Here is a 230,686-nt window from a genome sequence, read left to right on the forward strand (position 1 = left end):
CTCACCCCAGACGGGAAGAATGAAGCAAGAAGACGTCACACCCACACCCCGAAAGGCATGAGCGCCAAAAACATTCGGCACTGACATTCATCGACACACTGTTGAGTTCTCAAAGAACACGCGCACATCGCCGGCCTCGGGAATCGAATCCCGGGGCGTCTGAGGCAACCGTTCCAGCCTAACTGATCCAACCGACCGAGTCAATCGGCCGTTTTGTCGGACCCACCGAACGAACAAGCGAACTCGTTACGATCGGGATTATCATCGCGTAACCCGTACAACCTCGTTGTCTCCGGCCTCTCGGCTCGGAGTCGGTGTCCGTGTCGCTCTGACTTGGACAAAGTTACGCGGCGGAAAACATCACGTCAAATTCCCAGGTCGCCCTGCAACCCGGGGGGTAAACGCCGAGGTAGCGACCCCAGCCGGAGCGACATACCCGCTCCGAACCTGAAATCACATGCTTGTGACTCGCGCCACCCCGGCGAACTTACCTCAGCGCAGGTGCACGCCGGCGAAGTTTCGCTTCCCTCGTCGAACGACGAGCCACTTTCCGTGGAGGAAATCGTCGGGCGACGGCGTCCAGTCCTCGTCGGGGATCTTCACGTTGTTCACGGACGCGCCGCCTTCCTTCACCGCGCGGCGGGCGGCACCCTTGCTCTCGCACAGGCCAGTACCGACGAGCAGGTCGACGATCGTCGACGGCTCCCCCGCACCCATGTCGAAGACCGACGTCTCGCGAAGAGCGGCTGCCAGGGTCGATTCGTCGAGTTCCTGCAGTTCGGCGCGTCCGAACAGCGCCTGGCTCGCCAATTCGACGGCCTTGGTGTTCTCGGCTCCGTGTACCAGCGTCGTCATCTCGGCCGCGAGTCGCTTCTGGGCTTCACGGGCATGAGGACGTTCGCGAGTCGCCTCGTCGAGTTCTGCCAACTCCTCCTGCCCGAGGAACGTGAACCACCGCAGGTATTTCACGACATCGGCGTCGCCGGTGTTCACGAAGTACTGGTACCAGGCGTACGGACTCGTCATCTCGGGGTCGAGCCACAGGCTTCCGCCACCGGTCGACTTGCCGAACTTCTTGCCGTCGGCGGACGTCACCAGGGGGACGGTGAGCGCGTGCACCGACTCTGCATCGGTGCGGCGGTTCAGTTCGACGCCGGCGACGATGTTGCCCCACTGATCGGAGCCGCCGATCTGCAGCGTGCAGCCGTGCTTGCGGCGCAACTGCACGTAGTCGTTTGCCTGCAGAAGCATGTAGCTGAACTCGGTGTACGACATGCCGTCGGCTTCGAGACGCGTCTTGACGGTGTCGCGAGCGAGCATGACGTTCACCGAGAAGTGTTTGCCGATGTCGCGCAGGAAGTCGATCGCGGTCAGCTCACCCGTCCACGACAGGTTGTTCTCCACGATCGCACCGGTGGCCGGATCGCCGAACTCCACGAAGCGTTCGAGTTGTCCGCGGATGCGGTCGGCCCACTCGCGCACGGTGTCGGAAGAGTTCATCGTGCGTTCGCCGACGTCGCGCGGATCGCCGATCAGACCCGTCGCACCACCGGCCAGGACGATCGGACGATGCCCTGCTCGCTGGAACCGCTTCAACGCCAGCAGCGGAACGAGATGACCGGCGTGGAGACTTGGGCCCGTCGGGTCGAACCCCGCATACAGAGTGATCGGCTCCCCCGACGTCGCCTTCTTCAGTTCGTCCAGGTCGGTGGACTGCGCGATCAACCCGCGCCAGGTCAGTTCGTCGATGATGTTCTCACTCACCCGTCGATCTTCCCGCATCTCCGTCCGCTCGTGCGTCCGAGGTCCGCCCGTCAGTCTCCGGGAACCGCGCGAGGGCTGCGTCGATATGCCGACACTGCCCGCGAACTCGGGTCCCAAAGCCGCCACGCTCTGTCTGCGCCGGTACTCACCCCGACGCGCGGGCCGTACGCGATGTCAGGGATGGCGCGTGCGTCACCGAGCTTCGACAACCTCACCGGCGACGCCGCGTCGAACAGATCGGTTCCGTTGTCCGCCAACGATATTGCGAGCGCCGACCCCAGATTTCCCGGGCCGCTCGCCAACTTGTGTTCCGGCGCTCGCGGGCCGCGTCGCGAGAATGCGACGCCCTCCCCCCGCGTCACCTCACCGGCCCGCAGCAGGACCGCGCCCGCCTCGCCGTCGGGACCGCAGGTGACGTTCATGCACAGGTGCATGCCGTAGCTCAGGTACACGTAGAGCCTTCCCGCGCTCCCGAACATGACGGCGTTGCGCGGCGTCGGACCTCGGTACGAATGAGCAGCCGGATCGGGCCATGGGCCGCCCTCCGGGCCGCCGTATGCCTCGACCTCCACGATCTCGATGCTCACGTCGTTGGCAGCCAGCGTCGCCCCGAGAAGATGCCGAGCTGCGTCGACCGGGTGTCCTGTCAGAGCAGCGATATCCACGTGAAGTCATCTTGCCGCCCGTTGACTTCGCATCGGCCGTGGGGTCATAATTCATCACAGGGTGAAATCATCGAATGGTGAATTCAGGGAGGGCGTCATGACGGACATCGGACCGGCAATCGTCGTCGACAAGCTGACCGTGCGGCGGGGCAAACGGACGGTCCTCGATCGCGTGGACCTCGAGATACCCCGAGGTGCCATCACCGGGCTTCTCGGCCCGTCGGGCTGCGGTAAGACGACGTTGATGCGCTCGATCGTGGGCACCCAGATCGTCGAGAGCGGAACGGTCACCGTGTTGGGATCACCTGCCGGTGCGAAACAACTACGGTCGAAGGTCGGCTACGTGACTCAGGCGCCCAGCGTCTACCGGGATCTCACCGTTCGCGACAACATCGCGTACTTCGCCGCGCTGTACGGCCGCGGCAGCACCGCGGTCCAGTCCGCGATCGACACCGTCGGGCTCGGTGACCATGCGTCGTCGATCAGCGGTGGTTTGTCCGGCGGGCAACTCTCACGTGTGTCGCTGGCGAGCGCGCTCGTCGCGGAACCCGAGGTGCTGATACTCGACGAGCCGACGGTCGGCCTCGATCCCGTTCTGCGCTTCGAGCTCTGGGAACGGTTCACCGACATCGCCGCCGCCGGCACGACGATCCTGGTGTCGAGCCACGTCATGGACGAAGCCGAGCACTGCAGCACGTTGATCCTCATGCGCAACGGAACCGTCCTCGGACGACCGACGCCCGACGAGCTGCTGCGCACCACGGGCGAATCGACCCTCGAGCACGCCTTTCTCTCCCTCGTTCGGGCACACGACACCATGGAGAAGACGTCATGACCGCACAGATCTACGCCGCGGGCACCGGACGCATTCTGCGTCAGCTGCGTTCGGATCGCCGGACCGTCGCGATGATTCTCTTCGTCCCGTCGCTGTTGATGGCGCTGCTGTACTTCCTCTACGACGACGTACCGGTACGACCCGGCGCCCTGCCGCTGTTCGATCGGATCGCGATCACGATGCTCGGCATCCTTCCGTTCGTCGTGATGTTCCTGATCACGTCCATCGCGATGCAACGTGAGCGCAGTTCCGGCACGCTCGAGCGGCTGCTCACGACACCGATGTCGAAATTGGATCTGTTGGCGAGCTACGCCACCGCGTTCTCTGTCGCCGCGGTCCTGCAGGCCCTCCTGGCGTGCGCGGTGTCGTTCGGGCTGCTCGGTTTGACGACGGCGGGTCCGGTTGCCTGGGTGTTGCTCATCGCGGTGCTCAACGCAGTTCTGGGCGTCGCCCTCGGATTGCTGTGCAGCGCCTTCGCCCGCACCGAATTTCAGGCCGTGCAGTTCATGCCCGTCGTGGTCGTTCCCCAACTGTTCCTGTGCGGTCTGTTGGTTCCGCGCGAGCAGATGCCGGACTGGCTGCACGCGATCAGCAACGTGCTTCCGCTCAGCTACGCCGTGGATGCACTACAGGAAATCTCCGCGAATCCCGCCTTCACCGGGCGGATGGGCGTCGACATCGCTGTGGTCGCCGGTTTCACCCTCGTCGCCTTGTGCGCGGGCGCCGCGACGCTTCGGCGGCGGACTCCGTGACGGACACCGCCCCACCTGCACGTTCCGGCCGACGCCCGGGCCGGTCCGGCACGAAGGACGCAATCCTGACGGTCGCGCGTCGGCGCTTCGCGGAAGCGGGATTCGACAGGGCTTCGGTCCGGTCGATCGCGTCGGACGCCGGGGTGGATTCCGCGCTCGTCCACCACTACTTCGGGACCAAGCGTGACCTGTTCGTCGCGGCCGTCGCACTGCCGGTCGACCCGGACGAGACATTGAAGCCGATACTCGCAGCAGACATCGACGTCCTCGGCCCGACGCTCGCGAGAACGATTCTCGGCGTCTGGGACTCGGAGAACGGTCAGGGAATCGTCGCTGCGTTTCGGTCGATGATCGCGAGTGGCGACACGAGCTTGATCAGCAGCTTCCTGTTGCAGATTGCGTTGCGAGACACCGCGGTTCGCGTCGACGTACCTGCCGGTTCCGGGCTCGAACGCGTTGGTCTCGTCGCGTCGCAGATGGCCGGATTGCTGCTCACCCGGCACATCCTCGAACTCGAACCCATCGCGTCGATGCCTGCCGATCGTCTCGTGGCCGTCGTCGGGCCGACGCTGCAGCGCTATCTGACGGGCCCGCTCCCCGACTGAGTGCCGGTGAACTACGCCGATCGAGCTCGGCTCAGGATCGACTCGTGCTCGGCGTCGTCGACGTCACGAGCCTCGTCGACCAACAGAACCGGAATTCCGTTCTCGATCGGGTACGCCCGACGCAACCGCGGGTTGTAGAGCAACTCGTCCTCCACCAGCAGGAGCGGGCCCTTGTCCACCGGGCAGGCAAGGATGCCGAGGAGGTTCTGATCGATTGCCACTGAAGTCCTTTTTCTCGCAGGTTCACGACTTCCCGTGAGAAGTCCGTCCGTTCAAACTACCGAACCGAGCACGCGTGCCGAACGGGCTACCTGTCGTCCACGTCGTCGGATTTCGTGAACCGCTCGGCGACGACTGCCTTGGTGAGCCGTCGATACGTGCCCTGGTCGGCGTCGTAGAACCATGACCTCGCGCTCGGCGCGGGTAGTCCGAGTTTCTGCAGGTCGGAGGCGCGCGGCCGGTAGGCCCTGCCGAGGGGGATGTCGTCGACGATGTGCACGATGTCCGGCCGCCCGGACGGCAGCAGCACGGCCATCGCGTCGGTGACGATGCGCGCCGACAGCGACGTGTGTCCACGCGTCGACACCGCGCACACCGCGATTTCGTCGACGCCGTAATCCCACCGTCGCGGCGCCCCCGCGGACTCCGGCGCTTCGATGCCGTACACGACGACCGATTCCACGTCGTCCACCTCGCCGAACGCGTCGATGATCGGCTGCGTGTACACGGGCCCGCGTGCGGCTCTCACGACGGTGTCCTTGCGATCGACGAGCCAGTAGTCGCCGTCCGCGTCACGCCGGAACAGATTCTCCGTCGGCACCCACGAGTCACCCGGTTGGAACACCCCCCGCATGAGCGGGCTGGTGACCTCGCCCTCGCTGTTCGGTCGACCGAGTAGCAATCCGATCTCGTCGTCGCGGCACACGCGGACGAACCCGTTCTCGTCCTCTTCGAGGCGGCCGGTCATCGGGTCGTAAGCAGCGAGTTCGACGCGGGCGCTGCCCGGCAGCGGCCTGCCCTTCGAACCTATCTTCGCGCCCCCGACGTTCGCCAGAATGACGTCGTTCTCGGTCGACGCGTAGAACTCGAGGACCCTAGCCGGCGAGAACAGGTGCAGCGTGCGCTTCCACAGATTCACGGGCATGCCGGATCCGATGAACAGACGGACCGGGTGATTACGGCCGAGTTCGAGGTCGTCGTCGTCGAGAATCGTCTGCATCATCGCCCACGTGTAACTGATGACCGTCACGCCGTAGCGGGCCACCTCACTGGCGAAACGCGTGGAATCGAGCCCGCGCGACAGAGCGATACGCGACCCGCCCGCAAGCGCGCCGCCCACGCTGACGAGAAGGCCCGCCGAATGGTGCAGCGGTGCAAGGCAATACACGGTGTCGCCGGCACCGAGCGCGGCAGCCGTCGCAGTTCCGTACGCCGACAACGCCCATCGATGATTGGTGATGAAGCGCGGCTCCAATCCGCGATCGGTCGCCGTGAACAACACGACGGCCAATTCGCGGGCACGTCCTGGATCCGGCTCGAACCATGCGGGGAGCCGCACCGAATCGGGATCGATGGCCTCGAGATCGGTGACGTCGGCGCCGTCGGGAATATCCAACTCGCGCTCGTCGCCGCCGCCGAGAACCAAGACGTTGACGGCGAGAAGTGTTGCGGACTTGAGGTTTTCCGGATCCGAGATGACGATGTCGACGTCGACCACACGCAGCGCACTGTCGAGGTCCCCGCCCGGAGGCAGCATGACCGCGACGGCGCCGATACGGGACAGCGCAGCGACGGCCGCCAGCGCGCTGGGTCGCGTCTCCATCAGCACACCGACGCGCGCCGACGGGCGAACACCCGAGACGATGAGCCCTCGAACCACGTTGTCGATCCGGACGTTGACCGCCTGATAGGTGTGCACACGGTCGTCGAACAGGAAGCATTCGCCCGCGGGAGACCTGCGTCCCTGTTCCGCGAGCAGGCGTCCGAGCGAGACGGTCGTGTGCGGCTGCATCTGACCGAGCCGAGCCAGTCGCGGCAGCGTGCGAACCGCCTCGGTCGAAATCTCGCGCGTGCCCCGCACCGCGCCGGTGGCCGCAGCCGCCAAACCTTTCCCGACGCCGACCCCCACTTCGGCGATCGATGCGGCCGTGTGGATCAGCCGGTTGCTCACCGAGACACCACTGTCGGTATCGGCGTGCTCGTCGTAACTCATCTCGAACACGGTGTCGGGCTGCTCGCCCAGCCCTTCCCTCCAGCGGATCCACTCCCCCGTCGTCGGCCAGGTCTGCGACGCCGCGGTGCTACCCACCACGAGCCCGAAATGCCCTGCCCGGAGCGTGGTTTCGTAGATCTCGGCCCGCGGGGCCGCGCGCTTGATGCCTCGGACGGCAAGGGGCTGACCGATGTCGTCGACCTCACCGACGAATGCGAGCACCGGCACCGTCAGGTCGGCAAGCGTCAGCAGACGATCCTTGATGACGAATCCTCCCGTCATCATGCGGTTGTGCACGACGAACTGCTTGAGCAGTTCGGCCACCGCCGGCCCCGACCACGCGACCCACCCGTCCAAGGCCAGGAAGCGTCGTTGCGGCTCTCGCGGCAGCAGAGCGTCGCGGTCGTGCAACTGCCGCAGGAAATCGAGTCGCGAACGCACCGTCTTCGCCGGGTCCAACAACTGAAAACCCGTGCGCGCCATCCATCCCGACACCGCAAGGCGCGTGAAGACATGGTCGGCGAGGAACTCGGCTCCCCGGGTGGCAACCCCGGCCGGAATGCCCAACGGCAACGCCGCCAACGTGTCGACAGGAGCGCCGAACGTGATCAGACTGGCCAGATTCTTGCCGCCCCGGTAGGCGGCCGCCTGGTAACAGAACATGCCGCCCTGCGAGTAGCCACTGAGATGCACGTCGCGACCGGTGAGTGCGTGCACCTTGTCGACGACCTCACTGATCGCGACGACGTGATCTGCGAGCGTGCGCCCCCAGCCGCCTTCCTCGGTGTCGGGCGATCCGAAGTCGACGACCCACGGGTCGAGACCCATGCTGTGCAGGATGCCCGCGGCGCCTTGGTCGGTGGTGACGTCGTAGACGTCCGCGGACACCATCATCGGCGGCACGAGGACTACCGGAGGCTTCGACTCCCGGTCCGCGTCCTCCGGGAAGTATCGACGCAATCGATACATCGCGTCCCGGTCGACGACCTTGAACGGCGACGGATCGACTTCGGTCTCGAGGCCACCGAGCCGGATGACCTCCAGACCGTTCTGTGCAGTGGCGATCGCACGCCGCAACGGCTCCCGAAACGCATCTGCATTCAGTCCCACCACAACAACTCCTGCGTTCGACTCGGCGACCCGACCGCCCACCCACCTTCGTAGGTTGAAGCTTCTCACACCGACCGCATCGAATTCCGGCGTGCGTGACTTTTTGTGTCAGTCCGTGATTAGTGCTGTCCGGGCCCACGTCCGTAGTTGCTCGGCCGACGATCGAACGCCACCCAATTGTGACGCGACCTGAACCGCAGCCGTACCGCCGCGCGAATCCCGTGAGGAAATCGATCCCTCGACGGTGAGAACCTCACGAACGGCAGGCGTCAGCGACGAGTCGATCGACGCCAACTCCTCGTCGGTCAGCTCGTCGAGTCCGACGCCACGAGCCTCGGCGGCCCTGACGCATGCGCCGGCTGCCTCGTGCGCGATTCGGAACGGCGTTCCCTGCCGGACCATCCATTCGGCGATGTCGGTCGCCAACGTGTAGCCGGCAGGCGCCAATTCGGCCATGCGATCGACGTCGAACGTCAGCGTCGACACCAATCCCGCGAGGGCAGGCAACAACAACTCCAGTTGCGCGACGGAGTCGAAGACGGGTTCCTTGTCCTCCTGCAGATCCCGGTTGTACGCGAGCGGCTGCGCTTTCAGCGTCGCCAACAGCCCGGTGACGTTTCCGATGAGTCGTCCCGTCTTGCCACGCGTCAATTCCGCGACGTCCGGATTCTTCTTCTGCGGCATGATCGAACTGCCGGTCGACCACGCGTCCGCGAGCGTGACGTAACCGTATTCGGGCGTGCTCCAGGACACGATCTCCTCGGCGAGTCGCGACAGGTCGACGGCCGTCATCGCGAGCACGAACGCAGCCTCGGCCGCGAAGTCACGCGACGACGTGGCATCGATCGAGTTCTCGGCCGACGAGTCGAATCCGAGTTCGGCGGCGATCTGCTCTGGGTTCAGTCCGAGCGACGAACCTGCCAGAGCGCCGGAACCGTACGGGGACACCGCAGCTCGTTTGTCGAAGTCCTGGAATCGCTGGACGTCGCGCAGCAGCGGGTGCGTGTGTGCCAACAAGTGATGCGCCAGCAGAACCGGCTGGGCGGCCTGCGAATGCGTCTTGCCCGGCATGACGGCACTCGGATGCGAAGCCGCCTGCGTCGTCAACGCGTCGACGACGTCGAGCACGCCCGCCGATACACGACGGACCGCGTCGCGCAACCACATTCGGAACAACGTCGCCACCTGGTCGTTCCGCGACCGGCCTGCACGCAACCGCCCGCCGACCTCGGGTCCGACGCGGTCGATGAGCCCGCGTTCGAGCGCACCGTGCACGTCCTCGTCGGACTCGGCGGCGACGAACTCACCCGAGGCGACATCGGCGGCGAGGCGCGCCAAACCGTCGAGCATCGTCTCGAGGTCCTCTGCGGTGAGCAGACCGGCACCGTGCAACACCCGCGCGTGTGCCATCGACGCGCGAATGTCGTAGGGCGCCAACACCCAATCGAAATGCGTCGACTTGCTCAGCGCCGCCATGGCCTCTGCAGGGCCGGACGCGAAACGCCCGCCCCACAGAGACCCTTCGTTGGTCTTCTGGCTCACAAGCCCAGGTCCCGCTTGGCCGCGATCTTGGAGGACAGGCCGTGCAGCTGCACGAAGCCCTTGGCCGACGACTGGTCGAACGTGTCGCCCTCGTCGTACGTCGCGAGGTTGAAGTCGTACAGCGACTCGCCGCTGCGACGACCGTTGACGTTGATCGTGCCCGCGTGCAGCGTGAGTCGGATCTCACCGGACACGTGCTCCTGGGTGTGCGTGTTGAACGTGTCGAGCGCACCCTTGAGCGGCGAGTACCAGAGACCGTCGTAGACCAGCTCGGCCCACTTCTGGTCGGTGTGGCGCTTGTAGCGTCCGAGCTCGCGCTCGAGGGTGACGTGCTCGAGCTCCTCGTGCGCGCGAATGAGCACCATTGCGCCCGGTGCCTCGTAGATCTCACGGCTCTTGATGCCGACGAGACGGTCCTCGACGACGTCGAGACGGCCGACACCCTGAGCGCCTGCGCGGGTGTTGAGCTCCTGGATGGCTTCCAGCACCGAGACGGGACGGCCGTCGATGCTGACCGGACGACCCTTGTCGAAGCCGATGATCAGCTCGTCGGGAGCCGTCCAATTGGCCGTCGGATCCTGCGTGTAGTCGTAGACGTCCTTGGTCGGCGCGTTCCACAGATCCTCGAGGAACCCGGTCTCCACGGCACGACCCCAGACGTTCTGGTCGATGGAGAACGGCGACTTCTTGCTGACGTTGATCGGGATCTTGTTCTCTTCGGCGAACGCGATGGCCTTCTCACGGGTCCACGCGTAGTCGCGGACCGGAGCGAGGACGTCGAGCTCGGGTGCGAGGGTGTTGAAGCCGACCTCGAACCGGACCTGGTCGTTGCCCTTGCCGGTGCAGCCGTGCGCGACGACGGTTCCGCCGTGCGCACGCGCGTTCTCGACGAGGTGCTTGACGATCAGCGGACGGCTGATGGCCGACACCAGCGGGTAGCGATCCATGTAGAGAGCGTTGTTCTGGATGGTCGGCAAGCAGTACTCGTCGGCGAACTCGTTGCGAGCATCGACGACGACGGCTTCGACTGCGCCACAATCGATCGCACGTTGGCGCACGACCTCCATGTCCTCGCCGCCCTGACCGAGGTCGATGGCGACGGCGACGACCTCTTTGCCGGTCTCCTTGCCGATCCAGCTGATGGCGACGGAGGTGTCCAATCCCCCCGAGTAGGCGAGAATGACGCGTTCGGCCATGGTGTGTGCGCTCCTTAACTAGCTTTTGTGTAGGTCTGTCGTTGTGCCGTCGACGGGGTGTTCACTCCCCGCGTCGGGCCAGTTTCTCTATCTTGTCCGCGAGCTCGCTGCCGGTCGTGGGCTCGCGCGCGATCATGAAGATCGTGTCATCCCCGGCGATCGTCCCGACAACCTCCCTCAGCGACGCCCGGTCGAGCGCGCTCGCGAGATAGTGCGCCGCGCCAGGGGGCGTGCGCAGGACTGCTTGGTTCCCGCTCGAATCGGTCGAGACGAGCAGCTCCCCGAGCAGTCGCGTCAGGCGGTCGGTGCCGCCCGACACGCCGCGGACGGGACTGCCGTCCTCTGGCACCACGTACACACCGACCCCGCCGTCCGCGGCGCGCAGTTTCACCGCGCCGAGTTCGTCGAGATCTCGCGACAACGTGGCCTGGGTGACGTCGATACCCTCGGCCGCCAGCAGCGACGCGAGCTCCGGCTGACTTCTGACCTGGTTCGTCGCCAGCAGAGTCACGATCCGCGCCTGCCTGCCTGCGCGGGTCGATGCCGTCAGCGGCGTCGACGACACCCCCTCGCTCACGGTCGTCGCGCCTGCTCGAGCAACCACACCAGAAGTGCCTTCTGGGCGTGCAGACGGTTCTCCGCCTCGTCGAGGACGACGCTCTGCGGGCCGTCGAGGACCTCGTCGGTGATCTCCTCGCCGCGGTGCGCGGGCAGGCAGTGCAGAACGACGGCGTCGGACTTCGCCTTGGTCAGCAGATCGGTGTCGATCCGGTACGGCCGGAACGGCGCGACGCGGTCGAGGCCGTCGTTCTCCTGACCCATCGACGTCCACGTGTCGGTGACGAGCGCGTCGGCGCCGGCCGCAGCTTCGTGGGGGTCCTCGGTGATCGTGATGGTGGCGCCGGTCTGCTCTGCACGCGCACGCGCCGCGTCGACGACGTCACCCAGCGGCGCGAACGCCTTCGGTGCAGCGATGGTCACGTTGATGCCCGCGGTGACACCGCCCAGCATCAGCGAGTGCGCCATGTTGTTGGCGCCGTCGCCGAAGTACGCCAGCTCTAGCCCCTTCAGGTTCCCCTTCTGCTCGACGAGTGTCTGCAGATCCGCGAGCACCTGGCACGGGTGGAACTCGTTGGACAGCGCGTTGACGATCGGAACCGTCGATCCGGTCGCCATCTGCTCGAGGCGCTTCTGGCCGAACGTGCGCCAGACGATCGCGTCGACGTACCGCGACAGGACACGGCCCGTGTCCTGCAGCGTCTCCTCGCGTCCGAGCTGCGTGCTCTGGCCGTCGACGACGACCGCGTGACCGCCGAGCTGCGCGATACCGATCTCGAACGAGAACCGCGTCCGGGTCGAGTTCTTCTCGAAGATGACGCCGACGCCCTTCGGTCCTTCGAGCGGTCGCTTCGAGAACGGTGCACGCTTGATCTCGGCGGCGAGCGCGAGAACTTCGCCCTGCTCCTGCGGGGTCAGGTCGTCGTCACGCAGAAAGTTCCTCAGTGCCATGGTTATTCCGTTTCCTGGGCTGTGTCGAGAATTGCGGGCAGGGCCGTCACGAACGTCGCCGCCTGCTCCTCGGTGAGAACGAGGGGCGGGGCCAGGCGTAGAACGTCGGGCTGTGCGGCGTTGATCAGGAACCCGGCGTCACGCGCTGCGGCTTCGGCCTTGGGCGCGACGGCTCGAGTCAGCACGACGCCGAGTAGCAGGCCTGCGCCCCGTACGTGATCGACCAGCGGGTGGTTCAGTTCTTCGATGGAATGCGTGATGACCTTGCCGAGTCGATCGGCGTGGGACACGAGATCCTCGTCGGCGATGGTCTTCAGAACCGCGAGAGCCGCCGACGCGCATACCGGGTTTCCGCCGAACGTCGTGCCGTGCTTGCCGGGATGCAGCAGGTTGCCTGCTTCGCCGATGCCGATGCAGGCTCCGATCGGCAGACCGCCGCCGAGTCCTTTCGCGAGGGTGATGACGTCCGGCACGATGCCGACGGCCTGATGCGCGTAGAACCATCCGGTCCGGCCGATACCCGTCTGCACCTCGTCGAGGATCAGCAGCGCACCGTGGCGTGCCGTGATTTTCCGCGCGGCAAGAAGATAACCCTCCGGCGGGACGACGACGCCACCCTCGCCCATGATCGGCTCGAGGAACACCGCGGCGGTATCCGAGTCGACGGCTGCTTCGAGTGCGGCGACGTCGCCGTACGGCACGTGGTGCACACCGGCAGGCATCGGTTCGAACGGTGCACGCTTGTCCGGCTGGCCCGTGAGCGCCAGCGCACCCATCGTGCGGCCGTGGAACGCCTTCTGCGCGGCGATGATCTTCGGACGCCCGGTCAGACGTGCGATCTTGAACGCGGCCTCGTTGGCCTCGGTTCCCGAGTTGCACAGGAACACTCGGCCGTGGGTGCCCGCACCGAGGTGCGACAGCAACTGTTCGGCGAGAGCGATACCGGGTTCGGTCGCGTAAAGGTTCGACGTGTGACCGAGCGTCGAAAGCTGTGTGGTCACCGCATCGACGACGGCCGGATGTGCATGTCCGAGAATATTGACAGCGATGCCGGCCAGCAGGTCGAGATAGTCCTTGCCGTCGGCGTCGGTCACGACGGCTCCCTGACCGCGCACCAGCGCGACGCGAGGAACACCGTAGTTGTCCATCAGCGAATTCGACCACCGGGTCTGGAGGTCTGCTGTCCCGTGATCACTCATGAAAGGCCCCCTGTGACAGTAGTGTTCGAGTCGGATACGGGCAGCTTGGCCACCATGGTGCCGATGCCTTCACCCGTGAACAGTTCGACGAGCACCGAATGCGGCACACGTCCATCGATGACGTGCGCGGACGGCACACCCCCGAGGACGGCGCGCAAGCATGCTTCCATCTTCGGGACCATCCCCGCGTCGAGAGACGGCAGCAGCGCGGCCAACGCGTCGGGGTCGATCTCGGACGTCAACGACGACCGATCCGGCCAATCGGTGTACAGCCCTTCGACATCGGTGAGCACGACGAGTTTCTCCGCGCCGATCGCCTCGGCAAGTGCGGCAGCCGCGGTGTCGGCATTGATGTTGTGCACGACGCCGTCCGCGTCGGGTGCGATGGTCGAGACCACCGGAATGCGCCCTGCCGCAACGAGATCGAGTACCGCGTCGGGGTTGACGGACGTGACGTCGCCGACAAGACCGATGTCGGTGAGAACGCCGTCGACCATCACCTCGCGCTTGGATGCGGTGAACAGGTGCGCGTCCTCGCCCGAGATTCCGACGGCGTACGGGCCGTGACTGTTGATCAGCCCCACGAGTTCTCGGCCCACCTGACCGAACAGGACCATGCGCACGACGTCCATGACCTCGGGCGTCGTGACGCGGAAGCCGCCGCGGAATTCACCGGTCATACCGAGCTTGGACAGCATGGCCGTGATCTGCGGGCCGCCTCCGTGCACGACGACCGGCTGAATACCGGTGGTGCGCAAGAACACCATGTCCTCGGCGAACGCGCGTTTGAGCTCGTCGTCGACCATGGCGTTGCCGCCGTACTTGACGACGACGATCTTGCCGTGGAACCGCTGCAGCCACGGCAGTGCTCCGGCGAGTGTGTGCGCCTTCTGCGACGCCGACAGTTCGGGTGCGGTCATGACGAGTACGCCGAGTTCTCTTCGACGTACGCGTGCGACAGATCCGTCGTTCGAATGGTGACCGAGCTGTCACCGATTCCGAGGTCGATGACGACCTCGATGTCCTCGCCGGACAGGTCGACGTCCCTGGCACCGGGCGCGCCGACGCCGTCGACGCAGACGGGACTGCCGTTGAAGGACACCGAGATTCGATCGGGGTTCAGCTCGATCGGCGCGATGCCGATGGCCGCGAGCACACGGCCCCAGTTGGGGTCGGACCCGAACAGCGCGGTCTTGACGAGGCTGTCGCGTGCGACGGTACGTGCACCGATCAACGCATCGTCCTCGGACGCGGCGCCGGACACCGTGACCTTCACCCGCTTCGTGACACCCTCGGCATCGGCCATCATCTGATCGGCGAGGTCGTCGCAGACGGCCAGGACGGCGGCGTTCAGTTCGTCCTGGGTCGGCGTCACGCCACTGGCACCGGACGCGAGCAGCAGCACGGTGTCGTTGGTCGACGTGGCGCCGTCGACGTCGAGGCGGTCGTACGACAGTCTCGTCGCGTTGCGCAACGCCTCGTCCAACTGCTGTGCGGTGGCGACGGCGTCGGTGGTGACGACACTGAGCATCGTGGCGAGCGACGGAGCGAGCATGCCTGCGCCCTTGGCCATACCGCCCACGTTCCATTTGTCGGTGTGGTGAAAGGCGGCCTGCTTGGGGACGGTGTCGGTCGTCATGATGGCGTATGCCGCGTCGGTCCCGCCGGAGATTCCTCCCGCGAGTTCGTGCACGACTTCGGTGACGCCGGGAATCAGCTTGTCCATCGGCAAACGGTCACCGATCAGACCCGTCGAGCAGACCGCGACCTCGACGGCACCCGTCTCCGTACCCCAATTGCTCAGTGCACCTGCGACTTCCTCCGCAGTGCGATGCGTGTCCTGAAACCCCGGCGCGCCCGTACACGCGTTGGCGCCACCGGAATTGAGAACGACAGCACGAAGCTTGCCGGTCTGCAGTACCTGCTGCGACCACAGCACCGGTGCAGCCTTGACCTTGTTCTGCGTGAAGACGCCTGCCGCGGTGGTGTCCGGGCCCTCGTTGAACACCAGCGCCAAGTCGGGCTTGCCGTTCGCCTTGATTCCGGCCGCGATACCCGCACCGCGGAACCCGGCGGGCGCGGTGACGCCCTGACTGCGAACGAGCTTGCCCGACAATGCCTGTGCCTCGGTGGCGCTGCTCACGGTGCGACTCCAACTGTCGAGAGACCATCGGTCTCGGGGATGCCCAAGGCAAGATTCATCGATTGGATCGCGGCGCCTGCGGTCCCCTTGGTTAGGTTGTCGACGGCGGCGACCACGACGAGCAGACCTGCGTCCTCGTCGACGGACACACTCATCTGCACGGCGTTCGACCCGATCACCGCACCGGTCTGCGGTAGGCGACCTGCGCCGAGTACATGAACGAAAGGCTCGGCAGCGTACGCCTTTTCGTAGACCTCGGTGGCCTGCTCCTGCGTCGCCGTCGTCACCGCGGTGCAGGTGGCGAGGATGCCGCGCGGCATCGGCGCGAGAACGGGAGTGAACGACACCGTCACCGGCTCCGGCGACAACGCGGACAAGTTCTGCGCGATCTCCGGCGTGTGCCGGTGTGCGCCCGCAACGGCGTACGCCCGCACCGACCCCATGATCTCCGCGCCCAGCAGGTCCGCTTTCGGGGCGCGACCCGCACCCGATGCTCCGCTGACCGCGACGACGTTGACGCGCGGTTCGACGATGCCGGCCGCAACTGCCGGAGCGAGAGCAAGAGACGAGACCGTCGGATAGCAGCCGGGCACGGCAATGCGCGTCGCGCCGACGAGCTTCTCACGATGACCGGGCAGTTCGGGCAGACCGTACGGCCAGGTACCGGCGTGAGCCGACTTGTAGTACTTCTCCCACGCGGACGCGTCGGACAGGCGGAAGTCGGCGCCACAATCGATGATCACGACGGACTCCGGCAGCTGCTGGGCGATCTCCCCCGACTTGCCGTGCGGAAGTCCGAGGAAGACGACGTCGTGGCCGGACAGCTCGTCGATGGTGGTTTCCGTGAGGACTCGATCGGCGAGCGGGAGCAGGTGCGGATGGAACTCACCCAGCGCCGAACCGGCATTTCCACCTGCGGTGAGCGAACCGATCACGAGGCGACCCGACGCCACCCCTGGGTGTCCGAGCAGCAGGCGCAGAATCTCGCCACCTGCATATCCGCTTGCCCCCGCGACGGCGATCCGCAGCGGAGAGGTCTCCACGTCATCAATCCGAGCGTTCATACGATTGATTATGCATCATCATGCAAGCTCATTCATGACTGGGGTCGGGCCGTCCCATGTGCACGAAACTACATAGCCCGCTAAGTATTCTTGTGCACGTGCTCCGAAGGAGCCTTCATCGACCGCCGGATCTCGTCGAGCTTCTTGCGACCCGCTTCTTCACGGTCGTTCCACTGCTCGTCGAGAGAGTGGCCGGCCGGACTGCTCTGATCGAGTTCCTCCGCGCCGAGGGCCATCGCCGACCGGCCCTCCACTTTGCCGCGAACCGAGTCCCACGTCGGAACGCCCTGATCGGTGTAGCCGGTCGGTGACTCGTGATTGGACAGGCCTGCGCTGACGCCGCCGCCGATCGCCCCGTCGATTGCGCTGTCGTCGACCAACTCGGCGTCGATGATCGTCTGCCGAGGAAGCTGGGTCGGTGTGCCGCCCAGCGGATCACCCAATGGCTGGTCGATTCTGGGCTTGGTCACGTGCGGAATGTCCACGTCCGGGATGTCCCCGGGCGGAACGGACGAGGGGTCGTCCGAACTCGCCGTGTCGAGATCGGCCAGCAGTGCCGATGCGGTCGCGTGCAGCGGCGCAAGCGCCGGGCGGCCCGACACTGCGGCCAGGACCTCCCGTAACACCGCGACGTCGGACCTGCCCTCCACCCCGTGAATGCTCATGCCTCCACGCTACGTACTTCGGCGCGAGTCCGGGAGGGTCAGCGTCGAAGTTCTGCGCCCACGGCCGCCGCTGCAGCGGCCACGGCGGCGTCCCGCGCCTCCGTCGCCTGCGCCTCCGTCAACGTTCCTTCCGAGCTGCGGAACACGAGTGCGAAGGCCAGCGACTTCCGGTTCTCGCCGACTTGTTCGCCTTCGAAGACGTCGAACAGGCGAAGACTCTCCAGCAACTCGCCTGCACCCGTCCGAAGGGCCGATTCGACGTCGGCAGCAGGAACCGATCTGTCGACGACGACTGCCACGTCCTGCAGGACCGCCGGGAACGGCGACACGACCGGTGCAGGCAGCGACTCGACGATCGGCAATGCATCGAGATTCAGCTCGACGGCACACGTGCGAGCCGGTAGGTCTGCTCGCTCGAGCACCGCCGGATGCAGCTCACCCGCGTGCCCGACGACGACACCGTCGACGAGGATTTCGGCGCAACGGCCCGGATGCCACGGCAGGTACTGCGCAGCACGCAACTCGATGTCGACGCCCGCAGCCGCCGCGACCGTGCGCGCCGCGTCGAACGCGTCCGACGCCTCCGCGGCACGCCCCTGGCCCCACGGACCCGACGGCTCACGCTGTCCGGACAGCACGACGCCGACGTGCACCGGCTGTGCGGGCAACGACGCGCGCAGTCGGTCGATCTCTTCGTCGCTCGGACGCGTGTGGACGGCCAGAGCCTCGACCGCGGCGGTGTCGTCGCCGGGCAGAACGACCTGGGCAATTCCGAACAGCGACAGGTCGCGCTGACCGCGGGACACGTTGCGCGCCAAGATTTCCAGCAACCCCGGCAGGATCGTCGTCGCGAGCTCGGGGCGGTCGGCCTCGAGAGGATTGAGCACCGACGTCGTCCGACGACGAGCATCGTCGGCAGGCAGGCCCCAGATGTCGAACACACCGGTGGGCAGGAAGACCGTCGGGAGCACCTCGACGTACCCCGCGAAAGCGAGGGACTTTCCGACGGCTCTCTTCCGCTTCTGCGTCGCGGTCAGCCCACGCCCGGCCGGTGCAGCCGGCAGCACGGACGGGATCTGCTCCAGACCCTCGAGACGCAGTACCTCTTCGACGAGGTCGGCCGGCTGCTGCAGGTCGGGACGCCAGCTCGGCGGCGTCACGACGAGCTCGCCGTGTCCACTGGCGCTGACACCGACCTCGACGTCGCAACCGATCTGGGTCAGGCGACGCGCCGCGACCCCGTTGGGGTAGGTGACGCCCGCGACCCGGTCCGGGAGATCGATGTCGATCCGGACAGCCGGGAACGTGTGCACCGATCCGATGTCGGTCAGGACGGGCTCGACGTGACCGCCTGCGATCTCGACGAGCAGCTGAGCGGCTCGGTCCAACGCCGCCACCGGCAGGGCGGAGTCGACCGTGCGCTCGAAGCGCTTGCTCGCTTCACTCGACAGCTTGTGACGACGACCGGTGCGGAACACCGCGAGCGGATCGAACGTCGCGGCTTCGAGAATGACGTCGACGGTGTCGTCGCCCACCTCGGTCGACGCGCCACCCATCACGCCCGCGAGCGAGATTGCGCCGGAGTCGTCGGCGATGACGACGTCTTCCGCGTCGAGCGTGCGTTCGACGTCGTCGAGAGTCGTCAGCTTCTCCCCCGCCTTCGCGCGGCGGACGACGATTCCGCCGGTCAGCTTCGCCGCGTCGAACGCGTGGAGTGGCTGGCCCAACTCGTGCAGAACGTAGTTCGTGACGTCGACGGCGGCAGAGATCGGCCGGATCCCGGCGAGGAGCAGCCTGCGCTGCATCCACCACGGCGTGACCGCCTTCGGGTCGATCCCGCTGACCTTGCGCAACGCGAACCTGGATGCGCCGGACTCGGGTTCGACCGTCGTGGGCCAGGTGTCGCCCTCGTTGTTCTGCACCGGTCCTGCGGCGGGGTCGGCGTAGTCGAGATCGAAGCTGCTCGCGAGTTCGCGGGCGAGGCCGCGCACCGAGAACGCGTAACCGCGGTCCGGCGTGACGTTCAATTCGATGACCGAATCATCCATGCCGAGAACGACTTTGGCGTCGTCACCAGGCGCGGCGGTACCCTCCGGCAGAACCAGGATGCCCGACGAGTCCCTGCCGAGGCCCAGTTCGGCCGTCGAACAGATCATGCCGTTGGACGTCTTGCCGTACGTCTTGCGCGCCGCGATCGCGAAGCCGCCCGGCAACACGCTGCCCGGTAGGGCCGCCACGATCAGGTCGCCCTCGGCGAAATTCCGTGCTCCACAGACGATTTCCTGCGGCTCGTCGTTGCCGACATCGACGTGGCAGAAGCGGATCGGCTTCTTGAACTCGGTCAGTTCCTCGATCGACGTCACGCGTCCGACGACGAGCGGACCGGTGACGGTGTCGAGGGAATCGAGTTCCTCCACTTCGAACCCGACCCGGACGAAGCCCTCGTCGAGCTCCTCGGGAGTCACTTGCCACTGCGGCGTGGATCGCTGCAGAACCTCGGTCAACCAGGAATGTGGAACTCGCACGGTGCGTTCAGCTCTCTCTACGTGTCTGATGCAGGAATGAAGGTCAGGCGCCGACGCCGAACGGCATCGTGAAGCGAATGTCGCCTTCGACGATGTCGCGCATGTCGGGAATGTCGTTGCGGAACTGCAGCGTCCGCTCCAAGCCCATGCCGAACGCGAAGCCCGAGTACACCTCGGGGTCGATTCCACTGGCCTGCAACACCTTCGGATTGACCATGCCGCAGCCGCCCCACTCGACCCAGCCCGGGCCGCCCTTCTTCTTCGGGAACCAGACGTCGACCTCGGCGGACGGCTCGGTGAACGGGAAGTAGTTCGGGCGCATGCGCGTCCGCGTCTCCTCGCCGAACAGTGCCCGTGCGAACGCGTCGAGCGTGCCGCGCAGGTTGGCCATCGTCAGACCCTTGTCGATCGCCAGACCCTCGACCTGATGGAACACCGGCGTGTGCGTCGAGTCGAGTTCGTCGGTACGGAACGTACGGCCCGGGCACACGATGTAGATCGGAACCTCACGCGACAGCATCGACCGCACCTGAACCGGCGAGGTGTGCGTACGCAGGACCTGACGCGACCCCTCGGGCGCGATGTGGAAGGTGTCCTGCATCGTGCGCGCGGGATGATCGGGCAGGAAGTTGAGGGCGTCGAAGTTGAAGTGCTCGGCCTCGACCTCCGGGCCTTCCTCGACCTCCCACCCCATTCCGACGAACACATCGGCGACCTGGTCGGCGATGATCGTGATCGGGTGGCGAGCACCGACGGGACGGCGGTTCGACGGCAAGGTCACGTCGATCGTCTCGGCGACGAGGATCGCGGCGTCGCGCTCGGCCAACAGGACCTCGCGGCGCGCGTCGAATGCCTTCTGCACGCGATCGCGGGCAACCTTGACGCGCTTGCCCGCCTCCGCTTTCAGATCTCCCGGGATCGACCCGAGTGCGCGCTGCGCCAGGGCGAGAGGAGCACGGTTGCCGATGTGCTCGATCTTCACCGACGTCAGTTCGTCGAGATCCCGCGCGTCGGCGAACGCCTTCTCCGCCTCGTTCGCCGCGGCGTCGAGGGCAGCTGCCTCGAGCACACTGGGATCGACGGGCTGGGCGTTTCCGCCTTCTTTCTTCGCCACGAGAGGTGCAACTCCTTGATGGTCTAGGTCGCTCGAGAACGTTTCGATCCTAGGCGAGGTGGCCGGATCGATCACGACGGGACTGCCGCTGGGCGCGTGCGCTCGCGTACAGACAGATGGCAGCGGCCGTCGCGAGATTCAAGCTCTCCGCTCGCCCGTGAATCGGTATTCGTACGCGATGGTCGGCGTTCGCCGCGACGGACGGTGCGAGCCCGTGCGCCTCGTTGCCGAACAGCCACGCCGTCGGCCCGCTCAACAACTCGTCGGCATCGTCGAGGTCGACCTCACCGTCGGCGGCGGTCGCCAGAACGGTCAACCCGCGCGCGCGCAGGGCCTCGATACCCGTGTCGATCGAGCGCTCTCGCGCGATCGGCAGGTGGAACAGACTGCCCGCAGACGCGCGGACGCACTTGCCGTTGTGCGGGTCGACCGCATCGCCGAGCAGCACGACCGCATCGGCACCGACCGCATCGGCGACGCGAACGACGGTTCCCGCGTTCCCGGGCTCGGACACCTCCACCGGGACGGCGACGAGCTGCGGCGTTCCGTCGAGCGCGGTCGGGACGTCGACGTCGATCGTTCGGCACACCGCGACGATGCCGGGCGGCGTGACCGTGTCGGACAGACCCTTCGCGGCACGTTCGCTGATCGGGTACGTACGCACCCCCGCGGTGGCCGCCGCGTCGAGGACCAGGCGATTGCGGTCGGCGGAGTCGTCACGGAAGAACAGCTGCTCGACGACCCCGGCCGCAAGCGCTTCGGTGACCGAGTTGCTTCCCTCGGCGAGGAACAGGCCCGTCTTGCGACGCTCGGCCGCACGCAGGAGCTTGACAGCCGAAACGACCCGTGGGGTGCGCTCGGTGAGCGTGTCCACGGGTCGTTTCGGGTCTGGATCGACGTGAGTCAACCTGCTCAGGCTGCTTCTCCGGCAGGAGCGTTGACGTCGGCAGGCAGAGCAGCCTTGGCCACTGCGACCAGGCCGGCGAATGCCGCGGCGTCCGAGACGGCAAGCTCCGCGAGGATCTTGCGGTCGACCTCGACGCCCGCAGCCTTCAGGCCCTGGACGAAGCGGTTGTAGGTGATGTCGTTCGCGCGAGCTGCAGCGTTGATGCGCGTGATCCACAGCTTGCGGAAGTCACCCTTGCGCGCCTTGCGGTCGCGGTAGGCGTAGGTCAGCGAGTGGAGCTGCTGCTCCTTGGCCTTGGTGTACAGACGTGAGCGCTGTCCGCGGTAGCCCTTGGACGCTTCGAGAATCGAACGGCGCTTCTTCTGGGCGTTGACGGCCCTTTTTACGCGTGCCACTGGTGAATCCTGTCGATCTGGGGGCTTCTACGAACCCCGGATGGAAAAAGGGAGGGGCCGACGGCTCGGCCGCCGGCTACGAAGTCCAGATCAGAGGCCGAGCAGGCGCTTGACCCGCGGCTCGTCGGCCTTCGTGACGACTGCGACACCGTCGAGGCGACGAGTCACCTTGGTTGCCTTGTGCTCCAGCAGGTGGCGACGGCCGGCCTTCTGACGCAGGATCTTGCCGCTGCCGGACACCTTGAATCGCTTCTTGGCGCCACTGTGGGTCTTCTGCTTGGGCATGGAGTCCTCGGTTTCTGTAGTGCTCTTCGGTCTTGCTCGGCTGTAACCCTGCCGACCGACGGTCGGCAGGGTTCTTACGTGTTCTGGTCTAGCTTGCAGGCGGCGTGGCCGGGGCGTCGCCGGATGCGGGCTGGGCAGGTGCCGGAGCACGCTGCGCCTGCGGAGCGGCGGCGCTTTCCTGCGCCTTCACTCGGGTCTTGGCGCCCTTGTGAGGAGCCAGAACCATGGTCATGTTGCGGCCGTCCTGCTTTGCGGACGTCTCGACGAATCCCAGATCGGCAACGTCTGCGCCCAGACGCTGCAGCAACCGGAAGCCGAGTTCGGGGCGGGACTGCTCGCGACCACGGAACATGATGGTGACCTTGACCTTCGACCCGGCCTCGAGGAAGCGGATGACGTTGCGCTTCTTGGTCTCGTAGTCGTGGGCGTCGATCTTCGGACGGAGCTTCTGCTCCTTGATCACCGTGAGGGTCTGGTTCTTGCGCGACTCACGCGCCTTCTGCGCTGCCTCGTACTTGAACTTCCCGTAGTCCATGATCTTGCAGACCGGCGGACGTGCGTCGGGAGCCACTTCCACGAGATCGAGGTCGGCTTCGAGAGCCAAGCGGAGTGCATCTTCAACACGCACGATGCCAACCTGTTCACCGCCGGGTCCGACGAGTCGAACCTCGGGAACACGGATGCGATCGTTGATGCGGGTCTCAGTGCTGATGGGGCCTCCTAGGTAGTGCGGTGTGGTGTCGAGCCGACCGCCTGCCTGTCGCACAGCCCGCCTGCCCGGGTCCTTCGACATCTCGCCGTCAGGACACGTCCCCGAAAGGACACTGCCCTCTACAACGAAAAAACCCTGCTCCAGCATTCCGCTGGCGCAGGGCCCGATGTCGACCGGTCGATCACACCCGGCTCACGCCGTATGGATCTTCTCGTACTGGACGAGAAAGCTCGGCCATCCGAGGCAATCGCCTGAATGCTGCGATCGAACTCCGATGTGTCGAGCGACCGGACCGGAAGCAACTATTGTGCTGCATGCCGGTGGGAGTCGGGCTCCACTTGCTGCCTCCGTACGAACGAACTCTTGCGAGTGCGCGCGTCGAAGACGGTCGGTGGAAGACTCTACCAGGGCACCCCGCCCGACGACGAATCGGCGGTGGTCCGTCGGCGCATCTTCGACGGCATGGAATGCTCGAAGGCATGACAAGCACCCCCGAATCCGGCAACGACGCCGAGCACGACGTGCGCGAACTCGCCGACGTCCCCGCCGTCGAGGTCATCAGCCGCGCAGCCGTGATGCTCATGAGCTCCGCCGCCGAGAAGCTCGGCTTGTCCGAGGCGGACCCGTCGGAAAGCCCCTACCTGGATCTCGACGAGGCGCGACGCGTCATCACGGCTCTCGCAGGCCTCGTCACCGCGTCCGTCGAATACCTCGGGCCGCACGCAGGACCCATTCGTGAAGGTCTGCAGGCTCTGCAGAAGGCCTTCCGCGAGCAGTCGGCGCACCCGGACGAGCCGGGCAAGGGCCCGGGCGAGAAGTACACCGGCCCGGTGTACTGACCCCCCACCAGAAACGACTCCGCCCTCTACACACATGCGTGTAGAGGGCGGAACGCTCGAACGAGGTCACACCGCAGCGGCCTTGCGGGGACCACGCTTCTTCGCCGGAGCCTTCTTCGCCGCAGCCTTCTTCGGCTGAGCCACAGGCTCACGCGTCAGCGCCTCCTGCAGGAACTTGCCCGTGTAGCTCTCGGGCACGGCGGCGACATCCTCCGGATTGCCCTGTGCCACAACCATTCCGCCGCCGGAACCACCTTCCGGACCCATGTCGATGATCCAGTCGGACGTCTTGATGACGTCCAGGTTGTGCTCGATGACGATGACGGTGTTGCCCTTGTCGACGAGGCCGTTGACCACACCGAGCAGCTTGCGGATGTCCTCGAAGTGCAGACCTGTGGTGGGCTCGTCGAGGATGTACACCGTGCGGCCGGTGGACCGCTTCTGCAACTCGGACGCGAGCTTGACTCGCTGTGCCTCACCGCCGGACAACGTCGTCGCCGGCTGGCCGAGCCGGACGTAGCCGAGCCCGACCTCGACCAAGGTCTTCAAGTAGCGATGGATCGAGCTGATCGGCTCGAAGAACTCGGCGGCTTCCTCGATCGGCATGTCGAGAACTTGAGCGATGGTCTTGCCCTTGTAGTGCACCTCGAGCGTCTCGCGGTTGTAGCGGGCGCCCTCGCACACCTCGCACGGCACGTAGACGTCGGGCAGGAAGTTCATCTCGATCTTCAGCGTTCCGTCGCCCGAACACGCCTCGCACCGGCCGCCCTTGACGTTGAACGAGAATCGCCCGGGCTGGTAGCCGCGCACCTTCGCCTCGGTGGTGGCGGCGAACAACGTACGAATCTTGTCGAACACACCGGTGTAGGTGGCCGCGTTGGACCGCGGCGTCCGGCCGATCGGCGACTGGTCGACCCGCACGAGCTTGTCGAGCTGATCGAGACCGTTGATGCGGGTGTGCCGCCCCGGTACCTGACGCGCACCGTTGAGCTTGTTCGCCATGACCGTCGCGAGGATGTCGTTGACGAGCGTCGACTTCCCGGATCCCGAGACACCCGTCACGGACGTCAGGACGCCGAGCGGGAAGCTGACGTCGATACCGCGCAGATTGTGCTCACGCGCACCCACGACGGTGATCTGTCGTTTCTTGTCCACGACCCGGCGGAAGTCCGGGAGTGGAATTTCCATCCGACCCGACAGGTAGGCACCGGTGAGCGACTCCTCGTTGGTCAGCAAGTCCTGGTACGACCCGCTGTGTACGACGCGGCCGCCGTGCTCGCCTGCCATCGGCCCGATGTCGACGACCCAATCGGACGTCCGAATGGTGTCCTCGTCGTGCTCGACGACGATCAGCGTGTTGCCCAGATCGCGCAGACGCGTCAACGTGTCGATGAGTCGACGGTTGTCCCGCTGGTGCAGACCGATGGACGGTTCGTCGAGAACGTACAGAACGCCGACGAGACCGGAACCGATCTGTGTCGCCAACCGGATGCGCTGCGCCTCGCCACCGGACAGTGACCCCGCCGCGCGCGACAGCGACAAGTACTCCAGGCCGACGTCGAGCAGGAAGCCGAGGCGCGCCTGCACTTCCTTCAGCACCTGCCCCGCGATGGCCTCTTCCTTGCTACCGAGGGTCAGGCTGTTCAGGAAGTCCGCGGTCTCGGAAATCGACAACCGGCAGACGTCGGCGATGGACTTCGGCCCGAAACCGCCGGCCTCGATGGTGACCGACAGGATCTCCGGGCGCAGACGGTCGCCGCCGCACACCGGGCACGGCACGTCGCGCATGTAGCCGTCGTACCGCTCCTTCATCTGCTCGGACTCGGTCTGCTCGAGGCGACGGTGCAGGAACGGCATGACGCCTTCGAACTCGGCGTAGTACGAGCGGGTCCGGCCGTACCGGTTCCGGTACTTGACGTGGACCTGGTGGTCGCTGCCTTCGAGGACGGCTCGCTTCACCTTTGCGGGCAGCTTGTTCCACGGCGTGTTCAGGTCGAAGCCCATGGCGTCGGCCAGACCGGACAGCAGTCGTCCGAAATACTCGGATGTCTGGCCCATCGACCACGGTGCGATGGCACCCTCGCCGAGCGACAATTCGGGGTCGGGTACCACCAGATCGGGGTCGACCTCCTTGCGCACGCCCAGTCCGAGGCATTCCCCACATGCGCCGTACGGGGAGTTGAACGAGAACGACCGCGGTTCCAGATCGTCGATGGACAACGGGTGTGCGTTGGGGCACGCGAGCTTCTCGGAGAACCGGCGTTCACGATCGAGGGCGTTCTCGTCGCGGTCGACGAAGTCGAGGACGACGATGCCGTCGGCAAGGCGCAGGGCGGTCTCGACGGAGTCGGTCAGACGCTGCTTGGAACTGGCCTTGACCGTGAGGCGGTCGACGACGACCTCGATGTCGTGCTTCTCCTGCTTTTTCAGCTTCGGCGGATCGGTCAACTGGTGCACGACACCGTCGACGCGGATACGCGAGTACCCCTGGGTGTTCAGCGACTCGAACAGGTCGACGAACTCGCCCTTGCGGGTGCGCACGACGGGTGCCAGGACCTGGAACTTGGTGCCCTCCTCCATCGCCAGCACCTGATCGACGATCTGCTGCGGCGTCTGCTTGGCGATCTTCTCGCCGCACACCGGGCAGTGGGCCGTGCCTGCACGCGCGTACAGAAGGCGCAGGTAGTCGTAGACCTCGGTGATCGTGCCCACGGTCGATCGAGGGTTCCGGTTGGTCGACTTCTGGTCGATCGACACGGCCGGCGACAGACCCTCGATGAAGTCGACGTCCGGTTTGTCCATCTGACCGAGGAACTGGCGCGCGTAGGCGGACAAGGACTCCACATAGCGACGCTGGCCCTCGGCGAAGATGGTGTCGAACGCGAGCGACGACTTACCCGATCCGGACAGGCCCGTGAAGACGACGAGGCTGTCGCGTGGGAGGTCGATGTCGACTCCCCGCAGGTTGTGTTCGCGCGCACCCCGTACTACCAGGCGATCCGCCACTGTGTTCCCTTCTTTGTCGAACGAGCTGGCCTACCGACGTTCGTACCCGAACAGTCGAACCGAAACTCATGTAAAGCCTGCGCGAGGTATGACCTCACGCAGTAGCAATGCTAGGCCGACCCACCGACAAGTTCGGTGGACCGCTCGACCTACCTGGCTCTTCTCGCCACCCGCTGCGCGCCCGAACCGGCTCCCGAGGGGCGGGGCGGCGACGCGTCGAGGGCGACGGTAGCGTCCACCAAATGGACGAGCACCTCATGGTCATCGACGACCATTACACCGGCGCAGTGTCGCAGGAATCTGCCCCGCAACGGCGCACGATCACGGGTGGCACCATCACCAAGATTTCGGTCGGTCCGATGGACAACAACGCCTACCTCATCGTTTGTTCCGCGACGGGCCAGTCCCTGCTCATCGACGCAGCCAACGACGCGACCCGTTTGTCGCAGCTGATCGACGAGAACGCCCCCACCCTGGCGCTCATCGTCACGACTCACCAGCACGCCGACCACTGGCAGGCCTTGGAAGACATCGCCGGAGGCACCGCGTCGCCCACCGCCGCGCACAGCCTGGACGCCGAACCTCTGCCGGTCGCTCCCGATCGGCTGCTGGCCGACGGAGACACCGTCGAGGTGGGCGAACTCACTCTCGACGTCATTCATCTCAGTGGTCACACACCCGGATCGATCGCCCTCGCGCTGACCGATTCGAAGTCCGGTGTCACGCACCTGTTCACCGGCGACTCCCTGTTCCCGGGTGGCGTCGGCAAGACGTCCGACCCCGAGCACTTCACCTCCCTGCTGAACGACGTCAGCACGAAGTTGTTCGACGAATACGGCGACGACACCGTCGTCTATCCGGGCCACGGCAAGGACACGACGCTCGGCGCCGAGCGTCCGCACCTGGACGAATGGCGCCAGCGCGGCTGGTGAAACACGCTCGCGCTTGAAGTCCGGAACTCCCGGGTATGGATACGGTGGATCGACGCGGGTCGACGGGGGCGAGCTCCTGTCGGACGCGTCGTACATCGACGTTGTCCACGAACTACGCAGGAGGCTGTCAATGCTCGTCCGCCGAATCGCCCGTCCGCTGATGTCGACCATCTTCATCGCGGGAGGTATCGACGCGCTCCGGAATCCCGCTGGAAAAGCCAAGGCCGCGGCACCGTTGATCTCCCAGGGACAGGACGCGCTGCCGGACAGCGTCACCTCCAACGTTCCCGACGATCCCGAGACGCTGGTCCGCATCAACGGCGCGATCCAGGTCGGTGGAGGTTTGCTGCTCGCGACCGGCAAGGCGCCGCGTATCGCGTCGCTGGCTCTCGCCGGCAGCCTCGTTCCGACGACGGTCGCCGGTCACGCGTTCTGGAACGAGACCGACCCCGCGGCGAAGGCCGCTCAGCGCACCCAGTTCTTCAAGAACGTCAGCCTCCTCGGCGGACTTCTGATCGCCGCGGTCGACACCGAGGGCAAGCCGTCGCTCGCGTGGCGCGGCCGTCGTGCGGCTCGCAAGGCATCGGAGTCGATCTCGTCGGCACTCCCCGGCTCGCACGACACCGCCGACCGCCTCGGCACCGCATCCGATCGCGTCAAGGAACTCGCTTCGGTCGCGGCTGCTCGCAGTGCGAGCTTCGCAGATTCGGCGCAGCCGGTCGTCTCGCACTGGGCCGACGTCGCCGCCGAGAAGAGCTCGCAGTTCGCCGACACCGCGCAGCCGGTCGTCTCGCACTGGGCCGACGTCGCCGCCGAGAAGAGCTCGGAGCTCGCCGACACCGCGCAGCCCGTCCTGTCCCGATGGGCACACAAGGCAGCCGACCGTAGTTCCGAGATCGCCGAGGTCGCTCAGAAGCGCGGATCCAAGCTGGCCGACAAGGCGGCCGACCGCAGTTCGGAGCTCGCGGAGATTGCGCAGAAGCGCGGATCGAAGCTCGCCGACCGGGCGGCGGATCGCGGATCCGATCTGGCCGACCTCGCTCAGAAGCGCGGATCGACGCTGGCCGACAAGGCACAGAAGCGTGGCTCCGAGCTGGCCGAGCTGGCCCAGGACCGCGGCAGCAAGTGGGTCGACATCGCCGCCGACCGCACCGAGGGCCTCAGCAAGCGCGCACGCAAGCAGGCCGAGAAGCAGAGCCGCGATTTCGACAAAGCAACCGAGAAGGCTCGCGCGAAGCTGGAGAAGAAGGTCGAGAAGGCTCGCAAGGACCTCGACAAGCGCGTCCAGAAGTTCTCCAAGTAGCACCTCCAGATTCACCACCTGTTCGATCGGGCCCCGTCCTGAACTGCGGTTCTGCGGCGGGGCCCGTTCACGTCGTAGACTGCTTGGGCGAATTTCGCGCCATCGAATTCTTCTGCCGAACTCCCGAGGAGACCCTTTGCCGGACGACGGCCACACTTCCTCCGACCCCACGACTGTCACCGAGGAAGCACCGAGCGAGCAGGATCGTGAGCAGGCGTACGTCACGATGCTGTACGACCAGCTCGACGCACTGCGCAGGTACGCGCAGAATCGACTGAGCACCGTTCTTCTCGAAACCGGCGGCACCCCGCAGGCTCGAAGCGAACGAGAGTCGTTCAGTCAGCTCTACAACGACGACATCGCCAAGTACGACGCCGCCGAGAACGGTCTGTGCTTCGGCCGCATCGACCTGCAGCCGTCGGGCGACGACAACCCGGTCCGGTACATCGGCCGTGTCGGCATTCTCGACGAGGCCAACGACTACGAGACCCTCCTGCTGGACTGGCGTGCCCCGATGGCACGTCCGTTCTATCTCGCGACGACGGCGGCACCGGAGGATGTCGTCCGGCGCAGGCACATTCGCAGTCGGAGCCGACGCGTCACCTCCATCGCCGACGAGTACCTCGATCTCGCGGCCGCGAAAGATGCAGGCCTCGATGCGTCGGCCACCGGCGTCGCCGGCGAGAGCGCTCTGTTGTCGGCTCTCGACGCGGCCCGCACCGGGCACATGAACGACATCGTCGAGACCATCCAGAGCGAACAGGACGCGATCATCCGCTCCGAGCACCGCAGCGTTCTGGTGGTGCAGGGTGGTCCGGGTACCGGCAAGACCGCCGTCGCGCTGCACCGCGCCGCGTACCTTCTGTACACCTACCGACAGCAGCTCGCGAAGAGCGGTGTGCTGATCATCGGACCGAACGCCACGTTCCTCGACTACATCGGGCAGGTTCTCCCGTCGCTCGGTGAGACCGGTGTCCTGTTGTCGACGGTCGGAAACCTGTACCCGGGAGTGCGTGCGACGCTGGAGGATTCGATCACCGCGGCGCAGCTGAAGGGCTCGACCGACATGATCGCGGTGCTCACGAAAGCGGTGCGCGATCGCCAGGAGGTTCCGTCCGCGCCGAAACGCCTGCGTTTCGACACGTACGAGATCGTGCTCGACAAGAAGATCGTCACCCGCGCGCGAGGTCGCGCGCGATCGTCGCGGCGGCCGCACAATCTCGCACGTCCGCTGTTCGTCTCGTCCGTCATCGATCAGCTCGCGCAGCAGCTTGCAGACACGTTGGGCCAGAACCTCGTCGACGGCGGTAGCCTCCTCAGCCGCGACGACATCGCCGACATGCGCGACGAGATGCGCGACGACGCCGACGTGATGGCCGCGATCGACGAGTTGTGGCCGGATCTGTCCCCGCAGCAGGTGTTGTTGGAACTCTTCGCTTCCGAAGAACGGCTGGCATCCGCGGCCCCGAACCTCACCGACGACGAACGGCAGGCGCTGCTGCGCGTCGGCAGACGGTTCAGCACGGGCGACGCTCCCCTGCTCGACGAACTGGCCGAGCTTCTCGGCATCGACGACGCCGCCGAACGCGAGCGCGCAAACCGGCAGTGGCGCAATCAGATTGCGGACGCGCAGGGCGCACTGGACATCCTCACCGGTTCGGCACCGCAGGATCTCGAGGACGAACTCGACCCCGAGATCCTCATGGCCTACGACCTGATCGACGCCAGTCAGCTTGCGCAGCGCCAGGATTCAGGTGCTCGGCTGACCACCGCGGAGCGCGCGGCCGGCGACCGAACCTGGACGTACGGGCATGTCATCGTCGACGAAGCGCAGGAACTGTCGGACATGGCGTGGCGAATGGTCATGCGCCGGATACCGAATCGATGGATGACCCTCGTCGGCGACGTCGCGCAGACAGGCGACCCGGCCGGAACGACGTCGTGGAGCGAAGTACTGGAACCGTATGTCGCACAACGGTGGAAGCGTGCGGAACTGACGGTCAACTACCGCACGCCGTCGGAAATCATGACGGTGGCGCGTGACGTGCTCGCCTCGATCGACCCCGTGCAGGCGGTTCCCCGCTCGGTCCGCGACTCGGGTCGGCATCCGTGGTCGCTGCACGTGAACCCCGACGACTTGACGGACGTCGTGAAGGCACGCGTCGACGAGCATCCGCGGCCAGGTCTGAGCGCCGTACTCGTACCGCACACGCTCGTCGACGCGTTCTCGTCCTTGAAGTCCGAGTACGTGACGGTGTCGACGGTGAAGGACGCGAAAGGCCTCGAGTTCGACTCGGTGCTCATCGTCGAACCCGCGGCCATCGTCACCGAATCACCACGTGGAATGGGTGATCTCTACGTCGCGCTGACCCGTGCGACTCAGCGTCTCGGCGTCGTCCACACGGAACCGTTGCCGGACGAACTCGCAGCGCTGCAGCCCTTCGACGCAGCCGTGTCCTGACACGAGAACGGCACGGTGAGCGTGTGCTCACCGTGCCGTTCTCGGGCAGGACGTCAGCGAACGGTGTGCACGATCAGCACGTCCGACGTCGACTTACGGGCAGCGTCCGACGGAACGGATCCGAGCAGACGACCCGTCAACGAGTTCAGACCACGGTTACCGACGACCAGCAGGTCTGCCTTCACGTCGTCGACCAACTGCAGCAGTGACTCGACCGGGGAACCGACGATGGCACGCTCCTCGATCGACTTCGCGCCCGCCTTCGTCGCATGCTCCCGTGCGGTGCGGAGAATGTCGTGAGTAGGAGCCGAACCGGTGATCTGGTAGGCGTCCTCGCGCAGGGCGTCGGCGGCCTGTGACGTCTCCTTCGGATCCGCCGGGTAGTAGGCGCAGGCGATGACGAGTTTCGCGTCGGCGTCACCTGCCAGTGCGGCAGCCTTCTCCACGGCCCGCAACGACGATTCGGAGCCATCGGTTCCGACGACTACGGTGCGGTAGGCACTCATTCATTCCTCCAGTTGTAGGTTGCGTCACATGCCGTGTGGCGCTTCGTTCCTGCTGTTTCGTGGTCTGTCACAGGCCCCGACGTGCAGGCCCCGCGATGTCTGCGATGACACTATCTGTATCCGGCTTTCCTGAGGCGAACTTCGCCGACAACACGAGTCGGTGGTCTCACCTAGATTGGTTTCATGCAGATCCCCCGGCCGCGACGGTCATCGAGGGCCGTCCTTCTCGCGGCCCTGACGATTGCCGCCGTGGTAGGCATCGCCGTCATCTTCGTCGTACGCCCCTTCGACTCGGCACCGGACATCGCCACCCTCGACACGACGGTGACCGTACCGGAAAGCCCGGGCTCCCCCGAGTCCGTCGACCTCGACACGCGTCTCTACGTTCCCGAATCGACTCCCGCACCTGCAGTCCTTCTGGCGCACGGGTTCGGCGGCGACAAATTCTCGGTCGACGGGCAGGCTCGCGCCCTCGCCGAGGACGGTTTCACCGTGTTGACCTACAGCGCACGAGGGTTCGGTACGAGCACCGGGACCATCTCACTGAACGATCCGGACCGCGAAGTCGCCGACGGGCGGGCACTGATCGACTGGCTCGCCGATCGACCCGAGGTGCAACTGGACGGACCGGGAGACCCACGCGTCGGCGTCGCAGGGGGGTCGTACGGCGGCGCGCTCGCGCTGAGCGTCGGCGGCACCGACCCGCGTGTCGACGCGGTGGCGTCCGCCATCACCTGGAACGACTTGGGACAGGCGCTCTTTCCCAATTACGGCGTGACGTCCGACGCCGGTCGCGATGCTCTGGGTGCCATCACCACCCCGGCCGGGTCCGTGTACGGCGGGCCAGGAGTACTCAAACGTGGCTGGGCCGGAGTGTTTTTCGGCGCGGGCAGCGCATCGGGTGCGTCCGACGACTCGTCCGCCACACCCCCGGAAGCGGCAGGCGGTGCACCCGGTTGTGGCCGCTTCGCGCCCGAATTCTGCGCAGCCTACGGCGAATCGGCTGTCACCGGTGTGCCGTCGCCCGAGCTTCTCGCGCTGCTGACCGCTCACTCTCCCGCCGCGGTCGCGTCGAACATCACGGCGCCGACGCTCCTCGTCCAAGGTGTGCAGGACACGTTGTTCGGCCTCGATCAGGCCGACGCCACCGCGCGTCAGATCGCCGACGCGGGAGGCGATGTCGAGGTGCGCTGGTTCGGCGGCGGCCACGACGCCGGCGGCACCAACGGCAGCGCCGAGAACGCGATGAAGGACTTCCTCGACGCGCACCTTCGCGGCGAGACGGATTCGGCGGTTGCGCCCTTCGCGTACACGCTCGAAGGGTCGGCGGCTGGGCAGCAGAGGTCGCGTGACCGGCGAATGACCGCGGCGGACTACCCCGGCTTGGCGTCGGATCAGCCGTCGTCCACCGAGGAGGTACCGGTTCCGCTGTCGCCGTCCGGTTCCGCCGATACGACGACCGGGGAACAGACGATCATCCGCCCACCGGGCGCATCCCCGTCGGCGATCTCGTCGGTCCCCGGCCTCGGTTCGATCCTGTCGACGCTGACGGCGACCACCGCGGGAGCACAACTGGCAGCCGACATTCCCGGTCAATCGGCAACGTTCACCAGCGAACCGCTCACCGCCCCGCTGTCGGTGACGGGTGCATCGCGCGTGAACCTCCGAGTCGGCGCGTTCGCCGGGCCGCAGGAAGCCGTTCTCTTCGTCAAGTTCTACGACGTCGGGCCGGACGGTCGAAGAACCCTTCCCGGAGGAGCGGTCGCGCCGATTCGGTTGCCCGACACGGTGAACGACGGGCCGATTCCGGTGACCGTGACACTGCCAGGCATCAGCTACGTGGTTCCGGAAGGGCATCGCGTCGAGGTCTCGGTGTCGACGACGGATCAGGCGTACGCCGTTCCGCTGCAGCCTGCCCAGTTCGTCGTCGCGCTCGACGATCCGGTGCTCACCGTGCCCATGGTCGACGGTGTCGCACGCGGGAACAGTTCGGTTCCGATCGCCCCACTCGTCGGCATCGGGGCGATCGCGGTCGCCGTCGCGACTCTCGTTGCAGTCAATGTGATTCGGTCGCGCCGTCGCCTCGTGGCCGAGGTCGACGAGTCGCTGGTCGACACTCCCCTCGTCATCACCGATTTGGCCAAGACCTACTCCAACAGCTTCAAAGCCGTCGACGGAGTCAGCTTCGCGATCCAGCAGGGACAGGTGCTGGGACTTCTCGGCCCCAACGGTGCAGGCAAGACGACGACGCTTCGCATGCTCATGGGGCTGATCACGCCGACGAGCGGTGAGATCAGAGTCTTCGGGCACAAGGTCTCCCCCGGCGCTCCTGTGCTGTCGCGACTGGGATCCTTCGTCGAGGGGTCCGGCTTCCTGCCGCACCTCAGCGGTATCGAGAATCTCCGTCTGTACTGGCAGGCGACCGGACGTCCGCTGGAAGAAGCGCACCTCGACGAGGCGCTGGAGATCGCCGACCTGGGTGCCGCCGTCGAACGCAAGGTCAAGTCCTACAGCCAGGGAATGCGACAGCGCCTCGCGATCGCCCAAGCGATGTTGGGGCTGCCGGATCTGATGGTTCTGGACGAACCGACCAACGGTCTCGACCCGCCGCAGATCCGAGCGATGCGAGACGTTCTGATCGACTACGCGCGCACGGGTCGAACGGTGCTCGTGTCGAGCCATCTGTTGGCCGAGGTCGAGCAGACGTGTACGCACGTCGTGGTGATGAACCGAGGTTCGGTGATCAGCACGGGAACCGTCAAGGAACTGACGGCCTCGGGCGGACTGACGGACATTCGCGTCAGCGACCCCGAACGCGGAGCGGAGGTGGTGCGCGAGACGGGCCACACGCCCGAGGTGACCGACGACGGCACACTCCGCGTGGACCTGGGAACCACGGATCCCGGCGTCGTCGTCCGGGCCTTGGTGGATGCAGGACTCGACGTGCGCGGTGTCTCTCAGTCCACCCGGCTCGAGGACGTGTTCCTCGAACTCGTCCACGGTGACTCTCCCGCGAACGCGACTGCCGCGGTCGCCGATTCCGAACCCGTGGCCTCGACGAAGGGCGACCGATGAGCACGACGCACACCGACGGGCGCGCCCCGGGGTATCAGGCGGGACGGACGCTGCCGTTCCGCACCGAGCTGCGACGCCAATTGGGCCGCCGGCGAACACAACTCGCCATCGGCTTCCTCGCGTTGCTCCCGGTGATCCTGGCGATCGCGTTCGCCATCGGGCGGTCGTCCGACGACGCGGACGCCGGCGGCCTGATCGAACTCGGCACACGCGGTGGCGTCAACTTCACCGTGTTCACCCTGTTCATGTCGGTCGGATTCCTGCTGATCGTCGTCGTCGCGCTGTTCTTCGGCGACTCGGTGGCCAGCGAGGCGTCGTGGTCGTCACTGCGGTACCTCCTCGCCATTCCGGTACCGCGCACGCGCCTGCTGTTGCAGAAGGCGTTGGTGTCGGCCACGTTGTCGATCGTCGCGATCCTGGTGTTGGTGGCCGTGTCGTTGGCGTTGGGCACTGCGTTGTACGGCGCCGAACCCCTGGTGACGCCGTTCGGGGACGGTCTCCCGTACGTCGACGCTCTGGGCAGGCTCATGATCGCCATCGTGTACATCGCGGTGAACCTGCTGTGGGTCGCGGGGCTGGCGATGCTGCTGTCCGTGCTCACCGACGCACCTCTCGGAGCCGTCGGCGGGGCTGTGATGACGTCGATCCTGACGCAGATCCTCGACCAGATCACCGCGCTGGGATCGCTGCGCAACTACCTGCCCGGACACTACTTCAGCGCGTGGACCGACACGTTGTCGCCGACGATCGAATGGAACGACATGCTCGTCGGTGCGTTTTCGGCTCTCGCCTACGCAACCGTGTTCGGAATCGTCGCGTGGCGGCGCTTCTCCACCAAGGACATCACGAGCTGACACTCGTTCGTGCGCCGCTTCGTCGCGGCGCACGAACGAGTGTCACTTGCCGAAGACGCCGGGCGGGAACACACCTTGCTCGACGACGGCATCACGCCACGGCGTCGCGAGTTCGACGAGCCTCGCCGCGCCGTCCTCACCCAATGCTGCCCACGGCGCGAGAGCCAGATCGTCGGTGATGTCCTCGACGACGGTACGCAGATCGTGGCCATGTTCGGTGAGGGTCCCGTTCGAATCCAGGATCTCGCGGTCCCGCAGTGCGTCGACGCCGTCGTTCCACTGTTCCTCGGACCAGCCACGACGTTTCCGAGCGAACTCCTTCTCGAAGCCCTTGCCCGTCGCCGTGTGCGAAATCAGCGCCTCGATTCCGTTCAGCCCCGCTGTCTGCAGGGCTGCGATGTGGCCGTCGCCGCGATACTCCCGCAGCAGCGTCAACGCGTGCCACAGTCGAAGGTGCGGAACCTCCGGCCACTCGAGCTCCGCGTACGCGGAGTACAGCGGCCGGCCGTCGTTGCCGGGGATCTGGCTCGCGGCGATGGATGCCAGTTCGGCCGCCTCTGCCATCTCGGCCGAACGCAGTACCTCAGCTCCCAACAGACGCTCGTACGCGGCGTCGAGAGTTCTGTACCGGATCTCGATGATCTTCTCCGGCGACAGGACCGACCAGGCGGCCGGGACCAACGGCTCGATCAGTTCCCGGTTGAAGCTGTAGAACGTCGCCGTGACGACGCCTGCACCGACCGGACCGAGGGGCGCCGCTCGGCCGGCGAAGTAGGGTGCCCGACCCTCCAAGCCCGCTTCGGTCAGCGCGTCCTGGGTTTCGGGGACGAAGTAGGTGAGCGAATGAAGAAGTTCGAGTGCGCGTGCACTCCGGCCTGCGTTCGATGCGTCCATTCCTGAACCGTATCGAACGCCAATGCCGCTACTTCAGTCCCGCCGCGTCCATTCCGCGCAGCTCCTTCTTGAGATCCTGGATCTCGTCGCGCAAGCGTCCCGCCAGTTCGAATTGCAGTTCACGAGCAGCGTTCATCATCTGGTCGGTGAGGTTCTTGACGAGCTCGGCGAGCTCGGCGCGCGGCATGGACTTCACGTCCTGACCCTCGTACACGCCGGAACTGACTGCTGCGCGGCCCTTCTCGCCCTGCGCGCGACGGCCACGGCTGGCGTTACGTCCCGAACCACCGATCTCGACGGACTCTGCCGTGTCGTCGGCCTCTTCGTAGACCTGGTCGAGGATGTCGGCGATCTTCTTGCGCAGTGGCTGCGGGTCGACGCCCTTCTCCTTGTTGTACGCGATCTGCTTCTCGCGTCGACGCTCGGTTTCCTCGATGGCGTACTTCATCGAGTCGGTCATCTTGTCCGCGTACATGTGGACCTCGCCGGACACGTTACGAGCTGCACGACCGATGGTCTGGATCAAGCTCGTGCCGCTGCGGAGGAAGCCCTCCTTGTCGGCGTCCAGGATGGCGACGAGAGAGACCTCGGGTAGGTCGAGACCCTCACGCAGCAGGTTGATGCCGACGAGCACGTCGTACTCACCGAGACGTAGTTGGCGCAGCAGCTCGACGCGGCGCAACGTGTCGATGTCCGAGTGCAGATACCGGACTCGAATGCCCAATTCGAGCAGGTAGTCGGTGAGATCCTCGGACATCTTCTTCGTCAGCGTGGTGACCAGAACGCGCTCGTCCTTCTCGGTACGTTCGCGGATCTCGTGCACGAGGTCGTCGATCTGCCCCTTGGTCGGCTTGACGACGACCTTCGGATCGACGAGACCGGTCGGGCGGATGACCTGTTCGACGAACTCACCACCCGTCTGACCCAGCTCGTACTTGCCGGGCGTCGCGGACAGATAGACGGTTTGTCCGATGCGCTGCGTGAACTCCTCCCACGTCAGCGGCCGGTTGTCGGTGGCCGACGGCAGGCGGAAGCCGAACTCCACCAGGTTGCGCTTGCGGGACATGTCCCCCTCGTACATCGCACCGATCTGCGGCACGGTGACGTGCGACTCGTCGATGACCAGGAGGAAGTCCTCGGGGAAGTAGTCGATGAGCGTGGCCGGAGCACTGCCGGGACCACGCCCGTCGATGTGACGCGAGTAGTTCTCGATGCCGGAGCAGAACCCGACCTGCTTGATCATCTCCAGGTCGTACTCGGTGCGCATACGCAGGCGCTGCGCTTCGAGGAGCTTGCCCTTGCCCTCCAGTTCCGCGAGCCGTTCTTCGAGCTCTGCCTCGATGTTCTTGACGGCCTTCTCCATGCGCTCGGGACCCGCGACGTAGTGCGTCGCCGGGAAGATGCGCACGGAATCGACCTGGCGCACGATGTCACCGGTCAGAGGATGCAGGTAGTACAGCGCCTCGATCTCGTCGCCGAAGAACTCGATGCGAACCGCCAGCTCCTCGTACGACGGGATGATCTCGACGGTGTCACCGCGGACGCGGAACGACCCACGGGTGAACGACATGTCGTTGCGGGTGTACTGGACGTCGACCAGAAGCCGCAGCAGAGCATCGCGTGGAACCTCGACGTTCACTTCCAGATGGATCGAACGGTCGACGTACGACTGCGGCGTACCGAGACCGTAGATGCACGACACCGATGCGACCACGACGACGTCGCGTCGGGACAGCAGATGTGCCGTTGCCGAGTGGCGAAGGCGCTCGACGTCGTCGTTGATCGACGAATCCTTCTCGATGTACGTGTCGGTCTGCGCGATGTACGCCTCGGGTTGGTAGTAGTCGTAGTACGACACGAAGTACTCGACCGCGTTGTTGGGCAGCATGTCACGCAACTCGTTGGCCAACTGTGCTGCGAGGGTCTTGTTGGGCGCCATGACCAGCGTCGGACGTTGCATCCGCTCGATGAGCCACGCCGTCGTCGCGGACTTACCCGTGCCGGTGGCACCGAGCAGAACCACGTCTTTCTCGTCGGCCTTGAGGCGTCGTTCGAGATCGGCAATGGCGGTGGGCTGGTCGCCTGCCGGCTTGTGTTCGCTGACGACCTCGAACGCAGGACCCGTCCGCTCGATGTCGCCGACCGGACGGAACTCGGAGTGAGCCACCACGGGATGTTCGGATGCAAACGCCATGCTTCCAGGGTAGACGCGACCACCGACAGATTCCCCGCGCGAAGACAGGTACCTTGATCACCCATGGACGCCCCCGCCTCCGCGCCCCACTCACACGTCCATTCTCCCAAGGTCGAGTACTTCGACGTTCCGGGCATGACCAACACGGACCCCAAGGGTTTCGTACGCCCGGTCGACGAATACCGCGTCGAACCGTGGGGTCTGTACATGGCCCGACCGTCGGATCACGCGCAGTTCGACTATCTGCAGTCGTGGCTGCTCCCCGACCTCGGGCTGCGCGCGTCGATCTTCCACTACGTCGCGGGCCACCGGCGGGATCAGAACTACTACGTCGACGTCGGCGAGTTCGTGGCCGGGAACGTCTGGACGTCCACCGACCACTACCTCGATGTCGTCGTGCGTACCGGGCGAGGATTCGATCTTCTCGACGTCGACGAGCTTCTGGACGCTCGTTGCGCCGGACTGCTCGACGGCGCCACGTCCGAGCGCGCGATGCACCGTGCAGTCACAGCGGTCGACGGGCTGGCCCGCTTCGACTACGACCTCGACGCGTGGCTCGCGTCACTGGGAATGCCGACGACCTGGCGACCGTACGACTGACGCTCAGGCCTTCCAACCGGTCTCGTCGGCCCACGTCCACGCGCGCGTGTAGGCACCGTCGAACCACGGCGCCTTGACGCTCTCGTACTTCTCGACCGCGTCCGCCGGGTCGTCGACCTCGGCTGCGGCCGCCTGGGCCGTGCGCTTGACGGCACCGTATTCGGCGGCCGCGTCGGCGTCCGCGCGCAGCCAGTCGCGGAACACGAGGGCGAATTGCTGTGCGGGCCAACCGTCGACCCTGATGTGCACCGCGGCCGGTCGTCCCGGGTCCGCGCTACCGTGAATTCGCTTGCCCCACACGGCCGGATCGGCCTCTCCCCCGATGCCGTACCCGGGCTCGGGATCGTCGAACGTGATCTCCTCGATACGCGGAAAACCGATGCGCCGCAACGACTCCGCGAGCGAATCGGCGTCGTCCAGGGTGGCGACGGTGATCTGGATGTCGAGCACGTCGCGGGCGTCGACACCCGGGACAGCGGTCGATCCGATGTGATCGATTCTCGCAGCGGCACTTCCACACACCAACGCGAGTCGCGCCACGAGACGCTCGGCCTGCGCCCCCCATGTCGGATCGGCGTCGACAAGGACGGGAGGTGTGGCGACGGTGACGCCGTCGCGAATGTTCTTCTCGAACGGCACGAGTCGGTCGCTCCACAGCGCGCGAACATTCGCCTCGATCGCTCCCATGGCACCACTGTTGTCGATCCAGATGTCGGCGGCGGCACGACGATCGTCGTCCGACGCCTGTGCTGCGATCCGAGCACGCGCGTCGTCCTCGGGCATGTTTCGTTGATGCACGAGTCGATGGACCCGCTCCTCCGCGTCGACATAGACGACGGCGACGAGTTGGAACAACGAGCCCATCTTGCCTTCGACCAACAAGGGAATGTCCTGGACGACGATCGCATCCTGCGGCGCACCGTCGACGAGTTCCGCGGTGCGGGCACCCACGAGCGGATGGACGATCGAGTTCAGGGTCGCGCGCGTTTCGTCGGTGGCAAATGCCTTCGACGCCAAGGCCGGCCGGTCCAACGCGCCGTCGGGCAACAGGATGTCGTCGCCGAAGGCCTCGACGAGTTTCGCGAGTCCGGGAGTGCCGGGTTCGACGACTTCCCGCGCGATCACGTCGGCGTCGACGATCACTCCGCCCAACTCGGACAGAATCTTCGACACGGTGGACTTTCCAGCTCCGATGCCTCCGGTGAGGCCCAGTCTCAACATGGTGACCAGTCTGTCATCGAACACGCCGGAGCACACCGGCCCCAAATACACCAGGTTTACCGATCGGTCCGTTATCTTCGTCGTGCGAGATAAGTATTTGCCGACCCGCTGCTAGCGAAAAGGATGTTCGATGCGAAGCAATCAGATCCACCAGGGTCGGCACCGTCTCGGCATGGAGTCGGGAGTTCACGTCATTCTGATTCCCGAAGTTGCCTTGGCGTTGGCCGATCATCGGCGTAACTGGTTCACCACCCTGCTCAGTCCGGCACGCCACAGCTTCGCTTCGATGCGCAAGCGGACCGCCGTCGCTCAGTGGAGCCCCGCCGTCGCAGGTTGAGCCGACCGTCGAATACGACGATGGACCCGAATCCTTACGGATCGGGTCCATTTTTGTGTGTGCAACCGCGTGAATGCGCCATACATACGACTGGACAACTTCTTGCGGTCCATTCATGCGTCGCCATCGGCATCGGCATCGGCATCGGACAGACGAAAGCCCCGGCTCTCCGAAAAGAACCGGGGCTTCCCAGCGTCACACCCTCACGGGCGAGCGTCTGTTATCAGGCGTTGCCCGACAGCTTCTCGCGCAGCGCAGCGAGCTGAGCGTCGCTGGCCAGCGATCCACCGGACGATGCCGGAGCGGATGCTGCAGCAGCATCGCCTTCGGCGTCCGACTGACCCGACTCGGAGGAGTAGTTGGTGTTGGCGGCTTCTGCAGCCTCGTCCTTCGCCGTCTTCTCCATCTGAGCGGTGTGCATCTTGTGGCGACGCTCCGCCTCGGCGTAGCGGCCTTCCCACTCTTCACGCTGCTTCTCGTAGCCTTCGAGCCATTCGTTGGTCTCGGAGTCGAAGCCCTCGGGGAAGATGTAGTTGCCCTGCTCGTCGTACGAGTCGGCCATGCCGTACTTGGACGGATCGAACTCTTCCGCGTAGTCCTCGTTGGCCTGCTTGAGGCTCAGCGAGATACGACGACGCTCGAGATCGATGTCGATGACCTTGACGAGTGCGTCGTCGCCGACACCCACGACCTGGTCCGGAACCTCCACGTGGCGCTCGGCCAGCTCGGAGATGTGCACGAGGCCCTCGATGCCCTCCTCGACGCGAACGAACGCACCGAACGGAACGAGCTTGGTGACCTTACCGGGAACGATCTGGCCGATCGCGTGCGTACGAGCGAACTGACGCCACGGATCTTCCTGAGTTGCCTTGAGCGACAGCGAAACACGCTCGCGGTCCAGGTCGACGTCGAGAACCTCGACGGTGACCTCGGTACCGACCTCGACAACCTCGGAGGGGTGGTCGATGTGCTTCCAGGACAGCTCGGACACGTGAACGAGTCCGTCGACGCCGCCCAGGTCCACGAATGCACCGAAGTTGACGATGGAGGACACGAAGCCCTTGCGGACCTGTCCCTTCTGCAGCTGGTGCAGGAACTCGCTGCGCACCTCGGACTGCGTCTGCTCGAGCCATGCACGGCGCGACAGGACCACGTTGTTGCGGTTCTTGTCGAGCTCGATGATCTTGGCTTCGATCTCCTTGCCGACGTACGGCTGGAGGTCGCGAACGCGACGCATCTCGACGAGCGATGCGGGCAGGAAGCCACGCAGACCGATGTCGAGGATGAGGCCACCCTTGACGACCTCGATGACGGTGCCCTTGACGGCCTCGTCCTTCTCCTTGAGCTCTTCGATCGTGCCCCAGGCGCGCTCGTACTGTGCACGCTTCTTGGACAGGATCAGGCGGCCTTCCTTGTCCTCCTTGGTGAGAACGAGAGCTTCGACCTCATCGCCGACGGAGACGACCTCGTTGGGGTCGACGTCGTGCTTGATGGAGAGCTCACGGGAAGGGATGACGCCTTCGGTCTTGTAACCGATGTCGAGCAGAACCTCGTCACGATCGACCTTGACGATGGTGCCTTCGACGATGTCACCATCGTTGAAGTACTTGATCGTGGCGTCGATTGCGGCGAGAAAATCCTCTGCGGAGCCGATGTCGTTGACGGCTACCTGCGGCGAGGTTGTGGTTGAGGGCATGTGTTGAGTTGCTCCGGACGGGTTGGGTATCGGTTGATGGATGTTCGGTCGGACGGTGAAGCTGATGAAGAACGAGCAGAGCCGGTACCGAAGTATCGGACGACGGTGTACAACAACGAGCACACCGATTTCGTTCCGCCGCACGACGAGCGAGAGTCACCCACGGAAGACAACCCGATGAGCGACAGACCCTTCGATCCCGCGCAGCACGAACACACTCGCGCTCCATAGGGTACGCGATCGCGTCACAGCTGGGCAAACCTGGCAGGGGCCGTCGCAAACCTGGCAGGGGCCGTCGCAAACCTGGCGGGGGCCTCGGTTCGACTAACGTGACCATGCGTGACCGACAGTCTTCACTCCTCACCCACACCCCAGCCACCTGGTACACCGGGTCGCGCCCGGCTGTCGTCCGCCGCCAGCGATCGAGCCAGCCGTTCGTGGTGGGATTCCGACGCCGACGAGTATCACCGAACACACGGTGAATTCTTGGGGGTGAGCACCGAACGCGGGGAATTCGTGTGGTGCCCCGAAGGCCTGCACGAAGGCGACGCACACCTGCTGGGCGACGTGGCCGACAAGGACGTTCTCGAAGTGGGCTGCGGGTCGGCACCGTGCTCGCGATGGCTCGGCAGCCAGGGAGCTCGCGCAGTGGGACTGGACATCTCGGGCGGCATGCTCCGTAAGGGCTTGGAGTCGATGGCAGTCGGCGGTGACCGTGTTCCGCTGATCCAGGCAAGTGCCGAATCCCTGCCGTTCGCCGACGAGAGTTTCGACATCGTCTGTTCCGCGTTCGGGGCGGTTCCCTTCGTCGCCGACTCCGCGAACGTGATGGTCGAAATCGCCCGCGTCCTACGGCCCGGCGGGAGCTGGGTGTTCGCCGTCAACCACCCGATGCGGTGGATCTTTCCCGACGACCCGGGACCCGCGGGGCTGACCGCGACGATTCCGTACTTCGATCGCACGCCCTACGTCGAATTCGACGACGAGGGGACGCCCACGTACGTCGAACACCATCGGACGATCGGCGATCGGGCACGCGAGATAGTCGCCGCAGGCATGGAACTGCGGGACATCGTCGAACCGGACTGGCCGGAGTGGCTGGACCGCGAGTGGGGTCAGTGGAGTCCACTACGCGGCCAGCTCTTCCCCGGCACGGCGATCTTCAGCTGCGTGAAGCCTCGCTAGAGCAATTTCGACAGGAACGCTTTGGTGCGCTCGTGCTGCGGATTCGCCAGCAGCGACCGCGGCTCCCCCGATTCGACGACGACACCCTGATCCATGAAGACCAGCTGATCGGCAACCTCGCGAGCGAATCCCATCTCGTGGGTGACGACGACCATCGTCATGCCGTCCTTGGCGAGCTCGCGCATCACTCCGAGGACCTCACCGACGAGCTCCGGATCGAGCGCGGACGTCGGCTCGTCGAACAACATGAGCTTCGGATCCATGGCAAGTGCTCGCGCGATCGCGACACGCTGCTGCTGGCCACCGGACAGCTGCGCCGGATAGGCCGTCGCCTTGTCGGCGAGACCGACACGGTCGAGCAACTCCTTCGCCCGTGTGACGGCGTCGGACTTCTTCATCTTCTTCACCTGGGTCGGCGCCTCGATGACGTTCTCGAGAGCCGTTCGGTGCGGGAAGAGATTGAAGTGTTGGAACACCATCCCGATGTCGCGACGCTGTTTCGCAGCTTGCTTGGGGTGCAGCTCGTAGAGCTTGCCGCCCTTCTCCTGATAGCCGACCAGCTCGCCGTCGACGTACAGCCGACCGGCGTTGACCTGCTCGAGGTGGTTGATGCAGCGAAGGAACGTCGACTTGCCGGAGCCCGACGGTCCGACGAGGCAGAGCACCTGGCCGCGGTCGATCTCGAGCGAGATGCCCTTGAGTACCTTCAGCGCCCCGAAATTCTTGTGGACGCGGTCGGCCTTGATCATCGGAGACATCAGATGCCCTTGTTGTCGTGGGTACGTGCGTCCACGGCCTGCGCGTCGGCGAGGGCCCGAAGCTGACGACCGGTCAGCTGTCGTGACGCACCCTTGGAGTAGTACCGCTCCAGATAGAACTGCCCGACCATGAGAATGCTCGTGATCACGAGGTACCAGGTGGCAGCGACCAACAGCAGCGGAATGGGCTCGAAGTTCGCCCCGGAGATGTCCCTGGCACGGCCGTAGACCTCTCCGGTGAACGGCACCGCGACGACGAGGGACGTCGTCTTCAGCATGCTGATGACTTCGTTGCCGGTCGGCGGGATGATGACGCGCATCGCCTGCGGCAACACCGTACGACGCATCGTCTGCGGCCACGACATACCCAGCGCGACGGAGGCCTCCATCTGCCCTTCGCCGACGGAGTTGATACCGGCCCGAACGATCTCGGCCATGTACGCGGCTTCGTTCAGGGCCAACCCGATGACCGCGAACCAGAACGCGTTGTAGATGGCCTGCAGATCGAACTCGGCGAACTGGACGGTGAACGGAATGCCCAGTGCCACGTTCTTGTAGATCGACGGAATCAATCCCCAGAACACGAGCTGCACGTACACCGGCGTGCCACGAAAGATCCACAAGTAGATCCAGGCGGCGCTGCGCAGCACGGGGTTCGGCGACAACCGCATGACCGCGAGCAGCACGCCGAGAAGAATGGCGGCGATCATCGAGTACACGGTCAATTGCAGCGTGTTCCACACGCCCTCGCCGATTCGGCTGTCGAACAGATAACGCCCGTACGTCCCCCAGCCGTACGCCGGGTTGGTCGCGGCGCCGTAGGCGAACAGCCCGAACAGCACGACGACCACCACCGCGGCGATCCAGCGTCCGGGATGCCGCAGCGGGATCGCTTTGATGGGCTCGGGCTCGGTGCCCGTGCTCAACGAGGCGGAGTCGGACACACCGAACCCTTCCGTCGGACGACGTCGTCTGACACCGACATCAGCTCACTGCGCCGTTGATCTGCGACTGCTCGATCACGCCTGCCTCGACGCCCCAGTTCTCGGCGATGGTCTGGTACTGACCGTTGTCGATCAGGTGTTGGACCGCCTGCTGCAGCGTCGCGGCGAGGGGCGAACCCTTGGCGACCGGGTAGCCGTACGGCGCGGAATCGAACACCTCACCGGCAGGTTCGAGCTTGTCGCCGGTCTGCTTGATGGCGTACGCCGTCACGGGCGAGTCCGCCGACATCGCGTCGACTCGTCCGAGAACCAGCGCCTGCGCTGCATCGTCCTGGCTGTCGAACTTGACGATCTCGATCGCAGGCTTGCCTGCCGCGACACATGCTTCGCTCTTCGCGGGAACTTCTTCCTGATCCTGGATGGTCGTGGTCTGCACGGCGACCTTCAGACCACACGCGTTCGCCGGATCCACGCTGCCGCCGGACTGCTGCGCCCACTGCGTGCCCGCGTTGAAGTAGGTCGCGAAGTCGACCGTCGCCTCGCGCTCCTTGGTGTCGGTGAACGACGACATTCCGACGTCGTAGGTTCCGGCCTGGATCGACGGGATGATGCGGTCGAAGTCCGCTTCCTCGTACTGCGCCGTCACGCCGAGGACGCCGGCGACGGCATTCATCAGGTCGACGTCGAAGCCGATGATCTTGCCCGACGCATCTTTGAATTCGTTGGGCGAGTACGGCACGTTGACGCCCACGACCAACGTGCCCGAGTCGACGTTCTTCTGCGGGAGCGTCGCCGCGATGTCGTCGACCTTGTCGACCTCGACGGCAGTGGTCTCCTCCGCGGCGGGGGCACCCCCGTCCTCGGTGTTCTGGGCACATGCGGTGAGCATCAGCGCGCCTGCGCCGGACAGTGCGATCAGAAGCCGAGCCGGCTTCGAGAAAGATCGTGTAACCACGAGAGGTCCTCCAAGAGTCGAAACGACACCACCATCTCTCGGTGCTGCCAGACGTTGAACGTACGCGACCGAATGCCACGTTGCCGCACCGGTAACCGAACAGTAATGCCGCGTGTCCAGTCGAAGACGGAATTTCCCCGTACGCGAGTTCGAAACCGTGACGGCTCAGGTCCTGAGTGTTCTCGCAACGACGGTTTCGGTGAATTCGCTGGTCGATGCGCGTCCGCCGAGGTCCGCGGTCGCGACTCCCGACTCGAGTGCACCGGTGACGGCGTGCCGAATCCGCAGTGCGGCACGCGCGCACTTCTGGCCGTGCCCGTGGACGGCGAGCCAGTCGAGCATCATCGCGGCCGACAGGAACAGCGCGGTGGGGTTGGCACGGTTCTTGCCCGCTATGTCGGGCGCAGATCCGTGGGCTGCCTGGGCCATCGCCTTCGCCTCGGAGGTGTTCAACGACGGCGCCATGCCCAGCGACCCGGACAGCTCCCCGGCCAGATCGGACAGAATGTCGCCGAACATGTTCTCCGCGACGATCACGTCGAAATCCTGACCGCGTCGGACGAGATGGGCAGTCAGCGCGTCGACGTGTTCCTGATCGACGGTGACGTCGGGAAACTCCTGCGCGACGGACGTGCACACGTCGCGGAACAGACCTGTCGTCAGCGACAGCACGTTGGTCTTGTGCACGATGGTGACGTTCTTCCGTCGAGAGCGGGCGAGCGTGAACGCCTCCCGCGCGATGCGCTCGCACGCGGTTCGGGTGAAGACACCGACCGCGAGTGCGACATCCGGGGTCGGCATGAACTCGCCTCCGCCGACGTGCATGTTCCGGTCCGCGTAGAACCCCTCGGTGTTCTCACGGACCACGACGAGATCCATGTTCGGCGAGACCGCCCGTACACCGGGGTGGGCCACCGCAGGCCGAATGTTCGCGAACAGGTCGAACGTCTTTCGAACGACACCGCCAGGTGTGAGCTGCGACCGGAACGGCTCCGGGTACGACGCGCTGTCGTGTGGGCCCAGGATCCAGGCGGGCAGCGTCGCCAGCTCGTCGAGCGTCGACTGCGGGACGGGCGAGCCGTGTGCGTCGATGGCGTCGCGACCGAGGGCGAGTTCGACCCACTCGATCGAGAGATGCTCGGCCTGGGCCGCGGCGTCGACGACGCGCACCGTCGCCGGCACGATTTCGTGCCCGATCCCGTCGCCGACCATCGACCCGATTCGAACCGTGTGTACCTGGCTGTCAGTCATGTCAGTCATCATGGCTGACATGGTGCAGTCGGTAGAACTCCTCCTCGACGACGAGCTCGACGACGCGGTCCGGCGCGAGTGGCAACTGCTGTTCGACGCCGGTCTGCCCAGTCAGGCGCGGCACCGAGGCGCGTCGAATCGTCCGCACGTCACCCTCGCGGTCGCCGACGACTTCACGGACCTGGATGCGCGAATCGGGACCCTGCCCGTTCCACTGTTTCCGATCCGGCTCGGGCCTCTGGTCGTGTTCCGCGGGCGGCACGCAACGCTCGCCCGTCTGGTGATCCCGTCCGCCGAACTGCTCGACGCGCACACCGCCGTCGCGTCGCTGGTCGGCACCGCGCGAGGCGTCAGGCCCCACACCGCGCCTGGACACTGGACGCCCCACGTCACGCTTGCTCGCCGAATGACCGACGACGAGCTGGGGTCGGCCATCGAACTACTGCATTCGGAACCGGGCATTCTCGTCGGCGAGACCTCAGCGCTTCGGCGGTGGGACGGCGACGGCAAGGTCGAATGGCTCGTCGGCCACGCGGCTCAGAACCCGTAGTCGCCGAACTGACTCTTCTGCCTGTGCGTATCGGGCGCGAATCCGCCGACCACGGCCAGGTGCATGACGGCCAGAACTGCCAAAATCAACAAGGCGAGTGTCATGTCCTCGAGTCTGCTACCAGCAGCTTTCTCACAACAGCGGCAGATACGACACAGTTGCGCGTTTTCCTGCCATACTGACGGGCATGCTGAAACGAGTCGTCGTTCCACTCATGCCGTTGATCGAACAATTCGAGTTGGGCGTCGCGTGCGAGGTCTTCGGGTTCGATCGATCCGACGAAGGCCTGCCGACATACGACTTCTCGTTGATCGCCGGAGTCGATCGACCGATCAGGTCGCGCTTCGGCTACACCATCGACGTTCCCTACGACCTGTCACAGCTCGACGACGCCGACCTCATCATCATCCCCGCGGGTGGCACCCACCTCTCGGACGACGGGTGTTCGATGTGCTCGAGCGACTTCGACGAATCCGTCGAGCCGTTGCTCGTGAAGCTGCGCGCCGCGGTCGCACGGGGAGCCAAGGTCGCAAGCCTGTGCAACGGCGCGTTCGTGCTCGGCAAAGCCGGTTTGCTCGACGGTCGACGATGCACGACGCACTGGCGGCATTCCGCACGGCTCGCAGCGGACTATCCGCTCGCCGAAGTGGACCCCGACGTTCTGTACGTCGACGACGGGAACGTCCTGACCAGCGCCGGTACTGCGGCCGGGATCGATCTGTGCCTGCACATCGTGCGCAAGGAACAAGGAAGCGTCGTCGCGAACGGTATCGCCCGACGCATGGTCGTCCCGCCGCATCGGGACGGTGGGCAAGCGCAGTTCGTCACCTCTCCCCTGCCGACCGTCGAGGTCGAGACACTCGCCCCGCTGCTCGACTGGATGACCGAGAACCTCGACACCGAACTGTCCGTGCAGAAGCTGTCGGCGCGCGTGAACATGTCCACCCGAACCTTCGCACGACGCTTCCAAGCCGAGACCGGTACGACGCCTGCGCGGTGGCTCAACGACCAACGCGTACTCGCGGCACAGCAGCTTCTGGAGAACTCCGATCTGTCGATGGACGTCATCGCCGAACGCGTCGGGTTCGGCAACGCCGCCGTCCTTCGTCAGCACTTCGTTCGCCTGCGCTGCACGACCCCCAACGCCTACCGCCGGACCTTTCGGACAGCTCCGCTCGTCGGTGCCGCGGAATGATTTCGGTACCGTCGCGCGTTGAAGGCGGCAGAAGGTCATGGATACCGACGAAAGGGCAGGCGTGGCAACACAGACTTTGACTCAGCAGAACTTCGACGACATCGTCGGAGGTAACGACGTGGTCCTCGTCGACTTCTGGGCGTCCTGGTGTGGACCGTGCCGTCAGTTCGCTCCGACGTTCGAGAAGTCCTCCGAAGCGCACCCCGACGTGGTGCACGCGAAGGTGGACACCGAGGCCGAGCAGGGCCTGGCTGCGGCGGCGAACATCCAGTCGATTCCGACCATCATGGCTTTCCGCGAGGGTGTGCTCGTGTTCGCGCAGCCTGGTGCGCTGCCGGCATCCGCGCTGGAGGACCTGGTCGGTCAGGTCAAGGCTCTCGACATGGACGAGGTGCGTAAGCAGATCGCCGAGCAGAACGCTGGAGCCGACACCCAGTAGGCAGGACTGAACGACAAGAGGCCCGGTCGCACTCGCGACCGGGCCTCTTGCTATTGGGGAACTCCTAATGCGCGGCCTTGTCCCAGCTGGCGCCGGTGCCGACCGACACCTCGAGCGGGACCGACAGATCGATGGCCGACGACATCTTGTCGCGCACCAGCGCCTCGACCTCTTCGCGTTCGGACTCGACGACCTCGAGGACGAGTTCGTCGTGGACCTGCAGCAGCATGCGCGAACGCAGCCCGGCTTCCGCCAACGCCGTGTGCGTGTCGATCATGGCGACCTTGATGATGTCGGCGGCAGTGCCCTGAATGGGGGCGTTCAGCGCAGCACGCTCGGCGACCTCGCGGCGCTGCCTGTTGTCGCTGGTCAGATCCGGAAGGTAGCGACGCCGACCGTACAACGTCGATGTGTATCCGACCTTCCGCGACTCCTCGACGACGTTGCGCAGGTAGTCACGCACACCACCGAAGCGCGAGAAGTAGGCCTCCATCTGCTCCTTGGCCTCGTCGGTGGAGATCTTGAGCTGCGCGGCAAGACCGAACGCGCTCAACCCGTAGGCAAGGCCGTACGACATCGCCTTGACGCGGCGACGGAGTTCCGATGTGACGTCCTCGATCGGTACACCGAATGCGCGCGCACCGACGAAGCTGTGCAGATCCTCGCCGGTGTTGAACGCCTCGATCAGCCCCTCGTCGCCGGACAGGTGAGCCATGATGCGCATCTCGATCTGGCTGTAGTCGGCGGTGAGCAGCGTGTCGTAGCCGTCGCCGACGACGAAGCCGTCTCGAATGTGTCGTCCCGCGTCGTTACGAACCGGGATGTTCTGCAGATTCGGCTCGGTCGAGGACAACCGCCCGGTCGCCGCGACGGTCTGGTTGAAGGTGGTGTGGATGCGGCCGTCGTCGGCCACGGATTTGAGTAGACCGTCGACGGTGACCTTCATCCGAGTCGCGTCTCGATGGTCGAGCAGGAACTTCAGGAACGGGTGCTCGGTCTTCTCGAACAGACCCTGCAAGGCGTCGGCGTCGGTGGTGTAACCGGTCTTGGTCTTCTTCGTCTTCGGCATGTCGAGCTCCTCGAACAGCACGACCTGCAGCTGCTTCGGCGACCCCAGGTTGATCTGCTTGCCGATGACCTCGTACGCCGAGTTGGCGGCGTCGGCGACCTGAGACGCGAACTGGCTCTGCAGCTCACCGAGATGGTTGTTGTCGACGGCGATACCGGTTGCTTCGAGGTCGGCAAGCACCGACAGCAGAGGCAATTCCATGTCGGTCAACAACGCGCTCGACTCGATGCTCGCCAGCTCGTCGTCGAGCGTCGCGGCGAGATCGAGGACCGCCTGAGCACGCAGAATCTCGCCCTCGGCCACGGCGGCAGCCGCGACGTCCTCTGTGTCGAGCAGCGACATCTGGCCCTCGACGGAATCCTCGGCGCGCAGTTCGCGCTTGAGGTACCGCAGGCAGAGGTCGTCGAGGTTGAAGCTGCGCTGACCTGGACGCACCAGGTACGCCGCGAGCGCGGTGTCGCTCGTCAGCCCGCCGAGCGTCCACCCGCGGCCGCGCAGCGCATGGATGGCCCACTTCGCCTCGTGCAGCGCCTTGGGCTGACCGTCGTCGGCGAGCCAGGAAGCCAACGCCTTCTCGTCCGACTCGTCGAGCGACGCGGTGTCCACGAATCCGCCTTCACCATCGGACGCAGCAATGGCGATGGACAACGCGTCGCTGTCGAACGGACGACGTGGACCGACCACCGAGAGCCCGTGGCGCTGCCCGGACGACGCATGCGTCGTCAGCCACTCGGCGAGCTCGCCCGGGGCGATCGCGCCGCCCCGGACGTCGAACCCTTCCTCCGCTTCGGGTTCTGCCGACGCCAACGTGTCGAACAGGCGGTCGCGCAGCACGCGAAACTCGAGGTCGTCGAACAAGCCGTGAATCTTTTCGCGATCCCACGGCGCGAGCTCCAACTGATCGGGCGTGTACGGCAGTGGGACGTCGCGCACCATCTCGGTGAGCTCCCGGTTGAGCACCACACTCGACAAGTTGGCACGCAGCGCATCGCCGACCTTGCCCTTGACCTTGTCGACGTTGGTGACCAATTCTTCGAGAGACCCGTACTGGACGATCCACTTGGTCGCCGTCTTCTCGCCGACGCCAGGAATGCCGGGGAGGTTGTCGCTCGGGTCGCCGCGCAGTGCCGCGAAATCCGGGTACTGCGACGGCGTCAGCCCGTACTTCTCGGTGACGGCAGCGGGCGTGAACCGCGTGAGATCCGAGACGCCCTTGCGCGGGTACAGCACCGTCACGTTGTCGGTCACCAACTGCAGCGAGTCGCGGTCGCCGGTGACGACGAGCACCTTGTATCCGAGCGCCTCGGCCTGCGTCGTCAGCGTGGCGATGATGTCGTCGGCCTCGAAGCCCGCCTCCGCCATGACCGGAATGCCCATCGCACCCAGGACGTCCTTGGTGATGTCGACCTGGCCGGCGAACTCGTCGGGCGTCTTGCTGCGGTTTGCCTTGTAGTCCGGGAACCGCTCGGCGCGGAAGGTCTGTCGCGACACGTCGAACGCCGCCGCGATGTGCGTCGGCTTCTCGTCGCGCAACAGGTTGATCAGCATCGACGTGAACCCGTAGACGGCGTTGGTGGACTGCCCACTGGTGGTCTTGAAGTTCTCCACCGGCAGCGCGAAGAACGCCCGAAAGGCGATGGAGTGCCCGTCGATGAGCAGCAACGTCGGCTGCTCGCCATCTGCGGACGTACCGGTCGAGGATGCGGAGGATGCACGTGCGTCGGTTACGGGGCTCACGGTTACTCAGTCTAGGTACGGGCACCGACAGGACGTAAACGGATCTCGAGGCACGCCTCCGACGTGCGGCCAAGTAGTTCGAAACGCAAAAGATACAAGCCGGAAATTCAACTCGCCGGTTTCGGGCGGTCCGGACGGTTAGAGTCCGAGAATTGCAAGCTCCAGTCGGCCCATACTGGCCGGCTCTTACACCGTCCGGAGGACGTGCGTGGCTCCAAGTGTGCGATGGAACCGAAGATCGACTCGACCACGGCGCCACCGCCGACATTCGTCCCGAATACTCGTTCTCTCACTTCTCGCCGCCGTGTTCGCGGTGGCGTTCGGCGGTTCCGCGCTCGCGCAGGAACCGCCGCCTCCTCCGGCGAACGCCGTCGCCGTCAGCGGCAGCCTGAACAACGGCGGGGAGAGACTGGTCGGCGTGGACGTCCGGGCGGTCGACGCGTCGGGCGCCGAGGCGGGCCGCACGACGTCGGAGGACGGCGGTCGCTGGACACTCGAATTGTCGCCCGGCACATACACGTTCGAGGTCGTCGCAGACACGCTGCCCGACGATGTCAGCGTCCAGGGCTCGGTCGAACGCGACGTCCAAGCGGGCCGAGCGAACACCGTCATCTTCTCGTTCGGCGAGGCGCGTACCTCGAACGAGGTCCCGTTCTACGAGAAGTTCATCCGAACGACGGTCGACGGCTTTCGATTCGGCCTCGTGATCGCACTGGCCGCCGTGGGCCTGAGCCTCATCTTCGGGACGACGGGACTGACCAACTTCGCTCACGGCGAGTTGGTCACGCTGGGCGCCGTCGCAGCCTGGGTCTTCAACGTGTCCATGGGTATTCAGCTCATCTGGGCGACGCTTCTGGCGATCGTCGTCGGAATTGCGATCGGGTGGCTGGCCAACTCTGCCATCTGGAGACCACTACGAAAACGTAAGACCGGCTTGATCGCACAGTTGGTGGTGTCCATCGGCCTCGCCATCGCGCTGCGGTATCTGATCCTGATCTTCTTCTCCGACCGTTCGGAGCCCTTCGACGACTATCAGGCGCAGACGCAGAACGAATGGGGGCCGTTCGCGATCACGAACGTGGGCCTCGCCTGCATCGTCATCAGCATCGTCGTCCTCGTCGGTGTCGCAGTGATGTTGCAGCGCACCCGAATCGGCAAGGCAATGCGCGCCGTGGCCGACAATCGCGACCTCGCTGCGTCGTCGGGTATCGACGTCGAACGCGTCGTCACCTTCGTCTGGTGTCTGGGCGGTGGGTTGGCCGCCCTCGGCGGTGTCCTGTTCGGGCTGTCGGAACTCGGAGGCCGGGTCCAATGGGAGATGGGCTTCAAACTGCTGCTGCTCATGTTCGCCGGAATCACCCTCGGCGGCTTGGGAACCGCATACGGAGCGCTCCTCGGCTGCGTGATCGTCGGACTGCTCGTTCAGTGGTCGACGATGATCATCAATCCCGATCTCAAGTACATCGGAGGACTGCTCGTCTTGATTCTCATCCTCGTGGTCAGGCCCCAGGGCATCCTCGGTTCGCGGCAAAGGATCGGGTGATACGACATGGATGTTCTCGGAGCACTTCAAGTCTCGCTCGCACAGCTGATCGGGCCGTCGGCCATCTTCTACGCGCTGCTCGCGATCGGACTGAACCTGCACTTCGGCTACGCCGGTCTGCTGAACTTCGGTCAGATCGGATTCGCATTGCTCGGCGGATACGGCGTCGGCATCATGACGATCACCTATCAGCAGCCGCTGTGGTTGGGAATTCTCGTCGGCCTCGGAGCGGCGGGACTCCTCGCACTCGTGCTCGGCATCCCGACGCTCAGGCTGCGAGCCGACTATCTGGCCATCGTGACAATCGCCGCGTCGGAAATTCTGCGTCTCGTGTTCCGTTCGACGGCAACCGATTCCGTGACGAAGTCGACGAACGGCATCTTCGGCTTCGCCGATCCGTTCACCTCGCTCAGCCCGTTCGACTCCGGTAAGCAGTACTCGTTCCTCGGGGTCAAGTTCTACGGCGACGACCTGTGGGCCATGGTCGTCGGATGGTCGCTCGTCCTGCTGCTGTGCGGGCTGGTGTACCTGCTGACGCACAGCCCGTGGGGCCGCGTCCTCAAAGCCGTGCGCGAGGACGAGGACGCCGCGCGGTCTCTGGGCAAGAACGTCTTCGTCTACAAGATGCAGGCCCTCGTGCTCGGCGGTGTCATCGGTGGCATGGGCGGCGTGTTCAACGCCCTGCAGACCAAGTCCATCAACCCCGACTTCTACTCGACGGCACAGACATTCTTCGCGTTCGGCGCGTTGATCCTCGGCGGCGCTGCGACGGTCTTCGGCCCGGTGCTCGGCGCGATGCTGTTCTGGTTCCTGCTGTCGATTCCCGACGCTCTACTGCGTCAAGCCATCGCAGGCCCGGATCCGTTGTTGAACCTCACCGAACAACAGGTCGGCGCAACACGTTTCGTGTTGTTGGGCATCCTGATCGCGGTACTGATGGTCTTCCGACCCCAGGGTATCCTCGGCAACAAGCGAGAGGTCCAGATCGATGCCCGATAAGACTGTGCTCAGCAAGGAGCAACGCGCCGCGCTCTTCGCGGGCGTTCCCGGAGTTCCGGGCGCACCGAAACCGGATCCGACGCTCGTCGTCGACGGTGTCTCGCGCACGTTCGGCGGACTCAAGGCCGTCGACGTCGCCCATCTCGAGATCCAACGAGGGTGCATCACCGGGCTCATCGGTCCGAACGGGGCAGGCAAGACGACCTTGTTCAACCTGCTCACCGGGTTCGACCGCCCGGACACGGGAACGTGGTCGATGGACGGGAAGTCCCTCGGCCGCATGCACCCGCATCAGGTCGCACGGCAGGGCGTCGTGCGCACGTTCCAGCTGACCAAGGCGTTGTCGAAGCTGTCCGTTCTCGACAACGTGAAGTTGGGGGCCACCGGCCAGCGCGGTGAGCGAATCCTGAACACTCTCCTGCCCTGGACCTGGAAGGCCCAGGAGAGGGAGATCACCGAGCGTGCGTACGAGTTGCTCAGCCGCTTCAAACTCGACGCCAAAGCCGACGACCTCGCCGGCTCGCTGTCGGGCGGTCAGCGCAAGTTGCTCGAGATGGCGCGCGCACTGATGACCGACCCGGCGGTGGTCATGTTGGACGAGCCGATGGCGGGCGTCAATCCAGCTCTGACACAGAGCTTGTTGAGTCACATCAAGTCCCTACGCGACGACGGCATGACCGTCGTGTTCGTCGAGCACGACATGGACGTCATCCGTGACATCAGCGACTGGGTCGTCGTCATGGCTCAGGGCAGCGTGATCGCCGAATCGACGCCGGAGGAACTGTCCAACAACGGCGCCGTCGTCGACGCCTACCTCGGCAGTCACCACGACCAAGCGCTCGAGTTCGACGAGAACGGTGATCCGGTCGGTGCCACAGCACGTTTGGCCGAAGCACTCGAACAAGCCGAAGCGGAAGAGCTCGAAGCAGGCGGCGACCTGTCCGAACCGGAATTCGTGGCCGACTCCCCCACGGCAACAAAGGAGGACGGGCGATGAGCGAAGCGAACACAGGAAACCTGACACCAGCGGAATTCGCGGCGACGCCGGAAGAACACGCCAGGCTCGCCGAGGGGGCACTGGTCCGCGCCGACAACCTGGTGGCCGGCTACATCCCCGGGGTCAACATCCTGAACGAATGCAATTTCTTTCTTCGTGACGGTGAGATCGTCGGCATCATCGGCCCCAACGGCGCCGGCAAGTCGACACTGCTGAAAACCCTGTTCGGCCTGATCCCCGTCCGTCAGGGATCGGTGAAGCTGCGCGGCGACAACATCACGTCGGCCCAGGCGCACGTCCTGGTCACCAAAGGTGTCGGCTACGTTCCGCAGACGCAGAACGTGTTCCCGTCGCTCACCATCGAAGAGAACCTCGAGATGGGAATCTATCTGCGTCCCAAGAAGTTCGCGGAAAGGTTCGCGTTCGTGAGCGAGCTGTTCCCACTCCTGGGTGAACGCAGGAAGGTCAAGGCAGGCGCACTGTCCGGCGGCGAGAGGCAGATGGTCGCGATGGGCCGTGCGTTGATGATGGAACCGTCGGTCCTTCTGCTCGACGAGCCGTCGGCCGGCCTGTCCCCGATGTTCCAGGACGAGGTGTTCATCCGCTGCAAGAAGATCAACGCGACGGGTGTCTCGATCATCATGGTCGAACAGAACGCCCGCCGATGCCTACAGATCTGCGACCGCGGATACGTGCTCGATCAGGGTCGAAACGCCTACACCGACACCGGAACCAACCTCATGAACGACCCGAAGGTCATCGAGCTGTACCTCGGCACGCTCGCGGGGAGTAAAGAGAAGTAGGTGCGCGTGCTTGGGGGTGACCGAATGTCACCTTCGGTCACTCGGGGCCGGCTCACCGGACCGAGGGCGCCCCTTGCTCACTCAGAGTGAGCGAAGGCGTCATTCGGTCACCCAGGCTCACCGCGCCCCCCGGACCGAGGGCGCCCCTTGCTCACTCAGAGTGAGCGAGGGCGTCCTTCGGTCACCCAGGCCCACCGCGCCCGAACACGAACGAGCCCCGACCCGCCGAGCGGATCGGGGCTCGTTCACATCCGGTCGAGCATCACTCCCCGACGACGATGTATCCCTCTGTCGTGAGGGTGTTCTCGGGGCCGAAGACGAGCTTGCCGTAAGACCCGGTGGCAGGCTCACCCGAGTCGCTGAAGTTCAGCGCGCCGGTGATGCCGTCGTAGTCGATGTCCGTTCCGGCCTGGACCAGCGGCAGGCACTGCGCGAAGCTGGTGCACTTCTCGCCGTCCTTGGTGACACTGTTGATGTTGGCCGCGATGTCCGTTCCCGCAGTCGATTTCGCCTGTTCCGCCGCGAGCGCCGAGATGACGACGGCGTCGTAGGACTCACCGGAGTAGTTGAAGTCGACCAGCGCAGGGTTGAGCGCCTTCAGACGGTCCTGGAATTCGGTTCCGACGTCGGTGAGCGGCGTCGTGCCTTTCATCGTGTCCAGCAACGGCGTTGCGACGGCCTCACCCAGTGCGTTACCCATGTTGCCGTCGACACCGTAGACCAGAGTGCCGTCGGACGGACCGATGCCGACCTCGTGCATACGGGTGATGATCTTCGCCGACTCCTCGAAGCCGATGACCGCTACCGCGTCGGGCGCGAAGTTCTTCACGTCGTCGACCTCGGCGTTGAAGGACTGCGCATTGGGGTCGTAGATGATCTTCTGGATCTGATCCGACGGGATGCCCGCGTCCTGAAGATTGTCGACGGTGTTCTGCGCGAGACCGGTGCCGTACGGGTCGTTCAGCGCGAGGATGGACACACGCTGAGCGCCGTCCTCGGCGATGAGCTGCGACAACGCCTGTGCCTGTAGGACATCCGTCGGTGCGGTACGGAAGTACTGCCCCTTGTCCGGGTAGCAGACGAACTGGTCGGAGGTGTTGGCCGGCGAGAACTGCACGACGCCTGCGCTGGCGATCTTGTCGATCACCTTGAGCGACACCGACGACGACGCTGCTCCGACGATGACGTCGGCGCCACCGGCGAGTAGGCGGTCGACGGTGACGTTCGCGGTGTCCGTCGTGGTGTCGCCGGAGTCACCGGGGATCAACTGAACCGGCTGACCGAGTACGCCCCCTGCGGCGTTGACGTCGTTGATCGCGAGCTGAACACCGGCGACTTCGGGCGGGCCGAGAAAGGCGAGGGTACCGGTTTCGGGGAGCAACGTGCCGACGACGAGAGGCGTCGTGACCGGGGTGGCACCGGCGGTGGCCTGTTCCGGTGTGCAATCGGTGGACACCGTCGTCTCCGCGGCTGCCGATCCGCCACCGCTGGCGGAATTGGCACTGTCCTCCGAGCTGGAATCGTCACTCGAGGAACAGCCGAACAGTGCCAATGACGCAGCACTCAGAACCGCAGCCGTGCGGACGTAGGTCCGTTTTGCCATCGGGGGTCTCCTTGATTGCTCATCGATGAAGCGCACGTGAAATATGTGCCTCGTGTGGGATCAGACGCTATCTGCCCGAAGCGATGTGCGATCGGTGAGAAGAAGGCTCGTGACCTGACTGTGACCTCAGCTGCCGAAGATTTACGTGGCCGTAGCGTTCGGGGGCGCTGTCACGCCTCCGCGGGTGGATCGAGCGTCTCGATGATGACCTCGGCAACGGCCTTCATCGTCGTTCGCCTGTCCATGGCCGCGCGCTGAATCCACTTGAACGCCTGCGGCTCTGTCAAGGACTGCGACTCCATGAGCTTGCCCTTCGCACGCTCGATCAGCTTGCGCGTCTCGAGACGTTCCTGCAGATCCGCGATTTCGCTTTCGAGGGACGAGATCTCGGTGTAGCGGCTTGCCGCGAGTTCGACGGCCGGCATCAGATCGGTTTTGGAGAACGGCTTCACGAGGTAGGCCATCGCGCCCGCGTCGCGCGCTTTCTCAACCAACTCGCGCTGACTGAATGCGGTGAGAATCACGACCGGCGCGATGCGCTTCTCCGCGATCTCCGACGCGGCGTCGATGCCGTCACGCCGAGGCATCTTCACATCCATGATCACCAGATCCGGACGGAGTTCGACGGCCAGATCGACGGCCTGCTGCCCGTCGGCGGCCTCTCCGACGACCTCGTAGCCCTCCTCGCGCAGCATCTCCACCAGATCCAGGCGAATCAGCGATTCGTCCTCGGCAACCACGACACGGAGAGCGGGCCTGCCGCCCTCCTGCGTAACAGGAGCATTCATGAGTAACAGTCTCCTTCGACAAGTCATCGACCAGCGCAAACCGTTCGCATGCGTAGGCACGCACGATGCTTCCACCCGGTCGTGAGAGCATTTGAAGGGTACCGGTGGTTGACCCCGTCGGCGCATCTTCTAAAGTAGTGAACCGCAAGACAACGCAGGCCCCCGTATCCCAATTGGCAGAGGAAACGGATTCAAAACCCGTACAGTGTCAGTTCGAGTCTGACCGGGGGCACCACATCTCGAAACGTCAAGACACAAGCGAGATCACGACACCGAGCCTGTGTCGCGCGCCGGCGCACACTCCCCGGTGACACGCCGATCCACAGTCCGCACACCGCCTGCGAACGTGGACCGACTACATCACTCCGTGGACGCGGTGGAATCACACGCGAACAGTCGCCGCGGTCGCGGCCTGCCTAGATCTCCGGGTCGGCGGCCGCCTTGCGCCTCGACTCGATCTCGTTCTCGAACGCCGCGATCAAGCGGTCGGCCTCCGCCAGCGCTGCGTCGTCGGCGCCTTCGTCCATCGACTGGTCGCGGCCGCGGCGCAGCACAGCCAGTTCGGCGTCGAGTTCATGGTTGTCGAGTACTCGTGGATCCAACATGGGCTCCATTGTCCGCCCTTCACAGGCGAACTCGCATCCTTTCGTGACGTGTCCCCGACTTTCGTCGTGTGTCACTGTGGAGCGGTGACCACCGTGCACAGTTTCCCGCCGATCATCGATCGTTCCGCGCACACTTTGATCCTGGGCTCGATGCCCGGCGTCGCCTCCCTGACGGCGAATCAGTACTACGCCCATCCGCGAAACGCGTTCTGGCCGATCATGGGCGACCTCTTCGGCGCGGGACCGTCGGTCCCGTACGAGAAACGGACGACGGTGCTGCAGTCCCACGGGATCGCTGTATGGGATGTGTTGAAACTGTGTACGCGTCTCGGCAGTCTCGATTCGGCGATCGAGGAATCGTCCATCGTCGTCAACGACATCGACACGCTGATTCGCGAACATCCGACGATCGAACGCATCTTCTTCAACGGGGCCAAAGCCGAATCCAGCTTCCTCCGGTACGTGACAACCCCGCAGAGTCCGATCGCACTGGTACGGCTGCCGTCGACGAGCCCGGCGCACGCGTCGATGACGTACGAACGCAAGCTCGACGCGTGGAGGGCCGTCGTCGATCGCGGATGAAGCTACTTTCTCGGGAAGTGCCGAATCAGGCCTTCCTGCACGACGGTTGCGAGCAGTACTCCGTCCGTCGAAAAGAAGCGGCCGGTCGCGAGACCGCGCGACCCCGCGGCCACAGGTGATTCCGTGGCGTAGAGGGCCCATTCGTCGAAACGAAACGGACGGTGGAACCAGATGGAATGGTTGACCGTCGCCGCGACGATACGGTCGAGTCCCCACGACAATCCGTGGGTGGTGAGGATCGAATCGAGCACCGTGGTGTCCGACGCGTACCCCATGGTCGCCGCGTGGAAGATCGGATCGTCGGGCAGCTCCCCGTCCGCCTTCATCCAGACGCGATTGTGCGTGAGCTTCTCCCCCGTGGTCTGCAGAATCCAGGCGGGGTCGTTGGCGTAGCGCATGTCGATGGGCTTGAGCGCGTCGACGAACATCTGCAGTCGATCCTCGTACCCGACGAAGTGATCGCCCAACGGCGGCAACGTATCCGGGTACGGCACCTCGGGCAACTCGACGCTGTGCTCGAGCCCCTTGCCGAAATCCTGGAACGCCGCGAGCATCACGAAGATCTCGTCGCCGTCCTGCAGCGCGGTGACTTGACGGTTCGCGAAGGCGCGCCCGTCGCGGTGACGCTCGACGCGATACTCGATCGGCTTCTTGACGTCACCGCCTCGAATGAAGTGCGCATTGATGGCGTGCACGTCACGTGACGTGCCGGACACCGTGCGCCCGGCGGCGATCAGTGCCTGAGACACCATCTGTCCGCCGAAGGTCCGGCTGCCCACCTGGCGAGGATGAACCCCCCGGAACGTGTCCTCGCCGGTCTCCTCGAGCTCGAGCAACTCGAGGAGCGTCTGTAGATCCGTCTTGCCCTCGGTCGACGCTGAGGCTGCAGCGCCGGTTCCCCCCGCATCGGTCACTTACCGGTCCTCTTCTCCAATTCGGTGCACGTGGATCAAGTTGGTCGAGCCTACTGTGCCGGGAGGAGCTCCGGCTACGATCACGACCTGATCGCCCTTGCTGTATCGACCCAGCTCCAGCAGCGCCTTGTCGACCTCGATCACCATCGCGTCCGTCGTCGCGACCTCGGGGACCAGGAAGGTCTCGGTGCCCCAGCTCAGTGCGAGCTGCGACCGGACCTCGGGGATCGAGGTGAACGCGAGCAGCGGAAGGGACGTGTGCAGACGCGCGAGACGACGCACGGTGTCACCGGACTGCGTGAAGGCGACCAGAGCCTTCGCGTCGAGACGCTCGCCGATGTCGCGTGCAGCGTAGGAGATGACACCACGCTTGGTACGCGGCACATGGGTCAGCGGCGGAACCGGCTCGCCCTCGCTCTCGACGGTCTCGACGATCCGAGCCATCGTGCGGACGGTCTCCATGACGTACTTGCCGACGGAGGTCTCACCGGACAGCATCACGGCGTCGGTGCCGTCGAGCACGGCGTTCGCGACGTCCGACGCCTCCGCGCGGGTGGGGCGCGAATTCTCGATCATCGACTCGAGCATCTGCGTCGCGACGATGACGGGCTTGGCGTTGGCACGCGCGATCTGGATGGCGCGCTTCTGCACCAGCGGAACCTGCTCGAGCGGCAGCTCGACGCCGAGATCGCCACGCGCGACCATGATTGCGTCGAACGCGAGCACGATGGCTTCGAGGTTGTCGATGGCCTCCGGCTTCTCCAGCTTCGCGATGACCGGAACTCGTCGGCCGACGCGGTCCATCACCGCGTGCACCAGTTCGACGTCGGCGGGCGACCGAACGAAGGACAGTGCGATGAAGTCGACTCCGAGCTGCAGTGCGAACTCCAGATCGGCGATGTCCTTCTCGGACAGGGCCGGTACCGACACGTTCATACCGGGCAGCGAGACACCCTTGTTGTTGCTGACGGGTCCACCCTCGGTGACGCGGCACAGCACGTCGTTGCCCTCGACGCCGGTGACGACGAGTCCGACCTTGCCGTCGTCGACCAGCAGCCGGTCGCCTTCCTTGGCGTCCTGAGCGAGTTCCTTGTAGGTCGTCGACACGCGGTCGTGGGTGCCTTCGCACTCCTCGACGGTGATGCGCACCAATTCGCCGTTGGCCCAGGTGGTCTTGCCTTCGGCGAAGCGGCCGAGGCGGATCTTCGGTCCCTGCAGATCGGCGAGGATGCCGACGGCTTTGCCCGTGGCATTCGATGCGGCACGGACTCTTTCGTAGTTTGCCTGATGATCCGGGTGATCGCCGTGGCTGAAATTCAGTCGGGCGACATCCATTCCACTCTCGACGAGTTCACGGATTCGATCACTGGTAGCGGTGGCGGGTCCAAGGGTGCAAACGATCTTCGTACGTCGGCTCACGAACACGAGCCTAGACTGTGGCTCCTGCCTTCTCCATGGCAGAGGGGTCCGACGCGATTCTACCCGTCGGTAACATCGCGTCGGACCTGTTCAGAACACCTGGATCAATTCAGACCACGGCCAGCGGCAAAGCAGTCGGGTGCACCGGAGACGGCAGATCCGACCGGCCCGTCAGGTATGCGTCGACGCCATGTGCCGCCGACCGGCCTTCCGCGATGGCCCATACGACCAACGACGCTCCTCGGTGCGCGTCGCCGCACACGAAGACACCGGGCGCCGTCGTCTGCCAGTCCGGGCCACACGACAGCGCGCCGCGACGGGTCAGGGTCAGTCCGTAGTCGTCGAGCAGCGGCCCGTGCTCGACGCCCTCGAACCCGATGGCGAACAGCGCGAGGTCGCACGGCAACTCGACCTCCTCGCCGATCGGGGTGATGACGCGTCGGCCGTCCGCATCGCGCTGGACTTCGACCTCGGCGAGCACCATGGCGCGTACGTGACCGTTCTCGTCGCCCAGGAAACGCTGCACGGCAACCTGGTGCCGTACGACGCCACCCTCGGCGTGAGCCGGCGACGTCCGGAGAACCAGCGGCCACGACGGCCACGGCGAGCGCTCGTCGCGGATCTCGGGAAGCGCCTGGTTGTAATCCAACTGGGTCACCGACGCAGCACCCTGCCGGTGCGCGGTACCGAGACAGTCGGCCCCGGTGTCACCGCCGCCGATGATGACGACGTGCTTGTCCTTCGCGGAGATCGATGTAGGGCCGTCGCCCTCGCATTCCTTGTTGGCCGGCACGAGATGCTCCATGGCCAAGTGGATTCCGGCCAGAGAGCGTCCCTCGACCTCGGTGTTGTCCCGAGCGCGCAGCGCTCCGACCGCCAGCACGACCGCGTCGAACTTCTCCCGCAACTGCTCGACGGTGAAGTCGACACCGACTTCGCAGTCCGTGACGAAATGCGTTCCCTCGGCACGCATCTGCATCAGTCGCTGGTCCAGCACGGATTTCTCCAGCTTGAATTCGGGGATGCCGTAGCGCAGCAGACCGCCGAGACGGTCGTCGCGTTCGTAGACGGTCACGTCGTGGCCGGCGCGCGTGAGTTGCTGCGCTGCAGCAAGTCCCGCCGGACCGGAACCGACGACGGCGACACGCTTTCCCGTGTTGATCGTCGGAGGCTGGGGCACGACCGAGCCTGCGTCCCACGCGAGATCGGCGATGGTCTGCTCGACACGCTTGATCGTCACGCTACCGCCGGTGTCGCTCTCGGCGATCGACAGCACGCACGCCGCCTCGCAGGGCGCGGGGCAGACGCGTCCGGTGAACTCGGGGAAGTTGTTCGTCGCGTGCAGTCGGTCGCTCGCAGCGTCCCACCGGTCCCGTCGCACGAGATCGTTCCACTCCGGAATCAGGTTGCCCAGCGGACAGCCCGCAGTTCCCGAGTGACAGAACGGAATACCGCAATCCATGCAGCGACGAGCCTGGTCCGACACCTCTGCGGCGCGCTCGGACGCGGGCTGGTGCGAGTAGACCTCGTTCCAGTCCTTGACGCGTTCGGTGATCGGCCGCTTGGCGGCTTCCTGCTTGACGACGTTGAGGAATCCTCTGGGATCAGCCACGTGCTGCCTCCATGATTGCTGAGTCGACGTCGCGCCCCTCGGCGCGCGCCATCCTCGTCGCCTCCAGCACACGCTGGTAGTCGACGGGCATGATCTTCGTGAACAGTGCGGACCGCCGAGGCCAGTCCGCGAGGAGCGAGGCCGCGACGGTGGATCCGGTCCACTTCAGGTGGTTCTCCACCGTCTCGCGCAGCCACGCGAAGTCGTCGGGATCGGGAGTTTGCAACGTCACCATGTCCATGTTGACGTCGCTCGCATCCAGGCCGAGGACGAAGGCGATACCGCCCGACATTCCGGCGGCCATGTTTCGCCCGGTCGGGCCGAGGACGACGACGCGTCCTCCGGTCATGTACTCGAACGCGTGGTCTCCGACGCCCTCGTTGACGGCCGTCGCACCCGAGTTGCGCACCGCGAACCGTTCGCCGACGCGGCCGCGCAGGAACACCTCACCCGACGTCGCGCCGTAGAGAAGTGTGTTGCCTGCGATGACGTTGTCCTCCGGGACGAAGGAGACGTCTTCGGCGGGACGCACGACGACGCGGCCGCCGGACAGTCCCTTGCCGACGTAGTCGTTCGCGTCGCCGATCAGATCGATCGTGACACCTGCGGGCAGGAAGGCGCCGAGCGACTGCCCGGCCGAACCGGTCAGCTGCACTCGAATGGTGTCGTCCGGCAGACCGCGTCCGCCGAACCGGCGGGTGACCTCGGAGCCGAGAAGTGTTCCGACCGTGCGGTTCACGTTGCGTACCGGCAGTTCGAGCGTGACCGGGTGAGCATCCTCGAGCGCACCCTCGGCGAGCTGAACGAGCGTGCGGTCGAGGGCGAAGTCCAGACCGTGATCCTGGCCGCGCAACCGTCGACGCTGCGTCAGCGGAGCTCCGTGCTGGTCGGTCGGCATCGCGAAGATCGGTGACAGGTCGAGTCCCTGGCTCTTCCAGTGCGCGATGCCTGCAGACGTCTCGAGCGCATCCGCGTGTCCGACGGCCTCGTCGATGCTGCGGAAGCCCAACTTCGCCAGGTACTGCCTGACGTCTTCCGCAACGAAACGGAAGAAGTCCTCGAGAAACTCGGGCTTGCCGTTGAAACGCTTGCGCAGGTCCGGGTTCTGCGTCGCGACGCCGACCGGGCAGGTGTCGAGGTGGCACACGCGCATCATGATGCACCCGGACACGATCAACGGCGCAGTCGAGAAACCGAACTCCTCGGCACCGAGAAGCGCCGCCACGATGACGTCGCGACCCGTCCGCAGACCGCCGTCGCACTGCACGGTGATGCGGTCACGAAGTCCGTTGAGCACCAACGTCTGCTGCGCGTCGGCGAGACCGATCTCCCACGGCGCACCAGCGTGCTTGAGCGAGGTCAGCGGCGCAGCGCCGGTACCGCCGTCGTAACCCGAGATCAGGACGACGTCGGCATGCGCCTTGCTCACACCCGTCGCGACCGTGCCGACCCCGACCGAGCTGACGAGCTTGACGTGAACGCGTGCATTCTCGTTCGCGTTCTTCAGATCGTGGATCAGCTGAGCGAGGTCCTCGATCGAGTAGATGTCGTGGTGCGGCGGCGGCGAGATCAGCCCGACGCCCGGCGTCGAGTGCCGCGTCTTGGCCACCCACGGGTAGACTTTGTAGCCCGGAAGCTGGCCTCCCTCACCGGGTTTCGCACCCTGCGCCATCTTGATCTGGATGTCCGACGCGTTCACGAGGTAATCGCTCGTGACACCGAAACGTCCGCTGGCGACCTGCTTGACGGCGCTGCGACGCGTCGGATCGTACAACCGGTCGGTGTCCTCGCCGCCCTCTCCCGAGTTGGAGCGTCCGCCGAGATTGTTCATCGCGACTGCCATCGCCTCGTGCGCCTCGGCCGAGATGGATCCGTAGCTCATCGCACCCGTGTTGAACCGGGTCACGATGGACTCCACCGGCTCGACCTCCTCCAGCGGAACAGGCGGGCGAATGCCTTCCTTCAATTCGAACAGCCCGCGCAGCGCGCCGCCCTCACGTGCCAGTCGATCGACCTCGTCGCTGTACTTCTGGAAGACGTCGAAGCGTCCGGTACGCGTCGCGTGCTGCAGCAGGAACACCGTCTCGGGCGTGAACAGGTGCAGTTCGCCCTCGCGACGGAACTGGTACTCGCCGCCGATCTCGAGACGACGGTGTACGCGGTCGGTCGGATTCTCCGGATACGCGCGGCGGTGCCGCAGCTTGACCTCTTCGGCCAGCACGTCGAGGCCCACACCACCGAGCTTGCTGACGGTGCCCTTGAAGTACTCGCGCACGACGTCCTTGTCGAGGCCGATGGCCTCGAAAACCTGTGCGCCCGTATAGGATCCGACGGTCGAGATGCCCATCTTGGACATCACCTTCAGCACGCCCTTGCCGAGTCCGTACAGGTAGTTGCGCACCGCCACGGACGATTCGACGCCCGTCAGCTCGCCTTCGCCGACGAGGTCCTCGATGGACTCCATGGCGAGGTACGGGTTGACCGCCGCGGCGCCGTAGCCGATGAGCAGCGCGAGATGGTGTACCTCGCGGGCGTCGCCGGACTCGACGACGAGTGCGACCTTGGTGCGCTCCTTCGTGCGGACGAGGTGATGGTGAACCGCCGCGGTCGCGAGCAGGGACGGAATCGGCGCATGCGTGTGGTCCGAATCGCGGTCGGAGATGATCAGCGTGCGGAACCCGGCTGCGATGGCCTTGCTCGCGCGGCGTCGCAGACTCTCGATGGCTTCGGCCAGTCCTTCTCCCCCGCGTTCCACCTCGTACAGCCCGCGCAGCACGGTGGCAGCGAGGCCGGGGTGATCCCCGTCGTGGTTGATGTGGATGATCTTGTTGAGCTCGTCGTTGTCGAGAACCGGCCACGGCAACACGATCTGGCGGCACGACGCGGCCGTCGGCTCCAGCAAGTTCTGCTCCGGGCCCATGACGCGGGACAGCGACGTGACGATCTCTTCACGGATCGAGTCGAGCGGGGGGTTGGTGACCTGCGCGAACAGTTCGACGAAGTAGTCGTACAGCAACCGGGACCGCTGCGACATGACGGCGGCGGGAGTGTCGGTGCCCATGGAGCCCAACGGTTCTCCGCCCGACGCGGCCATCGGCGACAGAACGACCCGCAGGTCTTCCTCGGTGTAGCCGAACGCGATCTGACGGCGCACGACCGACTCGTGGTTGTACTGGATGTGGGCGCGCTCCGGCAGACTCTTGATCTCGAGCAGCCCCGCGTGCAGCCATTCCTGATACGGCTGCTCGCCCGCGAGCTGCTGCTTGATCTCGGCGTCGGGCACGATGCGGCCCGCCGCGGTGTCGACGAGGAACATCTTGCCCGGTTCGAGGCGGCCCTTCGCGACGACCTCGGACTGCGGAACCTCGAGGACGCCCGCCTCACTGGCAAGGATGATGCGTCCGTCGACCGTCTGCCACCATCGTCCGGGGCGCAAACCGTTGCGATCGAGCACGGCACCGACATAGGAACCGTCGGTGAACGTGACGCAGGCTGGGCCGTCCCACGGCTCCATGATCGACGCGTGGAACTGGTAGAACGCGCGCACGTCGGGATCCATGTCGCGGTGGTTCTCCCACGGCTCGGGCAGCATCATCATGACGACGTGCGGCACACTGCGGCCACCGAGATGCAGGAGTTCGAGCACCTCGTCGAGGGACACGGAGTCCGAACCATCGGGGTTGCAGATGGGATACAGACGTTCGAGGTCGCCCGGGATGATGGTGCTGCTCAGCATCGCCTCACGCGCCCGCATGCGATTGCGGTTGCCCATGACGGTGTTGATCTCACCGTTGTGCGCGACGTAGCGGTGCGGGTGAGCAAGCGGCCACGACGGGAACGTGTTGGTCGAGAATCGGCTGTGTACGATCGCAATCGCACTCTTGCACAACGGGTTTCGGAGGTCGGGGAAGAACATGGGCAGCTGCATCGTGGTGAGCATGCCCTTGTAGACGATGGTCCGGCTGGACAGCGACGGGAAGAACAGCCCTGTACCGGCCGCGGCGATCTCCGGCGTGACGCGCTCCGCGCGCTTGCGCACCGCGTAGACCTGACGGTCGAGCTCGAGGCCGCCGAGGCGAACGCCGTCGACCTCAGGCGCTGCCACGAACAGATAGGACATGTGCGGCATGCAGCCGAGCGCTGTCAGACCGATGTCCGCGCCGTCGGGATCGACCTGAACTTCGCGCCACCCGAGTACGTCGAGACCCTCTTCGTGGGCGATCGCTTCGACGCGCGCCACGGCGTCGGCGCGTTCGCGAATGCCCTGCGGCAGGAAGCAGATTCCGGCAGCGTACGTGTTGGTGCCGTCCGCCAGCGCTTCGGGCAGCGGGAAGTCGACCAGAGACTCGAGGAGTTCGACGGGAAGCTGCAACAGGATGCCCGCGCCGTCACCGCTATTGGGTTCCGCACCGGCCGCGCCTCGATGTTCGAGGTTCTCGAGTGCCAGAACTCCATCGGCGACGATGCTGTGCGACCGACGTCCGGCCACGTCGGCGATCATGGCGACGCCGCACGAGTCCTTCTCCTGGGCAGGGTCGTACAGACCTTGCTCTGCCGGCAACTGTGAGAACAGCATTCTCGTCTCCTCCACCTGTGCCAGGGAGACACCGTGAAAATGCTGTGCGCCGCATCGGCGGCGTTCTTTCCTCGGCGACTCCGCCAGCGAATGAGCTCTGGTGACAACGATACGGGTCACGCGAGAGCTCGCTCGTGCTGAAATTCGGGGTCTACCGGGACAACTCTGGCCCGCGAAGGGGTCCGGCCGGGGCCGAACGAAACGAGCCTACCAGTAGCCCTTGACAGCTCGACAATTCCAGGGCTACCGGTCTCGACCGACGCTAATCGCGCAGGGGCCTACCGTGCTGGTCGCGGACACTGCCGGTGAGCATCATGATGCCGTCGATCAACGGCCAGATGCCACCGATGCCACAGGTCAACCAGGTGACGGCGATCTGCGCGATCGCGATCCCCGGCTGATTGAGATAGAACCGACCGGCACCGAAGGCACCGAGCAGGATTTCGAGAAGCCCGGCCGTCACCTTGGACTTGTCCGACAGCGGCTCACCCGTCATCGGGTGACGCCCGAACGGTGCCGACGGATCGACGCCGTAGCCACCCTGGAACCCGCCGTACGGCTGCGGCGCGTAGCCCTGGGGTCCGTACCCGGGAGGGGGCGGCGGCGCGTATCCCGCGTCGGGAGTCGGCTGCGCGAACTGCTGGTAGCCGGGGTCCGGCGGCCCGTACACCGGTCCCCCGTGGTTCGGGTCACCGTAGTTGGGCGCGCCGTACGTGGGAGCACCGTACGGCTGAGTTCCGTACTCGGTACCGTACGCGCTCGGGTCGTACGACGGTGTCGCCGAGGGCTTGTCGAGATTCACACCCGGCGCGTCGGGCTCACTCGGCGGCGGGTAGCTCGGGCTTGCTCCCCATCCGGGACCGTTGCCGACGCCGGAGTGGACGTCCCATCCCGGACCCGAGCCGGAGCCCGACCCCGTCGCACCGGTGACCGGCCCGATCTCCGACGTGGCGGGCGGCTCCGACAACGATGCTTCCGCGGTCGCGTCGTAGTCGAACGGTGCACCGAACTCCGGTGGAGTGGACGGACGTTCCGCGTCGCTGCGGGATCCGCTCGTCGTCTCGTCTCGGTTCTTCTCGGGCTCGGTCACCGTGCGCTCCTCGTTCAGGTCGGCAGCTGATGCGGAGAGTCTGCCATGTGAGTCGGTTCAGTTCTCGGGTGTGCGGTCCGCGGCGTCGTCGGCTGTTTCGTCGGTCGCCGCGTTCTCCTCCTCGGCGCCCTTGGACACCAGGGTCGACGGCTCCTCGCGCCCCTTCTTGGCCAGCACGACGTACGCCACCGCGAGCACGAAGACGATGGCCGAGGTGAACGAGTTGATGCGAATGCCTGCGATGTGCGTCGCGTAGTCGTCTCGCATGAGCTCGACCCAGAATCGACCGGCACAGTAACCGGCGACGTAGAGCGCGAACAGGCGTCCGTGGCCGATGGAGAACCGCTTGTCCACGACGACGAGAACTACGACGACCGCGAGGCTCCACAGGAGCTCGTACAGGAACGTCGGGTGGACGACTTTCTCGACGAGTCCCGTCGACACACCGGACAGCGAATCGATGCGGCCGTTCGCGTCGGCGCGTTCGTAGATTTCCAGACCCCACGGCACCGTGGTCTCGCGGCCGTACAGCTCCTGGTTGAAGTAGTTGCCGATGCGGCCGATCGCCTGTGCCAGCAGGATCGGGGGTGCCACGGCGTCGCCGAACGCGGGCAGCGGAATACCGCGTCTGCGGCACGCGATCCAGGCGCCGACGCCACCGAGCAGCACGGCGCCCCAGATTCCGAGGCCACCCTCCCAGACCTTCAGCGCTCGAATCGGGTCACCGCCCGCACCGAAGTACGTGGTCCAGTCCGTGGCAACGTGGTAGAGCCGCCCGCCGATCAGGCCGAACGGGACGGCCCACACCGCGACGTCGAGAACCGTTCCCTTGGTTCCTCCGCGAGCGACCCAGCGACGGTCACCCCAGATGATCGCGACGACGATGCCGAGAATGATGAACAGCGCGTAGGCCCGCAATGCGAGCGGACCCACGTACCAGACGCCCTGCGGCGGGCTGGGAATGTAGGCAAGGACAGAGGTCGACGACGCAAGGGCGGAAGTCACGACGACACGTTAGCCGAACGGACGCCCTCGGCGAGTTCGCTCGTGAGCGAGGCGACAGCATCCAGTCCGTTGTCGACCGCGCTGACCAGAGCGGAACCGACGATGACCGCGTCGGCGTAGCGGGCGATCTCGGCGGCCTGCGCGCCCGAACGCACACCGAGTCCGACGCCGATCGGGATGTCGGAGTGAGCGCGGATGCGCTTCGTCAGTTCGGGAGCGGCCGACGACACGGCGTCGCGTGCGCCGGTCACGCCCATCGTCGACGCGGCGTAGACGAAACCACTGCTCAGTTCGACCGTGCTGGCGAGACGCTCCTCCGTGGACGACGGCGCGACGAGGAAGATGCGATCGAGATCGTGTGCCTTCGACGCCTCCAGCCACTCCCCTGCTTCGTCGGGAATCAGGTCCGGAGTGATGATGCCGAGTCCGCCTGCGTTCGCGAGATCCCGCGCGAACCGATCGATTCCGTAGCGCAGCACCAGATTCCAGTACGTCATGACGACCGCGCTACCACCCGCCGCCGACACCTTCTCGACGACCGTGAAGACATCCTTGACCTTGACACCCGCGCGCAATGCCGTGTCGGCGGCCGCCTGGATGGTCGGGCCGTCCATGACCGGGTCGGAATACGGGATGCCGACCTCGACGATGTCGCAACCGGACTTCACCATGGTCTCGAGAACCTCGATCGATCCTTCGACCGTCGGGAATCCGGCCGGCAGGTAACCGACGAGCGCCGCGCGGTTCTCGGCGCGAGTCTTCTCGAATGTGGCTGCGAGCCTTGAACGTTCGGTCATTCCTGCGCACCCTTCTCGGCGTCCACGTGTGCTTCGCCATCGCTGTCGACCAGCCCGAACCATTCGGCTGCGGTATCGACGTCCTTGTCGCCGCGGCCGGACAGGTTCACGAGCACGATCTTGCCTTCGCCCAGTTCCTTGCCGAGCTTCAGCGCACCGGCGACCGCGTGCGCCGACTCGATGGCCGGAATGATGCCCTCGGTTCGGCTGAGCAGCTTGAAGGCATCCATCGCTTCGGTGTCGGTGATCCCGCGGTACTCCGCGCGTCCGAGATCGTTGAGATGCGAGTGCTCCGGGCCGACGCCCGGGTAGTCCAGACCTGCCGAGATCGAGTGCGACTCGATGGTCTGGCCGTCCTCGTCCTGCAGCAGGTAGGAGTACGCGCCGTGCAGGGCTCCCGGGGTACCGCCGCTGATCGTGGCTGCGTGACGACCTGTCTCGACGCCGTCACCCGCGGCCTCGAAGCCCACGAGACGAACCGACGGATCGTCGATGAACGCGTGGAAGATGCCGATCGCGTTCGAGCCGCCGCCGACGCACGCGGCGATGGCGTCGGGAAGCCGTCCCGTCGACGCCTGAACCTGTTGGCGCGCTTCGAGTCCGATGATGCGCTGGAAGTCGCGGACCATCAGCGGGAACGGGTGCGGTCCGGCAACCGTGCCGAAGCAGTAGTAGGTGTCGTGAGCGTTGGTGACCCAGTCGCGCAGCGCTTCGTTGATCGCGTCCTTCAGTGTGCGCGAACCCGACTTGACCGCAACGACACTGGACCCGAGCAGCCGCATCCGGGCGACGTTCAGTGCCTGACGCTCGGTGTCGACCTCGCCCATGTACACGACACAGTCGAGTCCGAGCAGGGCGCATGCGGTAGCCGTCGCGACACCGTGCTGGCCTGCACCCGTCTCGGCGATGACGCGTGTCTTGCCCATCCGCTTGGCGAGCAGAACCTGACCGAGGACGTTGTTGATCTTATGAGAACCCGTGTGGTTGAGGTCTTCTCGCTTCAGCAGGATGCGCGCGCCACCCGCATGCTCCGACAGCCGCGTCGCCTCGAACACCGGCGACGGACGGCCCGTGTAGTCGCGCTGCAGTCGATCGAGCTCGCCGAGGAATTCGTTGTCGCTGCGCACCTTGTCGTACTCGGCGGAGACTTCCTCGATGACACCCATGAGCGCCTCGGGAACGAACCGTCCACCGTAGACACCGAAATGCCCGCCGACGTCGGGATTGTGCTGACTACGGTCGGTGACACCCGCGCTGGTCTCCGGGAGGTCACCGCCCTTGAAACGAGGGCTCTGAAGGTTGCTGCTCACCCGTCCAGTCTGCCCCAGCCGTCACCGGCGGCAGCGTTCGGGTCTACCGTTTCAGCGGGCAGGCTTGGGGCAGGAAGGGTGGGTTCCCGCGGTGACCAGATCGGAGACCGCGGTACGAGGATCGCCGCTGGTGACGAGCCCCTCGCCGACGAGCACCGCGTCGGCACCCGCGCCCGCGTACGCGAGAAGATCCGCCGTGCCCCTGACGCCCGATTCGGCGACGCGGATGACTTCGCTCGGCAGTCCGGGAGCGATGCGCGAGAACGCGTCACGATCGATTTCCAATGTCTTCAAGTCACGCGCGTTGATGCCGATGACGCGTGCACCCGCTTCGAGCGCACGATCCGCTTCGGCTTCGGTGTGCACCTCGACGAGGGCGGTCATGCCGAGCGACTCGGTGCGATCGAGGAGCGAGGTGAGCGCATGCTGGTCGAGTGCGGCGACGATCAACAGGATGACGTCGGCGCCGTGGGCCCGAGCCTCGTGGATCTGATACGGACCGACGATGAAGTCCTTGCGCAGCACCGGAATACTGACGGCCTTGCGCACCGCGTCCAGGTCGGCGAGCGAACCGTGGAATCGACGCTCCTCGGTGAGAACGCTGATGACGCGCGCGCCACCCTGCTCGTAGGCCTGAGCAAGAACCGCAGGATCACCGATCTCGGCGAGGGCGCCCTTCGACGGGCTCGCGCGCTTGACCTCGGCGATGACGCCGATGCCGTCCTCGTGCAATGCAGCGGTCGCGTCCAGTGCCGCAGGCGCCTTCAGCGCAGCGGCCTTCACGGAAGCGAAGTCGACAATGGATTCTCGCGCTGCGACGTCGGCACGCACACCGTCCAGAATCGAATCGAGAACAGTCATGGTGGCCCGAGTCCTTTCCCATCGGTGACCTGATGTGAGGAAGCTCATCGAGGTCTTCCCTAGCGTAGAGGGCGGTTTCAGTGATCGTTCCTCGGGGTCCTATCGGTCGGATCCTCCCCCGCATCGAGCGCGTCCCACAGCATCCGCTCGGTCAAGTCATCCCCCTCACCGTTCGCGTCGGCGCGTTCCGACGCAGTCCTCGCGCGCTCGGCGGCTTCGTCGCGCCGCGCGGCAGGAGCGTCGTACTTCGACGACAATACCTTCCGAGAGGTTGGTTTTCGTAGCAGAACGATCGCGGCGACCAGAGCGCACACGGCCCCGATCAGCGCTAGTGCTGCCGGGAGAAGAGAGGTCTGCGTCGACGTCACCTCGGCGCGGGTCGGGAGTTCGGCGACGCTCGCCGCCTCGTCCGCCGACACGTCACCGAACAATGCGCCGACGGCCGGAACGGCGGCGGCGACGGCGACGAGAGCGACGAGAACCGCCAGAACCCGCGACGCCCACCCCTTGACGGCGAATTGCGCGGCCACCGCCGCGACGAGCGCAAGCGCCAGGGGCGTCGACGCGGCCGCCCACGTGCTACCGAGGAGTTCGGTCGTGCGGGCCTCGCCCAGACCGTCCGACGAGGTGACCGTCACCCACGTCATTCGCGAGCTGCCCCACAGGCACGCAGCACCGACGAGCAGAAGAACCACCGACACGGCCGTCGCGCGGGCTCCCGTGCCTCGTCGCTGCGTCGCCGACGTCACGGGTGATCGCCTCTCACGGCTCGGAGGGATTCGGCGGCGGCCACCGCGCCCAGAACGGCCATCGCCTTGTTCTTGGCCTCGGTGTCCTCGTATTCGGCCACCGAATCGGCGACGACGCCTGCCCCCGCCTGCACGTACGCGGTGCCGTCCTTCATCAGGGCCGTGCGAATGGCGATCGCAGTGTCCGCATCGCCCGAGAAATCAAGATAGCCGACGATGCCGCCGTAGATCCCGCGTCGGGTCGGCTCCAGCTCGTCGATCAGTTCCATCGCGCGCACCTTGGGCGCACCGGACAGTGTTCCGGCCGGGAAGCACGCCTTGACGGCGTCGAGCGCCTGCCGTCCGTCGGCGAGATGTCCGGTCACGGTGGACACGAGGTGCATGACGTGGCTGTAACGCTCGATGTGTCGATAGTCGTTGACGCGCACCGTCCCGGGCGTGCAGACGCGGCCCAGGTCGTTGCGTCCCAGATCCACGAGCATGAGGTGCTCGGCGTTCTCCTTCTCGTCGGCGAGCAGGTCCTTCTCGAGCAGGACGTCCTCTTCCTCCGATTTACCGCGCCACCTGGTGCCTGCGATGGGATGCGTCGTCGCGACACCGTCGACGACGGTGACGAGCGCTTCCGGGCTCGACCCGACGATCGAGAACGCCGTCTCGCCGTCTGCGCCCGGCACGTGCATCAAGTACATGTACGGACTCGGGTTCGATGCGCGGAGCATCCGATAAACGTCGATCGGCGCTGCCTCGGTGTCCATCTCGAACCGCTGCGACAGCACGACCTGGAAGGCCTCGCCCGCCTCGATCTCCTCGACGAGACGACGGACGTCCTTGCCGAAGCCTTCGGAGGTGCGCTGACGCCGATAGTTCGGGGTCGGGCGCGACATCGTCGAGACGGTCGACGGTGCAGGTGCGGCCAGGTCCGCGCACATCCGGTCGAGGCGTGCCACCGCGTCGTCGTACGCCTCGTCGACGCGCTCGTCCGTGCCGTCCCAGTTGACAGCGTTCGCGATCAAGGTGATCGCACCCTCGTGATGATCCACCGCCGCCAGATCCGTGGCGAGGAGCATCAGCATCTCGGGGACCCGAAGGTCGTCCTCCGCATGCTCGGGCAGGCGTTCGATGCGACGGACCGCGTCGTACCCCATGTACCCGACCATTCCGCCGGTCAGCGGGGGCAGCCCGGGGAGGCGCTCGGACCGCAGAAACTCCAGCGTGCGGCCCAGCACGTCGAGCGGATTTCCACCCGACGGCACGCCCGCCGGCACGTTTCCGCGCCAGACGGCGTCTCCGTTCTCCACGGTCAGCGCCGCCGGTGTGCCCGCACCGATGAACGACCAGCGTGACCAGGAGCGGCCGTTCTCCGCGGATTCGAACAGGAACGTCCCAGGGCGGTCGCCGCCGAGCTTGCGGTACGCCGACAACGGCGTCTCCGAATCCGCCAGCACCTTGCGAACGACGGGCACGACGCGATGTTCGGCGGCAAGTGCCCGAAACACCTCCCGCGTGGTCGTCGAGGACGAGTCGGCAGGTTGCGTCGCACCGGGCAGTGTCGTGGTCTCGCCATGCATGACTTCATCATCCCAGGTGCCGCACGCACGCCGTGTCGCGCGGTAGCCTGCGTGGCATGAAACCAGGTGACAGCGTCCCGGACTTCACGCTTCCCGACCAGACGGGCACCCCGCAGTCCCTCGACGGGCTGTTGCGGAACGGCCCGGTCGTCCTGTTCTTCTATCCCGCCGCCTTCACCCCCGGCTGCACCGCCGAGGCATGTCACTTCCGAGATCTGGCAGCCGAGTTCGCCGAAGTGGGCGCGACTCGGGTCGGAATCAGCACCGACGCCGTCGCCAAGCAGTCGGACTTCGCCGCGGACAAGGGGTTCGACTACCCGCTGCTGTCCGACTCCGACGGTGCCGTGGCCACGGCGTTCGGCGTCAAGCGCGGGTTGCTCGGGAAGTTGTCACCGGTCAAGCGGGCGACGTTCGTGATCGACACCGACCGCACCGTCCTCGAAGCCTTCAGCAGCGAATTCCGGTTCGAGGCGCACGCCGATCATGCGCTCGAGTTCCTGCGGAGTCGATCGACGCGGTAGTTCCGTACGGCGTGTGTGTGAAGCTTCAATCGAGTGGAACACTGTGACTGAGCACAACACAGTGTCTGCGTTCGATCAGGAGGGCTCACCGCGATGGACAAGTCGACGACCGAGGTCGAAGCTCGCTGGCTCAGCGACAGCCAGCAAGCCGCGTGGCGATCGTTGGTAGCCATCGTCACCCGACTACCCGCAGCGCTGGACACCCAGCTGCAGCGCGACTCCGGTCTGACTCACTTCGACTACTTCGTGCTGTCTAGCCTGTCCGAACACGCCGACCGGCGCATCCAGCTCCGTGATCTCGCCAAGATCGCGAACGCCTCGCTGTCGCGGCTGTCTCACGTCGTCACGAAACTCGAGAAGGCCGGATGGGTTCGACGCGAAAGCATCGAAGGCAGTCGGGGTTCGTATGCGGTGCTGACCGACGCAGGCATGGAGAAGGTCGTCGGCGCCGCGCCGAGCCACGTCAACACCGTGCAGGCGCTGCTTTTCGAGGGCCTCGGGCCCGATCACGTCGAACAGCTGGCCTCGCTCAGCGCCGTCATGCTCGAGCAGCTGGACAAGGGCATCGCGGAGGGGACGGGGAAGGCCTGACGGTCTGCCCCGGTTTTCCCTTCCCTTTCCCGACCGAAGGTGACTTTCGGTCACTCCGAGTGACCACGGGACGCCCTCGGTCCCGACCGCGCCGCGACCAGACCCGACCGAAGGTGACATTCGGTCACTCGGAGTGACCATGGGACGCCCTCGGTCCGCGAACGAGGGCTCAGCCCAGCAGAACGTCCGAATCGAAGCAAGTGTGCGTTCCGGTGTGGCAAGCCGCGCCGACCTGGTCGACGACGAGAAGCACGGTGTCACCGTCGCAGTCGAGGCGCACCTCGTGGACGTACTGGGTGTGCCCCGAAGTCTCGCCTTTGACCCAGTACTGCTTCCGCGACCGCGAATAGTACGTTCCCCGACGCGTCTCGAGTGTGCGGGCCAGTGCCTCGTCGTCCATCCAGGCGACCATGAGTACGTTGCCGGTGCTGCGCTCCTGCGCGACGGCGCTGAACAGCCCGGCGTCGTTGCGCTTCAGCCGGGCGGCAATGGCCGGGTCCAGACTCATGCTCTCGCTCTACCTTTCGAGTTGCCGTGGACTGTCAGCGTACGACGATGCCGTCGACGCGCATCGCGTCCTTGACCTGTGGGATGGTCAGATCGCCGAAGTGGAAGACGCTCGCCGCGAGGACGGCGTCGGCTCCCGCGGTGACGGCAGGCGGAAAGTGTTCGACGGCACCCGCACCACCACTCGCGATGACGGGAACGTGGACGGCGGATCGGACTGCAGTGATCATCGGGAGGTCGAAGCCTGCCTTCGTGCCGTCGGCGTCCATCGAGTTGAGGAGAATTTCACCGACCCCGAGCTCGGCGCCGCGCACGGCCCACTCGACGGCGTCGATTCCGGTGCCGCGCTTGCCGCCGTGAGTGGTCACTTCCCACCCCGACGGCGTGTCTTCCTGGCCGTCCGGAACCGTTCGGGCATCGACGGACAGCACGATGCACTGCGAACCGAAGCGTTCGCTCAATTCACGCAGGAGTTCGGGTCTCGCGATGGCTGCGGTGTTCACGCTCACCTTGTCGGCGCCGGCACGCAGCAGCTTGTCGACGTCGTCGACCGTGCGCACTCCCCCGCCGACGGTCAGAGGAATGAAGACCTGTTCCGCGGTTCGACTGACGACGTCGAGCATCGTGCCTCGTGCGGCGGTCGACGCGGTGACGTCGAGGAACGTCAGCTCGTCGGCCCCCTGCGCGTCGTACGCACGGGCGAGCTCGACGGGATCGCCTGCGTCGCGCAGGTTTTCGAAGTTGACGCCCTTGACCACTCGGCCGGCATCCACGTCGAGGCACGGGATGACACGTACTGCGACGCTCATCGAACACGTCCTTCCAGGAAATCTTTCGGATCGCCGAGCGAGGCGACGACCTTCGACAGTTCTTCGTGCACCCCGGGCGATCCGGCCAACACCGAGGTGGAGTCGACGGTCCACGGGGCACCCGCGAGGTCGGTGACGACACCGCCTGCCGCCTGCACCATCAGGGCGCCTGCGGCGTTGTCCCACGCGCGATGACCGAACACGACACAGCCGCCGAGGACACCGCTCGCGGTGTACGCGAGGTCCACCCCGGTGGCGCCGTGCATACGCAGGCGAGAAGACACCTTCGACAGTTCTTCGAGTATGCGCACGCGGTAGAGGCCGGGGATACGTCCACGACTCGCGATGTTGAATGCGCCGAACCCGATCATCGAGTCCCCGAGCGCGCGGTGTTCGAGCCGCGGCACTGCCTCACCGTCGAGCCTCAACGGCCCGCCCGCGATGGCCGTGAATCGCTGACGTACCAGTGGAAGCCACGTCAACGCCAGCACCGGGACGCCGCCGTCGAGCAATGCGAGCAAGGTGCCTGCGGAGGGCAGACCGGCCGAATAGTTGAACGTGCCGTCGATCGGGTCGAGCACCCACACCGGATCGCCGTGCAGGTCGGGACCACCGAATTCTTCGCCGTGCACTTCGATTCCGGTGTGCTCGAACAGCTCCGACGTCAGCCGCTTCTCCAGTTCGAGGTCGACGGCCGTCGCGAAGTCGTCCGGGCCCTTCTGCACGGCACTCGGCGCACCGACGCCCGCGACGAATCGCTCGTGCACGCCGTCGAGCAACCCACTGGCGATGTCCAGCAGGCGCTGCGGATCCTCGGGCAGACTCATGTGCGGCTACCCGGACACCGCGGCGAGCGCGTCGGGAAGGGTGAACCGGCCGGCGTAGAGGGCCTTTCCGACGATGGAACCCTCGACTCCTTGATCGACGAGGGTGGCGATGGCACGGAGATCGTCGATCGTCGAGACACCACCGGATGCGACGACAGGCTTGTCGGTCTTGGCGCACACCTGACTCAGCAGGTCGAGGTTCGGCCCCGTCAAGGTGCCGTCCTTGGACACGTCGGTCACGACGTACCGCGAACATCCGTCGCGCTCGAGCCGTTCGAGAATCTCCCAGAGATCCCCACCGTCGCTGACCCACCCGCGTCCCTTGACGCGCGGGATGCCGTCCTCGATACGCACGTCGAGGCCGACCGCGATGCGGTCGCCGAACTCGCCGATCGCACGCGCGCACCATTCCGGGTTCTCGATCGCGGCGGTGCCCAGATTGACTCGCGCACAACCGGTTGCGAGCGCTGCGCGCAGCGATTCGTCGTCGCGGATGCCGCCGGACAGCTCGACCTTGACGTCCAGCTCACCGACCACGTCGGCCAGCAGTTCACGGTTGGAGCCACGACCGAATGCTGCGTCGAGGTCGACGAGATGCACCCACTCGGCGCCGTCGTTCTGCCACGCCAGCGCGGCGTCACGCGGGGATCCGTACTTCGTTTCGCTCCCCGCCTCTCCCTGAACGAGACGGACAGCTTCGCCGCCTGCGACGTCGACAGCAGGCAATAAGACCAGGCTCACGTGCGTTCATGCTACTGCCCGCATCCGACAATCGAGCTGCTGGGTCACTCGTCCTCGCCGAGTCCACGACGCGTCATGCGTGTGGAGACGACGCCCATCGAGGTGATGGCCGCGGCGATACCGATCGCGACGATCACCAGACCCCAGCCCGGACCAGGTCGAACCACTGCGACGACGACGGTGGTGAGCAACAGCGCGAGAGCGGCACTGCCGAGAGAGGCGACCACGAGGCGCCCGAACGAGAACTCTCGCTCGCTCATCCCGTCGTACCGATCACAACGAGTCGACCCAGTTCTTCAGCAGCGCCGCGCCTGCGTCACCGGACTTCTCCGGGTGGAATTGGGTAGCGGACAACGGGCCGTTCTCGACGGCGGCCAGGAAGTCGCCGCCGTGGTCTGCCCACGTCAACAGCGGAGCTGCGATGGTGTCACCGACATCCATCGTCCACTTCTGCACCGCGTAGGAGTGCACGAAGTAGAACCGGGTGTCGGCGTCGATACCGTCGAACAGAACGCTCTTCTCCGGCGCGCGGACGGTGTTCCAGCCCATGTGCGGAAGCACCGGTGCGGCCAACCGTTCGACGGTGCCGGGCCACTCGCCGCAGCCGTCGGCCTCCACGCCGAATTCGACGCCCCTCTCGAACATGATCTGCATCCCGACGCAGATGCCGAGCACGGGACGGCCGCCTGCGAGGCGCTGGCCGATGATGCGGTCTCCCTTGACCCCGAGGAGACCTTCCATGCACGCCGCGAACGCGCCGACGCCGGGAACGACGAGACCGTCCGCAGCCAGAGCGGCCTTGGGGTCGTTCGTCACCTCGACGTCCGCTCCGACGCGGTCGAGTGCGCGCTTGGCCGAGTGAAGATTGCCCGAGCCGTAGTCGAGCAGGGCCACAGATTTCATGGCCCGAGTCTATCCGCCTGCATTCGTCGCGACGTCGCCACCACCACGGCCATCAGGAACGCGACCACGGCGACCATCGCGAATCCGCCGGTGTAGCCGGTTGTTCCGACGACAAGGCCCAGCGTCATCGCGCCCGCGCCGGTGCCTGCGTCGAATCCGATGTTCCAGGCGGCGCTGGCCTGGCTGTAGCGCTCGCGGCCCGCGGCGTCGAACGCCATCACCAAGCTGTCGTTCTGCGTCGCGCCGTACCCGAGTCCGAACAGCACCGCCGCGGCCATGAACACGACCGCTGGGTTGGTCTCGAACACGGCGAACGCGAACACCGCGACACCGCCGCCGACGAGCGCCAGGGCTGGTGCCAGTGCCCAACCGATTCCGATGTGGTCGGCGATCACGCCGGCACCGTAGCGTCCGACGAGCATCGCAACACTGACGACCGACAGCGCGATGCCGATCATCGACTCGCGCCCCGGTTCCGCGATCGGCAGCAGACTCGACAGCCCGCCGAACGACGCCGACGCGGCCGCGATGGCGAGACACGGGATCAGCAGCCGTCCGAATCCGCGACTCGGTGTCTGCGGCTCGCCGCGTGCGGGCACCACAGGGCGAATCGGGGGCAGAAACACGATGGCCACGAGTCCGAGCAGCGGAACCGCTGCGCCGATCAGGAACACCGAAGTCGGAGACACCGCGAACAACGCCAACCCGGCAGGAAGCGTCACGGCTTGGGACAGCGCGACGGCTATGCCCTGCGCGCCGGTCGCACGACCGAGTTGCGACGGAGGCGCCAGTTCTGCCACGAGCGCCGATGCCGCAACGGTCAACATGCCGAACCCGATGCCTCGCACCGCCGACACACTCAGCGCAGGAATCACGTCCACCGACAGCGCGAACGACGCCGCGGGCGCACCGAGGAAGATGCACCCGGCCGCCAAGACGAGACGGTGACCGAATCGAGCCAACATGCGCGGCACGAACAGCTGGGTCACGACCGTCGTCGCCATGAAGATCGCGGTACTCGCGCCCGCCGCGGCGTCGGAGCCGCCTGCGACGGATACGGCCAACGGAACGACGGGAAGCAGAAGGCCCCATCCCCCGAACGCGGCGGCACCCATCGCCATCGCGGCGGGCAGACCGCGAATGGACAGCAGCGACGTCAAGCGGACGTCACAGACTTCCCTTGGTCGACGGAATCCCGCTGACCCGAGGATCGAATTCGACGGCTTGGCGCAGCGCACGCGCGACGGCCTTGAACTCCGCCTCGGTGATGTGGTGCGGATCGCGACCGTAGAGAACTCGAACGTGCAGTGCGATACGGGCATTCATCGCGAGCGACTCGAACACGTGCCGGTTGATGACCGTCGAGTACGGCACGCCCGGGTAACCGCCGATGACCGAGTGCACGAGGTAGTCCGGCTCGCCGGTGTGCACGCAGTACGGACGACCCGAGACGTCGACGGATGCGTGGACCTGCGTCTCGTCCATCGGAATGAACGCGTCGCCGAAGCGGGTGATACCCGACTTGTCGCCGAGCGCCTGTCCGAGCGCCTGACCCAGAACGATGGCGGTGTCCTCGACGGTGTGGTGTGCATCGATCTCGACGTCGCCCTTCGCGTGCACGGTGAGATCGAACCGAGCGTGCGTACCCAGCGCCGTCAGCATGTGGTCGAAGAACGCGACACCCGTCGAGATGTCGACCGTGCCCGTGCCGTCGAGGTTCAGTTCGACGGTGATGTCGGATTCCTTGGTCGCGCGCTCGATGCGGGCGATCCTGGGTGATGCTGCCGTGGTCATCGGCTGGCCTCCGGTTGCGTTGTGGTCGTGGCGAGTTCGTCTCGAACCAGTTGTGCACTGACGTCGAGGAACCGGTCGTTCTCGGTGTCGAGTCCGATGGTGGTGCGCAGATACCCAGGGATGCCGACGTCGCGGATCAACACACCCTCGTCGAGGTAGCGCTTCCAGGTGGCAGCAGCGTTCGAGAACCGGCCGAACAGAACGAAATTGGCGTCGCTCGGTACGACGTCGAAACCGTAGCTCGTCAATGCTGCCATCACGCGGTCACGCTCGGACGACAGCTGCGCGACGCTACCGAGCGTCTCCGACGCGTGCCGCAGCGCCGCGAGTGCGGCGGCCTGAGTGACGACCGACAGGTGATACGGCAAGCGCACCAACAACATCGCGTCGACGACGGCAGGAGCTGCCACGAGGTAGCCGAGCCTCCCGCCCGCGAACGCGAACGCCTTGCTCATCGTGCGGCTCACGACGAGTTTGGTCGGGTAGTCGTCGATCAGCCCGATCGCGCTGCGCAGCGACGAGAACTCGGCGTACGCCTCGTCCACGATGACGATTCCGCCCGCCGCATCGAGAATTCGTCGCAGGTCGGACTCGGCGATGCTGTGGCCGGTCGGGTTGTTGGGGCTCGTCACGAACACGACGTCGGGCTGACGCGCCTCGATCGCCGAGACCGCGTAGTCGACGTCGAGCGAGAAGTCGTCGCGACGCATCGCCTCGATCCACTCGGTCTGGGTGCCCGACGAGATGATCGGGTGCATCGAGTACGACGGCACGAAACCGAGCGACGAGCGTCCCGGTCCACCGAATGCCTGCAGCAGCTGCTGCAGAATCTCGTTGGAGCCGTTGGCCGCCCACACGTTGGCGACGTCGACGGCGAATCCGGTCTGTCCCGTCAGGTAGTCGGCCAGCGCAGTGCGCAATTCGACGGCGTCTCTATCCGGGTACCGGTGCAACTGAGTCGCGGCGACGCGCACCGACTCGGCGACATCGTCGACGAGTGCCTGCGTCGGCGGGTGCGGGTTCTCGTTCGTGTTGAGCTGTACCGGAACCGTCAGCTGCGGCGCACCGTATGCGGACTTACCGCGCAAGCTGTCTCGGATCGGCAGGTCGTCGAGCGAAACAGACCGGCCGGCAACGGAACTCACGAGGTCAGTCCTTCGAATCGGAGGCGGACGGCTTCGCCGTGGGCGGGCAGGTCCTCGGCGTTCGCCAGGGCGATCACGTGACCTGCAACATCTTTCAGGGCCGCTTCCGAATAGTCGACGACGTGAATGCCGCGCAAGAAGGTCTGCACGCTGAGCCCCGACGAGTGCCGTGCGCACCCGGCGGTCGGCAGCACGTGATTGGACCCTGCGCAGTAGTCACCGAGACTGACGGGCGACCAGGCGCCGACGAACACCGCTCCGGCGCTTCGTACCCGAGCAGCCACCGCCGACGCGTCCTCGGTCTGAATCTCGAGGTGTTCGGCGGCATAGGCGTCGACGACGCGCAACCCCTGATTGATGCCGTCGACCAGCACGATGCCCGACTGCTCACCCGAGAGCGCCGTCGTCACTCGCTCGGCATGCTTGGTGAATTCCAGCTGGGCCGACAACGCCGCGTCGACCGCGTCCGCAAGTTCGGTGCTTGTGGTCACGAGCACACTGGCTGCCATGACGTCGTGCTCGGCTTGGCTGATCATGTCCGCTGCCACGTGCACCGGATCGGCCGACGCGTCGGCCAGGATCGCGATCTCCGTCGGGCCCGCCTCGGCGTCGATACCGACCACGCCGCGGCACAACCGCTTCGCGGCAGTGACGTAGATGTTGCCGGGGCCGGTGATCAGGTCCACCGGGGCCAGCTCGGCGCCGTCGGTGTCGGTGCCTCCGTAGGTCAGCAGAGCGACGCCCTGGCCACCGCCGACAGCCCACACCTCGTCGACACCTAACAGCTGCGCGGCGGCAAGGATCGTCGGGTGCGGCAGACCGCCGAACTCCGCCTGCGGAGGCGACGCGACGACGAGCGAGCCGACGCCCGCGGTCTGCGCGGGCACGACGTTCATGACCACCGACGACGGGTAGACGGCGTTACCACCGGGCACGTACAGCCCGACGCGGTCGACGGGAATCCATCGCTCGGTCACAGTGCCCCCGGGGACGACCTCGGTCGTCGTGTCCGTCCGGCGCTGATCTGCATGCACGACGCGGGTACGCGTGATCGCGACCTCCAGCGCCTCACGCACCGCAGGATCGAGCTCGTCGAGCGCCTTGACCAGCGCCTCGGCCGGCACCCGCACCCGATCGGGGCGAACACCGTCGAACTGCTCGCTGTACTCGAGGGCCGCGTCGACACCACGATCGCGAACCTCGTCGACGACCGGGCGAACATGATGCAGCACCGCGTCGACATCCACTCCGCCTCGTGGGAGAGCGCCGCGTAGTTCGGCGGTGGATGGAGTTCGGCCGCGTAGATCCACGCGGGCGAGCTCGATGCGGGCAGGCATAGTGACCCCTTCGGAAAGTCGTATGGTGTAACTCAAGGATAGTTCGCGTGATTTTCGGCTATCGCCGCACGTCCCACAGATGATGGACCGGGTCGTGGATGTAGTACTGCGCCAGTGTCCGGATGGTGAACCGCGCGCCGTCACTCCGCCGACCGGTTCGCGACAGATCGGCATCCGGCACCGCGTCGAACGCGTCGGCGAGGGCGCGTGCCGCGTCGGCGAGTTCGATCGCCACCGTGGCCGGGTCCTGCGCGTTGTAGTCGTCCTCGATCGCCGTCGCGTCCTGGTCCCAGTTCTCGAACAGAGGGTCGTCCTCGGTACGCACCAGATCGAGGCGCGTCAGAAACTTCCGGTGGACGTCGCGGACGTGCGCGCCGTACTCCAGTCGCGACCAGGTCTGCTCGTCCGGTCGCTGTGCGACGTGTGGGGACGACAGGACGTCCGCCCAGGCGTCGACGTCGGCTCTGATCGATACGGGGATGTCGCGAAACGAGACGTCGCCGGCGAAGAACCCGCAGTCGGGACACTGCCGCTCGAGGACCCAGGTCCAGTTCTTCGTGTCGGGAACGATTGCCATGCCGAAAAGTCTAGATCCCGGCGGCCCCTCAGATTCCCATCGAGCGCGCGAGCATCGGCCACGACGCGTGCAGGTCGTCCTGCCAGTAACCCCACGAGTGCGTGCCGACGGGACGGAAGTCGACCTGGGCCGGGATGCCGAGGCGGTAGAGCTCCTTGGCCATGTTCGACGTGCAGAAGTTGACGACGGCTTCGATTCCGCCGCCGACGATCAGCTGGTCGGGGAACAACCGGGCCTTGCCCTCGGCAAAGCGCGGGTTCAGTGGGGTGTCGTGCGGGATGCCGGGAAGGCCGGTACCGGTGCTCATGTAGATCTCGGTGCCGCGCAGCTGCTCGGCGTGCAGGATCGGGTCGTTCTCGCGCCACACCGGTCCGTCGAGCGGACCCCACATGTTCTCGACGTTGCCGCCGCCGTACGTCTCCACCACGAGCTTGACGAACTGCTGCGAGAGCGGGTCCGACGTCTGAGCGCAGCCGCTGTACGCCGCGACGCCGCGGTACTGGCCGGGGTAGGCGATCGCCAGGTTCAGCACGGAGGTACCCGACATCGACAGTGCGGCGATGGACTGAACACCGTTGGTGTCGAACTGCGCGTCGATCAGCGGCGGCAGCTCCTCGCCGATGAAGGTCTGCCACTTGTTGCGGCCGAGAACCGGGTCGTCGGCGATCCAGTCCGTGTAGTACGACCACTTGCCTTCCTGCGGAGTGACGACGAAGGCATTCTTGTCCTGGAAAAACTGCACGCTGTCGGTCTGCGACTGCCAGGACGCCGAGTCCTCGCCGCCGCCTGCGCCGTTGAGCAGATAAAGCACCGGCCGGGACACCGAGCCGTCGGCCGGTGTCATGACCTGGACAGGGATCGTGCGGTCCATCGCGGCGGAGTAGATCTCGAGCTTCAGCTGACGGTCGTCGATGCGCGTCGCGGAGGTGATGTACGACCCGTCGGCGGACGACGCGGCAGCGACCGGAAGGTCCTCGGCAGCAGCGGAGCTCACTCCGGCGATCGAGGGAGTGAGCACACACAGAAGTGCTGCGGTACACGTCGCGATGGCTCGCCTGGTGTTCACATGAATCCCTTCCGCCACATCCTGCAACCGGGTCCACTGGTTGGTGCGGCGAACAGTATCACCGAAAAAGGGCGAAACCGACGGGAACGGATTTCGAGACGAATCCGTCACCGCCGGTTCACCGCACCGTCTTTCAGGCGTACTGCCGCGCCAGCTTCTCCAGGGTCGAACTGATTCCCTTGGCGTTCTGCTGCGGCATCTTGAAGATTTCCAGCACCTTCGGCGCCTTCGCGGTGCCGTACTGGAACGACTCCGTCACGGTGGTGACGCCGGGCTGTTTCTCGTCGAACTCCCACCGCCACGTGTGGCCCATGGGGTGTCGCCACTCGACGACCTTCGAGGTGCTCTCGTCGACGAAATCCGTCACCGTGCTCGTGATCTTGTAGGGCACCCCGTACTGCTTCATGCCGACCGAGAACTTCGCGCCACGACTCAGCCGATCGGGGCCGTTCACCGTGTCCTTCACGGTTCCGGATCCATCGAGCTCTCCATGCCGGTGCGGGTTCGCCACCTTCGCGAACAGTTCTTCGGCCGACGCGTTGACGTCCACCTGGCGAGCCACGACGCGGTCGCCTCTGTCGATCGTGCGTATCGAAACCATGTCTCCACACGTACCCCGGCGCGGAGAACTTCACTCTCGGGCGATTCGACCGGCACGGCACACACATAGTTCAATAGGGCGATGACCTGGCATGTGTGGCTGGCTTTCCTCGGCGCGAGCGTCGTCATCAGTCTCTCCCCCGGCGCAGGAGCGATCGCGTCGATGTCGACCGGCCTTCGCCACGGACTCCGACGCGGATACTGGAACATCTTCGGCCTGCAGATCGGGCTGCTCCTGCAGATCGCCATCGTCGCCGTCGGTCTCGGCGCGGTTCTCGCCAACTCGGCCCTCGCGTTCACCGTCATCAAATGGTTCGGCGTCGCCTACCTCGTCTACCTCGGCATTCGCCAGTGGCGCGCGGCCCCCACCGAGATCGACGGCGCGACGCCCGTCGCCGATCGTGGTGTCACGATGCTCGTGCGCGGGTTCCTCGTCAACGCGAGCAACCCGAAAGCCGTCGTGTTCATGCTCGCGGTGCTCCCCCAGTTCCTCGATCCGTCGAGTCCCCTGCTGCCGCAGTACCTCGTCATCGCCGCGACGATGGTCGCCGTCGACATGCTGGTGATGACGGGTTACACGTCGCTGGCCTCACGCGTGCTGCGCGTGATGCGGTCGCGTCGTCAGCAGGTCGGCGTCAACCGCACGTTCGCCGGGTTGTTCTTCGTCGCGGCGTCGTTCCTGGCCACGATCCGACGCGCCGCACCCGCGGCCTGATCGGGAGGTTGTCGTGAGCACCGTCTGCCCCTGCCTACGCGGCGAGCCGTTCGACGCATGCTGCGGTCCCTACCTGCGCGGGGAATCGACGCCGCCGACCGCGGAACATCTGATGCGGTCGCGGTACAGCGCCTTTGCCGTCGGCGACGAGGAGTACCTGCGTCGCACCTGGCACCCGACGACGGCGCCGCACGACCTCGCACTCGATCCACAACAGCGGTGGTACCGCCTGGAGATACACGACACCCGGGCAGGCGGCCTGCTCGACGACGAAGGCATCGTCGAGTTCAGCGCCTACTACAAGCACCCCGACGGCAACGGTGTACTGCGCGAACGCAGCCGTTTCGTACGTGTCGACGGGGCGTGGTCGTACCTCGACGGGGTCATCGGCCTTCGGTGACTAGCGGTTCTTCGCGGGCCGGTTCGTCGCGGCGCGTCGCGCCTCTTCTTTGGCCTTCACTCGCTCGGCTTCGGCACGCACCTCGGCTTGGGTGCGGCGTTCCTTGACCAACCAGTCCGGCTGATCCTCGAGTAGTTCGGCGATCTGCGACGCGGTCAGCGCGTCGGTGATCTCGGCGCGGGCCAGTCCCGCGATCGACACACCCAGCTTGCGGGCGACGACGTCCTTCGGGAACGGGCCGTTCGTCTGCAGCTCGGTCAGCCATGCGGGCGGATCCTTGCGGAGCGCCTCCAGATCCGACCGGGTCAGCGGTGTGTTCTGGAATTCGTCGGGGGCTGCCTGCAGGTAGATACCGAGCTTGTTCGCCGCGGTCAGGGGCTTCATGTACTGCGGGTTCTTCTCCGGGCTCACCGGTACAGCTTATCGGTAGAAAACTGCCCCGAATGCCACCGACTCCGAGCAGCGCCTCGGCCCTCGCCTACTGTGACGACTGTGAACTTCGACGTCCGTGACCTCCGCTGGTACATCGCCGTAGCCGAGGAACTGCACTTCGCGCGGGCGGCGAAGTCGCTGAACATCGCTCGAACTCGGCTCAGCCGCACCGTCATCGATCTCGAGGAAAGCCTGGGTTTTTCGCTGTTCGTCCCCGGGGCGTCGCCGACACAGCTCACCGAACAGGGGGCCGAATTCCTCCTCGAGGCGCGTCGCCTCGTGGCCGAGGACGAAGAGCGCGTCGCCGCCGAGGCAGCGGCGCGAACCGATCCCACCTTCACGATCGGATACACCGAGGGCGTCACGCTGACGAAGTGGACGCGGATCTGGGCCGAGCGCATCCCCGACGTCGAACTGCGACTGGTCCCGACCACCGTCGAGACTCAACTCCTCCCGCTCGCCGACGAGTCCGCGGACGTCTGTTTCGTGCGGTTGCCCATCGACCGCGACGGCCGGAGCATCATCACGCTGTACGAGGAACAGCTCGTCGTCGTCGTGCCCAAAGATCACCCGGTGGCGGCGTACGACCGTGTGCCGGTGACGGATCTCGCCGACGAGCACCTCCTGCAGGACGCGGACGAAGTTCCCGAGTGGGCTTCCGTCGCAACGGAAATCGCCGACGGTTCCCGCCTGGCGCCGATCGAGGTCGAGTCGAACGCGCAGCTGTTCGAATACGTGGCTGCCGGGCTGGGCATCGCGGTCGTACCGCAGTCCATCGCACGGCTGCACAGTCGACGCGACCTGGTCTACCGGCCGGTCGACGGTGTGGCGTCGTCGCCGATCGCCGTTGCGTGGCCGACGGATCGGACGACCGAATTGGTGGAGGAATTCGTCGGCATCGTGCGCGGGAGGTCGGTTCGCAGTTCGCGTGGGTCGACGACACCGGCAGCGCAGACCCGCAAGAAGGCGGCGCCGAAGAAGAAGCCGCAGCCGACTGCCTCCAAGGGACGCAAGGGCTCACCGCCCAGCAAGCGCGGCAAGCGGGGCTAACCCAGCCCCCGCAGCTTGTCGGTCTCGCGTCGTTCTCGCTTGGTGGGCCTTCCCGCACCTCGATCGCGTCGCGGAACGGACGCGAGGATCTCCTTGGACGGCGGAGGCGGACTACGGTCGATCAGGCATTGCGGAACGACGGACGCGCCGACGCGTTTCGCAATCGGTCGCGTCACCACGACGATCTTCTCCAGCCCGCCGACGCGGAGACGGATCTCGTCGTCGGGGCCGATACGCAGACCGGGCTTCGCAGGCGTGCCGTTCACGCGGACATGACCCGCCCGGCATGCGCTCGCCGCGTCCGAACGGGTCTTGAACAGCCGCACCGCCCAGACCCAGCTGTCCAGCCGTACGCTCTGATTTTCGACCATCACTCTCGAATTTAGCCGACGCCCTCGGCATCGATGGTCCGCGGCATCGAAAAGACGGCTGCCGCGGACCAACGATGCCGAAAAAGGGTGAACCTACATGTCCAACCCGAGGTCGAGGACCGTCACCGAATGCGTGAGGCCGCCGACGGCCAGGTAGTCGACCCCGGTCTTCGCGTAGTCGTGCGCGACATCGATCGTCAGACCTCCCGACGACTCCAGCTTGGTCTGCGGTGCCACCTTGTCGCGGCGCTGCACAGCCATCTGCGTCTGCCACAGCGGGAAATTGTCCAGCAGAACCAGCGCCACATCCTCGGCGAGCACCTCATCGAGCTGCTCGAGACTGTCGACCTCGACCTCACATTCGAGGTCCGGCGCGAGAGCCCGCACGGCATTCAATGCCGCGACGACCGATCCCGCCGCGGCGACGTGATTGTCCTTGATGAGCGCCGCGTCGCCGAGGCCCATGCGATGGTTGACGCCGCCTCCCGCGCGGACCGCGTACTTCTGCAGCGCGCGAAGGCCGGGTAGAGTCTTGCGACTGTCGCGGATCTTCGTGTCGGTGTCGGCCACTTCGGCCACCCACGCCGCGGTTGCAGTCGCGATTCCGGACAGGTGACAGATCAGGTTGAGCATCGTCCGCTCGGCCGTCAGCAAGCCGCGCGTCGGCGCGGTGATGGTCAGAACCGATTGTCCCGGAACGACTGTCGACCCGTCCGAGACTCGGTCCGTCACCTCGTACGCTTCGAGCACCTCGTCGAGAACCACGAGACCGACGTCGATGCCGGCGACGGTGCCCGGCTGGCGAGCGACGACCGAGGCGGTCGCGACGGCGTCGGCGCTCACGGTAGCTGTCGTCGTCACGTCCGGTCCGAATCGCAGATCCTCGTCCAGGGCTACACGTACGAGCGCACCAATCTCCTCCGGATCGAGTCCCTGTTTCGCCAGTTCGGTCACCGTCTGTTCCTTCACTGTCGACCTACTCCCGTCAATTCTTCGACACCGCGTATCTCGATGTCGCCTGCTTCGTCTCGACGAACGCGGCTGCTTCGCGCCGACGACATGTCCGGACAGTCACGCCGCGTATGGCAGCCGCGGCTTTCCTCGCGGGCCGACGCCGCCAGCGCGAGAACCGACGCGGCCGTCGTCAATGCTGCGTCCTCCCATACCTTCTCGTGCATCTCGGCGGCACGTGCGCCGTCCAGAGCACGCACGACGGTCTCGAGACCCTCGGCATCCCGTACGACGCCTGCGTTCTCGGTCATGAGTGCCTGCAGAGTCGCCCGAGGCATACTCGCGGTCGACGGCAGCGAGACGTCCCCGATCTCGGCACGCCGTCCGCGGCGTTCCGCTGCGGCGATTCCCGCGCGTTCACCGACGACCAAACCCTCCAGCAAGCTGTTCGACGCGAGCCGATTCGCGCCGTGCAACCCTGTTCGCGCGACCTCGCCGGCCGCGAAAAGGCCTGGGACACTGGTTCGTCCCCACACGTCCGTCGCGACGCCTCCGCACGAGTAGTGCGCAGCGGGCGCGATCGGAATCAGGTCGTCCAGCGGATCGATGCCTGCCGCGAGGCACGACGCGGTGACGGTCGGGAACCGCGTGTGGAAGTGACGGATGGCCCGAGCGTCGAGCATCACGTGGTCGCTGCCGGTGAGGCGCATCCGCTCGGCGATCGCCCGCGAGACGACGTCACGCGGCGCGAGATCCCCCAGCGGATGACTGTCCGCCACGAAGCGGATACCGGTGAGATCGACCAGATGTGCGCCCTCTCCCCGAACCGCCTCGCTCACGAGAGGTCTGCGGCCGGTCGACCCGGGGGCGAACAACACCGTCGGATGGAACTGAACGAATTCCAGATCCATGATCTCCGCGCCTGCGTCGAGCGCCAACGCGATACCGTCCGCGGTCGCCTCCGGCGGATTGGTGCTGCACGAGAACAGCTGTCCGAGCCCGCCCGTCGCCAACAGCACGGCAGGGGCATGCACGACGCCGTACCCGGCCGCCGAGTGCGCCAGCACTCCGACGACGTCGCCGCGATCGACGAGCACGCGGATCACCGAGGTCCCGTGGAGAACGGACGGCATCGAATCGCTCAGTGCACGTTGCACTTCCGCGCCTGTGGCGTCACCGCCCGCATGGACGATGCGTCGGACGCGGTGGCCGCCTTCCCTGGTGCGGGCGCGGGCGCCGTCGACACCACGATCGAAGACGGCACCGAGCGACTCGAGCATCGACAGCGCCGCGGGCCCCGCCTCGACGATCGATCGAACCGCGTCCTCGTCGCACAGACCGACGCCGGCTTCGCACGTGTCGTGCACATGCGAATCGACGGAGTCGCCCTCGGCAGCCGTGCCAGGAACAGCGATGCCGCCTTGTGCGTACTGCGTCGAGGTGCCCGACGCGTCGCCCTTGGCAAGGGTCACGACGCGCAGTCCACGCCGTGTCGCCGAGATCGCCGCGCTGAGTCCGGCCACGCCGCCGCCGACGACCACCAGGTCCGCCGAAGCTTCCCAACCGATCGACGGCTCGGCTCCCCCGACGGACGGTGTCACTCGCCGCCGCCGGGTGTGCCGATCTCGATCATCCGTTGCACCGACTTGCTCGCGACGTGAGCGGTGTCGAGATCCACGTGCACCTCGTCCTTGCCTTCGACGAGGCATCGCAGCAGGGCTGCGGGGGTGATCATCTTCATGTAGCCGCACGACGCACGGTCGTTCACCGGTTGGAAGTCGACGTTCGGCGCGGCACGGCGCAGCTGGTGCAGCATGCCGATCTCGGTCGCGACGAGCACTTGCCGTGCACCGGTGTCGCGGGCCGCGTCGAGCATGCCGCCGGTCGAGAGGATCTTGACCTTGTCGGGCGCCACGAAGCCCTCGCCCGCGAGATACAGAGCCGACGTCGCGCAGCCGCACTCGGGGTGCACGTACAGTTCGGCGTCGGGCAGGCTGCGGCTCTTGGCGGCGAGCTCGTCACCGTTGATGCCGGCGTGCACGTGGCACTCGCCCGCCCAGATGTGCAGGTTCTCGCGGCCGGTCACGCGCTTGACGTGTGCGCCGAGGAACTGGTCCGGCAGGAACAGGATGTCGAGACTCGGGTCGATCGACTCGACGACCTCGACGGCGTTGCTCGACGTGCAGCAGATGTCGGTGAGGGCTTTGATCTCGGCCGTCGTGTTGACGTACGAGACGACGACCGCGTGGGGGAACTCGTCCTTCCACTCGCGCAGCTGATCGGCGCTGATCGAATCGGCGAGCGAGCATCCGGCGCGCTGATCCGGGATCAGTACGGTCTTGGACGGGCTGAGGATCTTCGCGGTCTCGGCCATGAAGTGCACGCCGCAGAACACGATCTCGTTCTCGGGCACCTCGGCGGCGACACGCGACAGCGCGAGAGAGTCACCGACGAAGTCCGCGACGTCCTGGATCGCCGGAAGCTGGTAGTTGTGCGCCAGAAGCGTCGCGCCACGCAACCTCGCCAACCGCTTGACCTCCGCGGCCCACTCCTCGGTCGGTTCGACTCCCCCGTATCCCGCCGGGCCGTCGACGATCTCGCCCAGGTCGACAGCAGTGTCGAGACGGAATGCAGTGCTCGTCATTTCGGTACTCCTTCACCGATCACCCGGCTGCACAATGTCGTCGTGGTGACGTCACCTTCGTCCGGATTTCCTCCGTAGGGGTTTTCGACTTACAATCGAAAACATGACTCATCGTAGCACTGTGCACGAAGTGCTCATCGCGGTGTTCCAGGTGCGAACCTTTTCCGCAGGCCACGGCCCCGAACTCGCCGTCCTCCTCTGGCAACGAGCGCAAGAGCCCGACCTGGGATCTTGGTCACTCCCCGGCGGGGTTCTCGGCGACGACGAAGACCTCTCGACGTCGGCGCGTCGGCAGCTCGCCGAGAAGGTGGACGTGCGGACGGTCGCGCATCTCGAGCAGCTGTCGATCTTCTCCGACCCCGACCGCGTCCCCGGCGACCGCCGAATCGCGTCGAACTTCCTCGGCCTCGTCCCCATCTCGTCGGACCCCACACTGCCGCCTGACACGGCGTGGCATCCGGTTGCTCGCCTACCCGAGACGGCGTTCGATCACGGCACAGTCGTGCGGCACGCGCGGGCTCGTCTCGTCGCGAAGCTGTCGTACACCAACATCGCGTTCGCACTCGCTCCCGTCGAGTTCGCGATGTCGACGCTGCGCGAAATCTACGCGGCAGCTCTGGACTATCAGGTCGACGCGACCAATCTGCAGCGCGTGCTGGCGCGACGGAAAGTGCTCGAAGCGACGGGAAAGACTGCGCCGCCGGGCAAGGCCGGTGGCCGCCCGCCTGCGCTCTACCGATTCGCCGACGCGTCGTTGCGCGTCACCGACGAGTTCGCCGCTCTGAGACCGCCCGGTCAGGCGTGATCCTTCTCGAGTGCGACGTCGTCCGGCTCGATCGACTCGTCGACGGGTGTGTACATCAGGTTGTCGTGCGGATTCATCGCGGCGAGCAGTACGACGACGAGCGACGTCACGAGCGGCTGTATCACGAGGGCCAACATGGATCCGATCCCCGGTGCCACCTCGACGACCGATCCGACGGCCGGATCCTGCGGCCGCGCGTGCAGTAGCCCGGCGACCCACACCCCGATACCGAGCATCGCCAGCGCGCCGAGAACGGCACCCGCCAGCATTCCCAGGAACAGGACCGGACCGCGGGCGGCCTTGCGCGTCCAGAACGCGACAGGGAGCAGCACGCCGCACACGAACGAGATGCAGCCGAACAACGCGAGGGAATCGAATCGGTGCAGGCTTTCTCCAGTCAGCGCTGCACCCTGACCGGGAACGACGACCACGAACTGTTCCGTCGGCGCGAGTATCGACCACAAGAGGCCGGCGAGGGCGCCCACCACCACGGATGCGACGACGGCGACGAGCGACGTCCTGACCGTCGTCCGTGCTCCGACTCCCTCGTTCGACACGCGACTATCTCCGCTCGAGCGACGTCGAGTCGACGACGCCGTGCCGCGAGCACGTGGACGACCAGCCGTCGGGCACGATCTGCACGACCATGCGGCGGCCGCAGTCGCGACAGAATCGAGCAGGTTCGAGGCCGAGACGGGCCGCGGCGGGCATCGAGTCGATGACGCCGGGTACGACGGGCTGACCGGTGAAGGGGTTGTAGCGAAGCTCGCTGGTCACCGAACCCACTTTAGATGGTCGAATTCAGCGCTTTGATCGGCATCCGCAGGGAATCCAGAAGGTCCAGGTCCTGTTCTGCGGGTCGACCGAGCGTCGTCAGGTAGTTGCCGACGATGACGGCGTTGATGCCACCGAGAATTCCCTGCTGCGCACCGAGGTCTCCGAGCGTGATCTCGCGGCCGCCTGCGAATCGCAGAATGGTGCGCGGCAGAGCAAGGCGAAACGCTGCGACCGCGCGCAACGCCTCCGATGCCGGCAGAACCTCGAGCTCGCCGAACGGTGTGCCGGGGCGTGGGTTGAGGAAGTTCAGCGGCACTTCGTCCGGTCCGAGCGAGGCCAGGTCCGCCGCGAACTCGGCGCGCTGCTCGAGCGACTCCCCCATACCGAGGATTCCGCCGCAGCACACCTCCATGCCCGCGTCGCGCACCATCCGCAGCGTGCCCATCCGCTCTTCCCAGGTATGGGTCGTCACGACGTTCGGGAAGTAGGACCGCGAGGTCTCCAGATTGTGGTTGTACCGGTGGACCCCCATCTCGACCAGGCGGTCGACCTGCTCCTGGGTCAGCATGCCGAGCGAGCACGCGATGTCGATCTCGACCTCGTTGCGAATCGCCTCGATGCCCGCGGCGACCTGCGCGAGCAGACGCTCGTCCGGACCGCGAACCGCGGCGACGATACAGAACTCCGTGGCGCCCGTCTTCGCCGTCTGCTTGGCCGCCTCGACGAGGCTCCGAATATCGAGCCGCGCAGCCCGAACCGGAGATTCGAACAGCCCCGACTGCGAACAGAAATGGCAGTCCTCCGGGCACCCGCCGGTCTTCAGACTGACGATGCCCTCCACCTCGATCTCGGGACCGCACCACGCCATGCGCACCTCGTGCGCCAGCGCCAGCAGCTCGTCCAGCCGTTCGTCGGGCAGGTTCAGGACCTCCAGCACCTGTGCCTCGGTCAGGCCGACCCCGTCGCGCAGCACCTGCATCCGCGCGGTTTCGAGAACGTCGGTCGATACCTGAGTCATGGGCTGCTCCTCGTCTTGGCGCTCTTGAACACCGTTCAAGTTGAACGCCGTTCAAGCTATGCTGGGCGTCGGTTAATGTCAAAGGCCGACACACGGACAGGAGTCAGGGAGTGCAACTGCGCAGAGCGGACGTTCTCGACGGCGCGATCGCGATCCTCGACGAGTACGGCCTGGGCGACCTGACGATGCGGCGGCTTGCGACGTCGTTGCACGTGCAGCCCGGCGCGCTCTACTGGCACTTCAAGGACAAGCAGACGTTGCTGGGCGCCATCGCCGATCATCTGCTGGCAGGCGTCGACACCCCGGTCGAGGCCGCACAGTGGGACGAGCAGCTACTGGAACTCGCCCACCGCCTGCGCAACGCATTGCTGTCGCACCGTGACGGGGCCGAGCTCGTCGCCGCGACCTACGCGTCGCGGCTGACGACCAACCGAGTGCGCGAACGCATTGCGGCCGTGTGTATTCGCGCCGGAATGGCCCGCGGCCACGCCGAACTGACGGCGGACACACTGCTGTACTACATCCTCGGGCAGACCGTCGACGAACAGTCCCGCATGCAGATGGATTCGGTCGGCGCACTGACCGACGACGCGTCGCCCCTCTTCGAAAGTCCCGATCCGACAAGCAAATTCGAGTTCGGACTCGGCTTGTTCGTCGACGGCGTGCGGCATGCACTCGGGGCGGACGAGCGGGTCTAGATATCGCTGGTTCATCGCGCACTTTTCAGCGAGTGCGCACGTTGCAACGCGCGCACTCACTGCAACCTGCGCGGTCAGGCGAAACTAGCCGCCGAAGATCACACCGAGACCGGAACGGTTCGCCGCAGTCCCTGCGAACGGGTTGTCATGCACCATGTAGGTCCACGTCGACGTCGGCCTGTGCAGCCCTTCGGTATCGAGATCGATTCCCTCCGAGGTGATCTCGGCGTTCTCGAACGTCGAGACCGCTTGCTCGATCGCCTTCGACGAGACGGTCTTGAACGCGTCGACCGCGATGCGGTGGTACTCGTCCAACGGATTCTCGCGACCCAACGCACGGAGGTGAATACTCTCCCGGACGTCGGCGAGGTGCGCGAGGTAATCGGACCACGCACGATCCAAGTGGTACAACACGATTCGACGGGCGGCAACGACGAGAACGTCCTCGTCCAGCGTCCGACGAAGCTCTGCCGCCCGGTCGGGAGCAGCCGACGCGAGCAGTTCCAGCGCCTCGTCGGTGGTCAGCAACGACGCACGCCTGCTGTCGAGAATTTCTCGGTGCTGCGCGGTCAGTTCGTTGTACTTCCATGTGCGCGAGTGCACGTCGAGCATGGCGCCCTCGGCGATGCGTTGCGCGTGATCGATCTTGTCGGCGACACGTCCCGCAGTGATCAAGCCGGTCTCGTCGTGTTGCTTGGGCTGTTCCTTCGGGCCGAGGTTCGCCGTGACGACGTCGTCCTCCCAGCTCGAGAAGAACACCGATCGGCCGGGATCACCCTGTCTGCCTGCACGTCCGCGGAGCTGATTGTCGAGGCGTTCGGTCGTGTGCCGACCCGTTCCCACGACGAGCAGCCCGCCCAGTTCGACGACTGCAGCCTTCACCGATGCGTCCTCGACGCCCTCGGGACCGCCGAGCTTGATGTCCGTGCCGCGTCCGGCGATCTGCGTCGACACCGTGACTGCGCCGCGCACACCCGCCTTCGCGATGACCGTCGCTTCCTCGGCGTCGTTCTTGGCGTTGAGCACGACGGCAGACACGCCCGCGTCGTCGAGAAGCGATGCCAGAGATTCCGATTCGGCGACGTCATGGGTACCGATCAGAACGGGCTGGCCCGTCGCGTGTACTTCCTTCACGAATTCGACCACGGCCGCATTCTTGTTGGCGACCGTGTCGTAGACCCGATCCGGTTCGTCGACGCGAACGTTCGGTTGATTCGGCGGAATGACCGACACGCCGAGGCCGTAGAACGTCCGAAGTTGTTCGCCCGCTGCCAATGCCGTGCCGGTCATGCCGCACACCGTCGCGTATCGGCCGATCAGTGCCTGCACGGTGATGGTGTCCAGAATTTCGCCGGTCTCGGTCTGCGTCAGTCGTTCCTTCGTCTCGACGGCAGCCTGCAAACCGTCCGGCCACCGCTGCAATTCGGCGACGCGGCCGCGGGAGGCGTTGATCAACTGGACGCGTCCGTCGCGCACGATGTAGTGCACGTCGCGCTTGACCAGAACCTGCGCGTGCAGGGCCACGTTCACAGCGACGAGCGTCGTCCCGACGTGGTCCTCGGAGTACAGGTCGATGCCGCCGAGTTCCTTCTCGACGCGCGTCGCACCGACGTCGGTGAGGAACACGTTTCGCCCATCGGCGTCGGTGTCGTAGTCGATTCCCTCGTCCAGCAACCGAATTGCGTCGAACACCTTCTCCGCAGGCACATCGGTCGACACCGAACCGGCAAGCACCAGAGGCACGAGTGCCTCGTCGACGAGAACGGAGTCGGCCTCGTCGATCAGCGCGACGTCGGGCACCGGCGTCACCAGCTGTGCGACGTCGTCGACGAGATGGTCGCGCAAGACGTCGAATCCGATCTCGTTGACCGACGCGTAGGTGACGTCGCACCCGTAGGCGTCGCGTCGATGCTCGGGCGTCGACGATTCGGTGATCCACCCGACGCTGATGCCGAGAATTTCGAACAGCGGGCCCATCCACGTTGCGTCGCGCTGAGCGAGGAAGTCGTTGATCGAGATCACATGGACGTGACGACCGGACAGCACGTACCCGACGGCGGCCACGGCTCCGGCGAGGGTCTTGCCCTCACCGGTGGCCATCTCGACGACGTCGCCCTCCAGCATGCGGACTGCGCCGAGCAACTGGACGTCGAACGGTCGCATGTCGATCGATCGGTCTGCGGCTTCGCGAACGAGGGCCAAGTAGCGAGGTACGTCCAACTTGCCCGCATCGGCGACGCGCAGGCTCGTGGCCGTGTCGGCGATCTCGGCGTCGGTCAGGTCCGTCGCCCAGGACGCGAGGTCGGACGCCTGATCGACAGTGCTCCGAGAACGCGACTGGTTCTTCTGTGCCGAACGTCCGAGAGCCCGCCACAGTCGATCCGAAACCAATGCCATTCGGTAAGCCTACGCAGCGCGTCGAATCCCGATGCCCCTCCGGCGTCGCGAACTGGGAATATCAGCGCCTGGGCGACGTTTACCTCGGTGGGACTTCGATGCCCCACCCAGCAGGAAGGACGGCACATGTCGCGCACCTACGCGAAGGATTCGAACGCCATCGAACGGCTGACGCCGGAGCAGTACCGCGTCACGCAGCAGAACGGCACCGAACGAGCCTTCGACAACGAATACTGGGACAACCACGAACCCGGCTTGTACGTCGACGTCGTCACCGGTGAGCCGCTGTTCTCCTCGATCGACAAATACGACAGCCACTCCGGCTGGCCGAGCTTCACCCGACCACTCGACGCGCGGAGCGTCGTGGAGAAGCGAGATTTCAGCCACTTGATGATGCGTACCGAAGTCAGGTCCTCCGCGGGTGATTCGCACTTGGGTCACGTATTCACGGATGGGCCGAAAGACGAGGGCGGACTGCGCTACTGCATGAACTCGGCGGCCCTGCGGTTCGTGCCGGTGGATCGGCTGGATGCCGAGGGCTACGGTGAATACCGCGCGCAGTTCGAGACAACTGACGATGCACAGCCAGACGAAGGAGCGCAGAAGTGACTGCAACGACCGAAACCGCCATCCTCGCCGGAGGATGCTTCTGGGGAGCCCAGGAACTGATCAGGCACCAGCCCGGGGTCGTGTCGACACGCGTCGGATACTCGGGCGGCGACGTTCCGAACGCCACCTACCGCAACCACGGCACGCACGCCGAAGCGGTCGAGATCGTGTTCGACCCGTCGGTCATCTCGTTCCGTGACCTGCTCGAGTTCTTCTTCCAGATCCACGATCCGTCGACGAAGAACCGTCAGGGCAACGACGTCGGCATGAGCTACCGCTCCGCGATCTTCTACACCAGCGACGAGCAGAAGCAGGTGGCTCTCGACACGATCGCCGACGTCGACGCGTCGGGCCTCTGGCCGGGCAAGGTCGTCACCGAGGTCACCGCTGCGGGACCGTTCTGGGAGGCCGAACCGGAACACCAGGACTACCTGCAGAACTACCCCACCGGGTACACGTGCCATTTCGTGCGACCGGGTTGGAAGCTGCCGCGTCGTGAGGCCGCATCCAACTGATTCACACCACCGAAGGGCCCCGAGCAGACGCTCGGGGCCCTTCGTCGTATCTGGACTTGTTCTCCTGAAAGGATCCGGGTGTGGACATTTTGATCGTGATGGTCGCAGGCCTGCTCGCGATCGCCGCGGCATCGATGCTCGGCGAGCGAATCGGCGTCGCCGCTCCCCTGCTCCTGGTACTCCTCGGCATCGGCATCAGCTTGATGCCGTTCGTGCCCGACGTGGAGATCGACCCCGAGTGGATTCTCGCAGGAGTGCTTCCGCCGCTGCTCTATTCGGCGTCGGTGTCGATGCCGACGATGGATTTCAGACGCGAGTTCGGCGCGATCGGTGGCTTGTCGGTGCTGCTCATCGTCGTCAGCGCCATCGTGCTCGGCTCGTTCTTCAGCTGGGTCATCCCGGATCTGAACATCTGGTGGGGTATCGCGCTCGGCGCCATCGTCAGTCCGACCGACGCCGTCGCGACATCGATCGTCCGCGGTCTTCCGGTGTCCAAACGGGTCGTGTCGATTCTCGAGGGCGAAGGTCTTTTGAACGACGCCACGGCACTCGTGCTGCTGCGCACCGCGATCGCCGGTGCCGCCGCGTCGGTGTCGCTACTGGGAGTCATCGGCGACTTCGTGTTCGCCGTCGCCGTTGCAGCCGTCATCGGGCTCGTCGTCGGGCATCTCAATCTGAAGATTCGCTCGAGGGTCACCGATTCGACGGTCAACACCGTCATCTCCTTCACCGTCCCCTTCCTCGCGGCCGTTCCTGCCGAGGAACTCGGCGCGTCCGGGCTCGTCGCAGCGGTCGTCGCCGGTCTCGTCACCGGCCACGGCGCGCCTCGATCGCTGTCGCCTCGACACCGGCTGTCGGACACCCAGAACTGGCGGGCAGTCGAATTGGTGCTGGAAGGCGCCGTGTTCCTGACGATGGGACTCGAACTGTCCACGATCGTCGCCGACGTGAACGACGACCACCGCGGCATCGGAACAGCGGCACTCGTGGCCGCAGGTGCCCTCGTCGTCACCATCCTCGTGCGCGCCGCATTCGTCGCACCGCTCATTCGCCTGCTTCGCCGACGTGCAGCTCGTTTCGAACGGTTGAAGCCCAAGCTGTACGACGCCGCAGGCCGCCTCGACGGAGACGGTGAGACCTACCTGTTTCGCGGACGCCGTCAGGCGTCGGAAAGTCAGATCGCTCGCTTCCGCACTCGAATACGCCGCGGACTCGCCGACATCGACTACTTCCTTGCCGCGCCTCTCGATTGGCGGGACGGCACCGTCGTCGTGTGGGCCGGCATGCGTGGTGCCGTCACGTTGGCTGCCGCGCAGACTCTTCCCGAGGACACGCCTGCGCGATCGCTGCTCGTCTTCGTCGCGTTTCTGGTCGCGACCGGATCGCTGCTTCTGCAGGGTGGCACGTTGAAACGCGTCGTGGGTTGGGTGACGCCGACGGGCGCCGAGGAGACGGAGGAGGACGACGCGCAACGCGATGGAATTCGACGCCTCCTCAGCGAGGCCGCGGCGGCGGTCGACGGGAAGGGACGGTGGGAGCAGATCTCCGCGCAGCGGACTGCCCTGCTCGACGCCCGCGACGACGGCTTGTTCGACGCGGAATCGTTGGAGAAGGCGCTCAACGTGTTGGATGCCGAGCAGATCGGATTGGAGCTCAGGAGGCATCCGAAAGGGTGACGACGGGTCGACGGGGTATGCCGCGGGAACGTCAGTGATTCATTACGCGCCTGTGGTTCACGAACCGGTCGTCGCGCAGGATCGGCACAGAGCGGCTTCGATTCACCTCGGCCGCGATGGCAACATCCGACGGATACCCGTCGAGAACGAGTTCGCGCCCCGACGCACAGCTCTGCAGCTTTGCCTCGACCGTGCCCGAAATCGAGTTCCACGTCGCTGCAGCGACTTCGGCCTCAGGTGACACCTCGAGACTCGGCCTGCGGTCGACCAACTCGGCGAGTACCGCACCTGCTCCCCACAGATCTTCGACCGAGGGTCGCAGGGATCCATCGGGCCAGCGCTCCCCCGCTGCGATGACGGACACGACCGATCCATCGCGGTAGTTCGCAGAGATCCATTCGGCGACCGACGACGCGTTGCGTAGGGAGGCGCCGATACACACGCCGGACGAAGCGGACAACGAATGCGCAATCGACGACCTGTTCGGCGATGGGAGCACCAATCTCGCCAGCCCCTGCGCGAACCGGACCGTGCCTGGCGAAAGGCTTATATCGGATGCCCGTGCTTCGCGTCGACCGAGAGCGAGGACAGCGTCCCGATCAGCGGCGAATTGTTCGGCTCCGTCGTCTCGCCATCGGTATGGGAACACCTCGACGCCCCGGTCGATGGCGACAGAGAGTGTCGTGGTGAAGGACAACACATCCACGACGACCGCCACGTCGGCATCGGCCCCGATCGCAGAAGCTCCGGTGAGTCCCCAGTCGAACCGGACGGAATACGAGCGCTGTCGATGTGCGGAATGCATCGGGTCAGTGTTGCACGATCGAAGATGCTGTGCCGCTGCACCATTCGGACAGAACTGACCGGGCGCGGAAAGCGAACCGCCGTCAGCTGGGAGTCATGTCCCACTTGCTCCCCGCCCATCCGGATTTCCGGTTCAGCGGCCGGCAACTGGGACATCACACCCACCCTGCCTTCAAGTCGACGATCCCGCCGCCCTTGTTCGAGCACTTACGCGGCCACCAGCTCCCGATTCCGTTGCAGCGCAGTCGCGACGACCAGAACGCCGACAGCAGCGGCGGTGATCACCGCGCCCGCCCAGATGGGTGACGTGTAACCGAGACCTGCGGTGATCGTGACTCCACCGATCCACGCACCCAGGGCATTGCCCAGGTTGAACGCCGCGATGTTCGCTCCCGACGCCATGGTCGGCGCCTCCGACGCGAACGACATCACCCGCATCTGCAGAGCGGGAACCGTCGCGAAACCGAACGCACCCATCAGGAACAGGGACACGACGGTGGCGATCTGGCTCTCCGCGGTCGACGCGAAGAACACGAGCACGACCGTCAACACGGCGAGGACGACGAGCAACGTGCCGGTGAGACTGCGGTCGGCTGCCTTGCCGCCCACGTAGTTTCCGACGAACAAACCGACGCCGAACAGCACGAGCAGCCACGGCACCGACGTCGTCGAGAACCCTGCGACATCGGTGAGCGTGAACGCGATGTACGTGAACGCTCCGAACATGCCGCCGTACCCCAGGACCGTCAGCGCGATGGACAGCCAGACCTGGACCTCGCGGAACGCGCGCAGCTCGTGACGCAGATTCGCGTCGGCCTGCGATTCATGCTGCGCCGGGACGAGAGCGAGAATGCCGACGAGCGCGACGACCCCGATGACCGTGATGGCCCAGAACGTCGACCGCCAGCCGTACGTCTGGCCGAGAAACGTGCCGAAGGGCACGCCCAGCACGTTGGCGGCGGTAAGTCCGGCGAACATCATCGCGATGGCGCCCGCCTGCTTGCTCGGTGCGACCATGCCTGCGGCAACGACCGAGCCGATGCCGAAGAACGCACCGTGACACAGCGCCGCGACGACGCGTCCCCCCATCATCACCTCGTACGTCGGCGCGAGAGCCGACAGGAAATTACCTGCGATGAACAGGCCCATCAGTCCGACCAGCACGCTCTTGCGCGGAAACCGGCTGACGAGTGCGGTGACCACGAGCGCTCCGACGACGACGCTCAGTGCGTAGCCGGTGATCAGCCAGCCCGCGACGGGCTCGGTGACGCCGAAGTCCGCGGCGACGTCGGGCAGCAGTCCCATGATGACGAACTCGGTGAGCCCGATGCCGAACCCTCCGACGGCGAGAGCAAGTAGCCCTAGTGGCATGAAAAGACCCCTCGATCGATGCGTGAGTAGATATAGAGCGTGTGCATGTAGTTGCACACGCGTCGTAAATAGTTGCACGCGCGCGATAAACGCGCAAGCTGCTAAACTCGGGCCCGTTCACCGGCACCAGGAGCAGACATGGGAATCGCAGACGACTCGTCGCTCGTTCGCGCACAGGGCTGGCGGACACTCGCCGCCCTTCACGCACACATCGAGAACGAGCTGGAGCGGACCCTGCAGTCCGAGCACTCGCTGTCGGTCGTCGAGTACACGGTGCTCGACGCATTGAGCCGTCAGGACGGATGGCACATGCGCATGCAGCAGCTGGCCCGGGCGTCGGCACTCAGCAGCAGCGCGACTACTCGTCTCGTGAACCGCCTCGAAGATCGCGGGATTCTCACGCGCATTCTCTGCAAGGACGACCGACGCGGCATCTACACGGAACTGACCGAGGAGGGCAGGCAGTTGTTGAACCGAGCTCGCCCCACGCACGACGACGTCCTCGAAAGCGCTCTCGCCTCGGCACACCAGGTCCCCGAACTCGCACCGCTGGTCGACGCCATACACGCACTTCCCGCCGCGACGTCAGCTCCCGTTGCTTGATTGTTCACGTAGGGCTACGGACCAGTATCGTGTCCCCGAGCCACTGAACGCCGTACTGGATACACGCCGACTGCCGGAGTTTTCACCCTCATATGCATGCCCATAGCCACCCCGTCGGCGTCACCGATCCTCAGCTGCCCGCGCCTCGGGTCGAGGGGAACGCTGCGGTTCGCGAGGACCTCAACGGACTCCGCGGTGTGGCAATCGCCCTCGTGGTCGTGTTCCACGTCTGGATGGGTCGCGTATCCGGCGGTGTCGACGTCTTCCTCACGCTCACCGGTTTCTTCTTCACGGCATCGCTGATCCGCACCGCCCGGGCGGGCGGAAGCCTGAACCCGTTCACCCGTGTCTCTCGAATCCTCCGCAGGCTCGGGCCACCTCTCGTGCTGGTTCTCGCCGGAGTCGCGGTCGGGGCGGTGACCGTGTTTCCGCGCACTCGCTGGGCGGACATCGGGGATCAGCTCGTGTCGGGCGTCTTCTTCTTCGCGAACTGGGAACTGGCCTGGACGTCGCAGGATTACCTGGCAGCGGATCCGAACGTCAGCCCACTGCAGCACCTGTGGTCCGTGGCCGTGCAGTTCCAGTTCTATCTGCTCGCGATCGTCGTCGTGTTCGGTCTCGCCGCGATCCTGCGTCGCTCGCGGGGCTTTCACCGCGCAAGCCCCGATCCCCGCGTCTACCTCGTTCTGTTCTCCGGATTCGCTCTTCTGTCCTTCGTGTACGCGGCGGACGGCGCAACGCGGCTGCAGTCGTGGAACTACTACGACACCGGCGCTCGTCTCTGGGAGATCCTGGCCGGAGCCGCATTGGCTGCGGTGTTCGCCGCCCGCGGCTCGACGGCAGAGGACGAGGAAGGTCTGCCGAAGCGGACCGGCCGGACCGTGCTCGCACTGGCAGGTATCAGCGCGATCGTCGCGTGCGGTTTCGTGCTCGACGGCGTCCGTGAGTTTCCCGGCCCCTGGGCACTGTTTCCCGTTCTCGCGACACTTGCGTTGATCGTGGCGGGACCGTCGACGCCCGTCGCCCGTGTGCTGCGCAGCCGCGTCGGCCTGTGGCTCGGATCGATCGCGTTCCCGCTCTACCTCTGGCACTGGCCCATCCTCATCTTCTGGCTCGCAGTCACCGGCGAGCCGTCCGCGAGCATTCCCGTCGGCGCCGCGATCATCGCCGTGTCGGTGCTTCTGGCCATGGCCACCGTCCGGCTCGTCGAGAAACCGATGCAGTCGAAGGCCAGGTCCATTCCCCGAATCGCCATCACCGCCACCGCCGCGGTCCTGGCTGCCGTCGTGGTTGTCGGCTCGACCGGCTGGAATTTCTACATCGATCGCACGGTCGCGAAGCTCCAGGCTGCCGACGGCGACGATCTCGCGACGCATCCCGGTGCGCTCGTTCTCACCGACGGCGCCCAGGCCGACGACGCCGACATCGCACCGTCCCTTTTCTCCGCTCCCGAAGACCTGCCGATCACGACGATCGAGGGCTGCATCGCCGACTTCGAGACGAAGGACGCCGTCAGTTGCGAGTACGGCGATACGACGGCGCCGCGCACCATTGTCCTGGCGGGCAGTTCGCACGCCGAGCACTGGATCACCGCGCTCGACGCACTCGGACGCGAACACGGATTCCGCATCGTGACGTACCTGAAGATGGGATGTTCGCTGACCCTCGGAACGATGCCGATGCTGGGCGACACCGAATATCCGGACTGTCTCGACTGGAGCCGGACCGTCGTCGACAGGCTCGGAGAGAGTTCGCCCGATTACGTGTTCACGACATCGACACGCCCCCGCGAGGACGGGCCGGGCGACTACACCCCGGACTGGTATCTGCAGGTGTGGTCCGAGCTGTCGGCGCGCGGCATTCCCGTGCTCGCGATGCGCGACAACCCGTGGCTCGAACGCGGCGGCGTCCAGTATCGAGCGATCGACTGCCTCGCCGACGGCGGTTCGGCGACGTCGTGCGGCATGCCCCGCGACAATGCGCTGTCCCCGATCGATCCCGCGCTCGCCGCATCGTTCCGATTCCCGACGGTGTTCCCCCTCGACCTGTCGAACGCGCTGTGCGACGTCGACATCTGTCGTGTGATTGCGGGCAACGTGCTGATCTATCGCGACGAACATCACCTCACTGCGACGTACATGCGGACTCTGACCGCGGAACTCGGGCGGAAGATGGCGTCGGCGACGGGTTGGTGGTGAGCCGGGGCGACCCGGCCACAGTAGGGTTGATCCATGCCTGAGGACACCGCCACCGAATCACCCGCGATCGAAATCTGGCCGGGGTCCGCCTATCCGCTGGGAGCCACCTACGACGGTGCCGGGACCAACTTCGCGTTGTTCTCCGAAGTGGCCGAAGCAGTCGACCTGTGCCTCATCGCCGACGACGGAACCGAGACACGCGTCCGCTTCGAGGAATCCGACGGATTCGTCTGGCACGCGTACCTCCCGTCGGTCGTGCCGGGCCAGAAGTACGGGTACCGCGTACACGGACCGTGGGATCCGGCGAACGGACACCGTTGCGACCCGAGCAAGCTTCTGCTCGACCCGTACGGCAAGGCGTTCGAGGGTGACTTCGACGGCGACCGGTCGCTGTTCTCCTACAGTCTCGACGCCCCGGCACCCGAGATTCCGGCGGAACCGGACACGGACGAGAAGCCGTTCGAGGACGCCGAGGATCTCGTCGATCCCGACGGGGAGATCGTCGACATCGACCCCGTCGCGCACGACGAGACGCCGCGCGACGACTTCCCGCAGCACGACTCGCTCGGCCACACGATGACGACCGTCGTCATCAACCCGTTCTTCGACTGGCAGAACGACCGCGCGCCGAAACGCCCGTACCACGAGACCGTCATCTACGAGGCACACGTCAAGGGTATGACGATCGCGCACCCGGACGTACCCGAGTCGCTCCGCGGCACGTACGCCGGTCTCGCGCACCCCGCGATCATCGATCACCTGCTCGATCTGGGGATCACGGCGATCGAGCTCATGCCGGTGCACCAATTCATGCAGGATCAGACGTTGCTCGACAAGGGTCTGCGAAACTACTGGGGCTACAACACATTCGGATTCCTTGCGCCGCACGCGGACTACGCGTCGAACCCCAACGCAGGCGCGGCCGTCAGCGAATTCAAGGCCATGGTGCGCGCATTTCACGATGCCGGCATCGAAGTCATCCTCGACGTGGTCTACAACCACACCGCCGAGGGCAACCACATGGGCCCGACCATCAGCTTCCGCGGCATCGACAACGCCGCCTACTACCGCCTGGTCGACGGCGACCCGTTTCACTACATGGATTACACCGGCACCGGCAACAGCCTCAATGCCCGCCATCCGCACACGTTGCAGCTGATCATGGATTCGCTGCGGTACTGGGTGACCGAGATGCACGTCGACGGCTTCCGCTTCGACCTCGCGTCGACGCTTGCTCGCGAACTCCACGACGTCGATCGCCTGAGCGCCTTCTTCGATCTGGTCCAGCAGGACCCGATCGTCAGCCAGGTCAAACTGATCGCCGAGCCGTGGGATGTCGGCGAGGGCGGCTATCAGGTCGGCAACTTCCCCGGACTCTGGACGGAATGGAACGGCAAGTATCGCGACACCGTCCGCGACTACTGGCGCGGTGAGCCGGCGACGTTGGGCGAGTTCGCTTCTCGCTTCACCGGGTCATCCGACCTGTACGAGGCAACCGGGCGTCGTCCCGGCGCGAGCATCAACTTCGTCATCGCGCACGACGGCTTCACCCTGCACGACCTGGTCTCGTACAACGAGAAGCACAACGAGGCCAACGGAGAGGACAACAACGACGGCGAGAGCCACAACCGATCGTGGAACTGCGGCGTCGAAGGCCCGACCGACGACCCCGAGATTCTCGAACTCCGCGGACGGCAGATCCGCAACATCATGGCGACGCTGCTGCTGAGTCAGGGAACGCCGATGCTCGCGCACGGCGACGAATTCGGGCGCACCCAGCAGGGCAACAACAACGTCTACTGCCAGGACTCCGAATTGGCGTGGATGGACTGGTCTCTCGCCGAGAGCAACGCGGACCTGTTGCAGTTCACCAAGACCGCGATCGCGCTACGCAACGACCATCCGGTTTTCCGTCGCCGACGCTTCTTCGAGGGCAGGCCGATTCGTAGTGGCGAGCAAGCGCGCGACATCGCCTGGCTGACGCCGTCGGGCGAAGAGATGACGCCCGAGGACTGGGACAGCGGCTTCGGCAAGAGCCTCACCGTCTTCCTCAACGGTGAGGGTATTCCCGAGCCGGACCAGCGCGGCGAACGCGTCATCGACGACTCGTTCCTGTTGTGCTTCAACGCACATCACGAGGCACTCGACTTCCTGACGCCGGACGGCGCCTACGCCAAGGAATGGACCGTCGCGCTCGACACGGCCGTGCCGAACGGCGTGAGTGAGAATGTCATCGAAGCGGGTACACACGTCGAGGTGGCCGCCCGGTCACTGCTCGTTCTACGAAAGACGGACTGACCCCATGACGATCCCGTCCAGTACGTATCGACTACAGCTGCGCGGGGACGGGTTCACGCTCGAAGATGCCCGAGGGATCGTCGACTATCTCGACGACCTCGGCGTCAGCCATGCCTACCTGTCCCCCGTCCTGTCCGCGACCAAGGGCTCGACACACGGATACGACGTCGTCGATCCGACGATCGTCTCCCCCGACCTCGGCGGGCGAGCGGCACTGGAAGCGCTGACGGCCGAACTGCGTTCGCGCGGAATGGGCGTCGTGATCGACATCGTGCCCAACCACGTCGGAGTCGAGGATCCGCGGCAGAATGCGTGGTGGTGGGACGTACTGCGGAACGGTCGCGCGTCGCAGTACGCCGGCTTCTTCGACATCGACTGGGCCGACGACAACGGGGTGGACGGCAAGATCGCGCTGCCGATCCTCGGCTCGGACTCCGATGTGGACGAGCTGACGATCGACCGCACCGGTGATGCGCCACTGCTCGCCTACTACGACCACCGATTCCCCATCGCCGACGGGACCGACGACGGTGACGCGACCACGATTCACGACCGTCAGGCGTATCGACTGGTCAGTTGGCGGGCCGGACTCGTCGGGTACCGCCGTTTCTTCTCCGTCAACGGCCTCGCCGGGCTCCGGCAGGAGGACTACGACGTCTTCACCGAATCCCACAAGGAGATCGCGTCGTGGATGACGGACGATCTCGTCGACGGCCTACGCGTCGACCATCCGGATGGTCTCGCGGATCCCGCGGGCTACCTGACCGAGCTGCGTGAGCTGATGGGCGAGGATCGCTGGCTCGTCATCGAGAAGATCCTGGCGCGGGGCGAGCCGCTCGACACGTCACTGCCCGTCGACGGCACGACCGGCTACGACGCGCTTGCCGACGTCGGCGGCGTGTTCGTCGATCCGGCAGGCGCCGCGGCGCTGGGCGAGCTGTCGCAGTCACGTACGGGCAGCGCGAGCGATCCGGAGTGGCTACATGCCACGGAACGAGAGCTCAAAGCGGCTGTCGCGCAAGGCGATCTGGCACCCGAAGTGCGCCGGCTCACCCGCGCGATCCTGCGCGAATCACAGGCCGACATCTCCGCCGAGACCGTCACGGACGCCGTCGTCGCTCTGGTGGCGCACATGCCGTACTACCGATCCGATTACGCACCCCTCGCGGGAACGATCCCCCGCGTCATCGGGACGGTGTTGCAGAACAGACCCGACCTCGAAGCCGGACTCGACGCTGTCGCAACGGCTCTGGTGGCGAACGGTGAGTCGGCGGTCAGGTTCGAGCAGGTGTGCGGCGCGGTCACAGCCAAGGGCGTCGAGGACTGCCTGTTCTACCGGGCCACCCGGCTGATCTCGTTGCAGGAAGTCGGCGGTGATCCGGCGATCTTCGGCGTCGCCCCCGCGCAGTTCCATCTGGCGAACGCCGACCGCGCGGACCGCTGGCCTGCGGCGATGACCACCCTGTCGACGCACGACACCAAGCGCGGCGAGGACGTCCGAGCACGCATCGGCGTCCTGTCCCAGATTCCCGAACTCTGGGCACGCTGCGTCGCGGACTGGGAAGAAATGGTTCCCAGTCCCGACGGCGCGACCGGACTTTTTCTGTGGCAGAACCTCTTCGGTGTCTGGCCGGTCGACGGCGCCATCGACGACTCACTACGCGAGCGGGTTCACGCATACGCGGAGAAGGCGATGCGCGAAGCAAACCTTCGCACAGGATGGAACGACGTCGACGAGACGTTCGAGTCGTCGGTGCACGAATGGCTCGACTCGGTGATGCAGGGATCGGTCGCCGACTCGATGACCATGCTCGTCGCACGAGTCGACGTACACGGACGCAGCGACGCGCTGGGGCAGAAGCTTCTTCAGCTCGTCGGACCCGGCGTTCCCGACGTCTACCAGGGCACCGAACTGTGGGACGACTCCCTGGTCGATCCGGACAACCGGCGACCGGTGGACTATCGGATTCGACGAGAGTTGTTGTCCGGCAACGACGTTCGGCCGGAGACCACCGATGCGGCATCGAAGTTCCGCGTCGTACGGGCTGCGCTGCGTCTGCGTCGTGAGCGTCCCGCGAGTTTCGTCGGCGGAACGTACGCGCCCGTGTACGCGACGGGATCGGCATCGGCACACGTCGTCGGATTCTCTCGCGGACCGCAGCAGAGTGAGCCGGACGTGATGGCACTCGCAACGCGTCACTCGTCGACCCTGCAGAACGAGGGTTGGGGAGACACCACCGTGGTACTCCCGCAGGGACAGTGGCGCGATCGCCTCACCGACACGGTGTACACCGCGCAGGCATCCGCCACCGAACTGTTCGCAGCGCTCCCCGTGGCGCTCCTGGTCCGCGAGAACGTAGGAGACACCGACCGATGACGCACCGCTTCGAGGTTTGGGCACCGACACCCGACACCGTCCGCCTGCACCTGGACGGTGAGCTGCACTCGATGCAGAAGCGTGAGGGCGGATGGTGGTTCGTCGACGCCGACGCATCGCTGGGCAGCCGGTACGGCTTCGTGCTCGACGACGACGACGCCGTGATCCCCGACCCACGCTCGCCGCGCCAACCCGAGGGGGTGCACGAGCTGTCGCAACTGCATCGCGTCGACCCCTCGGTCTGGACGGATTCGGCATGGACCGGCCGGCAGCTGCCGGGGGGTGTGGTGTACGAACTGCACATCGGCACGTTCACACCCGAGGGCACGTTCGACGCAGCCGTGGACAAGCTCGATCACCTGGTCGATCTCGGCGTGACGTTTGTCGAGATCATGCCCGTCAACGGATTCAACGGCACCCACAACTGGGGCTACGACGGCGTCCTCTGGTACACCGTCCACGAGGCGTACGGCGGGCCCGACGGGTTGCAACGACTCGTCGACGCGTGTCATGCCCGCGGACTCGGCGTCGTCCTCGACGTCGTCTACAACCACCTCGGGCCGTCGGGAAACTATCTCGAGCGGTTCGGTCCGTACATGTCCCAGGGCGCCAACACGTGGGGCCAGACCATCAATTACGCAGGCGCCGAGTCCGGCAATGTCCGGCGGTACGCGATCGAGAACGCGCTGCGCTGGTTCTCCGAGTTCCATGTCGACGGACTACGGCTGGATGCGGTGCACGCCATCGCGGACACCACGGCGGTGCACCTGCTCGAGGAACTGGCCATCGAGACCCGTCGCCTGTCGGCGCACCTCGGACGCCCGCTCACTCTCATCGCGGAGAGCGACCTGAACGACCCGACACTGATCACGCCTCGCTCGGGCGGCGGCTACGGTCTCGACGCACAATGGGACGACGACCTACACCACGCGATCCACGCTGCGGTGTCGGGCGAGCGGCAGGGATACTACGGCGACTTCGGCTCGCTCAAGGGTCTCGCGAACACGTTGCGGCAAGGCTTCTTTCACGCCGGAACGTACTCGAGTTTCCGAGGGCGCAGGCACGGCAGGCCGGTCGACACGCGACGGATACCGGCGAGTTCGTTCGTCACGTACACGACGACGCACGACCAGGTCGGCAACCGGGCGACCGGCGATCGCCCCGGCTTCTATCTGACGCCCGGGCAGTTGGCGGTGAAAGCTGCACTGGTGCTTGCCTCTCCGTACACCCCGATGCTGTTCATGGGCGAAGAGTGGGGCGCGTCGACGCCGTTCCAGTTCTTCACCTCGCATCCCGAACCCGAATTGGGGAAGGCGACGGCGGAAGGTCGCAAGGCCGAATTCGCCGAGCACGGTTGGGATTCCGACGACATTCCCGACCCGCAGGACCCGCAGACATTCCTGCGGTCCAAGCTCGACTGGTCCGAACTCGGTGACGGCGACCATGCGCGCCTGCTCGAGACGTACCGCGGATTGCTGTCGCTCCGTAAGCAGTACGCGGACCTCACCGATCCGTGGCTCCAGAACCTGACGGTCGACTACGACGAGGACGAGCAATGGATCGTCCTGCATCGCGGGTCGCTCCGCGTGGTCTGCAACCTGTCCCCCGACACGGTGACCGTCCCGGTCGGCGGCACCCCACTGCTGTCGTGGGAGCCGCCGATCTCGGACGAAACCGGTGCCGCGACGCGAGTTCCGGGTCATTCGTTCACGATCTTGGCGGCGTAGCCGCCCGTGCGCGCTTGGTTCGCCCCTGGGCCAACCACGCGCGCACGGGTGCGTAAGCGCACCGCGACGACGACCGCCGTCAGCGCCAACAGCACGGCCGTCGCCACCGAAGCCACGTGCATACCCGTCACGAACGCGGTGTGCGCAGAATCGGCCAACAGGGCGGCGGCCTGCTCCGGCATGCCCCGTGAGACCTCGACGGCACCACCGAGCGTCTCCTGCGCCGTCGCGGCCTGCGCCGAGTCCAGCCCCGACACGTCAAGTCCACGACGGAAGAACGACATGACGACGGTACCGAGAACCGCAACACCCAGCGCGATGCCGAGTTCGTAGGCGGTCTCGGACACCGCCGACGCCGCGCCAGCCTTCTTCGGCGGGACAGCGCCCACGACGAGGTCCGACGTCAACGTCAGCGCGACACCGGCACCCACGCCGATGAGAACGAAGCCACCGACGAACAACGCCGGACCGCTGCTCACCCCCAAGCCGTACAGCAGTGCCGGGCCCAACGCCGACAGAGCGAGGCCACCTGCCAACACCGTTCCCGGACGCCAGATTCGGACCAGGTACGCGGCCACCAACGACATCACGATGCTCGACGCCGTACCCGGCAACATCAACAAGCCTGCTTCCAGCGGGCTGTACCCGAGCACCAGCTGCAGGTACTGCGCACCGAAGAAGAGCACACCCGCGAGCGCGAACACCGACAGGAAGTTCGTGAAGACAGCCGTCGAGAACGCAGGGTTCGAGAACAACCGCAGGTCGATCATCGGGTCGTCGAGCATGCGCTGACGTCGGACGAACACCACGCCCGCGGCGACACCGACCACCGCGGCGAGCACGTTCACGACACCGACTCCGTGCGTCGCCGTTTCCTTGACGGCATACACCAGCGGCACCAGCGCGAGCATCGACAGAGCCGCGCTCACGAGATCGAACTTGCCCGGGTTCGGATCCTTCGACTCGGGAATCACGAACGGCCCCAACAGGATCAGCAGGACCATGACGGGGATGTTGATCAGGAACACAGCTCCCCACCAGAAGTGCTCGAGTATCCAGCCGCCGACGAGCGGGCCCGCCGCGGCCCCACCGCCCGCCATCGCACCCCAGACACCGATGGCCGTGGTGCGTTGCCGGGCGTCGGCGAACATCGTTCTGATCAGGCCGAGCGTCGCGGGCATCAGCGTCGCACCGGACAGCCCCTGCAGGACACGGGCCGCGATGAGCATGTCGGGGCTCGTCGACAGTCCGGCAACGACGGACGCGATACCGAACCCCGCAGCGCCGAGGAGCAGGAGTTTTCGCCGCCCGATGCGGTCACCCAACGTGCCCATCGTGATCAGGAGGCCGGCGAGCACGAACGAGTAGACGTCGATGATCCACAACAGCTGATTACTCGTCGGCGCAAGATCAGCGCTGATGAACGGCAATGCAAGGTCCAGCACGGTGCCGTCGACCGCGATCAGCAGCACGGCAAACGCGAGCACGATCAGCCCGATCCAGTCCTTCTTCGTCGCCATCGTCGTGACGTCGGATTGCACGTCGTGCGTGCGCAACTCACTCACTTGTTCTCCTTGGATGACTCCGGCGACTCGACCGTCCAGCCGGTACAGTCACCGAGGGTAGCAGCTGACCGTCCAGCCGGTACAGTCGTTTACACTGGCGGTATGTCACGCGACACACGAGACCGAATACTCGACGCGCTCGAAGAGCTCCTGCTGGACGAGGGATCGACGAAGGTGACGCTCGAGGCCGTCGCGGCGAAGGCCGGAGTGTCCAAGGGCGGACTGCTCTATCACTTCAACACCAAGGACGCGATGATCGCGGCGATGGTGCGACGGCTCGGCGACCGTTCCGACGCACAGCGAGCGCAGGCCGAACAGGGCGGAACCACCGTCGCTCAGTGGTACCTGCAACCGCCGGAGACCATCTCGGAGAAGGAGATCGATCTGTTTCGATCGACTCTCGCGGTGCTGCGCAGCATCGACGGCGCGCCCGGCGAGATCCAGGATGCCGTCACCGAGGTCATGCGGTTGTGGGACGAAGCGATTCGCGCCGAGATCACCGACCCCGTCGCGGCCGAGATCGTCAGACTCGTCGGCGACGGGATCTACCTGAATGCGCTGATGAACCTGCCAGGTGTGGAACCCGAGCTACACCAGAAGGTGGTCGAGCGCCTGCTCGCCGACGATCAGGTGAGGTAGCTGTACGCCGGTGAACCCGGTTCGAGCTGTTCGACGCGCAGCCGCGACGACCGCATCCGTTCCAGCAACGAACTGAGTCCCGATGCATGACCCAACTCGACGCCGACGAGCGCGGCACCGGTTTCCCGGTTGTTGCGCTTGACGTACTCGAACAGTGTGATGTCGTCGTCGGGCCCGAGGACTTCGTCGAGGAATCGACGCAGCGCGCCCGGCTCCTGCGGGAAGTCCACCAGGAAATAATGCTTCAGCCCGAGGTGCACCAACGAGCGTTCGAGAATCTCGCCGTAACGCGACACGTCGTTGTTGCCGCCGGACACCAAGCACACGACCGTACTACCCGGCGCAACCGAAATCTGGTTCAGCGCAGCAACACTCAGCGCACCTGCCGGTTCGGCGATGACTCCCTCGTTCTGGTACAGGTCGAGCATCGCCGTGCAGATCGCACCCTCGTCGATCTGCGTCATCAAGAACGGTCCCGACGCGTTCTCGGTGCGCGGGAAGGTCGGCACAGTCACGAGGGGCAGCGACGCGTGCGAAACGACCTCGGCGCCGAGGAATCGCAGCGCCTCGTACGGCACGTCGCCGATACGACGTACGGCGGCACCGTCGACGAAGGGATCGATGTTCGACAACGTCACCGGACCGCCCGCGACGAGCGCGGCCGTCATCGACGCAGCTCCCGACGGCTCGACACCGACGAGTGCCGTCGACGGGGAGCGTTCGCGCAGATATGTGGAGATGCCGGCGATGCAGCCGCCGCCTCCGACCGGCATGACGACCGTGTCAGGAGCGGCGCCGAGCTGCTCGACGATCTCGGCGGCGATCGTGCCCTGACCTGCCACGGTCCGCGGGTCGTCGAACGGCGGCACCATCGTGGCGCCGGTCCTGACGACATCCTCGGCAGCCGACGCCGCAGCCGCGTCGAACGTGTCGCCGGTGACGATCAGCTCGACGAACTCGCCCCCGTGCACACGGATCCGATCGCGCTTCTGCTTGGGCGTGTTGGCCGGCACGTAGATCCGGCCTTGCACCTGCATCGCGCGGCACGCGAAGGCGACGCCCTGCGCGTGGTTGCCTGCACTGGCAGTGACGACTCCGACGGTCAGCTCCTCGGGCGTCAGCTGGGCCATCAGGTTGTAGGCGCCGCGAATCTTGTACGAGCGCACGATCTGGAGGTCTTCACGCTTGAGATAGACGTGCGCGCCGGTGACAGCGGACAGCCGTTCGCAGTATTGTAGCGGCGTCGACGCGACGACGTCCGAAATTCGCCGGGCAGCCGCATCGATGTCGTCCGCGGTGACCGCGAACGGATGAGTGCGTGCTTCGGCTACTTCAGGCGAGTTGGACACCCGTCCATGCTGCCACCAGCGCAGTTCCGACGATAAGTCGGGACTACCGTCTCGGGTCGAACTGAGACGGCAGCGGAACGTTACGCAGGTTCGACTTGGCCATCTGCACCGCCTCGCCGACGCCACCGTTCATGACCATCCGTGACATCGCCAACGCGAATCCCTTCACCTGCTCGCCGGTGATCGTCGGCGGCAGCGACAGCGCGTTCGGGTCGGTGACGATGTCGACCAGTGCCGGCCCGTCGTGTTCGAGCGCCGCCGCGATACCCGACTCCAGGTCGGCCGGGTCCTCGATGCGCCGCGAGAAGATCTTCAGAGCCGACGCGATTGCCGCGTAGTCAGTGGCGGGCACATCGACCCCGAAATCGGGAATGCCGTCGACGAGCATCTCCAACTTGACCATGCCGAGCGTCGAGTTGTTGAACACGACGATCTTCACCGGCAATCGATACATCGCGACGGTCAGCAACTCCCCCATCAGCATGGACAGGCCACCGTCGCCCGAGAGCGACACGACCTGACGCGTCGGGAACGCGACCTGCGCTCCGATCGCATGGGGAAGCGCGTTGGCCATCGAACCGTGCAGTGCCGACGACACGAAACGTCTACTGCCGTTCGGATTCAGATAGCGAGCGGTCCACACGTTGCACATGCCGGTGTCGGAGGTGAACACGGCGTCGCGTGCAGCCAGGTCGTCGAGGATCGACGCCGCGTATTCCGGGTGGATCGGCGTTCGTTGCTTGACCGGCGTCGTGTACGCGCCGACGACCTTCGTCATCAGCGTCTCGTGTCGATCGAGCGTGCGCTTCAGGAACGACCTGTCGGACTTGCGCTGCACCAGGGGCAGCAATGCCGCCAGCGTGCTCTTCGCATCGCCGTGCACGGCGAAATCGAGACTTGTTCTGCGACCGAGCTTTTCGGCCGCACTGTCGATCTGCGCCGTCCGCACGCGGTCGGGCAGGAATTGATCGTAGGGAAAGTCCGTCCCGATCAGGAGAAGCAGGTCCGCGTCGTGGATGCCGTCGTGTGCCGCGCCGTATCCCAGGAGTCCCGTCATCCCGATGTCGAACGGATTGTCGTACTGCACGTACTCCTTGCCGCGCAACGAATGCCCGATCGGTGCACCGAGCAGCTCGGCGAGCTCCAATAATTCGGTCCTCGCGTCCTTCACCCCAGCACCCGCGAAGATCGCCACCGTGGACGCCTCGTCTATCGCGGCGGCGAGCCGTCGAACATCGACGTCGTCGGGAACGAGCGACGGCGTGCCCGTCTTCAGGAACGACGGCGCCGGACGGCCCACGGGTTCGTCGGCGATGTCGCCGGGCAGCGTCACGACGGCGACGCCCGGTGCACCGAGTGCATGCTGCACAGCCGAATGCACCACTCGCGGCGACTGTTCGGCGGTGCTGACCAACTCCGCGTACACCGAGCATTCGACGAACAACCGGTCCGGATGCGTCTCCTGGAAGAAGCTCGAACCGATCTGCACGCTCGGGATGTGCGACGCGATCGCGAGCACCGGCGCGCCCGATCGGTTGGCGTCGTAGAGGCCGTTGATCAGGTGCAGGTTTCCGGGACCGCACGAGCCTGCGCAGACCGCGAGCTGTCCGGTCAGCTGCGCTTCGGCGGACGCGGCGAATGCCGCCGCCTCCTCGTGCCGAACGTGGATCCAGTCGATGCCGCCTTCCGACGATCCCCCGCTGCGGCGGACCGCGTCGACGATCGGGTTGAGGCTGTCGCCGACGACGCCGTAGATGCGCCGCACCCCCGCGTCGACGAGTTGCTCGACGAGCTGCTCGGCTACCGTGCCGGGCTTCGAATTCCTCGCCACTACTGGACCCGGGTCAGCACGAAGACCGGAATCTCGCGGTCCGTCTTCTTCTGGTAGTCCGCGTAGTCCGGGAACGCCTCGACAGCCCGCTCCCACCACACGGCCTTTTCGTCGCCGGTGACTTCCCGTGCGGTGTAGTCGGCGTTGTCGGTGCCGTCACGGAGTTCGACCAGCGGCTCGGCGACGATGTTGTAGTACCAGACGGGATGCTTCGGTGCGCCGCCCAACGATGCGACCACCGCATATTCGCCGTCGTGCTCGACGCGCATCAGCGGCGTCTTGCGCAGCTTGCCGGATTTGTTGCCCTTGGTCGTCAACAGCACGACCGGCATGCCGCGCAACGACGTTCCCTCGGTGCCGCCTGAACCCTCCAGCAGCTCGGCCTGCTCGCGCGCCCAATCGGATGTGCTCGGTTCGTATTCACCTGTCAATGGCATGACCCCGAGTATCCCAGCATCGATGGACCGTGGCAGCCGTTGGACAACTGTCGTGGACCATCGATGCACAAACAGGGCGCCGACAGAAGAAGTTTCGGTGGACCGAAACCTGCGATGCGTATACCCTGAAGCGAGTACGCAGCACAGCCGAACGGAGCGCGCAATGACCTACGCAATCCCCCGAATCCCTACCCGCAGGCCCGCGCAGGTACACACCGTCGACATCGCCGGGACCGCGTGGCCGGTGTACAAGGTCGAGTCGTTGATTTTCGGTGTGCTCGTGTTCGTCGGCGCGCTCGCTCTCACCACGTCACTGCAGGTCGCCGTCCTCGGTGCCGCAGCAGCAACCGTCGTCGCGTGGTGGGTTCTGAAGTCGACGGAGCAACTGCGCAACTGACTGCACGACAGTGGCCGGTGTCGACGGATTCGTCGTCGACACCGGCCACTGTCGTGTACCAGCAACTGTCGTAGACCGGCTACCGGTCCGCTAGCCGGCGAGGCAGCCGGGACCGAGTAGAGCCTTCAGGTCACCCATCAGCGCCGACGTCGGAGTGACGCGCAAACTGTCGTCGAGCTTGAGTGCGGTCACCTTGTCGCCGCTGACCAGACGCAAGTGCACGTCCGACGTCCCCGGGTGACTCATCAACACGCGCTTGAGCGCACCGACCTTGTCGGCCGTGCACAACCGCGTCGGCAACATGACCGCCAACGGCTTCGCGACACCGACGGCCGACAGATCCGGCACGGCAAGGTCGTTCGCGATGATCGAGATCCGATCGTCGCGCACCGACACGCGACCCTTCACCAGAACCACCGAGTCCTCGGTCACGTCGGCGCCGAACACCGAGTACGACTGCGGGAAGAACAACACTTCGATGCCACCGACGAGATCCTCGAGCTGCGCCGACGCCCACGTCAGACCGTTCTTGTTGATGCGGCGGTTGACCGACGCCAGAATGCCGCCGATCGTGACCTGCGTTCCGTCCTTGACGTCACCTTCGAGGATGGCCGGGATGTTGGTGTCCGACTGCGCAGCGAGCATGTGCTCGACGCCCATCAGCGGGTGTCCGGAGACGTACAGGCCGAGCATCTCCCGCTCGAGCGCGAGCCGGTGCTTGGAGTCCCACTCCTCGTCCGGCACACGGACATTGAACACCGAGCTGATCGACTCGTCGGCGTCCTCGCCGCCGAACAGGTCGAACTGACCGATGGCCTCGGCTTTCTTCGTGCCCATCACCGAATCGATGGCGTCGGCGTGGATGAGCATCAAGCCCTTGCGCGGATGGTCGAGCGAATCGAACGCACCGGACTTGATCAGCGACTCGGTGACCTTCTTGCTGCACGCGGTCGCGTCGATCTTGTTCAGGTAGTCGGAGAAGTCGGTGTACTTGCTCTTCTCCTCGCGCGCTCTGATGATCGACGCGACGACGTTGGTGCCGACGTTGCGCACGGCGCCGAGACCGAATCGGATGTCCTTGCCCACGGATGCGAAGTTCAGCTCCGACTCGTTGACATCCGGAGGAAGCACCGTGATGCCGAGCTTGCGGCAGTCGGCGAGGTAGACCGCAGACTTGTCCTTGTCGTCGCTGACGCTGGTGAGCAGACCGGCCATGTACTCACCCGGGTAGTTGGCCTTGAGGTAGCCGGTCCAGTACGAGACGAGTCCGTAGCCTGCGGCGTGCGACTTGTTGAACGCGTACCCGGCGAACGGGAGAATCGTGTCCCACAGCGCCTTGATCGCGGGCTCGGAAAAGTTGTTGGCGAGCATGCCGTCGCGGAATCCGGCATACGCCTCTTCCAGCACCGACAGCTTCTTCTTACCCATCGCTCGACGCAGAATGTCGGCCTGACCGAGCGAGTACCCGGCGACCTTCTGCGCGATCTGCATGATCTGCTCCTGATACACGATCAGGCCGTACGTGTCCTTCAGAATCTCCGCGAGCGGTTCTTCGAGCTCGGGGTGAATCGGCTTGACCTCTTGTCGACCGTTCTTGCGGTCGGCGTAGTCGTTGTGCGCGTTCATGCCCATCGGACCGGGGCGGTACAGCGCGAGCACGGCGACGATGTCCTCGAACCCGGTCGGCTGCATGCGTCGCAGCAGGTCTCGCATCGCGCTGCCGTCGAGCTGAAACACGCCGAGAGTGTCACCGCGAGCGAGCAATTCGTACGTCGCCGGGTCGTCGAGGCCCAGCGTGTCGAGATCGAGGTCGATGCCGCGATTGGACTTGATGTTGTCGATGGCGTCACCGATGACGGTCAGGTTCCGCAGACCCAGGAAGTCCATCTTGAGCAGGCCGATGGCCTCACACGACGGGTAGTCCCAGCCGGTGATGATGGCGCCGTCCTGCGCGCGCTTCCACACCGGAATCGCGTCCGTGAGCGGTTCCGACGACATGATGACCGCGCAGGCGTGCACACCGGCGTTGCGGATCAGACCTTCGAGCCCGCGAGCGGTCTTGTAGATGGTCGCCACATCGGGGTTGGAGTCGATGAGCGCACGGACCTCGGTCGCTTCCTTGTACCGCTCGTGCGCCGGGTCGGTGATGCCGGCGACCGAGATGTCCTTCGCCATGATGGGCGGCGGCAGCGCCTTGGTGATCTGGTCGGCGATCGCGAAACCGGGCTGGCCGAACTGGACGCGCGCGGAGTCCTTGATGGCGGCCTTGGTCTTGATGGTGCCGAACGTGATGACCTGCGCGACGCGGTCGCTACCCCACTTCTCCGTGGCGTAGCGCACCATCTCACCGCGGCGACGGTCGTCGAAGTCGATATCGATATCGGGCATCGACACGCGCTCGGGGTTGAGGAATCGCTCGAACAGCAGGCCGTGCGGCAGCGGGTCGATGTTGGTGATACCCATCGCGTACGCGACGAGCGAGCCTGCAGCCGAACCACGGCCGGGTCCGACGCGGATACCGACGTCGCGAGCATGCGCGATGAGGTCACCGACGACGAGAAAGTACGCTGGGAAGCCCATTTCCAGGATGACGCTGATCTCGTACTTCGCGCGATCGCGATATTCCTGCGGCACCCCGTTCGGGAACCGCCATTCGAGGCCCTTGTCGACCTCCTTGGCGAGCCAGGACCCCTGCGTCTCTCCCTCCGGCACGGGGAAGATCGGCATACGGTCGCGGTGAGCCCAGACGTCGTCGTACGGCTGCACACGCTCGGCGATGAGCAACGTGCTGTCGCACGCACCGGGAACCTCGCCGTCCCACAGCTGACGCATCTCGGCTGCGGACTTGAGGTAGTAGCCGTCGCCGTCGAACTTGAACCGGGTGGGGTCGCTCAGCGTCTTACCGGTCTGGATACACAGCAGCGCTTCGTGGTTCTCGGCCGCGTCCTTGGTGACGTAGTGGCAGTCGTTGGTGGCGAGCGGCCGAATGTCGAGTTTTCTGCCGATCTCCAACAGACCTTCGCGGACACGTCGCTCGATCGACAGACCGTGGTCCATCAGCTCGAGGAAGAAGTTGTCCTTGCCCCAGATCTCCTGCCACTTCGCGGCCGCTTCCAACGCTTCCCGGTCGTGACCGAGGCGCAGACGCGTCTGCACCTCTCCCGACGGGCAGCCCGTCGTCGCGATGATGCCCTCGGCGTGCTGGGCGATGATCTCCTCGTCCATGCGAGCCCACTTGCCGAGCTGACCCTCGATCGAGGCCAGGGACGACAACTTGAACAAGTTACGGACACCCGTCGCGTTCTCGGCGACCATCGTCATGTGGGTGTACGCGCCGCTACCGGAGACGTCGTCCGACTTCTGGTTGCGGTCACCCCACAACACGCGCTTCTTGTTGAAGCGCGACTCGGGAGCGATGTATGCCTCGATGCCGATGATCGGCTTGATGCCTGCCTTCTTGGCCTCGTTGTAGAACTCGCTGGCGCCGTACATGTTGCCGTGGTCGGTCATACCGACGGCCGTCATCTCCAGGCGGTTCGCCTCTGCGAACAGCGGCGCGATCTTCGCCGCCCCGTCGAGCATCGAGTACTCGGTGTGGTTGTGCAGATGAACGAACGAGTCAGCCACGAAGGTTCTCTCCTGAGGGTCGAGCGGCACAGCTGGATGGTCGAGCGGCCGAGGCAGGTCGGCGGAAGTGCCCCCACTCTATTACTCGGCAGCGACAGATCCGTAGTCGTCGGTGTGTCCGAAGCCCCGCGTGTCTAGGGCGCCGGGATCGGACCGTCGTCGGGCAGTGCACCCACGACGTCGATGTAGTCGGGCAGCAGTGCCCGAACCGCGAAATGACCTGCGCGCGCATCGGCAGGCAGTGCCTCGACGGCACGGACGCCCGGCTCGTTCTCGATCGCCGCCAGCGCGGACGGATCCGCGCGCACGACGAGACCGACGACACAGTCGCACCCCGCCGCGAGACGAGTGACCGACGCCGCGTCGATCTGCGCCTGCCGGTCCCATTGTCCGACTCCCGCATGCAGCTCCGTCGCCGCGACGTCGAGCGCAGAACTCACGGACGCGTCCGTACCCGGGACACCGATGGCGAGCACTCGCGTCTGTACTCGCTCGATCGGCACCCGGATCAGCACCTGGGCGATCCGTTCACCCCGCGCTGCCGAGAACGACTGTCCGGGCGAGACGTACGTGTCGAACGACACGAGCGCCCAACGAGGTTCGGAGTCACCCGGTTCGGCCAGTCCGGCGCGCGCGCGGCCGGTGTACTCGGCGACGGTCTCCCCCGAGTCGGGTCCGAGACGGTCAGTGCTCACACCGGCCACGGGCAGGGGCTTCGCGATTCCGACGACGGCGCACAGCCCGACGGCAGCCGCCGCGATCACGACGCCCTCGACGAGGCCACCTACCCGCATCATGCGTTTCGCAGTACCTCGAGGGCGTGTTCGAGGTCGGCGGGGTACTTGCTCTCGATCTCGACCCATCGACCGTCGGATGGATGCGCGAACCCCAGCGACTTGGCGTGCAGCCACTGACGCTCGAGACCGAGCCTCTCGGCCAGCCGCGGATCGGCGCCGTACGTCAGATCGCCGCAGCACGGGTGTCGCAACGCCGAGAAGTGCACGCGAATCTGATGCGTACGACCGGTTTCGAGGTGCACGTCCAACAGACTTGCCGCCTGGAACGCCTCGATGGTGTCGTAGTGCGTCACGCTCGGCTTGCCGTCCGCGCGCACCGCGAACTTCCAGTCGTTGCTGCCGTGACGCCCGATCGGCGCGTCGATCGTTCCGCTGCTCGGATCCGGATGGCCTTGCACGAGAGCGTGATAGCGCTTCTCGATGGTTCGTTGCTTGAATGCCCGCTTCAGAATCGTGTACGCGCGCTCGGACGTCGCGACCACCATCACGCCGGACGTACCGACGTCGAGCCGATGCACGATGCCCTGACGCTCGTGTGCACCGGACGTCGAGATGCGGTAGCCCGCCGCGGCAAGACCGCCGATGACCGTCGGACCGGTCCATCCGACACTCGCGTGCGCCGCGACGCCGACCGGCTTGTCGACCGCGACGATGTCTTCGTCGGCATACAGGATGTCCATCCCGGGAACGGGTTCGGCCTCGATCGTCAGCTCCCGAGCAGGCTCGGGAAGCTCCACCTCGAGCCACGTACCCGCAGAAAGCCGGTCGGACTTGCCCACCGCCGTGCCGTCGACGGCGACCGACCCTTCCTCGGCGAGCGTCGCGACGACGTTTCGGGACAACCCGAGCAGCCGTGACACGCCCGCGTCGACGCGCATTCCGTCGAGGCCGTCGGGAACCGGCATCGACCGTGATTCCCTCATTCGTCGGCCGCCGAGGTCGACGCTGCCGCAGACTTCTTCGAGTGCGCCCGAGTGCCGTTCGGCTCGAATCCGAACAGGCTCAACACGACGAGCAGAATCGCGCCACACACGATCGACGAGTCGGCGACGTTGAACACCGGCCACCAGCCCACCGACACGAAGTCGACGACGTGTCCCTGCAGTGGCCCCGGCGCGCGGAAGAACCTGTCGATCAGATTGCCCAGCGCGCCGCCGAGGACCAGTCCGAGGCCGAGAGCCCACAGCGGTGACCGCAGCGTCCGCCCGATTCTGATCACGCCGATGACGACACACACCGCGACGATCGTCAACAACCACGTCATACCGGTGGCCATCGAGAACGCCGCACCGGGGTTGCGGACGAGACGGAGAGTCACGACGTCGCCGATGATCTCGACGGGGTTGCCGGGCTCGATCCATCGAACGACCGCGATCTTGGTGACGAGGTCCAACGCGAGGATCACCGCGGCGATCAGGACGAGCATCCGGGTGCGCAACGGCTTGGTCGACGCCACCTCGGCTTCCGCGCCGGGGTTCTCGTCGGGCTGTTCTGGGGGTTTGGGGTCGGCTGGACGGTCGTCACTCACCCCTCCATCATGAAGCATCACATGTGCATGCCGAACATCCGACCTATCGGGGAAGGGGATTCGACCGACGCGTGGCCGCGCCCGGGCCCCGCACATCCGTAGCCTGGTCCCGTGATCTCGACTTCCGAAACTCCGATGCGGCGCCTGCGCGCCCTCGCGGCGCTGGTCGCCGCCGCAGCCGTGATGACCGCGTGCAGCTCGTCCGACGACAGTGCATCCGCCGACACCGAGGCCACGTCGACGCCGACGAGCGTGTCGCTTCCGGTCACCCCGGTGACGACGACGTTGGTCGACCCGGGCGCCGAGCCGCGCTCGCCGCTGACCCCCGCGTACGACGGCGAGCAATCGGTACAGCTCGTCACCAGCTCCACGGTGACGCAGCAGATCGACGACCAGGCCGTCCAGGACTTCTCGACTCCGGAGTTGACGCTTCCCCTGACCGCGTCGCCGGACGGCGACCAGGTCGCGCTGTCCATCGGAAAGGCGACGTCGGCGGACCAGCGCCTGACGGACGCTCTTGCGGCGTCGGAAGGTTCGGCTGCCGGGTTGACGGTCACCGACACCGGTGCCGTCACCGCGCTGAGCATCACACCCTCCGAACAGGCACAGGACTCGGCCAGAGCCGCGATCGAACAGGCACTCAATCAGGCGGTCTACCGCTCGGTGTCGTTCCCCGAGGGCGATGTCGGCGTCGGCGCGGTATGGACCACCTCACAACAGGTCATCAGTGGTGTGACGCTGAACCAGGTCACCCGGGCCACGTTGCGCGCCCGCGACGGCGACCGTCTCACCATCGATCTGCAGATCGACCAGACCCCCGCGTCGACGACGCTCGACCTCCCCGACGAAGCCGGCAGTCTGAACATCGATTCCTACGTCATGTCCGGGTCGGGAACGGTCGAACTCGACCTGACGAAGCCACTTCCGGTGAGCGGCGACGTGTCCGTCGGGGGTATGCAGCAGTACAGCGACCCCGAGGGGACGACCGTGCTGGGACAGAACATCACCGACTCGCTGCGATGGACGACGTCGTGACCGGTCGCCTGCGCCTCGCCGTGGTACTGGGGACGTGCGCGGTGGTGTCCGCGGCCTGCGGCGCGAACTCGGACGACACCGCGCCCAGCACTACCGCGCCTGCACCGGCGGCAGTGTCCGCACCGGACCCGCTGGCCGGTCCGCCGATCACCGACTCTTCGGTGCTGCAGTCGGCGATGATCCCGCTGGAGTCGCTGCCGCCCGGCTACACCGTCATCCCCGACCCGGTACGGGACCTCGGACTCGATCCGGCGCCCGAGTACGACGCACCGGACCAGTCGGGCACCGACCCGCAGCGCTGCGCCGATGTCCTGGCGCCGATCTCGCAGCAGTTCGCCGACGCGGCCGCGTCGGCCGAGGTGCGCTACTCGGGTCCCGACTTCTCGTCGATCGACGAGGACGCCGCCAGCTACGTCGATCGGGGCGCTGCCGACGCGTTTGCCGCCGTCCAGGCGACCTTCGCCGAATGCGCCACGTTCACCGGAACGGACGCCGACGGAATCGACGTCGCGTACACCCTCTCGGGCCGCGACGGCGACGTCACGGCAGGTGACGCGTCGGTGGCGGCCCGGCTGCAGATCGAGAGCGGCGGCTTCACGCTCGTGTCGGACGTCGTCGTCGCCGTCGTGGATTCGACTGTCGTTCAGGTGGTCGCGACCGACGAGGACGGCGTCGACGACGCCACGTTGTCCGCGCTCGCGCAGGCCGCGGTGGACGGAATCCGCGGCGTCGCCCGCGGGGTGTAGAAACACCGATGCCGGTGTTCGGTTCGTGAAGAACCGAACACCGGCATCGAATGAAGCCGTGAAACTAACGCATCATGCGCAGGCAGGCGACGTCAGCTGCGCGAGCTGGACGAAGCTGCAGGCGTTCTCCTTCGACAGCTTCCAGACGCCGTCCTCTGCGACGAAGGTGAAGTTGCCGGGGTTGGCCTGTCCGCCGATGGTCAGGGTGGCACCCGCGTTGAGCGTGCCGTCTCCGAGGTCGTCGACACTCGTGATGACGATTTCCGCGCCGTTCTGGACAGCCGCGGCGGCAACCTGGTTGATCAGTTCGGGATCGGCCTCGGCGCCCTGAATGAGCTGAGCCTTCTCCTCGACCGGCACGGCCGGGTCGAGTCCACGAGCAAGCTCCTGGTTGAGCTCCTCGGCGGTGGGAACAGGTGGGTAGTCGCTCTGAGCCTCGGTCGTAGCGGTGGTCGACGCAACCGACGCGGACGTCGTGGCGTCGTTTCCTCCCTCGTCGTCACCGGAACTGCATGCGGTCATCGTCAGCGTGGCGGCGATCGCGACGCCGGCAACCAGTGCCCGTCGGGTGTTACGAAGCTTCAATTGCTCTGTCCCTTCAGTTCTTCTGCGTGTCTTTTCACGTAGCCGGCGCCACTTCGTCGGCGCCGGCGGGTCATCGGGTCGTTCGTTTCAGGCGGCTCCACTATGCCAGGACACGAGCCACCCGGCCAGGAATTGCCTACTCACCGGTAAGGTCGTTCCTGCAGGCTCCACTCCCGTCCCACCGGCAAGGTCGTTCCTGCAGGCTCCACTCCCGTTCCTCAGCTTCTGCGGCCCGAGCCTCATTCCAGACTTCCGAGCGCGTCCGCTACCTCGAGCATCGTGTCTCCCTCGGCGAAGGTACGAGCACGACCGGGTCCTGAAGATCGCGTCTCGAAACGAACCGTCACCACGGAGTGGCCAGCCCCCTGGACCCACCCGTGTCCGTATTCAGGATGCCTTACGTCCATGCCCGGGTGCCACTTCGGACCGTGCTCTCTTACCGATGCCACAATTTCCGCCGCCGTCGTTTGTTCGCGAGGTGAATCCTCGGAATCGTGCTCCAACTCCGGAAACAACGAACCCTGTTGCACAGCGGACAGTCCGGCCAGACCGACACCGACGAGGCGGATGGGACCCAGCTCGACGGGATCGAGCACCTGCCGCTGGGCGGCCGCCACGATGGTCTGCTTGTCGACGGTCGCGTAGGGCAGTGTCACCGAACGGGTGACGATACTCATATCCGACTTGCGCAGTTTCAGCACGATCGTGCGCGCCCCCCGGCCGTCCTTCAGCAACCGTCGATGCGCGGCGTCCGCGCTCTTGTCCACCGCGGCGCGTAGCTGAGCCAGCGTCACCAGGTCGTGCGCGAACGTCGTCTCGGCACTCACCTGCTTCGCCTCGGCACGTTCCGCGACGGCTCGATCGTCGATTCCTCGTGCAAGCTTGTGCAGGCTGGGACCGACGGTGCCGCCCAGAATCGAGGCCACCTCGGATTCGGGTGTGGCGACGAACTTCCCGATCGTGTCGATACCGAGCCGCCGCAGCTTCTCGTCGGCGACAGGACCTATCCCCCACAGCTTGCGAACCGGCAGCGCGGCCATCAGAGCCGTCTGCTCGCCGGGTGACACCACCGTGACGCCGTCGGGTTTCGCCAGCCCCGACGCGATCTTCGCGATCTGCTTTCCCGACCCGGCTCCCAGGCTGCAGATCAATCCAGTTTCCTCGCGGACGAGTGCTCGCAACGACTCGCAGAACTCCTCGACCTCGGCGGCCGTCGCACCGGCGAGTTCGGCCGGTTCACCGAATGCCTCGTCGAGCGACAGTTGCTCGAGCACCGGCATGCGCGTGCGAAGACTCTCGAACACGCGGCGGCTCAACACCTGGTAGAGCGCACCGCGAGGCGGCAGCACGACGGCACCTGCGCCGACGAGTCGTCGCGCCTGGTGCATCGGCATCGCGGACCTCGCGCCGAACACGCGGGCCTCGTAGCTGCATCCTGCGACGACGCCACGCCCACCCGCGCCGCCGACCAGCACAGGCCGTCCACGCAGCGTCGGACGGGTCAGCTGCTCGACGGACGCGAAGAACGCATCCATGTCGAGATGCAGAACCCACCGTCGACTGCGTGAGTCGGTCATGGCCGAAACGTACTCCCGGACTTCCGACAGGTGATCATTCGTCGAGCGCGAAGCCCAACGCGGCGGCGGCCCGATGCGGCGACGCGTCCGCCCATCGGTCGACGTACACGTCGGTGGCGGCGATCGACCGCGTGACGGCCTTGTCCAGGTAGACGACGCCGTCGAGGTGGTCGGTCTCGTGCGCGACGATGCGCGCCGGCCAGCCGTGCAGCGTCTCGACCACCTCCCGCCCGTCGTGGTCGGTGCATTCGAGGCGAACGTCGGCTGCCCGCGACACGACCGCCTGATATCCCGGAACGCTCAGACACCCCTCGTAGAAAGAACGGCGCGCAGGCCCGATCTCGGCGTACGTCGGGTTCACCACCACGCGAAACGGCACCGGCGTCCGTTCGCGCACCGCGGCAACCTCGGGTGCGACGTCGTACTCGTCCTCGATCACGGCGATGCGTAACGGCACGCCGATCTGCGGAGCAGCCAGTCCCACGCCCGGTGCATCGCGCATCGTCTCGCGCATCACATCGATCACACGCCCCAGGGTGCGCGCTTCCAACTGACCGGTGTACGCCGACGCCGGAACCCGGAGGACCGGATCACCGACGGCGACGATCGGCACGACACCGTCACGCGCGGAGGACAACACCCGACGGACGATGCCCTCCACCGACTCCTCGATCGTCACTGCGCTCGTGTGATCCGAACACGCACACTCTCACCCAGGTCGACGCCGTCGGCACCCGGATCGCCGTCGACGATCGACAGCGCGAGGACCTCACCGGCGATCAGATCGCGGTGCGTGTCGAACCACTGCTGCCGGTCGGCCGGAATCGACGCGACGATCTCGATTCGATCCGACACGTCGAGACCGAGGCTGCGACGCGCATCCTGCAGTTCACGGATGCGGTCCTTGGCCCAGCCTTCGGCTTCGAGCTCGGCCGTCACCTGCGAGTCGAGCACCACGAGACCGGCGTTGCCCGGCAGCGCGGCCGTCGAATCCGGTTCGGCGGCAACCAGTTTGCGGGTGTACTCGGTCGGCAGCAGCTCGATTCCGGCGGCACTGACGGTGCCGCTCTCGTCCTCGGACCACTCCCCCGCCTTGACCGCCTTGATGACCTTCTGCACGTCCTTGCCGATGCGCGGGCCTGCGGCGCGCGCGTTCACGACGAGCTCGAACTTGCCGTGCACCGCGACGTCGTCGGTGAGATCGACCTTCTTGACGTTCACCTCGTCCGCGATGATGTCGGCGTAGGGACGCAGACGCTCGGCGTCCTCGGCGGCAACCGTGACCTCGGGCAACGGCAGCCGCACCCGCAGGTTCTGCGCCTTGCGCAGACCGAGCACGGTAGAGCAGACCGACCGCACCTCGTCCATCGAGCTCACCAGCTCGGGGTCCGACGGCAGATCCAGCTGCGCCGGCCAGTCCGCGAGGTGCACCGATCGACCACCCGTGAGACCGCGCCACACCACTTCGCTGATCAGCGGAAGCAGCGGCGCCGCAAGGCGTGTGAGCACCTCGAGCACCGTGTGCAACGTGTCGATCGCGTCGGAGTCCTCGCTCCAGAACCTCGAACGCGACCGTCGCACATACCAATTGGTGAGTGCGTCGCAGAACGTACGCAGTTCGTCGCACGCACCGGCGATGTCGTCGACCTCGAGAGCATCGGTGATGGCGTCCCGTGTCGCCGACAGTTTCGCGAGCACGTACCGGTCCAGGACGTGCGGCGAATCGGTACGCCACGTGCCCGGCTTGCCCGCATACAACTGCAGGAAGCTCCACGCGTTCCAGATCGGCAGCAACGCCTGGCGCACACCCTCACGGATGCCCTGCTCGGTGACGATCAGGTTGCCGCCGCGCAGGATCGGCGACGACATCAGGAACCAGCGCATCGCATCGCTGCCGTCCCGGTCGAACACCTCCTTCACGTCGGGGTAGTTGCCCTTGGACTTGCTCATCTTCAGTCCGTCGTCGCCCAGCACGATGCCGTGTGCCGCAACGGTCTTGAACGCGGGACGATCGAACAATGCCGTCGCCAGCACGTGCAGCGTGTAGAACCAGCCGCGCGTCTGACCGTTGTACTCGACGATGAAGTCGCCGGGGTTGTGCGTGTGGAACCAGTCTTCGTTCTCGAACGGAAAGTGCACCTGTGCGTACGGCATCGACCCGGATTCGAACCAGCAGTCCAGTACCTCGGGAACACGACGCATCGTCGACTTGCCCGTCGGATCGTCCGGGTTCGGACGCGTCAGGTCGTCGATGTACGGACGGTGCAGATCGTCCGGCCGCACGCCGAAGTCTCGCTCCAGATCGTCGAGACTGCCGTAGACGTCGATGCGCGGGTACTCGGGATCGTCCGACGTCCACACCGGAATCGGGCTGCCCCAGTAGCGGTTTCGGCTGATGTTCCAGTCTCGGGCACCTTCGAGCCACTTGCCGAACTGGCCGTCGCGGATGTGCTCGGGAACCCAGGTGATCTGCTGGTTCAGCTCGACCATGCGGTCGCGGAACTTCGTCACCGCGACGAACCACGACGGGACCGCCATGTAGATGAGCGGCTGACCCGACCGCCACGAGTGCGGGTAGGAGTGCTCGATGGTCTCGTGCCGCAGCAGCCGTCCCGACGCCTTGAGGTCCTTGATGATGACCGGGTTGGCGTCGAACACCATCAGGCCCTCGTACGGCGGTACGAGCGAGGTGAACTTGCCACCCGGGTCGAGCGGTTGCACGACCTCGATGCCGTTGGCTGTCGCGACATCCATGTCCTCTTCACCGAAAGCCGGTGCGAGGTGGACGATTCCGGTACCGGAATCGGTGGTGACGTACTCCGCGTCGAGGACCCGATGGGAATTCAGGTGCCCGAGGAAGAAGTCGAACGGCGGCGCGTACGTCAGTCCGACGAGATCGGCTCCGACGTGCTCGGACAGCACCTCCGGCTCGTCGCCGAGTTCACGCGCATAGTGTGCGACGCGTTCCGCCGCGAGCACGTAGCGTTCGCCGTCGCTTCCGCGGACCTGCACGTAGCGCACCTCGGGATGAACCGCGATCGCGAGGTTGGACGGCAACGTCCACGGCGTCGTCGTCCAGATGAGCGCGTTCGCGCCGTCCAGCACCGAGTCCGGCGCGGACAGTGGCATCGTGACGGTGACGGCCGGATCCTGACGCATCTTGTAGGCGTCGTCGAGGCGAGTTTCCTGGTTGGACAACGGCGTCTGCTCGTACCAGCTGTACGGGAGCACGCGGTAGCCCTGATAGATCAGGCCCTTGTCGTACAGGGTCTTGAACGCCCACATGACGGACTCCATGAAGTCCGTGTCCAGGGTCTTGTAATCGTTGTCGAAGTCGACCCACCGCGCCTGCCGGGTGACGTAGTCACGCCACTCGTCGGTGTACCGCAGCACCGACTGCTTGCAGTAGTCGTTGAACTTGGCGAGACCCATCTCGTCGATCTCGGACTTGTCCTTGATGCCGAGCTGCTTCTCTGCTTCCAGCTCGGCAGGCAGTCCGTGGCAGTCCCAACCGAATCGACGCTCGACCTTCTTGCCTCGCATCGTCTGGAAGCGCGGTACGAGGTCCTTGACGTAACCCGTCAGCAGGTGCCCGTAGTGAGGAAGGCCGTTGGCAAAGGGAGGGCCGTCGTAGAAGACGAACTCCTCGGCGTCCGCGCGGTTCTCGACGCTCGCTCGGAACGTCCCGTCGGCGGCCCACGCCTCGAGAACCTTCTGCTCGAGTTCGGGGAACGAGACGCTACCGGCCTTGCTGCCGGCGTAGTCGACGAGCGGATACGACTCGCGCGACGAGGACTCGACGTCGGTCATGGTGGTCACTCCTCCGTGCCAACCGCTCGCGTGGAGCGGAACAAAGATTCGGCACGGGGACGACGTCGGCGTGTGGACGCCGATACCGCGGTACCACCCCGTTTGCACGAAGATCGTCAGACGATTCTCCGAGCCACTTTCCGTAACGGCTGTGACGGGCCGACCCGTTCGGTTCTACTGAGCGAGACGCGTGGTCCCGCCGTTCTTCCGAAGGCTCCCCGGTGATAGCCGGATCGACGCCTGACAACGATTGTAACGACGGATGCAAACCGGATCCCCGTCGGTGTTGCACTACCGATCGGGCGGGGTCTTCCTCCCGATCAACGCACCGGCGAGGAGCAGAACCGCACCGAGGACACACACCACGATGCAACCCCACGCCCACAGGACCGAGCCGGTCATCAACGCGATGACCAGCAACGCGAATCCGACCGCGGCCGCACACAGCGTCAGTACCAGCACGACCCACCCCGCTCCCGATGCGCCTCTCGGCGTTGTTCAGACCCGGGGTCGGCCGTGACGCACGACGCGTTCAGGCGAGCAACCTCAGTTGTTCCCCTTGGCGTACGACTGGCTGTACCCGGACGACTGATTGTCCTGGTTGAAGCTGTCCTGGCCGTTGTCGACGGGAAGAGCGGACGAGCGGTTCTCGAGCTCTTCGAGCTGCGACTCGAGGTAGGACTTCAGGCGAACACGGTATTCACGCTCGAACGTCTTGAGCTGCTCGATGCGGCCTTCGAGGACCGAGCGCTGCTCGTTGATCGTCGCCATGATCTCGGTGTGCTTGCGCTCTGCATCGGCCTGGAGGGCATCGGCCTTCTCCTTGGCCTGCCGGAGCTGCGTCTCGGAACGCGTCTGAGCGTCGGACAGCAACGACTCCGACTTCTGACGTGCATCGGACACCATCGCCTCGGACCGCGTGCGCGCGTCGGTGACGAGACGCTCGGCGTTGGTACGAGCGTTACCCAGCAACTGCTCGGACTCGGTCTTCGCGTCGCTCGTCAGGCGGTCGGCCATCTCCTGCGCGAGGCCGAGAATCTTCGCGGCCTGCATGTTCGAGTCTCCACCGCTCTGAGCTGCCGCAGGTGCGGGAGCAGGGGTGGGCGCCACGACGGGCGCAGGCTTCGGCGGCTCGACCGGGCGCTGAGGCTCGGGGGCCTTCTGAACCGGAGCAGGCTGCTGCGAGGAGCCACCGCTCTGGCGAGCGTTGCTCTTGGCGTCGGACAGTTCCTGATCGAGTTCACCTACCCGCTGGCGCAGGTCTGCGTTCTCTTCGATGAGTCGCGACAACTCTTGCTCGACGAGATCGAGGAAGGCGTCCACCTCGTCTTCGTTGTAGCCGCGCTTACCGATCGGCGGCTTGCTGAACGCGACGTTGTGCACATCAGCTGGAGTCAGCGGCATGGAAGGATCCCTTCACGCGTCTTGAGGCGGTAGAGCAAGCATTCAGTTATATCCCATTCCACACGGTCCGGAACAAACAAACTGTAACTGGCGTCCATTCTGTCACATCGGTTTGCGCAGGTCGCGCGCGCCCCGAAGTCTTTCACCGAAGTATCGACTGCTACGACCCCAAACTCCGTACGACCGTCATCAGGATGAATACCCCGAACAACAAAACCATGATCGACAAGTCGAGACGAACCCCACCCAGGTTCACCGGCGGTATCAGACGGCGAAGCAGCTTGACCGGCGGATCGGTCACCGTGAATATCGCCTCGAGCAATACCACCACAATTCCCGACGGGCGCCAATCACGCGCGAACGTCCTGATGAATTCGACGATAATGCGGCCGATCAGCAGAAGCCAGAATATGAACAGAACGAAGTAGAGAACCGCGAACAAGGCCACAGCTCATACTCTGCCCGAAAAAAGCGGTTCGATCAAAGCGAGCAGGTCAGAGACCTGAAACGCTCGATCGAACCGCCGGGTATTTCACCTCGAAAATACGGTCAATGCTGGCTGTAGAAGCCGGTCTCGGCGATTCGACGTCGCTCCTGCGGCGACACGTCGATGTCCGCAGGCGACAGAAGGAACACCTTCGTCGCCACCTTGTCGAACGATCCGCGGAGAGCGAACGCAAGGCCCGCCGCGAAGTCCACGAGACGCTTGGCGTCGGCGTTGCTCATCTCGACCAGGTCCATGATGACGGGAGTGCCGTCACGGAAACGCTCACCGATCGTCCTGGCCTCGCTGTAATCGCGGGGACGCAGCGTGGTGATCTTCGACAGAGCGCTCTGGTCGTCGACGACCGGGCTGCGACGCGTCTCCGCGCGTACGTCCATTCGCGTGTCCACTGCCAGGTTGCCTCTCGTCGCGGCGCCTCGACCGACCGACGACGTCGGTCGCGAGGACCGACCGCCGATCGGCGCCAACGTCGGTGCCTGACGCGGGGCCTCGTAGTCGTCGTACTCGTCGTCGATGTCGTCGAGCTCCGCACGCGACGGGCGACGCGAGCTGAAGCTCGGCTTCGCGAACTCGCGGTCACCACGATCGTCGTCGGCGTACGGGTCGCGGCCGCGCGAGCCCCGATGCGTATCGGGCTCGTCCAGGTAGTCGTCCTCGTAGTCCGCGAGAGGAACCATGCCGAAGTACGCCTTGAACTTGTGCAGGGTGCTCATCGATCGTGCCTTCCGCTCAGTCTGGTCATTCCGCTGGCTCCACTCCGGATCAGTCTGGTCATTCCGCTGGCTCCACTCCGGTCAGTGTGGTCAATCCGTGTGTCAGTTGTGACTGGAGTGATCCGTGGTCTGTACTGGCGAGGCTATCGGCCGAGAACCGAGTATTGCGGTTCCGACACGCACGCAAGTCGATCCATGTCGAACAGCGGACTCGAGATCGGACGTCATGCCGGCGGACAACTGCGTCGCACCGGGGTGGTCGGCGAGGATGTCGCGATGCAGCTGCGCGAGGTCGGCGAACGCGGCATCCGGGTCTGCACCGAGCGGCGGGACGGCCATCAGTCCCGCGAAGGACAGGTCGTGTCGCGATGCGACGTGGTCGGCGAGCGCTGCGAGGTCCGCGCGTTCGACACCACCTCGGTGCACGTCGCCGTCGAGACTCACCTGAATCAGCACGTTCAGCGGCGTCGTACGGTCGCCGTCGTCGTGCGCCCGTCGCACTGCCTTCTGCAGCGCGTCCACGAGTCGGTCGCTGTCGACCGAATGTATGGAATGCGCCCAGCGTGCAACGGCTCTGGCTTTGTTGCGTTGAAGGTGACCGATCATGTGCCACTTGGCGGGAGCGTCTGCGAACGTCTCGTGCAGCTCCGCCGCCTTCGCCGTCGCTTCCTGCTCCCGTGACTCTCCGAACTCGCGGCATCCGAGTCGGTACAGGATCTCGACGTCGCTCGCCGGGAAGAACTTCGTCACCGGCAGCAGCATGACGTCGTCGTGGCGCCCGGCGGCCTCGCATGCAGCGTGAAGACGCTCGCGGACGGCGGTCAACGCCGCCTCGATCTCCTGGACGCGGCCTGCCTCGGGAGTCACGACGCCTGCTCGCCCGCGGACGTGTCCATCCAGACCACACTGGCCAACCTGCCGGTCGGTGCTTCACGACGGTGGCTGAAGAGGGTCCGGTCCTCGATCGTGCACCGAGGATCGACCGCGACACCGGACACACCGGCGTCGAGCAGTTGCTTCCGGATCCCGGCCCGAATGTCGAGACCCGGCGTCTTGCGCACGGTGGTCGTCGCACTGCCGGGCAGGTGTTTCTCGACGTCCGCTTGCATGTGCGCGGGCACTTCGTACTGCCTGCCGCTGGCCGCGGGGCCGAGGAACGCGCCGATACGCGACAGTTCGGCGCCCTGCTCGACCATGACATCGAGAACGCGGGGAATGATGCCGATCCTGGCCCCCACTCGGCCTGCGTGCACCGCCGCGACGACACCCGCCTCCTCGTCGGACAGGAGAACCGGGACGCAGTCGGCGGTCAGCACGACCAGACCGAGGTCGGGCGTCGTCGTCACCAGAGCATCGGTGACCGGGACCGGCCCCACCGTCGACTCGTCGACGACGGCGACCGTTCGCCCGTGCACCTGCTCCATCCAGACGAGACGATCCGAGCCGAGCCCGAGCTCGCGACCGAGACGCTCACGATTGGCGGCCACGGCCGACGGCTCGTCGCCGACGTGGTCGCCGAGGTTGAAGCTGTCGAACGGAGGCGCCGAGACACCTCCGGCACGTGTGGTGGACACTCGACGTACCTTGAAACTCAGTGTTCTCGTTCCTCTCGTGCGCGCGTTCGCTCGTGTCAGCGACGCATGAACGAGGGTACGTCGACGTCATCGTCACCGTCGTCGTCGGAGACGGGAACGCGACGTCCCGAGTCACGGCTCGGCGGCTGGCTCGAACCGGGGCCGGACGTCGACAGCGGCGGAAGGTTGCTGCTCGTCGGAGCGCCGACGGGGTCACGGAACACCGCACCCGACTCGGTCGACTCCTGCCCACGCGAGGACACCTCGCCCGATCGAGCCGACCCGATGGGGCCGCGTCCCGACGCGGGAGCTGCCTCGACGGGACGACGCGTCGGCGTACCGCCGTCGAACCCGGCCGCTATGACGGTGACGCGCACCTCGTCGCCGAGCGAGTCGTCGATGACGGTGCCGAAGATGATGTTGGCGTCGATGTGGGCTGCTTCCTGAACGAGCGAGGCAGCTTCGTTGATCTCGAACAGACCGAGGTCGGATCCACCCGCGATCGACAGTAGCACCCCGCGAGCACCTTCCATCGACGCTTCGAGCAGCGGTGAATTGATCGCAGCCTCGGCAGCTTTGATGGCGCGACCTTCGCCGCGGGACGACCCGATACCCATCAACGCGCTGCCTGCACCGGACATCACGCCCTTGACGTCGGCGAAGTCGACGTTGATCAGACCCGGGGTGGTGATGAGGTCCGTGATGCCCTGCACGCCGTTGAGGAGCACCTCGTCGGCGCTGCGGAACGCGTCCATCAGGCTGACGGCCGCGTCGCCGAGCTGGAGCAGACGGTCGTTCGGAATGACGATGAGCGTGTCGCAGGACTCGCGGAGCTGCTGGATGCCCGAGTCGGCCTGGCCGCCGCGTCGCTTGCCCTCGAACGAGAACGGACGCGTCACGACGCCGACGGTCAGTGCACCGAGCTTGCGTGCGATGTTCGCGACGACGGGGGCGCCACCGGTTCCGGTTCCACCACCCTCACCGGCCGTGACGAACACCATGTCGGCACCCTTGAGTACCTCTTCGATCTCGTCCTTGTGGTCGTCGGCAGCCTTGCGACCGACCTCGGGGTCGGCACCTGCGCCGAGTCCGCGCGTGAGTTCGCGACCGACATCGAGCTTGACGTCGGCGTCGCTCATCAGCAGCGCTTGCGCGTCGGTGTTCACCGCGATGAACTCGACTCCCTTGAGTCCCTGTTCGATCATGCGGTTGACCGCGTTAACGCCGCCGCCGCCGATGCCGACGACCTTGATTACGGCGAGGTAGTTGTGCGGGGGCGTCATGGGCTCTCGCCTTCCGTATTGACTGATGAAGCTGATTGCTGTGTGGTCCGTGGTTCTGCTGGTGTCGAAGTCTCGACGGAAACCCTCAACCTCAACCACAGGCTCAGTGTTATGTCAAGTATTCGACTGGAGGGAACGCTATGCATCGGTGCCACCATCCGCCGTTAGGCGCGCCGAGCGACACCGAAGAAATTGTGATTCGTGTGTCGCGTGGGATTCGGACCGATGTAAGGACAATCTACTTGGTCGTCGGAAGGTCCGGACTCGAGACGTCCAGTATCTGTCCGGGCTGCGACATGAGAGCAAGAGCCACAGCGGATTTCCGCTCGGCATTGTCTCGGTTGCCCCACACCAGCGTTCGTCCGTCGAGCAGCAGCATCGACACGTCCGAGATCGACGACGCGCGCACCTCCCCGACCATGCCGCGCAACGATTCGGGAAGCGAATCGAGCACTGCCAGAGCGCTTTCCGTTGCCGGATCGTCGACGCCGGGAGTGTCGGTGACCAGACGCACCGTCCCCGGCGGCGGCGGTGCGACCGCGAAGTCGACGCCGTCGGAATCGAGAAGGTGTGTGCCGTCCGGTTGGTCGACGAACACCACCGCAACGCGCTCGACGACGGTGACGCGCACCGTCGATGGGTACATGCGTTGCACACGGGCCGACGCCAGCGCGGGAATTCCCGCGACGCGTTGCGCCGCGGCACCCGTGTCGACGTGAACGAGGCGTTCCCCCAGCGGAATCGCCAGATCGCCGACGATTTCCTCGGTCGAGACGGACGAGTTCCCGTCGACCTCGATCGACCGCACCGTCAACAACGGGGTGAAGTAGACGGCGATCACGCCCGCGACGATCACGGCGACGACCGCCGACGCGATCAGGAGCCCGCGTCGACGAGATCGCTTGACCCGCCGGCGTTCTTCCTCGCGCGCGGCACGTCGGCGTTCGCGGTCGAGCGCCTCGGGTGACGGATCGGCTGCGACATCTTCGGAATTGCGCGACCGTGCTCGACGCCGATCGCGTCGGTTCGCGTCGGTGCCGGGCGGTCGTTCGGACCGCCCCGAGCGAGCATTCACTCCGATGCCTGGCGTTGCCCAGTTCGAAAGTCGGTCTTCGAACGCAACGCGTCGAGTATCGGCCCGGCCAGCATGGTGACGTCACCCGCACCCATCGTGATGACGACGTCGCCCGGCGCGGCCAGCCCGGCGACCTGCTTCGCGACGAGCGACAGATCCGGCTGATAGTTCACCGGCGTGGTGACCGCGGCGGCGACCAAGGCTCCGGTGACACCGGGCAGCGGTTCCTCGCGGGCACCGTAGACATCGAGCACGACGACCTCGTCGGCGAGACTGAGCGCGGCGCCGAACTCCGACGCGAACGTCTCGGTCCGCGAGTAGAGATGCGGCTGGAACACCACGACGACACGTCCGCGCTCGCCGTTCTCCCCTGCCGCGCTGGCCACCAGCTGCTGCGCTGCGGTGAGCACCGCTCGAACTTCGGTGGGGTGATGCGCATAGTCGTCGAACACCCGGATGCCGTGCTCGCGACCGCGAATCTGGAACCGTCGGTGCACGCCTCCGAAGCCGGCGAGGCCCGCGAGAAGGTCGTCGATGTCCGCACCGACCTGCAGGCCGGCGGTGAATGCACCCAACGCGTTCGACGCCGTGTGCCGTCCGGGCACGCCCAGTCGCAGCGTGCGCGGCTTGTCCTCCCCCGCGACGAGCAACTGCGCGACGCCACCCGCGTCCTCGGGCTCCCAGCCGAGCAGCCGGACGGCCATCTCGACATCCCCCGCGTCGACGTCCTCGGATCCGTACCCGAGAACCCGAACGCCGGGAAGCGCGCGGGCGTGCACTCGCTTGGCGAGCGCAGCCGAGCCCGGATCGTCCATGCATGCCACGAGGACGCCGCCCTCGTCGAGCCTGGCGACGAAGTCGTCGAACACCTGGACGTACTTCTCGGCGGTGCCGAAGTAATCGAGGTGATCGGCCTCGATGTTGGTGACGATGACGACGTTCGGCGAATACTGCAGCAGCGACCCGTCGCTCTCGTCGGCTTCGGCGACGAACACGTCTCCGCTGCCGTGATGCGCGTTGGTTCCGGCTTCGTTGAGCTCGCCGCCGACCGCGAACGACGGATCGAAGCCGCAGTGCTGCAGCGCGACGACCAGCATCGACGTCGTCGACGTCTTGCCGTGCGTGCCGGACACCAGCAGGGTGCGGTAGCCCTCCATCAACGACGACAGCACGGCCGGGCGCAGCACGACCGGGATTCCGCGCTTGCGCGCCTCGACGAGCTCTGGATTGGTCTTGGGAATGGCGGCGTGCGTCGTGACGACGACGGTGGGTCCGCCGGGCAGGATGTCGAGCGCCGACGCGTCGTGCCCGATCCGCACTTCGGCGCCGCGGGCACGCAGCGCGAGTACGCCCCGGCTCTCCTTGGCGTCCGAGCCGGACACCTGTCCGCCGCGGGCCAGCAGAATACGGGCGATGCCGGACATACCGGCGCCGCCGATGCCGACCATGTGTACCCGCGCGAGCTCTGCGGGAAGCTCGGACATGTCCGTCCCTTCGGTCATCACGTCCCCTTCGGTCTTCACGTCGCGAGCGCGCCGTTCTCGTGTGCCGACGCGACGTCGAGCACGATCTTCGCGACGGTCGCCGCCGCGTCGCGGTGGCCTGCCCCGGCCGCGTTTCGCGCCATGGACGCGAGCCGCTCGGGATCGGTGATCAGGCCGACGATCTCCGTCGCCACGAAATTCTCGTTCATCTGCGCGTCGGTCACCAACAAACCTCCACCGGCGTCGACGACGGGCCGCGCGTTCAGCTCCTGCTCACCGTTTCCGTGTGGCAGTGGAACGTACACCGCGGGCAGTCCGGTCGCGGACACCTCGGCGACGGTCATCGCGCCCGAGCGGCAGACGGCGAGATCGGCTGCGGCGTACGCCAGATCCATCCGATCGACGTACGGCACCGCTACGTACGGCGCGCTGGGGTCGGTGGGTCCGACGTCGACGGTGTTCTTCGGGCCGTGTGCGTGGAGAACCGACACCTTCGCGTCGGCGAGTGCCGACGCGGCCCCGGACACCGCCTGATTGAGCGACCTGGCACCCTGCGATCCGCCGAACACCAGCAGCACCGGCCCCTCGGCGGGAAGACCGAAGTGCTCACGCGCCGCGGCACGGGACGCGACGCGGTCCAACCCGGTGATGGTCGGCCGCACCGGGATTCCGACGATCTCGGCATCCTGGGCGCCGCGCATCGAGACACCGGATCCGGGCACGGCCGCAAGGACACGCGTCGCGAGCCGGGCTCCGACCTTGTTCGCTATACCTGCGCTCGCATTCGCCTCGTGCACGACGATCGGTACGGAACGACGTTTGCCGAGACCACCGCGTGCCGCCAGGTACGCAGGCAATGCCACGTATCCCCCGAATCCGACGAGCACGTCGGCGTCGGCATCCTTCAGCGCCTTCCGCGTTCGTCGGACCGATGCGACGACGCGCCCGGGCAGCTTCAGCAGGTCCACCGTCGGTTTACGCGGAAGCGGGACCGGCGGAATCAGTTCGAGTCGATAGCCGCGCGCCGGAACGAGCGTGGTCTCGAGGCCACGAGATGTGCCGAGCGCGGTGATACGGACATCGGGGTCGAGCTCGCGCAGCGCATCGGCGACGGCCATTGCCGGCTCGATGTGACCCGCGGTTCCCCCTCCCGCGAGGACGACGGACTTCGGACTCGTACGTACGTTCACCGTCCGTATCCTCGCCCATCCGGATGTCGGCGTTGCATCCCGGGTTGCCGTGCAGACCGCCGACTCGGTTCGGGCTGACGTCCGCCGGACGGCACTCGACCGTCTCTACCAGCACGAACACCTGCGTCGGCGCGCACGGGACGTCTGGCGTCCCCGGCGCGCTGCTCGAGCGAGCGGCGCGCACGACCGTCGAGGGCAGGCCGCGTCGACTTCGACCGTGCGGCTGCCGCGCGCATCGGCGAGAACGACGACGGCATCGGCAGGCGCAGGACACGGTCGAGTCGGCTGTCGTGGCCCGCGTGCAGCGCCGCGATCGCCTCGGGCTCGTGCCGCGCGGCGTTCGCGATGATGCCGAACATCAACAGCGTGATCGCCGTCGACGAACCGCCGTACGACACGAGCGGCAACTGCAGACCGGTCACCGGAAGCAGACCGACGACGTATCCGATGTTGATCATCGCCTGCGCGAAGATCCAGGTGGTGGACCCGGCAGCCAGCAGTCGGAGGAATGGATCGACCGACCGCATCGCGATGCGCAGGCCCGTGAAGACGAACAGCGCGAACAGTCCGAGGACGCCCATGCATCCGATGAAACCGAGTTCTTCGCCGATGATCGCGAAGATGAAGTCGTTGTGCGCGTTCGGGAGGTAGCTCCACTTGGCGCGACTCTGCCCGAGACCCACACCGAACGGTCCGCCGTCCGCGAGCGAGAACTTGGCTTGGTTCGACTGATATCCGAGGCCCTGGGGATCGTCACCGGGATTGAGCCACGCCTTGATGCGGTTCGATCGGTAGCCTGCGGTGAACGCGAGCACGGTCGCCGCGGCCAGACCGCCGCCCAGGATGATCGCGAACAGGCGCGCATTGAGACCGGCGTACCACAACAGCGACACGAGGATGATGCCGACCGCGATCGCCGTACTGAGGTTGGGCTGGAGCACGATGAGCCCGGCCATCAGCAGCGCTGCCGGAACCAACGGGATCAACAGCGACTTCAGGCTCGCGTGCTCACTGCGCCGGGATGCCAGGATGTGCGCGCCCCAGAGCACGAGCGCGACCTTCGCGAGCTCCGACGGCTGGAACGAGACGCCCGCGACGTTGAACCACCGGCGCGCGCCGTCCGCTCCCTCGGATCCGATGCCCGGTATGAGGACCATCATCAGCAGCACGATCGACAGGCAGAACACCGGGAACGAGATCTTGCGCAGGAAGCGCACGGACATTCGCAGTGCGATGTAGAACGCGACGACGCCGAGACCCACACCGATCAGCTGCTGCGTGAACAGCGAGTACGCCGACCCGTCGGCTGCATACGCCTCCGCGGCCGACGACGACAACACCATCACCAGGCCGAGCAGCGTCAGCAGCGCCGCGACCGTGACGATCAGGTGGAACGATGCGAGAGGCCGTCCGAGCCACACTCCGACCCTGGCGCGTGCTCCGGCGCGCGGGGTGCCGGTGCTCATGACTGCTCGCCGCCGTCGACCACGTCGGTGTCGGTGAGCGCCGAGGCCGCATCGGCGAAACTGCGACCGCGATGCCCGTAGTCGTCGAACATGTCGAGAGACGCCGCAGCAGGCGCGAGCAGGACGGTGTCTCCGGGTTCGGCTCGGCGGGCGGCTTCGCGCACGACGGCCTGTATCACTACATCAGCATCTTCAGCCACACGAGTCACATCAGCATCGTCTCCCGTCGAGAACGTCACGACGGGAACATCCGGCGCGTGTCGCGCCACAGCCTGTGCGATCTGCGTCCCATCACGGCCCATGACGAGCGCCGCGGCAAGCCTCGGAGCGACTTCGGCAATCAATTCGTCGACCGCCGCACCCTTGAGCAACCCTCCGGCGATCCAGACGATGCGGTCGTACGCGAGCAGCGACGACCGCGCGGCATGCGGGTTGGTGGCCTTCGAATCGTCGACGAACGTCACGCCCGCAACGGTTCGTACGACCGCGTTGCGATGCGGCCCGACCTGATACGAACGCAGCCCGTCCGCAACCGTGTCGGGCGCAATGCCGATCGCCCGCGTCACTGCAGCCGCAGCGAGCGCATCCATGACGCCCGCGGGTCCCGCAGGATGCACGTCGTCGACCGAGATCAACGACGTGTGCTCGGCGAACGCACGATCGACGAGATCGGAACCCACGACGCCCAGCTCGCCGACCGACGGCTCACCCAGGCGAAATCCGACAACCCGTTCGGCGGGTGAATCCGAGGCCAGTGACGCGGCCCGCGCGTCGTCGAGGCCCACCACGGCGACGCGCCCCGTCAACGCGCCCGCCTTCGCGCGAACGTAGCCGTCCATACCGCCGTGCCAATCCAGATGATCCTCGGCGATGTTCAGCACGACGCCCGCCTCCGGACGCACCGACGGTGCCCAGAAGAGCTGGAACGACGACAGCTCGACGGCCAACGCGGCCGGGTGCGGATCCCGACGCAACGCGTCGAGCACCGGGAGGCCGATGTTGCCGCACGCCGCACTCTCGATCCCTGCCGACTCCAGGATCGACGCCACCATCGACGTCGTGGTCGTCTTCCCGTTCGTGCCGGTGACGACGAGCCACTGCGTCGGCGGTCCGTACAGCCCGGCCCTGTCGATGCGCCACGACAGCTCGATGTCACCCCAGATCGGGATGCCGCGACCGGCGGCCGCAGCGAGCACCGGCGAGTCGACGCGCAGTCCCGGACTCGTGACGACGAGGGCGATGTCGTCGAACGATGCCGGGTTCGCCAACAGATCGTCCTGCAGTATTCCTCGGGCACCGAGCGTTTCCGCCTTCGCGACAGCGCCGGCGTCGGAGTCGGTGACCAGGACGTGAGCACCGAGATCCTGCAGCGGCGGAACCGTCGCAAGCCCGGAGACGCGTCCGCCCGCCACGAGCACGGTGCGCCCGCGCAGTCGCGTCAGCTCCTCGTCGTCGAGCGCGCGAAGTCTTGTCTGTCTCCCTGGTCGTTCCTGCGGGCTCCACTCCTGCGTCACGGGGCCCTACCCTCCGACTGCCGCGAGATATTCGCTGTAGAACAACGCGAGACCGACCGCCGAGGAGATCGCCGCCAGCAGCCAGAACCGGATGATGACCGTGGTCTCCGCCCATCCCCCGAGTTCGAAGTGATGGTGGATCGGGGCCATCCGGAACACGCGTCGCCTACTCGATCGGAAGACGGCTATCTGGATCAGAACCGATGCAGCCTCGGCGACGAACAGAGCACCGATGACGACCATGATGAGTTCGGTGCGCGTCACGATGGACAGTCCGGCGAGCAGACCGCCGAGGGCGAGCGAGCCGGTGTCACCCATGAAGATCTTGGCCGGGGCGGCGTTCCACCACAGGAACCCGATGCACGCGCCTGCCGCGGACGCGCAGATCAGCGCCAGGTCCAACGGGTCGCGCACGTCGTAGCAGCCCGGGCCGGGGCTGGTGGAGCATGCCTGACGGTACTGCCAGAACGTGATGACGGTGTACGCACCGAGTACGAGTGTCATCGATCCCGCGGCGAGGCCGTCGAGGCCGTCGGTCAGGTTCACCGCGTTCGACCACGCGCTGACCAGCAAGTAGCAGAACAGGATGAAGACGACGGAACCCATGCTGACCGTCGCGATGTCGCGGACGTACGACAACTGTGTGCTGCCAGGGGTGAGGCCGTTCGGACCGCGGAACTGCAACGCGAGAATGCCGAAGATGACCGCGGCGAACAGCTGGCCGACGAGCTTGGCCGTCTTGTTCAAGCCGAGGTTGCGACGCTTGCGAATCTTGATGAAGTCGTCGAGAAAGCCGACGAGCCCGAGGACCGTGGTCAACCCCAGCACGAGAAGTGCCGACGCCGACGGGCCGTCGGCGTCGTACGCGATGCCGATGAGGTGCGAACCCCAGTAGCCCGCCCAGAGGCCGGCCAGGATGGCCATGCCGCCCATCGTCGGGGTGCCACGCTTGGACTGATGACTCGCCGGGCCCTCGACCCGGATCTCCTGGCCGAAACCTTGCCTGGAGAACGCCTTGATCAGCACTGGCGTCAGCAGGATCGCCACAGCGAGCGCAATGCCTCCGGCGAAGAGGATCTGTCTCACTGCGTTGCCTCCGGTGTCATCGTCTGTCTCTCCCCGTCCCGCTCACTGACCGTCTTCACTGCTGCATCGTCACTGCTGGACCCCGTCGGACAGAAGCGCGTCGGCGACCGTCCACAGACCCACGGATTGCGACGCCTTCACCAGGACGACGTCGCCCGGTGCCACCTCGGACCGCAACACCTCGATGGCCGACGCGTCGTCGGGCACGAGCATGGACTCCTCGCCCCACGAACCTTCCATCACGGCACCTTGATGCATGGCCCTCGTCGACCGTCCGGACTCCACGATGATCAACCGGCTGACGTCCAGCCGTACGGCGAGTCGCCCGATCGCATCGTGCTCGATGATCGATTCTTGCCCGAGTTCGGCCATTTCGCCGAGCACGGCCCACGTGCGCCTGCGCGGACCGTCGTCGGACCGCGACATCGACACGAGCGCCTTGAGCGCGGCACGCATCGAGTCCGGGTTGGCATTGTAGGAATCGTTGACGACGGTGACGCCGTCAGCTCGGGTGCGCACGTCCATGCGACGCACCGACGCGGCTGCCGCACCGGACAGAGCCGTCGAGATCTGCTCGAGGGTTGCACCGCATTCGAGAGCGACGGCGGCAGCGGACAACGCGTTGCCGATCTGATGTTCTCCGTGGACGGCGAGTGCGATGTCGATCTCCCCGTCCGCTGTCACGAGAGTGAAGCGCGCCCGCGCGTCGGCGTCGAGACGGACATTCGTTGCGCGGATGTCGGCGTCCGACGAGAGGCCGACGGTCACGACGCGAGCCCGGGTGCGCGACTGCATCTCGAGCACGAGTGTGTCGTCGGCGTTCAGAACCGCGACTCCCCCATCGGCTGCGCTCGGAAGCGCCTCGACCAGTTCACCTTTGGCCAGTGCGATGTTCTGGCGCGATCCGAACTCGCCGAGATGCGCGGTTCCGACATTGAGGACGACGCCGATGCGCGGCGGCGCGGTACGTGCCAGCGACGCGACGTGGCCTACCCCGCGCGCCGAAAGTTCCAGCGCGAGGAACTTGGTCTGCTCGTCGGCGCGCAGAGCGGTCCACGGATGACCCAGTTCGTTGTTGAAGGACCCCGGCGGTGCGACGACCGACCCCAGTGGCGCCAGCACCGACGCCAACAGGTCCTTCGTCGACGTCTTCCCCGACGACCCGGTCACGCCCACGACAGTCAGCCCGGTCTTCGCGGTCAGCTCCATCACCGACACGCGTGCGAGCGTCGCCAATGCCGCCAGCACGGCAGCGCCCGAACCGTCGTGATCGTGTTCGAGGGCCATGGCCCGGCCGTCGTGCGGCGTCGGCTCGACGACGATCGCAGGTACGCCGACGGGGCGTGCAGCCAGAACCGCGACGGCACCTGCGTCGATCGCCGCCGCGGCGTGATCGTGTCCGTCGACGCGGGCGCCGGGCAGCGCGAGGAACAAGCCCCCGGCCGTCACTTTGCGCGAGTCGAACTCGACTGTGCCGTCGACCACGAGGTTCGGGTCGGGCACGTCGTGCAGGGTTCCGCCGACCACGTCGGCGATCTGCTGCAACGTCAGGGAAATCACGATGTCACTCCGGATTCTGCGTGGATCCTGCGGTCGATGGCGTCGGCGAGGACCTGCCTGTCGTCGAACGGATGCTTGACGCCCGCGACCTCTTGTCCGGTCTCGTGGCCCTTGCCCGCGACGAGCACCACGTCGCCTGCCTGCGCCCACTGCACGGCTTCAGCGATCGCGTCGGCGCGACCACCGACGTTGCGAACCTCGCCGCGTACGTGCGCGTCGACGGCCAGCGCCCCGGACGCGACGGCCTCACGTATCGCGGCCGGGTCCTCCGAGCGTGGGTTGTCGTCGGTGACCACCAGCAGATCCGCGCCTCGAGCGCCGGCGGCACCCATGAGAGCGCGTTTGCCCGTGTCTCGATCGCCTCCTGCGCCGAGAACCACTGCGATACGTCCGCGGCTCTGCGCTCGCAGCGTCTCGATGACGGCTTCGACCGCGGCCGGCTTGTGTGCGTAGTCGACGACGGCGAGGAAGTCCTGTCCGCGTTCGATGCGCTGCACTCGTCCCGGCACGTCGACGGCGGCCATGCCCGCGATCGCGCGGTCGACGTCGACCCCGGCCGCCGCGCACACCGCGGCGGCGAGAACGGCGTTGGCGATGTTGTACCGCCCCGGCAGACGAATCGACGCCGGGTGCCGTTCACCGGACGGATCGACGACGGTGAAGCTCTGCGATCCGTCGTCGTTCGTCGCGGCGTCGGCGACGGTCCAGTCGGACTCGGCGCCGACCGAGGCGGTGACCACAGCCGAGCCTGCAGACGTGGCGATCTCGGCCATTCGCTTGCCCCAGACGTCGTCGACACAGACCGCGGCGGACCGGGTGTGGACGGACGAATCGGCGGCGAACAATCGCGCCTTGGCCTGGAAGTAGTCCTCCAGCGAGTCGTGGAAGTCCAGGTGGTCCTGGGAGAGGTTCGTGAACGCCCCGACGGAGAACACGGTGCCGTCGACGCGTCCGAGGGACAACGCGTGACTGGACACCTCCATGACGACGGTGTCGATGCCCTGCTCGCGCATGACGGCGAACAGTGCGTGCAACCGCGGGGCCTCGGGGGTGGTCAGCGCACTGGGCACGCGAGATCCGGCGATCTTGGTCTCGATGGTGCCGATCAGTCCGGTGACCTTCCCTGCCGCGGTCAGTGCCGCCTCGAGAAGGTAGGACGTGGTGGTCTTGCCCGAGGTGCCGGTGATACCGATGACCGTCATGTGTTCCGACGGGTTGCCGTAGACGAGCGCGGAGACGGCGCCGAGTACCGCGCGAGGCGCGTCGTGCACGAGGACCGGTACCGGTATCTCGGTGAACGTTCGACGCACGATGTCGAGGCCTGCCGGATCGGTGAGCACCGCTGCCGCGCCGCGCTCGAGCGCGTCGGCGACGAATGTCGCGCCGTGCACGGACGATCCCGGAAGCGCGGCGAACAGGTCTCCGTCCCGAATGTCCTGGGCGCGAAGGTCGACGCCGGTGACAGCTCGGCGCGTCGACGAGGCCGACGCGACTTCCGAGGCGCCCGATGCGGCGGCGATGTCGTCGAGCGACGTCTGCGGCGGCCGAGAAGGGCGAGTGTCGGACGGAGCCGACCCTGGTGCTGGCACGGGCACTGTGCTCCTTTCTGCTCGGGCTGTGAGGTGGTCGCGGCGACCGAGAATCTCACCTGATACGGCCGAGCGAGACAGCGTCCGTATCCGGACTCGGCCGACGAGTCAGGTTACCGGCGAGTCCGTCCTCGACGTGAAACGGGACGTGCCGTCGATGCTGGATCGTGACCCGACCAGGACGTTCTTCGCGAAACGGGTCTAGTCGGCCTGCAGCACCAACCTGCGTCCCTCCGAGGACATCGGGACGCTGTCGCGCTGCAGCATCCAGCTCGCGATGTTGTGGAACAGCGGCGCAGCCGATTGACCGCCCGAGCCGTCGGCGCTGCGAGTCGGAGCGTCGAGCATGATTCCGATCACGTACCGAGGATCGTCCGCGGGAGCGATACCCGCGAACGTGATCCAGTAACTCGAGTTGGAGTAGCAGCCGCAGTCGGGATCGACCTGCTGCGCGGTACCCGTCTTGCCGCTGATCTGATAGCCCTCGACCCCTGCTGCGACGCCGGTTCCTCGCTGATTTCCGGTGTCGTCCTGCGTCACCGAGCGGAACATGTCGCGCACGGTCGCCGCGGTCTGCGGGCTGACGACGTACGTGCCCTCGGGACGTTCGGTCTCGGTCTTCGTGCCGTCGGGAGCGATCGTGGACCTGACGATGCGCGGCGGAATCCGCATCCCGTCGTTGGCGATCGCCTGGTACATCGCCGTCATCTGCAGCAGGGTCATCGACAAACCCTGTCCGATGGGAAGATTGGCGAACGTACCGCCCGACCACTGGTCGCGGCTGGGCACGCTGCCCGCACTCTCGCCGGGTAGACCGACATTGCTGCGCTGGCCCAGTCCGAATCGCGACAGCATGTCCGCGAAACGGTCCTCGCCGACTCGTTGCGCGAGCATCAGTGTTCCGACGTTCGACGACTTACCGAACACGCCGGTCGAGGTGTAGGGAACGACGCCGTGGTCCCACGCATCCTTGACCGATACCCCGGACATGAAGATGTTGCCTGGTACCTGCAGCACTTCGTCGGGGGTGGTGAGTCCGTACTCGATCGCGGCTGCGGCCGTGATGATCTTGTTCACCGACCCCGGCTCGAACGGTGTGGAGACGGCCAGGTTGCCCATCTCCTTGTTGCGGTCGTTGTTGCCGACGCCGATTCCGGGATTGAACGTGTTGTCGTTGGACATCGCGAGCACCTCGCCGGTGTGCGCGTCCTGCACGAACGCCGATGCATTCTTCGCCCCCGACAGGTCCTTCGCGAGCTGGACCTGCTGCTGGACGTAGTACTGCAGGTCGGCGTCGATGGTCAGTTCGACGCTCGAACCGTTGACAGCCGTCTGCTTGTCTCGCCAGCTACCCGGGATGACGGCACCGTCCGAGCCGCGGTCGTACGTCTCCGAACCGTCGGTACCCGCAAGGGTCGAGTCGAGTGCATCCTCCAAGCCCAGGAGACCGTGGCCGTCCCATCCGGTTGCGCCGACGATGTTGGCCGCCAGAGATCCGCCCGGGTACTCGCGAATGTCCTGTCGTTCGAGACCGACTTCCTCGAACTCGTCGTTGATCTTGCTCGCAACGGTGGCGTCGACCCCTCGAACCAGGTAGGTGAAAGTGTCGTTGCTCTTCAGCTTCGCCAGAATGTCCTTCTCTTTCGCGACATCGCCCAGCGCGTCGTGGATTCCGGCGGCAATAGCCGCGAGCCGGTCGTCCGTCGTCGGCTTGCTCGGGTCCTTCGCGTGTGCGTCGTCCAGTTCGCCCCGAACCCGAACGGGCTGAAACGTCAGCGCCTTGGCTTCCATCGTGAACGCGATGGGCTTGCCGTTGCGATCGGTGATCGAGCCCCGCATCGCAGGGTCGACGAGTGTCGTGGTCCGCTGCGACGCCGCCTCCGCGGACAGCCGCGAACCGTTGATACCCATGATCCACACGAGCTGCAGCGCGACAACTGTGAGAACGCCGAACATCAACCAGCGGCCGAGCCCGTGTCGGAAGCCGAACGACGACGCATCGAACTTCCCCGACCCAGGCCGGCGCGGCGGACGGGGCGTACCCGCGGCGCGCGGAGCCGGACGCTGGCCCCGCGCCCCGTCACGCGGACGTGCGCCCCCAACGGCGTTGTGCGGCAACGGTCGACGACGAGGAGCCCCGGTGGTCGGCCGTGTCATCGGGTCATTCCTGCAGGCTCCACTCCCGCGCTTGTCCGGGTCATTCCTGCAGGCTCCACTCCCGGGCGTGTCACTGCGGACTACCCGTTGGACTGGCCGACGGGGTACTCATGGGAACCAATTGTTCACCGGAAGCCTCGGACGAGGCGTTATTGGACGTGTTCGGCGTGGCGGCCGACGCCGGAGGAGCCGAGGATGCAGCCCTCGCGGTCGGTTGCGTGCTGGTCGACTGCTGCGAACTGGTCTGCAGCCGAGGCGTGTCGGCGTCGGTAGCCGGTGGATCCAACGGTGCGACGGGCTTGCCCTCGGCCGGAGCGGGCGTACCGATGACCTGAACGCTTCCGTCCGGCGACACGACGAGTCGTGCGGCGTTCGCGGCCGGGACCATGCCCTGTTCGGCCGCCTTCCGAGCGAGTTCGGGTGCGGAATCGGCAAGTTCGACGTCACGCTGCAACGACGCCCGTTCCTGCACGAGTCGTTCGTTGTACGCCTTCGCGTCGCTGAGGTCGTACGAGTCGCCCGCCGACCGCGTGGTCAGCAGCAACGTCAGTCCGAGCCCGAGCGTCAACAACCCGATGATCAACGCCACGAACGGGATTCGCGCCGCGATCGACGCGCCGGACCCCCCGACGCGCGCAGCCCCGTGACTGCTGCTCGGCGCAACCGCGACACCGTGGGTCGATGCGCGCTGCTGTCGACGCTCGTACGCGCGCAGAGCGGCACCCGACCGTGGTGCGCCGTCATCGGACGACCGGGTACGACGGGTGCGCTTGGTTCCTGCAGAACCCGCGGTGATGGTCATGCCGCTCTCCTCGCAATTCGCTCGGCTGCACGCAGGCGCACGGGCGCCGAACGCGGGTTGTCTTCGATTTCTTCGTCCGAAGCGCGCTCGGCGCCGCGGGTCAGCATCCGGAATTCCGGTCCCATGCCGGGCAATTCGACCGGGAGCCCTTCGGGCGATCTCGATTTGATGCGAGGCGCGAGATGCTTCTTGACGACCCGATCCTCGAGGGATTGGTACGACATGAACACCACGCGACCGCCGACCGCCAGTGCGTCGAGCCCGGCAGGTACGGCTTTCTCCAACGAATCGAGCTCTCCGTTCACCTCGACACGGAGAGCCTGAAAAGTTCGCTTCGCGGGATGCCCGCCCGTTCTACGGGTGGCTGCAGGAATGGACTCGTACAGCAGTTCCACGAGCGGTCCGCTGGTCGTGAACGGTGTCGTCTCCCTGCGTCGTACGATCGCGGACGCGATTCGGCCGGCGAATCGTTCCTCGCCGTACGTGCTCAGCACCCTCGCGATCTCGCCGTGGCTGTACGTGTTGAGCACGTCGGCCGCAGTGATGCCCGTCGTCGGATTCATCCGCATGTCCAGCGGTGCGTCCACCGAGTACGCGAACCCACGATCCGCCTCGTCGAGTTGCATCGACGAGACACCGAGGTCGAACAGGATTGCGTGCACGGTGTCGTGCTCGTCCAACCCTGCTTGCTCGAGGGCCATCGCGATTCCGTCGTACGTGGTGTGCACGAATGTCGTCCGCGACGAGAACTCGGACAGGCGTGCCGACGCGAGCTCGAGAGCGTTCGGATCGCGATCGAGTCCGATCAACCGGATGTTGGGGTACGTGCGAAGAAAGTGTTCGGAGTGTCCCCCGAGTCCGAGCGTGGCGTCGATCATCACTCCGCCGCCGTGTTCGTCTGCCGCGATCAGCGCGGGACCGAGCAGCTCGTCTGCTCTACCCAGTCGAACCGGAACGTGCTTCGGTGTCGACGGCTCGGGAGCGCTATCCGGGTCGGGCGAAATGTCCTCGCCTGCCACAATGATTCCTCCCGGTCTTGCTTCTGCTCGCCGCCGGGCGGCGAGCTGGTCGATCGATGGTGTGCTGAATGCCTCGAGGTCCCTGTCCGATAGGGAACCTGGCGTTGGGGAAGAACGTCAGGGTCCTGATCTGCGAAACCTGGCGTCGGGGAAGTACGTCAGGGTTCTGATCGGGCAGAGGCCTCGCGGCACTCGGCGGTGATCGAAGGGAGCTACAAGATCCCTCCGAGCGATTCGTCGAACGCGTCGGAGAAGCTCTGTTCGCTCTCGCTGGAGTACCGAGCCCACGCCTCGTCGTTCCAGATCTCGATGAATTCGATCGATCCGTTCACGACGACGTTTCGACCGAGATTTGCGTACCGACGATGCTCGGCACTGAGCGTGATGCGGCCCTGAGCATCGACCTGCTGCTCGTCGGTGCCTGCGCCCAATTGACGAATGTAGGACCGTGCCACGGGGTTCGATCGGGACGCTTCGGTGAGTCGGCGAACACGCTCGGCGAACTCTTCGCGCGTGTAGACGGCGAGGCTGTGATCCTGCCCTTTGCTCACCATCACACCTCCCGAGAGTGCTTCGCGAAACTTTGCCGGCAACGTCAATCGACCCTTCTCGTCGAGCTTGGGCGTGTAGGTACCGAGGAACACTCGACACCTCCCAGCCCGGGCTCTCCGCTGTCCACCACTTTACCCCACTTTGCCCCACCTTCAACCCCACCGAGCGAAGAATTTGTGTGACGCGGCACAAACATGCAGGTACGACGCGTGGAGGAAGGTGGGGAAACTCGGATCGCAATCGCGCGGATCGCGCGCTGCACCCGCCACCCACTGCCTATTTCCGCAGCTCGATGAAGTCCCGCGTCGCGGCGGATCGGCGAAATCCGTACAGCGTGGGTCGAAGTGGGGAATGTCGGCGACGACGGCGGCGAAGTGGAGGAAAGTGGGGATTCGTCGATTCCGGAGGGCCTGTCCCTGCGCGTAGTGGGGCTCGCGACCGGGTTCACACGACGGGCCGGCGCGTTCGCGGCTGTCGACAGGGTCGACTGGCTGACACCAGAAACACCGGAGCGGTGCCTCACGTCGTGAGGCACCGCTCCGGTGTTGCGAATTTGCATTTGTACTACTCGACCCGGCCGATCACGGTCCGGGCGTCCCCGCGTCTACTCCTGTTCGAACCGCCGTCTGAAGCGATCTTCCATGCGCGAGGTGAAGCCGCCGCCCTTCCGTCCGGACTTGGGTTTCTGTCCCGAACCACCAGCCCCTGAGGACCGACCGGAACTACCCTCGCCCGATGCACCTTCTTGCGCTGCAGGAGCACCCTTACGGGATCCGCCGAGAAGGAACAGGACGCCCGCACCGAACATGAAGACGAAGCCGACGAGACTGATCACAGGGAATCCACCGGGTTTCACCGGCAGAGCCAACCCCGCGATCAGCAGAACAAGCCCCAGCACGAACAAAGCTGCTGCTTGGAAGCGGCGCTTGCTCGATGCAGTGCGCATACGTCCACTACGGACGTGAGAAGCAAACTTGGGATCCTCGGCGTAGAGAGCGCTCTCGATCTGGTCGAGCATGCGCTGCTCGTGCTCGGAGAGTGGCACGGTACCTCCCCCTGCACAGAAATTGATAGTCATTTCGGGTGTGAAACGACGGGAAGCTGACCTTGGCGGCTACCTGAGTCCAATGATACGAGCAGAATCGACTGCTTACCACCTACTCGCTCGACGAGTTCCTGAAATTGTTGGAAGAACTGCTGTACAGGGCTCACGCACGCACTTCTCGAGTCCGATTTGCGGTGTTACGCATTACACGCCGAAACACGCTTCACCCGCTCACGCCGTCATCGAGCGACGTGCGCCGTCCGCGCGATCCAGCCGAGTGTCGGCACCGATGAAATCCTCCACGGCGTGCAGAAACCGACCTACCTCGGCATAGAACGCGTCGGCCTCCACGTCGTCGATCGAACGCGACAACCCGGCCTGCACGTCCGCCCTGATGGACGAGTAGCCGGAGAAGTACTCGGACCACGCGTCGAACTTGGGTGCGGCCTTGCTCAGCAGAACCCACGCACTGCGAGAGCGTGCGCGAGAGGTCGACACGGGACTGACCTCGAGGATCGCGGCAGCACCTCGCAGAGCGGCCATGTAGCAGTCGAGGAATCGCTCGGTAGCATCCGCAGCGCCGATGGACCGAGACAGGAATGCGTCGGCTCGACCGAGGAGCACCCTGGCACGCGGCGACACCGGCGGACGTACATCGGCACGGAGAACTTGTGTGGCCATACTCGAACACCTCCTGTTCGATACGCCGTTCGTGATCACATTCCGACACGCCCGGACCATGATGAAAGCTCTAGGGTCGGAACCCGGCGAGTCTCGCTTCCCTCGAGACCCGCCGGATCGCCGACATCGAACACCCGTTCGACATATTCAATATAGCTGTGCCCACCGACAAGTAGTCAAGGAAAGGTTGAGAACAGTCGACACCGACGCGGAAACGACCCCCTACCTGGTGGACCTCTCCCCCCAGGAGATTCGGCAACGCATGCCCGAGGCGCTGTCGATCTACGTCGAGGCCATGGGGTATCCGCGTGGCACGGAGTACCACCGCGCACCGATGTGGAACGAGCACGTACTTCGACCGGGATGGCGTGGGGTTGCAGCCGTGCTTCCGACGCCGGACACACCGATGGTTGCCATCGCGTACGGCTATCGCGGAGCCCGACACCAGTGGTGGCATCAGCAGGTACGCGACGGCCTGCGCAGGTCCGGGTGCAGCCCCGACTACGTCGATTCCGTTCTGTCGGACTACTTCGAACTCACCGAACTTCATGTCAAGCCGAGCGCGCAGGGACACGGGTTGGGCGCCGCCCTCACTCACCGCCTCCTGCACGGGCGCGAAGAACGAACGGTGTTGCTGTCCACGCCGGAGGTCGCCCACGAGGCCAACCGCGCGTGGCGTCTGTATCGCAGGCTCGGTTTTCAGGACGTACTGCGCGACTTCACCTTCGCCGGCGATCGACGACCGTTCGCGGTGCTCGGCCGCACGCTGCCGATCGAAGTCTCGGCGGCCCCGTAGCGTGTAAGACGTGATCGACGTCGTCGTCGTCGGTTCGGGACACAACGCCCTGACCGCCGCTTGTTACCTGTCCGAGGCCGGCATGGCCGTCGAAGTGCTCGAACGCGACGTCATAGCCGGGGGTGGTGTGTCCTCCGCCGAGCGCTTCCCGGGACATCGAGTGGACCGCGGCTCGTCCGCGCACATCATGGTCCGTCATACCGGGGTCATCGAGGAGCTGGGCCTGGCGGAACACGGACTGCGCTACGTCGACTGCGATCCGTGGGCGTTCGCTCCCGGAGCCCCCGGCACCGACGAGCCCGCGCTCGTGTTCCACCGCGACCTCGACCGCACCTGCGAATCCATCGCCCGTGCGTGTGGCTCCTCCGACGCGGCCGCATACCGCCGATTCGTCGGCGTCTGGGGACCCCGTAGCGCACGCACGATGCGTGCGTTCTCGGCGCCTCCGACAGGCCCGAATCTCCTCCGCTCCTTCTGGGGACTCGGCGCCCCCGACGGCGGTAGCGCACTGTCCCGGGAATTTCTGACCACCGGCGATGCACTGCTCGACGAGACGTTCGACAGCGAACGGCTCAAGGCCGCTCTCGCGTGGTTCGGTGCACAGTCGGGTCCGCCGATGTCGGAGCCGGGAACGGCGCCGATGGTCGGGTTCGCAGCATTGATGCACACGCTCCCGCCCGGACGCGCGATCGGCGGCAGTGGCGCCCTCACCGAGGCGCTGATCTCGAAGCTCACCTCTGCGGGAGGCTCGATCGCCCTCGGCGACGCCGTCGTCTCGGTGTCGCGACGGCACAACGAATGGGTGACGACGACGGCGTCGGGCCGCACTCTGCGAAGCCGCATGGTCGTCGCGGGTTGTCACGTCCTCGCCACACTGGATCTGCTCGCCGCAGGCGGCTACGACCGAGGCCGGATCGACGGGTGGCGTCGAGCTGTCCGCGTCGGACCGGGGATCGGCATGGCCGTCCGCCTCGCGACCGACGCGCTCCCTCGATACGCGAGCGCGGAGGACCCGTCGCACGCCACGAGCGGACTCCAACTGCTGGTGCGCGATCGTGCCCACCTGCGTCTCGCGCACGGGGCCGCCTCTGCCGGGAAACTTCCTCCGACTCCCGTGGTGCTCGGTATGTCCTTCACCGCACTGGATCCGAGCGTCGCTCCCCCGGGCCAACACCAGGTCTCCCTCTGGTCGCAGTGGCATCCGCACACCCTGTCGGGGAACCGGGCGTGGCGTGGGGACGAGGGCCGCGTCGACGCCCGCGACGTGGCCGAGCGGGAAGGCGACCGAATCGTCGCCGAGATCAGCTCGTACGCACCGGGTTTCGACGAGTCGGTTCTCGCGCGCCACGTGCAGTCCCCGGCCGACATCGAGCGTGAACTCGGGATGATCGGCGGCAACATCATGCACGTCGAGATGTCACTGGACCAGATGATGATGTGGCGACCGATACCGCAGTTGTCGTCCCATCGAGTTCCGGACGCACCCGGTCTGTATCTGACGGGGGCATCGACACACCCCGGCGGCGGAGTCTCGGCCGCATCCGGCCGCAGCGCCGCCAGGATCGCCGTGAAGGACGCACGCGAGGGACGACTACGTCGATGGATAGGTGACAAGGTCCGATGAACCGGCTCGTGTGGGGTCTCGTCGCCGCAGCGATCGCATCTCAGATCACCTACCCTCTCGTCTCGGGCACCGGGCGCGACCTGGTGACCGTGGCGGTCGTGGGGTTCCTCGCGTCCGCGGTGCTGGCGCACGCCGTCGTCACACGGGGGGTCGCCTGGGCGTCGGTGCTGTTCGTGACCACAGCGGGCATCGGAATTCTGGCCGAGATCGTCGGCACCGCAACCGGGTTCCCGTTCGGCAGCTACTTCTACGCGACGGGCAGGCTGGGCCCCGACATCCTGGGTGTTCCGGCCGTCGTCCCGTTGGCCTGGACTGCCGGCTTCTACCCGATCTGGTGCGCGGTGGGCTACGTGCTCGATCGCAGCGGTATGACCGAGGGACGTCGACGACGTCACCGAGTGGTCGCGACGGCCGTCGGAATGGTCGGCTGGGACCTCTACCTCGACACGCAGATGGTCACCGACGGCCAATGGACCTGGACGTCGGACATCGCGGGTCTGCCGGGAATTCCGTCGATCCCGGTCAGCAACTATCTCGGCTGGTTGGGTACGGCGTTGATCATGGCCGCCGTCATCGACGTCGTCGGCGATCGAATCGCAGTCCGCCGCGCGGCCGATTCACGCATGTCCGACACCGCTCCCCTCGTTCTGTTCGTGTGGACATGGCTCGGTTCGGCGCTGGCCCACTCGGTGTTCCTCGCCGGTGACGAGCTGCGGTTCTCGGCCATCTACGGGTTCTGCGCGATGGGCATCGTCGGCATTCCTTTCCTCGTCGCGTTGCGCCGAGAAGTCGGACGCGCCGCAACGGCAACTCCCTGACGCGGTGACGCGGCCGCGTCTGGCACGATGTCGCTGTGCAGTCGACAATCCGTGAAGGCAAATCCCGTACCCGGCGTCGGCTGTTGTCGGCGCTCGCGCTGGCGTTGTTCGTCGCGCCGCTGCTCACCGGATGCCTCCGCGTACAGGTGTCGATGGGGATCTCCGCCGACGATCGTGTGTCGGGTCAGATCGTCGCGGCAACGGTTCCGGCGTCGGACACCGACACCGGTCCGACGCTCACCGCACCGACGACGCTCCAGGACAAGATCAGGATCGAGGAGTACAGGCAGGACGGGTACGTGGGCACCACGGCCCGGTTCTCGGACCTGTCGTTCGGCGATGTGCAGACGCTGGGATCGATGAACGATCAGGCCACCGGCAGTTTCCAGATCGCACTGCACCGCAGCGGCGACCAGGTGACTCTCGACGGCAAGGCCGACCTGCAGACCGTTCCCGTGCAGGGTTCGGACGTTCAGTTCACGATCGCGTTCCCCGCGCGGATCGGAACCACCAACGGAACCCGCGACGGCGACAACATCATCACGTGGAAACTGCCTGCGGGCGAGGTCACCACGATGCGGGCCGAGGTCAGCTATCCGGATCCGAACACCAGGAGTTTCGCCGGTTGGGCGGGCATCGTCGGCGGCGTCACCGTCGGAGTCGCGGCCATCGTCGCGGCGATGGCCTGGGTCACCCGTAACCCGCCGGTGGGACGCGTCGGCGCCGATGCACCCGCGGGCGCCGGACCCGACAACACGCCTACTGCGTGATCTCTGCTCGTCCCGTCGTATTGGCCGGCGCCGCTCTGGCGTGTGCGTCCGCCGTCATGTCGGTGGCAAACGCCGCCAGCATGCCTCGCTTGCGTCCCCCTCGTGACGGATCCACACCCGAGTCCGTCGTGGTCTGTGTTCCTGCGCGCGACGAGGAACGCGATCTGCCGCTTCTGATCGCGGATCTGCGCGCTCAGCATTACGGGGGCCGTCTGACCGTGATGATTCTGGACGACGGGTCGTCGGACGACACGGCCGCTGCGGCGCACGCCGCGACCGAGGGAGACCCCCGTTTCCACGTCGTGTCCGAGTCGGTTCCGCCGCCCGACGGCTGGACGGGCAAGGCCGCCGCGTGCCGACGCCTCGCCGACCTCGCTGCCGCGTTCGACCCCGACGTTCTCGTGTTTCTCGACGCCGACGTCCGACTCGGCAGTGGTGCGATCGAGGCTGCCGTCGATGCCCGACGCCTCCTCGGCGTCGCGCTGCTGTGCCCGTGGCCCGAGCAACTCGCGGCCACCGTCGCCGAACGGCTCGTGCAACCGTTGCTGAGCTTCTCGTGGATGTCGACGCTGCCGGTTCGCGTCGCCGACCGATCGCTGCGCCCCTCCACCGTGGTGGCGTGCGGTCAGATGATGGTGTTCGACGCGGCCGCCTACCGCGACGTCGGCGGACACGAATCCGTCGCGTCGAGCGCGACCGAGGATCTCGACATCGCACGCGTCCTACGCCGTGGCGGCCGTCGCACCGCCGTCGCGTCGGGGGCGGGCTACGTCTGCTGTCGCATGTACGACGGTTGGGACGACCTGCGCGACGGATACACACGCTGGCTGTGGTCCGCATTCGGCGGCCGTACGGGTACCGCGTCGATCTCGGCGGCGATGACGCTCGCCTACCTGGTGCCTCCCGTCGCCGCGGTGTTCGGATCCGGTACGGTCCGCCGCGCCGGGCTGCTCGGGTACGCGGCAGCCGTCGTCGCACGAGTCGCTGCGGCGCGGTCGGAGTCCGGGCCCGGGCGCCTCACCGGGCAGGTGGCGGCCGCGTCGGCGCACCCGGTGTCCGTCGGCCTCTATCTGTGGCTGGGCGTGCAATCGCATCGACGCCGAGGTCGCGGCGCCCTCACATGGAAGAGTCGTCCGCTCGTGACACCGCCGGGGTCAGACCCGAGCCGGTGACAGCCCCAGGTTGACGAGCACCTCGCGGGTAGCCCGCGCGAAGTTCAGCGTGATGAAGTGCAGCGCAGGTGCGCCTTCGGCGATGAGCCGCTCTCCGATCGACGTCGCGAGTTCGATGCCGACCTCGCGCACCGCCGCGCGATCCTCCTCCGAGCCGGTGCCTGCAGCTTTGACGAACCGATCGTCGATGTGGCGGGGCAGCGCCGAACCGGACAACGACAGTGCGCGTCGTACCGACCGCAGCGACGTGATCGGCATGATCTCGGGAATGATCGGCTTGGCACCCTGTTCGGGATCGAAGGCCACCACCCGATCACGCAGGCGCAGATAGTCGTCGACGTCGAAGAACATCTGGGTGATCGAGTACTCGGCGCCCGCACGCAGCTTGTTCACGAGCACTCGCGTGTCCTGCTCGAGGTCCACCGCGCGATAGTGGCCCTCGGGGAACGACGCGACGCCGACGTGGAAATCGCCCAATTCCCGCACGAGACACACCAATTCCTCGGCGTATTCGACGCCCTCGGGGTGCTTCTCCCAGTCCCCCAACGGATCGCCGGGCGGGTCACCGCGCAGCACGAGAATGTTGGAGATGCCGCGATCGGCGTAAGCGCCGACCATCGACCGCAATTCGGCGATGCTGTGCGAGACCGCGGTCAGATGCGCCACGGGCAGCAACGTGGTCTCCTCGGCGATCTGGCCGGTCACCCGAACGGTCCGATCGCGGGTGGACCCACCTGCCCCGTACGTCATCGAGACGAACGCAGGCTGCATCTGTTCGAACTCACGAACCGCACGCCAGAGCCGAGCCTCGGCATCGTGGTCGCGAGGCGGCGAGAACTCGACCGAGAACGGGATACGGGAGTCGCTCGACGTCCGTAGGCGATCGACTATCGATGGAGTCCGAGTCACCCACCCGTCACTTGACCGCCCCCTGACGGCATCGGATGTCACTGGCTCATCATAGTTTCGCCGGGGGCGCGCCGTCACGGCAGGCTCGTCTGTCGGAATCACCCATTAGGCTTGGCTCCGGCCAGCCCGCCCACCTGCCCGTTACGGAGGATCCCCTGTCCGGAGACCTGACCTCGTCCCCCACTCGTGAATCGAGTGGACTCGACACCGCAGTGCGCGACGAATCCGTAGACACCGCTCAGCTCGTCGAGACGGCGCTGACCGAGTTCTTCGCGTCGAATCGGCAGCTGGTCGGCGCATTGGGCGGCGGGTACGCGGACGCCGTCGACGACCTCGTCGCATTCGTCCTTCGCGGCGGTAAACGCCTTCGACCCGCGTTCGCCTGGACGGCGTGGCTCGGCGCGGGCGGTGACCGCCACGGGCCGGACGCGTCCGCCGTCCTTCGCGCGTGTGCGTCGTTGGAACTGATTCAGGCGTGCGCGCTCATTCACGACGACATCATCGACGCCTCCCTCACGCGGCGCGGCTTTCCGACCGTCCATGTCGGGCTGGCCGAACGGCATCGGGCGCAGCAGTGGTCCGGATCGGCGACGCGTTTCGGTGAATCCGCCGCGATTCTGCTCGGTGATCTCGCGCTGTGCTGGGCCGACGACATGCTGCGGGAGTCCGGACTCGACGCGTCCGCCATGGCCCGCATCTCTCCGGTGTGGTCGGCGATGCGCACGGAGGTCCTCGGCGGGCAGCTCCTCGACATCGAAGCCGAGGCAGGACGGGACGAATCCGTCGACGCCGCGATGCGCGTCAACCGGTTCAAGACCGCCGCGTACACCGTCGAACGTCCGCTGCACCTGGGCGCTGCCATCGCGGGGGCGTCGGACCTCGTCGTGGCAAGTCTGCGGTCCTTCGGCACGGACATCGGCGTCGCGTTCCAGCTGCGCGACGACCTGCTCGGCGTCTTCGGAGACCCCGCTGTCACCGGAAAGCCGTCGGGCGACGACATTCGCGAGGGCAAACGGACCGTGCTCATGGCCGTCGGACTGCAGCGAGCCGACGCCGGTCACGCCGACGTCGCGACGCTGCTGCGCACGTCACTGGGTTCCGAGGACCTCACCGACGAGCAGATCCACGCCATTCGTGCCGCCCTGACGGATCTGGGTGCTGTCGACGATGTCGAGCAGCGGATCACCGAACTGACCGAACGCGCGCTCGACACGTTGGCAGCCGCCGACATCGACGCGGAGGCCGCTGCCCGGCTGCACGCCATCGCCATCGCTGCCACGCAGCGGAAATACTGATCGGTTCCGGAGGTCACATGTCCACACCACGATCGATAGCCGGCCCGACGGACTCGGTAGTCGTCGTCGGCGCAGGGTTGGCCGGGCTGTCTGCAGCCCTTCATCTGACCGGGGCAGGCCGTCGTGTCACCGTGCTCGAACGCGACGACGCGGTCGGCGGACGCGTCGGCACCTACACGGTGCCGGGCGACGACGGACAGCCGCTGTACGACATCGACAACGGGGCGAGCGTTCTGACGATGCCCGAGCTGATCGCTTCCGCGTTGGGTGCTGTCGGCGAGTCGTTCGACAGCACGTCGCCGCCGTTGCGATTGAAGACCCTGTCGCCCAGCTATCACACGCGCTACGCCGACGGCAGCCATATCGACGTGTTCTCCGACCCCGAACGTATGGCCGCGGAGGTCGAGCGAGCGTGTGGCCCGAACGAATCCCAGGGCTACCGCAGGCTTCGTCGCTGGCTCGCGGCCATCTTCGACGCGGAATTCGATCGCTACATCGATTCGAACTTCGACTCACCGCTCGACCTCGTGTCCAGCCGACCTGCGCTGCGCGACACGGCGAAACTCCTCGTCCTGGGCGGCTTCGGCAGGCTCGGACCACGCGTCGGGTCGTACCTGAAGGACGAGCGGCTGCGCCGCGTCTTCACGTTCCAGGCGCTCTACGCGGGCATGGCGCCTGCGAAAGCTCTCGCCGTGTACGGAGCGATCGCGCACATGGACACGTCGATGGGCGTGTACTTCCCCGAAGGGGGCATGTCGGCCATCGCCCGGTCGATGTCCGATGCACTGGTGCGCAACGGTGGCACCGTCGTCACTCGGGCCGACGTGTCCGGTCTCGACGTCGCACACGGACGCGTCACGGCGGTGGAGACCGCGGACGGCCGCCGCTTCCCGTGCGACGCCGTCGTGTTGACGCCGGATCTGCCCGTCGTCGATCGCCTGTTGGACGGCGCAGGCATCACCGCACGTGGTCGACGCCGCGGGTATTCGTTCGTGTCCCCGTCGGCGGTCGTCTTCCACGGCACGGTCCCGACGCGTGTCACCGACACCTGGCCGGCGCGAGCTCACCACACCATCGATTTCGGCGACGAGTGGGCGCGCACGTTCACCCGCATCACCGCGCGCGCCGGCCGCGGACAGCTGATGGCAGACCCGTCGCTGCTGATCACACGCCCCGCCGTTTCGGATCCGTCGTTGCTGATCACGCGTGGCGGCGAGACGGTCGAGCCGATCTCGGTCCTGGCGCCGTGTCCCAATCTGGACAGCGCGCCTCTCGACTGGGAGAGCCTCGGCGAGCCGTACATGCGGGAGATCCAGCTCGTGCTCGAGCAGCGTGGCTACGAGCACCTGGCAGCGGAAATGGTCGTCGACCACCTGGACACCCCGAAGACCTGGGCGGACAAGGGCATGCTGCACGGCAGCCCGTTCTCTTCGTCGCACGTGTTTCGGCAGACCGGGCCGTTCCGACGTGAGAACCTGGTACGAGGCGTCGACAACGTCGTTCTCGCCGGATCCGCGACCACACCGGGGGTCGGCGTGCCCACCGTCCTCGTCTCGGGCAGACTTGCCGCCGAACGAGTACTCGGGCCGCGGGTCACTGCACGCGACGCTGCACACACCGAAACGTCGCGGTTCGTGAGACGACGACGGGAAGCACTAAACTGACTCCGGTCCGGAAGGAAAGCACGCCTTCTGCCACACCTTCCGCAGCCATCCGAGAGGAGAATGACCCGGCAATGTCGTCGATCTCGTCGAATGCCGCCACCTCGGGTGCCACGGATTCCAGCGACTCCCCGTCCAGGACACCAGCGTCGTCGTCTCGTGTGAGGCGCTTGTCTGCGTTCCTGCGTAGCCCGGAAGGCCATGCCGCGCTGCTCGGTGTCGTGGGCGGAATCATGATCACGTTCGGCGGGTTCGGCGCAGGCAGCGTTCGACGACGCGACCCGCTCCTCGAATCGATGCACCTGTCCTGGTTGCGCTTCGGACACGGTCTGGTGTTGTCGAGCATCATCGTGTGGGTCGGCGTGCTGCTGATGATCATCGCGTGGGTTCGACTCGGCCGCGCGACGCTGGCCGGACGCACGACGCTCGGCGAGCTGCGATGGGTCGTGCCCGCATGGACCGCTCCGATGCTGCTCGCCGTGCCGATGTTCAGCCGCGACGCGTTCTCCTACCTCGCGCAGGGCGCTCTGCTGCGCGACGGCTTCGACCCGTACGCCGTCGGCCCCGTCGCCAACCCCGGCGTCCTTCTCGACAACGTCAGCAACGTCTGGACCACGACGACGGCACCCTACGGGCCGCTGCACCTGCTCATCGGGCAGGCGATCACCGCGGTGACGGGCGACAACGTCATCGCCGGCACGATGTTCTTCCGCCTCGCCATGCTGCCCGGACTCGCGCTGATGGTGTGGGCCGTTCCGCGTCTCGCCGACCATCTCGGTGGCACACCCGCGATCGCCCTGTGGCTGGCCGTGCTCAATCCTCTCGTCCTCATCCACCTGATCGGCGGCGTCCACAACGAACTGCTCATGGTCGGACTGATGGCTGCGGGCATCGTTCTGGTCCTCGAACGACGCCATATCGCAGGCATCGTGCTCGTCGCGATCGGTGTGGCGATCAAGGCGACGGCAGGCCTCGCCCTGCCGTTCATCGTGTGGATCTGGATGATCCACGAGAAGCAGAAAGCGATCGAGGAGAACCGCAAGCCCCTGTCGCCGATCGCCGCGTTCGCGAAGACCGCGGGTGCCGGCTTCGCGGTCTTCGTGGGCGTGTTCGCTGTGATGTCGGCCCTGGCAGGCGTCGGAATCGGTTGGCTGACAGCCTTGTCGGGTTCGGCAAAGATCATCAACTGGCTGTCGCTGCCCACGATCATGGCCCATCTGGTCACCGTCAGCACCTCGTGGTTCCTCGACATTCGTCTGGCCCCGGTCCTCGAAGTGACACGCATGATCTGCGGTATCGCGCTGGTCGTCGTCGTGCTCGCAACATGGTGGAAGTTCCGTCGCACCGAGGTCGACGCCGTGAAAGGCATTGTCATCGCGATGGTCGCGGTGGTCGTCCTGTCCCCCGCCGCCCTGCCGTGGTACTACTCGTGGCCGCTTGCCATCGCGGCCGGGTTCGCGCTCTCCACCCGGACGCTGATGATTCTCGTCGGGCTGTCGACGTGGCTGATGCTCGTGTTCCGGCCCGACGGCTCCATCGGTTTGTACACGTTCGTGCACGTCGCTCTCGCGACGTTCGCTGCCGTCGTCGCCGCTCTGTCGTTGACGCGAGTCGACCCGCTACGACTGCGCTCGACGCCGTCCCCCGCACCCGCCGCCGAGAATTCAGCCGCAGACCGTGGGTGAACTCGACGGGATCGACCCAGCGCTGCACGACGCCTATGCGATCTGCAGGGACCTGAACGCCGAACACGGCAAGACGTACTTCCTCGCGACCCGGCTGCTGCCTGCGGACAAACGAGCGGCAGTGCACGCCCTCTACGGATTCGCCAGGATGGTCGACGACATCGTCGACGTGGACGTCGATTCCGCCGACGTCGAACTGCCGGAACTACCCGAGGACGCGCAGTTCACCGCGAACGACAGCGACTCGACGATCGACCGCGAGGCGAGCGCCAAGGTCGACGTCCTCGAACACCATGTTCGAGCCGCGCTGAACGGCGGCGCTCTCGGCCGTAGCAAGTCCGATCGGGTGCTCAGGGCGCTGGTCGACACCACCGAGCGCTATGCGATTCCGCACGAGTACTTCTACGCCTTCTTCCATTCGATGCGCATGGACATTCCCGGCACACCGATGTTCCGGTCGCGCTACCGAACCATGGACCAGTTGACCGAGTACATGTACGGCTCCGCGGCCGTCATCGGCCTCGAGATGCTCCCGATCCTCGGCACCGCGGTGGATCGGCGCGTCGCCGAAGGACCCGCCGCCGCGCTGGGCGAGGCATTCCAGCTGACGAACTTCATCCGCGACATGGGCGAGGACCTCGACCGGGACCGGATCTACCTTCCTACCGACGAGCTCGCTGCGTTCGGTGTCGACGAGGGCCTGCTGCACCATTGCCGCGAGACAGGTCGCACCGACGCGCGTCTCGAACGAGCGCTCGCGCATCTGATCGCCCATACCCGCGCCGTGTATCGCACCGCGGAGCCGGGCATCGACATGCTGGATCCGGCGGTTCGTCCGGGAATGCGCACCGCCCTGACGCTGTACGGAGACATTCTCCGCGAGGTCGAGGACGGCGGCTATCGCGTGCTGCATCAGCGAGCACGTGTCGGGGGTCTGCGACGGTTGTCCGTCGCAGCTCCCGGGCTGGCGTCCGCCGGGTGGACGAGCGCGCGCGGAAAACTCAGAAGGCCATCGCCTGCGCGCGCCTGATCACCTCGCGCATCAGGTGCCCGTGCATCGCGTCGACGGGACGGCCGGGCAAGCTGTCGTCGGACTCGAACAGCCACCGAAGGATTTCGTCGTCCTGGTATCCGCCGTCGTGCAGCACCGCGAGCAGACCGGGCAGGCCCTTGACCACGTTGCCGCCCTCGGTGTCGAGAAACACCTCGGGGACGCCGGGAACGCGGCTCCGCTTGACCGCGATGAGATGCCGATCACGCAGCATCTGCTCGACACGCGAGATGGGAACGCCGAGAACCTTGCTGACGTCGGTCAGCTGCAGAAGGGACTCGGAGGGGTCGAGAACGTCGGCGGCGTAAGGGATTGTGCTCACTCCGGTAACGTTAACGGGTTCGCTCTCGGTTACGAAAAGCCAGGGCCGCACCGCGGTCCATCGAGACTGAGGCGATACCTGCGCTGGCTACCATCGCCGGAGTAGCGACTTTCGATGGAGGTGATCCCCAGGTGATGTCCGTAGGGTCCGCGTCAGCGGGTTCGATGCTCGACAGGCGATATCGCATCGACGCGCCTATCGCCCGCGGCGGCATGTCCACGGTGTACCGAGGGCTCGACACACGCCTGGACCGGCCTGTTGCGGTCAAGATCATGGATCCGAAGTTCGCCCACGATCCCCAGTTCGTCGCCCGGTTCGAGTTCGAGGCCAGGGCCGTTGCCCGGCTGAACAACCCAGGGCTTGTCGCCGTCTACGACCACGGTCGCGACGGAGAATACGCGTTCCTCGTGATGGAACTGGTCGAGGGCGGCACGTTGCGCGAACTCCTGCGCGAGCGCGGCCCGATGCCCCCGCACGCCGCCGCTGCGGTTCTACGTCCGGTACTCGATGCCCTCGGCACCGCCCACCGCGCCGGTCTGGTGCACCGCGACATCAAGCCGGAGAACATTCTCATCTCGGACTCGGGCGACGTGAAGATCGCCGATTTCGGACTCGTTCGGGCCGTCGCAGCGTCCAATGCGACGTCGAGCAGTGTGATTCTCGGCACGGCGGCCTACCTGTCACCCGAGCAGGTGACGACCGGTTCCGCGAACGCCGGAAGCGACGTGTACGGCGTGGGCGTCGTCCTGTACGAGCTTCTGACGGGACGGACACCGTTCACCGGTGACACGTCCTTGTCCATCGCCTACCAGCGCATCGACAACGACGTACCGCGACCGGGCGACGCCATAGCGGGCGTGCCGGAAGAGTTCGACGACCTGGTCCGACGCGCCACCGTGCGCGACCCGGCAGGCCGCTTCCAGAACGCCGACGAGATGGCCCGTGCGCTGCGCGCGGTCTGCGCGCGGCTCGCGTTGCCGCCCTATCGTGTCCCGGCGCCCCGCAGGTCCGCGGAGCATCGCAGTGCCGCCGCGTTGGGTGCGCCCACGGCCTTCGCGGGTGAGCGACCCGACCCCGCGCGTTCACCGGCAACCGAGATCGTCGCCGTCCCGCCGACCGAAGTCCGCGCCGACCCCTCCGCGGACGGCGTCCAGCACACCCGCGTGCAGACCGCACCGACTCCGCGAGACCAGTGGGCCGGCAACGACACTCCCCCGCCTGCGCCGCCGGATCGGCGTCAGTATCGATTCCCCGACTTCGACGCGGACCGCCATCGGTCGCGTCGAGCGATCGTCGTCTGGCTGACCATCGTCGCACTGCTGGCGGTACTCGTCGGGATCGGCGGCTGGTGGATGGGGTCGGGTCGCTACACGTCCGTTCCCCTCGTCGAGGGATTGGACGTGGCATCGGCGACGTCGGAAATCGAGGCCGCCGGACTGACGACGGATACGCGAGGCACGTATTCGGACACCGTGCCGGTCGACGCGTTGATCGGTACCGATCCCGCGACCGGCGCACGTATCCCCAAGGGCGACACCGTGTCTCTGCTCGTGTCTCTCGGGTCACCCGTGGTCCCGGACATCGCGCCGAACATCGCGATCGGGGACATGCAGCAACAGCTACGGGACCTGACGTTCGAACCGGTCGACGGCGGCGAGGCGTTCAGCACGACGGCACCGGTCGGCGGCGTTGCCGCGCTGGATCCGCCGCCCGGCACGACACTCTCGGTCGGCGACACCGTCGAGATCCTGCGTTCGAAGGGCGCTCCCCCGGTCGACGTTCCGAACGTCGAGAAGATGAGCGAGTCCGACGCCGTCGCCGCCCTGGCTGCCGTGGGAATCACGGTGTCGGGCACCGACGTCGAGTTCGACAAGCGCGTGGACGGCGGATCCGTCATCGGCACCAATCCGAAGATCGGCACGTCGGTGACCGCAGGCACGTCCGTACGACTGACGGTGTCGAACGCTATCACCGTACCCTCACTGCTCGGCAGGTCGGTCGGCTCGGCACGCGAGACCGTACAGGGTCTCGAGCTGGGCTTCACGGTCCGTCAGGTGGTCGACACCGACGGATCGCTCGTCATCTCGCAGAACCCGAGCCCGGGTACCAGAGTGGCCCCGGGCTCGTCGGTGTCCGTCGTCTCGCTTCCCTGATCGTTCGGCGAGCGTTTCGTCAGCCGCGCAACATCTCGGCGACGAGGAACGCCAGTTCCAGCGACTGTTGGGTGTTCAGGCGCGGGTCGCACGCCGTCTCGTAGCGACCCGACAGGTCGAGGTCGGAGATGTCCTGCGCGCCACCCAGGCATTCGGTGACGTTGTCCCCGGTCAGCTCGACGTGGATGCCGCCGGGATGAGTGCCGAGGCCGCGGTGGACCTCGAAGAAGCCCTGGACCTCGTCGACGATGCGGTCGAAGTGGCGCGTCTTGTAGCCCGTCGATGCCTCGTGCGTGTTTCCGTGCATCGGGTCGCACTGCCAGATGACCTGGTGTCCGGACGCCTGCACCTTCTCGACGATGGCCGGCAGCAGGTCGCGGACCTTGCCGTTGCCCATGCGCGAAATGAGCGTCAGACGACCCGGCTTGTTGGTCGGGTCGAGACGTTCGACGTATTCGAGCGCCATCTCGGGCGTCGTCGTCGGACCGATCTTCAAGCCGATCGGGTTCTGGATCAGTTCGGCGAACGCGATGTGAGCACCGTCGAGCTGCCTGGTTCGGTCACCGATCCACAGGAAGTGTGCCGACAGGTCGTACAGCTTGGGGTTGTCGGCGTCGGCGTTGTCGAGGCGCAGCATGGCGCGTTCGTAGTCCAGAACCAGTGCCTCGTGGCTGGCGAAGATCTGTGCGGCCTCGAGATTCGGATCCGTCACGCCGCACGCGTCCATGAAGCGCAGTCCGCGGTCGATCTCGCCGGCGAGCGCCTCGTAGCGGGCACCCGCGGGCGAGCTCTGCACGAATTCGCGGTTCCAGTCGTGCACTCGGTGCAGATCGGCCATACCCGACCCGGTGAGCGCGCGGACCAGGTTCATCGCGGCGCTGGCGTTCGCGTAGGCGCGTACGAGGCGCGACGGGTCGTGACGGCGAACCGCCTCGTCGGCGACGAGCGCATTGACCATGTCGCCCCGGTACGACTGCAGACCGAGCGCATCGGTGTTCGACGACCGTGGCTTGGCGTACTGGCCGGCGATGCGGCCGACCTTGACGACCGGCATGCTGGCGCCGTACGTGAGCACGACGGCCATCTGCAGCAACGTTCGGATGTTGCCCTTGATGTGAGGCTCGGTGTTGTCGACGAACGTCTCGGCGCAGTCACCGCCCTGCAGCAGGAACGCTTCGCCGCGTGCGACGGCGGCGAGCTGATCCGACAGCGACTCGACCTCACCGGCAACGGTGATGGGCGGCACACTCTCGAGTACCTTGCGCATGTTCTCGGCCTGCGACGCGTCCCAGTTGGGCTGCTGGGCAGCAGGCTTGGCGAGCGCGTCGTCGAGCTGCGACCGCAGTGTCGGAGACAGAGGCGGGAGCTCGGGCAAACGATCCATGGGTACGTCGACAGTCCAGTTCACGTGCCCCAGGATATTCGCTGATGCGGCCACGCCGAAACCGGCCTCCAGAGCTGGGAGTGGAGCCTGCGGTAATGACCCGAGGGGGCTGGGAGTGGAGCCTGCAGTAATGATGCGGGTGGCCGAGATCAGAGAGATGCGGCTTCGATCGCCCGGAACTTCGCGAGATTGTGACGGGCGTCGGCCAGTGCGTCGTGCGCGTCGTCCGGCGCCGACGGCAGGTAGGGGCTTCCCCGGTCTTCCCACAGCTGACGAAGCTCGCGGGTGAAGCGCGGCAGTGAGCGGGGCAATTCCGTCATGTCGCCCCACAACTGGCACAGCGCAACGTGGTCGTAGGCCGCGATCCAAGCCCACAGTTCGACGTCGGCACCCGGCGTCGGGACGAGGAAGTCCAGCAGCTCGTCACGAATCCGCGCACGGCTCTTCCACAGCGGCGACGAGTACGGTGGCAGCTTCGGCAGCACGTTGCGTCGAACCCACTTGCCCGCGCGCTCGGGGTCGAACTCCGAGGACACCGCATAGAATTCGCGACCGTCCTCCGCGACGACCCCGATCGAGACGAGGTCGATTGTGCGACCATCTTCGATGAACTCTGTGTCGTAGAAGTAGCGCACGAGAAGACACAGTAGCGCCGACGCCGGTGCCGACAGAGATCGACCGCCATCAGAAGGAAGTTTCGTTGACGCCACCCGACCTCACCACGCTGTCCGACGCCAGTACGCCCGAACCGGCTGCGAACGACGTCGCCGCACCGCGTCGACGCTCCCGGGCGACGTGGCTCGTTCCCGTCGCCTGGGCTGCCGTGCTGGTGGCTGCGGTAGTGGGGCTCGCCTACAACCTGGTCGGGTTCCCCGGACTTCGTGCGCTCGGCGACTACTACCGAATCGATCTCGACGTGTACCGCCTCGGTGGTGGGGTGTTCATGTCCGGGACACCGTTGTACGGCGAGATGCCGCCGACCGCGCTGGGCAACACACTGCCGTTCACCTACCCGCCCATCGCGGCGGTGATCTTCGGACCGTTGTCGCTGATCACGTTGCACTGGGCGGGGATCGTCGTCACGGTGCTGTCGTTGGCGCTGCTGTTCGGCACGATCGTGCTCACGCTGGTGTCGCTCGGGTACTCGCCGCGAACGTTGCTGCTGTGGGCAGCAGGCGCGGTGTTCGCGGTGTCCATGATTCTCGAGCCGGTGTTCTCGACGTTCGACTACGGGCAGATCAACATCCTGCTGATGGCGTTCGTCGCTGCGGATTGCCTTCCGAAGAAAACTCCGTGGCCCCGCGGCGCCCTCGTCGGATTCGTCGCCGCCGTCAAGCTGACGCCTGCCGTGTTCGTCCTGTTCTTCCTGTTTCGTAAGGACTTTCGAGCGGCGATAGTCACCGGCGTCAGCTTCCTCGCGTTCACGGCGCTCGGATTCGTCGCCACGTTCTCCGACTCGCTGCAGTACTGGACGAAAGTTCTCGTGGACTCCGATCGGATCGGGCGTCCCGCCTATCCCGCCAACCAGAGCATCACCGGAATGCTCGCGCGACTCGGCATGGACGATTCCGTCCGCTCGATGCTGTGGATCGTGCTGTCATTGATGCTGCTGGCGGTCACGTTCTACGCGATGCGACGCGCCTTCGCGACGCACCAGACCGCCCTCGCGCTCGGAGTGAACGCTGTGTTCGGGCTGTTGGTGTCACCGGTGTCGTGGTCGCACCACTGGGTCTGGACGGTGCCGTTCCTCGTCGCGCTCGGCACGCTCGCCTGGCGTCGACGCAATGTCGTCGCGCTGGCATTCGTCGGAATCGGTGTCGTCGTCCTGCATTTCGCACCGCACTGGCAGCTTGCCGTCGGACGCTGGTCCGGCCTCGGCTGGCCGATGTGGGACCAGATCGCCGCGTCGTCGTACGTGTGGTGGGGAATCGCGGCGATCGTCGTCGCGGCTTGCGCCGCAACACCTCTCGTGCGACGCGCTTAGCTGGCCTTCGTCTCGGGGAGACGCTCGGCGCCCCCGTCCGCGGGGGCCGCGGTCTTCTTCAGCGAGGCGGCGTAGACGTCGACGTATTCCTGACCCGACAGAAGCATCAGTTCGTACATGACCTCGTCGGTCACCGCACGTTCGACGAAGCGATTGCCCGCCATGCCCTCGAACCGAGAGAAGTCGATCGGCTTGCCGATCTTGATGGTGATCTTGGCCGGACGCCACACCTTCGACCCGATTGGGTTCATCTTGTCGGTACCGATCATCGCGACGGGAACGACCTGAACCCCGGTCTGCAGCGCCAGACGCGCCATGCCGGTCTTGCCCTTGTACAGACGTCCGTCGGGCGACCGAGTGCCCTCGGGGTAGATACCGAGAAGCTTGCCCTTGCCGATCACGCGGGCGCCCGCGTTGAGCGCATCCTGGGCCGCGTCCGCTCCGGTCCGGTCGATCGGGACCTGACCCACCGCCGTGAAGAACCACTTCTGAAACGCGCCCTTTAGACCGGGTCCGGTGAAGTACTCGCTCTTGGCGAGGAACGTGATACGACGCGTCACCTTGAGAGGCAGGTAGAACGAGTCCAGCACCGCCTGATGATTGCTCGCCAGAATCATCGGCCCACGGGCCGGAATGTTCTCGAGGCCTTCGATCGTCGGTCTACCCAACGCAACCAGGAGTGGACCGATGAGCACGTACTTGAACAGCCAGTACCACATGGCGTCCTTCCTGATTCGATTCTTGTCCGGTCCGAAAACGCACGTCGTCGAACGGTCCCACCTACTGATTCGCTGGTGACTCTACCTACCGTTTATGACGGCAGCCACATCACCGCGAAGGTGGGGACAGAGGTCACATGCTGTTCACCGGCTGGTGACAACGAACTCCGAACGCGCGAGGTCCGCTGCGCCGATCATGCCGGCCGCTTCGCCGAGCTGCGTGCTGCGAATCGTGGCGACAGGCCGATGTCCGGCTCCGGTGACGAGCGACGCGTAGTGCTCCCTCGCCTTGTCGAGGAATTGATCCGACGACGTCGCCACGCCACCCGCGATGACGATCAGGTCGGGGTCGTAGACGTCGCTGACCAACGACAGACCGACGCCGAGCCACCGCGCGAAATCCTCCATCGTGCGTCGCGCGATGACGTCGCCCTCGTGCGCGGCCGACGCGATGCGACGACCGGTCAGGGAACCCGGGTCGAGAAACACGTCCCGCGCCAGGATGTTCGACGATCCCCGATCGTCCGCAGCGAGCAACTCGACCGCCGTGTCGACCAAAGCCGTTCCACTGCAATAGCGTTCCCAACACCCGCGCTTACCGCACGGGCACGCGCGGCCGTCGGGAACCACCTGGATGTGTCCGAGTTCCGGGGCCACACCGAAGCTTCCGCGGTAGATCTTGCCGTCGATCAGCAGCGCTGCACCGATGCCCGTTCCGATCGCCACCATGACGACGTTCTTGCCGTCCGCGGCAGCGCCGAATCGGTATTCGGCCCAGGCAGCCGAGTTCGCGTCGTGCTCGAGAACGACCGGAAGGCCGATGCGATCGCTCATCTGCTTCGCGACGGGAGTGTCGACCCACGGCAGGTGGGGCGCGAAGCGTACCGAGGTCCTGTCCGCGTCGACGAAGCCGGCGACAGCGAGGCCGACTGCCGAAACAGGGTGTCGCGCAGCCAGTTCCTGAACCGCACGGTCGAGTCCGTGCTCGAGAGCCTTCGCCGAATGCGGCGTCGGCGACTGCGTGGAATCGATGACCTGCCCGGAAGAGTCGACCACCGATGCCCGAAGGCTGGTGCCACCCACGTCGATTCCGATGGTGAAGGCGTCGCGTTGCCGCTTCATTGTCCGACCTTTCTTCGCCGCCCCCCAACGGCTCTACGACTGACCGCCCGATCGGAACCGGATGTTCAGATGTCTCGATTCTCGTCTTTACCTCGGTTGCCCGACGCCGAGCTCTTCACGTTCACCGTAATGGGTACGAAACCTGCCCGTCGAACTCCCGACTCTTCCGTGTCGGGCGCAATATCCGGCTCCTGCATGTGAGCGGTTTCACGAATGTCCGCGTCGGCCCTCGCATTCGGCGGTTCCTGGGCGCCGGCGCCGGCGTGTGCTGCACTGTTCGAATGTTCCGAGACGACCTGCCGGATCATCGCGACGACCGTCGCCCCTTCGGTCGCCATCAGCGTGAGCAGATCGTGCTGCTCGCCACGGATCAGGGCCGCGAGCGCACACACGGGACACCAACTGCATCCCTGCTCGGATGCCTGCGCCTGACCCTCGACCGCGCGCGCAAGAATGGGCTCGAGACGCGTGAGCACCGTTTCGGCGAGGGCCCACAGCTCGGCCGCGACATCGGAATGTTCGGATGTCATCCGACGCCTCCCCTCACACCGGCCAGACATTCGGGTCGGGCGCGAACCTGATCACCAGATTCTCGTCGTCGAACTCCGCGCCGACGACGACGCAACGACGAAGCACCGACGCCAGACGCACACGCGTCCGCACGCCGTCGGCGCCGATGATCACATCGTCCTCCACTCGCCCCAGCGTCAGCGAAGACGTGTCGACGACCGGAAGGTGCATCGTCATCGTGTACACCGACTCCAACCCCGACCCCGACTCCCGTGCAACTGCTGGTGTGCCTCGACGCTCGTCCGGTCGGGCGTTCGCAGTTCTGTGCTCGGCCGTGAGCGCATCGAGAGAGGCCAACCCTACCGGTTCCTGCACGGACCGTTCCACGACCACCAGTGTCGCTCCGGCCGCCAGGTGCGCGAAGTCGTGCAGCACCGCCTGCTGAGCGGATCGCCATCCCTCGAACCAGAACACGGCCGGGTGCGCGCCCACCAACCCGACGGACGGCGAATTCAATTGTGGCAGCACCTTGTTGACGACGACGGTATCGACGTTCAGACCCATCAGGACCGCCGCCGACATGGTCCGTCGCGCCTCGGCTATGCCCACGCGTTCCGGAGTGGCGACGACGGTCGCCGACGTCCGTTCGCGGTCGAACAGCAGCTCATGGACGGCGTCGGCATTCGCGACGACGCGCTCGAGAAACGCGACGACGATGGTCAGCCGGGGGTCCGCCCCCGTCCCTGCGACGATGCGATCGTGCTGCGGCCACAGCCGTTCGACGTATCCCGTCACGAGCGACGGCAGCTGCAGGGTGCGTAGGGCGTCCGCCGTCGACGGGAGGTCGACGAACACTGTGTCCCATGCGTTTTCGTCGACCAGCTCGACGATTCTGTGCAGTCCGAGCATCTCCTGAACGCCCGGCGCACCGACGACCTCCTCAGGGTCGATCGCGCCGAACCGGACCCCGTGTTCGTGGCCGGTTCGCGCGACCGACAGCAGTGCGGCGAGCGAGCGGTAACTCGATTCGACGAGCGCCAGGGTGTCGAGTTCGAGCACGTCGAGCCGGTCGGCAACCGAGACGATTCGCCCCCGTGCACCACCGCTCGACGGCAGATCCACGACGTCCGATGTGGAGTGCGCCTGGTCGAACGAGACGACCAGCGAACGACTGCCTGCACGTGCCGCGTCGAGCGCTGCCTTCGCAGCGATCGTCGTCTTGCCCGCCCCGCCCTTGCCGACGAACAGCCGAACGGTCGTCAGCCTTCGACCCGCTTCTTGAGCTCTTTCAGCGCGGTGTCCGTGATGACCTTCTCGGCCTTGCGCTTGAACAACCCGATCATCGGGATGTTCAGATCGACCGTCAGCTCGTAGGTCACGTCGGTACCGCCGGCGCCGTTGTCCTTCAACGTGTAGGAACCGGACTGCGACTTCTGCATCTCTCCCTGCACGAGCTCCCAGGAGACGGCCATACCGTCGGCCGACCACACGTACTGCAACTCGTACGTGTCCTTGACCATGCCCGCGTCGAGAACGAATCGCACTCGATCGGCACGGCCCGACGCGCCCACCTCGAGGACCTCGACGGACTTCGCCGCCGACACCCACGACGGATACGCGTCGAAGTCTGCGATCACGTCCATGACCTGCGCGGACGGAGCGTCGACCGTGATCGACCTCTGAGTTTTCTCGGCCATGCTGTTGGTCCGCTTCCTCTCTGCTCTTCGATACTTCCGTCGCGAGCCGACCCCTACGGGTCATTCCTGCAGGCTCCATCACACACGATCCCTCGTCGAACACACAACGCGGTCCGGACGCCGACATACCCCGCGGAGGCGAAACTAGTCGCGCGCGTGCTCCGGTCGTTCGCCTGCAGGCCTACCTGCCTCTAGCTCGCGCTTGAGCTCGAACGTCACGGCCTTCCCGGCAACCCTGCGGCGACGGTTCTCGGCCGCGAGATCGAGCCCTGCACCGGTGACGCTCGGCTCGGCGTGCAGAAAGTAATGGACGATCACACCGTCGACGACCGGCACGGGCTCCAGCCAGATCTCCATCGTTCCCGTCAAAGCGCCCTCGACGGCCCACCGGATGCCCTGCTCCCCACGATCCTGCGTGACCGTGAGCCGAAGGTCCGGCCACCATCTTCTCCACCGCTCGCGCGGGGACACCGCGTCGTGGATGCGATCGCCCGGCACCGCGAGAAAAGTCTGGTCGGCCACTTGGATACTGCTCATCGGAAGAGCTTCACACATCGCGGTACCGCGTCGCACGTGAGGCGGACGTATGCGCTCGAACTTCCGGTCTACAGTGAGACCGATCAAGCTACTCGTTAGTACAGCTACCGATGCGCCCATGGAGGTTTCCCGTGCGTGAGTTCACTGTGCCCGCCCACTTCGACGTGGAAGACGGGGCGTCGACGGTCGCCACCGTCTACGAGCGCCGGGCGAGTGCGCCCTCCTCGGTGGCGTTCCGACGCCTCGTCGACGGCACGTGGACCGACGTCACGGCACGGGTCTTCGCGGACGAAGTCGTCGCCGTCGCCAAAGGCCTGATCGCCGCCGGTGTCGGCCAGGGAGATCGCGTCGCACTCATGTCGTCGACGCGCTACGAGTGGTCGGTCGTCGACTACGCCATCTGGTCCGCGGGCGGGGTCACCGTGCCGATCTACGAGACGTCGTCCGCCGGGCAGGTCGAGTGGATTCTGTCCGACGCCGAGCCGGTTCTGGTGATCTTGGAGACCGAGGAGCACGCCACCGAGACGGCCGACGTCGTCGCAGCCGCCGCATCCGTGACACGAACGTTCCGCATCGACGGCGACTCCCCGGACTCGGGTGCGATCGCCGAACTCACTCGGCTCGGCACCCAGATCAACGACGCTGTCGTCGAGCAGCGCGTCGGAGCGCTGAAGGCGTCCGATCCCGCCACTCTGATCTACACCTCGGGAACGACGGGCCGCCCCAAGGGCGTTCAACTCACCCACGCCAATCTCGTCGCGGAGTCTCGCGGAATCCGCGAGACCAGCCTGAAGTCGTTGCTGAACGAGCACAGCCGCACGTTGATGTTCCTGCCGATGGCGCACGTTCTCGCCCGCGCGGTCACGATCGCCGCCTTCGACGCGGGCACGACGATCGGGCACACGAACGACATCCCGAACCTCGTGAGCACGTTCGGCTCGTTCCAGCCCGATTTCATCCTGTCGGTGCCCCGCGTCTTCGAGAAGGTCTTCAACACGGCGAAGCAGAAGGCACACGCCGACGGCAAGGGCCGAATCTTCGACGCCGCAGCGGAGACGGCCGTCGCATGGAGCGAAGCGCAGGATTCCGGTGCGGGACTGGTACTTCGGCTCAAGCACGCCGTCTTCGACAAACTCGTCTACTCGAAACTTCGTGCGGCACTGGGAGGTCGGTGCAGGCTCGCGATCTCCGGCGGCGCACCGCTCGGCGCGAGGCTCGGACACTTCTACCGCGGCGTGGGCGTACCGATCTACGAAGGTTACGGACTGACCGAGACCAGCGCTGCGTTCGCAGTCAACACCATCGGCCACCAGCATGTCGGATCGGTGGGACAACCGTTGCCCGGCAATGCAGTTCGTATCGCCGACGACGGTGAGATCCAATTGCACGGCCCCGTCGTGTTCTCCGGCTACTGGCGCAACAACGACGCGTCCGCGGACGCGTTCGACGACGGCTGGTTCCGCACAGGCGATCTCGGTTCGCTCGACGACGACGGCTACATCACCATCACGGGCCGCAAGAAGGAACTGATCGTCACCGCGGGCGGCAAGAACGTCTCCCCCGCGGGCCTCGAGGACCGGTTGCGTGCGCACCCGTTGATCAGTCAGGCCATCGTCGTCGGCGACCAGAAGCCGTTCATCGGCGCCTTGGTGACCCTCGACGACGACGCGCTCAGCGGCTGGAAGTCCGCGCACGGCAAGCCGTCCGGTGCGGGAGCGGCCGACCTGGCCGACGACGCGGATCTGCGTTCCGAGATCGATGCCGCGATCGCCGATGCCAACACATCGGTGTCTCACGCCGAGGCCATCAAGAAGTACCGCATCCTGCCCGCGGACTTCACCGAGGAGGCAGGCGAGATGACGCCGACCATGAAGCTGAAGCGGAACGTGATCACCAAGTCCTACGCGGACGAGATCGAGGCGCTCTACGTCAAGTAGTGCGGCTACGCCGCCCGTGCGCGGATAGTCGGACCATGGTCCAACTATCCGCGCACGGGCGCATCAGCGCATGAACGAACGGAGACGCTGGGCCAGAGTGTCCCAGCGCCACTCTTTCTCGACCCAGGCCCGGCCCGCGTTGCCCATCGATGCAGCGAGGGTCGGGTCGGCGAGCAGACGCACCAGCGCATCGACGATCTCCTGCGTCGATCGACCGTCGACGACGTATCCGGTCTTGTTCTGCTGCACCGTTTCCGGTGCGCCGCCGGACATTCCGGCCACGACGGGTACACCCGTCGCGGACGCTTCGAGGTAGACGATGCCGAGACCCTCGACGTCGAGTCCGGCACCACGAGTCCGGCTCGGCATCGCGAAGACGTCGGCGATGGTGTGGTGTGCGGCGAGTTCCGCGGACGGCACCGTGCCCGTGAAGATCACGTGCTTCTCGACGCCCGCCGTGCGCGCGAGTTCGCGGAGCGCGCCCTCGTACGGGCCGCCGCCGACGATCACCAGGACGGCACCGTCGACGCGCTCACGCACCGCGGCGATCGACCGAATCAACATGTCCTGCCCCTTGCGCGGAACGAGGCGTGACAGGCAGAGAACGGTGGGCCGATCCCCCAATCCGTAACGCGCACGGAGCTCTTCACGCGCACCGGGGTCCGGTGCGAAGCGTGTGGTGTCGACGCCGGGCGGGAGGTGTTCGAGAGCGGCCTGCGCGCCGAACGCCGACGCGAATCGCTTGCGCGTGTACTTGCTGACGTACGTGACCGTGTCGACGGAGTTCCCGATCAGTCGAAGCGTGCCTCGCCCGCCGGGCACCATCGACCAGCCCACCTCGTGGCCGTGGGTGCTCGCGAGAATCGTCTCGGCACCCGCACGTCGCAGCACGGGCGCCATGACGGCGAGCGGCGCTGCAGCACCGAACCAGACGCTGTCGCATTCGTGGGACTGGACCAACGACGCGGCACGACGGGCGACGAGCGGCGTCGGCAGCATCAACGTCGTGGGGTGCCGGACCACCTCGAAGGGCTGGCGTGCATCGAACTTCACGTGACTGTCGCCGCGCCACCGCGGGGCGTAGACCACCAGTTCCTCGGCAGGTAGCTGACTGGCGAACGTGTGCAGGTAGGACTGGATCCCACCGGGCCTGGGCGGAAAGTCGTTCGTCACCAACAAGGTCCGACGCATCGCTCGAGCGTAGGTCAACGTGACTGCGTCGCCACCCACGACCCCCACTGATCAACGACATCGTCGGTCCCGGTACCGAGCACCTCGGAGAACACTCGGTCGACGTCGGCCGCCGACTTCGGCCCGTCGGCCATTCGCTCGTACAGCGACCGGAGTGCGTCCTCGCCGAACCGCTCGGCGACGAACGCCGCCACCGACCACGCCGATTCGTACGCCAATGTCGACCGCGTGCCGCCCGCGGTGAAATCACCGTCCTCCGGGAGAACCGTCGGCGGTCCCCCGACCGCGACCAGCCTGCTCAGTGTCGGCGCGAGTTGCCCGAACGACGCGCCCGTGTCGCGGTAACCCGAGTAGTCGGCGAATCCCTCGAGCATCCACATCGGCGATCCGTCGACCGTGGTGGACCTGGCGGCGACATGGGTGAGTTCGTGACGCAACACCGATCGTGTCGTGAACTCGGTGAGCCGGTCGGATGCTGCGGGCCCGAACACCACGCGTTGCCCCGCGACGGGTCGGCCCGGGTCGACCGTGTCCGACATCGAGACCGCGGCGACGTTCGCACCTGCGGCATTCTCCCCCACCACCGCGGCGAATTCCTCCGGCGAGCCGGTGACGAACACGACCGCGGCGCGACGCCACTCGTCACCCCAGAAACCGGAGACGGCGTCGACCGCGCCGGGAAGCTCGCGCGCGAGTGCGCCTGCGAGCGCCGTCTGCTCCGGATGAGCGACGACGACGGACGTGCCGCCTGCCGTCGAAACCTGCGTCGTGGACACCGGTCCGAAATCCCACGGCCCACGCCACGTGTGTCGGTCGATCCCGGCAACGTCCGCATCGGAGACGATCCGCCATCGGTCGCCGCGCTCGGCGACCAGCAGTGACACCGGCCTGCGCGTCGGGACGTCGTCGGTGCCGTCGATCGAGTAGCGGAGAACGACGGACGGCGCCCAGACATCGGCGGCGTTCAACGGCGACGCCACCTCGGACGGGACCGGTGTTTCCGGTTCGTCGACGAGTTCGTATCCCCAGTCCGACAGCGGAACGCCCGAGAGGTTGTCGGCGCGGGAGATCTGAGCCTGCAGGAACTCCGGCGCCGCCGCGGGGTCTACGAGATCGGCCAGCGCGGTGGCGTCGTTCGTGCGCACGGCGTCGGCCCATCGATCGAGCAGCTGTTCGACGCCTTCTCGTCGCTGATCCTCGTACGGATTGGCAGGCGGCTCCCCGGCAGGCGACGCGGGGGCGTCGACCACCGGTGCACTGCACGCTGTCAGCAAGGCCATCGCGACGACGACGGCCGCGACCCAGGAGCGGGTCACGGCCGATCGGAGTCGTCGATCAGTAGCGACGGGCACCGTAGAACGGGAACGAGGCCATCGACTGCACCTTGACGGGCACGCCGAACGTCGACGCGTGCAGCACGTTGCCGTTGCCCGCGTAGAGCCCCACATGCGAGGCATCGGGATAGAACAGCACGACGTCGCCGGGCTGAAGATCCTTCTGGTCCACCGGCGTTCCGCCTTGGGCCTGAGCCTGGCTGGACCGTGGAAGCGTTTTGCCGACCTGCTTGTAGGCCCACACGACCAGGCCCGAGCAGTCGAACCCGTCGGGACCCGTCGCGCCCCAGACGTACGGCTTTCCGATCTGCGTCATGCCTGCCTGCAACGCCGCGATTCCCGATCCAGGGACGAGGTTCTGCAGGATCTTGTTCAGGTCGAATCCGGGAGGCAGTGGGGTCCCAGCCAGCTCGGCCTGCTGGTCGCTCGACAGCGCACCGTACGCGGCCATGACGTCGGCCATCTGGCTCTGCAGTTCGCTCTGCTTCGCCTGGAGGTCGTCCGAGACCATCTTGGCCTGCTCTGCGGCCGTACGCGCGGCATCCGCGGCCTGCTCGGCCGCCTGCTCGGCGGTACGTGCGTCCGAGGTGGCTTGTTTGAACTGCTCGACCTGGCGGGCAGTCTCGGCAGAGATGACGTCGAGAGCCGACATCTGGTCGAGTAGCTGCTGCGGGGAGTCGCTCACCATGACCGCGAAGAGGCGGTTGGTTCTCCCACCCTGGTAGTTGACGTTCGCGACCTTGTCGATCGCCGGCTTCAACTGCGCGAGTGCGTCTTCCGCCGCCTGCAGCGCCACCCGATGGGTGTCCACGGAGGCCTCTGCGTCGCGCTGGGCCGCAGTCTTGGCGTCCAGGTCGATCTGAGCGTTGTGCAGGGCTTCGGTGGTCTGCTCCGATTCGCGAGACAGGTCGGCGAGGCGGGTCTGAGCATCGGTCGCGCTGCCGATCTGCGGCTGCGCGTGCGCGATCGCCGTCGGGCTCGCGAGGAGGCACGCTGCCAGGGCAGCGGTCAGCACAGCGCGTTTGGAACGAGTGACGCGTTTGACGGTCGGTGTCGCCACGAGGAGGTGACTCTCCGTTCTTGCCGAGACCACCGGATCGAACCGCGCAAACGGTCCCTCGGCGGGGATAACAATTCGAAAACGAACCATACCCACGGACTAGGTCTTGTGGACAGGTTTGACGTCGGCAATTCGTAGGAATCAGCGTACGAAAAGTACGTGAATTCCTGACGAACAGCTTTGCCAGGCTACGAAAAGACGGGATTGCTGTCCATTCGATGCCGAATCGTTGTGACAACCCACAACTTTCCGGCAGGCCGTGACACTGTCGTGTCACGAGGCCTCACACGACGAGAGCAGCACCGGACATCACGAGCCGGTGGGCTCGGTTCCGATGCTGCTCGTCGGTAGATCATGCTGGCGTCCGGTAACAGACGTCAGTAGCGGCGCGCTCCGTCGTACGGCATCGACGCGACCGGTGCGACCTTGACCGGAACACCGGACGTGGACGCGTGAACGACGTTGCCGTTGCCGACGTAGATTCCCGAGTGCGATCCGCCGTAGAAGGAGATCACGTCACCGGGTTGCAAGTCGGACTGAGAAACAGGAGTTCCTGCTGCTGCCTGGTCGTAGCTGGTGCGCGGCAGGCTGATACCGGCCTGCTTGTATGCCCACTGCACGAGACCCGAGCAATCGAAGGAGTCGGGGCCCGACGCACCGTAGACGTACGGGGCGCCGATCTTGGACTCTGCGGCCTGAACGGCCTTGGCTGCGGGCGTGACCTGCGGAGCAATACCTGCGGGAGCACCCGGCAACGCGGGCGCCCCGGGCAGGCCCGGGAGCTCGGTCGGAAGCTGAATGCCCGGGATCTCCGGAACTTCGAAGGTTCCGACGCCGGGGATGGTGATGGGGGCCGCCATTGCGGGAGCAGCAGGAAGGACCACTGCGCCGGCTGTGATCGCGCCGGCTACGAGGACTCGACGCAATGAACGGGTTGAAGTGTGTGACGCCACGAGAAGGGGTTGCTCCGTTTCTTCCACTCATCCGCCGACCGAGTTAGCTGACGGGTTCGGGCTGGGAAGATCAGCCCTACCCACCGGCACGCGGTAGCGATTCGGCGGGATTCACCCCAGTGGAAATCGGGTTCCCGGTTCGGGGCCCTCACGAGGTCCCGATTAGGCGGTGACTTGCGACGCCACTCCGGTGTGGATTGGCGAGACTCCGCAAGGTCTCAGGAAGGTTACGAAACGGCATACGTCCGTGTCGACCCCGACGCGCCGGGCAAGCCCTATTAGTTCCGTTTTCGACTACATCGCTTGCTGGTCGGCCTCTTGGTCACGGGGCGGTAACGGCGAGCTGTCCATCGGCTGATCGTCGTCCGTCACCAGACGCAGACGGGGTACGAGACCGACGTCCGCGAGGACACCCATCGCACCGAGTTCTTCCTGGTCGATGTCGATTTTGGAGGTACGCGAGCGCACGTCCACACGCTCCCCGGAAGGCCACCCCGGCGCCCCGAGAAGGACCGTGACAACGCAGTCCGCGCACGCGATGTCGCGGACCTTGCAATCACTGCAATCGACAATCATGTGATCCTCGTCTCTTTCGTCGTTCGAGCGTCGTTCACAGGCCCGATTCGGCCGTCGAGAGGGAACCTAGCGACGCCCTCCGACACCTTCGGCGACGACGGATCTCGAGCCCGCATGTTGTCGGTGCTTCCGTCTAGCGTCCAGATCTTGTGAGCCTTCCGATCCAGCTGACGTTCGACGAACTGGACACCCCTCTGCACGACACGACGTTCGTCGTCGTGGACCTCGAGACGACGGGCGCCAGCGCGGACACCGAAGCGATCACCGAGATCGGCGCCGTGAAGATTCGGGGCGGCGAGGTCGTCGGCGAGTTCGCGACGCTCGTCGATCCCGGCCGATCGATCCCGCCGTACATCGTCGAACTCACCGGCATCACGACCGCGATGCTGATCGGCGCACCACGCATCGAACGCGTGCTGCCCGCGTTCCTCGAATTCGCCCAGGGCGCAGTGCTGGTGGCACACAACGCGAGATTCGACATGGGCTTCCTGCGGGCTGCCGCCAGCCGTCTCGACGTCGCCTGGCCCAAGTTCTCGGTCCTGTGCACGGTCAAGCTGGCGCGACGCGTCCTCACCCGCGACGAGGCACCGTCGGTCAAGCTTTCGGCGTTGGCCTCCCTGTTCCAGGTCAGCACTCGGCCCACCCACCGCGCGCTCGACGACGCACGCGCGACCGTCGACGTCCTGCACGCGTTGATCGAACGCGTCGGAAACCAGGGCGTGCACAGTTACGCCGAACTGGTCGACTACCTGCCGAACGTGTCGTCGGGCCAACGGGCGAAGCGGCACCTCGCCGCCGGCCTGCCGCGGACGCCCGGCGTGTATCTGTTCAAGGGCCCGGGAAACGAGGTGCTGTACGTCGGCACGTCGACCGATCTGCAGCGCCGTGTCCGCAACTACTTCACGGGCTCCGAGACTCGTGGACGCATGAAGGAGATGGTCGACCTCGCCGTCGGCGTCGATCACGTCGAGTGCGCCCACGGGCTCGAAGCCGGAGTGCGCGAACTCCGGCTTCTGAGTGCCCACATTCCTCCGTACAACCGGCGTTCGAAGTTTCCGAAGAAGGGGTGGTGGATCACGACCACCTCGGAGGCTTTTCCTCGTCTGTCGGTCGTCCGTGTACCCACGCCCGGCAGTCTCGGTCCGTTCACGGCGCGAGCCGACGCGGCCGATGCTGCGGCCCTCGTGGCGGAGTACGCGGGAATTCGCACGTGCACCCGCAGGCTCCCCGCGACGAAGCTGCACGGGGGTGACTGCCCGCCGACGGCGGTCGGTGGATGCGCAGCCGCGTCCTCGGGGCTGCTGTCGGCCGAGGAGTACGCGTCGTATCCCGAGAAGTTCCTGGCTCTCGCAGCAGGTCTCGACGACTCCGTCTTGCTCGCCGCTCGAGCGAAGGTCACCCGGTTGGCGGACTCCGAGCTCTTCGAGTCCGCGGCGCGCCTGCGCGACCGTCTCGCAATCCTCGCCGACATGCTCGCGCGGATGCATCGGCTCGCGGCCGTGGCGGCGATCGCGGAACTCGTGGCGGCCCGACGAACACCCGAGGGTGGGTGGGAGCTCGCGGTCGTCCGCTACGGCCGCCTTACCGGCGCAGCCGTGGCGCCGCGGCGTGTACACCCGATGCCCGTCGTCGAGGCCATCACGGCCTCCGCCGAAACGGTGGCCCCGGACGACACACCGCTGCGCGGCGCGTCACCGGAAGAAGTAGGCCTCATCGCGCGCTGGCTCGACTCCGACGGCGTCCGCATAGTCCGGACCACCGACGGCTGGATGTCGCCCGTCCACGGGGCAGGCAGCTGGCGAGAGTGGTGCCGCACCGCCAGAGAGGTCTCACGACGCGAACACCGGGCCTACGACGACGTCCGACATCGGTGACGGGCCCGCCCTCTAAGCTCGTCCACGTCACGTGCGACCGACGTGTCGCCATCGTTCGTGGAGGAGCCCAATGATCAACGCCATCGTCATGATCGACGCCGAGGCGAACGCCATCCCCGAGACCGCTCAGGCGGTGGCCGACGTCGCAGGCGTCACCGAGGTGTATTCGTGCGCAGGCGACGTCGACCTGATCGCGATCGTGAAGGTGCGCGATCACCAGCAGATCGCCGAGGTCGTCACCGGAGGCATCAACAAGGTGCCAGGCGTACTGAACACCGCGACGCACATCGCGTTCCAGTCGTATTCGAGTGCCGACGTCGAGGCAGGCTTCTCCATCGGCGAGTGAGCCGGGTAGTAGTCAGTCCAACTCGTTGGACCGCGTCACCCACCGGGCCAACAGATCCGTGGCTGCACCCGAGTCGATCGCCGTCGCCGCGCGAGTGAGTCCCGACGCCACCGCGGGCACCAGCCCGTCGGCGTTCAGCCCGTCGGTGATTCCGCCGTGAGCCGCCAGCGCGGCAGCAGCGTTCAGCAGAACCGCGTCGCGCACCGGCCCGGTCTCCCCCGCGAACACCGCCCGCGCGACGCCTGCGTTGTACATCGCGTCACCGCCGCGCAGCGCGTCGATGGGAACGAGGTCGAGTCCGAAGTCCCGTGGGTCCAAGGTCGTGGCCGTGACCGACCCGCCGGACACCACGTGCACGGTCGACGTCGTCGACAGCGTGATCTCGTCCAGGCCGTCGTCGCCGCGCACCACCAGTGCGCTGGTGCCCCGTTCGGCGAACACTCCGGCCACCACCGACGCGAGGGACTCGAACGCGCAGCCGATCAGTCCGGCCCGAGGACGGCCCGGATTCGTCAGCGGTCCGAGCACGTTGAACGCCGTCGGGATCCCGATCTCCTTGCGCGCCGGGCCCGCGAAGCGCAGTGCCGGGTGGTAGACGGGTGCGAAGCAGAAGCCGATCCCGACGTCGCGAACAGTCTGCGCGACACCGTCCGGCCCCAGCCCGAACTTCACGCCGAGCGCTTCGAGCACGTCCGTCGTACCGCTCTTCGACGACGCGGCCCTGTTTCCGTGCTTGACGACGGGCGCGCCTGCCGCTGCGACGACGACGGCGGCCATCGTCGAGATGTTGACCGTGTCGGCGCCGTCGCCGCCCGTGCCGACGACGTCGACCGAATTCGGCTCGCTCGCAACGAGATTCGCATGCGCAAGCATCGAGTCCGCGAGGCCGCGAACCTCGGCCGACGTCGGGCCCTTCATCTTGAGGGCGACACCGAAGGCCGCGATCTGCGCCGCAGTCGCGTTGTCGGACATGATCTCGTCCATCGCCCAACCGGTATCGGCGGCCGACAGATCGGTCGACGACGTCAACGCGCCCAGAATCGACTTCCACGTCCGCTGCGATTCGCCGGCCTTCGGATCGGTCATGTTCTCCCCGTGTCTTCCTGCGCTGACGGCTGTTCGGGCCGACGCACTCGACCCTCTGTCGTGCGCACGAAGCTTAGCTAGGCGCGCTCGGTCGCATCGGCACCAGGTTGCAGCGCATCCCACCCGAGAACGATCCCGCCCCGCCGCTGAGCCAGACCCGCCATTCGCGACCGTTCCTGCGAGCAGTGCAGCGCATCGACGATCTGCACTCGCTGCAATGTCACCGACACTCCGTCCTCGACCGGTAGGCGTCGATCTGCATCGTCGATCGTGATCGTGGCCGCCGGTTCCACGAGCGCGTAGCCGTCCTGCGCCGCGATCGCCGCCGCGTCGGACACCGTGTCCGACGGCAGCACCAGATGGTGACGAAGCACCGCCTCCTTCGTCGCGACGAAACCGCCGTCGTCGGTTCCTCGGTCGAGTGCGGCCGAACAGGATTCGGCGTCGTCGAACGAGGACGCCACTACCACCAGATCGTCGCGAGTGGGGTCCAGAGGCACCGTCTTCGAGCGCGAGAACAACCGCCGGAACCAACCACCACCATCGTTCGTTGACATGAGGCAAGCCTTGCACGACACCGGCCCACCGAGTCGTCCACAGGGCCTGAACTGCGCCTTTCGCGAGAGTGTCGACGGCGCCTGTCGATCCGACGCGCCAAGACCGGACCCGGGTATGCGTTCGGTACTACGGGCAGTCATACTTCTTTCTGTGACGAGCGCTGTAGGGACTCAAGGATCGGCAATCACCCAACGCGTGCACTCGCTGAACCGTCCCAATATGGTCAGCGTCGGCACCATCGTGTGGCTGTCGAGCGAACTCATGTTCTTCGCTGGACTTTTTGCGATGTACTTCGTCGCGAGAGCACAGGCGAATGGAAACTGGCCACCGGAGCCGACCGAACTCAACCTCGCGCTGGCCGTACCGGTCACCGCGGTGCTGATCGCGTCGTCGTTCACCTGCCAGCTCGGCGTCTTCGCCGCCGAGCGCGGTGACGTCTTCGGGTTGCGCCGCTGGTACATCATCACCCTGGCCATGGGCGCGTTCTTCGTGCTCGGCCAGGGCTATGAGTACTACCACCTGGTGCACGAGGGCACGACGCTGTCGTCGAGCGTGTACGGATCGGTCTTCTACATCACGACCGGTTTCCACGGACTCCACGTCATCGGCGGTTTGATCGCCTTCGTCTTCCTGATCACGCGAACGCTGGTCAGCAAGTTCACGCCCGCGCAGGCTACGGCGGCGATCGTGGTGTCGTACTACTGGCACTTCGTCGACATCGTGTGGATCGCACTGTTCGCGACCATCTACTTCATTCGCTAACGCGCATGAGCTGTAATTCAGTTTTCACTTCGCCAGCGGACGTTCGGTACCAGCCCCCGACGTTCAGTCCGTCCCGACACGACAAGGGATAGAAGATGAGTTCATCTCCCCCAGCAGCACCCGGTGACAGCACCAGCGGATCCGCATCTGCCGGATCTCCGTCGGCCGTGAAGAGCCGGCGTCAGCGCAAGGTACGCCGCCGCGTCACCGGCGCCCTAGTCCTCATGATGGGACTCATCAGCGCGGGGTTCCTCGCTTCTGCCCTGACTCCCACCCCGCAGGTCGCGACGGCCGACGAGGACTCGGCCGCGCTGATCCGCGAAGGCAAGCAGTTGTACGACACGTCGTGTGTCACGTGCCACGGCGTCAACCTGCAGGGTGTGCAGGACCGCGGACCCAGCCTCATCGGTGTCGGTGAAGCAGCCGTCTACTTCCAGGTCTCGTCGGGTCGTATGCCTGCGGTGCGCAACGAAGCCCAGATCATGCGCAAGCCACCGAAGTTCGACGACAAGCAGGTCGACGCACTCGGCGCCTACATCCAGGCCAACGGCGGCGGCCCGACCGTCGTCCGTGACAGCAACGGCGAGATCGCACAGTCCTCGCTCGCCGACGGCGACATCGCCCGCGGTAGCGAGCTGTTCCGTCTCAACTGCGCGTCGTGCCACAACTTCACCGGTGAGGGCGGCGCACTGTCCTCCGGCAAGTTCGCTCCGGCCCTCGGGCCCGCGAGCGAGCAGCAGATCTACACCGCGATGCTCACCGGACCTCAGAACATGCCGAAGTTCTCCGATCGTCAGCTGACGCAGGAGGAGAAGGTCGACATCATCTCGTACGTCAAGTCCGCCCAGGAGACCAACCCTCAGGGTGGTTGGGGCCTCGGTGGATTCGGCCCCGGCACCGAAATGATCGCCATCTGGGCCATCGGAATCGCTGCCGTCGTCGGCGCAACATTGTGGATCGGAGCAAGGTCATGAGCGACGGCGAGTCCCGGCGCACCGACAGCGGACACGGCGACGCCACCAAGGGCGGACCGGTGGACGTGAACAAGAAGTACACCGACGAGGAACTCGCCGGTATGACCCGCGACCAGCTCGTCGAACTCGGCACCAACCTCGACCACGTCGACGTTGCGTACCGCCGTGACCGCTGGGCCGTCAAGGGCACCCGCGCCGAGAAGCGTGCCGAGCGAGGCGTGGCCGCGTGGTTCGCACTCGCGGGCATCTCGGCCGTCGCGTTCATCGCGATCTACCTCTTCTGGCCGTGGCAGTACGCAGGCCGTGGCGAGGAGAACTACGGCTTGTACACGCTGTACACCCCCCTCATCGGTCTGACGATGGGTCTGGCGATTCTGGGTGTCGGCGTCGGTGCCGTCCAGTTCACGAAGAAGTTCATCCCCGAAGAGGTCTCCATCCAGGATCGTCACGACGGCGGTTCTTCCGAGGTCGACCGCAAGACGGTCGTCGCGGAGCTGGGCGACTCGTTCGAGACGTCGACGCTGGGTCGCCGCAAGGTCATCAAGCGCTCGCTCGTCTTCGGCGGCGGCGCACTCGGAGTCATGGCTCTTCTGCCGCTGGGTGGACTCGTGAAGAACCCGTGGGCGGAAGGTGACAAATCTCCGCTCTGGGTTTCCGGATGGACCCCGCGCTACCCTGGTGAGACGATCTACCTTCGGCGCGACACCGGTCGTCCCCACGACGTCGTTCTGGTGCGTCCCGAGGATATGGATGCCGGAGCCATGGAAACCGTGTTCCCCTTCCGCGAAGCCGATCGCGGTGACGATCACGCACTGCTCGCAGGACTGCGTGGAATTCGCAACTCCGTCATGCTCATCCGTCTCCGCACGGAGGACGCCGACAAGGCCATCAAGCGCAAGGGCCAGGAGAGCTTCAACTACGGCGATTACTTCGCCTACTCGAAGATCTGCACCCACCTCGGTTGCCCGACGTCGCTGTTCGAACAGCAGACGAACCGAATCCTGTGCCCGTGCCACCAGTCGCAGTTCAACGCCCTCGAATACGGCAAGCCGCTCTTCGGCCCCGCCGCTCGCGCGCTGCCGCAGCTGCCCATCACGGTCAACGAGGAAGGCTTCCTCGTTGCCAACGGTGACTTCATCGAAGCCCTCGGACCCGCCTTCTGGGAGCGTCCGAACCGCGAAGCGGAGAGTGAATCATGAGTCCTTCACTGCAAACCCTCGCAGCCAAGCAGGCAGACGACGTCGACAGTCGCTACCACTTGGCGCCGGGCCTGCGTCGGCAGATCAACAAGGTCTTCCCGACGCACTGGTCGTTCCTGCTCGGTGAGATCGCCCTGTACAGCTTCGTCATCCTGCTGATCTCGGGTGTGTTCCTGACGCTGTTCTTCGACCCGTCGCTCAGCGAAGTCGAATACAACGGCATCTACGAGCCGCTCCGCGGTGTGACCATGTCCCGGGCGTACGAGACGGCATTGAACATCTCGTTCGAGGTCCGCGGCGGTCTGTTCATGCGACAGATTCACCACTGGGCCGCCCTGATGTTCGCCTGCTCGATCATCGTGCACATGCTGCGCATCTTCTTCACCGGTGCGTTCCGTCGCCCGCGTGAAGCGAACTGGGTCATCGGCTGCCTGCTGCTGATCCTGGCGATGTTCGAAGGCTTCTTCGGATACTCGCTTCCCGACGACCTGCTGTCCGGCACGGGCCTGCGCGCCGCGTTCTCGGGCATCACGATGAGCGTCCCGGTCATCGGTACCTGGCTGCACTGGCTGATCTTCGACGGCGACTTCCCCGGCACGATCATCATCCCGCGCCTGTACGTCGCGCACGTTCTGTTGCTTCCCGCGATCATTCTCGCGCTGATCGCCGCTCACCTCGCGTTGGTCTGGTACCAGAAGCACACGCAGTTCCCCGGACCCGGCCGTACCGAGAAGAACGTCGTCGGCGTGCGCATTCTCCCGGTCTTCGCCGTCAAGTCCGGTGCGTTCTTCGCCGTGACGTTCGGTGTGCTCGCTCTCATGGGTGGTCTGCTGCAGATCAACCCGGTCTGGAACCTCGGCCCGTACAACCCGGCCCAGGTCTCGGCTGGTTCGCAGCCCGACTTCTACATGATGTGGACCGACGGTCTGGCACGTCTGTGGCCCGCGTGGGACATCTACATCGCGAACCGCTACACGATCCCCGCGGTGTTCGCCGTCGCGGTCATCATGGGCTTGGTGTTCACGGTCATGATCGCCTACCCGTGGATCGAGAAGCGTCTCACCGGAGACAACGCTCACCACAACCTGCTGCAGCGTCCGCGCGACGTTCCGGTCCGCACCGCCATCGGCGCAATGGTTCTGGCGTTCTACATCGTTGCGACGCTGTCCTGCATCAACGACATCATCGCGTACAAGCTCGACATCTCCCTGAACGCGATGACGTGGATCGGCCGTATCGGAATCCTGATTCTGCCTCCGATCGCGTACTACGTGGCGTACCGCTTCTGCATCGGTCTTCAGCGGAGCGACCGCCAGGTGCTCGATCACGGAATCGAGACGGGCATCATCAAGCGTCTGCCTCACGGCCAGTACGTCGAGGTGCACCAGCCGCTCGGCCCGGTCGACGATCACGGACACCCGATCCCGCTCGAGTACCAGGGCGCTGCAATTCCGAAGAAGATGAACAAGCTCGGTTCTGCCGGCAAGCCCGGCTCGGGTTCGATGTTCCGTCCGGATCCGGTTGCCGAGAGCAAGGCACTCGAAGAGGCCATCCACCATGGCGAGCTCGAGCAGCTCGCGATGCTCCGCGAATACCAGGCAGGTATTCACGGAAACGGCTCGAACGGCCACGGTTCCAACGGCAACGGCCACGCCACCAATGGCAACGGCCACGGTTCGAACGGCCACGCCGCGCAAGACGGCGGCACGGCAGGCGAGCAGTCGACGGCTCGTCGCGAAAGCGACATCGAGCGCTAGAGCGTTTGCACGACGAAGGGCGGCACCGTTTTCGGTGCCGCCCTTCGTCGTTCCGCTACCCCTCCCCTCCCCCGGCCCCACGAGGCCGAGAGTTCGTCCACGGCCGTACATTTCAAGCGGTGCCCGCGACGGACCAGGTTTCCGACGGCCGAAGCGCGGGGCATACGGCGAACGTGACCAACGAACGACAACGCATCCTGTCGGTGGCGCGACGCACCCTGGGCCTCGACGAGCTGCGTCCCCTCCAGATCGACGCCGTGTCCGCGCTTCTCGACGGACGCGACGTTCTCGCCGTGATGGCAACCGGATACGGAAAGTCGGCCATCTTTCAAACTGCGGCGGCAATGCTCGACGGGTTGACCGTCGTCGTATCGCCGTTGATTGCACTTCAGCAGGATCAAGTGCAGTCACTCGAAGAACTGGACTCGCCGTCGGCTCCTGTTGCCGTTGCGCTGAACTCGCAGCACTCCGACGCCGAACGCGAGGATGTGCGCGACCGTCTCGTCGCCGGCGACATCGATCTCCTCTATCTCTCTCCCGAACAGCTGGTGCGCGACGACGTCCTGGCCGCCCTAGCCGATGTCGGTATCGCACTCGTGGCAGTCGACGAGGCGCACTGTGTGTCGTCGTGGGGCCACGAGTTCCGCCCCGACTATCTTCGTGTCGGCGAAGCAGTGACCGCACTCGGCCGCCCGACCGTGATCGCGCTGACGGCAACCGCTTCTCCTCCGGTGCGTGACGACATCGTCGAGAAGCTGTCGCTCCGCGATCCGGTCCGCCTGTCGGGTGGGTTCGACCGGCCCGAGATTCGGTTCGAAGTGCGCACGCACGCCGACGAACAGGCAACCGTAGACGCAGCCGTGGAGGACGCGTCGACGCTCGACGGCCAGGGCCTCGTGTACATCGACACGCGCGCCGCGTCGGAAAGCGTGGCAGAGACGCTGACGGCTGCCGGTAGGCCCGCCGCGGCATATCACGGAGGCCTGAAGCAGAACGACCGTGACCGTGTCGCGAAGGACTTCGCAACCGGGGACATCGACATCGTGGTCGCCACGTCCGCGTTCGGAATGGGAATCGACAAGCCGGACATACGATTCGTCGTCCACGCGGCGGCACCGGGGTCCGTCGACGCGTACTACCAGGAAGCCGGACGGTGCGGACGCGACGGCCGTGCCGCGCTCGCGCGACTCCACTACTACCCGGGCGGTCTGTCGATGCACCGATTCTTCGCGACGCGCACCGTCGACGAATCGCTGATCCGACGCGTCGTGAAGACTCTCGGCTCGGCGGGGCGCGCCCTTCCGCTGTCCGGGATCAAGGACCGACTGAAGAACAGGTCCCGCAAGCTGACCATGGTGATCAACCTGTTGGTCGAGTCAGGCGCGCTCGAACGCACCGAGGCCGGGTTGGTGCCGGTCGGTGACGTGAGCGCGAAAGAGGCCATCGCCGAAGCGACGTCGTTGACCGAGGCCGAACAGAAGTACGCACGTTCCCGCGTCGACATGATGCGTGGCTACGCCGAATCCACTCGGTGTCGTCGACGGCACATCCTGGAGTACTTCGGCGAGGAGCTCGGCTCCCCGTGCGGCAACTGCGACATGTGTTCCACCGGGGCCGAATCGGAGGACATTCCTGACGGAAGGTTCACGTTGGGCGACGTCGTCGAGCATCCCGACTGGGGCAGGGGAACGGTCAGCGCCGTCGAATCCGACCGCATCACTGTGCTGTTCGACGACGAAGGTTACAAGACGTTGGCGCTGAGCGTGATCGGAGACGACCTCGACAAAGCCGGATAGCCCCTCTACGCAGCGAGCGCCGACCCCAATCGGGATCGGCGCTCGTGGCGTGAATGCGGTTGTGTGTCAGTGCTTCTCGGGTCCGACGTGGTACTCGAACACCAAGCCTGCGGCAGCCGACAGAATCAGCACGACACCGAAGGCGATGAGCCACCAGAGGAAGAAGGCGAAACCGATCGCGGTGACCGATGCAGCACCGGCGAGCAGGATCGGCCAGAAGCTGCCCGGGCTGAAGAAGCCCAGATCGCCTGCGCCGTCGCTGATCTCGGCGTCGTCGAAGTCCTCGGGACGAGTGTCCAGACGACGAGCGACGAACCGGAAGTAGGTTCCGATGATCAGCGTCAGGCCGACCGACAGGGCGATGGCCGTGACACCGGCCCACTCGACGCCGGTCCGCGAGAAACCGGTGAAGAGGGCGTACACGATCCCGACCAGAAGAAAGAAGACAGTCAGGATCTCGAAGATCTTGGCTTCGATTTTCATATCAGCAGTCTCTCTTGGTCAGTTGCCGTCGGCGACGGATTCGGATCTGACGGTGCGGTCCGTGTAGAACGGCGTGGTGCTGGTTGCGATCGGATCCTGACCGATTGCTTCCAGAGCCTGTGCGTTGGTCAACGCCTGGCCACCTTCGGACAGCGGCTTGCGCAGTTCGATGTACTCCTGGAAGTCGTCCGGAGACACCGCGCGAACCTCGAAGTTCATCATCGCGTGGAAGGTGCCGCACATTTCGGTGCAACGGCCGACGAACGCACCCTCACGCTCGATCTCGGAGATCTGGAAGACGTTGTCCGAGTGGTTTTCCTTCGGGTTCGGGAGAACGTCGCGCTTGAAGAGGAACTCGGGAACCCAGAAGCCGTGGATGACGTCCGACGACGCGAGCACGAACTCGATGCGCTTACCCGTCGGGAGAACCAGAACCGGAATCTCGTCGCTGGTTCCGACCGTCTCGATCTTGTTGTAGCGCAGGTAAGACAGGTCCTGCGGGCTCGCGCCGTGGATCGCGCCGGGAACGAACTCGCCGTCTTCGCTGCCCTCGGCACCCTCACCTGGCGTGGCGCCGGCCTCGGCTGCGGCCTGCTCTTCGAGGTCGGTGCCGTCGTACTTGGCTTCGCCGTCCTTGAGATCGACGGTCTGGTAGCCGAACTTCCAGTTCCACTGGTAGGCCGTGACGTCGACAGTCACGTCGGGGTCCGGGGTCTTCTCGTCGACGTAGTTCTGCACGACGACGGTGAAGTAGAACAGAACCGCGATGATCACGAACGGAACGGCCGTGTACGCAAGTTCGAGAGGCACGTTGTATGCCGTCTGACGCGGGAACTCGGGTGAATCCTTCTTCTTCCGGTGGAAGATGACCACCCAGAAGATCAGAGCCCACACGATGATGCCCATGATCAGGGCTGCCACCACGGACCACGTCCACAATTCGCGAATCGACTTACCCTGGGGCGTGACCCCCATGGGGAATCCGAAGCGCAGGACATCGTTGTCGATGGAACAGCCCGACAACAGCAACGCGGCAACGCCGAGAAATGCTGTCAGCCCAGCTCGCCGAAGGATCCGACTCTGCGCCACGTTCACGCCTTCCTGATCGTTCACCACTGAAGAATGAGGGCGTCCACATGCAGATGCCCATGTACTACGCAGCGTAGACCAAAGGACCCGTGAGGCCACTGTCGGGTCGTTACCTTGCGCGCGCCGTGTCTGCGGCATACTCGGTCATCGGCGCCGGCGGGCTCGTGAGAGCCAGGTCGGTGTAGGCAAAGAATCCATCGATCTACGAAACGAGGTAGTAGGCGCTGTGTGTGGACTACTCGGTGTACTCACGTCGGCCGGCACGGACGGTGCGGGAGTGGACCTTGTCTCCTCCGCTACGCACTGTATGCGTCACCGTGGACCGGACGAACCGGGGACGTGGCACGACGACGATGTCATCTACGGCTTCAACCGCCTGTCGATCATCGACATCGAGCACTCGCACCAGCCGTTGCGCTGGGGACCGGCCGACAATCCGACGCGCTACGCGCTGACGTTCAACGGTGAGATCTACAACTACCTCGAGCTCCGGGAGGAGCTGACGCGCGAGCACGGCGCCGAATTCTTCACCGAGGGTGACGGCGAGCCGATCGTCGCCGCGTTCCACTTCTGGGGCGCCGACGCCGTTCGCCGGCTTCGCGGCATGTTCGCGTTCGCGATCTGGGACACCGAGACCCGCGAGCTGTTCCTGGCACGCGATCCGTTCGGTATCAAGCCATTGTTCCTCGCGACGGGCCCCGGCGGCACCGCATTCGGCAGCGAGAAGAAAAGCCTGCTCGAACTGACCGCTCTCGTGGGTATCGGCACCGACCTCGATCCGCGCGCGACGGAGCACTACACCGTCCTGCAGTACGTCCCGGAGCCCGAGACGCTGCATCGCGAGATCCGCCGTCTCGAATCGGGCTGCTATGCGACCCTCTCCCCCGGTTCCGAACCGAAGGTCACGCGCTATTTCACGCCGAAGTTCCCGGTGAAGCCGTTCGCGGCAGGTTCCGACGCCGCACGCTACAAGGAGATCGCGAGCGCGCTCGAGGACTCCGTCGCCAAGCACATGCGCGCCGACGTCACGGTCGGTTCGTTCCTCTCCGGCGGCATCGACTCGACGGCCATCGCCGCGCTCGCGATGCGTCACAACCCGAATCTGATCACGTTCACCACCGGGTTCGAGCGTGAAGGGTATTCGGAGGTCGACGTCGCCGCCGAGTCGGCCGCCGCGATCGGCGCGCGCCACGTCGTCAAGGTCGTCGGTCCGGAGGAATTCGCGGCGTCGATTCCCGAGATCGTCTGGTACCTCGACGATCCCGTCGCCGACCCGGCGTTGGTGCCGTTGTACTTCGTCGCGAAGGAAGCTCGGAAGCACGTCAAGGTCGTGCTGTCCGGCGAAGGTGCAGACGAGCTCTTCGGCGGCTACACCATCTACCGGGAACCGTTGTCGCTGAAGCCGTTCGACTACTTGCCGAAGGGGCTGCGTCGAGCAGCGGGCGCGTTGAGCGAGCGGATCCCCGACGGAACCCGCGGTAAGAGCCTGCTTCATCGCGGTTCGATGACGCTCGAGGAGCGCTACTACGGAAATGCCAGGAGCTTCGGCGACGCGCAGCTCCGGGCAGTGTTGCGGGACTTCCGCCCGGAATGGACGCACACCGACGTGACGGCACCGATCTACGCGCAGTCGCAAGGGTGGGATCCCGTCGCGCGCATGCAGCACTTGGACCTGTTCACGTGGCTGCGCGGCGACATCCTCGTCAAGGCCGACAAGATCACGATGGCCAATTCGCTCGAGCTCCGCGTGCCGTTCCTCGACAACGAGGTCTTCCGCGTCGCCGAGCAGCTGCCTCTCGATCAGAAGATCACCAAGGACACGACGAAGTACGCGCTCAGGCAAGCGCTCGAGGGCATCGTGCCGGGGCATGTGCTGCACCGCGCCAAGCTCGGCTTCCCGGTGCCACTGCGGCACTGGCTACGCGGCACCGAACTGTTCGATTGGGCCCACCAGCAGATCGCCGAGTCCCAGACCGATCACATCCTGAACAAGGCGGCCATCACGTCGATGCTGAACGAGCATCGCGAAGGCAGGTCCGATCACAGCCGTCGACTGTGGACGGTGTTGATCTTCATGGTGTGGCACGGAATCTTCGTCGAGAAGCGCATCGTGCCGCAGATCGCGGAGCCGACGTACCCCGTCAGTCTCTGACCCCGAGAACAGCCTCCGAACCCTCGGAACATCGATGGGCCGCGACACCTCCTGGGAGGATGCCGCGGCCCATCGATGTTGCGGAGTGATCAGGCGGGCAGCAGGGCGCCGACCTCGTCGGCGGCGACGGAGCCGTACGCCGCACCCAGACGCTTCAATGCATCGTCACGCGTGAACTTCCACTCCTGCGTTCCTGTGGTCTCGAGCACCAGGACGGCGACCAGCGAGCCCAGCTGAGCGGCCCGCTCGACGGACGCGCCCGCGCGGTGCGCAACGAGGAAGCCTGCGCGGAAACCGTCGCCGACGCCCGTCGGGTCGACCTTGCTGGTTTCGGGCACGACGTCGACGTGGGTACGGACGCCGTCGGCGGTGACGATCTCGACGCCCGACTTTCCGAGCGTGGTGACGCGAATGCCGACCATCGACGCGATGTCGTCCTCCGACAAACCGGTCTTCTGGCGCAGCAGGCCCCACTCGTACTCGTTGGTGAACAGGTACGCGGCGCCGTCGACGAGCTGTCGCGCTTGATCGCCGTTCAGACGGGCCAGCTGCTGCGACGGGTCGGCGGCGAAGGGGATGCCCGCCTCACGGCACTGCGCGGTGTGCGCGAGCATGGCGTCGGGATCGTTGGCTCCGACGAGGACGAGCTCGACGCTCTTCCCCGACGCCACGTCGCCGATCGAGATGTCCCGTGCCTCGCTCATCGCGCCCGGGTAGAACGACGCGATCTGGGCCATGTCGTCGTCGGTGGTGCAAACGAAGCGGGCCGTGTGCGCAGTCGTGGAGACTCGAACGCCCGAGCAGTCGACACCGTTGGCTTCCAACCAGGATCGGTACTCACCGAAGTCGGGTCCGACGGCCCCGACCAGGAGCGGGGATCCTCCGAGTACACCGAGCGCGTAGGCGATGTTGCCGCCGACACCGCCCTTACGGATGACGAGGTCGTCGACGAGGAAGCTCAACGAGATGTTCGAGAGCTGGTCTGCGACGAGCTGCTCGGCGAACTTACCCGGGAACCGCATCAGGTGATCGGTCGCAATGGATCCCGATACCGCGAGTGTCACGTACTTGGGCCTTTCGGTCGTTGTCGGTGCGGAATCCACCGTACTCGGCGGTCACCCGCACGGAGTGCAGAACTGGGCCCCGAACAGCACTACGACCGGTACCCACCCTCGCGGGCGAGTACCGGTCGTAGTTCGGGGTCGTTCAGATCAGTTGAACGAATCGCCGCAGGCGCAGGAGCCTGTTGCGTTCGGATTGTCGATCGTGAAGCCCTGCTTCTCGATCGTGTCCACGAAGTCGATGGACGCACCTTCGACGTACGGAGCGCTCATCCGGTCGACAGCCAGCGTGACTCCGTTGAAGTCCACCGCGAGGTCGCCGTCGAGGCTGCGATCGTCGAAGAAGAGCTGATAGCGCAAGCCGGCACAGCCACCGGGCTGAACGGCGATACGCAGCGCGAGGTCGTCGCGGCCTTCTTGATCCAGAAGCGCCTTGGCCTTCGACGACGCTGCCTCTGTCATCGTGACCTTGTGCGCAATGGTCTCGTTCGAGACGGTCATGGGCTCTCCCTGTCAGTCGTACAAACCCGTGAACGTCTCAACCGTACTCCGCGCGCTCCTATTCCTCACAGTCCACGTCGTCTCGAATTTCACCTCGAAACCAGACCAGTCTGCGTGGCCGGTGTTCGTGCGGCCGTCGACAGCCGATAACCTGGGGGTGTGAAGTTGCTACGCCGCGGAAACTCCGACAATCCGGACGATCGCGATTCCCAGTCCGCCGAGTCCTCTGCACCCACCGAGGACTCGTCGTCGAACGTCTCCTCGGGCAAAGGCCGTCCGACGCCCAAGCGCCGCGAGGCCGAAGCGAGGCGTCGCGGTCCCGTGGCTCCTCCTCCGATGACGAGCAAGGAAGCCCGCGAGCGCCGTAAGGCCAACCGCGGCACGAAGGAAGATCGCAAGAAGGCGTCGGCCGAGCGCCGCGCCGCGTCTGCCGACCGCCGTGAGCGGATGCTCGCGGGTGAGGACAAGTACCTTCTCCCCCGCGACAAGGGCCCGGTCCGTGCCTACGTTCGCGACCTCGTCGACGCACGCCGCAACCTCGTCGGGCTGTTCATGCCGATGGCGCTGCTGCTCATCTTCGCGCTGTTTCTGAACCCTGCCGTTCAGGCGTACGTGACGCTGGCGATGTTCGTCATGATGCTGTTCATGGTCATCGAGGGCGTCTTCATCGGCCGACTCGTCAACAACCGCGTCCGCGCACGGTTCCCCGACACTCCCGACGGCGGATTCAAGCTCGGCTGGTACGCCTTCGTACGCGCGTCGCAGATCCGCAAGATGCGTGCACCGAAGCCTCGCGTCGAACGCGGCGCGGCTGTCTGATCCGTGACGCCGGGTCAGCGCATCCTCGTTCTCGGCGGAACACGTTCCGGAAAGTCGGCGTACGCCGAGAGCCTCGTCGATTCGGCGTCGCCAGTACGCTATGTCGCGACGGGTCGTCGTGACCCGTCCGACGCGGACTGGCAGGCGCGCATCGATTCCCACGTGGCACGGCGTCCGGCCGAGTGGACCACGGTCGAGGCGTCGTCGGACCTCCCCGCGGTGATCGGTGGATCCGACGACAGCACCATCGTCGACGACCTCGGCACCTGGCTCACCCACACCATCGACGACCTGAATGCCTGGGACAGCCCGCGCGGTACCGTCGCACCCCGTGTCGACGCCGTCGTGCACGCGGTCGCCGCACACTCCGGTCACCTCGTACTGGTCAGCCCCGAAGTAGGGATGAGTGTCGTCTCGGAGACACGCTCGGGCAGACTGTTCCAGGACGAGATCGGCGCGATGAACTCGTCACTCGCGGCGGTGTGCGACACCGTCGTTCTGGTCGTCGCGGGACTGCCGCTGACGCTCAAGAGTGATCCGCCCAGCCCGCACTCATGAAAGGTCTTCGGTGACCGAGACTTCAGAGCCCACCGGTATTCCGACGCCGCTTCGGCCGGTGGCTCCACCGTCTGCCGACGCTCGCAGGGACGCGTCGGAACGTCAGAAGACTCTGACCAAGCCCGCGGGCAGTCTCGGGCGGATCGAGGATCTCGGTGAGTGGATCGCCGCCTGTCAGGATGCCTCTCCCCCACGCCCGCTGACGCGTCCGCGCGTCGTCGTGTTCGCCGGCGACCACGGGGTGGCCGCACACGGCGTCTCGGCATACCCGGCCGAGGTGACCGGGCAGATGGTCGCGAACTTCCTTGCCGGCGGCGCTGCCGTCAACGCACTCTCGGCCGTGGCAGGAGCGTCGGTACGCGTGGTCGACATCTCGGTCGACTCGGAGACGGATCCGTCGGTGAGCGCGCACAAGGTGCGACGCTCGTCCGGCTCGATCGACCGCGAGGATGCACTCACCTCCGACGACGTGCTCGCCGCGATCGACGCGGGCCGTGCCATCGCCGACGAGGAAGTCGACAGCGGCGCTGATCTGCTGATCGCGGGCGACATGGGTATCGGAAACACCACTCCCGCAACGGCTTTGATCGCGACGCTCACCGACACCGAACCCGTCGCCGCGGTCGGACGCGGCACCGGCGTCGACGACGCGGGGTGGATGCGCAAGACCGCCGCCATTCGCGACGCCATGCGTCGCGCACGACCGGTCGTCAAGGATCCGGTCGCACTGCTTCGCGTCGCCGGCGGCGCCGACATCGCCGCGATGGCAGGGTTCGTCGCTCAGGCGGCACACCGCCGCACGCCCGTGATTCTGGACGGTCTCGTCGTCACCGCGGCTGCGCTCGTCGCCGAGGAGTCGGCGCGCGGCGCGCGCGAATGGTGGGTTGCCGGGCATCGCTCGACCGAGCCCGCGCACTCGATTGCCCTGCGCCACTTGCGTATCGAGCCTCTGCTCGAACTGGACATGCGGCTCGGCGAGGGATCGGGCGCGCTGGTTGCGCTACCTCTGATCCATGCCGCGATCGCGACGCTGTCGCAGATGTCGACGTTCGCCGACGCCGGAGTCAGCACCGAAGCCGCATCCGAGGACTGACCGTGCGCGGTGCACTCGTCGGACCTGCACTTGCGCTGTCGTGGTTGACGGTTCTGCCCGTACGCGGTCCTCACCGCGTCGACCGTGCCGCGGCTGCGAGAGCGATTGCCTCGGTGCCGCTCGTCGGTCTGCTGCTGGGCCTTCTCGTGGGCGGAACGTTGTGGCTGTCGATCACGGCCTCGCTGAGCGGAATCCTCGCCGGATTTCTCGCCGTCGGCGCCCTCGCACTCGCGACGCGCGGAATGCATGTCGACGGTCTCGCCGACACCGCGGACGGTCTCGGCTGTTACGGACCACCCGAACGTGCGCGAGAAGTCATGAAATCGGGGGGCGCGGGCCCGTTCGGCGTGGCTGCGATCATCGTCGTGTTCACGCTGCAGGCAACGGGTTTCGGCGCATTGGCCGATCGGCATGCATGGTGGTCCGTCGTGCTCGCGGCGGTGGTGGGGCGGGTCTGCGTCGTGCTCGCGTGCCGCCGCGGGTTCGACGCCGCGTCCGAATCCGGATTCGGCGCATTGGTCGCCGGAACCCAGCCGCCGTACACCGTCGCGATCTGGGGCGTCGTCGCGCTGGGTCTGTCGATCTTCGCGGTCGACGACCGGTGGTGGCAGGGACCGCTCGTCGTGGCGGCCGCCCTCGCTTTCACCGAAGCCGCCGTGCGCCACTGTTCCCGACGGTTCGGCGGGATCAACGGCGACGTGCTGGGCGCCGTGGTGGAGGTGACGACGGCCCTCGCCGTCGTCGGCCTCCTGATCGGTGGCTGAGTCAGCCGAGCTTCGTCATCCAGCCGTGCGTGTCGGCGAACGTGCCGCGCTGGATGCCGGTCAGCGTGTCGCGCAGAGCGAGCGTGACCTGACCGGGTTCGCCGTCGGCGATGGTGAACTCGCCCTCGGCGGACTTCACACTGCCGACCGGCGTGATGACGGCGGCCGTGCCACAGGCGAAGACCTCGGTGATCTCGCCGGATTCGGCGCCCTTCTGCCATTCCTCGGTCGAGATACGACGTTCCTCCACCGGGATGCCGGAATCGGTGGCCAGTGCGAGCAACGAGTCCCGCGTGATGCCAGGCAACAACGAACCCGACAGCGACGGCGTGACGAGCCGGGCGTCCGAGCCGGAACCGAACACGAAGAACAGGTTCATTCCGCCCATTTCTTCGACGTATCGGCGCTCGATGGCGTCGAGCCAGACGACCTGGTCACATCCCTGCTCACTGGCCTGCGCCTGCGCGAGCAGCGACGCTGCGTAGTTGCCCGCGAACTTCGCCGCACCCGTTCCGCCCGGGGCCGCACGCACGTATTCGGTCGACAACCAGACGCTCACCGGCCTGACACCACGCGGGAAGTACGCACCCGCGGGCGACGCGATCAGCATGTAGCGGTAGGAATCCGCCGGGCGGACACCGAGACCCGCTTCCGTCGAGAACATGTACGGCCGCAGGTACAGCGCGTCCTCGCCGCCGGCTGCGGGGACCCAGTCGTGATCGACGGCGAGAAGCTGCTCGATCGACCCGATGAACAACTCGTCCGGCAGTTCCGGCATCGCGAGCCGACGCGCCGACGATCGGAAGCGCTCGGCGTTGGCGGTGACGCGGAACGACGCGAACTCACCGGTCGGCTGGCGATAGACCTTCAGACCCTCGAAGATCGCCTGGCCGTAGTGCAGCACCATCGCTGCCGGGTCGATCTCGATGGGACCGTACGGGCTGATCGTCGCGTCGTGCCAGCCCTTGTCGACGGTGTAGTCGATGACCGCCATGTGGTCGGTGAAGAACTTCCCGAATCCCGGCGCAGCCAGTACCGCCTCCCTGGCCTCCGAGGGAGCCGGAGAAGGGTGCTGCACGCGCGTGAATTCAGGTAGGCCAGTCATGAGGACAAATCTTATCGAACGACCGTAGTCGTCCTCACTTGGTATTCGGCGACACGAACGGTGGAGCCACCGTCTCGCACGCGAGCATCCGGCCTCGGACGTCCACGTGTACTTCGTCTCCGTCGGACACGTTCGCTGCCGTGTCGATCAACGCGAGCGCGATCCCGACGCCGAGCGACGGCGAGAAGGTCCCCGACGTGGTCGTTCCGACGGCGGAACCGTCGCGCATCACCGTCAGGCCGGGACGAAGAACGCCGCGTCCGACCGCCTTGATGCCACGCAGTGTCCGGGTCGGCCCGGCCGCCTTCTCGGCGGTCAACGCATCCTTGCCCCAGAACGCGTCCTTCTTCCAGCCGACCGCCCAGCCGCACCGGGCCTGCAGCGGTGAGATCTCGAGCGACAACTCGTGCCCGTGCAACGGGTATCCCATCTCGGTCCGCAGCGTGTCGCGCGCACCGAGGCCTGCGACGAGCCCGCCTGCCGCCCGGACGGCGTCGACCAACGCGCGGAACAGTGCGTCGGCGTCGGACCACGACGGCACGAGCTCGTACCCGTGTTCGCCGGTGTACCCGGTGCGGCAGACGCGCACCGGGACGCCGTTCCACGTCGCGTCCGCGAAGGCCATGTACTCCATGTCGACCGGCAGCCCCAGTGCGCCGACGACGTCACGTGACGCCGGTCCTTGCACCGCGAACACTCCGAAGTCGCGATGCCGATCGGCGACCGTGACACCTGCGGGCGCCGCATCGGCGAGAGCGGCGACGACGGCAGCGGTGTTGGCCGCGTTGGGAATCAGGAAGACTTCGTCGGGCCCGACGAAGTACGCGATGAGGTCGTCGACGACACCACCGGATTCGGTGCAGCACAACGTGTATTGGGCTTTGCCCGGCCCGATGCGCTCGAGATCGGCCGTCAGCGCGGAGTTCACGAACTCGGCGGCACCCGGTCCGGACACGAGCGCCTTTCCGAGATGGCTGACGTCGAAGAGCCCGACGCTCTCGCGCACAGCGTTGTGTTCGGCGACGACACCGGCATACGACACGGGCATCTCCCACCCACCGAACGGAGCGAAGGTCGCACCGAGCTCGGTGTGGACGGCGTGAACGGGTCCGCGTGCAAGTGTGTCTTCGCTCATAGCGGCCAACGCTATCCGACGTCTTGCCATCACTACGATCGGTGGGACCGACACATTCTCTTTCCACTCGTAGGAGCTGCCCAGTGCCATCCTCCACAACACGCACTCTCGGACCCGACCTGGTCCTGACCGGCCGTCTCGGCAAGAACATCGACGTACTCGTCGTCGCACTGAGCACCAGCGAGGACGGGCTGGAGCTCGTCATCACCGACGACATCTCCGACGACGCGATCGCCTCCGAGCTGCTCGACGCGTTCGAGACCGTCGGCGCCACCGGCAAAGCCGACGAACTGACGCGTATCCCCGCGCCCTCGGGTCTGGCCGTGAACAGCGTGCTGGCCGTCGGTCTCGGTACGTCCGCGGACATCGACGACGAACGCATCCGACGTGCCGCGGGTACTGCCGCTCGCTCGCTCGCGGGCACCGACACCGTCGCCACGACCCTGTCGTCGCTCGACCTGGCCGCCGCTGCCGAAGGCTTCTTCCTCGGCGCCTACACCTTCACCGAGTTCAAGTCTCAGCTGTCGGCACCGAGTCCCGACGCGGCCCCGCTCGGCCGCGTCGAGCTGCTGGTGACCGATCCCCGCGCCCGTGACACGAAGGCAGAACTCGCCCGGTCCGTCGCCCTCGCCGAATCCGTTGCCATCGCACGTGATTTCGTCAACACTCCCCCGAGCCACCTGTATCCGGAGGCGTTCGCTGCCCGGGCGAAGGAACTCGGCACCGCCGCCGGACTGAAGGTCGAGATCCTCGACGACAAGGCGCTCGAGAAGGGCGGCTACGGCGGCATTCACGGCGTCGGCAAGGGCTCGTCGCGTCTACCGCGGCTCGTGCGCCTGACCCATGCGGGCGGCAAGCGGAAATCGAAGAAGGTGGCGCTCGTCGGCAAGGGCATCACGTTCGACACCGGCGGTATCTCGATCAAGCCTGCGTCGGGCATGGAGAACATGACATCCGACATGGCCGGTGCCGCGGCCGTCATCGCAACGGTGATCCTGGCTGCGAAGGTCGACCTGGAACTGGACGTCGTCGCGACGGTCCCGATGGCGGAGAACATGCCGTCGGGCACCGCGCAGCGTCCCGGTGACGTGCTGACGCAGTACGGCGGCATCACCGTCGAGGTCATCAACACCGACGCCGAGGGACGCCTCGTGCTCGCCGACGCCATGGTGCGCGCGTGCGAGGACGATCCGGACTACCTCATCGACACCGCGACGCTGACCGGCGCGCAGGTCGTCGCTCTCGGCAATCGCACCCCCGGCGTCATGGGCACCGACGAGTTCCGCGATCGCGTCGCCGCGATATCGCAGGCCGTCGGCGAGGACGGCTGGGCCATGCCGATGCCGAAGGAGATTCGCCACGAGCTGGATTCCAAGGTGGCCGACCTCGCGAACGTCACCAACAACCGCGCCGGCGGCATGCTCGCTGCAGCGCTGTTCCTGAAGGAGTTCGTCGCCGACGGTGTCGAGTGGGCGCACATCGACGTCGCCGGACCTGCCTACAACACCGGAGGCCCGTTCGGCTACATCGGCAAGGGCGGCACCGGTGTCCCGGTGCGCACGATGTTCGCGGTGCTCGAGGACATCGTCGAGAAGGGGTGAATCCCTCGTGAGCAGAAATGTAGAGCCCGCTCTACTTTTCTGCTCACGACCCCTGCGCCCGCCTGCGGAGAATCTTCTGCCGCGCGTCGTGGTCTCGCATGCGCTGCGGGTAGCCCGTCTTGCGGACGTCGTAGACCGGGATCTTCAGGTCCGGACCCAACTTTCGGATGTGCCGCTCGTCGACGGCACGACGCGTCCACTCCCCGTCGTTCGCCACCAGAACGACCGTGACGGGAGTCACTGTCGTCTTCGGTTCGACATACGCCTCGACTCCGGTTCGTGCAGTCGCCCACTCGGTCAGATAGCTCGCGGTCGAGCCGTCTCCGGCGCCTCTACCTCTGCCACCACGTCGTCTGAAACGGTCGAACAACCCCATCGGTGACTCCTTCCGTGTGCGCCGAAACCGTCGTCGCGTTCCGCACCAACTTGTGTTACTCACCAGTTTGCCAGCGCAACTGCCGCCCTCGGGGAACATGAAATGTTCGAGGATGGAAGGATGGATTTCCGAGGCCGCGAATTATCGCAAGTGACAACCGCGACCTTCGCAACGCCAGCAGAATGGTCTGCGACCACAAGTCGTCGGATCGAAATACCCGCATACAACTGTCGAGGAGTCAACAGACATGGCCTTCTCCGTCCAGATGCCAGCTCTTGGTGAGAGCGTCACCGAGGGAACTGTCACGAGGTGGCTCAAGCAGGAGGGCGACACCGTCGAGGTCGACGAGCCGTTGCTCGAAGTATCGACGGACAAGGTCGATACCGAAATCCCGTCCCCCGTTGCTGGCGTTCTGACGAAGATCGTGGCTCAGGAAGACGACACCGTCGAGATCGGTGGCGAGCTCGCCCAGATCGGTGACGCAGGCGAGGAATCCGCACCCGCCGAGGAAGCACCGGCAGAGGACGACGAGGCTGCGCAGCCCGCGGCCGAGGAGCCGACGCCCGCCGCCGAGCCCGAGCCCCAGGCCGAGGAAGAGGCTCCCGCGGCCGCGTCTTCCTCGTCGCAGTCGAGCGGATCCGGCACCCCGGTCAAGATGCCCGAGCTCGGCGAGTCCGTCACCGAGGGAACCGTCACCCGCTGGCTCAAGGCAGTCGGTGACGAGGTTGCCGTCGACGAGCCCCTGCTCGAGGTCTCGACCGACAAGGTCGACACCGAGATCCCGTCTCCCGTCGCCGGAACGCTGCTCGAGATCAGCGCTCAGGAAGACGACACCGTCGCCATCGGCGAGCAGCTGGCCGTGATCGGATCGGGCGCTCCCGCCGAGAAGGCACCGGAGCCCGAGAAGACGCCGGAGCCAGAGAAGCCCGCTCCCGCACCCGAGCCGGCCAAGGAAGCACCCAAGGCAGAAGCTCCCAAGGCGGAGGCCCCCAAGCAGGAAGCACCCAAGCAGGAAGCGCCCAAGGCCGCTCCGAAGCAGGAAGCTCCCAAGCAGGAATCGGGCGCGACCCCGTACGTCACCCCGCTGGTCCGCAAGCTCGCGGCCGACAACGATGTCGATCTGAACACCGTCACGGGCACCGGCGTCGGTGGCCGCATCCGCAAGCAGGACGTTCTCGCTGCCGCCGAGGCCAAGAAGGCACCTGCAGCCCCGGCTGCTGCCGCACCGTCCGCTCCCGCCGCATCGGCTCCTGCCGCCGCTCCCGCTACCGCGGGCGTCCGTCCGGAACTGGCTCACCTGCGCGGAACCACGCAGAAGATCAACCGTATTCGCCAGATCACGGCGAAGAAGACGCGCGAATCGCTGCAGACGTCCGCTCAGCTGACGCAGACGCACGAAGTCGACGTCACGAAGATCGCTTCGCTGCGCACGCGTGCCAAGGCGACGTTCAAGGACAACGAGGGCGTCAACCTGACGTACCTTCCGTTCTTCGCGAAGGCCGTCGTCGAGGCGCTCAAGGCGCACCCGAACGTCAACGCCAGCATCGACGAGGACAAGAAGGAGATCACGTACCACGCCGAGGTCCACCTCGGAATCGCCGTGGACACCGATCAGGGTCTGCTGTCTCCTGTCATCCACAACGCCGGCGACCTGTCGCTGGCCGGACTCGCTCGCGCGATCGCCGACATCGCCTCGCGCGCCCGCTCGGGTGGCCTCAAGCCCGACGAGTTGTCCGGTGGCACGTTCACCATCACCAACATCGGTAGCCAGGGCGCCCTGTTCGACACCCCGATCCTGGTCCCGCCGCAGGCGGCCATGCTCGGAACCGGCGCCATCGTCAAGCGCCCGGTCGTGGTGAAGGACGACGCGGGCAACGAGTCCATCGGTGTTCGCTCGATGGTCTACCTGCCGCTGACGTACGACCACCGTCTCGTCGACGGTGCCGACGCAGGCCGCTTCCTGACCACGATCAAGCAGCGTCTCGAGGACGCTTCGTTCGAGGCCGATCTGGGTATCCAGTAACACGACGGCTGCCGTGAGTATCTGTACGCTGACGTAACGGATACGCTCGGCCATCCTCGGGACAACGGGGAAAGACACACAGTCGGGGCATCATTCGCACATGCGGGTGGTGCCCCGACATCGTCGAGGAGGCAATCGAATTCATGCGTGTAGTCATTGCTGGTTCTTCAGGTCTGATCGGTACCGCCCTTGTCGCGTCGTTGCGCGGACAGGGCCACGAGGTCGTCCGGCTGGTCCGCCGACCCCCTGCCGGTCCCGACGAATATCAGTGGGACCCCACTCGTGGCACGCTCGACGACCGCGCACTGCGCGACGCGGATGCCGTGGTCGATTTCTGCGGTGTCGGCATCGGCGACAAGCGCTGGTCCGGCTCGTACAAGCAGGCGATCAGGGACAGCAGGATCACTCCCACCGAGGTTCTCGCCGAAGCCTGTGCCTCTCACTCGATTCCGACGTTCGTCAACGCGAGCGGGATCAACTTCTACGGTGACACGGGTGACCGTGTGGTCGACGAGTCCGCTCCTGCCGGTTCCGGATTCCTCGCCGAGGTCTGCCGAGACTGGGAGAACGCGACGGCGGCTGCCTCCTCGGCCGGAGTGCGCACCATCATGCTGCGCAGCGGCGTCGTGCTGTCGCAGCGAGGCGGCATGCTGGATCGCCTTCGTCCCCTCTACCTGCTCGCGCTCGGTGGCCGCCTCGGCAGCGGCCGTCAGTACTTCCCGTGGATCTCGCTCGACGACGAGATCGCCGCGATCGTGCACGGACTCGAGAACGACGCCGTGTCCGGCCCGGTCAACATGGTCGGCCCGGCGCCTGTCACCAACGCGCAGTTCAACAGCGCGATGGCGCGAGCCGTTCATCGGCCCGCTCCCTGGGTCGTTCCCGGCTTCGTGCTGCGCGCCGGGATCGGCGAGTTCGCCCAGGAGGCGATCCTCACCGGGCCACGGGCCATCCCGTCGGTTCTCGAGAACACCGGATTCGAGTTCAGGCACAACACCGTCGGCGAAGCACTGCGGGCCGCGGTCGGTCGATGACGGGAGCGTAATCTCGCCGGTATGAGCACACGATCCGCGAGGGAAAGTTCCGATTCGATCGACGTCCAGGAGATCGGACACACGGACTACCTCGAGGCATGGGATCGTCAGCGCGCCCTCGCCGACATGCGCGCCGAGGGCAACGGCCGCGACACCCTACTGCTGCTGGAACACCCGTCCGTGTACACCGCGGGCCGACGCACGTCGCCCGAGGACCGTCCGCAGGACGGCACTCCGGTCATCGAGGTCGACCGCGGCGGCAAGATCACCTGGCACGGCCCAGGACAACTCGTCGGCTACCCGATCGTCAAGCTCGCACAGCCGATCGACGTCGTCGACTACGTGCGCCGGATCGAAGAAGCGCTCATCACCGTCTGCACCGATCTGGGTATCGCGTGCGGCCGGGTCGACGGCCGCTCCGGTGTGTGGCTCGCCTCGACCCAGCGAGACGGCGTGTGGCTCCCCGAACGCAAGATCGCCGCGATCGGCGTGCGCGTGCAACGCGGCGTCACGCTGCACGGATTCTCGTTGAACTGCAATTCGACGATGACCGGCTTCGACGCCATCGTGCCGTGCGGCATCGCCGACGCAGGCGTGACGTCGCTGTCGAGCGAACTCGGGCGGGACGTGAGCATCGCGGATGTGACACCTGCCGTCACCGCCGCCGTACTCGCCGCTCTGGACGGAGAGCTCGCGGTCTCCGACCACCCCGTCCTCCAGCCGGAACCGGCCTCGCCGTCCGGTAACCCGCAATTCACCACGGTGAAGTTCGGCGCGTAGCATCGATTCCGTGACTGTGGTTCCAGAAGGACGCAAACTGCTCCGCCTCGAGATCCGAAACGCGGAGACCCCGATCGAACGCAAACCCAACTGGATCAAGACCCGAGCCAAGATGGGACCGGAGTATTCCGAGCTCAAGGGTCTGGTCAAGCGAGAGGGTCTGCACACCGTCTGCGAAGAAGCCGGCTGCCCCAACATCTACGAATGCTGGGAAGACCGCGAGGCGACGTTCCTCATCGGCGGCGAGCAGTGCACCCGCCGCTGCGACTTCTGCCAGATCGACACGGGCAAGCCCGAAGCCCTCGATCGCGACGAGCCGCGCCGTGTCGCCGAGAGCGTCCAGGCCATGGACCTGCGCTACTCCACCATCACCGGCGTAGCCCGCGACGACCTGGAAGACGGCGGCGCCTGGCTGTACGCCGAAACCGTGCGCTACATCAAGAAACTCAACCCCAACACCGGTGTCGAGCTTCTGATCCCCGACTTCAACGCCAAGCCCGACCAACTCGCCGAGGTCTTCTCCTCGCGGCCGGAGGTGCTCGCGCACAACGTCGAGACGGTCCCCCGCATCTTCAAGCGCATCCGCCCCGCGTTCCGCTACCAGCGGTCGATGGACGTCATCACCGCTGCCCGCGACGACGGCCTGGTCACCAAATCCAACCTGATCCTCGGCATGGGCGAGACGCCGGAAGAAGTGCAGGAAGCGATCCGCGATCTGCACGAGGCCGGCTGCGACATCCTGACGATCACGCAGTACCTGCGTCCCTCGCCGCGGCACCACCCCGTCGAGCGCTGGGTCAAGCCCGAGGAGTTCGTCGAGCACTCCGAATACGCCACCGAGATCGGCTTCGCCGGCGTCATGGCAGGGCCGTTGGTCCGCTCGTCGTACCGCGCCGGACGTCTCTACGCGCAGGCGATGGCCCACCACGGCCGCGAACTGCCGGAGAGCATGAGCCACCTCGCCGAGGGCGGCGACGCGTCGCAGGAAGCCAGTTCGTTGATGGCGCGTCTCGCCGCACACTGAATCTCTTACCGCCGCGGTGACAGTGGTCGCCGCGGCGGGACGTATCCTGTGAAGCATGGCGAACGGCAGTAAAGCGGGCAAAGCAGGTAAGCCCAGCAAGGAAGCAAAAGCGGCAGCGAAGGCTGCACGCAAGCAGGCATCGAAGGAACGACGCGGTCAGCTCTGGCAGGCGTTCCAGATGCAGCGGAAGGAAGACAAACTCCTTCTCCCGCTGATGATCGGAGCGATCGTCGGCATCGCCGTGGTCGCGTTCCTGATCGGTCTGATCTTCGGAATCGAATGGTTCCTGCTGCCGTTCGGACTTCTGATCGGTGTACTGGTCGCATTCATCATCTTCGGACGTCGCGTCCAGAAGTCGGTGTACACGAAGGCCGACGGTCAGGCCGGAGCGGCCGCGTGGGCTCTCGACAACCTCCGCGGGTCCTGGCGCGTCACCAACGCGATCGCAGGCACGACGCAGCTCGACGCCGTCCACCGCGTCATCGGCAAGCCCGGCGTGATCCTCGTGGCGGAGGGCGCCCCGCAGCGGGTCAAGTCGCTTCTGGCACAGGAGAAGAAGAAGACGGCACGCCTCGTCGGCGACACCCCGATCTACGACATCGTGGTCGGCAACGGCGAGAACCAGATTCCGCTCTCGGGCCTGCAGAAGTACCTCACCAAGCTGCCCAACAACATCGACAGCAAGCGCATGGACACCATCGAGTCACGTCTCGCCGCACTCGGCACCAAGGGCGGGCCTGCGATGCCGAAGGGCCCCGTCCCCGGAGGCGCGAAGATGAAGGGCGTTCAGCGCACCATCAAGCGTCGCTGATCCGAGAAAATCCCAGCTCGAGCAGAATCAACGCACACGCAGCATTGCGGTGCCCGTCGCCCGGTCGTGCATTCCGCGTCCGTCGTGATCCGAGATCACGGCCGGGAAGACGAAGACGATGAAGAACGTACGTACCAACGCGCGGACGAATCCGACCCGTGCGCGAGCGTCGACACGGGCCACTTGAATTCCCACGATCAACTGCCCCGGCGTGAACGAGAAGACGGCCACGGCCGACACGCCGACCACGAACCACACCAGCAACGTGACGGTGGACAGCGACTGCTGCCAGCCCGTGAGACTCAGCACGAGCGCACCGATTCCCATCGCCATGAGCCAGTCGACGAGCAGCGCGAGAATGCGTCGACCCAGCCCTGCCACCGCCCCTGGACCGTCGGACGGTAGTCCGAGCCGTTCACCGGGGAACTTCTGTTCGGTGCCGTCGTCGTCCATCGCCGCGTTCGGACCGGACAACCAGGAGCCTGTCATGCGTGCCATGGCTACCAGGATAGGCTTCGACCTCGACGCCGGAAGAATGCGTCACCGTAGGGTGTGAAGCGAAGCGTCGCCCTCCCACCGATCACGGAGACCGCTTTCGACGCTTCCGCGAAGCGTGACTCACAGAACGCGACGTGTAACACGGGCGAAACACAGCCTTGACTGGCGGGCAACACGAAGTCCATAACGTGCTGCTCGACGGAAACGACAAAGGAGTAACAGGTGGCGTTCACCACGGCCGAAGAGGTCATCAAGTTCATCGCCGACGAAAACGTCGAGTACGTGGACATCCGTTTCACGGATCTTCCCGGCACCCAGCAGCACTTCTCCATCCCGGCGTCGGCGTTCAACAAGGATGTCTTCGAAGACGGTCTGGCGTTCGACGGTTCGTCCGTGCGGGGCTTCCAGTCCATCCACGAGTCGGACATGATGCTCCTCCCCGACGTCCGGACGGCTCAGGTCGACCCCTTCCGCGCCGCGAAGACGCTGAACATCGACTTCTTCGTGCACGACCCGTTCACGCGTGAGTCGTACAGCCGCGACCCCCGCAACGTCGCGCGCAAGGCCGAGGAGTACCTGGTCTCCACCGGCATCGCCGACACCGCGTTCTTCGGCGCCGAGGCCGAGTTCTACATCTTCGACTCGGTGCGCTACGACTCCGCCATGAACGGCGCGTTCTACGAGGTCGACTCGATCTCCGGCTCCTGGAACACCGGTGTCGAGGTCAACGCAGACGGCAGCCCCAACCTGGGCTACAAGGTTCGCCCGAAGGGTGGATACTTCCCGGTCGCGCCGTACGACCACTACGTGGACCTGCGCGACGAGATCTCCACGAACCTGCAGAACGCAGGCTTCGAGCTCGAGCGTGGACACCACGAGGTCGGCACCGGCGGACAGGCCGAGATCAACTACAAGTTCAACACCCTGCTCGCTGCCGCGGACGACCTGCAGCTGTTCAAGTACATCGTCAAGAACACCGCATGGAAGTACGGCAAGTCGGCCACCTTCATGCCGAAGCCGCTCTTCGGTGACAACGGTTCGGGCATGCACGTCCACCAGTCGCTGTGGAAGGACGGCAAGCCGCTGTTCCACGACGAGGCCGGATATGCCGGACTGTCGGATCTCGCCCGCCACTACATCGGCGGCATCCTGCACCACGCTCCGTCGCTGTTGGCGTTCACCAACCCGACGATCAACTCCTACCACCGCCTGGTGCCGGGCTACGAGGCTCCCATCAACCTCGTCTACAGCCAGCGCAACCGTTCCGCTGCCGTGCGTATCCCGATCACGGGCAACAACCCGAAGGCCAAGCGCCTCGAGTTCCGCGCACCGGACAGCTCGGGCAACCCGTACCTGAACTTCGCCGCTCAGATGATGGCAGGCCTGGACGGAATCAAGAACAAGATCGAGCCGCTGGCTCCCGTCGACAAGGACCTCTACGAGCTCCCGCCCGAGGAGGCCAAGAACATTCCTCAGGCGCCGACGTCGCTGTCCGCCGTCATCGACCGCCTGGAAGCCGACCACGAGTACCTCACCGAGGGTGGCGTCTTCACGACCGACCTGATCGAGACCTGGATCTCGCTCAAGCGCGAACAGGAGATCGCTCCGGTCAACCTGCGCCCGCACCCCTACGAGTTCCAGCTGTACTACGACGTGTAATCACGCGCCGTCACCGCGTCACCCTGCCACCCGCATCGCCGAATTTCGGCGGTGCGGGTGGTTTTTTCGTGCACTTGGGTAACGACTTGGCGAAAACGGGTTTAACCGCGTGCAAAGTAAGCCACTCTCGTACGTGCCGCTCGTTCGGAACCGCCGAACGAGACCGCATACTCGCGAAGAGGGTGGATAACCTCGGATGGACGCTCTCTGGACCTTCGTCTCGGACAGACGACAACAGTTGCTCACCGATTCCTATCTGCACGTGTCCGCTGTCGTGCAGTCCATCGTCATAGCGACCATCGTCGCGGTCGTCGTCGGAATTCTGGTCTATCGCTCCCCCGCCGGGTCGGCCATCGCCACCGCGCTCGCGAGCACGATTCTGACGATCCCGTCGTTCGCGCTTCTCGGACTGCTGATTCCGATTCTCGGACTCGGTGTGGCTCCGACGATCACCGCCCTCGTCCTGTACGCGCTGCTGCCGATCATCCGCAACACGATCATCGGTCTCGCGTCGGTCGATCCCGCGGTCACCGACGCAGCCAAGGGAGTGGGGTTGAACCGCACGAAAATCCTGACCCGCATCGAGATGCCGCTGGCGTGGCCGTCGATTCTCGCCGGAATGCGCGTCAGTACGCAGATGATCTTCGGCATTCTCGCAATCGCGGCGTACGCGAAGGGTCCCGGTCTCGGCAACCTCATCTTCTCGGGTCTGTCTCGCGTCGGCAGCCCCAACGCCGTCCCACAAGCTCTCGCCGGGACCGTGTTGATCGTCGTTCTCGCGCTCGTCGTCGACGGCATTCTCGTGCTCGTCGGCCGTCTCACAACATCGAGGGGTCTCCGTGACTGAAACAACCAGGCAGCACGTCTCCGGAGTGGACATCGTGCTCGACTCCGTCACCAAGCGGTATCCAGGCCAGAAGGCCGCGGCCGTCGACAACGTCTCGATGACGGTTCCCGCCGGCGAAATCGTGGTGTTCGTCGGTCCGTCCGGGTGTGGCAAGACGACCACGATGCGGATGATCAACCGACTCATCGAGCCGACGTCCGGCAAGATCACGATCGACGGCAAGGACGCTCTGTCGATCGACCCGGACGAGCTGCGACGCGGGATCGGTTACTCTATCCAGCAGGCAGGGCTGTTCCCGCACATGACCATCTCGAAGAACGTCGGTACCGTGCCCGGCCTCATCGGGTGGGACAAGAAGCGCATCGCGGCACGTATCGACGAGATGCTCGACCTCGTCGGCCTCGATCCGGACACGTATCGCGACCGCTATCCACGTCAGTTGTCCGGCGGTCAGCAGCAGCGTGTGGGTGTCGCACGTGCTCTCGCCGCCGATCCGTCGGTGCTGCTGATGGACGAGCCGTTCGGCGCCGTCGATCCGATCACCCGTGGCCTGCTGCAGGACGAGCTGATGCGTCTGCAGTCCGAGCTGGGCAAGACGATCGTGTTCGTGACGCACGACTTCAACGAGGCCGTGAAGCTCGGTGACCGCATCGCGGTTCTCGGCAACCAGTCCACGATTCTGCAGTACGACACCCCGGAAGCGATTCTCGCGAACCCGGCGAACGACACCGTCGCCGGCTTCGTCGGGGCCGACGCGTCGCTGAAGCAGTTGACGCTCACGCGGATTCGAGACGTCCGGCTGCTGCAGTGCCCGACCGCCAAGGAAAGCGACCCGGTCGACGAGTTCCGACGGAAGATCAGCTCACGCAAGTGGCAGTGGGGTCTGATCCTCGACGACCGAAGCAGGCCGCTTCGGTGGGCCTCCCCCGCCCACCTACAGACGGCGTCGTCGCTGCGCGGCGTCGGCACTCCGATCGGTGAGTTGGTGTCGGTCCAGTCGACACTGCAGGATGCGCTCGAAGCTCTGCTCGCGGAAAGCACGGCGTCGACGGTCGTCACCGGGCACCGCGGCGAGTACGTCGGACTCATCTCGATCGACACGCTCGTCGGACACCTGCAGAAGATGCGAGAAGAACACGAGCACGATCACGACGACAACGACGACGTGGCCGCGGCGGGAGCGCCTGCATGACCACATCGGAGGCGTCGAGAACGCCGGAGGCGCCGGAGATGGAGGCACCGCCGGACGAGGGAGCATCCGAGCGAGGTGCGGCGCGCCGCGCCGAGCGGATGCGATTGCTGGTCCAGCCGGTACTCGTGGTGATTCTGGTTGCGGGCGTGTTGATCTGGGCCTTCAGCCGCGATCTGACCGCAACCCAGCAAGGCAGTATCAGCATTTCGAACATCGTGACGCTCACGTGGCAGCACATTCTGATCACCGCTGCCGTCGTGATCATCGTCGTCCTCGTTGCGGTTCCGCTTGGCACGCTGCTCACGCGACCCGGATACACCCGTCTCGCACCGTTTTTCGTGGGCATCGCGAACATCGGGGCCGCTGCGCCCGCGATCGGCCTGTTGGTGCTGTTCTATCTGGCCACCCGCCAGACCGGGTTCTGGATAGGCGTGCTGCCCATCGCTTTCTACTCGCTGCTGCCGGTGCTACGGAACACCATCCTCGGCTATCAGGAAGTCGACCGGACGCTGATCGACGCCGGTCGCGGACAAGGAATGTCGGCGATGACAGTTCTGCGCAAGGTCGAGTTCCCGTTGGCCGTTCCGTACATCCTGGCGGGTCTGCGCACGTCGCTCGTGTTGGCAGTAGGCACGGCGACGCTGTGCTTCCTGGTCAGCGCAGGCGGGCTCGGAATCCTCATCGACACCGGATACAAGTTGCGTGACAACGTCACTCTCGTCGTCGGCGCCGTGCTCGCGGTGTCGCTCGCACTGTTCATCGACTGGCTCGGCGCGCTCGCGGAACAGTTCCTCGGACCGAAGGGACTGCGATGAAATCGATGGTCAAATCGATTCTGGCCGTCGCAGCGTCGGGGCTGCTGGTGGCCGGCTGCGGTCTCGAATCGGGCGGTGCCGTGCCGCTCCCGGTCGGACCGGGCAGTATCGAACCCATTCCGGAACTCGACGGGGTCAAGATCACCGTGGGGTCGAAGGATTTCACCGAGCAGATCACGCTCGGCTACATCATCGAGTTCGCGTTGACGGCCGCCGGTGCCGACGTGCGGGACCTGACGAACATCCAGGGATCCAACAGCACCCGCGACGCACAACTCGACGGGCAGATCGACCTGACGTACGAGTACACCGGCACGGGGTGGATCAACTATCTGGGCAACGAGACTCCGCTCCCCGACTCGCAGCAACAGTACGAGGCCACGCGAGACGCCGACCTCGCCGCGAACGACATGGTCTGGGCCGATCCGGCACCGATGAACAACACCTACGCGATCGCGATGAACAGGCAGACCGCCGAGCAGACGGGCGTCCGCACCCTGTCCGACTACGCGCGACTCGTCAGCACCGATCCTGCTGCGGCGACCACGTGCGTCGAAACCGAATTCAACGTACGCCAGGACGGCTACCCGGGAATGGCAGCCAAGTACGAGTTCAACCCCGACGCCGCGCCGCGTCAGATCTTGCAGACGGGCATCATCTACCAGGCGACAGCCGACGGCAACCAGTGCAAGTTCGGCGAGGTCTTCACCACGGACGGACGCATCATCGCCCTGGATCTCGTTCTGCTGGAAGACGATCGGTCGTTCTTCCCGAAGTACAACCCGTCGCTGGTGATGAAGAAGTCGTTCGCCGACGCGTACCCCGAGGTGCTCGACGTCATGGCGCCGATCTCCGAGAAGCTCACCGATCAGGTCATGACCGAACTCAACCGACAGGTCGACGTCGAAGGGTTGGAGCCCGCCGACGTCGCCCGGGACTGGCTCGTGTCGGAGGGCTTCGTCACGACCGGCTGATGCGATCGGGCGAAGATCAGCCGCCGAATGCCCTCTCCACGACGGCCTTCGCCCGACGCGTCACGCGCAGGTAGTTGTCGAGGAACTCTCCCGCGTCGCCGTTCGGCCACCCGGCGACCTTGGCGACCGCGGACAGGACGTGGCCGGGGGCCGGCAGTTGATCGGTCGGCTTGCCTCGGACGAGAACGAGCGCGTTGCGCGCCTTCGTCGCGAGAATCCATGCCTCGCGCAGCAATTCGACGTCGTTCTCGCTGAGCAGTTCCGCGGCGCCGATGGCGTCGAGACTCTGCAGGGTCGACGTGTTGTGCAGTGCGGGAACGTTGTGCGCGTGGCGAAGCTGGATCAACTGCACCGTCCACTCGATGTCGGCGAGTCCGCCGCGGCCGAGCTTGGTGTGCGTGGCCGGGTCGGCACCCTTCGGCAGCCGCTCGGAGTCGACGCGCGCCTTGATGCGTCTGATCTCGCGCACCGCCTCGTTGGAGACGCCGCCCTCGGGGTAGCGAATCTTGTCGACCATCAGCAGGAACTTGATGCCGAGATCCTGATCGCCGGCGACCTGGTGAGCGCGCAGCAATGCCTGGACCTCCCAGGCCTGTGCCCACTGCGCGTAGTAGGCCTCGTACGAGGTGAGCGTGCGCACGACGGGTCCGTTCCGACCTTCGGGGCGCAGACCGGTGTCGACCTCGAGCGGCGGATCGGTGCTCGGCGCACCGAGGAGCTTGCGAATCCGATCGGCAATCCCGTTGGCCCACTTGACCGCAACGCTGTCCTCGACGCCCTCGACGGGGTCGCAGACGAAGAGCACGTCGGCGTCGCTGCCGTATCCGAGTTCACCCCCGCCGAGCCGTCCCATACCGATGACGGCGAGACGAGCGGGCGCAGGCTCGCCGCGTTCGGCTTCGCTGGCTCGGATCGCCGCCGCCAGCGCGGCGTTGATGACGGCAGCCCACACCGACGACAGCGCACGGCAGACCTGCGGTACGTCCAGCATCCCCAGGATGTCCGCCGACGCGACGCGTGCGAGTTCGTGACGTCGGAGCGCGCGGGCCGCGTTGATCGCCCGCGCCGGGTCCTCGTATCGACCGGACGACGACAGGATCGCGCGATACGTCTCCTCCGGCTCCGCGTCGAGCAGCTTCGGCCCGTTCGGCCCGTCGGCGAAGAGGCGAACGACCTCGGGCGCCTTGATCAGCAGGTCCGGCACGTACGCCGACGATCCGAGCACGATCATCAGCCGCTGCGCGACCGCACCCTCGTCGCGCAGCATGCGCAGGAACCAGGTGTGTTCGGTCGTGGCTTCGCAGAGCCGTCGATAGTTCAGCAGACCGGCGTCGGGATCCGGTGTGTCCGCGAGCCATTCGAGCAGCGTCGGCAGCAGGACGGCCTGGATCTGACCGCGTCGTGCACCGGTGCTCACCAATGCACGCAGGTGGCCGAGTGCGTTCTCCGGCGCCGCGTACCCCAGCGCCGCGAGCTGCCGGATCGCGGCGTCAGGGGTGAGCCGGACGGTGTCGTCGTCGAACCGCACCACCGAGTCGAGGAGGGGCCGGTAGAACAGTTTCGCGTGCAGGCGCCTGATGCGCTGCGCGTTGCGCTTGATCTCCGCGTTCAGCACACCGAGCGCGTCGCGGCTGCCGTCGGGACGCATGTGCGCGGCCCGCGCGAGCCAGCGCAGAGCTTCCTCGTCGTCCGGCGGCGGCAGAGTATGCGTGCGCTTCATACGCTGCAACTGGAGCCGGTGCTCGATCAGACGCAGGAATTCGTACGACGCCGTCAGATTCGCCGCGTCGTCACGTCCGACGTAGCCGCCGTCGGTGAGCGCCGCCAACGCGTCGGTCGTGCCGAGGACGCGAAGCGATTCGTCGGTGCGCCCGTGCACGAGTTGCAGGAGCTGAACGGCGAATTCGACGTCGCGCAGGCTGCCGCGGCCCAGCTTGATCTCCCGTTCACGGAGTTCGGGCGGCACCATTTCCTCGACGCGTCTGCGCATCGCACGGACCTCGGGGACGAAGTCCTCGCGCTGCGACGCCAGCCACACCATCGGATTCAGCGCGGCGACGTATGCGTGGCCGAGTTCCAGATCGCCCGTCATCGGACGCGCTTTGAGCAGTGCCTGGAACTCCCAGGTCTTGGCCCAGCGCTTGTAGTACGCAATGTGCGAGTCGAGTGTGCGGACGAGTTCGCCGCGCTTGCCCTCGGGACGCAAGGCCGCGTCGACCTCGAAGAACGCCGACGAGCCGATCCGCATCATCTCGCCCGCGATGCGACTCGCGACGGCGTCGGCGGGCTCGGCGACGAACACGACGTCGACGTCGGACACGTAATTCAGTTCGCGCGCACCGCATTTGCCCATCGCGACGACGGCGAGGCGGGTCGGGCACGGCGAATCGGGACACACGGTCGCGACGGCCACGGCGAGCGCGGCGGTCAGGGCCGCGTCGGCCATGTCGGAGAGCTGCGTTCCCACCAATTGGTACGGCAGTACCGGCTCGTTCTCGACGGTCGCCGCCAGGTCGGCGGCGGCCAGCACCATCACCTGATCGCGGTACGTCTTACGCAGCGCGAGAACGGCGTCGGGTCCGACGATGCCCGCGCGGTACAGGTCGGGCGCGGCGTTGTCGCCCGTCTCCGGAACGGCCTCGACGGCGTCGAGCAGTTGCGTCGTCAGCTGTTCCTTGCTCGGGAGCGCGACACCCGCATTCCGGCCGGACGAGGATCCTTCGGGGGTGAGCAGCAGACGCCACGCAGCGGGGTCGGACACCAAGTGGTCCGCGAGGGCGCTCGAGGCGCCCGTCAGCCCGAACAGGCGTCCTCGAAAGCCCTTGTCCGCGCGCAACGCAGCATCGACCTCGGCGAACCCGTCACCGAGCGAGTCGGACAGGCGAACGACCGTGCGAAGAGCCAGATCGGCATTCGCGGCCCGCGAGAGCGACCACAACAGTTCCAGGCTGCCCTCGTCGACCCAGCCGAGCCTGGTCAGATCCGCAGGGGCACTGGACTCCACCAATCCGAGACGCCCGGCTCCCGGGACGACCGAACGCGACGTGGGTGGACGCACCATCAGCGAACACCTCGACTCTGGCGTGACACAGATTCACCTCACCGCAGGGATACTCGACGTTCTCCGACCACTAGAACCTAGTGCATCCCGACACCGGGGAGTTAAAGACCGAGGTAGGCCTTCAACTCGTACGGCGTGACGTGGCTGCGGTACTCCTCCCACTCGCGACGCTTGTTGCGCAGGAAGAAGTCGAAGACGTGCTCGCCGAGAGCCTCCGCGACGAGTTCCGAGCTCTCCATCGCGTTCAGAGCCTGATCCAGGCTTCCGGGAAGTTCTTTGTAGCCCATGGCTCGACGCTCGGCCGACGTCAATGCCCAGACGTCTTCTTCCGCCTCGGGAGGCAGGGTGTAACCCTTCTCGATGCCGCGCAGGCCGGCAGCGAGAAGAACCGCGAACGCCAGGTACGGGTTGCACGCCGAATCAGGGCTACGGATCTCGACGCGTCGCGACGACGCCTTGTTCGGGGTGTACATCGGGACGCGGATCAAAGCCGATCGGTTGGACGGACCCCACGACGCGGCCGTCGGCGCCTCGCCGCCGCGCACGAGTCGCTTGTACGAGTTGACCCACTGGTTCGTCACCGCACTGATCTCGTTGGCGTGCTCGAGAATTCCGGCGATGAACGACTTGCCGGTCTCCGACAGCTGCATCGGATCGTCGGGGTTGTGGAAGGCGTTGGTGTCACCTTCGAACAGGCTCATGTGGGTGTGCATCGCCGAGCCTGCATGATCGCTGAACGGCTTCGGCATGAACGTCGCGCGGACGCCCTCCTCGATCGCCACCTCCTTGACGACGTAGCGGAACGTCATGATGTTGTCCGCCATGGAGAGCGCGTCGGCGTAGCGCAGGTCGATCTCCTGCTGGCCGGGAGCGGTTTCGTGGTGACTGAACTCGACGGAGATTCCCATCGATTCGAGTGCGTCGATCGCGTGCCGCCGGAAATTCGGCGCCGAATCGTGGACCGCCTGGTCGAAGTAGCCGCCGTTGTCCGCGGGGGTGGGCGGAGTGCCGTCCTCGGGGCTGTCCTTGAGGAGGAAGAACTCGATCTCGGGGTGCACGTAGCAGCTGAAGCCGAGGTCTGCGGCCTTGCTGAGCTGACGACGCAGCACGTGGCGCGAGTCGGCCCAGGACGGCGAGCCGTCGGGCATGGCGATGTCGCAGAACATACGCGCGGAGTGCTGATGCCCCTTGCTCGTGGACCACGGCAGGATCTGGAATGTCGACGGATCGGGCTTCGCGACGGTGTCGGCCTCGGACACGCGCGCGAATCCCTCGATCGCGCTGCCGTCGAAGCCGATGCCTTCGTCGAATGCGCCTTCGAGTTCCGCCGGTGCGATCGCGACCGATTTGAGGTACCCCAGGACATCGGTGAACCACAGGCGGACGAAGCGGATGTCGCGCTCCTCCAGAGTCCGGAGCACGAATTCCTTTTGGCGATCCATGTCCGCGAGAGTAAGCAAACCGCGTTAAATCTGTGTTACATCGTGAATTCGGTCTCACATCCGGCCACTCTCACCAGCCCGGACGTGCGGGTGAGACAGATCAGCACACCAAATCGTTACCTGGCGGGACGAGGTCGACGAGGTAATCGATCAGCGGATCGTCGATGCACGGCACGCCGGAGAACGCGACGGTGTGCTGCGTTCCCTGGTACGTCACGAGGTCGGCGCCGAGCTGTGCGGCGAGCTCGACACCCGCCTGATACGGCGTCGCGGGGTCGAAGGTCGTCGACACCACGACCAGCTTCGGCACACCGGGCGCGGAGACGGTGTGCGGAGTACTCGTGTTCTTCACGGGCCAGAACGCGCACAGATCCAGCGGCGCCTGACCGGTACCGCGACCGTCGTCGAGGAACGGCGCTGCCTCGCGGTATCGCCTGTCGGCCTCGCTCGCCTCGGCCCGGTCGGTGACCGGAGGGTCGTCGACGCAGCGGATCGCGTTGAAGGCGTCGTCGAGGTTCGAGTAGGACCCGTCCTCGAGACGACCGGAATAGGTGTCCGCGAGCCTGAGCAGGGTGTCTCCCCTGCCCTCCTGCAGCTCTGCCAACCCGACCCGCAGCACACGCCAGAGACTCTCGGAGTACAGAGCCTGCTGCACCCCGGTCAACGCGTCGTCGTAGCCGAGGCCGCGCGGATCGGTCGTCTCGGCAGGCGTGGCCAGCAACGGGTCGACGAGTTCGCGGAACGTCCGGTTCGCCTCCATCGGGTCGGAGCCGAGCGCGCAGTTCGACGCTTCCGCACAACTCGCCGCGAATCCGTCGAATGCCTTCTGGAAGGCAGCACCCTGCTCGACCGCCTCGTCGACGGGACTCTGTTCGGGATCGAGTGCGCCGTCGAGAACCATCGCGCGGACGTTGGTGGGGAACGTCTCGGCGTACGTGCTGCCGATCCGCGTGCCGTAGGAGAATCCGACGTAGGTGAGCTTGTCGTCCCCGAGGACCGAACGGATGACGTCCATGTCTCGGACGACCTCCTGCGTGCCGACGTGTTCGAGAACGTCGGCGCCGGTCCGCTCCGCGCATTTGGCCGCGTAGTCGCGGTGATCGTCCTCGGTCTCGGCGATGCCTTCGGGCGACATGTCGACGTCGTTCTCGCTGCGTTGCTCGTCGGTCTCCTCGGCCGTCAGACACCTGACCGCCGGGGTCGACGCGCCGATCCCGCGCGGGTCGAATCCGATGCGGTCGAACCGTTCCGAGACGGCCGAGCCCTCGGCCTGCGTCGCCAGGTACAGCCCGGAGGCTCCCGGCCCGCCCGGGTTGAACAGAATCGAACCGATCTTGTCTCCGGTCGCACGCGCGCGCGAGATCGCGACTTCGGCGGTGGCGCCTGCCGGGTCCGCGTAGTCCAATGGCACGGTCACCTTCGCGCATTCGAGATCGGTGCCGATCAGCGATTCGTCGGTGTCGTAGCTGTCGCACGATTCCCAGCCCAGGGTCTGGGTGTAGAACTGCTCCAGCCCAGGAGGAATCACGCCCGCACCGGGCGTCGATTCCTCCGCCGGCTCTGCCTCCGGAGCCCCCACGGTGGACTCGGGTTGCGCGCATCCCTGAACGCAGAGCACTGCGACCGCGACGAACGCTGCGACACCCGCTGTCGACGACTTCATCGACATGATGTTGCCAGAGCACGCCGAGCGAAGTGCCGAGGACGCCTTTAAGATCCGACCCGTGCAGGCACTGCGAATCGCTCTTGCTCAGATCAATCCGACGGTGGGCGACCTGGAAGGCAATGCCGCGCTGATCGTGTCGTGGGCGAGGCGTGCCGTCGAAGAAAGCGCGCAGATCGTCCTGTTCCCCGAGATGGCGCTGACGGGCTATCCCGTCGAAGACCTCGCGCTGACTCCGGCCTTCGCCGACGCAGGTAGAGATGCCGTGCGACGGCTCGCCGACGCCCTCGACCGTGCAGGCTGCGGAGACATCGTCACCGTCGTCGGATATCTGGACCGCGACCTCGCGGGCGCCCGCAACAGTGCGGCCGTGCTGTTCCGGGGCGAAGTCCTCTCGCACTACGACAAGGTCGCCCTGCCGACGTACCGCGTGTTCGACGAGGCCAGGTACTTCGCACTCGGATCGCGACTGAGCATCACCAGCATCGGCGATCACCGCGTCGGCGTCGTGATCTGCGAGGACATCTGGCAGCCCGGTGGCCCGGTTCCCGCGTACTCGGCCGCAGGTGTCGACGTCCTTCTCTGCCTGAATGCGAGCCCGTTCGAGCGCGGCAAGGACCACATCCGCCGGTCGGTCGTCGAACGACGAGCTGCCGAAGCGGGCGCGGTTGTAGCGTACGTCAATCTGGTCGGGGGGCAGGACGAGCTCGTGTTCGACGGCGGCAGCCTGGTCGTCGCGCGCGACGGGCGCCTGCTCGGTCGTGCTCGACAGTTCTCCGAGGACCTGCTCTGCGTCGACGTCGATCTACCCGACCACCCGCGACCCGATCGCGACGACGTGCCCGGCTGGACCGTCGACCGAAACACCGTGTCCGACATCGTCGTTCGCGGATGGGATCGACGAGACGAGATCGTCGCCGATTCGAAGCCCGACGAGGAACAGGTGTGGGCAGCACTGGTCACCGGACTGCGAGACTACATGCACAAGAACGGTTTCCGATCCGTCGTGCTGGGCCTGTCGGGTGGGATCGACTCGGCCGTCGTCGCCGCGATCGCCGTCGACTCGCTGGGGAGCGACGCCGTTCACGGCATCTCGATGCCCTCGCGGTACTCGTCGGACCATTCACGCAGTGACGCAGCCGAACTCGCGCGTCGCACCGGGCTTCACTTCCGCACCCAATCGGTGGAGCCGATGGTGGAAGTATTCGTGCGCACCCTCGGACTCCACGGTCTCGCCGAGGAGAACATCCAAGCCCGCTGCCGCGGAATGACGTTGATGGCCGTATCGAACGAGACGGGCCATCTGGTGTTGGCGACGGGCAACAAATCCGAATTGGCCGTCGGCTATTCGACGATCTACGGCGACGCCATCGGCGGATACGCACCCATCAAGGACGTTCCGAAGTCGCTCGTCCGCGACCTCGCGCGGTGGCGCAACAAAGCGGCTACCGAGCGCGGCGAGGTCCCGCCCGTTCCCGAGTCGAGCATCGACAAGGCACCGTCGGCTGAGCTGCGTCCCGGCCAGCTCGACACCGATTCACTGCCCGACTACGACGAGCTCGACGCGATTCTGTACCGCTACGTCGATTGCGATCAGGGCCTGCACGACATCGTCGCTGCCGGGTACGACCGAGACACCGTCGCCGACATCCTGCAGAGGGTCGACGCGGCCGAGTACAAGCGCAGGCAGTATCCGATCGGCACCAAGGTCACCTCGCGCGCGTTCGGGCGCGATCGGCGGATGCCCGTCACGAACGCGTTCCGTTCGCACGAGGAACGAATGTGATGTATTGCACTGACAGGACCTCTCGGGCTCGCCGTCGGTCGGTGGCAGACTGAAGGACGTCATCAACCCCATCCCGGGGACCCGCAGGCGGGCCTCGAGGAACCGAAAGGGACAAAGATGTCCGACAACTCCGTCTATGGCGCGTCCGACGCCTCGGTATCCGGATTGACTCGCAAGACCCGCACTCATCACCTTCTGCAGATGAAGGCCGAGGGCGAGCGGTGGGCCATGCTCACCGCCTACGACTATTCGAGCGCCCGCATCTTCGAAGAAGCCGGTATCCCCGTGCTGCTCGTCGGGGACTCGGCGGCCAACGTCGTCTACGGCTACGACACGACGGTCCCCGTCACCGTCGACGAACTGCTGCCCCTCGTCCGCGGCGTCGTCCGGGGAGCACCCAACGCACTGGTGGTCGCCGACCTGCCGTTCGGAACGTACGAGGCGTCGCCGCAGCAGGCGCTCGAGACCGCGACGCGTTTCCTCAAGGAAGGCCTCGCGCACGCCGTCAAGCTCGAGGGTGGCGAACGCGTCGCCGATCAGATCGCAGCCATCTCCGCGGCAGGAATTCCGGTCATGGCGCACATCGGCTTCACGCCGCAGAGCGTCAACGGGCTCGGCGGCTTCCGCATCCAGGGTCGTGGTGACGGTGCCGATCAGCTCGTCGCCGACGCCATCGCGGTCCAGGAAGCAGGCGCGTTCTCGGTCGTCATGGAGATGGTGCCCGCCGATCTCGCCGGTCAGGTGACCCGCAAGTTGTCGATCCCGACCATCGGTATCGGCGCGGGCAACGAGACCGACGCGCAGGTCCTCGTGTGGCAGGACATGGCCGGCTACACGAGCGGCAAGACGGCCAAGTTCGTCAAGAAGTTCGGCCACGTCGGTGACGAACTTCGCACCGCCGCCGCAACCTACCTGGCCGAGGTGCGCAGCGGGGTCTTCCCCGGTCCCGAGCACAGCTACTGACTCGATGCGGAGATGGCACACTCTGTGCCATGAACTCACGACCGACACGTGACACGCTTGTTCGGACAGCCGTCTCCCTCGTGGGGGCGGCTGCCGTCGTTGCAGCGGCTACCGCATGCAGCACCGATTCGACGTCGACGGGCTCGTCCTCGTCCCTGACGACCACCACCACCTCGGCAGCGCCGACGACGACCCCCGCCGCGACCGGTCCCGCCGTCACCGATCAGCAGGCCCAGCAGCTGTGCACCGACCTGGAACAGCAACTGCA

The 230,686-nt window shown here is 66.0% G+C and carries 206 protein-coding genes, 1 tRNA gene and 1 riboswitch (1 of these 208 cut by a window edge); of the genes, 78 read left to right on the forward strand and 129 right to left on the reverse strand.

From position 1 onward, the window contains the following. Positions 1 to 492: 492 nt before the first annotated feature. Positions 493 to 1,764, reverse strand: a complete 1,272-nt coding sequence (tyrS, locus tag HQ354_RS00005) for a tyrosine--tRNA ligase (protein ID WP_068420898.1) — start codon at positions 1,762 to 1,764, stop codon at positions 493 to 495. Positions 1,765 to 1,814: 50 nt separating this feature from the next. Next, positions 1,815 to 2,429 (reverse strand): DNA-3-methyladenine glycosylase, encoded by a 615-nt coding sequence (locus HQ354_RS00010; RefSeq protein ID WP_068420896.1) that lies wholly within the window; start codon positions 2,427 to 2,429, stop codon positions 1,815 to 1,817. 97 nt (positions 2,430 to 2,526) lie between these two features. Here HQ354_RS00010 and HQ354_RS00015 point away from each other — a divergent pair, with 97 nt between their 5' ends. Genes HQ354_RS00015 through HQ354_RS00025 form a run of 3 tightly spaced genes read left to right on the forward strand, consistent with a single transcriptional unit; the run spans position 2,527 to position 4,621 of the window. After that, a complete protein-coding gene (locus HQ354_RS00015; protein WP_068420894.1) occupies positions 2,527 to 3,264 on the forward strand; it encodes an ABC transporter ATP-binding protein in 738 nt (245 codons plus the stop codon). After that, positions 3,261 to 4,016: an ABC transporter permease gene (locus tag HQ354_RS00020; RefSeq protein WP_068420892.1), complete on the forward strand. Its 756-nt coding sequence runs from the start codon at positions 3,261 to 3,263 to the stop codon at positions 4,014 to 4,016. Before HQ354_RS00015 ends, HQ354_RS00020 begins: the two co-directional genes overlap by 4 nt. After that, the gene (locus HQ354_RS00025) at positions 4,013 to 4,621 is read left to right on the forward strand and encodes a TetR/AcrR family transcriptional regulator (protein ID WP_254303368.1); all 609 of its coding nucleotides are present in this window, start codon (positions 4,013 to 4,015) and stop codon (positions 4,619 to 4,621) included. The genes HQ354_RS00020 and HQ354_RS00025 overlap by 4 nt, the downstream gene beginning before the upstream one ends. 11 nt (positions 4,622 to 4,632) lie before the next feature. Here HQ354_RS00025 and HQ354_RS00030 read toward each other — a convergent pair whose 3' ends face one another. The 17 genes from HQ354_RS00030 to infC form a co-directional block, all read right to left on the reverse strand. Further along, positions 4,633 to 4,842, reverse strand: a complete 210-nt coding sequence (locus tag HQ354_RS00030) for a Trm112 family protein (RefSeq protein WP_068420888.1) — start codon at positions 4,840 to 4,842, stop codon at positions 4,633 to 4,635. Positions 4,843 to 4,928: 86 nt separating this feature from the next. After that, positions 4,929 to 7,946: an AMP-binding protein gene (locus HQ354_RS00035; protein ID WP_167675072.1), complete on the reverse strand. Its 3,018-nt coding sequence runs from the start codon at positions 7,944 to 7,946 to the stop codon at positions 4,929 to 4,931. A 105-nt stretch (positions 7,947 to 8,051) separates the two neighbouring features. Continuing rightward, positions 8,052 to 9,485: an argininosuccinate lyase gene (gene argH, locus HQ354_RS00040; RefSeq protein ID WP_222633961.1), complete on the reverse strand. Its 1,434-nt coding sequence runs from the start codon at positions 9,483 to 9,485 to the stop codon at positions 8,052 to 8,054. Beyond that, positions 9,482 to 10,681, reverse strand: coding sequence for an argininosuccinate synthase (locus HQ354_RS00045; RefSeq protein ID WP_068420882.1), 1,200 nt, complete (start codon positions 10,679 to 10,681; stop codon positions 9,482 to 9,484). The genes argH and HQ354_RS00045 overlap by 4 nt, the downstream gene beginning before the upstream one ends. 61 nt (positions 10,682 to 10,742) lie before the next feature. Next, positions 10,743 to 11,258: an arginine repressor gene (locus HQ354_RS00050; protein ID WP_068420984.1), complete on the reverse strand. Its 516-nt coding sequence runs from the start codon at positions 11,256 to 11,258 to the stop codon at positions 10,743 to 10,745. Next, positions 11,255 to 12,190: an ornithine carbamoyltransferase gene (gene argF / locus HQ354_RS00055; protein ID WP_068420880.1), complete on the reverse strand. Its 936-nt coding sequence runs from the start codon at positions 12,188 to 12,190 to the stop codon at positions 11,255 to 11,257. Before argF ends, HQ354_RS00050 begins: the two co-directional genes overlap by 4 nt. 2 nt (positions 12,191 to 12,192) lie before the next feature. Then, positions 12,193 to 13,389 (reverse strand): acetylornithine transaminase, encoded by a 1,197-nt coding sequence (locus HQ354_RS00060; protein ID WP_068420879.1) that lies wholly within the window; start codon positions 13,387 to 13,389, stop codon positions 12,193 to 12,195. Next, positions 13,386 to 14,309, reverse strand: a complete 924-nt coding sequence (gene argB, locus HQ354_RS00065; protein WP_068420878.1) for an acetylglutamate kinase — start codon at positions 14,307 to 14,309, stop codon at positions 13,386 to 13,388. Before argB ends, HQ354_RS00060 begins: the two co-directional genes overlap by 4 nt. Beyond that, entirely contained in the window at positions 14,306 to 15,532 is a 1,227-nt protein-coding gene (argJ, locus tag HQ354_RS00070; protein WP_068420877.1) for a bifunctional glutamate N-acetyltransferase/amino-acid acetyltransferase ArgJ, read from the reverse strand. The genes argB and argJ overlap by 4 nt, the downstream gene beginning before the upstream one ends. Then, complete coding sequence (gene argC, locus HQ354_RS00075) at positions 15,529 to 16,596, reverse strand: N-acetyl-gamma-glutamyl-phosphate reductase (RefSeq protein WP_167675066.1); 1,068 nt, start codon at positions 16,594 to 16,596, stop codon at positions 15,529 to 15,531. Before argC ends, argJ begins: the two co-directional genes overlap by 4 nt. An 80-nt stretch (positions 16,597 to 16,676) precedes the next feature. Then, positions 16,677 to 17,261, reverse strand: coding sequence for a hypothetical protein (locus tag HQ354_RS00080; protein ID WP_167675064.1), 585 nt, complete (start codon positions 17,259 to 17,261; stop codon positions 16,677 to 16,679). 38 nt (positions 17,262 to 17,299) lie between these two features. Next, positions 17,300 to 19,786, reverse strand: coding sequence for a phenylalanine--tRNA ligase subunit beta (gene pheT / locus HQ354_RS00085; RefSeq protein ID WP_167675062.1), 2,487 nt, complete (start codon positions 19,784 to 19,786; stop codon positions 17,300 to 17,302). Between the two features lie 43 nt (positions 19,787 to 19,829). Then, positions 19,830 to 20,900 carry a phenylalanine--tRNA ligase subunit alpha gene (gene pheS, locus HQ354_RS00090; protein ID WP_167675060.1) on the reverse strand — a complete coding sequence of 357 codons (1,071 nt, stop codon included), beginning with the start codon at positions 20,898 to 20,900 and terminating at the stop codon, positions 19,830 to 19,832. Positions 20,901 to 20,949: 49 nt separating this feature from the next. Beyond that, positions 20,950 to 21,774, reverse strand: coding sequence for an RNA methyltransferase (locus tag HQ354_RS00095; protein ID WP_068420868.1), 825 nt, complete (start codon positions 21,772 to 21,774; stop codon positions 20,950 to 20,952). Positions 21,775 to 21,812: 38 nt separating this feature from the next. Then, positions 21,813 to 22,202: a 50S ribosomal protein L20 gene (rplT, locus tag HQ354_RS00100; RefSeq protein ID WP_068420867.1), complete on the reverse strand. Its 390-nt coding sequence runs from the start codon at positions 22,200 to 22,202 to the stop codon at positions 21,813 to 21,815. Positions 22,203 to 22,292: 90 nt separating this feature from the next. Continuing rightward, complete coding sequence (rpmI, locus tag HQ354_RS00105) at positions 22,293 to 22,487, reverse strand: 50S ribosomal protein L35 (protein WP_068420865.1); 195 nt, start codon at positions 22,485 to 22,487, stop codon at positions 22,293 to 22,295. Between the two features lie 88 nt (positions 22,488 to 22,575). Further along, a complete protein-coding gene (infC, locus tag HQ354_RS00110) occupies positions 22,576 to 23,280 on the reverse strand; it encodes a translation initiation factor IF-3 (protein WP_068420863.1) in 705 nt (234 codons plus the stop codon). Positions 23,281 to 23,678: 398 nt separating this feature from the next. On the opposite strand from infC, the gene HQ354_RS00115 reads away from it, so the two are divergent. Then, the gene (locus tag HQ354_RS00115; protein ID WP_157105193.1) at positions 23,679 to 24,038 is read left to right on the forward strand and encodes a DUF1844 domain-containing protein; all 360 of its coding nucleotides are present in this window, start codon (positions 23,679 to 23,681) and stop codon (positions 24,036 to 24,038) included. Positions 24,039 to 24,104: 66 nt separating this feature from the next. Here the strand turns inward: HQ354_RS00115 and uvrA are convergent, their stop codons facing one another. Continuing rightward, complete coding sequence (gene uvrA, locus HQ354_RS00120; RefSeq protein WP_068420859.1) at positions 24,105 to 27,044, reverse strand: excinuclease ABC subunit UvrA; 2,940 nt, start codon at positions 27,042 to 27,044, stop codon at positions 24,105 to 24,107. Between the two features lie 242 nt (positions 27,045 to 27,286). On the opposite strand from uvrA, the gene HQ354_RS00125 reads away from it, so the two are divergent. The 3 genes from HQ354_RS00125 (at position 27,287) to HQ354_RS00135 (ending at position 31,740) form a co-directional block, all read left to right on the forward strand. Continuing rightward, positions 27,287 to 27,976, forward strand: coding sequence for an MBL fold metallo-hydrolase (locus tag HQ354_RS00125; RefSeq protein WP_068420857.1), 690 nt, complete (start codon positions 27,287 to 27,289; stop codon positions 27,974 to 27,976). Between the two features lie 130 nt (positions 27,977 to 28,106). Continuing rightward, a complete protein-coding gene (locus HQ354_RS00130) occupies positions 28,107 to 29,279 on the forward strand; it encodes a DoxX family protein (protein WP_068420983.1) in 1,173 nt (390 codons plus the stop codon). A 226-nt stretch (positions 29,280 to 29,505) separates the two neighbouring features. Continuing rightward, positions 29,506 to 31,740: an ATP-binding domain-containing protein gene (locus tag HQ354_RS00135; protein ID WP_222634079.1), complete on the forward strand. Its 2,235-nt coding sequence runs from the start codon at positions 29,506 to 29,508 to the stop codon at positions 31,738 to 31,740. Between the two features lie 53 nt (positions 31,741 to 31,793). Here the strand turns inward: HQ354_RS00135 and HQ354_RS00140 are convergent, their stop codons facing one another. Next, positions 31,794 to 32,246 (reverse strand): universal stress protein, encoded by a 453-nt coding sequence (locus HQ354_RS00140; protein ID WP_068420853.1) that lies wholly within the window; start codon positions 32,244 to 32,246, stop codon positions 31,794 to 31,796. A gap of 183 nt (positions 32,247 to 32,429) precedes the next feature. Between HQ354_RS00140 and HQ354_RS00145 the strand changes: the two genes are divergently transcribed. Both HQ354_RS00145 and HQ354_RS00150 read left to right on the forward strand, forming a co-directional pair. Beyond that, a complete protein-coding gene (locus HQ354_RS00145) occupies positions 32,430 to 35,321 on the forward strand; it encodes an alpha/beta fold hydrolase (protein WP_222633962.1) in 2,892 nt (963 codons plus the stop codon). Beyond that, entirely contained in the window at positions 35,318 to 36,175 is an 858-nt protein-coding gene (locus tag HQ354_RS00150) for an ABC transporter permease (protein WP_068420849.1), read from the forward strand. Before HQ354_RS00145 ends, HQ354_RS00150 begins: the two co-directional genes overlap by 4 nt. A gap of 42 nt (positions 36,176 to 36,217) precedes the next feature. Here HQ354_RS00150 and HQ354_RS00155 read toward each other — a convergent pair whose 3' ends face one another. Together HQ354_RS00155 and uvrB are read right to left on the reverse strand one after the other, a co-directional pair. Further along, positions 36,218 to 37,069, reverse strand: a complete 852-nt coding sequence (locus HQ354_RS00155) for a hypothetical protein (RefSeq protein WP_068420847.1) — start codon at positions 37,067 to 37,069, stop codon at positions 36,218 to 36,220. 28 nt (positions 37,070 to 37,097) lie between these two features. Beyond that, the gene (gene uvrB, locus HQ354_RS00160) at positions 37,098 to 39,263 is read right to left on the reverse strand and encodes an excinuclease ABC subunit UvrB (RefSeq protein WP_068420845.1); all 2,166 of its coding nucleotides are present in this window, start codon (positions 39,261 to 39,263) and stop codon (positions 37,098 to 37,100) included. 63 nt (positions 39,264 to 39,326) lie between these two features. Between uvrB and HQ354_RS00165 the strand changes: the two genes are divergently transcribed. Next, positions 39,327 to 39,863 (forward strand): DUF402 domain-containing protein, encoded by a 537-nt coding sequence (locus tag HQ354_RS00165; RefSeq protein WP_222633963.1) that lies wholly within the window; start codon positions 39,327 to 39,329, stop codon positions 39,861 to 39,863. 3 nt (positions 39,864 to 39,866) lie between these two features. Here the strand turns inward: HQ354_RS00165 and coaE are convergent, their stop codons facing one another. Continuing rightward, complete coding sequence (gene coaE, locus HQ354_RS00170; protein ID WP_222633964.1) at positions 39,867 to 41,084, reverse strand: dephospho-CoA kinase; 1,218 nt, start codon at positions 41,082 to 41,084, stop codon at positions 39,867 to 39,869. 130 nt (positions 41,085 to 41,214) lie between these two features. Here coaE and HQ354_RS00175 point away from each other — a divergent pair, with 130 nt between their 5' ends. Beyond that, positions 41,215 to 41,421, forward strand: a complete 207-nt coding sequence (locus HQ354_RS00175) for a hypothetical protein (RefSeq protein WP_068420840.1) — start codon at positions 41,215 to 41,217, stop codon at positions 41,419 to 41,421. Between the two features lie 223 nt (positions 41,422 to 41,644). On the opposite strand, the gene rpsA is transcribed toward HQ354_RS00175, so the two are convergent. Continuing rightward, positions 41,645 to 43,117: a 30S ribosomal protein S1 gene (gene rpsA, locus HQ354_RS00180; RefSeq protein ID WP_114330634.1), complete on the reverse strand. Its 1,473-nt coding sequence runs from the start codon at positions 43,115 to 43,117 to the stop codon at positions 41,645 to 41,647. 339 nt (positions 43,118 to 43,456) lie between these two features. Here rpsA and HQ354_RS00185 point away from each other — a divergent pair, with 339 nt between their 5' ends. Continuing rightward, on the forward strand, positions 43,457 to 44,302 hold the full coding sequence (locus HQ354_RS00185) for a class I SAM-dependent methyltransferase (RefSeq protein ID WP_222633965.1): 846 nt from the start codon (positions 43,457 to 43,459) through the stop codon (positions 44,300 to 44,302). Here the strand turns inward: HQ354_RS00185 and HQ354_RS00190 are convergent. From HQ354_RS00190 to HQ354_RS00205, 4 genes are all read right to left on the reverse strand, one after another. Continuing rightward, positions 44,299 to 45,060 carry an amino acid ABC transporter ATP-binding protein gene (locus tag HQ354_RS00190; RefSeq protein WP_068420833.1) on the reverse strand — a complete coding sequence of 254 codons (762 nt, stop codon included), beginning with the start codon at positions 45,058 to 45,060 and terminating at the stop codon, positions 44,299 to 44,301. The two genes, HQ354_RS00185 and HQ354_RS00190, sit on opposite strands and share 4 nt — an antisense overlap. Continuing rightward, a complete protein-coding gene (locus HQ354_RS00195; RefSeq protein WP_068420831.1) occupies positions 45,060 to 46,004 on the reverse strand; it encodes an amino acid ABC transporter permease in 945 nt (314 codons plus the stop codon). Before HQ354_RS00195 ends, HQ354_RS00190 begins: the two co-directional genes overlap by 1 nt. Before the next feature lie 40 nt (positions 46,005 to 46,044). Beyond that, positions 46,045 to 46,893, reverse strand: a complete 849-nt coding sequence (locus HQ354_RS00200; protein ID WP_068420981.1) for an ABC transporter substrate-binding protein — start codon at positions 46,891 to 46,893, stop codon at positions 46,045 to 46,047. Positions 46,894 to 47,124: 231 nt separating this feature from the next. Beyond that, a complete protein-coding gene (locus HQ354_RS00205; RefSeq protein ID WP_068420829.1) occupies positions 47,125 to 48,210 on the reverse strand; it encodes an isocitrate/isopropylmalate dehydrogenase family protein in 1,086 nt (361 codons plus the stop codon). A gap of 19 nt (positions 48,211 to 48,229) precedes the next feature. Here HQ354_RS00205 and HQ354_RS00210 point away from each other — a divergent pair, with 19 nt between their 5' ends. The 3 genes from HQ354_RS00210 to trxA all read left to right on the forward strand — a co-directional run bounded on the left by HQ354_RS00210 (position 48,230) and on the right by trxA (position 50,394). Then, complete coding sequence (locus HQ354_RS00210; RefSeq protein ID WP_068420980.1) at positions 48,230 to 48,760, forward strand: 2'-5' RNA ligase family protein; 531 nt, start codon at positions 48,230 to 48,232, stop codon at positions 48,758 to 48,760. Between the two features lie 187 nt (positions 48,761 to 48,947). Next, the gene (locus tag HQ354_RS00215) at positions 48,948 to 49,955 is read left to right on the forward strand and encodes a helix-turn-helix domain-containing protein (protein WP_068420828.1); all 1,008 of its coding nucleotides are present in this window, start codon (positions 48,948 to 48,950) and stop codon (positions 49,953 to 49,955) included. A 61-nt stretch (positions 49,956 to 50,016) separates the two neighbouring features. Next, the gene (trxA, locus tag HQ354_RS00220; RefSeq protein ID WP_068420979.1) at positions 50,017 to 50,394 is read left to right on the forward strand and encodes a thioredoxin; all 378 of its coding nucleotides are present in this window, start codon (positions 50,017 to 50,019) and stop codon (positions 50,392 to 50,394) included. A gap of 64 nt (positions 50,395 to 50,458) precedes the next feature. Here trxA and polA read toward each other — a convergent pair whose 3' ends face one another. Further along, the gene (gene polA, locus HQ354_RS00225) at positions 50,459 to 53,200 is read right to left on the reverse strand and encodes a DNA polymerase I (protein WP_222633966.1); all 2,742 of its coding nucleotides are present in this window, start codon (positions 53,198 to 53,200) and stop codon (positions 50,459 to 50,461) included. A gap of 220 nt (positions 53,201 to 53,420) precedes the next feature. On the opposite strand from polA, the gene HQ354_RS00230 reads away from it, so the two are divergent. The 4 genes from HQ354_RS00230 to HQ354_RS00245 are packed head-to-tail and all read left to right on the forward strand — an operon-like array spanning position 53,421 to position 57,542. Next, complete coding sequence (locus tag HQ354_RS00230; protein ID WP_371828779.1) at positions 53,421 to 54,743, forward strand: branched-chain amino acid ABC transporter permease; 1,323 nt, start codon at positions 53,421 to 53,423, stop codon at positions 54,741 to 54,743. A 6-nt stretch (positions 54,744 to 54,749) separates the two neighbouring features. Further along, positions 54,750 to 55,742 (forward strand): branched-chain amino acid ABC transporter permease, encoded by a 993-nt coding sequence (locus HQ354_RS00235; RefSeq protein WP_068420823.1) that lies wholly within the window; start codon positions 54,750 to 54,752, stop codon positions 55,740 to 55,742. Next, on the forward strand, positions 55,732 to 56,739 hold the full coding sequence (locus HQ354_RS00240) for an ABC transporter ATP-binding protein (protein WP_068420817.1): 1,008 nt from the start codon (positions 55,732 to 55,734) through the stop codon (positions 56,737 to 56,739). Before HQ354_RS00235 ends, HQ354_RS00240 begins: the two co-directional genes overlap by 11 nt. Then, complete coding sequence (locus HQ354_RS00245; RefSeq protein WP_068420815.1) at positions 56,736 to 57,542, forward strand: ABC transporter ATP-binding protein; 807 nt, start codon at positions 56,736 to 56,738, stop codon at positions 57,540 to 57,542. Before HQ354_RS00240 ends, HQ354_RS00245 begins: the two co-directional genes overlap by 4 nt. A gap of 262 nt (positions 57,543 to 57,804) precedes the next feature. On the opposite strand, the gene HQ354_RS00250 is transcribed toward HQ354_RS00245, so the two are convergent. Both HQ354_RS00250 and HQ354_RS00255 read right to left on the reverse strand, forming a co-directional pair. Beyond that, positions 57,805 to 59,145, reverse strand: coding sequence for an ABC transporter substrate-binding protein (locus HQ354_RS00250; RefSeq protein ID WP_068420813.1), 1,341 nt, complete (start codon positions 59,143 to 59,145; stop codon positions 57,805 to 57,807). Positions 59,146 to 59,315: 170 nt separating this feature from the next. Next, entirely contained in the window at positions 59,316 to 59,933 is a 618-nt protein-coding gene (locus HQ354_RS00255) for an ANTAR domain-containing response regulator (RefSeq protein ID WP_222633967.1), read from the reverse strand. Between the two features lie 158 nt (positions 59,934 to 60,091). On the opposite strand from HQ354_RS00255, the gene HQ354_RS00260 reads away from it, so the two are divergent. Beyond that, a tRNA-Leu gene (locus HQ354_RS00260) sits at positions 60,092 to 60,168 on the forward strand. A gap of 181 nt (positions 60,169 to 60,349) precedes the next feature. Here the strand turns inward: HQ354_RS00260 and HQ354_RS00265 are convergent. Then, positions 60,350 to 60,538: a hypothetical protein gene (locus HQ354_RS00265; protein ID WP_125833399.1), complete on the reverse strand. Its 189-nt coding sequence runs from the start codon at positions 60,536 to 60,538 to the stop codon at positions 60,350 to 60,352. A gap of 84 nt (positions 60,539 to 60,622) precedes the next feature. On the opposite strand from HQ354_RS00265, the gene HQ354_RS00270 reads away from it, so the two are divergent. Further along, the gene (locus tag HQ354_RS00270; RefSeq protein WP_068420807.1) at positions 60,623 to 61,120 is read left to right on the forward strand and encodes a DNA-deoxyinosine glycosylase; all 498 of its coding nucleotides are present in this window, start codon (positions 60,623 to 60,625) and stop codon (positions 61,118 to 61,120) included. A 2-nt stretch (positions 61,121 to 61,122) separates the two neighbouring features. On the opposite strand, the gene HQ354_RS00275 is transcribed toward HQ354_RS00270, so the two are convergent. The 11 genes from HQ354_RS00275 to HQ354_RS00325 form a co-directional block, all read right to left on the reverse strand. Further along, positions 61,123 to 62,034, reverse strand: coding sequence for an acyl-CoA thioesterase II (locus HQ354_RS00275; protein WP_167675052.1), 912 nt, complete (start codon positions 62,032 to 62,034; stop codon positions 61,123 to 61,125). Continuing rightward, positions 62,035 to 63,453: a pyruvate kinase gene (gene pyk, locus HQ354_RS00280; RefSeq protein WP_167675050.1), complete on the reverse strand. Its 1,419-nt coding sequence runs from the start codon at positions 63,451 to 63,453 to the stop codon at positions 62,035 to 62,037. It lies immediately after the preceding gene. Between the two features lie 109 nt (positions 63,454 to 63,562). Further along, on the reverse strand, positions 63,563 to 65,065 hold the full coding sequence (locus HQ354_RS00285; protein ID WP_068420802.1) for a glutamate synthase subunit beta: 1,503 nt from the start codon (positions 65,063 to 65,065) through the stop codon (positions 63,563 to 63,565). Beyond that, a complete protein-coding gene (gltB, locus tag HQ354_RS00290) occupies positions 65,058 to 69,641 on the reverse strand; it encodes a glutamate synthase large subunit (protein WP_222633968.1) in 4,584 nt (1,527 codons plus the stop codon). The genes HQ354_RS00285 and gltB overlap by 8 nt, the downstream gene beginning before the upstream one ends. Positions 69,642 to 69,903: 262 nt before the next feature. Then, positions 69,904 to 70,731, reverse strand: coding sequence for a TM2 domain-containing protein (locus tag HQ354_RS00295; RefSeq protein WP_222633969.1), 828 nt, complete (start codon positions 70,729 to 70,731; stop codon positions 69,904 to 69,906). A gap of 57 nt (positions 70,732 to 70,788) precedes the next feature. Next, complete coding sequence (gene lgt / locus HQ354_RS00300) at positions 70,789 to 71,736, reverse strand: prolipoprotein diacylglyceryl transferase (RefSeq protein WP_222633970.1); 948 nt, start codon at positions 71,734 to 71,736, stop codon at positions 70,789 to 70,791. Then, complete coding sequence (gene trpA / locus HQ354_RS00305) at positions 71,733 to 72,533, reverse strand: tryptophan synthase subunit alpha (protein WP_222633971.1); 801 nt, start codon at positions 72,531 to 72,533, stop codon at positions 71,733 to 71,735. The genes lgt and trpA overlap by 4 nt, the downstream gene beginning before the upstream one ends. Further along, on the reverse strand, positions 72,530 to 73,843 hold the full coding sequence (trpB, locus tag HQ354_RS00310; protein WP_167675044.1) for a tryptophan synthase subunit beta: 1,314 nt from the start codon (positions 73,841 to 73,843) through the stop codon (positions 72,530 to 72,532). Before trpB ends, trpA begins: the two co-directional genes overlap by 4 nt. Positions 73,844 to 73,894: 51 nt before the next feature. After that, a complete protein-coding gene (gene trpC / locus HQ354_RS00315; RefSeq protein WP_068420791.1) occupies positions 73,895 to 74,704 on the reverse strand; it encodes an indole-3-glycerol phosphate synthase TrpC in 810 nt (269 codons plus the stop codon). A gap of 77 nt (positions 74,705 to 74,781) precedes the next feature. Then, positions 74,782 to 75,453 (reverse strand): TIGR02234 family membrane protein, encoded by a 672-nt coding sequence (locus tag HQ354_RS00320; RefSeq protein ID WP_222633972.1) that lies wholly within the window; start codon positions 75,451 to 75,453, stop codon positions 74,782 to 74,784. Next, on the reverse strand, positions 75,450 to 77,021 hold the full coding sequence (locus HQ354_RS00325; RefSeq protein ID WP_068420786.1) for an anthranilate synthase component I: 1,572 nt from the start codon (positions 77,019 to 77,021) through the stop codon (positions 75,450 to 75,452). The genes HQ354_RS00320 and HQ354_RS00325 overlap by 4 nt, the downstream gene beginning before the upstream one ends. Before the next feature lie 56 nt (positions 77,022 to 77,077). Between HQ354_RS00325 and HQ354_RS00330 the strand changes: the two genes are divergently transcribed. Together HQ354_RS00330 and HQ354_RS00335 are read left to right on the forward strand one after the other, a co-directional pair. Further along, positions 77,078 to 77,542, forward strand: coding sequence for a peroxiredoxin (locus HQ354_RS00330; RefSeq protein WP_068420785.1), 465 nt, complete (start codon positions 77,078 to 77,080; stop codon positions 77,540 to 77,542). Positions 77,543 to 77,635: 93 nt separating this feature from the next. Next, positions 77,636 to 78,133 carry a MarR family winged helix-turn-helix transcriptional regulator gene (locus tag HQ354_RS00335; RefSeq protein WP_068420784.1) on the forward strand — a complete coding sequence of 166 codons (498 nt, stop codon included), beginning with the start codon at positions 77,636 to 77,638 and terminating at the stop codon, positions 78,131 to 78,133. Positions 78,134 to 78,302: 169 nt separating this feature from the next. Here the strand turns inward: HQ354_RS00335 and hisI are convergent, their stop codons facing one another. The 13 genes from hisI to HQ354_RS00400 all read right to left on the reverse strand — a co-directional run bounded on the left by hisI (position 78,303) and on the right by HQ354_RS00400 (position 88,440). Next, positions 78,303 to 78,641 (reverse strand): phosphoribosyl-AMP cyclohydrolase, encoded by a 339-nt coding sequence (gene hisI, locus HQ354_RS00340; protein ID WP_068420782.1) that lies wholly within the window; start codon positions 78,639 to 78,641, stop codon positions 78,303 to 78,305. Between the two features lie 34 nt (positions 78,642 to 78,675). Next, on the reverse strand, positions 78,676 to 79,449 hold the full coding sequence (hisF, locus tag HQ354_RS00345; protein WP_068420779.1) for an imidazole glycerol phosphate synthase subunit HisF: 774 nt from the start codon (positions 79,447 to 79,449) through the stop codon (positions 78,676 to 78,678). Beyond that, complete coding sequence (locus HQ354_RS00350; protein ID WP_222633973.1) at positions 79,446 to 80,276, reverse strand: inositol monophosphatase; 831 nt, start codon at positions 80,274 to 80,276, stop codon at positions 79,446 to 79,448. The genes hisF and HQ354_RS00350 overlap by 4 nt, the downstream gene beginning before the upstream one ends. Before the next feature lie 6 nt (positions 80,277 to 80,282). Further along, complete coding sequence (gene priA, locus HQ354_RS00355; RefSeq protein WP_068420775.1) at positions 80,283 to 81,017, reverse strand: bifunctional 1-(5-phosphoribosyl)-5-((5-phosphoribosylamino)methylideneamino)imidazole-4-carboxamide isomerase/phosphoribosylanthranilate isomerase PriA; 735 nt, start codon at positions 81,015 to 81,017, stop codon at positions 80,283 to 80,285. A 44-nt stretch (positions 81,018 to 81,061) separates the two neighbouring features. Continuing rightward, complete coding sequence (locus HQ354_RS00360; RefSeq protein ID WP_222633974.1) at positions 81,062 to 81,277, reverse strand: hypothetical protein; 216 nt, start codon at positions 81,275 to 81,277, stop codon at positions 81,062 to 81,064. Positions 81,278 to 81,290: 13 nt separating this feature from the next. Continuing rightward, positions 81,291 to 81,920, reverse strand: coding sequence for an imidazole glycerol phosphate synthase subunit HisH (gene hisH, locus HQ354_RS00365; protein WP_068420771.1), 630 nt, complete (start codon positions 81,918 to 81,920; stop codon positions 81,291 to 81,293). After that, complete coding sequence (locus HQ354_RS00370) at positions 81,917 to 83,041, reverse strand: MFS transporter (RefSeq protein ID WP_222634080.1); 1,125 nt, start codon at positions 83,039 to 83,041, stop codon at positions 81,917 to 81,919. Before HQ354_RS00370 ends, hisH begins: the two co-directional genes overlap by 4 nt. Positions 83,042 to 83,087: 46 nt before the next feature. Further along, the gene (gene hisB / locus HQ354_RS00375) at positions 83,088 to 83,714 is read right to left on the reverse strand and encodes an imidazoleglycerol-phosphate dehydratase HisB (RefSeq protein WP_068420769.1); all 627 of its coding nucleotides are present in this window, start codon (positions 83,712 to 83,714) and stop codon (positions 83,088 to 83,090) included. Further along, positions 83,711 to 84,859, reverse strand: coding sequence for a histidinol-phosphate transaminase (locus HQ354_RS00380; RefSeq protein WP_114330612.1), 1,149 nt, complete (start codon positions 84,857 to 84,859; stop codon positions 83,711 to 83,713). The genes hisB and HQ354_RS00380 overlap by 4 nt, the downstream gene beginning before the upstream one ends. Further along, positions 84,856 to 86,196 (reverse strand): histidinol dehydrogenase, encoded by a 1,341-nt coding sequence (hisD, locus tag HQ354_RS00385; RefSeq protein WP_222633975.1) that lies wholly within the window; start codon positions 86,194 to 86,196, stop codon positions 84,856 to 84,858. The genes HQ354_RS00380 and hisD overlap by 4 nt, the downstream gene beginning before the upstream one ends. Positions 86,197 to 86,254: 58 nt before the next feature. Beyond that, positions 86,255 to 86,773, reverse strand: a complete 519-nt coding sequence (locus tag HQ354_RS00390; RefSeq protein WP_222633976.1) for a DinB family protein — start codon at positions 86,771 to 86,773, stop codon at positions 86,255 to 86,257. A gap of 28 nt (positions 86,774 to 86,801) precedes the next feature. Then, positions 86,802 to 87,839 carry an alpha/beta hydrolase gene (locus HQ354_RS00395; protein ID WP_371828774.1) on the reverse strand — a complete coding sequence of 346 codons (1,038 nt, stop codon included), beginning with the start codon at positions 87,837 to 87,839 and terminating at the stop codon, positions 86,802 to 86,804. A gap of 133 nt (positions 87,840 to 87,972) precedes the next feature. Continuing rightward, entirely contained in the window at positions 87,973 to 88,440 is a 468-nt protein-coding gene (locus HQ354_RS00400) for an SRPBCC family protein (RefSeq protein WP_068420761.1), read from the reverse strand. Positions 88,441 to 88,521: 81 nt separating this feature from the next. Here HQ354_RS00400 and rhtB point away from each other — a divergent pair, with 81 nt between their 5' ends. Together rhtB and HQ354_RS00410 are read left to right on the forward strand one after the other, a co-directional pair. Further along, on the forward strand, positions 88,522 to 89,154 hold the full coding sequence (gene rhtB, locus HQ354_RS00405) for a homoserine/homoserine lactone efflux protein (RefSeq protein ID WP_068420760.1): 633 nt from the start codon (positions 88,522 to 88,524) through the stop codon (positions 89,152 to 89,154). 13 nt (positions 89,155 to 89,167) lie between these two features. Beyond that, a complete protein-coding gene (locus tag HQ354_RS00410; protein WP_068420758.1) occupies positions 89,168 to 89,554 on the forward strand; it encodes a YchJ family protein in 387 nt (128 codons plus the stop codon). Here the strand turns inward: HQ354_RS00410 and HQ354_RS00415 are convergent, their stop codons facing one another. Continuing rightward, positions 89,555 to 89,965, reverse strand: coding sequence for a DUF5997 family protein (locus HQ354_RS00415; RefSeq protein WP_068420756.1), 411 nt, complete (start codon positions 89,963 to 89,965; stop codon positions 89,555 to 89,557). Positions 89,966 to 90,046: 81 nt separating this feature from the next. Here HQ354_RS00415 and HQ354_RS00420 point away from each other — a divergent pair, with 81 nt between their 5' ends. Beyond that, on the forward strand, positions 90,047 to 91,036 hold the full coding sequence (locus HQ354_RS00420; RefSeq protein WP_068420971.1) for a LysR family transcriptional regulator: 990 nt from the start codon (positions 90,047 to 90,049) through the stop codon (positions 91,034 to 91,036). Here the strand turns inward: HQ354_RS00420 and HQ354_RS00425 are convergent. The 4 genes from HQ354_RS00425 to nadA all read right to left on the reverse strand — a co-directional run bounded on the left by HQ354_RS00425 (position 91,033) and on the right by nadA (position 95,002). Further along, complete coding sequence (locus HQ354_RS00425) at positions 91,033 to 91,407, reverse strand: RNA-binding S4 domain-containing protein (protein ID WP_068420754.1); 375 nt, start codon at positions 91,405 to 91,407, stop codon at positions 91,033 to 91,035. The two genes, HQ354_RS00420 and HQ354_RS00425, sit on opposite strands and share 4 nt — an antisense overlap. A gap of 93 nt (positions 91,408 to 91,500) precedes the next feature. Then, positions 91,501 to 92,361, reverse strand: coding sequence for a carboxylating nicotinate-nucleotide diphosphorylase (gene nadC / locus HQ354_RS00430; protein WP_068420970.1), 861 nt, complete (start codon positions 92,359 to 92,361; stop codon positions 91,501 to 91,503). 11 nt (positions 92,362 to 92,372) lie between these two features. Then, positions 92,373 to 93,959: an L-aspartate oxidase gene (locus tag HQ354_RS00435; protein WP_308115153.1), complete on the reverse strand. Its 1,587-nt coding sequence runs from the start codon at positions 93,957 to 93,959 to the stop codon at positions 92,373 to 92,375. Next, on the reverse strand, positions 93,956 to 95,002 hold the full coding sequence (gene nadA / locus HQ354_RS00440; RefSeq protein ID WP_068420750.1) for a quinolinate synthase NadA: 1,047 nt from the start codon (positions 95,000 to 95,002) through the stop codon (positions 93,956 to 93,958). Before nadA ends, HQ354_RS00435 begins: the two co-directional genes overlap by 4 nt. A 103-nt stretch (positions 95,003 to 95,105) precedes the next feature. Here nadA and HQ354_RS00445 point away from each other — a divergent pair, with 103 nt between their 5' ends. Continuing rightward, positions 95,106 to 95,807, forward strand: coding sequence for an NUDIX domain-containing protein (locus HQ354_RS00445; protein ID WP_068420748.1), 702 nt, complete (start codon positions 95,106 to 95,108; stop codon positions 95,805 to 95,807). Here HQ354_RS00445 and HQ354_RS00450 read toward each other — a convergent pair. Genes HQ354_RS00450 through bioB form a run of 3 tightly spaced genes read right to left on the reverse strand, consistent with a single transcriptional unit; the run spans position 95,798 to position 97,602 of the window. Then, positions 95,798 to 96,364 (reverse strand): DUF2567 domain-containing protein, encoded by a 567-nt coding sequence (locus HQ354_RS00450; RefSeq protein ID WP_222633978.1) that lies wholly within the window; start codon positions 96,362 to 96,364, stop codon positions 95,798 to 95,800. The genes HQ354_RS00445 and HQ354_RS00450 overlap by 10 nt on opposite strands. Positions 96,365 to 96,368: 4 nt before the next feature. Further along, positions 96,369 to 96,584: a hypothetical protein gene (locus tag HQ354_RS00455; protein WP_243636768.1), complete on the reverse strand. Its 216-nt coding sequence runs from the start codon at positions 96,582 to 96,584 to the stop codon at positions 96,369 to 96,371. 10 nt (positions 96,585 to 96,594) lie between these two features. Continuing rightward, positions 96,595 to 97,602, reverse strand: coding sequence for a biotin synthase BioB (gene bioB, locus HQ354_RS00460; protein WP_222633979.1), 1,008 nt, complete (start codon positions 97,600 to 97,602; stop codon positions 96,595 to 96,597). Positions 97,603 to 97,712: 110 nt separating this feature from the next. On the opposite strand from bioB, the gene HQ354_RS00465 reads away from it, so the two are divergent. After that, entirely contained in the window at positions 97,713 to 98,300 is a 588-nt protein-coding gene (locus HQ354_RS00465; RefSeq protein ID WP_222633980.1) for a TetR/AcrR family transcriptional regulator C-terminal domain-containing protein, read from the forward strand. An 84-nt stretch (positions 98,301 to 98,384) separates the two neighbouring features. Here the strand turns inward: HQ354_RS00465 and secA2 are convergent, their stop codons facing one another. Further along, positions 98,385 to 100,697, reverse strand: a complete 2,313-nt coding sequence (gene secA2 / locus HQ354_RS00470; RefSeq protein ID WP_222633981.1) for an accessory Sec system translocase SecA2 — start codon at positions 100,695 to 100,697, stop codon at positions 98,385 to 98,387. 126 nt (positions 100,698 to 100,823) lie between these two features. Between secA2 and msrB the strand changes: the two genes are divergently transcribed. The 3 genes from msrB (at position 100,824) to HQ354_RS00485 (ending at position 103,497) form a co-directional block, all read left to right on the forward strand. Beyond that, entirely contained in the window at positions 100,824 to 101,306 is a 483-nt protein-coding gene (gene msrB, locus HQ354_RS00475; RefSeq protein WP_222633982.1) for a peptide-methionine (R)-S-oxide reductase MsrB, read from the forward strand. Beyond that, entirely contained in the window at positions 101,303 to 101,821 is a 519-nt protein-coding gene (gene msrA, locus HQ354_RS00480) for a peptide-methionine (S)-S-oxide reductase MsrA (protein ID WP_068420736.1), read from the forward strand. Before msrB ends, msrA begins: the two co-directional genes overlap by 4 nt. 80 nt (positions 101,822 to 101,901) lie before the next feature. Further along, the gene (locus HQ354_RS00485) at positions 101,902 to 103,497 is read left to right on the forward strand and encodes a sodium:proton antiporter (RefSeq protein WP_222633983.1); all 1,596 of its coding nucleotides are present in this window, start codon (positions 101,902 to 101,904) and stop codon (positions 103,495 to 103,497) included. 31 nt (positions 103,498 to 103,528) lie between these two features. Here the strand turns inward: HQ354_RS00485 and HQ354_RS00490 are convergent, their stop codons facing one another. After that, on the reverse strand, positions 103,529 to 104,302 hold the full coding sequence (locus HQ354_RS00490; RefSeq protein WP_222633984.1) for a 2-phosphosulfolactate phosphatase: 774 nt from the start codon (positions 104,300 to 104,302) through the stop codon (positions 103,529 to 103,531). Positions 104,303 to 104,508: 206 nt separating this feature from the next. Continuing rightward, a complete protein-coding gene (locus HQ354_RS00495; RefSeq protein WP_068420732.1) occupies positions 104,509 to 105,672 on the reverse strand; it encodes an MFS transporter in 1,164 nt (387 codons plus the stop codon). Positions 105,673 to 105,810: 138 nt separating this feature from the next. On the opposite strand from HQ354_RS00495, the gene HQ354_RS00500 reads away from it, so the two are divergent. The 5 genes from HQ354_RS00500 (at position 105,811) to treZ (ending at position 114,875) form a co-directional block, all read left to right on the forward strand. Continuing rightward, entirely contained in the window at positions 105,811 to 106,275 is a 465-nt protein-coding gene (locus HQ354_RS00500; RefSeq protein WP_068420730.1) for a MarR family winged helix-turn-helix transcriptional regulator, read from the forward strand. 92 nt (positions 106,276 to 106,367) lie between these two features. Beyond that, positions 106,368 to 108,473 carry an acyltransferase family protein gene (locus HQ354_RS00505; RefSeq protein WP_222633985.1) on the forward strand — a complete coding sequence of 702 codons (2,106 nt, stop codon included), beginning with the start codon at positions 106,368 to 106,370 and terminating at the stop codon, positions 108,471 to 108,473. Between the two features lie 33 nt (positions 108,474 to 108,506). After that, complete coding sequence (gene glgX / locus HQ354_RS00510) at positions 108,507 to 110,771, forward strand: glycogen debranching protein GlgX (protein ID WP_068420726.1); 2,265 nt, start codon at positions 108,507 to 108,509, stop codon at positions 110,769 to 110,771. 4 nt (positions 110,772 to 110,775) lie between these two features. Beyond that, positions 110,776 to 113,148, forward strand: a complete 2,373-nt coding sequence (gene treY / locus HQ354_RS00515) for a malto-oligosyltrehalose synthase (protein ID WP_222633986.1) — start codon at positions 110,776 to 110,778, stop codon at positions 113,146 to 113,148. Beyond that, complete coding sequence (treZ, locus tag HQ354_RS00520; protein ID WP_222633987.1) at positions 113,145 to 114,875, forward strand: malto-oligosyltrehalose trehalohydrolase; 1,731 nt, start codon at positions 113,145 to 113,147, stop codon at positions 114,873 to 114,875. Before treY ends, treZ begins: the two co-directional genes overlap by 4 nt. Here treZ and HQ354_RS00525 read toward each other — a convergent pair. Beyond that, complete coding sequence (locus tag HQ354_RS00525) at positions 114,848 to 116,395, reverse strand: MFS transporter (RefSeq protein ID WP_222634081.1); 1,548 nt, start codon at positions 116,393 to 116,395, stop codon at positions 114,848 to 114,850. The genes treZ and HQ354_RS00525 overlap by 28 nt on opposite strands. A gap of 147 nt (positions 116,396 to 116,542) precedes the next feature. Here HQ354_RS00525 and HQ354_RS00530 point away from each other — a divergent pair, with 147 nt between their 5' ends. After that, positions 116,543 to 117,079, forward strand: coding sequence for a TetR/AcrR family transcriptional regulator (locus HQ354_RS00530; RefSeq protein ID WP_222633988.1), 537 nt, complete (start codon positions 116,543 to 116,545; stop codon positions 117,077 to 117,079). On the opposite strand, the gene ilvA is transcribed toward HQ354_RS00530, so the two are convergent. From ilvA to HQ354_RS00545, 3 genes are read right to left on the reverse strand one after another with little or no spacing between them, the layout of a single operon-like run. Continuing rightward, positions 117,067 to 118,428, reverse strand: a complete 1,362-nt coding sequence (ilvA, locus tag HQ354_RS00535) for a threonine ammonia-lyase IlvA (protein WP_222633989.1) — start codon at positions 118,426 to 118,428, stop codon at positions 117,067 to 117,069. The genes HQ354_RS00530 and ilvA overlap by 13 nt on opposite strands. Before the next feature lie 43 nt (positions 118,429 to 118,471). After that, complete coding sequence (locus tag HQ354_RS00540) at positions 118,472 to 120,259, reverse strand: pyruvate dehydrogenase (RefSeq protein ID WP_222633990.1); 1,788 nt, start codon at positions 120,257 to 120,259, stop codon at positions 118,472 to 118,474. Next, the gene (locus tag HQ354_RS00545; RefSeq protein ID WP_068420713.1) at positions 120,259 to 120,696 is read right to left on the reverse strand and encodes a nitroreductase family deazaflavin-dependent oxidoreductase; all 438 of its coding nucleotides are present in this window, start codon (positions 120,694 to 120,696) and stop codon (positions 120,259 to 120,261) included. Before HQ354_RS00545 ends, HQ354_RS00540 begins: the two co-directional genes overlap by 1 nt. A 163-nt stretch (positions 120,697 to 120,859) precedes the next feature. Between HQ354_RS00545 and HQ354_RS00550 the strand changes: the two genes are divergently transcribed. Next, complete coding sequence (locus tag HQ354_RS00550; RefSeq protein ID WP_167675011.1) at positions 120,860 to 121,093, forward strand: hypothetical protein; 234 nt, start codon at positions 120,860 to 120,862, stop codon at positions 121,091 to 121,093. A 90-nt stretch (positions 121,094 to 121,183) separates the two neighbouring features. On the opposite strand, the gene dnaE is transcribed toward HQ354_RS00550, so the two are convergent. The 4 genes from dnaE to lspA all read right to left on the reverse strand — a co-directional run bounded on the left by dnaE (position 121,184) and on the right by lspA (position 126,943). After that, the gene (dnaE, locus tag HQ354_RS00555; RefSeq protein WP_068420963.1) at positions 121,184 to 124,720 is read right to left on the reverse strand and encodes a DNA polymerase III subunit alpha; all 3,537 of its coding nucleotides are present in this window, start codon (positions 124,718 to 124,720) and stop codon (positions 121,184 to 121,186) included. Positions 124,721 to 124,854: 134 nt separating this feature from the next. Then, the gene (locus HQ354_RS00560) at positions 124,855 to 125,517 is read right to left on the reverse strand and encodes a hypothetical protein (protein ID WP_240930843.1); all 663 of its coding nucleotides are present in this window, start codon (positions 125,515 to 125,517) and stop codon (positions 124,855 to 124,857) included. Then, entirely contained in the window at positions 125,514 to 126,440 is a 927-nt protein-coding gene (locus HQ354_RS00565) for an RluA family pseudouridine synthase (protein ID WP_222633991.1), read from the reverse strand. The genes HQ354_RS00560 and HQ354_RS00565 overlap by 4 nt, the downstream gene beginning before the upstream one ends. Next, complete coding sequence (gene lspA, locus HQ354_RS00570) at positions 126,437 to 126,943, reverse strand: signal peptidase II (protein ID WP_240930854.1); 507 nt, start codon at positions 126,941 to 126,943, stop codon at positions 126,437 to 126,439. Before lspA ends, HQ354_RS00565 begins: the two co-directional genes overlap by 4 nt. 237 nt (positions 126,944 to 127,180) lie before the next feature. Between lspA and HQ354_RS00575 the strand changes: the two genes are divergently transcribed. After that, on the forward strand, positions 127,181 to 128,080 hold the full coding sequence (locus tag HQ354_RS00575) for a hypothetical protein (RefSeq protein WP_167675097.1): 900 nt from the start codon (positions 127,181 to 127,183) through the stop codon (positions 128,078 to 128,080). Further along, positions 128,077 to 128,826: a hypothetical protein gene (locus HQ354_RS00580; protein WP_308115296.1), complete on the forward strand. Its 750-nt coding sequence runs from the start codon at positions 128,077 to 128,079 to the stop codon at positions 128,824 to 128,826. The genes HQ354_RS00575 and HQ354_RS00580 overlap by 4 nt, the downstream gene beginning before the upstream one ends. Positions 128,827 to 128,898: 72 nt before the next feature. On the opposite strand, the gene HQ354_RS00585 is transcribed toward HQ354_RS00580, so the two are convergent. The 25 genes from HQ354_RS00585 to HQ354_RS00705 all read right to left on the reverse strand — a co-directional run bounded on the left by HQ354_RS00585 (position 128,899) and on the right by HQ354_RS00705 (position 157,497). Then, positions 128,899 to 129,411 carry a hypothetical protein gene (locus HQ354_RS00585; RefSeq protein WP_068420701.1) on the reverse strand — a complete coding sequence of 171 codons (513 nt, stop codon included), beginning with the start codon at positions 129,409 to 129,411 and terminating at the stop codon, positions 128,899 to 128,901. A 239-nt stretch (positions 129,412 to 129,650) separates the two neighbouring features. Further along, positions 129,651 to 130,988, reverse strand: coding sequence for a DNA polymerase IV (locus HQ354_RS00590; protein ID WP_068420699.1), 1,338 nt, complete (start codon positions 130,986 to 130,988; stop codon positions 129,651 to 129,653). A 34-nt stretch (positions 130,989 to 131,022) separates the two neighbouring features. Next, positions 131,023 to 131,667, reverse strand: a complete 645-nt coding sequence (locus HQ354_RS00595) for a peptide deformylase (protein ID WP_068420697.1) — start codon at positions 131,665 to 131,667, stop codon at positions 131,023 to 131,025. Further along, a complete protein-coding gene (ileS, locus tag HQ354_RS00600) occupies positions 131,664 to 134,798 on the reverse strand; it encodes an isoleucine--tRNA ligase (RefSeq protein WP_222633993.1) in 3,135 nt (1,044 codons plus the stop codon). The genes HQ354_RS00595 and ileS overlap by 4 nt, the downstream gene beginning before the upstream one ends. A gap of 291 nt (positions 134,799 to 135,089) precedes the next feature. Further along, positions 135,090 to 135,260: a hypothetical protein gene (locus tag HQ354_RS00605; protein WP_165839562.1), complete on the reverse strand. Its 171-nt coding sequence runs from the start codon at positions 135,258 to 135,260 to the stop codon at positions 135,090 to 135,092. Between the two features lie 84 nt (positions 135,261 to 135,344). After that, positions 135,345 to 136,202 carry a DivIVA domain-containing protein gene (locus HQ354_RS00610; RefSeq protein WP_114330576.1) on the reverse strand — a complete coding sequence of 286 codons (858 nt, stop codon included), beginning with the start codon at positions 136,200 to 136,202 and terminating at the stop codon, positions 135,345 to 135,347. Positions 136,203 to 136,362: 160 nt separating this feature from the next. Beyond that, positions 136,363 to 136,650 carry a YggT family protein gene (locus HQ354_RS00615; RefSeq protein WP_068420693.1) on the reverse strand — a complete coding sequence of 96 codons (288 nt, stop codon included), beginning with the start codon at positions 136,648 to 136,650 and terminating at the stop codon, positions 136,363 to 136,365. Positions 136,651 to 136,751: 101 nt separating this feature from the next. Continuing rightward, positions 136,752 to 137,420: a cell division protein SepF gene (locus HQ354_RS00620; protein ID WP_222633994.1), complete on the reverse strand. Its 669-nt coding sequence runs from the start codon at positions 137,418 to 137,420 to the stop codon at positions 136,752 to 136,754. Between the two features lie 102 nt (positions 137,421 to 137,522). After that, the gene (locus HQ354_RS00625; RefSeq protein ID WP_068420689.1) at positions 137,523 to 138,287 is read right to left on the reverse strand and encodes a YggS family pyridoxal phosphate-dependent enzyme; all 765 of its coding nucleotides are present in this window, start codon (positions 138,285 to 138,287) and stop codon (positions 137,523 to 137,525) included. Next, positions 138,284 to 139,015: a peptidoglycan editing factor PgeF gene (gene pgeF / locus HQ354_RS00630; RefSeq protein ID WP_068420687.1), complete on the reverse strand. Its 732-nt coding sequence runs from the start codon at positions 139,013 to 139,015 to the stop codon at positions 138,284 to 138,286. The genes HQ354_RS00625 and pgeF overlap by 4 nt, the downstream gene beginning before the upstream one ends. 35 nt (positions 139,016 to 139,050) lie before the next feature. Continuing rightward, positions 139,051 to 140,277: a cell division protein FtsZ gene (gene ftsZ / locus HQ354_RS00635; protein WP_068420685.1), complete on the reverse strand. Its 1,227-nt coding sequence runs from the start codon at positions 140,275 to 140,277 to the stop codon at positions 139,051 to 139,053. 238 nt (positions 140,278 to 140,515) lie between these two features. After that, the gene (locus HQ354_RS00640) at positions 140,516 to 141,352 is read right to left on the reverse strand and encodes a cell division protein FtsQ/DivIB (RefSeq protein WP_243636765.1); all 837 of its coding nucleotides are present in this window, start codon (positions 141,350 to 141,352) and stop codon (positions 140,516 to 140,518) included. Beyond that, positions 141,349 to 142,836 (reverse strand): UDP-N-acetylmuramate--L-alanine ligase, encoded by a 1,488-nt coding sequence (gene murC, locus HQ354_RS00645; protein ID WP_222634082.1) that lies wholly within the window; start codon positions 142,834 to 142,836, stop codon positions 141,349 to 141,351. Before murC ends, HQ354_RS00640 begins: the two co-directional genes overlap by 4 nt. A 35-nt stretch (positions 142,837 to 142,871) precedes the next feature. Next, entirely contained in the window at positions 142,872 to 144,026 is a 1,155-nt protein-coding gene (gene murG, locus HQ354_RS00650; protein ID WP_222633995.1) for an undecaprenyldiphospho-muramoylpentapeptide beta-N-acetylglucosaminyltransferase, read from the reverse strand. Further along, complete coding sequence (gene ftsW / locus HQ354_RS00655) at positions 144,023 to 145,492, reverse strand: putative lipid II flippase FtsW (protein ID WP_261768629.1); 1,470 nt, start codon at positions 145,490 to 145,492, stop codon at positions 144,023 to 144,025. The genes murG and ftsW overlap by 4 nt, the downstream gene beginning before the upstream one ends. Next, positions 145,489 to 146,925, reverse strand: a complete 1,437-nt coding sequence (gene murD / locus HQ354_RS00660; protein WP_222634083.1) for a UDP-N-acetylmuramoyl-L-alanine--D-glutamate ligase — start codon at positions 146,923 to 146,925, stop codon at positions 145,489 to 145,491. Before murD ends, ftsW begins: the two co-directional genes overlap by 4 nt. A gap of 87 nt (positions 146,926 to 147,012) precedes the next feature. Beyond that, positions 147,013 to 148,092, reverse strand: coding sequence for a phospho-N-acetylmuramoyl-pentapeptide-transferase (gene mraY / locus HQ354_RS00665; RefSeq protein ID WP_068420681.1), 1,080 nt, complete (start codon positions 148,090 to 148,092; stop codon positions 147,013 to 147,015). 69 nt (positions 148,093 to 148,161) lie between these two features. Continuing rightward, positions 148,162 to 149,652 (reverse strand): UDP-N-acetylmuramoyl-tripeptide--D-alanyl-D-alanine ligase, encoded by a 1,491-nt coding sequence (gene murF / locus HQ354_RS00670; protein ID WP_222633996.1) that lies wholly within the window; start codon positions 149,650 to 149,652, stop codon positions 148,162 to 148,164. Next, a complete protein-coding gene (locus tag HQ354_RS00675; RefSeq protein WP_222633997.1) occupies positions 149,649 to 151,247 on the reverse strand; it encodes a UDP-N-acetylmuramoyl-L-alanyl-D-glutamate--2,6-diaminopimelate ligase in 1,599 nt (532 codons plus the stop codon). The genes murF and HQ354_RS00675 overlap by 4 nt, the downstream gene beginning before the upstream one ends. A 195-nt stretch (positions 151,248 to 151,442) precedes the next feature. Next, positions 151,443 to 153,398 carry a penicillin-binding protein 2 gene (locus tag HQ354_RS00680; protein ID WP_222633998.1) on the reverse strand — a complete coding sequence of 652 codons (1,956 nt, stop codon included), beginning with the start codon at positions 153,396 to 153,398 and terminating at the stop codon, positions 151,443 to 151,445. A gap of 70 nt (positions 153,399 to 153,468) precedes the next feature. Continuing rightward, positions 153,469 to 154,200, reverse strand: a complete 732-nt coding sequence (locus tag HQ354_RS00685) for a hypothetical protein (RefSeq protein ID WP_240930840.1) — start codon at positions 154,198 to 154,200, stop codon at positions 153,469 to 153,471. Beyond that, on the reverse strand, positions 154,197 to 155,204 hold the full coding sequence (gene rsmH, locus HQ354_RS00690) for a 16S rRNA (cytosine(1402)-N(4))-methyltransferase RsmH (protein WP_174551338.1): 1,008 nt from the start codon (positions 155,202 to 155,204) through the stop codon (positions 154,197 to 154,199). The genes HQ354_RS00685 and rsmH overlap by 4 nt, the downstream gene beginning before the upstream one ends. A 227-nt stretch (positions 155,205 to 155,431) precedes the next feature. Continuing rightward, on the reverse strand, positions 155,432 to 155,863 hold the full coding sequence (gene mraZ / locus HQ354_RS00695; protein ID WP_068420672.1) for a division/cell wall cluster transcriptional repressor MraZ: 432 nt from the start codon (positions 155,861 to 155,863) through the stop codon (positions 155,432 to 155,434). Between the two features lie 512 nt (positions 155,864 to 156,375). Beyond that, on the reverse strand, positions 156,376 to 156,816 hold the full coding sequence (locus tag HQ354_RS00700; protein ID WP_068420670.1) for a DUF3040 domain-containing protein: 441 nt from the start codon (positions 156,814 to 156,816) through the stop codon (positions 156,376 to 156,378). Positions 156,817 to 157,047: 231 nt separating this feature from the next. Further along, complete coding sequence (locus tag HQ354_RS00705; protein ID WP_222633999.1) at positions 157,048 to 157,497, reverse strand: SAV_6107 family HEPN domain-containing protein; 450 nt, start codon at positions 157,495 to 157,497, stop codon at positions 157,048 to 157,050. A 187-nt stretch (positions 157,498 to 157,684) separates the two neighbouring features. Here HQ354_RS00705 and HQ354_RS00710 point away from each other — a divergent pair, with 187 nt between their 5' ends. The 5 genes from HQ354_RS00710 to HQ354_RS00730 are packed head-to-tail and all read left to right on the forward strand — an operon-like array spanning position 157,685 to position 162,677. Beyond that, complete coding sequence (locus HQ354_RS00710) at positions 157,685 to 158,293, forward strand: N-acetyltransferase (protein ID WP_222634000.1); 609 nt, start codon at positions 157,685 to 157,687, stop codon at positions 158,291 to 158,293. Between the two features lie 10 nt (positions 158,294 to 158,303). Beyond that, complete coding sequence (locus HQ354_RS00715) at positions 158,304 to 159,917, forward strand: NAD(P)/FAD-dependent oxidoreductase (RefSeq protein ID WP_222634001.1); 1,614 nt, start codon at positions 158,304 to 158,306, stop codon at positions 159,915 to 159,917. Next, entirely contained in the window at positions 159,914 to 160,735 is an 822-nt protein-coding gene (locus HQ354_RS00720) for a carotenoid biosynthesis protein (protein WP_222634002.1), read from the forward strand. The genes HQ354_RS00715 and HQ354_RS00720 overlap by 4 nt, the downstream gene beginning before the upstream one ends. A gap of 35 nt (positions 160,736 to 160,770) precedes the next feature. Then, positions 160,771 to 161,505, forward strand: coding sequence for a DUF3153 domain-containing protein (locus HQ354_RS00725; protein ID WP_308115155.1), 735 nt, complete (start codon positions 160,771 to 160,773; stop codon positions 161,503 to 161,505). Continuing rightward, on the forward strand, positions 161,502 to 162,677 hold the full coding sequence (locus tag HQ354_RS00730) for a glycosyltransferase (RefSeq protein ID WP_308115156.1): 1,176 nt from the start codon (positions 161,502 to 161,504) through the stop codon (positions 162,675 to 162,677). The genes HQ354_RS00725 and HQ354_RS00730 overlap by 4 nt, the downstream gene beginning before the upstream one ends. On the opposite strand, the gene HQ354_RS00735 is transcribed toward HQ354_RS00730, so the two are convergent. Beyond that, positions 162,660 to 163,586 (reverse strand): methylenetetrahydrofolate reductase, encoded by a 927-nt coding sequence (locus HQ354_RS00735; protein WP_207890802.1) that lies wholly within the window; start codon positions 163,584 to 163,586, stop codon positions 162,660 to 162,662. The genes HQ354_RS00730 and HQ354_RS00735 overlap by 18 nt on opposite strands. 155 nt (positions 163,587 to 163,741) lie before the next feature. Between HQ354_RS00735 and HQ354_RS00740 the strand changes: the two genes are divergently transcribed. The 4 genes from HQ354_RS00740 to HQ354_RS00755 all read left to right on the forward strand — a co-directional run bounded on the left by HQ354_RS00740 (position 163,742) and on the right by HQ354_RS00755 (position 169,257). Continuing rightward, entirely contained in the window at positions 163,742 to 164,881 is a 1,140-nt protein-coding gene (locus tag HQ354_RS00740; RefSeq protein WP_374107329.1) for a polyprenyl synthetase family protein, read from the forward strand. A 17-nt stretch (positions 164,882 to 164,898) separates the two neighbouring features. Further along, a complete protein-coding gene (crtI, locus tag HQ354_RS00745; RefSeq protein ID WP_222634004.1) occupies positions 164,899 to 166,545 on the forward strand; it encodes a phytoene desaturase family protein in 1,647 nt (548 codons plus the stop codon). Positions 166,546 to 166,616: 71 nt separating this feature from the next. Further along, complete coding sequence (locus HQ354_RS00750) at positions 166,617 to 168,227, forward strand: alpha-(1->6)-mannopyranosyltransferase A (RefSeq protein WP_114330563.1); 1,611 nt, start codon at positions 166,617 to 166,619, stop codon at positions 168,225 to 168,227. Beyond that, positions 168,220 to 169,257: a phytoene/squalene synthase family protein gene (locus HQ354_RS00755; RefSeq protein ID WP_068420657.1), complete on the forward strand. Its 1,038-nt coding sequence runs from the start codon at positions 168,220 to 168,222 to the stop codon at positions 169,255 to 169,257. The genes HQ354_RS00750 and HQ354_RS00755 overlap by 8 nt, the downstream gene beginning before the upstream one ends. Here HQ354_RS00755 and HQ354_RS00760 read toward each other — a convergent pair. Beyond that, positions 169,229 to 169,600 carry an Rv2175c family DNA-binding protein gene (locus HQ354_RS00760; RefSeq protein WP_068420655.1) on the reverse strand — a complete coding sequence of 124 codons (372 nt, stop codon included), beginning with the start codon at positions 169,598 to 169,600 and terminating at the stop codon, positions 169,229 to 169,231. The two genes, HQ354_RS00755 and HQ354_RS00760, sit on opposite strands and share 29 nt — an antisense overlap. 134 nt (positions 169,601 to 169,734) lie before the next feature. On the opposite strand from HQ354_RS00760, the gene pknB reads away from it, so the two are divergent. Then, a complete protein-coding gene (gene pknB / locus HQ354_RS00765; RefSeq protein ID WP_222634005.1) occupies positions 169,735 to 171,753 on the forward strand; it encodes a Stk1 family PASTA domain-containing Ser/Thr kinase in 2,019 nt (672 codons plus the stop codon). Between the two features lie 19 nt (positions 171,754 to 171,772). Here the strand turns inward: pknB and HQ354_RS00770 are convergent, their stop codons facing one another. Together HQ354_RS00770 and HQ354_RS00775 are read right to left on the reverse strand one after the other, a co-directional pair. Next, positions 171,773 to 173,161 (reverse strand): class II 3-deoxy-7-phosphoheptulonate synthase, encoded by a 1,389-nt coding sequence (locus tag HQ354_RS00770; protein WP_222634006.1) that lies wholly within the window; start codon positions 173,159 to 173,161, stop codon positions 171,773 to 171,775. Between the two features lie 125 nt (positions 173,162 to 173,286). Then, positions 173,287 to 173,772, reverse strand: a complete 486-nt coding sequence (locus tag HQ354_RS00775; RefSeq protein ID WP_222634007.1) for a polyadenylate-specific 3'-exoribonuclease AS — start codon at positions 173,770 to 173,772, stop codon at positions 173,287 to 173,289. A gap of 65 nt (positions 173,773 to 173,837) precedes the next feature. On the opposite strand from HQ354_RS00775, the gene HQ354_RS00780 reads away from it, so the two are divergent. Beyond that, entirely contained in the window at positions 173,838 to 175,121 is a 1,284-nt protein-coding gene (locus tag HQ354_RS00780) for a glycosyltransferase 87 family protein (protein WP_374107327.1), read from the forward strand. Here the strand turns inward: HQ354_RS00780 and HQ354_RS00785 are convergent. The 6 genes from HQ354_RS00785 to HQ354_RS00810 form a co-directional block, all read right to left on the reverse strand. Further along, positions 175,118 to 175,840 (reverse strand): 1-acyl-sn-glycerol-3-phosphate acyltransferase, encoded by a 723-nt coding sequence (locus tag HQ354_RS00785; RefSeq protein ID WP_068420647.1) that lies wholly within the window; start codon positions 175,838 to 175,840, stop codon positions 175,118 to 175,120. The two genes, HQ354_RS00780 and HQ354_RS00785, sit on opposite strands and share 4 nt — an antisense overlap. 144 nt (positions 175,841 to 175,984) lie before the next feature. Next, positions 175,985 to 176,962, reverse strand: coding sequence for an ROK family protein (locus tag HQ354_RS00790; protein WP_068420645.1), 978 nt, complete (start codon positions 176,960 to 176,962; stop codon positions 175,985 to 175,987). Between the two features lie 65 nt (positions 176,963 to 177,027). Next, positions 177,028 to 177,492, reverse strand: a complete 465-nt coding sequence (locus tag HQ354_RS00795; protein ID WP_114330558.1) for a hypothetical protein — start codon at positions 177,490 to 177,492, stop codon at positions 177,028 to 177,030. A 13-nt stretch (positions 177,493 to 177,505) separates the two neighbouring features. After that, entirely contained in the window at positions 177,506 to 178,735 is a 1,230-nt protein-coding gene (locus HQ354_RS00800) for an ArsA family ATPase (protein ID WP_207890806.1), read from the reverse strand. Next, the gene (locus HQ354_RS00805) at positions 178,732 to 179,169 is read right to left on the reverse strand and encodes an SRPBCC family protein (protein WP_068420639.1); all 438 of its coding nucleotides are present in this window, start codon (positions 179,167 to 179,169) and stop codon (positions 178,732 to 178,734) included. Before HQ354_RS00805 ends, HQ354_RS00800 begins: the two co-directional genes overlap by 4 nt. Positions 179,170 to 179,313: 144 nt before the next feature. Next, a complete protein-coding gene (locus tag HQ354_RS00810; protein ID WP_174551332.1) occupies positions 179,314 to 179,706 on the reverse strand; it encodes a polyketide cyclase / dehydrase and lipid transport in 393 nt (130 codons plus the stop codon). 110 nt (positions 179,707 to 179,816) lie between these two features. Between HQ354_RS00810 and HQ354_RS00815 the strand changes: the two genes are divergently transcribed. Then, positions 179,817 to 181,643, forward strand: coding sequence for a long-chain fatty acid--CoA ligase (locus HQ354_RS00815; RefSeq protein WP_261768630.1), 1,827 nt, complete (start codon positions 179,817 to 179,819; stop codon positions 181,641 to 181,643). A gap of 63 nt (positions 181,644 to 181,706) precedes the next feature. Here the strand turns inward: HQ354_RS00815 and HQ354_RS00820 are convergent, their stop codons facing one another. The 5 genes from HQ354_RS00820 to HQ354_RS25990 all read right to left on the reverse strand — a co-directional run bounded on the left by HQ354_RS00820 (position 181,707) and on the right by HQ354_RS25990 (position 186,649). Continuing rightward, on the reverse strand, positions 181,707 to 182,834 hold the full coding sequence (locus HQ354_RS00820) for a glycosyltransferase family 4 protein (protein WP_114330665.1): 1,128 nt from the start codon (positions 182,832 to 182,834) through the stop codon (positions 181,707 to 181,709). 14 nt (positions 182,835 to 182,848) lie between these two features. Continuing rightward, positions 182,849 to 184,150 carry a hypothetical protein gene (locus HQ354_RS00825; RefSeq protein WP_308115158.1) on the reverse strand — a complete coding sequence of 434 codons (1,302 nt, stop codon included), beginning with the start codon at positions 184,148 to 184,150 and terminating at the stop codon, positions 182,849 to 182,851. 19 nt (positions 184,151 to 184,169) lie between these two features. Further along, positions 184,170 to 185,228 (reverse strand): C40 family peptidase, encoded by a 1,059-nt coding sequence (locus HQ354_RS00830; RefSeq protein ID WP_068420938.1) that lies wholly within the window; start codon positions 185,226 to 185,228, stop codon positions 184,170 to 184,172. Between the two features lie 377 nt (positions 185,229 to 185,605). After that, entirely contained in the window at positions 185,606 to 186,181 is a 576-nt protein-coding gene (locus tag HQ354_RS00835; RefSeq protein WP_068420937.1) for a C40 family peptidase, read from the reverse strand. A 19-nt stretch (positions 186,182 to 186,200) separates the two neighbouring features. Further along, positions 186,201 to 186,360: riboswitch (cyclic di-AMP (ydaO/yuaA leader) on the reverse strand. Between the two features lie 115 nt (positions 186,361 to 186,475). Continuing rightward, complete coding sequence (locus HQ354_RS25990; RefSeq protein WP_371828772.1) at positions 186,476 to 186,649, reverse strand: hypothetical protein; 174 nt, start codon at positions 186,647 to 186,649, stop codon at positions 186,476 to 186,478. 257 nt (positions 186,650 to 186,906) lie between these two features. On the opposite strand from HQ354_RS25990, the gene HQ354_RS00845 reads away from it, so the two are divergent. Then, entirely contained in the window at positions 186,907 to 188,631 is a 1,725-nt protein-coding gene (locus HQ354_RS00845; protein WP_222634009.1) for a DEDD exonuclease domain-containing protein, read from the forward strand. 70 nt (positions 188,632 to 188,701) lie between these two features. Continuing rightward, a complete protein-coding gene (locus tag HQ354_RS00850; protein ID WP_068420632.1) occupies positions 188,702 to 188,977 on the forward strand; it encodes an Lrp/AsnC family transcriptional regulator in 276 nt (91 codons plus the stop codon). A 12-nt stretch (positions 188,978 to 188,989) separates the two neighbouring features. Here HQ354_RS00850 and trpD read toward each other — a convergent pair whose 3' ends face one another. Then, on the reverse strand, positions 188,990 to 190,063 hold the full coding sequence (trpD, locus tag HQ354_RS00855) for an anthranilate phosphoribosyltransferase (protein WP_068420630.1): 1,074 nt from the start codon (positions 190,061 to 190,063) through the stop codon (positions 188,990 to 188,992). 77 nt (positions 190,064 to 190,140) lie between these two features. Next, a complete protein-coding gene (locus tag HQ354_RS00860; RefSeq protein ID WP_174551330.1) occupies positions 190,141 to 190,620 on the reverse strand; it encodes a hypothetical protein in 480 nt (159 codons plus the stop codon). Positions 190,621 to 190,771: 151 nt separating this feature from the next. On the opposite strand from HQ354_RS00860, the gene HQ354_RS00865 reads away from it, so the two are divergent. From HQ354_RS00865 to HQ354_RS00885, 5 genes are all read left to right on the forward strand, one after another. Next, positions 190,772 to 191,383, forward strand: coding sequence for a heme-copper oxidase subunit III (locus HQ354_RS00865; RefSeq protein WP_068420627.1), 612 nt, complete (start codon positions 190,772 to 190,774; stop codon positions 191,381 to 191,383). A gap of 95 nt (positions 191,384 to 191,478) precedes the next feature. After that, positions 191,479 to 192,357, forward strand: a complete 879-nt coding sequence (locus HQ354_RS00870) for a c-type cytochrome (RefSeq protein WP_084423497.1) — start codon at positions 191,479 to 191,481, stop codon at positions 192,355 to 192,357. After that, a complete protein-coding gene (locus HQ354_RS00875; RefSeq protein WP_261768631.1) occupies positions 192,354 to 193,556 on the forward strand; it encodes a ubiquinol-cytochrome c reductase iron-sulfur subunit in 1,203 nt (400 codons plus the stop codon). Before HQ354_RS00870 ends, HQ354_RS00875 begins: the two co-directional genes overlap by 4 nt. Next, entirely contained in the window at positions 193,553 to 195,313 is a 1,761-nt protein-coding gene (locus tag HQ354_RS00880; protein ID WP_068420621.1) for a cytochrome bc complex cytochrome b subunit, read from the forward strand. The genes HQ354_RS00875 and HQ354_RS00880 overlap by 4 nt, the downstream gene beginning before the upstream one ends. 173 nt (positions 195,314 to 195,486) lie before the next feature. Then, on the forward strand, positions 195,487 to 197,109 hold the full coding sequence (locus HQ354_RS00885; RefSeq protein WP_222634087.1) for an ATP-dependent DNA helicase RecQ: 1,623 nt from the start codon (positions 195,487 to 195,489) through the stop codon (positions 197,107 to 197,109). Positions 197,110 to 197,175: 66 nt separating this feature from the next. Here the strand turns inward: HQ354_RS00885 and HQ354_RS00890 are convergent, their stop codons facing one another. Beyond that, positions 197,176 to 197,592 (reverse strand): cytochrome c oxidase subunit 4, encoded by a 417-nt coding sequence (locus HQ354_RS00890; protein ID WP_068420619.1) that lies wholly within the window; start codon positions 197,590 to 197,592, stop codon positions 197,176 to 197,178. An 18-nt stretch (positions 197,593 to 197,610) separates the two neighbouring features. Beyond that, entirely contained in the window at positions 197,611 to 198,687 is a 1,077-nt protein-coding gene (locus HQ354_RS00895) for a cytochrome c oxidase subunit II (protein WP_068420617.1), read from the reverse strand. Between the two features lie 220 nt (positions 198,688 to 198,907). On the opposite strand from HQ354_RS00895, the gene asnB reads away from it, so the two are divergent. Next, positions 198,908 to 200,833 (forward strand): asparagine synthase (glutamine-hydrolyzing), encoded by a 1,926-nt coding sequence (gene asnB, locus HQ354_RS00900; RefSeq protein WP_068420615.1) that lies wholly within the window; start codon positions 198,908 to 198,910, stop codon positions 200,831 to 200,833. A gap of 89 nt (positions 200,834 to 200,922) precedes the next feature. On the opposite strand, the gene HQ354_RS00905 is transcribed toward asnB, so the two are convergent. Further along, complete coding sequence (locus tag HQ354_RS00905) at positions 200,923 to 201,897, reverse strand: carbohydrate kinase family protein (protein ID WP_068420613.1); 975 nt, start codon at positions 201,895 to 201,897, stop codon at positions 200,923 to 200,925. 147 nt (positions 201,898 to 202,044) lie between these two features. Then, positions 202,045 to 202,395, reverse strand: a complete 351-nt coding sequence (locus HQ354_RS00910) for an iron-sulfur cluster assembly accessory protein (RefSeq protein WP_068420611.1) — start codon at positions 202,393 to 202,395, stop codon at positions 202,045 to 202,047. 159 nt (positions 202,396 to 202,554) lie between these two features. On the opposite strand from HQ354_RS00910, the gene HQ354_RS00915 reads away from it, so the two are divergent. Genes HQ354_RS00915 through HQ354_RS00930 form a run of 4 tightly spaced genes read left to right on the forward strand, consistent with a single transcriptional unit; the run spans position 202,555 to position 205,629 of the window. After that, positions 202,555 to 203,214, forward strand: coding sequence for a DUF3043 domain-containing protein (locus tag HQ354_RS00915; protein WP_114330550.1), 660 nt, complete (start codon positions 202,555 to 202,557; stop codon positions 203,212 to 203,214). Positions 203,215 to 203,217: 3 nt separating this feature from the next. Beyond that, complete coding sequence (gene cobU, locus HQ354_RS00920) at positions 203,218 to 203,772, forward strand: bifunctional adenosylcobinamide kinase/adenosylcobinamide-phosphate guanylyltransferase (protein ID WP_222634010.1); 555 nt, start codon at positions 203,218 to 203,220, stop codon at positions 203,770 to 203,772. A gap of 37 nt (positions 203,773 to 203,809) precedes the next feature. Beyond that, positions 203,810 to 204,865, forward strand: a complete 1,056-nt coding sequence (gene cobT / locus HQ354_RS00925; RefSeq protein WP_222634088.1) for a nicotinate-nucleotide--dimethylbenzimidazole phosphoribosyltransferase — start codon at positions 203,810 to 203,812, stop codon at positions 204,863 to 204,865. A 2-nt stretch (positions 204,866 to 204,867) separates the two neighbouring features. Continuing rightward, entirely contained in the window at positions 204,868 to 205,629 is a 762-nt protein-coding gene (locus HQ354_RS00930) for an adenosylcobinamide-GDP ribazoletransferase (RefSeq protein ID WP_222634011.1), read from the forward strand. 1 nt (position 205,630) lies between these two features. Here HQ354_RS00930 and HQ354_RS00935 read toward each other — a convergent pair whose 3' ends face one another. After that, positions 205,631 to 206,734, reverse strand: a complete 1,104-nt coding sequence (locus tag HQ354_RS00935) for a branched-chain amino acid aminotransferase (RefSeq protein WP_222634012.1) — start codon at positions 206,732 to 206,734, stop codon at positions 205,631 to 205,633. A gap of 34 nt (positions 206,735 to 206,768) precedes the next feature. Beyond that, positions 206,769 to 207,869, reverse strand: a complete 1,101-nt coding sequence (gcvT, locus tag HQ354_RS00940; protein ID WP_222634013.1) for a glycine cleavage system aminomethyltransferase GcvT — start codon at positions 207,867 to 207,869, stop codon at positions 206,769 to 206,771. A gap of 83 nt (positions 207,870 to 207,952) precedes the next feature. Between gcvT and HQ354_RS00945 the strand changes: the two genes are divergently transcribed. Then, positions 207,953 to 209,470, forward strand: a complete 1,518-nt coding sequence (locus tag HQ354_RS00945) for a leucyl aminopeptidase (RefSeq protein ID WP_222634014.1) — start codon at positions 207,953 to 207,955, stop codon at positions 209,468 to 209,470. A 43-nt stretch (positions 209,471 to 209,513) separates the two neighbouring features. Here the strand turns inward: HQ354_RS00945 and HQ354_RS00950 are convergent, their stop codons facing one another. Beyond that, on the reverse strand, positions 209,514 to 209,846 hold the full coding sequence (locus tag HQ354_RS00950) for an oxidoreductase (protein ID WP_167674997.1): 333 nt from the start codon (positions 209,844 to 209,846) through the stop codon (positions 209,514 to 209,516). A 247-nt stretch (positions 209,847 to 210,093) separates the two neighbouring features. On the opposite strand from HQ354_RS00950, the gene sucB reads away from it, so the two are divergent. The 5 genes from sucB to HQ354_RS00975 all read left to right on the forward strand — a co-directional run bounded on the left by sucB (position 210,094) and on the right by HQ354_RS00975 (position 215,518). Further along, a complete protein-coding gene (gene sucB / locus HQ354_RS00955; RefSeq protein ID WP_222634015.1) occupies positions 210,094 to 211,869 on the forward strand; it encodes a 2-oxoglutarate dehydrogenase, E2 component, dihydrolipoamide succinyltransferase in 1,776 nt (591 codons plus the stop codon). A 143-nt stretch (positions 211,870 to 212,012) separates the two neighbouring features. Further along, positions 212,013 to 212,903: a TIGR01777 family oxidoreductase gene (locus tag HQ354_RS00960; protein ID WP_167674994.1), complete on the forward strand. Its 891-nt coding sequence runs from the start codon at positions 212,013 to 212,015 to the stop codon at positions 212,901 to 212,903. Positions 212,904 to 212,924: 21 nt separating this feature from the next. Continuing rightward, positions 212,925 to 213,683, forward strand: coding sequence for a lipoyl(octanoyl) transferase LipB (gene lipB, locus HQ354_RS00965; protein WP_167674992.1), 759 nt, complete (start codon positions 212,925 to 212,927; stop codon positions 213,681 to 213,683). Positions 213,684 to 213,693: 10 nt separating this feature from the next. Then, positions 213,694 to 214,707: a lipoyl synthase gene (lipA, locus tag HQ354_RS00970; protein WP_222634016.1), complete on the forward strand. Its 1,014-nt coding sequence runs from the start codon at positions 213,694 to 213,696 to the stop codon at positions 214,705 to 214,707. Between the two features lie 55 nt (positions 214,708 to 214,762). Next, positions 214,763 to 215,518, forward strand: a complete 756-nt coding sequence (locus tag HQ354_RS00975) for a DUF4191 domain-containing protein (protein WP_068420582.1) — start codon at positions 214,763 to 214,765, stop codon at positions 215,516 to 215,518. A 27-nt stretch (positions 215,519 to 215,545) separates the two neighbouring features. Here HQ354_RS00975 and HQ354_RS00980 read toward each other — a convergent pair whose 3' ends face one another. After that, a complete protein-coding gene (locus tag HQ354_RS00980) occupies positions 215,546 to 216,016 on the reverse strand; it encodes an RDD family protein (protein WP_068420580.1) in 471 nt (156 codons plus the stop codon). Positions 216,017 to 216,238: 222 nt separating this feature from the next. On the opposite strand from HQ354_RS00980, the gene glnA (HQ354_RS00985) reads away from it, so the two are divergent. The 5 genes from glnA (HQ354_RS00985) to HQ354_RS01005 all read left to right on the forward strand — a co-directional run bounded on the left by glnA (HQ354_RS00985) (position 216,239) and on the right by HQ354_RS01005 (position 221,503). Continuing rightward, entirely contained in the window at positions 216,239 to 217,675 is a 1,437-nt protein-coding gene (gene glnA / locus HQ354_RS00985) for a type I glutamate--ammonia ligase (protein ID WP_068420578.1), read from the forward strand. A gap of 196 nt (positions 217,676 to 217,871) precedes the next feature. Next, entirely contained in the window at positions 217,872 to 218,522 is a 651-nt protein-coding gene (locus tag HQ354_RS00990) for an ABC transporter permease (RefSeq protein WP_114330539.1), read from the forward strand. Next, on the forward strand, positions 218,515 to 219,714 hold the full coding sequence (locus tag HQ354_RS00995) for an ABC transporter ATP-binding protein (RefSeq protein ID WP_167678288.1): 1,200 nt from the start codon (positions 218,515 to 218,517) through the stop codon (positions 219,712 to 219,714). Before HQ354_RS00990 ends, HQ354_RS00995 begins: the two co-directional genes overlap by 8 nt. A 38-nt stretch (positions 219,715 to 219,752) precedes the next feature. Further along, positions 219,753 to 220,529, forward strand: coding sequence for an ABC transporter permease (locus HQ354_RS01000; RefSeq protein ID WP_174551334.1), 777 nt, complete (start codon positions 219,753 to 219,755; stop codon positions 220,527 to 220,529). Beyond that, the gene (locus HQ354_RS01005) at positions 220,526 to 221,503 is read left to right on the forward strand and encodes a glycine betaine ABC transporter substrate-binding protein (RefSeq protein WP_167678286.1); all 978 of its coding nucleotides are present in this window, start codon (positions 220,526 to 220,528) and stop codon (positions 221,501 to 221,503) included. The genes HQ354_RS01000 and HQ354_RS01005 overlap by 4 nt, the downstream gene beginning before the upstream one ends. Positions 221,504 to 221,519: 16 nt before the next feature. On the opposite strand, the gene HQ354_RS01010 is transcribed toward HQ354_RS01005, so the two are convergent. The 3 genes from HQ354_RS01010 to HQ354_RS01020 all read right to left on the reverse strand — a co-directional run bounded on the left by HQ354_RS01010 (position 221,520) and on the right by HQ354_RS01020 (position 227,675). Next, positions 221,520 to 224,564: a bifunctional [glutamine synthetase] adenylyltransferase/[glutamine synthetase]-adenylyl-L-tyrosine phosphorylase gene (locus HQ354_RS01010; RefSeq protein WP_167678284.1), complete on the reverse strand. Its 3,045-nt coding sequence runs from the start codon at positions 224,562 to 224,564 to the stop codon at positions 221,520 to 221,522. 101 nt (positions 224,565 to 224,665) lie between these two features. Beyond that, the gene (gene glnA / locus HQ354_RS01015; RefSeq protein WP_068420566.1) at positions 224,666 to 226,006 is read right to left on the reverse strand and encodes a type I glutamate--ammonia ligase; all 1,341 of its coding nucleotides are present in this window, start codon (positions 226,004 to 226,006) and stop codon (positions 224,666 to 224,668) included. Positions 226,007 to 226,106: 100 nt separating this feature from the next. Next, on the reverse strand, positions 226,107 to 227,675 hold the full coding sequence (locus tag HQ354_RS01020) for an alpha/beta hydrolase (protein ID WP_068420564.1): 1,569 nt from the start codon (positions 227,673 to 227,675) through the stop codon (positions 226,107 to 226,109). A gap of 55 nt (positions 227,676 to 227,730) precedes the next feature. On the opposite strand from HQ354_RS01020, the gene HQ354_RS01025 reads away from it, so the two are divergent. The 3 genes from HQ354_RS01025 to HQ354_RS01035 all read left to right on the forward strand — a co-directional run. Next, positions 227,731 to 229,455, forward strand: coding sequence for an NAD+ synthase (locus HQ354_RS01025; protein ID WP_068420935.1), 1,725 nt, complete (start codon positions 227,731 to 227,733; stop codon positions 229,453 to 229,455). A gap of 117 nt (positions 229,456 to 229,572) precedes the next feature. Further along, positions 229,573 to 230,418 carry a 3-methyl-2-oxobutanoate hydroxymethyltransferase gene (gene panB, locus HQ354_RS01030; RefSeq protein ID WP_167678278.1) on the forward strand — a complete coding sequence of 282 codons (846 nt, stop codon included), beginning with the start codon at positions 229,573 to 229,575 and terminating at the stop codon, positions 230,416 to 230,418. Positions 230,419 to 230,447: 29 nt separating this feature from the next. Then, positions 230,448 to 230,686, forward strand: the 5' portion of a protein-coding gene (locus tag HQ354_RS01035) for a hypothetical protein (protein WP_167678276.1). The gene runs 214 nt beyond the window's last position; only the first 239 of its 453 coding nucleotides appear in the window; the start codon lies at positions 230,448 to 230,450; the stop codon falls past the right edge of the window.

The sequence above is a fragment of the Rhodococcus sp. BP-261 genome (assembly GCF_019835205.1).
Classification (GTDB): Bacteria; Actinomycetota; Actinomycetes; order Mycobacteriales; family Mycobacteriaceae; genus Rhodococcoides; species Rhodococcoides kyotonensis_B.

What these genes read in the sequence shown, in the direction of transcription:
- trpA (WP_222633971.1), bottom strand. Translation starts at nt 72,533, where the DNA reads ATGACCGAACGTTCAAGGCTCGCAGCCACATTCGAGAAGACTCGCGCC.
- HQ354_RS00500 (WP_068420730.1), top strand. Translation starts at nt 105,811, where the DNA reads ATGGGAATCGCAGACGACTCGTCGCTCGTTCGCGCACAGGGCTGGCGG.
- HQ354_RS00870 (WP_084423497.1), top strand. Translation starts at nt 191,479, where the DNA reads ATGAGTTCATCTCCCCCAGCAGCACCCGGTGACAGCACCAGCGGATCC.
- HQ354_RS00165 (WP_222633963.1), top strand. Translation starts at nt 39,327, where the DNA reads ATGGACGCCCCCGCCTCCGCGCCCCACTCACACGTCCATTCTCCCAAG.
- HQ354_RS00215 (WP_068420828.1), top strand. Translation starts at nt 48,948, where the DNA reads ATGCTGAAACGAGTCGTCGTTCCACTCATGCCGTTGATCGAACAATTC.
- HQ354_RS00210 (WP_068420980.1), top strand. Translation starts at nt 48,230, where the DNA reads ATGGTGCAGTCGGTAGAACTCCTCCTCGACGACGAGCTCGACGACGCG.
- HQ354_RS00720 (WP_222634002.1), top strand. Translation starts at nt 159,914, where the DNA reads ATGAACCGGCTCGTGTGGGGTCTCGTCGCCGCAGCGATCGCATCTCAG.
- HQ354_RS00045 (WP_068420882.1), bottom strand. Translation starts at nt 10,681, where the DNA reads ATGGCCGAACGCGTCATTCTCGCCTACTCGGGGGGATTGGACACCTCC.
- HQ354_RS00790 (WP_068420645.1), bottom strand. Translation starts at nt 176,962, where the DNA reads ATGAAGCGGCAACGCGACGCCTTCACCATCGGAATCGACGTGGGTGGC.
- HQ354_RS00950 (WP_167674997.1), bottom strand. Translation starts at nt 209,846, where the DNA reads ATGGGGTTGTTCGACCGTTTCAGACGACGTGGTGGCAGAGGTAGAGGC.
- msrB (WP_222633982.1), top strand. Translation starts at nt 100,824, where the DNA reads ATGTCGCGCACCTACGCGAAGGATTCGAACGCCATCGAACGGCTGACG.
- HQ354_RS00145 (WP_222633962.1), top strand. Translation starts at nt 32,430, where the DNA reads ATGCAGATCCCCCGGCCGCGACGGTCATCGAGGGCCGTCCTTCTCGCG.
- HQ354_RS00530 (WP_222633988.1), top strand. Translation starts at nt 116,543, where the DNA reads ATGTCACGCGACACACGAGACCGAATACTCGACGCGCTCGAAGAGCTC.
- HQ354_RS00495 (WP_068420732.1), bottom strand. Translation starts at nt 105,672, where the DNA reads ATGCCACTAGGGCTACTTGCTCTCGCCGTCGGAGGGTTCGGCATCGGG.
- HQ354_RS00875 (WP_261768631.1), top strand. Translation starts at nt 192,354, where the DNA reads ATGAGCGACGGCGAGTCCCGGCGCACCGACAGCGGACACGGCGACGCC.
- HQ354_RS01020 (WP_068420564.1), bottom strand. Translation starts at nt 227,675, where the DNA reads ATGTCGATGAAGTCGTCGACAGCGGGTGTCGCAGCGTTCGTCGCGGTC.
- HQ354_RS00255 (WP_222633967.1), bottom strand. Translation starts at nt 59,933, where the DNA reads ATGAATGCTCCTGTTACGCAGGAGGGCGGCAGGCCCGCTCTCCGTGTC.
- trpD (WP_068420630.1), bottom strand. Translation starts at nt 190,063, where the DNA reads ATGACCGATCCGAAGGCCGGCGAATCGCAGCGGACGTGGAAGTCGATT.
- crtI (WP_222634004.1), top strand. Translation starts at nt 164,899, where the DNA reads ATGTCCACACCACGATCGATAGCCGGCCCGACGGACTCGGTAGTCGTC.
- gltB (WP_222633968.1), bottom strand. Translation starts at nt 69,641, where the DNA reads ATGCTGTTCTCACAGTTGCCGGCAGAGCAAGGTCTGTACGACCCTGCC.
- HQ354_RS00360 (WP_222633974.1), bottom strand. Translation starts at nt 81,277, where the DNA reads ATGAGCGAGCGAGAGTTCTCGTTCGGGCGCCTCGTGGTCGCCTCTCTC.
- HQ354_RS00135 (WP_222634079.1), top strand. Translation starts at nt 29,506, where the DNA reads ATGCTGTACGACCAGCTCGACGCACTGCGCAGGTACGCGCAGAATCGA.
- HQ354_RS01000 (WP_174551334.1), top strand. Translation starts at nt 219,753, where the DNA reads ATGGAGGCACCGCCGGACGAGGGAGCATCCGAGCGAGGTGCGGCGCGC.
- HQ354_RS00890 (WP_068420619.1), bottom strand. Translation starts at nt 197,592, where the DNA reads ATGAAAATCGAAGCCAAGATCTTCGAGATCCTGACTGTCTTCTTTCTT.
- HQ354_RS00240 (WP_068420817.1), top strand. Translation starts at nt 55,732, where the DNA reads ATGCCCGATAAGACTGTGCTCAGCAAGGAGCAACGCGCCGCGCTCTTC.
- HQ354_RS00680 (WP_222633998.1), bottom strand. Translation starts at nt 153,398, where the DNA reads ATGACACGGCCGACCACCGGGGCTCCTCGTCGTCGACCGTTGCCGCAC.
- HQ354_RS00980 (WP_068420580.1), bottom strand. Translation starts at nt 216,016, where the DNA reads ATGGCACGCATGACAGGCTCCTGGTTGTCCGGTCCGAACGCGGCGATG.
- panB (WP_167678278.1), top strand. Translation starts at nt 229,573, where the DNA reads ATGTCCGACAACTCCGTCTATGGCGCGTCCGACGCCTCGGTATCCGGA.
- hisH (WP_068420771.1), bottom strand. Translation starts at nt 81,920, where the DNA reads ATGAAATCTGTGGCCCTGCTCGACTACGGCTCGGGCAATCTTCACTCG.
- murC (WP_222634082.1), bottom strand. Translation starts at nt 142,836, where the DNA reads ATGTCCGAGCTTCCCGCAGAGCTCGCGCGGGTACACATGGTCGGCATC.
- HQ354_RS00245 (WP_068420815.1), top strand. Translation starts at nt 56,736, where the DNA reads ATGAGCGAAGCGAACACAGGAAACCTGACACCAGCGGAATTCGCGGCG.
- HQ354_RS00960 (WP_167674994.1), top strand. Translation starts at nt 212,013, where the DNA reads ATGCGTGTAGTCATTGCTGGTTCTTCAGGTCTGATCGGTACCGCCCTT.
- HQ354_RS01010 (WP_167678284.1), bottom strand. Translation starts at nt 224,564, where the DNA reads ATGGTGCGTCCACCCACGTCGCGTTCGGTCGTCCCGGGAGCCGGGCGT.
- HQ354_RS00150 (WP_068420849.1), top strand. Translation starts at nt 35,318, where the DNA reads ATGAGCACGACGCACACCGACGGGCGCGCCCCGGGGTATCAGGCGGGA.
- rpmI (WP_068420865.1), bottom strand. Translation starts at nt 22,487, where the DNA reads ATGCCCAAGCAGAAGACCCACAGTGGCGCCAAGAAGCGATTCAAGGTG.
- HQ354_RS00390 (WP_222633976.1), bottom strand. Translation starts at nt 86,773, where the DNA reads ATGGCAATCGTTCCCGACACGAAGAACTGGACCTGGGTCCTCGAGCGG.
- HQ354_RS00525 (WP_222634081.1), bottom strand. Translation starts at nt 116,395, where the DNA reads ATGGCGACGAAGAAGGACTGGATCGGGCTGATCGTGCTCGCGTTTGCC.
- HQ354_RS00445 (WP_068420748.1), top strand. Translation starts at nt 95,106, where the DNA reads ATGACTCATCGTAGCACTGTGCACGAAGTGCTCATCGCGGTGTTCCAG.
- ftsZ (WP_068420685.1), bottom strand. Translation starts at nt 140,277, where the DNA reads ATGACGCCCCCGCACAACTACCTCGCCGTAATCAAGGTCGTCGGCATC.
- pknB (WP_222634005.1), top strand. Translation starts at nt 169,735, where the DNA reads ATGTCCGTAGGGTCCGCGTCAGCGGGTTCGATGCTCGACAGGCGATAT.
- glnA (WP_068420566.1), bottom strand. Translation starts at nt 226,006, where the DNA reads ATGGATCGCCAAAAGGAATTCGTGCTCCGGACTCTGGAGGAGCGCGAC.
- nadA (WP_068420750.1), bottom strand. Translation starts at nt 95,002, where the DNA reads ATGACGAGCACTGCATTCCGTCTCGACACTGCTGTCGACCTGGGCGAG.
- HQ354_RS00015 (WP_068420894.1), top strand. Translation starts at nt 2,527, where the DNA reads ATGACGGACATCGGACCGGCAATCGTCGTCGACAAGCTGACCGTGCGG.
- HQ354_RS00820 (WP_114330665.1), bottom strand. Translation starts at nt 182,834, where the DNA reads ATGCGTCGGACCTTGTTGGTGACGAACGACTTTCCGCCCAGGCCCGGT.
- HQ354_RS00685 (WP_240930840.1), bottom strand. Translation starts at nt 154,200, where the DNA reads ATGACCATCACCGCGGGTTCTGCAGGAACCAAGCGCACCCGTCGTACC.
- HQ354_RS00400 (WP_068420761.1), bottom strand. Translation starts at nt 88,440, where the DNA reads ATGGTTTCGATACGCACGATCGACAGAGGCGACCGCGTCGTGGCTCGC.
- hisF (WP_068420779.1), bottom strand. Translation starts at nt 79,449, where the DNA reads ATGAGCGTCGCAGTACGTGTCATCCCGTGCCTCGACGTGGATGCCGGC.
- HQ354_RS00080 (WP_167675064.1), bottom strand. Translation starts at nt 17,261, where the DNA reads ATGAGCATTCACGGGGTGGAGGGCAGGTCCGACGTCGCGGTGTTACGG.
- trpC (WP_068420791.1), bottom strand. Translation starts at nt 74,704, where the DNA reads ATGACTGTTCTCGATTCGATTCTGGACGGTGTGCGTGCCGACGTCGCA.
- HQ354_RS00200 (WP_068420981.1), bottom strand. Translation starts at nt 46,893, where the DNA reads ATGCTCACCGCATGTGCCCAGAACACCGAGGACGGGGGTGCCCCCGCC.
- bioB (WP_222633979.1), bottom strand. Translation starts at nt 97,602, where the DNA reads ATGACTCAGGTATCGACCGACGTTCTCGAAACCGCGCGGATGCAGGTG.
- rhtB (WP_068420760.1), top strand. Translation starts at nt 88,522, where the DNA reads ATGACCTGGCATGTGTGGCTGGCTTTCCTCGGCGCGAGCGTCGTCATC.
- HQ354_RS00545 (WP_068420713.1), bottom strand. Translation starts at nt 120,696, where the DNA reads ATGCCATTGACAGGTGAATACGAACCGAGCACATCCGATTGGGCGCGC.
- HQ354_RS00880 (WP_068420621.1), top strand. Translation starts at nt 193,553, where the DNA reads ATGAGTCCTTCACTGCAAACCCTCGCAGCCAAGCAGGCAGACGACGTC.
- HQ354_RS00705 (WP_222633999.1), bottom strand. Translation starts at nt 157,497, where the DNA reads ATGGCCACACAAGTTCTCCGTGCCGATGTACGTCCGCCGGTGTCGCCG.
- HQ354_RS00935 (WP_222634012.1), bottom strand. Translation starts at nt 206,734, where the DNA reads ATGACTGGCCTACCTGAATTCACGCGCGTGCAGCACCCTTCTCCGGCT.
- HQ354_RS00990 (WP_114330539.1), top strand. Translation starts at nt 217,872, where the DNA reads ATGGACGCTCTCTGGACCTTCGTCTCGGACAGACGACAACAGTTGCTC.
- infC (WP_068420863.1), bottom strand. Translation starts at nt 23,280, where the DNA reads ATGTCGAAGGACCCGGGCAGGCGGGCTGTGCGACAGGCAGGCGGTCGG.
- HQ354_RS00620 (WP_222633994.1), bottom strand. Translation starts at nt 137,420, where the DNA reads ATGAGCACCCTGCACAAGTTCAAGGCGTACTTCGGCATGGTTCCTCTC.
- HQ354_RS00815 (WP_261768630.1), top strand. Translation starts at nt 179,817, where the DNA reads ATGCGCCCATGGAGGTTTCCCGTGCGTGAGTTCACTGTGCCCGCCCAC.
- HQ354_RS00505 (WP_222633985.1), top strand. Translation starts at nt 106,368, where the DNA reads ATGCATGCCCATAGCCACCCCGTCGGCGTCACCGATCCTCAGCTGCCC.
- HQ354_RS00125 (WP_068420857.1), top strand. Translation starts at nt 27,287, where the DNA reads ATGGACGAGCACCTCATGGTCATCGACGACCATTACACCGGCGCAGTG.
- HQ354_RS00850 (WP_068420632.1), top strand. Translation starts at nt 188,702, where the DNA reads ATGATCAACGCCATCGTCATGATCGACGCCGAGGCGAACGCCATCCCC.
- HQ354_RS00590 (WP_068420699.1), bottom strand. Translation starts at nt 130,988, where the DNA reads ATGACCGACTCACGCAGTCGACGGTGGGTTCTGCATCTCGACATGGAT.
- uvrB (WP_068420845.1), bottom strand. Translation starts at nt 39,263, where the DNA reads ATGGCGTTTGCATCCGAACATCCCGTGGTGGCTCACTCCGAGTTCCGT.
- lspA (WP_240930854.1), bottom strand. Translation starts at nt 126,943, where the DNA reads ATGCTCGTCCTGATCGCCGCGGTGATCCTCGCGTTGGACCTCGTCACC.
- HQ354_RS00130 (WP_068420983.1), top strand. Translation starts at nt 28,107, where the DNA reads ATGCTCGTCCGCCGAATCGCCCGTCCGCTGATGTCGACCATCTTCATC.
- treZ (WP_222633987.1), top strand. Translation starts at nt 113,145, where the DNA reads ATGACGCACCGCTTCGAGGTTTGGGCACCGACACCCGACACCGTCCGC.
- hisD (WP_222633975.1), bottom strand. Translation starts at nt 86,196, where the DNA reads ATGCCTGCCCGCATCGAGCTCGCCCGCGTGGATCTACGCGGCCGAACT.
- gcvT (WP_222634013.1), bottom strand. Translation starts at nt 207,869, where the DNA reads ATGAGCGAAGACACACTTGCACGCGGACCCGTTCACGCCGTCCACACC.
- HQ354_RS00610 (WP_114330576.1), bottom strand. Translation starts at nt 136,202, where the DNA reads ATGCCGCTGACTCCAGCTGATGTGCACAACGTCGCGTTCAGCAAGCCG.
- coaE (WP_222633964.1), bottom strand. Translation starts at nt 41,084, where the DNA reads ATGTTGAGACTGGGCCTCACCGGAGGCATCGGAGCTGGAAAGTCCACC.
- hisI (WP_068420782.1), bottom strand. Translation starts at nt 78,641, where the DNA reads ATGAGTCTGGACCCGGCCATTGCCGCCCGGCTGAAGCGCAACGACGCC.
- HQ354_RS00205 (WP_068420829.1), bottom strand. Translation starts at nt 48,210, where the DNA reads ATGACTGACAGCCAGGTACACACGGTTCGAATCGGGTCGATGGTCGGC.
- ileS (WP_222633993.1), bottom strand. Translation starts at nt 134,798, where the DNA reads ATGACCGACGTCGAGTCCTCGTCGCGCGAGTCGTATCCGCTCGTCGAC.
- HQ354_RS00020 (WP_068420892.1), top strand. Translation starts at nt 3,261, where the DNA reads ATGACCGCACAGATCTACGCCGCGGGCACCGGACGCATTCTGCGTCAG.
- HQ354_RS00910 (WP_068420611.1), bottom strand. Translation starts at nt 202,395, where the DNA reads ATGACCGTCTCGAACGAGACCATTGCGCACAAGGTCACGATGACAGAG.
- argF (WP_068420880.1), bottom strand. Translation starts at nt 12,190, where the DNA reads ATGGCACTGAGGAACTTTCTGCGTGACGACGACCTGACCCCGCAGGAG.
- HQ354_RS00490 (WP_222633984.1), bottom strand. Translation starts at nt 104,302, where the DNA reads ATGCATTCCGCACATCGACAGCGCTCGTATTCCGTCCGGTTCGACTGG.
- HQ354_RS00250 (WP_068420813.1), bottom strand. Translation starts at nt 59,145, where the DNA reads ATGGCAAAACGGACCTACGTCCGCACGGCTGCGGTTCTGAGTGCTGCG.
- HQ354_RS00265 (WP_125833399.1), bottom strand. Translation starts at nt 60,538, where the DNA reads ATGTTGGATCCACGAGTACTCGACAACCATGAACTCGACGCCGAACTG.
- hisB (WP_068420769.1), bottom strand. Translation starts at nt 83,714, where the DNA reads ATGACCACGGCAGCATCACCCAGGATCGCCCGCATCGAGCGCGCGACC.
- HQ354_RS00750 (WP_114330563.1), top strand. Translation starts at nt 166,617, where the DNA reads ATGTCGTCGATCTCGTCGAATGCCGCCACCTCGGGTGCCACGGATTCC.
- HQ354_RS00425 (WP_068420754.1), bottom strand. Translation starts at nt 91,407, where the DNA reads ATGGTCGAAAATCAGAGCGTACGGCTGGACAGCTGGGTCTGGGCGGTG.
- HQ354_RS00325 (WP_068420786.1), bottom strand. Translation starts at nt 77,021, where the DNA reads ATGCATGGCGAGACCACGACACTGCCCGGTGCGACGCAACCTGCCGAC.
- treY (WP_222633986.1), top strand. Translation starts at nt 110,776, where the DNA reads ATGACGATCCCGTCCAGTACGTATCGACTACAGCTGCGCGGGGACGGG.
- HQ354_RS00795 (WP_114330558.1), bottom strand. Translation starts at nt 177,492, where the DNA reads ATGACATCCGAACATTCCGATGTCGCGGCCGAGCTGTGGGCCCTCGCC.
- HQ354_RS00575 (WP_167675097.1), top strand. Translation starts at nt 127,181, where the DNA reads ATGCGGCGCCTGCGCGCCCTCGCGGCGCTGGTCGCCGCCGCAGCCGTG.
- sucB (WP_222634015.1), top strand. Translation starts at nt 210,094, where the DNA reads ATGGCCTTCTCCGTCCAGATGCCAGCTCTTGGTGAGAGCGTCACCGAG.
- HQ354_RS00860 (WP_174551330.1), bottom strand. Translation starts at nt 190,620, where the DNA reads ATGTCAACGAACGATGGTGGTGGTTGGTTCCGGCGGTTGTTCTCGCGC.
- argB (WP_068420878.1), bottom strand. Translation starts at nt 14,309, where the DNA reads ATGACCGCACCCGAACTGTCGGCGTCGCAGAAGGCGCACACACTCGCC.
- HQ354_RS00175 (WP_068420840.1), top strand. Translation starts at nt 41,215, where the DNA reads ATGCGAAGCAATCAGATCCACCAGGGTCGGCACCGTCTCGGCATGGAG.
- HQ354_RS00350 (WP_222633973.1), bottom strand. Translation starts at nt 80,276, where the DNA reads ATGAGTCTGCCCGAGGATCCGCAGCGCCTGCTGGACATCGCCAGTGGG.
- HQ354_RS00115 (WP_157105193.1), top strand. Translation starts at nt 23,679, where the DNA reads ATGACAAGCACCCCCGAATCCGGCAACGACGCCGAGCACGACGTGCGC.
- HQ354_RS00810 (WP_174551332.1), bottom strand. Translation starts at nt 179,706, where the DNA reads ATGAGCAGTATCCAAGTGGCCGACCAGACTTTTCTCGCGGTGCCGGGC.
- HQ354_RS01005 (WP_167678286.1), top strand. Translation starts at nt 220,526, where the DNA reads ATGAAATCGATGGTCAAATCGATTCTGGCCGTCGCAGCGTCGGGGCTG.
- HQ354_RS00155 (WP_068420847.1), bottom strand. Translation starts at nt 37,069, where the DNA reads ATGGACGCATCGAACGCAGGCCGGAGTGCACGCGCACTCGAACTTCTT.
- HQ354_RS00190 (WP_068420833.1), bottom strand. Translation starts at nt 45,060, where the DNA reads ATGTCTCCGATGATCAAGGCCGACCGCGTCCACAAGAATTTCGGGGCG.
- HQ354_RS00370 (WP_222634080.1), bottom strand. Translation starts at nt 83,041, where the DNA reads ATGGCGATGGGTGCCGCCGCGTTCGGGGGATGGGGCCTTCTGCTTCCC.
- HQ354_RS00335 (WP_068420784.1), top strand. Translation starts at nt 77,636, where the DNA reads ATGGACAAGTCGACGACCGAGGTCGAAGCTCGCTGGCTCAGCGACAGC.
- HQ354_RS00805 (WP_068420639.1), bottom strand. Translation starts at nt 179,169, where the DNA reads ATGGCCGAGAAAACTCAGAGGTCGATCACGGTCGACGCTCCGTCCGCG.
- HQ354_RS00060 (WP_068420879.1), bottom strand. Translation starts at nt 13,389, where the DNA reads ATGAGTGATCACGGGACAGCAGACCTCCAGACCCGGTGGTCGAATTCG.
- HQ354_RS00975 (WP_068420582.1), top strand. Translation starts at nt 214,763, where the DNA reads ATGGCGAACGGCAGTAAAGCGGGCAAAGCAGGTAAGCCCAGCAAGGAA.
- secA2 (WP_222633981.1), bottom strand. Translation starts at nt 100,697, where the DNA reads ATGGCATTGGTTTCGGATCGACTGTGGCGGGCTCTCGGACGTTCGGCA.
- lipB (WP_167674992.1), top strand. Translation starts at nt 212,925, where the DNA reads ATGAGCACACGATCCGCGAGGGAAAGTTCCGATTCGATCGACGTCCAG.
- HQ354_RS00785 (WP_068420647.1), bottom strand. Translation starts at nt 175,840, where the DNA reads ATGTGGTACTGGCTGTTCAAGTACGTGCTCATCGGTCCACTCCTGGTT.
- rpsA (WP_114330634.1), bottom strand. Translation starts at nt 43,117, where the DNA reads ATGCCCTCAACCACAACCTCGCCGCAGGTAGCCGTCAACGACATCGGC.
- HQ354_RS00140 (WP_068420853.1), bottom strand. Translation starts at nt 32,246, where the DNA reads ATGAGTGCCTACCGCACCGTAGTCGTCGGAACCGATGGCTCCGAATCG.
- HQ354_RS00330 (WP_068420785.1), top strand. Translation starts at nt 77,078, where the DNA reads ATGAAACCAGGTGACAGCGTCCCGGACTTCACGCTTCCCGACCAGACG.
- HQ354_RS00565 (WP_222633991.1), bottom strand. Translation starts at nt 126,440, where the DNA reads ATGAGGGAATCACGGTCGATGCCGGTTCCCGACGGCCTCGACGGAATG.
- ftsW (WP_261768629.1), bottom strand. Translation starts at nt 145,492, where the DNA reads ATGAGCACCGGCACCCCGCGCGCCGGAGCACGCGCCAGGGTCGGAGTG.
- HQ354_RS00235 (WP_068420823.1), top strand. Translation starts at nt 54,750, where the DNA reads ATGGATGTTCTCGGAGCACTTCAAGTCTCGCTCGCACAGCTGATCGGG.
- HQ354_RS00560 (WP_240930843.1), bottom strand. Translation starts at nt 125,517, where the DNA reads ATGATGCGGGTAGGTGGCCTCGTCGAGGGCGTCGTGATCGCGGCGGCT.
- HQ354_RS00550 (WP_167675011.1), top strand. Translation starts at nt 120,860, where the DNA reads ATGACCTACGCAATCCCCCGAATCCCTACCCGCAGGCCCGCGCAGGTA.
- argC (WP_167675066.1), bottom strand. Translation starts at nt 16,596, where the DNA reads ATGAACGCTCGGATTGATGACGTGGAGACCTCTCCGCTGCGGATCGCC.
- glgX (WP_068420726.1), top strand. Translation starts at nt 108,507, where the DNA reads ATGCCTGAGGACACCGCCACCGAATCACCCGCGATCGAAATCTGGCCG.